The sequence below is a fragment of the Streptomyces sp. RPA4-2 genome (assembly GCF_012273515.2).
GTDB classification, from domain to species: Bacteria; Actinomycetota; Actinomycetes; order Streptomycetales; family Streptomycetaceae; genus Streptomyces; species Streptomyces kaempferi.
In genome coordinates this window covers 9630152-9858994 of sequence record NZ_CP050975.2, presented here as the reverse complement: position 1 = coordinate 9858994, position 228843 = coordinate 9630152, and the positions used below count along the sequence as shown (strand labels likewise).

The 228843-nt window shown below is 70.0% G+C and carries 200 protein-coding genes, 8 pseudogenes and 1 riboswitch (2 of these 209 only partly in view); of the genes and pseudogenes, 106 read left to right on the top strand and 102 right to left on the bottom strand.

What is annotated here, in order from left to right:
• From HEP85_RS43565 to HEP85_RS43555, 3 genes and pseudogenes are all read right to left on the bottom strand, one after another.
• Positions 1–292: the 5' portion of a DUF3592 domain-containing protein gene (locus tag HEP85_RS43565; RefSeq protein ID WP_248002580.1), read on the bottom strand. Its footprint begins 161 nt before the window's first position; 292 of the gene's 453 nt are visible here — the first part of the coding sequence; it begins with the start codon at positions 290–292; its stop codon lies beyond the left edge, outside the window.
• Positions 293–386: 94 nt separating this feature from the next.
• A pseudogene (locus tag HEP85_RS43560) lies at positions 387–925 on the bottom strand (transposase); the annotation flags it as partial.
• 264 nt (positions 926–1189) lie between these two features.
• On the bottom strand, positions 1190–2518 hold the full coding sequence (locus tag HEP85_RS43555; protein ID WP_168533130.1) for an epoxide hydrolase family protein: 1329 nt from the start codon (positions 2516–2518) through the stop codon (positions 1190–1192).
• Between the two features lie 634 nt (positions 2519–3152).
• On the opposite strand from HEP85_RS43555, the gene HEP85_RS43550 reads away from it, so the two are divergent.
• Complete coding sequence (locus tag HEP85_RS43550; RefSeq protein WP_168533128.1) at positions 3153–4376, top strand: phosphatidylserine/phosphatidylglycerophosphate/cardiolipin synthase family protein; 1224 nt, start codon at positions 3153–3155, stop codon at positions 4374–4376.
• 347 nt (positions 4377–4723) lie between these two features.
• Here HEP85_RS43550 and HEP85_RS43545 read toward each other — a convergent pair whose 3' ends face one another.
• Positions 4724–5500: a response regulator gene (locus HEP85_RS43545; protein ID WP_369658092.1), complete on the bottom strand. Its 777-nt coding sequence runs from the start codon at positions 5498–5500 to the stop codon at positions 4724–4726.
• A 112-nt stretch (positions 5501–5612) separates the two neighbouring features.
• Here HEP85_RS43545 and HEP85_RS43540 point away from each other — a divergent pair, with 112 nt between their 5' ends.
• Positions 5613–7220 (top strand): CHASE3 domain-containing protein, encoded by a 1608-nt coding sequence (locus HEP85_RS43540; protein ID WP_168533124.1) that lies wholly within the window; start codon positions 5613–5615, stop codon positions 7218–7220.
• 48 nt (positions 7221–7268) lie between these two features.
• Here the strand turns inward: HEP85_RS43540 and HEP85_RS43535 are convergent, their stop codons facing one another.
• Entirely contained in the window at positions 7269–8093 is an 825-nt protein-coding gene (locus HEP85_RS43535) for a DUF427 domain-containing protein (protein WP_168533122.1), read from the bottom strand.
• A 187-nt stretch (positions 8094–8280) separates the two neighbouring features.
• On the opposite strand from HEP85_RS43535, the gene HEP85_RS43530 reads away from it, so the two are divergent.
• The 4 genes from HEP85_RS43530 (at position 8281) to HEP85_RS43515 (ending at position 10702) form a co-directional block, all read left to right on the top strand.
• Positions 8281–9330: a YihY/virulence factor BrkB family protein gene (locus HEP85_RS43530; RefSeq protein ID WP_168533120.1), complete on the top strand. Its 1050-nt coding sequence runs from the start codon at positions 8281–8283 to the stop codon at positions 9328–9330.
• A 261-nt stretch (positions 9331–9591) separates the two neighbouring features.
• Positions 9592–9963, top strand: a complete 372-nt coding sequence (locus tag HEP85_RS43525; protein WP_168533118.1) for a phage holin family protein — start codon at positions 9592–9594, stop codon at positions 9961–9963.
• Positions 9960–10439, top strand: coding sequence for a DUF3618 domain-containing protein (locus tag HEP85_RS43520; RefSeq protein WP_168533116.1), 480 nt, complete (start codon positions 9960–9962; stop codon positions 10437–10439). The genes HEP85_RS43525 and HEP85_RS43520 overlap by 4 nt, the downstream gene beginning before the upstream one ends.
• Entirely contained in the window at positions 10436–10702 is a 267-nt protein-coding gene (locus tag HEP85_RS43515) for a DUF4235 domain-containing protein (RefSeq protein ID WP_168533114.1), read from the top strand. The genes HEP85_RS43520 and HEP85_RS43515 overlap by 4 nt, the downstream gene beginning before the upstream one ends.
• Before the next feature lie 277 nt (positions 10703–10979).
• On the opposite strand, the gene HEP85_RS43510 is transcribed toward HEP85_RS43515, so the two are convergent.
• Positions 10980–11696 (bottom strand): hypothetical protein, encoded by a 717-nt coding sequence (locus HEP85_RS43510; RefSeq protein ID WP_168533112.1) that lies wholly within the window; start codon positions 11694–11696, stop codon positions 10980–10982.
• Positions 11697–12269: 573 nt separating this feature from the next.
• Between HEP85_RS43510 and HEP85_RS43505 the strand changes: the two genes are divergently transcribed.
• Positions 12270–13094, top strand: coding sequence for a DUF1684 domain-containing protein (locus HEP85_RS43505; protein WP_168533110.1), 825 nt, complete (start codon positions 12270–12272; stop codon positions 13092–13094).
• A gap of 66 nt (positions 13095–13160) precedes the next feature.
• Here the strand turns inward: HEP85_RS43505 and HEP85_RS43500 are convergent, their stop codons facing one another.
• Both HEP85_RS43500 and HEP85_RS43495 read right to left on the bottom strand, forming a co-directional pair.
• Entirely contained in the window at positions 13161–14813 is a 1653-nt protein-coding gene (locus HEP85_RS43500; protein ID WP_168533108.1) for an alpha-keto acid decarboxylase family protein, read from the bottom strand.
• 731 nt (positions 14814–15544) lie between these two features.
• Entirely contained in the window at positions 15545–18670 is a 3126-nt protein-coding gene (locus tag HEP85_RS43495; protein WP_168533106.1) for a discoidin domain-containing protein, read from the bottom strand.
• 445 nt (positions 18671–19115) lie between these two features.
• Here HEP85_RS43495 and HEP85_RS43490 point away from each other — a divergent pair, with 445 nt between their 5' ends.
• A complete protein-coding gene (locus HEP85_RS43490; protein WP_168533104.1) occupies positions 19116–19958 on the top strand; it encodes a PhzF family phenazine biosynthesis protein in 843 nt (280 codons plus the stop codon).
• Positions 19959–20069: 111 nt separating this feature from the next.
• On the opposite strand, the gene HEP85_RS43485 is transcribed toward HEP85_RS43490, so the two are convergent.
• A complete protein-coding gene (locus HEP85_RS43485) occupies positions 20070–20513 on the bottom strand; it encodes an Lrp/AsnC family transcriptional regulator (protein WP_168533102.1) in 444 nt (147 codons plus the stop codon).
• A gap of 153 nt (positions 20514–20666) precedes the next feature.
• Here HEP85_RS43485 and HEP85_RS43480 point away from each other — a divergent pair, with 153 nt between their 5' ends.
• The 7 genes and pseudogenes from HEP85_RS43480 (at position 20667) to HEP85_RS43450 (ending at position 26391) form a co-directional block, all read left to right on the top strand.
• Entirely contained in the window at positions 20667–21851 is a 1185-nt protein-coding gene (locus HEP85_RS43480; RefSeq protein WP_168533100.1) for a PLP-dependent aspartate aminotransferase family protein, read from the top strand.
• A gap of 103 nt (positions 21852–21954) precedes the next feature.
• The gene (locus HEP85_RS43475; RefSeq protein ID WP_168533098.1) at positions 21955–22173 is read left to right on the top strand and encodes a hypothetical protein; all 219 of its coding nucleotides are present in this window, start codon (positions 21955–21957) and stop codon (positions 22171–22173) included.
• 11 nt (positions 22174–22184) lie between these two features.
• Complete coding sequence (locus HEP85_RS43470) at positions 22185–23492, top strand: amidohydrolase family protein (protein ID WP_168533096.1); 1308 nt, start codon at positions 22185–22187, stop codon at positions 23490–23492.
• Between the two features lie 503 nt (positions 23493–23995).
• Positions 23996–24586 (top strand): annotated as a pseudogene (locus tag HEP85_RS43465) (AMP-binding protein); the annotation flags it as partial.
• Positions 24587–24700: 114 nt separating this feature from the next.
• The gene (locus HEP85_RS43460) at positions 24701–25048 is read left to right on the top strand and encodes a hypothetical protein (RefSeq protein ID WP_329528996.1); all 348 of its coding nucleotides are present in this window, start codon (positions 24701–24703) and stop codon (positions 25046–25048) included.
• A 3-nt stretch (positions 25049–25051) separates the two neighbouring features.
• The gene (locus HEP85_RS43455; RefSeq protein ID WP_168533092.1) at positions 25052–25348 is read left to right on the top strand and encodes an acyl carrier protein; all 297 of its coding nucleotides are present in this window, start codon (positions 25052–25054) and stop codon (positions 25346–25348) included.
• Positions 25345–26391, top strand: coding sequence for a GNAT family N-acetyltransferase (locus HEP85_RS43450; protein WP_168533090.1), 1047 nt, complete (start codon positions 25345–25347; stop codon positions 26389–26391). Before HEP85_RS43455 ends, HEP85_RS43450 begins: the two co-directional genes overlap by 4 nt.
• Before the next feature lie 360 nt (positions 26392–26751).
• On the opposite strand, the gene HEP85_RS43445 is transcribed toward HEP85_RS43450, so the two are convergent.
• The 4 genes from HEP85_RS43445 to HEP85_RS43430 all read right to left on the bottom strand — a co-directional run bounded on the left by HEP85_RS43445 (position 26752) and on the right by HEP85_RS43430 (position 31352).
• Complete coding sequence (locus tag HEP85_RS43445) at positions 26752–27108, bottom strand: hypothetical protein (RefSeq protein ID WP_168533089.1); 357 nt, start codon at positions 27106–27108, stop codon at positions 26752–26754.
• 400 nt (positions 27109–27508) lie between these two features.
• Positions 27509–27940 (bottom strand): ankyrin repeat domain-containing protein, encoded by a 432-nt coding sequence (locus tag HEP85_RS43440; protein ID WP_168533087.1) that lies wholly within the window; start codon positions 27938–27940, stop codon positions 27509–27511.
• Between the two features lie 171 nt (positions 27941–28111).
• A complete protein-coding gene (locus HEP85_RS43435) occupies positions 28112–29794 on the bottom strand; it encodes an SWIM zinc finger domain-containing protein (protein ID WP_248002413.1) in 1683 nt (560 codons plus the stop codon).
• A gap of 343 nt (positions 29795–30137) precedes the next feature.
• Entirely contained in the window at positions 30138–31352 is a 1215-nt protein-coding gene (locus HEP85_RS43430) for an MFS transporter (protein WP_168533085.1), read from the bottom strand.
• Positions 31353–31426: 74 nt separating this feature from the next.
• Between HEP85_RS43430 and HEP85_RS43425 the strand changes: the two genes are divergently transcribed.
• Positions 31427–32185 carry a DeoR/GlpR family DNA-binding transcription regulator gene (locus HEP85_RS43425; RefSeq protein ID WP_168533083.1) on the top strand — a complete coding sequence of 253 codons (759 nt, stop codon included), beginning with the start codon at positions 31427–31429 and terminating at the stop codon, positions 32183–32185.
• 127 nt (positions 32186–32312) lie between these two features.
• Positions 32313–32705, top strand: coding sequence for a MarR family transcriptional regulator (locus tag HEP85_RS43420; protein WP_168533081.1), 393 nt, complete (start codon positions 32313–32315; stop codon positions 32703–32705).
• Positions 32706–33045: 340 nt separating this feature from the next.
• Here the strand turns inward: HEP85_RS43420 and HEP85_RS43415 are convergent, their stop codons facing one another.
• The 5 genes from HEP85_RS43415 to HEP85_RS43395 all read right to left on the bottom strand — a co-directional run bounded on the left by HEP85_RS43415 (position 33046) and on the right by HEP85_RS43395 (position 38820).
• The gene (locus HEP85_RS43415) at positions 33046–34068 is read right to left on the bottom strand and encodes an ABC transporter permease (RefSeq protein ID WP_168533079.1); all 1023 of its coding nucleotides are present in this window, start codon (positions 34066–34068) and stop codon (positions 33046–33048) included.
• Complete coding sequence (locus HEP85_RS43410; RefSeq protein ID WP_168533077.1) at positions 34065–35027, bottom strand: ABC transporter permease; 963 nt, start codon at positions 35025–35027, stop codon at positions 34065–34067. The genes HEP85_RS43415 and HEP85_RS43410 overlap by 4 nt, the downstream gene beginning before the upstream one ends.
• Positions 35020–36561 (bottom strand): sugar ABC transporter ATP-binding protein, encoded by a 1542-nt coding sequence (locus HEP85_RS43405; protein ID WP_168533075.1) that lies wholly within the window; start codon positions 36559–36561, stop codon positions 35020–35022. Before HEP85_RS43405 ends, HEP85_RS43410 begins: the two co-directional genes overlap by 8 nt.
• Position 36562: 1 nt before the next feature.
• Positions 36563–37663: an ABC transporter substrate-binding protein gene (locus tag HEP85_RS43400; protein ID WP_168533073.1), complete on the bottom strand. Its 1101-nt coding sequence runs from the start codon at positions 37661–37663 to the stop codon at positions 36563–36565.
• A gap of 143 nt (positions 37664–37806) precedes the next feature.
• On the bottom strand, positions 37807–38820 hold the full coding sequence (locus HEP85_RS43395; RefSeq protein ID WP_168533071.1) for a LacI family DNA-binding transcriptional regulator: 1014 nt from the start codon (positions 38818–38820) through the stop codon (positions 37807–37809).
• 159 nt (positions 38821–38979) lie between these two features.
• Here HEP85_RS43395 and HEP85_RS43390 point away from each other — a divergent pair, with 159 nt between their 5' ends.
• Positions 38980–41583 carry a PA14 domain-containing protein gene (locus HEP85_RS43390; RefSeq protein ID WP_168533069.1) on the top strand — a complete coding sequence of 868 codons (2604 nt, stop codon included), beginning with the start codon at positions 38980–38982 and terminating at the stop codon, positions 41581–41583.
• Positions 41584–42143: 560 nt separating this feature from the next.
• Here HEP85_RS43390 and HEP85_RS43385 read toward each other — a convergent pair.
• Positions 42144–42806: a lysophospholipid acyltransferase family protein gene (locus HEP85_RS43385; protein ID WP_168533067.1), complete on the bottom strand. Its 663-nt coding sequence runs from the start codon at positions 42804–42806 to the stop codon at positions 42144–42146.
• A gap of 396 nt (positions 42807–43202) precedes the next feature.
• Between HEP85_RS43385 and HEP85_RS43380 the strand changes: the two genes are divergently transcribed.
• Positions 43203–44540 carry an aminotransferase gene (locus HEP85_RS43380; protein WP_168533065.1) on the top strand — a complete coding sequence of 446 codons (1338 nt, stop codon included), beginning with the start codon at positions 43203–43205 and terminating at the stop codon, positions 44538–44540.
• Positions 44541–44611: 71 nt separating this feature from the next.
• Here the strand turns inward: HEP85_RS43380 and HEP85_RS43375 are convergent, their stop codons facing one another.
• Positions 44612–45289 carry a helix-turn-helix domain-containing protein gene (locus HEP85_RS43375; RefSeq protein WP_168533063.1) on the bottom strand — a complete coding sequence of 226 codons (678 nt, stop codon included), beginning with the start codon at positions 45287–45289 and terminating at the stop codon, positions 44612–44614.
• Positions 45290–45531: 242 nt separating this feature from the next.
• Positions 45532–46638: a protein kinase family protein gene (locus HEP85_RS43370; RefSeq protein WP_168534639.1), complete on the bottom strand. Its 1107-nt coding sequence runs from the start codon at positions 46636–46638 to the stop codon at positions 45532–45534.
• Between the two features lie 466 nt (positions 46639–47104).
• Between HEP85_RS43370 and HEP85_RS43365 the strand changes: the two genes are divergently transcribed.
• Together HEP85_RS43365 and HEP85_RS43360 are read left to right on the top strand one after the other, a co-directional pair.
• The gene (locus tag HEP85_RS43365; RefSeq protein ID WP_248002412.1) at positions 47105–48013 is read left to right on the top strand and encodes a hypothetical protein; all 909 of its coding nucleotides are present in this window, start codon (positions 47105–47107) and stop codon (positions 48011–48013) included.
• 470 nt (positions 48014–48483) lie between these two features.
• Complete coding sequence (locus HEP85_RS43360; RefSeq protein ID WP_329524874.1) at positions 48484–49770, top strand: AI-2E family transporter; 1287 nt, start codon at positions 48484–48486, stop codon at positions 49768–49770.
• A 908-nt stretch (positions 49771–50678) separates the two neighbouring features.
• On the opposite strand, the gene HEP85_RS43355 is transcribed toward HEP85_RS43360, so the two are convergent.
• From HEP85_RS43355 to HEP85_RS43320, 8 genes and pseudogenes are all read right to left on the bottom strand, one after another.
• Positions 50679–50897, bottom strand: a complete 219-nt coding sequence (locus HEP85_RS43355) for a hypothetical protein (protein ID WP_168533057.1) — start codon at positions 50895–50897, stop codon at positions 50679–50681.
• Between the two features lie 176 nt (positions 50898–51073).
• Positions 51074–52345, bottom strand: coding sequence for an FAD-dependent monooxygenase (locus HEP85_RS43350; protein ID WP_168533055.1), 1272 nt, complete (start codon positions 52343–52345; stop codon positions 51074–51076).
• Positions 52346–52482: 137 nt separating this feature from the next.
• Positions 52483–52683 carry a hypothetical protein gene (locus tag HEP85_RS43345; protein WP_168533053.1) on the bottom strand — a complete coding sequence of 67 codons (201 nt, stop codon included), beginning with the start codon at positions 52681–52683 and terminating at the stop codon, positions 52483–52485.
• 626 nt (positions 52684–53309) lie between these two features.
• Positions 53310–56441 carry a GH92 family glycosyl hydrolase gene (locus HEP85_RS43340; protein WP_248002411.1) on the bottom strand — a complete coding sequence of 1044 codons (3132 nt, stop codon included), beginning with the start codon at positions 56439–56441 and terminating at the stop codon, positions 53310–53312.
• Between the two features lie 279 nt (positions 56442–56720).
• Entirely contained in the window at positions 56721–58775 is a 2055-nt protein-coding gene (locus HEP85_RS43335; RefSeq protein WP_168533049.1) for an NB-ARC domain-containing protein, read from the bottom strand.
• A gap of 225 nt (positions 58776–59000) precedes the next feature.
• A pseudogene (locus tag HEP85_RS43330) lies at positions 59001–59186 on the bottom strand (leucine zipper domain-containing protein); the annotation flags it as partial.
• A 104-nt stretch (positions 59187–59290) separates the two neighbouring features.
• Complete coding sequence (locus HEP85_RS43325) at positions 59291–59794, bottom strand: helix-turn-helix domain-containing protein (protein ID WP_168533047.1); 504 nt, start codon at positions 59792–59794, stop codon at positions 59291–59293.
• Positions 59795–59925: 131 nt separating this feature from the next.
• Entirely contained in the window at positions 59926–60831 is a 906-nt protein-coding gene (locus tag HEP85_RS43320; protein WP_168533045.1) for an alpha/beta hydrolase, read from the bottom strand.
• A gap of 274 nt (positions 60832–61105) precedes the next feature.
• On the opposite strand from HEP85_RS43320, the gene HEP85_RS43315 reads away from it, so the two are divergent.
• Positions 61106–61939 carry an enoyl-CoA hydratase/isomerase family protein gene (locus HEP85_RS43315; RefSeq protein WP_168533043.1) on the top strand — a complete coding sequence of 278 codons (834 nt, stop codon included), beginning with the start codon at positions 61106–61108 and terminating at the stop codon, positions 61937–61939.
• Positions 61940–62055: 116 nt separating this feature from the next.
• On the opposite strand, the gene HEP85_RS43310 is transcribed toward HEP85_RS43315, so the two are convergent.
• The 4 genes from HEP85_RS43310 to HEP85_RS43295 all read right to left on the bottom strand — a co-directional run bounded on the left by HEP85_RS43310 (position 62056) and on the right by HEP85_RS43295 (position 65565).
• Complete coding sequence (locus HEP85_RS43310) at positions 62056–63483, bottom strand: chitinase (protein WP_248002410.1); 1428 nt, start codon at positions 63481–63483, stop codon at positions 62056–62058.
• Positions 63484–64003: 520 nt separating this feature from the next.
• Positions 64004–64543, bottom strand: a complete 540-nt coding sequence (locus HEP85_RS43305) for an EF-hand domain-containing protein (RefSeq protein WP_168533041.1) — start codon at positions 64541–64543, stop codon at positions 64004–64006.
• A gap of 183 nt (positions 64544–64726) precedes the next feature.
• The gene (locus HEP85_RS43300; protein WP_168533039.1) at positions 64727–65122 is read right to left on the bottom strand and encodes a helix-turn-helix transcriptional regulator; all 396 of its coding nucleotides are present in this window, start codon (positions 65120–65122) and stop codon (positions 64727–64729) included.
• On the bottom strand, positions 65119–65565 hold the full coding sequence (locus HEP85_RS43295) for an SRPBCC domain-containing protein (protein ID WP_168533037.1): 447 nt from the start codon (positions 65563–65565) through the stop codon (positions 65119–65121). Before HEP85_RS43295 ends, HEP85_RS43300 begins: the two co-directional genes overlap by 4 nt.
• Positions 65566–65749: 184 nt before the next feature.
• Here HEP85_RS43295 and HEP85_RS43290 point away from each other — a divergent pair, with 184 nt between their 5' ends.
• Positions 65750–65989 carry a hypothetical protein gene (locus HEP85_RS43290; RefSeq protein WP_168533035.1) on the top strand — a complete coding sequence of 80 codons (240 nt, stop codon included), beginning with the start codon at positions 65750–65752 and terminating at the stop codon, positions 65987–65989.
• On the top strand, positions 65989–66372 hold the full coding sequence (locus HEP85_RS43285) for a toxin Doc (protein ID WP_168533033.1): 384 nt from the start codon (positions 65989–65991) through the stop codon (positions 66370–66372). Before HEP85_RS43290 ends, HEP85_RS43285 begins: the two co-directional genes overlap by 1 nt.
• Positions 66373–66448: 76 nt before the next feature.
• Here the strand turns inward: HEP85_RS43285 and HEP85_RS43280 are convergent, their stop codons facing one another.
• The 8 genes from HEP85_RS43280 to HEP85_RS43245 all read right to left on the bottom strand — a co-directional run bounded on the left by HEP85_RS43280 (position 66449) and on the right by HEP85_RS43245 (position 76292).
• A complete protein-coding gene (locus HEP85_RS43280) occupies positions 66449–67165 on the bottom strand; it encodes a tetratricopeptide repeat protein (protein WP_168533031.1) in 717 nt (238 codons plus the stop codon).
• A gap of 150 nt (positions 67166–67315) precedes the next feature.
• Positions 67316–68515: a PP2C family protein-serine/threonine phosphatase gene (locus HEP85_RS43275; RefSeq protein WP_168533029.1), complete on the bottom strand. Its 1200-nt coding sequence runs from the start codon at positions 68513–68515 to the stop codon at positions 67316–67318.
• Between the two features lie 150 nt (positions 68516–68665).
• Positions 68666–71212, bottom strand: coding sequence for a SpoIIE family protein phosphatase (locus HEP85_RS43270; protein WP_168533027.1), 2547 nt, complete (start codon positions 71210–71212; stop codon positions 68666–68668).
• Between the two features lie 227 nt (positions 71213–71439).
• A complete protein-coding gene (locus HEP85_RS43265; protein WP_168533025.1) occupies positions 71440–72234 on the bottom strand; it encodes a citryl-CoA lyase in 795 nt (264 codons plus the stop codon).
• Positions 72227–73414, bottom strand: a complete 1188-nt coding sequence (locus HEP85_RS43260; RefSeq protein ID WP_168533023.1) for a CaiB/BaiF CoA-transferase family protein — start codon at positions 73412–73414, stop codon at positions 72227–72229. The genes HEP85_RS43265 and HEP85_RS43260 overlap by 8 nt, the downstream gene beginning before the upstream one ends.
• A 3-nt stretch (positions 73415–73417) precedes the next feature.
• On the bottom strand, positions 73418–74893 hold the full coding sequence (locus HEP85_RS43255; RefSeq protein ID WP_168533021.1) for an amidohydrolase family protein: 1476 nt from the start codon (positions 74891–74893) through the stop codon (positions 73418–73420).
• Positions 74890–75414, bottom strand: coding sequence for a DoxX family protein (locus tag HEP85_RS43250; RefSeq protein ID WP_329294521.1), 525 nt, complete (start codon positions 75412–75414; stop codon positions 74890–74892). The genes HEP85_RS43255 and HEP85_RS43250 overlap by 4 nt, the downstream gene beginning before the upstream one ends.
• The gene (locus HEP85_RS43245) at positions 75411–76292 is read right to left on the bottom strand and encodes a dioxygenase (RefSeq protein ID WP_168533019.1); all 882 of its coding nucleotides are present in this window, start codon (positions 76290–76292) and stop codon (positions 75411–75413) included. The genes HEP85_RS43250 and HEP85_RS43245 overlap by 4 nt, the downstream gene beginning before the upstream one ends.
• Positions 76293–76446: 154 nt before the next feature.
• Between HEP85_RS43245 and HEP85_RS43240 the strand changes: the two genes are divergently transcribed.
• Together HEP85_RS43240 and HEP85_RS43235 are read left to right on the top strand one after the other, a co-directional pair.
• Entirely contained in the window at positions 76447–77253 is an 807-nt protein-coding gene (locus HEP85_RS43240) for an IclR family transcriptional regulator C-terminal domain-containing protein (protein WP_168533017.1), read from the top strand.
• 162 nt (positions 77254–77415) lie between these two features.
• A complete protein-coding gene (locus HEP85_RS43235) occupies positions 77416–78231 on the top strand; it encodes a serine protease (protein ID WP_168533015.1) in 816 nt (271 codons plus the stop codon).
• A 101-nt stretch (positions 78232–78332) separates the two neighbouring features.
• Here HEP85_RS43235 and HEP85_RS43230 read toward each other — a convergent pair whose 3' ends face one another.
• Complete coding sequence (locus tag HEP85_RS43230) at positions 78333–79838, bottom strand: MFS transporter (protein ID WP_248002408.1); 1506 nt, start codon at positions 79836–79838, stop codon at positions 78333–78335.
• A gap of 101 nt (positions 79839–79939) precedes the next feature.
• On the opposite strand from HEP85_RS43230, the gene HEP85_RS43225 reads away from it, so the two are divergent.
• Both HEP85_RS43225 and HEP85_RS43220 read left to right on the top strand, forming a co-directional pair.
• Positions 79940–80464: a helix-turn-helix domain-containing protein gene (locus HEP85_RS43225; protein ID WP_168533011.1), complete on the top strand. Its 525-nt coding sequence runs from the start codon at positions 79940–79942 to the stop codon at positions 80462–80464.
• Positions 80465–80739: 275 nt separating this feature from the next.
• Positions 80740–81810, top strand: a complete 1071-nt coding sequence (locus tag HEP85_RS43220; protein WP_168533009.1) for an ABC transporter permease — start codon at positions 80740–80742, stop codon at positions 81808–81810.
• Between the two features lie 144 nt (positions 81811–81954).
• Here HEP85_RS43220 and HEP85_RS43215 read toward each other — a convergent pair.
• Together HEP85_RS43215 and HEP85_RS43210 are read right to left on the bottom strand one after the other, a co-directional pair.
• Positions 81955–82275, bottom strand: a pseudogene (locus HEP85_RS43215) (FTR1 family protein); the annotation flags it as partial.
• Positions 82276–82393: 118 nt separating this feature from the next.
• Complete coding sequence (locus HEP85_RS43210; protein ID WP_168533005.1) at positions 82394–82765, bottom strand: BlaI/MecI/CopY family transcriptional regulator; 372 nt, start codon at positions 82763–82765, stop codon at positions 82394–82396.
• A 205-nt stretch (positions 82766–82970) separates the two neighbouring features.
• On the opposite strand from HEP85_RS43210, the gene HEP85_RS43205 reads away from it, so the two are divergent.
• The 7 genes from HEP85_RS43205 (at position 82971) to HEP85_RS43175 (ending at position 88780) form a co-directional block, all read left to right on the top strand.
• Positions 82971–84182: a sensor histidine kinase gene (locus tag HEP85_RS43205; protein ID WP_168533003.1), complete on the top strand. Its 1212-nt coding sequence runs from the start codon at positions 82971–82973 to the stop codon at positions 84180–84182.
• Positions 84179–84862 carry a response regulator transcription factor gene (locus tag HEP85_RS43200; protein ID WP_168533001.1) on the top strand — a complete coding sequence of 228 codons (684 nt, stop codon included), beginning with the start codon at positions 84179–84181 and terminating at the stop codon, positions 84860–84862. Before HEP85_RS43205 ends, HEP85_RS43200 begins: the two co-directional genes overlap by 4 nt.
• Positions 84863–85300: 438 nt before the next feature.
• Positions 85301–85642 (top strand): zf-HC2 domain-containing protein, encoded by a 342-nt coding sequence (locus HEP85_RS43195; protein ID WP_168532999.1) that lies wholly within the window; start codon positions 85301–85303, stop codon positions 85640–85642.
• A gap of 216 nt (positions 85643–85858) precedes the next feature.
• The gene (locus HEP85_RS43190) at positions 85859–86356 is read left to right on the top strand and encodes a helix-turn-helix domain-containing protein (protein WP_168532997.1); all 498 of its coding nucleotides are present in this window, start codon (positions 85859–85861) and stop codon (positions 86354–86356) included.
• A 166-nt stretch (positions 86357–86522) separates the two neighbouring features.
• The gene (locus HEP85_RS43185) at positions 86523–87047 is read left to right on the top strand and encodes an SRPBCC family protein (RefSeq protein ID WP_168532995.1); all 525 of its coding nucleotides are present in this window, start codon (positions 86523–86525) and stop codon (positions 87045–87047) included.
• Positions 87047–88111 (top strand): LLM class flavin-dependent oxidoreductase, encoded by a 1065-nt coding sequence (locus tag HEP85_RS43180; protein WP_168534636.1) that lies wholly within the window; start codon positions 87047–87049, stop codon positions 88109–88111. Before HEP85_RS43185 ends, HEP85_RS43180 begins: the two co-directional genes overlap by 1 nt.
• A gap of 237 nt (positions 88112–88348) precedes the next feature.
• On the top strand, positions 88349–88780 hold the full coding sequence (locus HEP85_RS43175) for a calmodulin-binding protein (protein ID WP_168532993.1): 432 nt from the start codon (positions 88349–88351) through the stop codon (positions 88778–88780).
• 233 nt (positions 88781–89013) lie between these two features.
• Here the strand turns inward: HEP85_RS43175 and chvE are convergent, their stop codons facing one another.
• The 3 genes from chvE to HEP85_RS43160 all read right to left on the bottom strand — a co-directional run bounded on the left by chvE (position 89014) and on the right by HEP85_RS43160 (position 93850).
• Positions 89014–90099, bottom strand: a complete 1086-nt coding sequence (gene chvE / locus HEP85_RS43170; RefSeq protein ID WP_168532991.1) for a multiple monosaccharide ABC transporter substrate-binding protein — start codon at positions 90097–90099, stop codon at positions 89014–89016.
• A 701-nt stretch (positions 90100–90800) separates the two neighbouring features.
• Complete coding sequence (locus HEP85_RS43165) at positions 90801–91952, bottom strand: aromatic acid exporter family protein (RefSeq protein ID WP_168532989.1); 1152 nt, start codon at positions 91950–91952, stop codon at positions 90801–90803.
• 491 nt (positions 91953–92443) lie between these two features.
• Positions 92444–93850, bottom strand: coding sequence for a short-chain fatty acyl-CoA regulator family protein (locus HEP85_RS43160; protein ID WP_369658091.1), 1407 nt, complete (start codon positions 93848–93850; stop codon positions 92444–92446).
• Positions 93851–94226: 376 nt separating this feature from the next.
• On the opposite strand from HEP85_RS43160, the gene aceA reads away from it, so the two are divergent.
• Together aceA and aceB are read left to right on the top strand one after the other, a co-directional pair.
• Positions 94227–95510: an isocitrate lyase gene (gene aceA / locus HEP85_RS43155; RefSeq protein ID WP_168532987.1), complete on the top strand. Its 1284-nt coding sequence runs from the start codon at positions 94227–94229 to the stop codon at positions 95508–95510.
• Between the two features lie 241 nt (positions 95511–95751).
• Entirely contained in the window at positions 95752–97329 is a 1578-nt protein-coding gene (gene aceB / locus HEP85_RS43150; RefSeq protein ID WP_168532985.1) for a malate synthase A, read from the top strand.
• A gap of 728 nt (positions 97330–98057) precedes the next feature.
• Here the strand turns inward: aceB and HEP85_RS43145 are convergent.
• From HEP85_RS43145 to HEP85_RS43125, 5 genes are all read right to left on the bottom strand, one after another.
• Entirely contained in the window at positions 98058–98813 is a 756-nt protein-coding gene (locus HEP85_RS43145; RefSeq protein ID WP_168532983.1) for a CbtA family protein, read from the bottom strand.
• A 19-nt stretch (positions 98814–98832) separates the two neighbouring features.
• On the bottom strand, positions 98833–99048 hold the full coding sequence (locus tag HEP85_RS43140; RefSeq protein ID WP_168532981.1) for a CbtB-domain containing protein: 216 nt from the start codon (positions 99046–99048) through the stop codon (positions 98833–98835).
• A gap of 37 nt (positions 99049–99085) precedes the next feature.
• Positions 99086–99227, bottom strand: a riboswitch (cobalamin riboswitch).
• A 165-nt stretch (positions 99228–99392) separates the two neighbouring features.
• Positions 99393–100496 (bottom strand): enoyl-CoA hydratase/isomerase family protein, encoded by a 1104-nt coding sequence (locus tag HEP85_RS43135; protein WP_168532979.1) that lies wholly within the window; start codon positions 100494–100496, stop codon positions 99393–99395.
• Positions 100493–100807, bottom strand: coding sequence for an acyl-CoA dehydrogenase family protein (locus tag HEP85_RS43130; protein WP_168532977.1), 315 nt, complete (start codon positions 100805–100807; stop codon positions 100493–100495). The genes HEP85_RS43135 and HEP85_RS43130 overlap by 4 nt, the downstream gene beginning before the upstream one ends.
• 37 nt (positions 100808–100844) lie before the next feature.
• The gene (locus tag HEP85_RS43125) at positions 100845–101312 is read right to left on the bottom strand and encodes a MarR family winged helix-turn-helix transcriptional regulator (RefSeq protein ID WP_168532975.1); all 468 of its coding nucleotides are present in this window, start codon (positions 101310–101312) and stop codon (positions 100845–100847) included.
• Between the two features lie 458 nt (positions 101313–101770).
• Here HEP85_RS43125 and HEP85_RS43120 point away from each other — a divergent pair, with 458 nt between their 5' ends.
• Complete coding sequence (locus HEP85_RS43120) at positions 101771–102568, top strand: spermidine synthase (protein WP_329524899.1); 798 nt, start codon at positions 101771–101773, stop codon at positions 102566–102568.
• Between the two features lie 113 nt (positions 102569–102681).
• On the opposite strand, the gene HEP85_RS43115 is transcribed toward HEP85_RS43120, so the two are convergent.
• Positions 102682–105042, bottom strand: a complete 2361-nt coding sequence (locus HEP85_RS43115; RefSeq protein ID WP_211118182.1) for a discoidin domain-containing protein — start codon at positions 105040–105042, stop codon at positions 102682–102684.
• 261 nt (positions 105043–105303) lie between these two features.
• Between HEP85_RS43115 and HEP85_RS43110 the strand changes: the two genes are divergently transcribed.
• On the top strand, positions 105304–106539 hold the full coding sequence (locus HEP85_RS43110) for a PP2C family protein-serine/threonine phosphatase (RefSeq protein ID WP_168532973.1): 1236 nt from the start codon (positions 105304–105306) through the stop codon (positions 106537–106539).
• A 281-nt stretch (positions 106540–106820) separates the two neighbouring features.
• On the opposite strand, the gene HEP85_RS43105 is transcribed toward HEP85_RS43110, so the two are convergent.
• Positions 106821–107447 (bottom strand): DUF1345 domain-containing protein, encoded by a 627-nt coding sequence (locus tag HEP85_RS43105; protein ID WP_168532971.1) that lies wholly within the window; start codon positions 107445–107447, stop codon positions 106821–106823.
• Positions 107448–107941: 494 nt separating this feature from the next.
• Here HEP85_RS43105 and HEP85_RS43100 point away from each other — a divergent pair, with 494 nt between their 5' ends.
• Together HEP85_RS43100 and HEP85_RS43095 are read left to right on the top strand one after the other, a co-directional pair.
• Positions 107942–108607, top strand: coding sequence for a hypothetical protein (locus tag HEP85_RS43100; protein WP_168532969.1), 666 nt, complete (start codon positions 107942–107944; stop codon positions 108605–108607).
• 166 nt (positions 108608–108773) lie between these two features.
• Entirely contained in the window at positions 108774–109253 is a 480-nt protein-coding gene (locus HEP85_RS43095) for a GreA/GreB family elongation factor (RefSeq protein WP_168532967.1), read from the top strand.
• A gap of 31 nt (positions 109254–109284) precedes the next feature.
• Here the strand turns inward: HEP85_RS43095 and HEP85_RS43090 are convergent, their stop codons facing one another.
• On the bottom strand, positions 109285–109566 hold the full coding sequence (locus tag HEP85_RS43090; RefSeq protein ID WP_168532965.1) for a hypothetical protein: 282 nt from the start codon (positions 109564–109566) through the stop codon (positions 109285–109287).
• A gap of 529 nt (positions 109567–110095) precedes the next feature.
• Between HEP85_RS43090 and HEP85_RS43085 the strand changes: the two genes are divergently transcribed.
• Complete coding sequence (locus HEP85_RS43085; RefSeq protein WP_168532963.1) at positions 110096–110557, top strand: Hsp20/alpha crystallin family protein; 462 nt, start codon at positions 110096–110098, stop codon at positions 110555–110557.
• A gap of 100 nt (positions 110558–110657) precedes the next feature.
• Here the strand turns inward: HEP85_RS43085 and HEP85_RS43080 are convergent, their stop codons facing one another.
• Both HEP85_RS43080 and HEP85_RS43075 read right to left on the bottom strand, forming a co-directional pair.
• On the bottom strand, positions 110658–111494 hold the full coding sequence (locus tag HEP85_RS43080) for a family 1 encapsulin nanocompartment shell protein (protein WP_168532961.1): 837 nt from the start codon (positions 111492–111494) through the stop codon (positions 110658–110660).
• Positions 111491–112480, bottom strand: coding sequence for a Dyp-type peroxidase (locus tag HEP85_RS43075; protein ID WP_168532959.1), 990 nt, complete (start codon positions 112478–112480; stop codon positions 111491–111493). The genes HEP85_RS43080 and HEP85_RS43075 overlap by 4 nt, the downstream gene beginning before the upstream one ends.
• Before the next feature lie 170 nt (positions 112481–112650).
• Here HEP85_RS43075 and HEP85_RS43070 point away from each other — a divergent pair, with 170 nt between their 5' ends.
• From HEP85_RS43070 to HEP85_RS43055, 4 genes are all read left to right on the top strand, one after another.
• Positions 112651–114477: an FUSC family protein gene (locus HEP85_RS43070; RefSeq protein ID WP_168532957.1), complete on the top strand. Its 1827-nt coding sequence runs from the start codon at positions 112651–112653 to the stop codon at positions 114475–114477.
• A 184-nt stretch (positions 114478–114661) separates the two neighbouring features.
• Positions 114662–115216, top strand: coding sequence for an NADPH-dependent FMN reductase (locus HEP85_RS43065; RefSeq protein WP_168532955.1), 555 nt, complete (start codon positions 114662–114664; stop codon positions 115214–115216).
• A gap of 184 nt (positions 115217–115400) precedes the next feature.
• Positions 115401–116483, top strand: coding sequence for a CE1758 family FMN-dependent luciferase-like monooxygenase (locus tag HEP85_RS43060; RefSeq protein ID WP_168532953.1), 1083 nt, complete (start codon positions 115401–115403; stop codon positions 116481–116483).
• Positions 116480–117097, top strand: coding sequence for an FMN reductase (locus HEP85_RS43055; protein WP_168532951.1), 618 nt, complete (start codon positions 116480–116482; stop codon positions 117095–117097). Before HEP85_RS43060 ends, HEP85_RS43055 begins: the two co-directional genes overlap by 4 nt.
• A gap of 70 nt (positions 117098–117167) precedes the next feature.
• On the opposite strand, the gene HEP85_RS43050 is transcribed toward HEP85_RS43055, so the two are convergent.
• On the bottom strand, positions 117168–117626 hold the full coding sequence (locus tag HEP85_RS43050) for a MarR family winged helix-turn-helix transcriptional regulator (protein ID WP_168532949.1): 459 nt from the start codon (positions 117624–117626) through the stop codon (positions 117168–117170).
• A gap of 460 nt (positions 117627–118086) precedes the next feature.
• On the opposite strand from HEP85_RS43050, the gene HEP85_RS43045 reads away from it, so the two are divergent.
• On the top strand, positions 118087–118917 hold the full coding sequence (locus HEP85_RS43045; protein WP_248002579.1) for an SMP-30/gluconolactonase/LRE family protein: 831 nt from the start codon (positions 118087–118089) through the stop codon (positions 118915–118917).
• Between the two features lie 106 nt (positions 118918–119023).
• Here HEP85_RS43045 and HEP85_RS43040 read toward each other — a convergent pair whose 3' ends face one another.
• Positions 119024–120202: an amidase domain-containing protein gene (locus HEP85_RS43040; RefSeq protein ID WP_168532947.1), complete on the bottom strand. Its 1179-nt coding sequence runs from the start codon at positions 120200–120202 to the stop codon at positions 119024–119026.
• 274 nt (positions 120203–120476) lie between these two features.
• On the opposite strand from HEP85_RS43040, the gene HEP85_RS43035 reads away from it, so the two are divergent.
• The 4 genes from HEP85_RS43035 to HEP85_RS43020 all read left to right on the top strand — a co-directional run bounded on the left by HEP85_RS43035 (position 120477) and on the right by HEP85_RS43020 (position 122990).
• A complete protein-coding gene (locus HEP85_RS43035) occupies positions 120477–121112 on the top strand; it encodes a ParA family protein (RefSeq protein WP_329294469.1) in 636 nt (211 codons plus the stop codon).
• Complete coding sequence (locus tag HEP85_RS43030; RefSeq protein ID WP_168532946.1) at positions 121109–121333, top strand: hypothetical protein; 225 nt, start codon at positions 121109–121111, stop codon at positions 121331–121333. Before HEP85_RS43035 ends, HEP85_RS43030 begins: the two co-directional genes overlap by 4 nt.
• 149 nt (positions 121334–121482) lie before the next feature.
• Positions 121483–122034 (top strand): cysteine hydrolase family protein, encoded by a 552-nt coding sequence (locus tag HEP85_RS43025; protein WP_168532944.1) that lies wholly within the window; start codon positions 121483–121485, stop codon positions 122032–122034.
• Positions 122031–122990, top strand: a complete 960-nt coding sequence (locus tag HEP85_RS43020) for a GlxA family transcriptional regulator (RefSeq protein WP_168532942.1) — start codon at positions 122031–122033, stop codon at positions 122988–122990. The genes HEP85_RS43025 and HEP85_RS43020 overlap by 4 nt, the downstream gene beginning before the upstream one ends.
• A gap of 70 nt (positions 122991–123060) precedes the next feature.
• Here HEP85_RS43020 and HEP85_RS43015 read toward each other — a convergent pair whose 3' ends face one another.
• Both HEP85_RS43015 and HEP85_RS43010 read right to left on the bottom strand, forming a co-directional pair.
• The gene (locus tag HEP85_RS43015; RefSeq protein WP_168532940.1) at positions 123061–124095 is read right to left on the bottom strand and encodes a DUF6745 domain-containing protein; all 1035 of its coding nucleotides are present in this window, start codon (positions 124093–124095) and stop codon (positions 123061–123063) included.
• 172 nt (positions 124096–124267) lie between these two features.
• On the bottom strand, positions 124268–124594 hold the full coding sequence (locus tag HEP85_RS43010; RefSeq protein ID WP_168532938.1) for a hypothetical protein: 327 nt from the start codon (positions 124592–124594) through the stop codon (positions 124268–124270).
• A gap of 198 nt (positions 124595–124792) precedes the next feature.
• Between HEP85_RS43010 and HEP85_RS43005 the strand changes: the two genes are divergently transcribed.
• The 6 genes from HEP85_RS43005 (at position 124793) to HEP85_RS42980 (ending at position 131178) form a co-directional block, all read left to right on the top strand.
• Positions 124793–125761: an STM4015 family protein gene (locus HEP85_RS43005; RefSeq protein WP_369658090.1), complete on the top strand. Its 969-nt coding sequence runs from the start codon at positions 124793–124795 to the stop codon at positions 125759–125761.
• Positions 125762–125803: 42 nt separating this feature from the next.
• Positions 125804–126964 (top strand): STM4014 family protein, encoded by a 1161-nt coding sequence (locus HEP85_RS43000; protein ID WP_168532936.1) that lies wholly within the window; start codon positions 125804–125806, stop codon positions 126962–126964.
• 55 nt (positions 126965–127019) lie between these two features.
• Positions 127020–127826 (top strand): STM4013/SEN3800 family hydrolase, encoded by an 807-nt coding sequence (locus tag HEP85_RS42995; RefSeq protein WP_168534632.1) that lies wholly within the window; start codon positions 127020–127022, stop codon positions 127824–127826.
• Positions 127823–129178, top strand: a complete 1356-nt coding sequence (locus HEP85_RS42990; RefSeq protein ID WP_168532934.1) for an STM4012 family radical SAM protein — start codon at positions 127823–127825, stop codon at positions 129176–129178. Before HEP85_RS42995 ends, HEP85_RS42990 begins: the two co-directional genes overlap by 4 nt.
• 8 nt (positions 129179–129186) lie before the next feature.
• A complete protein-coding gene (locus HEP85_RS42985) occupies positions 129187–130089 on the top strand; it encodes an STM4011 family radical SAM protein (RefSeq protein WP_168532932.1) in 903 nt (300 codons plus the stop codon).
• A 171-nt stretch (positions 130090–130260) separates the two neighbouring features.
• Positions 130261–131178, top strand: a complete 918-nt coding sequence (locus HEP85_RS42980) for an AraC family transcriptional regulator (protein ID WP_168532930.1) — start codon at positions 130261–130263, stop codon at positions 131176–131178.
• A 22-nt stretch (positions 131179–131200) separates the two neighbouring features.
• Here the strand turns inward: HEP85_RS42980 and HEP85_RS42975 are convergent, their stop codons facing one another.
• Positions 131201–132280, bottom strand: a complete 1080-nt coding sequence (locus HEP85_RS42975; RefSeq protein WP_168532928.1) for an NAD-dependent epimerase/dehydratase family protein — start codon at positions 132278–132280, stop codon at positions 131201–131203.
• A gap of 13 nt (positions 132281–132293) precedes the next feature.
• Positions 132294–132722, bottom strand: coding sequence for a MerR family transcriptional regulator (locus HEP85_RS42970; protein ID WP_248002406.1), 429 nt, complete (start codon positions 132720–132722; stop codon positions 132294–132296).
• Between the two features lie 190 nt (positions 132723–132912).
• On the opposite strand from HEP85_RS42970, the gene HEP85_RS42965 reads away from it, so the two are divergent.
• Positions 132913–133383 (top strand): nuclear transport factor 2 family protein, encoded by a 471-nt coding sequence (locus HEP85_RS42965; RefSeq protein ID WP_168532926.1) that lies wholly within the window; start codon positions 132913–132915, stop codon positions 133381–133383.
• A gap of 45 nt (positions 133384–133428) precedes the next feature.
• Here the strand turns inward: HEP85_RS42965 and HEP85_RS42960 are convergent, their stop codons facing one another.
• The 3 genes from HEP85_RS42960 to HEP85_RS42950 form a co-directional block, all read right to left on the bottom strand.
• The gene (locus HEP85_RS42960; protein WP_168532924.1) at positions 133429–134433 is read right to left on the bottom strand and encodes a cytochrome d ubiquinol oxidase subunit II; all 1005 of its coding nucleotides are present in this window, start codon (positions 134431–134433) and stop codon (positions 133429–133431) included.
• On the bottom strand, positions 134430–135878 hold the full coding sequence (locus tag HEP85_RS42955; protein WP_248002405.1) for a cytochrome ubiquinol oxidase subunit I: 1449 nt from the start codon (positions 135876–135878) through the stop codon (positions 134430–134432). The genes HEP85_RS42960 and HEP85_RS42955 overlap by 4 nt, the downstream gene beginning before the upstream one ends.
• A gap of 88 nt (positions 135879–135966) precedes the next feature.
• Entirely contained in the window at positions 135967–138201 is a 2235-nt protein-coding gene (locus HEP85_RS42950) for a SpoIIE family protein phosphatase (protein WP_168532922.1), read from the bottom strand.
• Positions 138202–138653: 452 nt separating this feature from the next.
• Between HEP85_RS42950 and HEP85_RS42945 the strand changes: the two genes are divergently transcribed.
• Together HEP85_RS42945 and HEP85_RS42940 are read left to right on the top strand one after the other, a co-directional pair.
• On the top strand, positions 138654–139358 hold the full coding sequence (locus tag HEP85_RS42945) for a YoaK family protein (RefSeq protein ID WP_248002404.1): 705 nt from the start codon (positions 138654–138656) through the stop codon (positions 139356–139358).
• Between the two features lie 173 nt (positions 139359–139531).
• Positions 139532–141880: an FdhF/YdeP family oxidoreductase gene (locus HEP85_RS42940; protein ID WP_168532918.1), complete on the top strand. Its 2349-nt coding sequence runs from the start codon at positions 139532–139534 to the stop codon at positions 141878–141880.
• A gap of 147 nt (positions 141881–142027) precedes the next feature.
• On the opposite strand, the gene HEP85_RS42935 is transcribed toward HEP85_RS42940, so the two are convergent.
• A complete protein-coding gene (locus HEP85_RS42935; protein ID WP_168532916.1) occupies positions 142028–142519 on the bottom strand; it encodes a hypothetical protein in 492 nt (163 codons plus the stop codon).
• Between the two features lie 279 nt (positions 142520–142798).
• On the opposite strand from HEP85_RS42935, the gene HEP85_RS42930 reads away from it, so the two are divergent.
• Positions 142799–143926, top strand: coding sequence for a hypothetical protein (locus HEP85_RS42930; RefSeq protein WP_168532914.1), 1128 nt, complete (start codon positions 142799–142801; stop codon positions 143924–143926).
• A gap of 112 nt (positions 143927–144038) precedes the next feature.
• Positions 144039–144437, top strand: a complete 399-nt coding sequence (locus tag HEP85_RS42925; protein ID WP_168532912.1) for a molybdopterin-binding protein — start codon at positions 144039–144041, stop codon at positions 144435–144437.
• Here the strand turns inward: HEP85_RS42925 and HEP85_RS42920 are convergent.
• Both HEP85_RS42920 and HEP85_RS42915 read right to left on the bottom strand, forming a co-directional pair.
• The gene (locus tag HEP85_RS42920) at positions 144391–145029 is read right to left on the bottom strand and encodes a helix-turn-helix domain-containing protein (protein WP_348772489.1); all 639 of its coding nucleotides are present in this window, start codon (positions 145027–145029) and stop codon (positions 144391–144393) included. The two genes, HEP85_RS42925 and HEP85_RS42920, sit on opposite strands and share 47 nt — an antisense overlap.
• 38 nt (positions 145030–145067) lie before the next feature.
• Positions 145068–145979, bottom strand: a complete 912-nt coding sequence (locus HEP85_RS42915; RefSeq protein ID WP_348772487.1) for a PucR family transcriptional regulator ligand-binding domain-containing protein — start codon at positions 145977–145979, stop codon at positions 145068–145070.
• Between the two features lie 214 nt (positions 145980–146193).
• On the opposite strand from HEP85_RS42915, the gene HEP85_RS42910 reads away from it, so the two are divergent.
• The 3 genes and pseudogenes from HEP85_RS42910 to HEP85_RS42900 all read left to right on the top strand — a co-directional run bounded on the left by HEP85_RS42910 (position 146194) and on the right by HEP85_RS42900 (position 152784).
• Positions 146194–147015 (top strand): xanthine dehydrogenase family protein subunit M, encoded by an 822-nt coding sequence (locus HEP85_RS42910; protein ID WP_168532909.1) that lies wholly within the window; start codon positions 146194–146196, stop codon positions 147013–147015.
• Positions 147012–149763, top strand: a pseudogene (locus tag HEP85_RS42905) (molybdopterin-dependent oxidoreductase). Before HEP85_RS42910 ends, HEP85_RS42905 begins: the two are co-directional and overlap by 4 nt.
• A gap of 471 nt (positions 149764–150234) precedes the next feature.
• Positions 150235–152784 (top strand): discoidin domain-containing protein, encoded by a 2550-nt coding sequence (locus tag HEP85_RS42900; RefSeq protein ID WP_168532907.1) that lies wholly within the window; start codon positions 150235–150237, stop codon positions 152782–152784.
• A 149-nt stretch (positions 152785–152933) separates the two neighbouring features.
• Here HEP85_RS42900 and HEP85_RS42895 read toward each other — a convergent pair whose 3' ends face one another.
• From HEP85_RS42895 to HEP85_RS42885, 3 genes and pseudogenes are all read right to left on the bottom strand, one after another.
• Positions 152934–153614 (bottom strand): response regulator transcription factor, encoded by a 681-nt coding sequence (locus tag HEP85_RS42895; RefSeq protein ID WP_248002578.1) that lies wholly within the window; start codon positions 153612–153614, stop codon positions 152934–152936.
• Positions 153615–154070: 456 nt separating this feature from the next.
• Positions 154071–154262, bottom strand: a pseudogene (locus tag HEP85_RS42890) (histidine kinase dimerization/phosphoacceptor domain-containing protein); the annotation flags it as partial.
• Between the two features lie 186 nt (positions 154263–154448).
• On the bottom strand, positions 154449–154814 hold the full coding sequence (locus HEP85_RS42885) for a hypothetical protein (RefSeq protein WP_168532903.1): 366 nt from the start codon (positions 154812–154814) through the stop codon (positions 154449–154451).
• A gap of 146 nt (positions 154815–154960) precedes the next feature.
• Here HEP85_RS42885 and HEP85_RS42880 point away from each other — a divergent pair, with 146 nt between their 5' ends.
• From HEP85_RS42880 to HEP85_RS42870, 3 genes are read left to right on the top strand one after another with little or no spacing between them, the layout of a single operon-like run.
• Positions 154961–155803 carry a multicopper oxidase family protein gene (locus tag HEP85_RS42880; RefSeq protein ID WP_248002403.1) on the top strand — a complete coding sequence of 281 codons (843 nt, stop codon included), beginning with the start codon at positions 154961–154963 and terminating at the stop codon, positions 155801–155803.
• A gap of 34 nt (positions 155804–155837) precedes the next feature.
• On the top strand, positions 155838–156581 hold the full coding sequence (locus HEP85_RS42875) for a multicopper oxidase family protein (protein WP_248002402.1): 744 nt from the start codon (positions 155838–155840) through the stop codon (positions 156579–156581).
• A 49-nt stretch (positions 156582–156630) separates the two neighbouring features.
• Positions 156631–158817: an MMPL family transporter gene (locus HEP85_RS42870; RefSeq protein WP_369658089.1), complete on the top strand. Its 2187-nt coding sequence runs from the start codon at positions 156631–156633 to the stop codon at positions 158815–158817.
• 243 nt (positions 158818–159060) lie between these two features.
• Here the strand turns inward: HEP85_RS42870 and HEP85_RS42865 are convergent, their stop codons facing one another.
• Positions 159061–159252, bottom strand: a complete 192-nt coding sequence (locus HEP85_RS42865) for a hypothetical protein (protein ID WP_030190387.1) — start codon at positions 159250–159252, stop codon at positions 159061–159063.
• 174 nt (positions 159253–159426) lie between these two features.
• Here HEP85_RS42865 and HEP85_RS42860 point away from each other — a divergent pair, with 174 nt between their 5' ends.
• A complete protein-coding gene (locus HEP85_RS42860) occupies positions 159427–160560 on the top strand; it encodes a glutathione-independent formaldehyde dehydrogenase (protein WP_168532901.1) in 1134 nt (377 codons plus the stop codon).
• Positions 160561–160850: 290 nt separating this feature from the next.
• Positions 160851–161573, top strand: coding sequence for an FAD binding domain-containing protein (locus tag HEP85_RS42855; protein ID WP_168532899.1), 723 nt, complete (start codon positions 160851–160853; stop codon positions 161571–161573).
• A 37-nt stretch (positions 161574–161610) separates the two neighbouring features.
• Here HEP85_RS42855 and HEP85_RS42850 read toward each other — a convergent pair whose 3' ends face one another.
• Positions 161611–162117, bottom strand: a complete 507-nt coding sequence (locus HEP85_RS42850) for a cupin domain-containing protein (protein WP_168532897.1) — start codon at positions 162115–162117, stop codon at positions 161611–161613.
• Positions 162118–162255: 138 nt separating this feature from the next.
• Between HEP85_RS42850 and HEP85_RS42845 the strand changes: the two genes are divergently transcribed.
• From HEP85_RS42845 to HEP85_RS42790, 12 genes are all read left to right on the top strand, one after another.
• Positions 162256–162690, top strand: a complete 435-nt coding sequence (locus tag HEP85_RS42845; protein WP_168532895.1) for an Rrf2 family transcriptional regulator — start codon at positions 162256–162258, stop codon at positions 162688–162690.
• Entirely contained in the window at positions 162687–163586 is a 900-nt protein-coding gene (locus tag HEP85_RS42840) for a DsbA family protein (RefSeq protein WP_369658088.1), read from the top strand. Before HEP85_RS42845 ends, HEP85_RS42840 begins: the two co-directional genes overlap by 4 nt.
• Before the next feature lie 596 nt (positions 163587–164182).
• On the top strand, positions 164183–165757 hold the full coding sequence (locus tag HEP85_RS42835) for an ABC transporter substrate-binding protein (RefSeq protein ID WP_168532893.1): 1575 nt from the start codon (positions 164183–164185) through the stop codon (positions 165755–165757).
• Positions 165758–165788: 31 nt separating this feature from the next.
• Positions 165789–166817 carry an ABC transporter permease gene (locus HEP85_RS42830; RefSeq protein ID WP_168532891.1) on the top strand — a complete coding sequence of 343 codons (1029 nt, stop codon included), beginning with the start codon at positions 165789–165791 and terminating at the stop codon, positions 166815–166817.
• A 2-nt stretch (positions 166818–166819) separates the two neighbouring features.
• Positions 166820–167707, top strand: a complete 888-nt coding sequence (locus tag HEP85_RS42825) for an ABC transporter permease (RefSeq protein WP_168532889.1) — start codon at positions 166820–166822, stop codon at positions 167705–167707.
• A complete protein-coding gene (locus HEP85_RS42820) occupies positions 167707–168675 on the top strand; it encodes an ABC transporter ATP-binding protein (RefSeq protein ID WP_168532887.1) in 969 nt (322 codons plus the stop codon). The genes HEP85_RS42825 and HEP85_RS42820 overlap by 1 nt, the downstream gene beginning before the upstream one ends.
• Entirely contained in the window at positions 168672–169535 is an 864-nt protein-coding gene (locus HEP85_RS42815; protein ID WP_168532885.1) for an ABC transporter ATP-binding protein, read from the top strand. Before HEP85_RS42820 ends, HEP85_RS42815 begins: the two co-directional genes overlap by 4 nt.
• Before the next feature lie 128 nt (positions 169536–169663).
• Entirely contained in the window at positions 169664–171004 is a 1341-nt protein-coding gene (locus tag HEP85_RS42810; RefSeq protein WP_168532883.1) for an LLM class flavin-dependent oxidoreductase, read from the top strand.
• A 10-nt stretch (positions 171005–171014) separates the two neighbouring features.
• On the top strand, positions 171015–171152 hold the full coding sequence (locus HEP85_RS42805) for a hypothetical protein (protein WP_168532881.1): 138 nt from the start codon (positions 171015–171017) through the stop codon (positions 171150–171152).
• An 82-nt stretch (positions 171153–171234) separates the two neighbouring features.
• Entirely contained in the window at positions 171235–172263 is a 1029-nt protein-coding gene (locus HEP85_RS42800; protein WP_168532879.1) for an LLM class flavin-dependent oxidoreductase, read from the top strand.
• Position 172264: 1 nt separating this feature from the next.
• On the top strand, positions 172265–173068 hold the full coding sequence (locus HEP85_RS42795) for an alpha/beta hydrolase (RefSeq protein WP_168532877.1): 804 nt from the start codon (positions 172265–172267) through the stop codon (positions 173066–173068).
• Positions 173069–173192: 124 nt separating this feature from the next.
• Positions 173193–173708, top strand: a complete 516-nt coding sequence (locus HEP85_RS42790) for a flavin reductase family protein (RefSeq protein WP_168532875.1) — start codon at positions 173193–173195, stop codon at positions 173706–173708.
• 64 nt (positions 173709–173772) lie between these two features.
• Here the strand turns inward: HEP85_RS42790 and HEP85_RS42785 are convergent, their stop codons facing one another.
• Entirely contained in the window at positions 173773–174516 is a 744-nt protein-coding gene (locus tag HEP85_RS42785; protein ID WP_168532873.1) for an SDR family NAD(P)-dependent oxidoreductase, read from the bottom strand.
• 213 nt (positions 174517–174729) lie between these two features.
• Between HEP85_RS42785 and HEP85_RS42780 the strand changes: the two genes are divergently transcribed.
• From HEP85_RS42780 to HEP85_RS42770, 3 genes are all read left to right on the top strand, one after another.
• Entirely contained in the window at positions 174730–176106 is a 1377-nt protein-coding gene (locus HEP85_RS42780; protein WP_369658087.1) for an IS1380 family transposase, read from the top strand.
• Positions 176107–176716: 610 nt separating this feature from the next.
• Complete coding sequence (locus tag HEP85_RS42775; protein WP_168532871.1) at positions 176717–177649, top strand: hypothetical protein; 933 nt, start codon at positions 176717–176719, stop codon at positions 177647–177649.
• A gap of 272 nt (positions 177650–177921) precedes the next feature.
• The gene (locus HEP85_RS42770; RefSeq protein WP_369658086.1) at positions 177922–180216 is read left to right on the top strand and encodes an FUSC family protein; all 2295 of its coding nucleotides are present in this window, start codon (positions 177922–177924) and stop codon (positions 180214–180216) included.
• Between the two features lie 90 nt (positions 180217–180306).
• Here the strand turns inward: HEP85_RS42770 and HEP85_RS42765 are convergent, their stop codons facing one another.
• Positions 180307–180936, bottom strand: a complete 630-nt coding sequence (locus HEP85_RS42765; protein WP_168532869.1) for a TetR/AcrR family transcriptional regulator — start codon at positions 180934–180936, stop codon at positions 180307–180309.
• 177 nt (positions 180937–181113) lie between these two features.
• Between HEP85_RS42765 and HEP85_RS42760 the strand changes: the two genes are divergently transcribed.
• Positions 181114–181692 carry an ester cyclase gene (locus HEP85_RS42760; RefSeq protein ID WP_369658085.1) on the top strand — a complete coding sequence of 193 codons (579 nt, stop codon included), beginning with the start codon at positions 181114–181116 and terminating at the stop codon, positions 181690–181692.
• A 186-nt stretch (positions 181693–181878) separates the two neighbouring features.
• Here the strand turns inward: HEP85_RS42760 and HEP85_RS42755 are convergent, their stop codons facing one another.
• On the bottom strand, positions 181879–182802 hold the full coding sequence (locus HEP85_RS42755; RefSeq protein ID WP_168532865.1) for an alpha/beta hydrolase: 924 nt from the start codon (positions 182800–182802) through the stop codon (positions 181879–181881).
• A gap of 183 nt (positions 182803–182985) precedes the next feature.
• On the opposite strand from HEP85_RS42755, the gene HEP85_RS42750 reads away from it, so the two are divergent.
• Entirely contained in the window at positions 182986–183861 is an 876-nt protein-coding gene (locus HEP85_RS42750; RefSeq protein WP_168532863.1) for a helix-turn-helix domain-containing protein, read from the top strand.
• A 133-nt stretch (positions 183862–183994) separates the two neighbouring features.
• Positions 183995–184324, top strand: coding sequence for an antibiotic biosynthesis monooxygenase (locus HEP85_RS42745; RefSeq protein ID WP_248002399.1), 330 nt, complete (start codon positions 183995–183997; stop codon positions 184322–184324).
• Positions 184325–184437: 113 nt separating this feature from the next.
• Here HEP85_RS42745 and glpK read toward each other — a convergent pair whose 3' ends face one another.
• Positions 184438–185952 (bottom strand): glycerol kinase GlpK, encoded by a 1515-nt coding sequence (gene glpK, locus HEP85_RS42740; RefSeq protein WP_168532859.1) that lies wholly within the window; start codon positions 185950–185952, stop codon positions 184438–184440.
• A gap of 42 nt (positions 185953–185994) precedes the next feature.
• On the bottom strand, positions 185995–186762 hold the full coding sequence (locus tag HEP85_RS42735; protein WP_168532858.1) for an IclR family transcriptional regulator: 768 nt from the start codon (positions 186760–186762) through the stop codon (positions 185995–185997).
• A gap of 199 nt (positions 186763–186961) precedes the next feature.
• Here HEP85_RS42735 and HEP85_RS42730 point away from each other — a divergent pair, with 199 nt between their 5' ends.
• Entirely contained in the window at positions 186962–187402 is a 441-nt protein-coding gene (locus HEP85_RS42730; protein ID WP_168532856.1) for an ATP-binding protein, read from the top strand.
• Between the two features lie 410 nt (positions 187403–187812).
• Here the strand turns inward: HEP85_RS42730 and HEP85_RS42725 are convergent.
• From HEP85_RS42725 to HEP85_RS42715, 3 genes and pseudogenes are all read right to left on the bottom strand, one after another.
• Positions 187813–188949 (bottom strand): annotated as a pseudogene (locus HEP85_RS42725) (PP2C family protein-serine/threonine phosphatase); the annotation flags it as partial.
• Positions 188950–189048: 99 nt separating this feature from the next.
• Positions 189049–189807, bottom strand: a complete 759-nt coding sequence (locus HEP85_RS42720) for an IclR family transcriptional regulator C-terminal domain-containing protein (protein WP_329294370.1) — start codon at positions 189805–189807, stop codon at positions 189049–189051.
• Positions 189808–189930: 123 nt separating this feature from the next.
• Positions 189931–190341, bottom strand: a complete 411-nt coding sequence (locus tag HEP85_RS42715; protein WP_168532850.1) for a Fur family transcriptional regulator — start codon at positions 190339–190341, stop codon at positions 189931–189933.
• Between the two features lie 538 nt (positions 190342–190879).
• Here HEP85_RS42715 and katG point away from each other — a divergent pair.
• From katG to HEP85_RS42700, 3 genes are all read left to right on the top strand, one after another.
• Positions 190880–193111, top strand: a complete 2232-nt coding sequence (gene katG / locus HEP85_RS42710) for a catalase/peroxidase HPI (RefSeq protein WP_168532848.1) — start codon at positions 190880–190882, stop codon at positions 193109–193111.
• A gap of 172 nt (positions 193112–193283) precedes the next feature.
• Positions 193284–193676 (top strand): helix-turn-helix domain-containing protein, encoded by a 393-nt coding sequence (locus tag HEP85_RS42705; protein ID WP_211118180.1) that lies wholly within the window; start codon positions 193284–193286, stop codon positions 193674–193676.
• 156 nt (positions 193677–193832) lie between these two features.
• Complete coding sequence (locus HEP85_RS42700; RefSeq protein WP_168532846.1) at positions 193833–194240, top strand: VOC family protein; 408 nt, start codon at positions 193833–193835, stop codon at positions 194238–194240.
• A gap of 127 nt (positions 194241–194367) precedes the next feature.
• On the opposite strand, the gene HEP85_RS42695 is transcribed toward HEP85_RS42700, so the two are convergent.
• The gene (locus tag HEP85_RS42695) at positions 194368–195528 is read right to left on the bottom strand and encodes an acyltransferase (protein ID WP_168532844.1); all 1161 of its coding nucleotides are present in this window, start codon (positions 195526–195528) and stop codon (positions 194368–194370) included.
• A gap of 451 nt (positions 195529–195979) precedes the next feature.
• On the opposite strand from HEP85_RS42695, the gene HEP85_RS42690 reads away from it, so the two are divergent.
• A complete protein-coding gene (locus tag HEP85_RS42690; RefSeq protein ID WP_168532842.1) occupies positions 195980–196426 on the top strand; it encodes an SRPBCC family protein in 447 nt (148 codons plus the stop codon).
• Between the two features lie 207 nt (positions 196427–196633).
• Here the strand turns inward: HEP85_RS42690 and gcvH are convergent, their stop codons facing one another.
• On the bottom strand, positions 196634–197029 hold the full coding sequence (gene gcvH, locus HEP85_RS42685) for a glycine cleavage system protein GcvH (RefSeq protein ID WP_168532841.1): 396 nt from the start codon (positions 197027–197029) through the stop codon (positions 196634–196636).
• Between the two features lie 187 nt (positions 197030–197216).
• Here gcvH and HEP85_RS42680 point away from each other — a divergent pair, with 187 nt between their 5' ends.
• Positions 197217–198176 (top strand): amidohydrolase family protein, encoded by a 960-nt coding sequence (locus HEP85_RS42680; protein ID WP_248002397.1) that lies wholly within the window; start codon positions 197217–197219, stop codon positions 198174–198176.
• 263 nt (positions 198177–198439) lie between these two features.
• Here HEP85_RS42680 and HEP85_RS42675 read toward each other — a convergent pair whose 3' ends face one another.
• The 4 genes from HEP85_RS42675 to HEP85_RS42660 form a co-directional block, all read right to left on the bottom strand.
• Positions 198440–199891, bottom strand: a complete 1452-nt coding sequence (locus HEP85_RS42675) for a cytosine permease (protein ID WP_248002396.1) — start codon at positions 199889–199891, stop codon at positions 198440–198442.
• Positions 199892–200227: 336 nt separating this feature from the next.
• A complete protein-coding gene (locus HEP85_RS42670; RefSeq protein ID WP_168532835.1) occupies positions 200228–200638 on the bottom strand; it encodes a hypothetical protein in 411 nt (136 codons plus the stop codon).
• A gap of 195 nt (positions 200639–200833) precedes the next feature.
• Positions 200834–201502 carry an NAD(P)H-binding protein gene (locus HEP85_RS42665; RefSeq protein WP_329294355.1) on the bottom strand — a complete coding sequence of 223 codons (669 nt, stop codon included), beginning with the start codon at positions 201500–201502 and terminating at the stop codon, positions 200834–200836.
• 29 nt (positions 201503–201531) lie between these two features.
• Positions 201532–202206, bottom strand: coding sequence for a TetR/AcrR family transcriptional regulator (locus HEP85_RS42660; protein WP_168532833.1), 675 nt, complete (start codon positions 202204–202206; stop codon positions 201532–201534).
• A 198-nt stretch (positions 202207–202404) separates the two neighbouring features.
• Between HEP85_RS42660 and HEP85_RS42655 the strand changes: the two genes are divergently transcribed.
• Positions 202405–203235 (top strand): SDR family NAD(P)-dependent oxidoreductase, encoded by an 831-nt coding sequence (locus tag HEP85_RS42655; RefSeq protein ID WP_168532832.1) that lies wholly within the window; start codon positions 202405–202407, stop codon positions 203233–203235.
• 152 nt (positions 203236–203387) lie between these two features.
• Here the strand turns inward: HEP85_RS42655 and HEP85_RS42650 are convergent, their stop codons facing one another.
• Complete coding sequence (locus tag HEP85_RS42650) at positions 203388–203606, bottom strand: hypothetical protein (RefSeq protein WP_168532830.1); 219 nt, start codon at positions 203604–203606, stop codon at positions 203388–203390.
• A gap of 250 nt (positions 203607–203856) precedes the next feature.
• Positions 203857–204738 (bottom strand): calcium-binding protein, encoded by an 882-nt coding sequence (locus HEP85_RS42645; protein WP_168532829.1) that lies wholly within the window; start codon positions 204736–204738, stop codon positions 203857–203859.
• A gap of 446 nt (positions 204739–205184) precedes the next feature.
• On the opposite strand from HEP85_RS42645, the gene HEP85_RS42640 reads away from it, so the two are divergent.
• Positions 205185–205952: an SDR family NAD(P)-dependent oxidoreductase gene (locus HEP85_RS42640; protein ID WP_211118179.1), complete on the top strand. Its 768-nt coding sequence runs from the start codon at positions 205185–205187 to the stop codon at positions 205950–205952.
• Between the two features lie 129 nt (positions 205953–206081).
• Here the strand turns inward: HEP85_RS42640 and HEP85_RS42635 are convergent, their stop codons facing one another.
• Positions 206082–206573, bottom strand: coding sequence for an FBP domain-containing protein (locus tag HEP85_RS42635; protein ID WP_168532827.1), 492 nt, complete (start codon positions 206571–206573; stop codon positions 206082–206084).
• A 70-nt stretch (positions 206574–206643) separates the two neighbouring features.
• Here HEP85_RS42635 and HEP85_RS42630 point away from each other — a divergent pair, with 70 nt between their 5' ends.
• Together HEP85_RS42630 and HEP85_RS42625 are read left to right on the top strand one after the other, a co-directional pair.
• The gene (locus HEP85_RS42630; protein WP_168532825.1) at positions 206644–207240 is read left to right on the top strand and encodes a TetR/AcrR family transcriptional regulator; all 597 of its coding nucleotides are present in this window, start codon (positions 206644–206646) and stop codon (positions 207238–207240) included.
• A gap of 63 nt (positions 207241–207303) precedes the next feature.
• A complete protein-coding gene (locus tag HEP85_RS42625; protein WP_329294345.1) occupies positions 207304–208488 on the top strand; it encodes a GDSL-type esterase/lipase family protein in 1185 nt (394 codons plus the stop codon).
• Positions 208489–208548: 60 nt separating this feature from the next.
• Here HEP85_RS42625 and HEP85_RS42620 read toward each other — a convergent pair whose 3' ends face one another.
• Positions 208549–209019, bottom strand: coding sequence for a hypothetical protein (locus HEP85_RS42620; RefSeq protein ID WP_168532823.1), 471 nt, complete (start codon positions 209017–209019; stop codon positions 208549–208551).
• 285 nt (positions 209020–209304) lie between these two features.
• Between HEP85_RS42620 and HEP85_RS42615 the strand changes: the two genes are divergently transcribed.
• Positions 209305–210144, top strand: a complete 840-nt coding sequence (locus HEP85_RS42615) for an XRE family transcriptional regulator (RefSeq protein WP_168532821.1) — start codon at positions 209305–209307, stop codon at positions 210142–210144.
• Here HEP85_RS42615 and HEP85_RS42610 read toward each other — a convergent pair.
• On the bottom strand, positions 210119–210637 hold the full coding sequence (locus HEP85_RS42610) for a hypothetical protein (RefSeq protein ID WP_356015744.1): 519 nt from the start codon (positions 210635–210637) through the stop codon (positions 210119–210121). The genes HEP85_RS42615 and HEP85_RS42610 overlap by 26 nt on opposite strands.
• A 138-nt stretch (positions 210638–210775) precedes the next feature.
• Here HEP85_RS42610 and HEP85_RS42605 point away from each other — a divergent pair, with 138 nt between their 5' ends.
• Positions 210776–211699, top strand: a complete 924-nt coding sequence (locus HEP85_RS42605; RefSeq protein WP_168532817.1) for an XRE family transcriptional regulator — start codon at positions 210776–210778, stop codon at positions 211697–211699.
• A gap of 232 nt (positions 211700–211931) precedes the next feature.
• On the opposite strand, the gene HEP85_RS42600 is transcribed toward HEP85_RS42605, so the two are convergent.
• The 4 genes from HEP85_RS42600 to HEP85_RS42585 form a co-directional block, all read right to left on the bottom strand.
• Positions 211932–212381, bottom strand: a complete 450-nt coding sequence (locus HEP85_RS42600; RefSeq protein WP_168532815.1) for a spore-associated protein — start codon at positions 212379–212381, stop codon at positions 211932–211934.
• Between the two features lie 286 nt (positions 212382–212667).
• On the bottom strand, positions 212668–216123 hold the full coding sequence (locus HEP85_RS42595) for a phosphodiester glycosidase family protein (RefSeq protein WP_168532813.1): 3456 nt from the start codon (positions 216121–216123) through the stop codon (positions 212668–212670).
• 355 nt (positions 216124–216478) lie between these two features.
• Complete coding sequence (locus HEP85_RS42590; RefSeq protein ID WP_168532811.1) at positions 216479–217330, bottom strand: MHYT domain-containing protein; 852 nt, start codon at positions 217328–217330, stop codon at positions 216479–216481.
• A gap of 649 nt (positions 217331–217979) precedes the next feature.
• Complete coding sequence (locus HEP85_RS42585; RefSeq protein WP_168532809.1) at positions 217980–218156, bottom strand: CsbD family protein; 177 nt, start codon at positions 218154–218156, stop codon at positions 217980–217982.
• A gap of 258 nt (positions 218157–218414) precedes the next feature.
• Here HEP85_RS42585 and HEP85_RS42580 point away from each other — a divergent pair, with 258 nt between their 5' ends.
• Positions 218415–218768 carry a PRC-barrel domain-containing protein gene (locus HEP85_RS42580; protein ID WP_168532807.1) on the top strand — a complete coding sequence of 118 codons (354 nt, stop codon included), beginning with the start codon at positions 218415–218417 and terminating at the stop codon, positions 218766–218768.
• A gap of 142 nt (positions 218769–218910) precedes the next feature.
• Here HEP85_RS42580 and HEP85_RS42575 read toward each other — a convergent pair whose 3' ends face one another.
• Entirely contained in the window at positions 218911–219387 is a 477-nt protein-coding gene (locus HEP85_RS42575; protein WP_168532805.1) for an ATP-binding protein, read from the bottom strand.
• 168 nt (positions 219388–219555) lie between these two features.
• On the opposite strand from HEP85_RS42575, the gene HEP85_RS42570 reads away from it, so the two are divergent.
• Positions 219556–219921: an STAS domain-containing protein gene (locus tag HEP85_RS42570; RefSeq protein WP_168532803.1), complete on the top strand. Its 366-nt coding sequence runs from the start codon at positions 219556–219558 to the stop codon at positions 219919–219921.
• Positions 219922–220029: 108 nt separating this feature from the next.
• Here HEP85_RS42570 and HEP85_RS42565 read toward each other — a convergent pair whose 3' ends face one another.
• Both HEP85_RS42565 and HEP85_RS42560 read right to left on the bottom strand, forming a co-directional pair.
• On the bottom strand, positions 220030–220383 hold the full coding sequence (locus HEP85_RS42565; RefSeq protein ID WP_168532801.1) for an STAS domain-containing protein: 354 nt from the start codon (positions 220381–220383) through the stop codon (positions 220030–220032).
• Entirely contained in the window at positions 220380–221675 is a 1296-nt protein-coding gene (locus tag HEP85_RS42560; RefSeq protein ID WP_168532799.1) for a PP2C family protein-serine/threonine phosphatase, read from the bottom strand. The genes HEP85_RS42565 and HEP85_RS42560 overlap by 4 nt, the downstream gene beginning before the upstream one ends.
• Positions 221676–222099: 424 nt before the next feature.
• Here HEP85_RS42560 and HEP85_RS42555 point away from each other — a divergent pair.
• Together HEP85_RS42555 and HEP85_RS42550 are read left to right on the top strand one after the other, a co-directional pair.
• Positions 222100–226075: pseudogene (locus HEP85_RS42555) on the top strand (SpoIIE family protein phosphatase).
• The gene (locus tag HEP85_RS42550) at positions 226075–226362 is read left to right on the top strand and encodes an STAS domain-containing protein (protein WP_168532797.1); all 288 of its coding nucleotides are present in this window, start codon (positions 226075–226077) and stop codon (positions 226360–226362) included. The pseudogene HEP85_RS42555 and the gene HEP85_RS42550 overlap by 1 nt, the downstream one beginning before the upstream one ends.
• Before the next feature lie 69 nt (positions 226363–226431).
• On the opposite strand, the gene HEP85_RS42545 is transcribed toward HEP85_RS42550, so the two are convergent.
• Together HEP85_RS42545 and HEP85_RS42540 are read right to left on the bottom strand one after the other, a co-directional pair.
• A complete protein-coding gene (locus HEP85_RS42545) occupies positions 226432–226779 on the bottom strand; it encodes a hypothetical protein (RefSeq protein ID WP_168532795.1) in 348 nt (115 codons plus the stop codon).
• Positions 226780–226902: 123 nt separating this feature from the next.
• Complete coding sequence (locus tag HEP85_RS42540) at positions 226903–227166, bottom strand: hypothetical protein (RefSeq protein ID WP_168532793.1); 264 nt, start codon at positions 227164–227166, stop codon at positions 226903–226905.
• 324 nt (positions 227167–227490) lie between these two features.
• Here HEP85_RS42540 and HEP85_RS42535 point away from each other — a divergent pair, with 324 nt between their 5' ends.
• Positions 227491–227622, top strand: a complete 132-nt coding sequence (locus HEP85_RS42535; protein ID WP_282189892.1) for a hypothetical protein — start codon at positions 227491–227493, stop codon at positions 227620–227622.
• A 254-nt stretch (positions 227623–227876) separates the two neighbouring features.
• Positions 227877–228843: the 5' portion of an arabinofuranosidase catalytic domain-containing protein gene (locus HEP85_RS42530; protein WP_369658084.1), read on the top strand. 542 nt of this gene lie beyond the right edge of the window; the window shows 967 of its 1509 coding nt (coding positions 1–967); the start codon lies at positions 227877–227879; the stop codon falls past the right edge of the window.

Below are 228843 nucleotides of genomic sequence, written 5' to 3'. Positions count from 1 at the left end.
GCACGGTGACATGATCGCCTGGCGACAGACCATCTGGGGCTTGGCCGACGTTGTCTATCGACGCCCGCATCTTGTGGCCGTCGGTCAGGGCGACGCTGACGAACTTAGGGCTCTGCTTCATCTGCGGCCTGTTGTAGTCGGCGCCGACCACTACAGCCGGAACCTGGTCAGCGTCGTCGAAGTGCAGTCGTGCAGCCACGTTCCCCAGGCTTGAGACGACACCGACTGTGACAAAGAGCAAACCAACCGTCAGAGCCAGCGTGTATCCGACGGCTCTGCGGATTCTCTTCACTCCCTGCGGTCTGTAGACACGCCCGCGACCCACGCCAATGATCTTGTCGACCTGCCGACTTTCTTGCGTCACGGCTGCTCCCCCCGTCACTGCCTCACCTCATTGTGGTGCCTGACAGCCGCAATGACGTCAGCTGGCGGTAAGTGCTGACGCAGCAGGCCAGTTGGAGGAGGCGTCGTGGATATCGGCTCTCCGTTCCCAGCGAATACGCAGCCGTCGGAAGCCGTGAAGTCAGGCGAAGCTCCATTCGACCACCCATCGGTAGATGCCCGGTCCGGTTCCGTGTCGGGTCCCGCGACGGGCAATCGCGGGCACGATGCCTCGCCCCCGAACCTGGTCACGGTAGATGTCCTGCCCGTGGCCACGGTCGGCGAACGGCTCGTCCGACTTGCGGCGGGGACGGCCGACCCGGTCACGGACCGGCCGGATGGCGTCGAGCAAGGGCAGCAGCTGGGTGGCGTCGTTGCGGTCGCCGCCGGACAGCAGCACCGTGAGCGGGTTTCCGCGACCATCAGTGATGAGGTGGTGTTTCGAGCCAGCGCGGCCCTGGTCGACCGGGGAGGACCCTGCCTCGCTACCCCTCTTTAGCACCCTGATATGGGAGGAGTCGACCACACAGCGCGACCAGTCCAGACGCGCAACGCTCAACCCCCGGGTCGGACAAGGCAGCCAGGACCAATCCACCCCGTTGTGTTAGCTCCTGTTGAAGCTGATCGAATACGTTGAGGTCCGCTGGCGAACGCAGCCACCTGGTCGAGCGCCCCGAGGAGACTGTCGCGTGAATGGCCTCAACGGCGCCGATGACCGTTCCGCCGAGGAGGAGCACCACCGGTTCACCCGCTACCTATTGGGGCACGGTGGTGGCACCCACAAGAAGGCCCCAACATCACAGCAAGGCTATTTTCCCGCGACTCCCCGCGAGTTGCGCAACGACCGGAACGCGGCCCGGAGTTCATCGGTGAAGATGTCGGGAACTTCCCAAGCAGCGAAGTGACCGCCCTTGCGCGCTTTGTTGAAGTAGATGAGCTTGTGGTAGCTGCTTGCGGCCCAGCTCCGCGGAGCCTGGTAGATCTCACCGGGGAACACCGTGATAGCGGCCGGGATGGAGACCGACACGGCGTTGAAGTTGTTGGCGTTGTTCTCCCAGTAGAGACGCGAGGAGGAAACGGCGGTGTTCGTGACCCAGTAGAGCGTGATGTCGTCGAGCATCTCGTCTTTGGTGAGCACCCGCTCGGGATGGCCGTCGCTGTAGGTCCATGCGGCGAACTTGTCGTACATCCAGGCGGCCAGTCCCACAGGAGAGTCCGTCAGCCCATACCCCTCGGTCTGGGGACGGGTGACCATCATGGCGGAGTAACCCGAGCCCGTCTTGTAGAAGGTGGCCAGCTTTTTGTACGCGGCCTTCTCATCGGCGTCCAGTCCCGCCGGCACAGGGTCACCGCAGGCGAGCTTCTTCGCGATGTCGGCGGGGACGGTGGCCGGGAAATTGACGTGGATTCCCAGAAGTCCCGCGGGTTGCTGTATCGCCATCTTGTCCGAGATGACGGCGCCCCAGTCGCCACCCTGGGAGACGTAGTGCCCGTACCCGAGGCGCTCCATCAGCACGGCCCAGGCGCGTGCGATCCGGTCGGGGCCCCAGCCGGTACTGGTCGGCCTTTCGGAGAAGCCATACCCGGGGATGGACGGTATGACGAGATGGAAGGCGTCCTCCGCACGTCCCCCGTGGGCTGTGGGGTTGCTGAGGGGGTCGATCACCTTGAGGAATTCAAGGATGGAGCCCGGCCAGCCATGGGTAAGGATCATCGGCAGGGCGTTCGCATGGCGGGAGCGGACATGGATGAAATGAATATCGAGTCCGTCGATCTCGGTTTTGAACTGCGGCAGGGAGTTCAGCTTGTTCTCGATATTCCGCCAGTTGTAGCTCGCCCTCCAGTATTGGGAGAGTTCTTTCATGGTCGCCAACTGGACGCCCTGGGACTGATCGTGGACCGTCTCCCGGTCAGGCCACCGTGTAGCGGTGATACGCCGGCGCAGTTCGACAAGATCCCGCTCCGGTATGTTCACACGGAAGGGGCGGATGCTCGCTCTCTCGCTCGCCGACACGGGTTTTCCGGCGTACTTATTGGTATACGGGCCGCCGAAGACACCGGTTGCCGCCGCGGCCATCGCAGCGGCCGAGGTGGATATGAACATACGCCGGGACTGCTGCCGGAGACTTTCGGACATGGCGGATCTCCTTGGGTCATTCCATCGTTTCCGAGAGAGCACCCTAAAGAGTCATATCTCTCATCGGCGGTAACAGAAATCGGAACGGAATTCCTGCGGCCCTGGTGATCTCCACCCCGGCCGAGTCCGAGACGGACGGCAACAAGCTGCCGACGTCCTCATACGACGGCTTCGTCACGGGATGTAACGATATTTATCCCTCCGTGAGCACGCAACTCGAGGTAGAAAGTTGCGTGCGGCGTGCGGTCACGTGTCACGGGCAGCCGGTCTTCGACAGAGACCATCGACCATCGAGAGCGATCGATGGGGGCGAAGGCGGTCGAAGGCGATCGAGAGAGGCACTCGGCGATGCAGATGTCGGGCCGGACAGGACCCCTGGAGCGGGCCCACTCCCGGGCTGTCCGGGAACGGCTCGGGATCGGGAAGGGTGCGGCGTACGGGACGCGGGCCTCGCAAGCGTCACCCTCCCGTCGGAGGGCGGAGCCGTCCGGAGTGCGTGCTGAGCTTGGACCGGTCGGTCCTGCCCACGGACCGTGGGCCATGGAGCGGAAGGGTAAGGTCTGCTCGCTGCGTCCCGCGCCGGACCGGGCAGCGCGGTTCCCTTGCTTCCTGTGGTTGCCGGCCAGGTGACGACATGACCAGTACCCAGGACCAGCCGGAGTTGACTTCTCCCGACCTCGAAACGTCGAACCCCGCGACGGTCCAGGATCGTACGGAGCGGATACGGCGCCGTTTGGAGCGCCTGATCGGCATCGCGGCGACCGAGGGCAACGCGCTCACGGCCCTGCGCAACGGAGACGAGATCTTTCCGGCGATGCTGACCGGCATCCGCTCTGCGGAACACACCGTGGACATGATGACGTTCGTGTACTGGAAGGGTGACATAGCCCGCGAGTTCGCGCAGGCACTGGCGGAGAGGGCACGCGCGGGCGTGCGGGTGCGGCTGCTGTTGGACGGGTTCGGCAGTCGGCTGATCGAGAAGGACCTGCTGCGGGAGATGGAGCGGGCCGGGGTGCAAGTCGCCTGGTTCCGCAAGCCGTTGGCCCTTTCGCCGTTCAAGCAGAATCACCGTTGCCATCGCAAGGTCCTCGTCGTGGACGAGCAGACGGCCTTCACCGGCGGGGTGGGCATCGCGGAGGAGTGGTGCGGCAACGCGCGCACCGAGCACGAGTGGCGCGACACCCATGTCGAGGTCCGCGGACCGGCCGTGGACGGCGTCGCCGCCGCGTTCGCGCAGAACTGGGCCGAGTGTCACGACGAACTCTTCGACGCCCGTGACCGGTTCGTCCCGCACCGACCGCAGGGCGACGCGGTGGTGCAGGTCGTACGCGGCTCGGCCAGCTTCGGCTGGCAGGACATGCAGACCCTGATCCGGGTGATGCTGGAGTCGGCCGAGGACCGCTTCCGGCTGGCCACCGCCTACTTCTCACCGGACGCCTACTTCGTCGAACTGCTCTGTGCCACCGCCCGCCGGGGCGTCGAGGTGGAGATCCTGCTGCCCGGCCCGCACACGGACAAGCGCGTCTGCCAGTTGGCCGGCCAGCACTACTACGAGGATCTCACCGCCTGCGGCGTGAAGATCTACCAGTACCAGCCGACGATGATGCACGCGAAGGTCATCACCGTGGACGGCGTCGCCGCCCTGGTCGGCTCCACCAACTTCAACCGCCGATCACTCGACCACGACGAGGAGATCATGCTCGCGGTGCTCGAGCAGAAGTTCACTGCCATCCTCGACAGCCATTTCGACGAGGACGTCGCGGCTGCCACGCTGATTCAGGAGGGGCGCTGGAAGCGGCGCTCCTTGCTGCAGCGGGCACGCGAGGTTGCCGTCGTACCCATCCGCCGCTTTCTGTAACTCCGACCCCCGGCTCGCCGGCCACCGATTTCGACGATCGGCGGCCGGGCGTCGTAGTCGTACAGGGGGCCCAGGAGTCAGGCCGGGCCTACCCCGCACGCCACACACCCCGTACGCCGCACACGCCACACCGCATCCGATGAAGCCCCGCCACGGACAGCGATCCTGCGATCCATGGCCGCCGGTCGAGGAACCGTGGCACCCCACGACAAGGAACTGTGGCACCGCCACGACCAGGAACCGCGACACCGCCGATGGACCGAGCGGCCTTGTCCGACCGGTCCACCATCCTCAGGCCGGAGCGCGAACACCAGCACTGCCTCCCCGAAGAGCGGACCGCGCGGCGTTCAGACGCGAGGCGGTCGCGTCGCGGTCTCCAGGTAGAACGCGTCGATGCTCTGGACGGCCTGCTCGAACTCCGCCAGGTTCACGGGCTTGGTCACGTAGGCGTTGGCGTGGCTGTTGTAGGCCCCGACGACGTCGTCCGGCGCGGAGGACGTGGTGAGGACGACCACCGGGATGGTCTGCAGGTCCTCGTCGGCCTTCAGGACCCGGAGCAGATCACGGCCGTTCATCCGCGGCATGTTGAGGTCGAGCACGATGAGATCGGGGCGCACGCTGCCCGGGGTACGCAGGTGTTCCAGCGCGGCGACTCCGTCGGTGACCTGGATCAGGTTGCGGGCCCCGCGCTCGGAGAGGGCTTCCTCGATGAGCATGGCGTCGGCGACGTCGTCCTCGACGAGCAGGACGTCGAAGGGGCGGGCGGGGGTGGTCATCATCTGATGCTCCGTGGGTGCTTCGTTGGAGTGCTGGAAAAGTCCCGGCCAGCGGCGTCGGGCGCCTTGGCGAGTCATGTCGCATGCCTCGCCGATCTGCGGGTATCCGGCGCCTGCGCCGGCCGCCTCCAGGGCCGCGTCCCGCTGGAGCCGTTCGGCGGCCCGCTGGAGGTGGGTCAGTACGTGGAGCAGGGTCAGGGCACGCGTCGGATCATCGGCTGACGGGGGATGTGGGGGGTCTTCCAGGAGTTGAAGAGCGATGCGCCGCGCGAGATCATCGACCGCCGCATCCGCGACTGCGGCCGTCTCCCGCGGGGTGGTCCGCACGACGAAGTTCTTGCCAGGCACACCCGCACATTAGGCCCCGGACCGCCCCCACGACAACAAACGTTGTCGACCGCCCTCTACAGTGTGCGCTGCGCCGCTTTGAAGGCGGCCGTCACAGCGGAGGAGTCAGGGAATGACCGGCGACGAAAGGCTGCCGCGTGCGCGGGAGCTTTCCACGTGGACGACCCGGCGATGGCTTCGCGTCGGAGTGGCCGTGTCCTTGACCGTCCTGGCCCTGCTCGGAGCCACCGGAGCGTGGATCCTGGGACGGACGGCGTCGATCAGCGACAGCCTCGTGGACGTCAAGTCTCCCGCACTGACCACCTCGATCCGCCTGGAATCGGCCCTGCTCAACCAGGAGACCGGTATCCGCGGCTATGGGCTCACCGGAACACCGGACTTCCTCAAGCCCTATCACCAGGGACTCACCGAGCAGAAGACGTACATCGCGACGCTCTCGGAGCTGCTCCAGGGTGACAGGGCGGGCCTTCGCGATCTGAAGGCCGTACAGAGCGCCGTGCAGGAATGGCAGGAACGGATCGCCCGGCCGATCGCCGCCTCACCCGCCGGAGTGCCCTCGCCGCTGGCCACCGAACGTGCCGCGAAGGGCAAGACGACCTTCGACCAGGTCCGCAGATCCATGGCCACCCAGCAGGACGGGCTGCGTGCCGACCGAGTCCAGGCGCGAGCTGACCTGGCCACCACGATGAGGCTGCGGAACTGGGTGTTCAGCGCGATCGCCGTCCTCATCGCCGTCCTCGCCGGCGTGGTCTTCGAGGCGCTGCGCCGTGGCATCACCACGCCGCTGGAGCGGCTCGGGGCGGACGCCCGCGCCGTCGCCGACGGGGACTTCGGTCATCCCATCACGCCGACCGGTCCCGCGGACCTGCGGCGGCTGAGCGGCGAGATCGACGTCATGCGCCAACGGCTCGTACGCGAACTGGACTTCAGTGAGCAGGCACGGCTGCGCCTGGACGAGCAGTCCACGGAACTCCAGCGGTCCAACGCCGAACTGGAGCAGTTCGCCTACGTGGCCTCCCACGACCTCCAGGAACCACTGCGCAAGGTCTCCAGTTTCACCCAGCTCCTGCAGCGGCGTTACGGAGGTCAACTCGACGACCGGGCCGACCAGTACATCGATTTCGCGGTCGACGGAGCGAATCGCATGCAGACCCTCATCAACGACCTGCTCGACTTCTCCCGCGTCGGCCGCGTCCACCACGCCCACCAGAGCGTCGACCTCAACTCGGTGATGAAGCGGAGCCTTTCCGCGCTCAGCGTCAGTATCGAAGAGGCGGGCGCCGTGATCACCCGGGACGAGCTGCCGACACTGGTCGCCGAGCCCACCCAGATGGGCATGTTGTGGCAGAACCTGATCGGCAACGCCGTCAAGTTCCGCCGCCCGCAGGAGACACCGCACATCCACGTGTCCGCCGTGCGGGACGGTGCTCTGTGGCGGTTCACGGTCACCGACAACGGAATCGGCATCGCCCCCGAGTACGCCGAGAAGGTGTTCGTGATCTTCCAGCGGCTCCACACCAAGGACGCCTACAACGGCAGCGGCATCGGGCTGGCGATGTGCAGGAAGATCGTCGAGTTCCACGGCGGGACCATCTTCGTCGACCCGGAGTACACGGACGGCACCCGCATCACCTTCACCCTCGCCGGCGAACCCGCAGAGACGAGCCTCCCGTCCACCGCTTCGGAAGAGACCCGTTCCGGCGCGCAGCCGACCGCTTGAGAACGGGCGTGGCGCCGGTGGTGCCCGTGATGACCGCCACCGGCGCCGTCATCCGGGTTCCCGCGCCGAGAGCGTTCGGGTGAACGGAGTGACCGGGCGCTCAAGGCGGACACCGTCCACGGTGATGTCCACCGCCTCGTTGTAGAAGGCGAGGAGGTCCTTGACGGCGCCCACGGCCGGCAGCGGCTCGGGATAGCTCCAGACGACGTTCGGCGGGATGTCGGGGGCGCCGGCCTCACCCCGCCACGACCAGTACGCGGCGGTCCCCTTGTAGGGGCAGCCGGTGCTGTGGTCGGTCGGTTCGAGCAGTTCCAGCCGGACGTCCTCGCGCGGGATGTAGTACCGCGTCGGCAGGCCGGTCTCGAAGAGCAGGACCGGGTGGTGGGTGTCGGCGACGACCGTGCCGTCGATCTCGACCCGGACGTGGCGGCCGCTGGGGATGGCGTCCACCCGTTTGTGCGGGTCGCGGGGGTGGACGAAGATCTCTTCCTCCTCCTCGAACCAGTGGTCCAGGCCCCGTCCGACGCGGCGGAACCACTCGAAGGCGATATGACCGGCCAGGTCGTCGGCCGGGAACGTCCAGGCCGCGTTCTCCAGCAGTGCGCCGTCGACTTCCAGGTCGTAGAAGATCCGCGATCCGGTGTGCGTGCCCGTCAGCGGGTTCTTCGAGGGGCGGAGCAGGTCCCCGCGGACCTCCTCGCGCGGGAAGGCGTACAACGGCACGGGCACGCCTGGTTCCCACACGAGGACGGGGTGCCTGCTGTCGACGACGGTGACGTCTCCGTTGCGGCCGCGCACCCAGCGTTGGCTCGGCTCCCACAGGAGGCCTTCGGGGGTGGCTCTGACGTCCGGCGCGGTGGGGAACGTGATCATGATCGGTTCTCCTTCGGCTCGCTCACGCACGGTGACTTCGGTACGCCCTCGTCCGGTCCGACAGCGTCCAGCCGGGCCGTCGAGGCTCGCGCCGGGCCTCCGGCGGGTGTGCTCGGTGTCCCAGGCGTCCTGGGTGTCCTGGGTGAGCCAAACACATCGCGGGCAGCTCAGGGGGTACCCGGCCCCTATGGCGAAGCTGCATCTTCCAGGGCGAAAAGATCACCACGGCAGGGACGAGGTACTGCCGCCGGAGGAGGTCGGCCCGGAGCCGGAGGTGGAGCGAGCGGCACCGGGCAGTCCGGCGAAGCTGCCGAAGCGCGCGTGGGGCGCGGCGCTGAAGGGGTCCCTGCGTGAGTTCAAGGACGACGAGCTGGTCGACCGGGCGGCGGCGCTGACGTACTACGGGGTGCTGTCCCTGTTCCCGGCGCTGCTGGTGCTCGTGTCCCTGCTGGGCATCATCGGCAGATCGGCCACGGACAAGGTGCTGACGAACCTCAGGCAGCTCACCCCCGGCTCGGCCCACGACATCATCACCCGGGCCGTGGAACAACTGCGGAACAACTCCGGCGCGGGATCGCTCGTGGCGGTCATCGGCATCGTACTGGCGGTGTGGTCGGCGTCCGGGTACGTGGCGGCGTTCATCCGCGCCGCGAACGCGGTCTACGACATGCCGGAGGGCCGTCCGGTGTGGAAGATCCTGCCGGTGCGCGTCGGTGTGACCGTCGTACTGATGATCCTGGCGGTCGCCGGCTCCGTCATCGTGGTCTTCTCCGGCGGCGTGGCCCGGCAGGCCGGCAGCGCGCTGGGCGTGGGAGACACGGCACTGGCGGTGTGGTCGGTCGCGAAATGGCCCGTGCTGGTCGTTCTGGTCACCGTCATGATCGCGATCCTGTACTGGGCGAGCCCGAACGCCAAGGTGAAGGGGTTCCGCTGGATCACGCCGGGCAGCTTCCTCGCCCTCGTGATCTGGATGATCGCCTCGGCAGGATTCGCGTTCTACGTGGCGAATTTCGCGTCCTACAACAAGACTTACGGCACGATGGCCGGGGTCATCGTCTTCCTGGTGTGGCTGTGGATCAGCAACCTGGCGATCCTGCTGGGTCTGGAGTTCGACGCCGAGACGATCCGTCAGCGGGCCATCGCGGGCGGTCACCCGCCGAAGGCGGAGCCCTACACCCAGCCGCGCGACACCCGCACTTGGGACGAGGAGGACCGCCGTCGGCTCGGCGACCTCTGATCGCACCTCGCACCTCGCGGCCGTTACGGGGCTGGTGCCGGCGGTTCACGCGGCGCACCGTCCGTCGCCCCTGGCGGCACTGATTCGCAGTCCCTGCCCTGAACTGCTCGGTTGGGGGTACTCGCCTCCTCACTGACCGTCGTGGCTCAGCAGGGCCCCGGCGGTGACCGAGGAAACTGGTGGGAGGTGATTGCCGTGTCGAGTGTGCGGTCGCACGCGGATGGGTCCGGCACGCAGGCACAGGGGTCCGGATCGGATCAGGTGGGTGAGCTGGTGCACCGGGCTTCGCAGCAGCTGACCGAGCTGGTCCGGGGCGAACTCCGGCTGGCACAGGCGGAGATGAAGGAGAAGGGCAGGCACTACGGCAAGAGCGGCGGGCTGTTCGGGGGCGCCGGAATCGTGGGCTTCCTGACGCTGGAGGCTCTGGTGGTCGCCGCGATCGCCGCCCTGGCCGTGCCGCTGCCGGTGTGGGCCGCGGCGCTGATCGTCACCGCGGTGTTGGGTGTGATCGCCGCGGTCCTGGCTCTGACCGGGAAGAAGCAGGTCGGCCAGGCGGCGCCCCCCGTGCCTGAGCAGACCATCGAAAACGTGAAGGCCGATGTGGCCGAGATCAAGAGGAGTGCCCACCGATGAGCAACCCATCCGACCACGAGCGGACCGCCTCCACCCCCGATGAGCTGCGTGAACAGGTCGAGCAGACCCGTGTCGAGCTCGGGGAGACGGTCCAGGCGCTGGCCGACAAGACCGACGTCAAGGCCCGGGCGAAGGAGAAGACCGCCGAGGTCAAGGAGAAGACCGCCGAGGTCAAGGAGCAGACCGTGGCCAAGGCCGGGGAGCTGAAGGCCAAGGCGGCCCAGGCCGCGCACTCGGTCCAGGACAAGCTGCCCGACCAGGTCAAGGACCGGGCGGCCCAGACCGCCGCCCAGGTCCGGGAGAAGACCGCGCAGGCCGGAAGTGTGTGGGAGGAAAAGGCTCCTGAGCCGGTACAGCTGCGGGCCGCCCAGGGCGCCCGGGCGGTACGGGACAACCGCAAGCTGCTGGTGGCAGCGGGGGGCGCGACGGCCCTCGCGTGGCTGATGTTCCGCCGCAAGAAGGGCTGGAGCCGGTGAAAGCCTCGAAGGCCGCCTACAAACCGGTCGGTCTCGCCCTGGGCGCCGCCGGCGGCTTGCTCGCCGGGATGGCCTTCAAACAGGCCTGGAAGATACTCACCCATGCCGAGGACACCCCCAACGCCACGGACGAGAACCGTACTTGGCGTGAGATCCTGCTCGCCGCCACGCTGCAGGGTGCGATCTTCGCGGGCGTCAAAGCCGCCGTCGACCGCGCCGGTGCCACCACCACTCGCCGCGTGACCGGTACCTGGCCAGGCTGACGCCCCTGATGACGGCCCGTGCCGACGACGATCAGACACCGGGAGCCTTCCCGGACCCGACCGTCGGCACCAGCGCACGGAAGTCCCCGGCCGCGGTGGCGCGGGGACTTCCGGCGGTTTCTGCGACGCCCCCGGATCATCGGTGGTGTGTCCCCCTGGGACGACTCGCGGAACGCGGATGTACGGACGCGTGGAGCGGACACACAGGGGACACGGGGACCACATCACTCCCCCGCCCCCTTACAAGGGCACAGGGCAGCCGTCCTCAGCCGGCCGGTCAGTGCAGGACACTGACCGCGCGGGCGATGACCAGGAGGGAGGTCAGGAGGGCGGCGACGCTCTCGACGCTCATCAACAGCTTCGCGCGGGTGGAGAGGGGCATCGTGTCGGTGGGGCTGAAGGCCGTCGAGTTGGTCACGGAGATGTACAGGTAGTCCACGAGGGTCGGAACCCAGTCCGAGGTGCCGCTGGCGCCGTCCGCGACCTCCTCCACCGCGTCGTCGTTCTCGTCCTGCGAGAAGCGGAAGTCCGCCAGGGGGAGCTCGCCACGCGGTGCCTGGGTGCGTGCCACGGGGCCGCCACGGTCCAGTTCCCAGTACGCGAGCCCGAAGGCGATGATGTTGGTGAGCCACACCTGTAGTGCCGCGACCAGCAAGGAACGGCCGTCCTTGACATCGGCGTGGATCAGTTCGTGAATGAGGATGCCGAGCGCGGTGAGGTTGCTGGCCGCGATGACGAGGACGAGAGCCAGCGAGAAGAACCTGATGGCCTTGGTCTGCCGGGTGAGCCTCTTGGGATTGACCGCGATGAGCGGCACCAGAAGGAGCAGTTCCAGAGCGGGCAGCACATAGCGCGGAGCGACCAACAGTTGCTGCGGCAGGGCCACGTACAGGGTGATCGCGATGAGCGTGGCGACCACCCCAGGCAGTCGGGCCTCACCACGGCGCTCGTGCCTGGGGTGCCTCACCCGGGCCTCGACGCGGCTCTTCACCATGGGCGATGTCCTTTCGCACTGGGTCCGACACGACGCTGATCGTCTGCCCTCCCACGAGAGATGAAGGCCGACCGTTCCTCGTGAGACCCACGATCATGCACGTCGCCGCGCGGTTCCGGGCTCCCGACCCGCGCCGGGCCGGACGGATCCCAGCCGAACCGACCCGCTCCGGGCCGCCAGGACATCCGCGCGGAACGGCACGTCGGTGCTCCGGTCCGCTGAGCGGCACACGTCGCGACAGGCGGGGTCCGGCCCACCATGCTGCTTGACCGCCTCCCTCGGCCCGGGCGCCCCGGAGGCGCGGGCCCCGCCCCGTGTGCCCGGCGTGAGGCCGTCCCCGTACACACGACTGACAAGAAGCTGTCACACACGGAGCGGAATGCCGGATCGGGCGTGGGTGGTTCTCACTGGCATGACCGCAGGAGGAGCGCTCCACGGCCAGGGTGTGTGGACCTGCCGGACGGAGGAGGGCTGCGTCCGTCAACTCGCCGCTGACACGCGGGGCTTACGGCCTCTTCGCGGCAACCAGCAGTTGGACACAGCCACTCGCGCGACGAAGACGAAGGAGTACTGATGACCACTCAGGTCACGACGACGGATCTGCAGGCCTTCACCCAGAACTGGCTGGACTGGTACCGCGCGCAGGAGGAACGGCTCGCCGACCCGCACGGTTTCCTCGCGATCACCGGCCTGCACTGGCTGGACGACCGGCCCCAGCGCTTCCCGGACGCCCCGGGCGCGTGGTGGACCGGCACCGACGGGGTCACCGTGGCCCTCGACGACGGTGAGGAACTGCTGGTCGACGGAGCCCCGGTGCGCGGGGAGCACCACTTCGGCGTGCTCCCCGAACGCGGTGGCGTCGACGCGGTCTGGGGTGACGCCGTGATCGAGGTGGCCAAGCGCGGTGGAAACGACATCGTGCGTCCCCGGCATCCGGACGCGCCGCTGCGCACCGCCTTCACCGGAACGCCCGCCTACGCACCGCATCCGCGCTGGGCGTTGACGGGCCGCTATGTCGCCTTCGATGAGCCGCGGCCGACCACGGTGGGTGCGGCGGTCGAGGGCCTGGAGCATGTGTACGACGCGCCGGGCCGGATCGAGTTCGACCTGGAGGGACGCCACTTGTCCCTGACCGCGTTCCCCGGACATGGCGCGGGCCGGCTGACGGTGCTGTTCACCGACGCGACCTCGGGAGTCACCACCTACGCCGCGAACCGCGCCCTCACCGTGGAAGCGCCCGCCGCGGACGGCACGGTCGTCCTGGACTTCAACCGTGCGACGAACCTGCCGTGCGCGTACACGGACCTGGCCACCTGCCCGCTGCCACCGGTGGAGAACCGGTTGCCGGTGGCTGTCGAGGCCGGCCAGAAGATCCCCCGCGAGCGGGGCGGGGCCTGAGCACGCGCAGCCCCCGACGGCGGGGGCCGCGCGAAGTGCCGTACCCGCGTGTACGCGCCGGTGGGTCTACGCAGAGTAGAGCGTGTCGATGTTCTCGTGCAGTTGGTTGGCCAGGGGCGGTGCCGCGTAGGTGTCCGTCATGACCTCGATGTAGCAGCCGGTGCCGCCCTTCGCCGCGGTCTCCATGGCCTGGTCGAGTTCGGCGAGGGTCGACACGCGGGCGGTGAACCAGTCGTCGCAGCCCAAGGCCTTCGGCAGCTCCGAGTAGTGCCAGTTGGCGAGGTCGTTGTACGCGATGTCCGGGTCCTTGCAGAGCAGGCGCTCGATCAGGTAGCCGTGGTTGTTCAGGACGAACACCACCGGGCGCAGGCCGAACCGCCCGAACTGGCTGATCTCCTGAGCGGTGAGCTGGTGGGAGCCATCGCCGGTGACCAGGACGACCCGCTGCTCGTCCGCGGCGGCGACGGCCGCGCCGACCGCGGCGGGGGTCGCCCAGCCGATCGATCCCCACAGGGACTGGTTCTGGAAGGTGGCACCGTGGGGCAGCCGGGCAAAGGCCAGGCCCATGGAGACGGTTCCGGTCTCCGCGACCAGGATGTCGTCGGGCTTGAGGAAGCTCTCCCAGCGGGGGTAGAGGTTCTCGGCGGTGATGGAGTCGTCGCCGCTGCCGGCGGCCTGGGACATCCGGTTCACCTCTGCCGACGGGCGCGGCCACTGCTTGCGCGGGAGCTTCTGGGCGAGAGCGTCGAGGAGGTCCTTCATCTCCACGCTCTGGTAGGTCATGCCGTCGACGCTGACATGGTGATGGCGGATGTCGATCGTACGGCCGGGGTCGAGGTTGGCGGTGAACGCACCGGTGTTGAAGTCGTGCATCATCGCGCCGACCAGGACGACGACGTCACCGTCCTCGACGAAGCGACGGACGCTCTCGTTCATGAGCTTGCCGTCGTACATGCCGATGTACGCGGGCTGGGCCTCCTCCAGGACACTCTTGTCGGCCATCATCGTGGCGAAGGGCAGGCCGGTGGCGTCGAGGAATTGCTGGAGGTCCGCGCCGAGGCCGACGCGTGTGGTGAGGATTCCGGGCAGGACGCAGGCGCTGTTCGCCCGGCCGAGCATGTCGGTGATGGCCTGAACGGCCGCCTCCACCTGCGCGGGGTCGCTGGCGGGCGGCGAGAGCGGCTGGGCCTTGCCGATCACCGGCATCTCCGCGAGGTCGGCGGGAAAGGCCATGTAGACCGGGCGGCGGTGATAGAGCGCCGCCGCGATGAGGCGCTCGGTCTCGGCCGCGGCGTTCTGCGGTGTCATGATGGCGCTCGCGCACACCACGGCGTCGGACATCTTCTGGAAGAGGTCGAACTCGCCGTTGCCCAGGGTGTGGTGGACGAGCGAGTGGTGGGCCTGGACGGGCATCTTGGGCATGCCGACCAGGTGGAACACCGGGAGGTGTTCGGTGTAGGCGCCGGCGATGCCGTTGATCGCGCTGAGTTCCCCGACCCCGTAGGTGGTGCACACTGCGCCGATGCCGTGCACACGGGCGTAACCGTCGGCGCTGTAGGCCGCGTTCAGCTCGTTGCAGCTGCCTATCCAATCTATGTCCGGGTGTTCGGCGATGGCGTCGTCGACGGGGAAGGCGTAGTCGCCGGGAACACCGAAGACGTGACGCACGCCGATGTCCCGCAGCCTGTTCAGCACGTGTTGGATCACGGTGGTGGACATCAGGAAGGTCCTTTCCTTGTGGTGGCACCACCGCTCCAGGGTGCTGACGTGCCCGACGGAGTCGGTGCCGACCGTTCCCTCTGCGAGTGATCGGTGGGGGCGGACCGTGCGAGGAGGCCCTCAAGGCGCTGTGCAGCCGTGCGAAGACTTCTCGTCCGCGAACCTTGGAGAGCGCTCCCGTGGCCTCCTCCGCCGTCACACCGTCCGGTCTCTGTCGGCACACCAGGTGTCACGGAGAGTAGCCGATGTGTCGCACAAAAGGAGCAAAAGGGCTCTTCTGCTCCTGCAACATGCTGTCCGCATCCCGCAGGGCACGCAACCGGTGGTGCTGATCAAGCACTGGGGGCACGTCGACGGCGTGTGACCTGGGCTGTGGCTGGGTGGGCGGCAGGCAGCCACAGGTGGCTCGGTGTCCCTCGGCGGCTGCGCTGCGACACCACCGACCGCCGACCGCGGGCCGCCCACGACCCCGCCCTCAGGCAGTGGCCGGGTGGCTCATGATCCACACCCGGACAACCCGGCCCTTCGCGGTGTGTGGACCTCGGTCGTCCGGTCCGTCGCCGACGAGCGAGGTCCGGAGCAGAGCTGCCTTCGTCCTGCCCCGGCCCGCGGTCACGGATTTGTGGTTCGCCTTTCTCCGGGTCGTGGAGACCTGGACGTCCGGCAGCGGAACTCCCCACGCGGTGGCGGGCGTTCCGCTGCCAGGAGGCAGACGGCGGGTGGAAGGCCGGTCAGCGCACGGAGAGGCTGGTCAGCCGGGCGTCGTCCCGCCGTCCCGCGTCGGTCGCCAGTGCCACGTAACGGGCGGTGCCGTTGGTGGTGAGCCGGCGGCTCCTGCCGCGTCCCGTGAGTCGGCCGGCCTGTGTGTAGGCCAGGCCGTCGCTGCTGAGTTCCACCTCGAGGCGGGGGACGTGACCGCCGGTCCACTCCGTGCGGATCTCCCGGACGGGGTGCTCGGCACCGAGGTCGACGACCATGCGGCCGTCGGGGCCGGGTGTCCAGGCCGTGTGCGGGTCACCGTCGACGGCGGCCGAGGGGTCCGACATGCCGGGAGGGAGCGGGTTGGTCGGGAAGACCGTGCGGCCCAGGGCGAGGTCGTCCAGTAGGTAGGCCGCGGCGCCCCGCAGGGTGACCGTGGTGGTGCGGCCCGCGTGGACCTCGGTCATCTCGCTGCGGCCCTGGCCGGTCACCCGCAGGCGGCAGGACGGGCCGGTGAGCCGCACGGTGGCGGCGTCGACGACCTCCGCCCGGAGTCCGGCGGGCAGCCTTCCTCCGAACAGTGGACTCACCACCATGCGCGGAGGCAGCAGTTCGGCCGTGGCGGCATCGAGGCGGGCCTCGTAGGCGCTGCCTTGGGCTGTGAGGGTCTGGCGTCCTTCGAACAGGGCCGTGCGCGCGCCGGATTGAGGGATGTCGATGCGCGTCGTCACCTGCTGGTCGGACAGGTTGAACAGGCTGAGGTGATCCTCGGTGAGGGCCGCGCGGACTCTGTCGTCCTGGGCCTGCGGAGCGGCACCGCGGGCGAGGTCGCGGAGTTGGTCGGTGGATATGCCGGGATAACCCTCGGCCAGCAGGGGCGACGCCGGACCGTCGGCCAGGACGACCGTGTCGCCGTACACCGCGAGCGGCTGCTTGGTTCCCCTCACGACGAGGCCGGCTCGGCCGTCGACGTCGAGCCAGCCGCCCTTGCTGGAAACGTCGGGTTCGGGCCAGGAGACGAGGTCGCTCCATTGCCGGCCGTCGGTCGAACCCTGCACGGTGTACGCGCGTCCGGCGGCGGCCTCCCAGCGGAGGGTGACGCGGTCCACCGCGTGCGCCGCTCCGAGGTCGACGGCGATCCAGCTGTCCGCCCGGGGCCGGTCCGCCTTCGAAACCGCCCATCGGCTCGTGGCGTTGCCGTCCACGGCGAGTGCCGGCTCCTTGCCGAGGTCGTACGAGGACGCGGTCGCCGTCCCGCTCCGGGCGAGGTCGGCGCCCTCCGCACCGTCGCGGGCCTCGAAGGCGTAGAGGGAGTAGCCGTACATCGGGTCGGGCAGGACGCCGGCCATGCGCAACTGCCTGACCTCCGTCCTCGCGAAGGTGACCTCGTCCACGCGCGGGGTGGCGGCGGCCGGGCGGGCGTCCTGTGCGGCCACGGTGGCGCTGCCCTCCGCGAAGCGGTAGGTGCGCGAACCCGTCAGTCCCGCCATGCCCGGCATGGTGAGGTTGTGGACCTCCAGGTGCCCCTCCCCCGCTGCGACGCCGGTCGTCGCGTAGACGACCGCACCCGAGGGCAAGGTGGTCAGGCCCGCCCGGCCCGTGTTCAGGCGCACCACGGTTGCACTGCCGTCGAACCCGTCGCGGAGCTTGCTGTACGTCCGCACCTGGCGGCCGGTCACCGGTGCCGCCGTGCTGGGCAGGAACATGGGGTTGGCGCCGCTGAGCTTGAACAGCCAGTCGTCGTGGGCGGGTTGCCAGGCGAACTTCACGAAGCCCGGCTTGGTCACGACGCCCGCCCAGGCGCCGGTCGACTGGTGGGACACCAGACCGGGGACGGTGCCGAAGTCGGTGACGCCCGAGGCGTGTTCGAACAGTTCCTCCGCGGTCAGGGGGCGCACCCTTCGGCCCTGTCCCGCCGCCCACAGGTGCAAGAGGTAGCTGATGGCCACCTCCGCACGTGCCTCCGGCTCGTACTTCGGCTCGCCGGAGAACTTGGCCAGACGGTACTCCGGCGGGTACTTCTGGTACGCCTCCAGCCGCTCCGCGAGCGCCACTTCCGCCCGGGCCGCCGCGCGGTCGCCGACCACCTGGGCGAGGAAGGCGAGCGGGATGACGTCACGGCCGTAGAGGTGCTCCCGGTCGTTGACCATCGGCATCAGCGGCTCGCCCGCGTCGCTCATCACCCCGAGGAGGGTGCGCCACAGCTCGTCCGCGTTGGGCTGATTGGTGAGCGCTTCGGGCAACGGGCGCCCGGCAGTGATGAAGTGGGCGGCGTTTCGGCCGGACGTGCGCCACAGCTCTTCCTGGTAGTGCGGGCCGAAGGATCCGTGGTTCTCGACGATGAAGGTGTCGTACAGGTTGCGGGCGGTGTTGTCGGACACGGGGACGCCGTCGACACGGGCCGGGTTGACCAGGTCAGCCTGGGGCAGACCGGTTTCGTTGCGTGCCCAGGCGCCGAAGGCCTTGTCCCAGTCGGCGTGCCGCGCGTCGTCCGTGGCCCAGGCCAGCCCGGGGGCCAGGGACTGCGCGTAGACGCCCATCTCCTCGAGTTTGGTGTCGCCCTCGTGGCCACCGAGCAGGCCGTGCGGGGTCCAGCCGCCCGAGTTCGGGTCGTCGCCCGTGCCCAAGCCCGTGGTGTAGGCGGCCTGTTCGCGGGCGATCGTGTCGACGTTCGTCCGGGTGGCCTCATCGAGCTCGTCCCACAACAGCCGTGCGGCGAGCACGAAGTAAAGCTGGAAGGTGGTGTCGAAGAACAGCGTTCGGCCCCACTGGGTGCCGCCGGTGAGCCGGTTGGACGCGGCGAAGTGCTGGATCGTGGCTGTCGTCCGGGCCTTCAGCGTCTTCTCGTCGATTCCGGCGCGGTCGCTGTCGTAACTGCCGTGCGTGAGCAGAACCGCGTTGCCGAGCACCACGGCGAAGCCGAAGTCCTTGTCCGTGTAGTAGCCGCGGGCCTCGTCCCACTGCGTCTCGGACCAGTGGGTGTGGTTCAGCAGGACACGGTAGTAGGTCTCCGCAACGGTGTCGGGTGCCGTGCCCGGGCGTCCTTGGGCGCTCGCGATGCCGCTCCCGAGGGTGACGGGGACGGTCGCCACGAGCGCGGCGGCGCCGAGGAGTTGGACGAAACGGCGGCGATCGACATGCAGGGATGCATCGGGCACGCTGGGCGCCTTTCGATAAGACAACGTTGTCAAACGGATGACCGAAATTGTTCGTCCGGAATCGTCCCTGCGTCAAGAGGTCTGCCAGGAGTGATCGTTGCCCGATGCGGTGCGCGATGGGAGCCTTCGGCGCCGTACGACCAGGTCGGGGCCCGCAAGCGTGCCCCGTCGAGTGTCGTGCGCCGGAGATCCGTCGACAGAAGCGGGCGAATGATTCGAGGATCTCTTCGGCTGTCCTGGTCCCGGTGAACGAGGTCGAGGTCTCGTTCCGTTCCCTGACCCGCTACGGTGCTCCGACCCTTCCTCAAGTCCCGGTCGATCAATCCACTTTGTCGCAGCCGGCCCTGTCCTGGCCGCACGGCGTCCGTTGAGATGGACCTGCTTCCGCCCCGAAGGGTGGGACCCGCGGAATCCGCCGCAGTCGCTCGAAAGGCCCTTGATGACCATGCCACGCACACGCTCGTTCGTGCAGGTCGACGTGTTTTCCACGAGCCCCTATTCCGGCAACCCGGTCGCGGTCGTCCTGGACGGGACGGACCTGGCCGATGAGGAGATGCAGCGTCTGGCGCGTTGGACGAACCTGTCCGAGACCACGTTCGTGCTGCCCCCCACCGCCCCGGGGGCGGACTACCGGCTGCGGATCTTCACTCCCCAGGGTGAGTTGCCGTTCGCCGGGCACCCCACCCTCGGCTCCGCGCGCGCCTGGCTGGAGGGCGGCGGCACACCGCGGCACACCGACCACATCGTGCAGGAGTGCACCGCCGGCCTGGTCACCGTGCGCCATGGCGAGAACAACCTGTCCTTTGCCGCCCCGCCCCGTGTGCGGGAGGGGGCCCTCGACGACGACTGTCTGCACCGGATCGTGGCCGCATTCGGCATCACCCGCGACCGAGTCGTGGCCCACCAGTGGGTCGACAACGGTCCCGGCTGGGCCGTGCTCCAACTGCCCACGGCCGAGGAGGTCCTCGCCCTCGAACCCGACTTCTCCCTCATCCCGACCGCGATGGTCGGCGCGATCGGGGCCTATCCCCACGGGTCCCGACACCACTTCGAGATGCGCACCTTCGCCCCCGGGGCCGGGGTGCCCGAGGATCCCGCGTGCGGCAGCATGAACGCCGCGGTCGGCCAGTGGCTCACCTCCACCGGCGCCGCGCCCTCCTCGTACCAGGTCTCCCAGGGCACGAGACTGGGACGGGCCGCGAGCATCGAGATCACCGCCGACATGGACGGCACCGTCTGGGTCAGCGGCACCGCCACCGTCCGCATCCGCGGCACCATCACTCTCTGACCGCCCCACCGCCCTCGCTCCCGCGACGGTCGCCGGAGCGCGGGCGGCCACACGGCAGTCCGTGCGCAAGCGGCAATCCGTGCGCAGGACCACCGGGTCAGGGCGGGATCGTCATGTGGTGTCGGCGGAGAGAGTCTTCATGCTGACGTAGCTCGTCACCGTCGCAACGCCGGGCAGCGCGGCCAACTGGTTGGCGTGGAAGTCCTCGTAGGCGGGCAGGTCGGCCACCTCGACCTGGAGCAGATAGTCGAAGTTGCCGGTGATGTGGTGGCAGGCGACCACCTCGGGCAGCCGGGTGACCTCACGCTCGAACGCGACCACGTCCGCGCGGGTGTGCCGCATCAGCCGGACGCCCGCGAACACCCGCAGACCGCGGCCGATCGCGGCGGGATCGATCAGCGCCCGGTAACCGCGGATGACCCCGGCTTCCTCCAGTTGGCGCACGCGCCGCAGGCAGGGTGACGGGGACAGCCCCACCCGGGCGGCGAGCTCGCTGTTGCTGATGCGACCGTGCTGTTCGAGCACGGACAGAATCGACCGGTCCACTTCGTCCATGGCGGCAGATTATTGCTCTCGCGGCTCGTGTACCACAATCGCGCGCCTGTTGCGAGCGCAATTTACTGCCAAAGTTGCCGAGATCCGGCCTCATCGGGGCATCGCTCGGCCACGCTTCTCGGAGTCGCACCCGACGGTCCACGGAGGGCAGCCATGCCGGGCAAGAGCACCATCACCGTTCACGCCGATCGCGAAGTCCATCCCAGCCGCGCCGTGGCGCCACCCATCTACCAGACGGCGACGTTCTGGGCCGAGGACGGCGAGGCGTTCGCGCAGGTCGCCGTCGACCCTCGGGGCAAGGACTTCTACACCCGCTTCGGCAACCCGAACCACGCACAGGTCGCGGCCGTCGTCGCCGAACTGGAGGGCACCGAGGCGGCCATGGTCACCGCGTCCGGGATGGCCGCGCTCACCACGGCCGTGCTGGCCCTGGTGTCCGCTGGTGACCACGTCATCGGGCAGAAGTCCACGTACGGGGGTACGGCATCGGTGCTGCTGAAGCTGCTGCCGCGCCTCGGCGTGTCGACCACCCTGGTGGACCAGACCGACCCGGAGTCCTTCGCGAAGGCACTGACCCCGCGGACCCGTCTGATCCTGGTGGAATCCCCGAGCAATCCGCTGCTCCGGATCACCGACCTGCGCGCCGTCGCGGACCTGGCCCGCGCGCACAACGTGCTCACCATGGCGGACAACACCTTCGCCACCCCGCTGAACCAGCGACCGGCGGACTTCGGCGTCGATCTGGTCTGGCACAGCGCGACCAAGTACCTCAACGGCCATTCGGACGTCTCCGCGGGAGTGCTGGCCGGGCCGGCGAGGATCCTGGACCGAATCTGGGACGTCGGCCTGCTCACCGGTGCCACGCTCGGCCCGATCGACGCGTGGCTGCTGCTGCGCGGCATGCGCACCCTGCCGCTGCGAGTGCCGAGGCACAACACCAACGGCCTGGCGCTCGCGGAGGCGCTGAACGAGCATCCCGCGGTGTCGAAGGTGCACTATCCCGGTCTGGTGGCCCACCCGCAGCACAGACTGGCCGCCGACCAGATGAACGGATTCGGCGGTGTGCTCGGCATCGAGTTCGCCGGTGGATTCGACATGGCCGACACCTTCCTGGGCCGGCTGCGCTACCCCCGCAGGTCGGCCAGCCTCGGCGGCGTGGAATCGCTGGCCGTGCACCCGGCGTCCATGTGGCGCGGGATGCTCAGCGAGGAACAGATCGCGGAATCCGTTCCGTTGGGCCTGGTCCGGCTGGCCGCGGGCACGGAGGACACCGCCGACCTGGTCGCCGACGCGCTCGCCGCGGCGGACGCGGCGCTCGCCGAAGCTTCGACCGCGTGAGACCGTTCGCGCTGCGGCGGCGGCCCCGACCGTCGTACTCCTGCCGAGACGACAGACTCCCCGCCCTCATCACCGGCCGATGCCACGGCTGCGTCAGAAAGGCGTGAGCACCCTCGAGACCGTGCACCGCACCCCGGACACCAACCACACTTCGGCGCGCCCGGTGCACCAACAACGCTCGGACGGCCTGCCGGTGGCGTTCTCCCCTCCTCGGCTGCCGACGGCAGAAAGCCCTGACCGCCCGCGGCTGATCCGCGGCCGTGAGCGGAGCCGCAGCGGTCGCCCGGACATGACCTTGAGCAATCCGAACAAACATCTGTGAAGGAGTTTCCGATGAAGACCCTGCTCACTGGCGGCATCGTGGTCAGCATGGATCCGGCCGTCGGCGATCTCCACCGCGGTGACGTGCTGATCGAAGACGGTGTGATCGTCGAGGTGGCCGAGCGCGTCGACGCGCCGGACGCCGAGGTGATCGACGCGACCGACCGGATCGTCATGCCCGGCTTCGTCGACAACCACCGCCACACCTGGCAGACCGCGTTCCGAGGGGTCGGCGCGGACTGGACGTTCCCCGAGTGGGCGGTGGCCATGCACGGCACGGTCAAACCCCATTACCGGCCCGAGGACGTCCATACGGGCACCCTGCTCGGCCGCCTGGAAGCCCTCCACTCCGGCGTGACCACGATGCTGGACTGGTACCACGTCGCTCAGAGCCACGACCACGAGGACGCCGCCATCGCGGCGCTGCGGGACGCGCCGGGACGGTCGATCTTCTGCCTCGGTGCTGGATGGGGCACCCCCGACCCCGTCGACGCCGAGATCCGCCGCGTCCGCTCCGACCTGGCCGGGGACGGTCCTGTCACCATGGCGCTGGGGTTGCGCGGGCCCGAGGACACCAGCATGGACACCGTCGCCCGGGAGCTGAAGCTGGCGGCCGAACTCGGCCTGCGCACCAGCCTGCACATCGACGGCGGCGGGACGCGGCGCCCGGTCGCCGAGTTGCGCGCGCACGGTCTGCTGCGGGACACCACCACGTTCGTGCACGCCAACGGGATCAGCGACGAAGAGCTGCGGATGCTCGCCGACGCGGGCAGTTCGGTGTCGATCAGCCCGGACGTCGAGCTGAAGATGGGGTTCGGATCGCCGATCACAGGGCGGGCGTTGGCCGCCGGCCTGCGCCCGACGCTGTCCGTCGACGACGTCCCGTCGGTCGGCGGCGACCTGTTCTCCACCATGCGAACCGCCTTCGCCGTGCAGCGCGGCCTGGACGGGGGCCTGCGCTCCCGGGACCTGCTGGAGTTCGCCACCGTCGACGCCGCCCGGTCGTGCGGGCTCGACGCCCGAACGGGCAGCATCACGCCCGGCAAGGACGCCGACATCATCCTGCTGCGCGCCGACGACCTGACCGTGTTCCCGGTCACCGACCCCGCCGCGACCGTCGTCAGCGCCGGCCACCCCGGCCTGGTGGACACCGTCCTCGTCGCCGGCCGCGTGGTCAAACGCGACGGCACCCTGGTGGGCGTGGACCTTGCGGCGCTGAGGACTCGACTGCTCGAATCACGCGACCGGATCGCGGCGGCCGCCGGCATCCCGCTCGACGGCACATGGCGCCCACGGCCGGAATCGAAGGACACGCACTGAACTCGTGAGCGGCTGTGGCCTTACCCCGCCGACGCTGAGACTGTTGGTCGGCGGGGAAGGTCTATTGGCCTGTCTCACCGATCCCGGCCGCGCTCCGACGGCCCGCCAGGACCGGGAGGGCCGCACCGTCCGCTACGCCGGCGACACCGGTACCCGGCGCCGCGGCTGCACGGTCAACCGTGCCGCCGCCCGAGGCGGTGAGACCCATGCACGCTGTATCGATGTGGGTACTCCCCCTTCCCGTCACGACCGAGGCCTGACATACGTGTCGCCGGGAGCGCCCCGACAACACCGGCTGCGGCTTCGATGTCGCGGTCATCGACGCGCCCGGTCACGGCGACCCAAAGCAGTCGCAGAAGGTCCGCCAGGCCCCGAACTCCTCGGGCATCCACCGCCGTTGGCTGGCCGTGCGGAACCGCCGGACGACGCCGTCGAACTGTTCGCGTAGACCACACTGACCGTTCTTCCGGCCGCAGCCGTCGCAATGCTCCGCGGGCCGGCCAAAGGGCGTAGCCATCACCCACAGCAACGTGGGTCACTTCGTCGCATGGGCCAACCGCCATTTCGGACTGCGGCCCGGCGACCGGATCTCGTGCCAGTTGCCACTGCACTTCGACGGTTCCCTCTGGGACGTGTTCGGAGCGCTGTCCGCCGGAGCGGAACTGCATCTGCTCTCCAGGCGGAGGAACCTGCTTCCGAGCACGGTCGCGGAGTTCATCAGGGAATCGCGGTTGACCCAGTGGCTCACCGTGCCTTCGGTGATGACGTCGATGGCCGGTCTGGACGTGGTGGCCCAAGGAGACTTTCCGGAGCTGCGAAGGGTGTTCTGGGGCGGGGACGTCCTCTCGCTCCCCGCTCTGAGGTACTGGATGGCGCGCCTGCCCCACGTGCGGTTCACGAACATGTACGGCCCGACGGAGACGACCATCGTGTCCAGTTGCCACACCCTGGCGACGATTCCCGACGGGGACGCAGCGGCCGTACCGATCGGCCGACCGGTACCCGGCAAGTATTTCCAGGTGCTGGACGGCGACATGCGTCCTGCTCGGCCGGGCACAGTCGGCGATCTCCATATTTCCGGCGCCGGACTCACACCCGGCTACTGGCGTGACCCGGCGCTGACGGAAAAGTCCTTCGTCGAGTGGCCGCCCGGGTCAGGCACGCGCTGGTACCGGACCGGCGACCTGGCCAGGGAGGACGGCCAGGGAGTGTTCCACTTCCACGGGCGTGCGGACCGTCAGATCAAGTCGAGCGGTCACCGTATCGAGTTGGACGAGGTCGCGGCCGCGCTGCGGGACCTGCCCGGGCTGAAGGACATCGCCGTAGTCAGCGTCCCGGCCCCCGGCGCCGAGGGAAACCGGATCTGTGCGGCCTATGTCCCACTGCCCGGCTCCGGGCCCACCCCCGCACAGCTACGAACCGCCCTGGCGGCGAAACTGCCGCAGTACATGCTTCCCTCGCAATGGCGTGCCTATGAATCCCTGCCGTTGAACGCCAACGGAAAGATCGACCATCTCGCAGTCCGGCAGGCTTTTCTCAACGAGAGGATTGGGTGAGAAATGAACAGATATTCCGAGCAGGAAGAGGTCAGCCGCATCATACTGGAAAACCTGCGGGACAAACTGTTCCTGGAGGGAGTGACAGCCGATACGAACCTCGTTGAGTCCGGTAAAATCGATTCCGCCGGATTCATTCGACTGTTCGTTGTCCTGGAGGAAGAGTTCGAGATCGAGGTCACTGCACACGACCTGTCCTTGGACCGTTTCCAGTCAGTCCGCAGCATCAGCGAATTCGTGATCGAGAAGCGGCGCCAGAACAGCGGGAGCGGAATCTCCATGGAGGCGGATCGGGCATGAGCGACTACCGGATCACGAGATACACGCCGCATGACCGGCAAGCCGTTGTCCAGTTCCAGGAGATGCTCTGGCAGGGCGGCCCCCAGGGAAACTCCTCGTATCTCGACTGGAAGTTCGCCCACAACCCGTACCTGGGTGACCGTTACGTCACCTTGGCATGGGAAGAGAGCGAACTCGTAGGCATGCTCGGAGTCTTCGGATCGTCCTGGGAGGTCGACGGCCACGGCAAGGTGATGTTGCCGTGTCTTGCCGACACGGTGGTGGCCCCCGCCCACCGGGGTGGACCGCTGTTCGGGCTCATGCTGGAGTGGCTCATCGACCGACTGCACGCCGACGGGGTGCCGTGGCTGCTCGACTTCGGCGACCAGCCGGCCGGACCGGCCATGCTGATGAACGGCTGGACGGCGGTCGGACCCTGGCCGGTCGCCGGCGCCGAGCGCGGGGCGCCTGCGAAGCCCCAGGTTGCGTGGGAAGACCTGGAGGCCGTTCGAGGTTCCCGGTCGGGAGCGGTCATCAGGCCCCTCGCGACCAGCTCGCCCGAGTTGCCGAAGCTGGCCTCCAAGCTTGCCACCCGCGGCAGTGTTCGGGTGGTCCGTGACGAGGAGTACTTCGGCTGTCGAGCCGCGAACCCGCTGGCTCGGTACTTCCACCTCGTGGCGGATTCGAACGGGACGGTCGGATACCTGATCGCGCATCGCACTTCAGTGGACACCGATGACGGCCCCACCCCGACCACGATCGTGGAGTGCGAGGCTGTGGACGACGACATCTGGTGCGACCTGATCGAGGCGGCTCTGGCCACGGTGCCGGGGAAGGTGGTGACCATGTGGGTGCGCGATCTGCCCCCGTCCCGCATACACGGGATCGAGTCACTCGGCCTCTCGCTGACAGAACCGACCGGGCGGTTGAGCCAGGACATCCACCTGCCCAAGCTCGTGATGCGCTCCACCGGTGTGCTGGACGGCCACGCGTCACCGCTCACCACCCTGAGCTCCCCGTCGGTATGGGACATGCGCGGTGTCTCGGGACGCGGCTGGCGTTGAGACCGGCCGCGGGCGCCGCCAACTGCTCAGGCCGAAGGAGTTACGGAGGGAACCGGCATGAACGACGTGCTGGATTCCTTCACCGGTATGCGCACAGCGCCGTCACGGCCGTCGAGTTGAGGGCAAGTCTCTTCCTCACACCCAGGACCAGGTTCGGGCGCGGAGCACCTTGAGCAAGCAGGGCTTCAGCAACGCAGAGGTGAGCGCATCCGTGCTCGCGAAGCAGGGGGCCCGGACAAGACGACCACTCCCGACAGAGTCCTGGCCACCACGCTCCGCCCGCGCAACCAAGTCGCCGGCCGGATGCGCCGCCTCGACGAAATTGCCGGCGGCGGACCAGGCGGCCTCCGGCCGGATTGGCTAGCTGTTCGGGGCGTCGAAGCGCACCGAGCGCACTTCGAGCTGGTCGGTGGCCGGGTTGCCGTGCGCGCGGAGCCGCCACTGGTCACCCGTGCAGCTCGAACCGCGGTAGACGGTCACGGGGGTGTCGGTCTGGTTGTGCGGACCGTAGCCCGCGGGCACGTCGTCCTCGCCGACCGCGTAGAGATTGATGCACTTGCCGCTGTGCGGGTCGTGCAGGGTCACGCGCTCCTCGTGCCCGAGGCCGGTGACGTACTTGTAGGTGAAGTCTCCCGTGGCCGACAGGGCGGAGCCCGGCAGCGCGAGGACCAGGGCGAAGGCACCGAAGGCGGCGGCGACGGTGTTGCGGATTTTCATGGTGGGGTGGGTCCCTTCCGAAGATGATCAAAGGATGCTGCGGGCCCGACCCTAGGAGCACCGCCCCGAGGCGAATCGATCCGCCGCGGCCGTCCCCCGCGGCGCGTCCACGCAGCACCACCCGTTCGGGCCATTGCTGCCGGACAAGCCGACGAACGGTGCGTCAGCCAGCCAGCGGCGTGGCCACGCCGGCGCTGGTCCCGCCTCGGCAACGACCCGAACGCATGGGCAACGAACTCCGTCAGCTCACCCCGGAGCCGCTCCACTTCCCTCCGGCCTCACGCGGATGCCCACCAGACGAGATCACTCGACGTAAGGGAGTCCTCCTGGGGCCTGTTGTGAAAGTGACTCGTGGGGAGATCCATCGCGGCGGTGGGAGCCCGGATGGCGAACGGCGATGCTACGGAGTTCCCCCAGGGGTAGCTCCCGCTGCGATGAGGAGATCGGCAGTTTCGGGATGGGGGCCGCGGATCGCCCACTTCAGGGGGGACCAGCCCGTGCCGTGATCCTCGTGAAGGTTCGCATCAGCGCCGTGCGCCAACAGTTCGCGCACTGTTTCGGTGTGCCCCCAGCAGGCGGCCGCGCACAAGGGCGTCCCCTCCGCGCCGAGTCCGCTGCTCTCGGCGTTCGGAGAAGCCCCAGCCGCCAGAAGCAGACGGACGATCTCGGTCTTCCCGTTCACGGATGCCTCATACAGAGGGGTGGTGCCCTCACTGTCCGCTCGGTCCGGGTCGAGTCCAGCCCGCAGAAGCGCCTTCACGACGGCAGTGTCATCCCTCGGAATGGCTTCGAAGAGACGTCGGGAGAGCTTCTTGTGCCGCCGCTGGTTCATGGGGGCCGAGGCTAGCGACCGGATGCGTCGCGGGGCCAGTCATATCCACTCGTTGACGGCCGCGACCAGCGCGTGACCTCGATCGACTCTCGCAACGGGCCCTGCTCCGACGCGCTCCGATGAGAACGTGATCCACGTTCCGGTCAAACTGGCGAGGTCGGCGAGGACTTGTCACAGACCGTTCTGGTCGAGGAGGCGCATCAGGTTCCGCTTGCGTTTCTGGTCGGCACGCAGAGCGGCGAGGTACGCGGTGAACTCGTCTTCGGTGCCCAGGTGGTGATGGCAGTCGCGCACGCTCAGCAACAGGCCGGCCAGTCGCTCGTAGACGGCGTTGCCCGTCTGGTTCATGAGCGGTTCGATCAACCGTAGGTAGACCTCGAGCGCGTCGGCAGAACGGACGGAACGGGCCTGGTCGGCGAGGGCGCGCCACTGACGGTCGTGCGCACGCGTTTCGGCCGCGGCCTGCCAGGCAGCGTCGATGTCCCCGTCGTCGAGCAGGGCATCGACCAGGACCGGTCCGCCGTACCAGGACGGCTGTCGCTGCCCGGCGTCGGCGCGCAGCAGCACGAGCGCCCCTTCCCGCTCTGCTTGCCAGCAGCCCGTCGCCTGTGCCGCCGTGCGCAACTGCTGGTACGTGACCAGGGAGCGGCTGGTGGCGAACTGGACGCGGCGCAGGGCGACGGCGTCGAGCAGCCGGTCGGCGCGGGTGTAGCGGTCGCAAAGGTAGTCGATCAGGGCGACGTCGGGGGTGACGTCCTCGTGCGTTTCCGCAATGCCGCGTTCCGCCCACCGCAGGGCCTCCTCCGGACGGCCGGCGGTGTCCAGTTCGCGGGCGACGGTCAGGTGGGTACTGCCGTCCGGGGCGGGGTCGGCCGCGTGCACCGCTACCCAGCCGTCCACGTCTCCTTCCGCCCTGGCCAGCCGTTCCATGAGGTACTTCTCAGCCCGGCCGGTGCGGTTGCGGCGCCATGCCGCAGCGGCCAACTCCCCTACCCGGTGCATCCCTTGTGCGCCGAGGACTTCCTCGTAGTCGAGGGGACCGATGCCGGTGAGATCGTCCAGGTCACTGAGCAGATGGCCGACCAGCCACCGCGCGGTCTCGTCCGAGTCGGGGCTTGCCGCGCGGCAAGCGTCGTGGTGGGCCTCGGCGAGCGCGGCCCCGATTCGGCCCAGGTGACCGTCGGAGTCGTCGATGGTCTCCTGCGCCTCGCTCAGCAGGCGCATCGCCTCCCGGGACAGGGAGATCGCGTCCGCGGGCCGCCCGGCGGCGGTCAGCGCGGCGATCGCGGACGCCGCCTGAGAGGCCTGTTCGCCGTAGGCACGGGCATCGGTGTACTCCACGTAGCCGTACCGTGCGAAGGGGGCGGTGTCGAGGAGTTCACGGATCCAGGCGCGGACCTCGACCAGGTCTCCGCTGGCGCTCGCCGCCCGCAGCTCCAGTCGACGCGCCAACTTCCGGTCCTGCGCGACCTGTTCCCTCACCAGGGCGAGCAGCACGTTCTTGGGGAGCGCACCCAGCCACGCGTCCAACTCCTGGGCACGAGTCCTTGCCTGTCCGCGCTTCCTCGGCACCGCCTCCGGCTCGGCGAGTACGGCCAGGCCCAGGGCGACCAGGTGCTTACAGAAGTTGCCCTCCATGCCGTACGGGCATGCGCACTCCCCGGCAAGGCCATCGGGCTCGTCCAGGGTCAGCTCCACCTGGTAGGCGTCCGTCCCCTGGACGGTGGCCGTGATCCAGCCGTCGCCGACCTCCACGGCGGTCACCGCGGCCAGATAGGCTCGGCCCCGCTCGAAGGAACGTGGCCCGGCCAGCGTCCGCAGGTCGTCCTCGTCGAAGTCCAAGTCCTGTGCCACAGAAGCATTCAACCGGAAGAGCGGAGCGACCGCCCTCGATCAGAGCCCGCGGTTCCGCCGGCCGGTCATGGCCGAAGCGCCACCGCGGGTTGCGGCCCTCTTTCATGGCCTTGGCTCTGGGCTCGAAGGCTCCGGACTCGAAGACGTCCTTGGCGGCCTTGGCCACCGGTCCTGGTCGACCTGACCAACAGTATCGATCACGAGGGTGCACTTGGCCGGGCTCGGCTCCGGCCGCCTCTACCCGCCTTCCCAGCTGGCGGAGTTGGCCTACTCACCTTCTCTCCTGCTCGGCGGAGCACGTACAACCGCCCCGGAGGAGCAAGGAGGATCGCCGCCGAACCCGCTAGCGTGCGGTCGCCCGGTCAGCCTCCCTGGTCCCGCCCTCCGCAATTGTCACAGGCGCGGTCTTGAGGATGCGGGCGGTGACACTGGCCGTGACACAGAAGGCCACCGGCAGGAAGAAGGTGAGATTGAGCGGGACGACCTCGGTCAGCGGCCCGATCACCGCGGGTCCGGCGAGCATGCCGAGGTATCCGAGGCCGGACACCCGGGAGACGTTGGCTCCGGCTGCGGCAGGGTCGGTATGGCCGGCGGCGCTGAAGAGCTGGGGGATGCAGCCGGACAGACCGGCGCCGAAGACGGTCCAGCCGGCCAGGGCCATGGGGACGTTGGGCGCGAGTGCCGCCAGGGTCATGCCGAGTGCGGCGAGGGCCGATCCGTAGCGCAGTACGGCGACCGTGCCCAGGCGTGCGGCCACCCGGTCGGCGAGGAGTCGGCCGGTGGTCATGGCGGTGGCGTAGGCGCCGTAGGCCAGGGCGGCGGTCGAGGCGGGCGCGTCGAGCACGTCCTTGAGGTGCAGCGCGCTCCAGTCGTTGGCGACGCCCTCACAGAGCATGAGTGCGAAGGCGAGCGCGGCGAGTATCCAGATGCGTGGGGGCGTCCTGCGCCGGGCTTTGACGGCCTGGGGCGCGGCGACGGCGGCGGCGAGGTCACGGGCATGGTCCTGGCGAAGCAGGGCGGGCGCGGCGAGGGCGGTGGCGCCCAGGCTGAGCAGTGCCATGGCACCCAGGGTGGTGGCCGGGCTCCAGCCTCGGGTCAGGGTGAGGGCGCCGACCAGCGAGGCAGCCACACCGCCGATGGAGAAGAGGGCGTGGAAGGCGGACATGACGGGTCGCTGGTAGCCGCGCTCGACCTGCACGGCGTGGGTGTTGATGCTCACGTCCAGACAGCCGCTGGAGAAGCCGAACACCGCGAGTGCCGCGCCCAGTGTCCAGACGTCGGTGGCCAAGCCCGGCAGAACCAGGGCCGCGCTGCACAGCACGGCGCTCGCAGGGACGACCGTGCGGGCACCGAAGCGGTCGGTGAGCGGGCCGATGAGCTGCATGCCCGTGAAGGCGCCGGCGCCGAGCAGCAGCAGGAGCCAGCCGAGCACCGCGTGGCTGATGCCGACGCGCTGCTCGATGGCGGGGATGTGGACGATCCACATCCCCATGTCGAAGCCGACGATGGCGAAGAAGGCGAACGTGGCCAGTCGGCCGGCCTTCAGGGTTTTGTTCATGCGAACGAACATAACGAACAACCTCGATGTTCGAAAGGTTGCGTTGCGATCGCCGGAGGTGGTCTTATGGAGGCATGATGAGCGCAGAGCGGCTGAAGAAGATCGCCGATGCCGTGAGGGAGACCGGTCGCCTGAGCGTCGCGGAACTGGCCGAGCTCACGGGCGCCTCGGAGATGACCATCCGCCGCGACCTGGAGGTCCTGGCCGATCAGGGGGTCCTGGAGCGATACCGCGGCGGGGCCCGAAGCCTGCTCCTGCGCGGCGAGGAGCCGCCGTTCGCCCTCCGGGCCCAGGACGGCCTGGAGGTCAAGCGGCGGCTCGCCGTCGAGGTCGCCGCGCTGATCGCGGACGGCGAGTCGGTCGTCGTCGACAGCGGCACCACCTGTCTGGAAGTCGCCCGCGCCCTCCATCAACGCCGGCTGACCGTCGTGCCGCTGTCGCTGCACGCGGCCAACGCGCTGACCGGCGCCCCCCAGTTGAAACTCCTGCTGCCCGGCGGGGAACCACGTGTCGGTGAACTGGCACTGACCGGCCCGCTGACCGAGGCGTCGCTGGCCGCCCTGCGTTTCGACACCGCGGTCATCGGGTGCTGCGGCCTGACCGTCGCGGACGGCCTCACCGCCTACGACCTCGCCGACGCCGCGATCAAGCGCGCCGCGATCGCCTCGGCCCGTCGTGTCATCGCCGTCACCGAGGCCGCCAAACTCTCCCGCACCGCTCTCGCTTTCGTCACCCCGGCCTCCGCCCTGCACGCCGTCGTGACGGACCGGTCCGCCCCCGACGACGAGACCGAGGCGCTGGCCGCGGCCGGTGTCGCCGTACGGATGGTGTGACCTGTCGATCTCCGCGAGCGAGCCGTGGACCTCGCACGAAGTCCCCACCAGAACGGACTGGTTGCGTCCAGGGCCCACGTACACGACCGCATGTACTCATCCCGGGCTGTAAGTACTTTGCGATAGCTTGTCGACCCCGCCCCGAAGCGGAGAGAAAGCATTCACGACGACGACTCCCGCAGTCGGCGCAGAGCGTCCGCCCGCCCCGGGCACCGAGCGCGGCGCGGCGCTGACGGAACTCGCCAGGGCCGCCTACAGCCCCAGCGCCGCCGACGCGCGACTTCGCGGACGCGCCACGCGTCATCAGGGAGCCCTGTCGCTCACGCACGCCCGCGCTCTGCGCGTCCTCGCGGAACAGGGCCCGCTCTCGGTTCGCCGACTCGCCGACAGGACGGAAACGACCAGCGCCGGCGCCACTCAGCTTGTCACCGCACTCGTCAAGGCCGGCTACGTCGTCAAGGAGCCCGACCCGGACAATCGTCGTGCCGTCCTCGTGACGCTCACCCCATCAACGGGCTGATGCGCACCGTGGGCGGCAGCCTCTCGGGGGCCGTCACCTCATTGGTCCTCTCCACCCGCCTCGACCACCGCACCGGACAGCCCACACTGGCCGGTTACCACACGGTGTTCACCGTCCTCGGAGTCGTCTGCGTCGCGGCGGCCGCGCTCGCCGTCGGCCGGACACGCACCGGACGTCACGGCAGGAACAACCTCCCGGGTCCCCTGTCGAAGACCGGCGTCGCCACGCCTCGAACCCCGCTGGCCCACAACGCGCCGAGCCGCTGGCCCAGCGCGAGCCACCACGACGGAACCTCACACTCCCATCCGGTCCGCGAGAACCGGCACCCGAACCGGGGCCCTCACAACACTCGTCGTCTACGTCCCAGCCACGTCTGCGCGATGACCACCACGGCCAAGAAGGCGCCGCTGACGACCTGTTGGTACGCCGAGTCCAGTGAACCGATCTGGTTGATGACGTTCTGGATGACCTTCAGCAGCAGAACACCCACCAGCGAACCGCTGATGAAGCCGAACCCTCCGGTGAGCAGCGTGCCGCCGATCACCACCGCGGAGATCGCCTCCAGTTCCATGCCGGAGCCGAGGATCGTCACGCCCGACACCAGCCAGGCCGCGTTGAGTGCCCCGGCGAGCCCCGCGCAGAGCCCGGAGAGCGTGTAGACGGAGATCTTCGTACGGGCCACGGGGGCGCCCATCAGCGCCGCCGCGTCCTCGTTACCTCCGACCGCGTAGACGTACTGGCCGAAGCGGGTACGCCGGAGCACGACCGCGCCGAGCACGAACAGTGCGACGGTGATCCACACGGGGATGCCGATACCGAGCAACGTGTCCTGGCCGAGCTTCGCGAAGAACGAGTCCTTGTCCACGAGATACGTCGTCGAGCCCTCGTCGGTGACGGAGAGCAGGATGCCCCTGGCCCCCAGCATCGCCGCCAGCGTGACGATGAACGGAGCCAGTCGCGAGCGGGCTATCAGCAGGCCGTTGACCAGCCCGATCAGTCCGCACACGGCGAGCGGGAGCAACAGCGCCACCGCCGTTCCGTACTGCGATCCCCAGGCTGCCAGCACCCCGCCGAGGGCGAAGAGCGAGCCCACCGACAGGTCGATGCCGCCGGTGACGATGACGAAGGTCATACCGAGCGCGACCACCGCGAGGAACGCCGAGGAGAGCGCCATGTTCTCCAGGTTGTCGCCGGTCAGGAAGGTGTCGAAGCTGAGCGACGCCGCGATCATCGCGACGACGAGGGTGACCAGGGCGCCGTGCTGCTGGGCCAGCGCGCTGAGCCGCTCGGAGCGGGTGGCGCCGGGCGGATCGTCCTCGGCCGTGCTCTTGGCGCTCACCGGAGTGTCCACGTCGGTCGTCATCGCTTTCCTCGTTCCCGTGCCGCGTAGACGGCGAGGACGATCACCACGGCCTGGGCGATCTGGGTCCACGACGGCGGCAGATCGTGCTTGATCAGCGTGGTGGTGAGCAACTGGATCAGGACGGCGCCCGCGACCGTGCCGCCGATGCGGACGCGGCCTCCGCTCAACGGGGTGCCGCCGACCACGACCGCGGTGATCGCGGAGAGTTCCATCAGGTTGCCGAGCGAGGTCGGGTCGCTCGCGGTCAGGCGGGCGGTGGCCAGCACGCCCGCGATCGCGGCGAGGACGCCGGAGCAGACGTACACCAGGATCAGCACGCGGCGCACCGGCAGTCCGGCGAGCCGCGCGGCCGCGCGGCTGTCCCCGATGGCGAGGAGTTGCCGGCCGAAGGTGGTGCGGCGCACGACGAAGGCGACGAGCAGCGCCAGGGCGGCGGCGATCAGCACGAGATACGGGACGCCCAGGACATCGCCCGAGCCGAGTGACGCCATCGCCGGGTCGTGGACGTCCTTTAGCTGAGGAAGGAGTACCAGGGCAAGGCCGCGCCCGGCGACCATCAGAGCGAGCGTCGCGACGATCGGCTGGACGCCGACGAAGGCGATGAGCGAGCCGTTCGCGACACCGATCACGGCACCGCCCACGAGGGCGATCAGGATGGCGATCCAGGGCCCGTAGCCGAGGTAGAGGGACAGGAGCGAGGTGGACAGGGCCATGACCGAGCCGACCGCCAGGTCCACGCCCTCACTGCCGATCGCCAGCGCCATGCCGAGCGCCACGATCAGGACGGGGGCGACCTGGACGGCCTGGGTGCGGAAGTTCTCGGTGGACAGGAAGTGGGGGGTGAGGACGGTGTTGGCCAGGAAGAGGACCACGACGCCGAGGTAGACGCCGTACTCCTGGAGCAGGCGCAGCAGTCGGTCGCGGTCCGCGGTCACCCGGCCCAGGGTCAGGTCAGTCATCGTGGCCTCCCGGGCCGGTGCCGGTACCCGTGTCCGCGGGTGCGGCGGCTATGGCGCGCATCAGCCGGTCCTCGGTGACGGCGTCGCCGGTCAGTTCCTCGACGACCGCGCCGTCCTTGAGGACGATCACCCGGTCGCTGCCTTCGATCAGTTCCTCCGGGTCCGAGGAGATGAGGAGGACGCCGAGTCCGTCGTCGGCCAGTTCGTCGATCAGTTTCTGCACCTCCGCCTTGGCTCCGACGTCGATGCCCCGGGTCGGCTCGTCGAGGAGCAGGACCTTGGGCTGCATGGCCAGCCAGCGGGCCAGCAGGACCTTCTGCTGGTTGCCGCCGGACAGTTCGCCCACCTTCTGGTGGGGGCCGGCCGCCTTGATGCGCAGCCGCTTCATGAAGGTCTCGACGATCCGGTCGATGCGTGCCTCGTCGACCAGGCCGAAGCGTGAGAGGCCCGGCAGCGCGGCGAGCGCGATGTTCTCGCGGACCGAGAGGCCCGACACGATGCCTTCGGCCTTGCGGTCCTCGGGGAGCAGGCTGATGCCCGCGCGGATCGCGGCGGGGGTCGAGCCGGTGCGTACGCGCACGCCCGCCACCACGACCCGCCCGGAGTCGGTGGGCAGTGCGCCCGCGATGGCCTTGGCGGTCTCGGTACGGCCCGACCCGAGCAGGCCGCCGAGCCCCACCACCTCGCCGGGACGTACCGAGACCGACACCCCGTCCAGTTTGTGACGCACAGTCAGTTGTGTTGCCTCCAGGACGGGTTCGGTCGCGGTTTCATGGCTGCCCGCGAACTTGGTGAGGCCGTCCTCGCGTACGTCCGTGATCTCCCGTCCCAGCATCAGCGCCACGAGCCTCAGCCGGTCGAGCTCGGCGATGCGGCCGGTGTGCACGACCTCGCCGTCGCGCAGCACGGTGACCGCGTCGCAGATCTCGTACAGCTCGTCGAGCCGGTGACTGACGTAGATCACCGCGATGCCCCGCTCGCGCAGCATCCGGATCACCCCGAACAGGGTCCGGACCTCGCGCGGTTCGAGTGAGGAGGTCGGTTCGTCCATGACGACCACGCGGGCGTCGACGGAGACGGCGCGGGCGAGGGCCACCATCTGCTGTGCGCCGACGCCCAGTTCACGCAAGGGACGGCGTACGTCGACACGCAGCCCGAGCTCGCGCAGTGCCTCGTCCGCGTCCCGGTGCATGCGCCGGAAGTCGATCAGGCCCAGCCGGTTGCGGGGCTCGCGGCCGAGGAAGAGGTTGCGGGCCACGGTCATCAGCGGGACGAGGTTGACCTCCTGGTAGATGGTGGAGATTCCCGCGTGCTGCGCGTGCAGCGGGGTGGCGAAGCGGACCGGGGCGCCGTTGTACGTCACTTCTCCCTCGTCGGGCTGGTAGACCCCGGTGAGGACCTTGATGAGGGTCGACTTGCCCGCGCCGTTCTCGCCGATGAGTGCGTGCACCTCCCCGGCGCGGGCCCTGAAGTCCACCTGGGAGAGGGCCTTCACGCCGGGGAAGGTCTTCGACAGACCGGTGACCGACAACATGTCAGTAGGCCTTGCCCAGGTCCGACTTGGCGTTGGCCGTGGTGTACTCGCTGTCCTGGATGACGATGTCCTGGGCGACCTTCTCCCCCTTGGTGAAGGTGTCCAGGGTCTGGAAGGCGAGCGGTCCGAAGCGGGGGTTGGACTCGACGACGCCGTCGATCCAGCCGTCGACGATGCCCTGGACAGCGTTGCGGGTGCCGTCGATCGTCACGATCTTCACCGCGCCCGGCTGCTTGCCGGCCCCCTTGAGGGCGTTGACCGCCCCGAGTCCCATCTCGTCGTTCTCGGCGTAGATCCCGGTGATGCCGGGCTTGGACTGGATGAGGTTCTCGGTGACCGACTGGCCCTTCTCCCGGGCGAATTCGCCGGTCTGCTTGAAGACGATCTTGAGGCCGGGCGCCTTCTCCTTGACGCGCTCCTCGAAGCCCTTGGTGCGCTCGGTCGTCACGTTGTTGCCCGCGGCGCCCAGCAGGATGGCGATCTCACCCTTGCCGCCGGTCGCCTCGATCATCCGGTCCGCGGCCCGTTTGCCCTGCTCCACGAAGTCGGAGCCGATGAAGCTCACGTAATCCTTGCAGGCGGCGGCGTTGATCTTTCGGTCGATGGTGATGATCGGGATGTGCTTGGCGGAGGCCGAGCGCAGGACCGGCTCCCAGCCGTCCGAGTTGAGCGGTGCGATCACCAGGAGGTCGGCGCCCTTGGCGATGAGGTCCTGGACGTCGCTGATCTGCTTGGAGAACTGCGACTGGGCGTTGGCCGTCAGCAGCTTCACGCCCCGCTGCTTCGCCTCGGCCTTGATCGACGCCGTCTCGGCGATCCGGAAGGGGTTGGCCTCCTTCTCGGACTGGGAGAAGCCCACGGTGGCCGTCTTCAGGTCGGTCTTCGGTGCGCCGTAGGCGTCTATGGCGCAGGTCGGGCCGGAACCGGTGGACGGCGAGGCGACGACCTGGCCCGAGTCGCCCTGGCTGGTGGAGCTCTTGTCCTTGCCTGCGGAGTCGTCCTCCGACTTCGCGCATCCGGAGACGAGCGCGAGGCTCGTGACGAGGCCGGTGGCGAGGAGGGTCCTGGCGGAGGTGCGGTGACGAGGTGCGATCGGCTTCATGGAGTCCCCAAACGGCGCGGCCCCGGCGCTGAGAGCGCTCCCGGGGATGATCGGCTCTTGCGGTCAACTCGGTGTACACGTCGTTCCGGGGAGGTTTTTACATCGTTGGAAGGAGGCTGTAAAGCCTTCGGTCCGAAATCCCGTCAGCGCCGCCCCAGGGTGCTCTCGCGCTCCACGAGCCGGAAATCCGCGGTCAGTTCACGTCCCCCGGGCTCGGTACGGCCCGACAGGCTGCGCAGCAGGGAGGCCACCGCCATCCGGGCGATGGCCTGCTTGTCCGGCGAGATCGTCGTCAGTGTGACGGCACCGAACCGCCCCTCCTCGATGTCGTCGAAACCGACCACCGCCACGTCCCACGGCACCCGCAGACCGCGCTCGTGCAGCACCCGCATCGCACCGATCGCGACCAGGTCGTTGTACGCGAAAACGGCGTCCGGACGCACCCCGGAATCCAGCAGCCGGGCCATCCCCCGCGCGCCCTCGTCCCGGTCCCAGCCGCCGACCGGCACCACCAGGTCGTCGGGCGCGGGCACCCCGGCCTCCGTCAGCTCCTCGCGCCAGCCCGCCAGTCGCAGATGAGCCGGCCGGTTGGCCGAATCCGTACGGGCCCCCAGATAGGCGATCCGTGAGCGTCCGCGGCTCAGCAGATGGCGTACCGCGCTGCGCGCGGCCGCCACGTTGTCGATCGCGATGTGGTCGTAGGGCAGTTCGTACTCGCGCTCGCCGAGCAGCACGAGCGGCACGTCGTCGGCGCGGGAGCGCAGATCCTCGGCCTCCAGCTCCAGCGGGCTGAGGATCAGACCGTCGATCACATTCGCCCGGAACCCCTGGCTGACCAGTACCTCCTGCTCCCGGTCGCCCCGCGTGTGGTCGAGAAGCACGGTGAACTCGTGCTCGGCGGCGGCGTCGACGACGGCTCCGGCCAGCTCGGCGAAGTAGGGGTTGCCCAGCTCGGGGATGGCGAGCGCGATGATGCCCGTGCGGCCCTTGCGCAGATGGCGCGCCGTGAGGTTCGGCCGGTAGCCCAGCTCGTCGATGGCCTCCTGGACCCGGGCCCGCATGGCCGGGGTGACGTGCGGATAGTTGTTCACGACGTTCGAAACCGTCTTGATCGAGACGCCGGCGCGCTCCGCGACGTCCTTCAGGCTGACCCGCAAGGGATCTCCTCTCCATCGATGTGCGCCTCTGCCACCAGGCCGTTTGTCATGACCCTGGACAGAGGCCGGGACCCGTGCTGTGATGCCAACTCCCGTTCCTTCCAACGTTGTACAGACTGAAGCAACGAGCCGCCACCCTTCCTCAGCCAAGGAGGATCCGTGCGCATCAGAAGACTCCGAACCCAAATGGCACTCCTGCTCGTCGCCGTGCTCGGCTTCGCGGGACTCACCGCCGCCCCGGCCGCCACAGCCGCCGGCGACCCCGTGGAGGTCCACGGCCTGAAAGGCGAGTACTACACCCAGTCCGCCCCCGGCGCCTTCGACTTCCACGAGCTGAAGGCCACCGGATTCGACACCAACCTCGACTTCGACAACCTGGAGCCGCGACTCGCCTTCGCCACCGGACAGTCGGACGACGTCAACGTCCGCTGGACCGGCCGGATCGTCCCGGAGAAGACCGGCGCCCACACCTTCTCGATCATCGGCGACAACGGCTTCCGGCTGTGGGTCGACGGGCACCTCGCCATCGACCACTGGGTCGACGACTGGGACCGGGAACAGACCTCCCAGCCCCTCGACCTGACCGCCGGACAGGCCTACGACATCAAGGTCGAGTACTTCGAGCACTTCGGCGGCTCCAACCTCCACCTGCGCTGGACCCCGCCGGGCGGCACCAAGACGGCCGTCCCGCAGTCGGCGCTCCGGCTGCCCGACGGATATGCCTACGACGGTGCCATCGCCACCACGGTCCAGGGGGACGGCCGTACCCTGCGCCTCGACTTCGCCCAGGCCCTGACCGCACCCCCGGCAGGTCTCACCGACCATGTCGAGGCGGTCATCGGCGGCGCCAAGTGGCCCCTGTCCACGGCGAAACTGGACCCCGCCGACCCGAAGTCCCTGCTCGTCCGTCTGAAGGAACCCGTCGTCGGCAACAAGACCGGCACGGCCCGAGGCACGGCCGACCTGCGCTACGACGGCAAGGGCGGCCTCTCCGGCACGAACGGCAACGTTGTCAACGCCTTCTGGAGCAGCGGCTCCAACCACTCCACCTACCAGCTGCGGACGAAGTGGGCGGACGACGTCGGCCCGCGCAACGCTCACCCCGAGTACCCCCGGCCCCAGCTCACCCGGGACAACTGGCGCGACCTGAACGGCTCGTGGCAGTTCGCCGCGGCCAAAGCCGGTGACCAGCCGCCGGTCGGCAGGAACCTCGCCGAGAAGATCCTCGTGCCCTACCCCGTGGAGTCCCAGCTCTCCGGCATCGAACGGCACGAGGACCGCATGTGGTACCGCCGCACCTTCACCGTCCCGAAGGACTGGCGGATCGGCTCCGGCAAGCGCCTGCGGCTCAACTTCGGCGCCGTCGACTGGAAGGCCGAGGTCTACGTCAACGGCACCAAGGTCACCGAACACCAGGGCGGCTACGACAAGTTCAGCGCCGACGTCACCGCCGCGCTGAAGCCGGGCCGCACCCAGGAACTGATCGTCGGCGTCTACGACCCGACCGACGCACAGGGCGGCGAGAATCCGCCGGTGGGCAAGCAGCGTCTCGACCCCAGCGGCATCTGGTACACCCCGTCCTCCGGCATCTGGCAGACGGTGTGGATGGAGCCGGTGGCCACCGATCACGTCGACTCGCTCAAGCTGACGCCGGACGTCAAGAACAGCCGGCTCACCGTCGAGCCGCAGGGCGTTCGGAACGGAGTACCGGTCACCGCCACCGCGTACGCCGGACACCGCGAGGTCGCCACGGTGACCGGCCGCACCGGACAGCCGCTCACCCTGAGGATCGGCAACCCGCACCTCTGGTCGCCGGACGACCCCTTCCTCTACGACCTGAAGGTGACCGTCGGCGCCGACCGCGTCGGCAGCTACTTCGGGATGCGGTCCATCGCCGTGGAGCAGGTGAACGGAACCCCGCGCACCGTCCTCAACGGCAAGCCCGTCTTCATGATGGCCACCCTCGACCAGGGCTTCTGGCCCGACGGCCTGTACACCGCGCCGACCGACGAGGCACTGGCGTACGACCTGAGGATGCACAAACAGATGGGCTTCAACGCGGTCCGCAAACACATCAAGGTGGAACCCGACCGCTGGTTCTACTGGGCGGACCGGCTCGGTCTGATGGTCTGGCAGGACATGCCCGCCATGACCGCCGGGGTCAATCCGGACGCCGCGTCCCGCGCCGAGTACGAGCGCGAGATGAAGCAGATGATCGACGAGCACATCAGCAGCCCCTCGGTCGTCATGTGGGTGACCTTCAACGAGGGCTGGGGCCAGTACGACGAGGCCCGTATCGCCGACCAGGCCAAGTCCTGGGACCCGACACGCCTCGTCAACTCCATGTCGGGCATCAACCTCGGCGTGGACGGCGGCACCGGCGACATCATCGACGAGCACGGCTACCCGAGCCCCGCGCTGCCACCGAATCCCGACGGGAAACGGGCCCTGGTCAGCGGTGAGTACGGCGGTCTCGGCCTCGCGGTGCCCGGTCATGCCTGGTCGGTGCAGCAGTCCTACGTGGACGTGGACCCGGCCGCGTACACCGACGACTATCTGGCCCGCCTGGACGAGGTGCACAAGCTCGCCTGCAGGGGCGGCAACGGCGCCGTCTACACCCAGATCTCGGATGTGGAGGGCGAGCTGAACGGGCTGATGACGTACGACCGCAAGGTGGTCAAGCCCGACGTGAAGCGGCTGAAGGCGGCCCAGGACGCGCTGATCCACGACGCGTCGCAACCGACGCCGGCGGGCTGCTCCTGACAGCGGGGCGTCCGCGGCCGACGCCTCCCCGCGTCTCCGTGCACACTCCGTTCTGACCCGCTGACGGGTCGTCGGCACGGTCCGCTCCCCGCGGGATGGGGGGCGGACCGTGCCTCGTCCGTCGCACCGAGATCCGGTAACTGTGGACCGGAAGAACCGGGGCGGTGCCATGACGGTTCGGTCCGTGCACGGCGGCACGCGCGAGCCGGCTCGGAAGGGCCCACGCGGCGGATCGCCCCGGCCAGGCGGCCCGCTGGGATGGAGATCCGGTGTCCTGGTAGTCCCCGACCCCGCCCACGAACTCGTCGCCGCCCCGCAGTCCTCTGACGACCGCCCCCGGGACGCCGGCAGACGTCGCCGGAGCCGTCCTCGACGTCGGCGAGGTCCATCCCGGCACCTTCAGCGTGATCGACTGGTGCGGGCTCGCCGACGGCACTCCGCCGCGGCCCCACGTCGCACCGCCGTCCGGCTCGACACTCTGCGCCGCCGCATGGGTCGCCCACGTCACCGGATGGACGCTCAGCAATGGCAAAACCCCGGGTGCGGGGCCGTCACCAGGGTCATGCGGCCGGCGCGGCATCCTCACCGAGGTGCGTGGCCGCTGTCCTCCACGCGGCGGTCACCGCAGTACGGGCCTGCGCCGTGCGTACGGTGCTGTCACCGGTCAGGAGGATGGGCGCGCCCACATGGACGTGCATGGCCGGTCGGCGCAGCGGCGCTGTGGCGAGGCCGGCGATCTGCTTGAGCGTGCCGCCCGAGGTGACACGGCGGGCGCCGACCTGGCCGACGGGCACCACGGGGGCACCGGTGCGCTCGGCGAGGCGGGCCAGTCCCGTGCGGAAGTCGCCGGGGGCCGCCTCCGCGCCGTCCTTGCGTCGGGGCAGGCCGCCTTCGGCGTAGATGAGGACCAGTCGTTCCTGCCGCAGTGCCTGTGCCGCGAGATCGAGTGCACCAGCGGCTCGCCGGTCACGTCGGTGGACGGGGATGTGCCCCTCGCGGGTGAGGGCTCGGCCGAGCACCGGGATGCGCCACAGCCCGGCCGTGGCCATGATGACCGGCGTGACACCGAGGCGGCGGAGCGCGGCGATCACGACGGCGGGGTCGGCGAGGGATGTGTGGTTCGCGGCGACGATACTGCCCGGCGCGAACACCGCGCCGGGGTCGCAGGTCACGGACAGCCGCCCGACGACGGGTATCAAGATGCTGGCGGTACGACTGAGCATGAACGGGCTCCCGGCTCGGCGATGGACACCTACATCGTCGGTGCCGGTCGCGGCCGGAGCCTGAGCTGCCGTACTCATCTTCCCGGCCGCCCTACCCACAACGGCTGCCCTGCCGTCATGGGTGAGGGCGGAGCGTCCCTGCCGAGCAGCTCGGGAGGGCGGCACGGATTCTCGTTCCACTGACCGGAACACGTGTTGAGTCGCGCCGGCCCAGGGGCTCTCATCGAGAAGACGGCTCTCGGTTCGACTTCCTTCAGGTCACTTCCAGGACTTCAAGGAAGACACCAGAGCCTGGCGGGGCGGACCGAGCGACATCACCCCCTCGGGCCGCTGCCCGGAACTCCGGTCCGTCCAGGCGCACATGAGCCGCGTTTCCTGCCCCCAAGGAGAATCGTCATGGCTCCTCACCCTTCAACCCTGCTGGAACCGCACACACCGCCCGCCGTGACCACGGAACCTCATGTGATCGTCCGAGGTGAGGGACTCACGGTGTGGGACCGCGAGGGACGTTCCTACCTCGACGCCACCTCGGGAATGCTGTGCACCAACCTCGGATACAGCCAGCCCCGGCTGGTGCGTGCGGCAGCCCGGCAGATGGCGGAGCTCCCGTTCTTCGCCTCCTTCGCTCACCGCACCAGCGACGTCGCGCTGGCCCTGGCCGATGACCTGGCCCGGCTGGCGCCCCTACCCATGGGCCGTACCTTCTTCGCGAATTCCGGTGCCGAGGCCAATGACAGTGCCTTCAAACTGGCGTGGTACTACCACCAGTGCCTCGGCCGTCACGACCGGTTCAAGATCCTCTCCCAGGAGAGGGGTTACCACGGCACGACCGTGGCTGCCGGTTCGGCGACCGGACTGGACTTCATCCACCGGGGATTCGGCCTCCCGCTGCCGTCCTACATCCAAGTCCCCTGCCCCGATCCCCACAGCGCCCTACGGCAGGGATTGACGGAGGACGACTTCGTCGACCGGCTGGTCGACCATCTGGAGCGGCTCATCGCGGCGGAGGGCCCGGACACGATCGCCGCGTTCATCGCGGAGCCGATCCTCGGTGCGGGTGGCGTGATCATCCCGCCGTCGACCTATTACCCCCGTGTACAGGAAGTCCTCGCCCGTCACGACATCCTCTTCATCCTCGACGAGGTCGTGACCGGCTTCGGCCGCACCGGAGCGATGTTCGCCACCACCGAGTTCGACCTGAGTCCGGACCTGATCACCGTGGCGAAGGGACTGTCCTCGGCCTATGCGCCGATCTCCGCCGTACTGGTCGGACGGCGGATCATGAACACCATCGCCGACGGGTCGAGGGCTATCGGCGCGTTCGGTCACGGCTTCACCTACTCAGGACATCCGGTGGCCGCGGCTGTCGCACGTGAGGCACTCGCCATCGTCGTGGAGGAGGACATTCCCGGTCACGTGCGCGAGACGGCTCCCGCCCTCATGAAGGCCCTCGCCGACGCGTTCCACGGCAAGGATTTCGTGAGAGACGTCAGGGGCCACGGTTTCCTGGCCGCGGTCACCTTCCTCACGGGCAGCGGTGGCCGGCAGGAGGGGGAATGGGGCTCGCAGGTCATGGCCAAGGCGGTCGCGCAGGGGCTTCTGGTGCGAGCCGTCGGCGACACCATCATCGTCGCACCGGCGCTGATCAGCACCGCCGAGCAGATCGAGACGATGGTCGCTCTGCTGGAGAACGCGTACCGCTCGGCGCTCGCCGAGACGGACTCGGCACGGTGACAAGGCCCCCGGCACCGGCTCGACCTGTTCCAGTTCGACCCGTTTCCGGGGACACACGCGGACGATCGGATTCAGCGCTCGAAGCGGCGCTCGTCGGACAGGATCAGGTGCACGACCTTCTCCAAGGGACGCTTGAGGGACTCCACCTCGCGGTTCTCCGGCCGCGCGAGAGACGCTACGACGGTCCCGCCCGACGGCAGAGCCGCGGGAGCGGCGATGCAGATGCATCCCGGGTGCACCTCCTGGTACTCGGCTGCCACCTGCCCGGAAGCAAGGGCGCGCCAGATGGAGGCGGCCGGGTGCACCGCGGCCAGTCGCTGTTCCGTTGCGGGCACGAGGGGAGCCAGCAGCGGCCCGTACGCGCAGTACACGGTGTCCACAACCCCGTCCGACACGTTGTGAAGGACCACGCTCGCGCCCGTGGCCTGCGCCAAAGCGTTCAATCTAGGACGCGCGACGACCTTCAGCGGCGAAGGCCGCTCTCCCGCCCGCATCAGCTCTCCGAAACCGGGCGCGATGGCCCACTTGTGATCACGACGCGTGACGATGCCCTCTTGGGCCATCTGTTCCAGAACTCTGTGCGCGGTCGTCTTCGGAATGCCCACCGCCGAAGCGAGATCAGTGGCGCCGAGGGGCCCCGGCGCCTCGCGGAGCGCACGGACCAGTGCGAACGCGCTGTGCACCACTCCGGCGGGCCGGCCTTCCGCCGCACCCGGGAAGGCCGCAGCCGCCGCGGGATCGTCGGTCATTTCGTGCTTCTTTCAGCGGTGTGGTGCTTCGTCCGCCGGTCCGGAACGGGCACAGGACACCCGCGCCTCGCCCATGGGCGGACGGGCCTGCTCCTCCCCCACCTGCAACATGACGTGACGACGAGGCCCGGCCGCCACGCCCACTTGCCAGTGTGCCTCAGCCGAAGGGCCGCCGTGCGGTCGAGTGCGGCCTTGGCCGACGACCTGGCCCAAGTACACCGGCCAAACCTGTCCTCGGACGATCAGGTAGGTGTCTGACCACCTCCAGGAGCAGACACCCAGCCCTGGCACCCCAGGGCCCGCCGAGCCTCACCGGCCGGAAATGGAGTGCGCTTGCTCTGGGTGAGAAATCGGTGGTGGAAGTTGTCCAGGACGATGGAGTGCTGAGCGTGTCGGTCGATGATCGCGCTGATGTCGGACGGAACACCGTCGGGTCGTCGCCCCTTCACCCAGTCACGCAGAAAGGCCCCGTGTTCACTACCGCCCCGGACGCCGTCTGGCAGATGGTGGCGAAGCAGGTGGCCCGGTGCGTAGCAGCGGTCGTACACAAGATGATCAGCGAGGAAGTCGGCCTCCTCGGTGGAGAGTTCGAACTCGCGGCTCAGCGCAAGGCCAAAGTCGGCGAAGTAGACCTGCTGGCCGTCGGTGAGCAGGTTGGCGAAGTGCGCGTCGAAGTGGACGAGGCCGTGCCCGCTCATGAACTCCGTCCCTCGCAGCAGCTGATCCTCGACCCACCGATAGGCCGACGCGCCTGATGTGACCCGCTGGGCCGCATCATTCCTTTCGCCGAGCCAGCAGGCGAGTGTCTGAGGCACATACTCCAAGAAGAGCACCAGGCTGAAGACGGACCGGCCGATGGCCTCCAGCCGACGGCGCACAGCCGGTGACCCATCCCAATGCGCGACAGCCCCGTCAACGCCCCCGAACATGTCGGCGAAGCCGGCAGGAGGACAGTCGGGCAAGACCCGCCAGTGATACAGGAGAGGGAAACCAGCGTACTCGTTCTTCAGGACCCAGCCTGTGGTCATGAGGTGAGCGGCCAGCTCACGCCAGGCGCCGAACCCCGTCGACCCCGCCCCGTACTGGTAGAAGAGGGGAAGCTCGAACAGGTTGGCCGTCGACCGCAGGTGCTCCGATTGCAACTCGATGTGCGTCAGCGGCACCCGCTTGACGAAGACGTGTCTCCCCTCGACTTCCATCTCCGACGACCTACCGCCGATACCGGAGCCCAGACCCGGCGCGGCAGCCACGGCATCCGCGAGTTGCCGATCGCTGAACAGGGACAGCCGTGCTCCCACGGTCGCGTACGCGGAGACTCGCGCCGCATGCCCTGACGCGGTCCCCTCCATCGGCGGCTCCAGCGGAGCGTCAGCACTCACACTGCTGATCATGCCAGGCGACCGAACACGACTCTCGACAACTCACACGTCGTCTCATGCCGTGGGCGCTGTACCGCGTGCGCCGGCTGTTCCTGCTGTCCGGCGACGGCGGACACCGCCCGGTCATGCGGTCCACCGAGCGGATCGACATCGGCCGCCCCCAGCAGCTCGCCCCCGTCTCACCGCCATCTCACAGCGGCACGGCTCGACGTCGAACGCGACCACCTCTGCGAGCGCGCCCGGGCATTGGTCCGGTCTCGTGGTGAGACGTGGCCGATGGCGGAGGACCTGATCACCACCGCCCCTGCCTCCTGGACGCGCCCGTCACCGGCACAGTGCCGCGGGCGTCGCACCCGCCGCGGGGGCACTTCCAGAACGGTGATCGAAGAGGTGATCACACTGAACCATGCCATGGCGACCTATAGGCTTCTTCGTCATGTACACAACCGGACGCGGATCCGCGCCAGTCGCCCTCGCGCTCAGCACCGTCCTCCTGCTCGCCCTCACCGGCTGCTCGTCCAGTACGGACGAGGCGGACGGCGACTCCGGAGTCCTGCGGGAACTGGGCAGTGTGGCCAGGAGCGCGCGTACGGACATGGTCAATTACGTAGACGCCGCCGAGGCACGCCGCCTCTCGCGGGGCGCCTCCGATCGTTTCGCGTTCGTACGGAGACCGGCCAGCTCGCTGCTCTCCTCGTACGGTCCGCCCCCGTGGGGCCACAGTCTGGCGGCGCAACAGATCGACACCGCCATCGACTTCCAGGGAGCGGGGCACTGGGAGGGCAAGTTCGACCAGTCGGCCGTCACCGCGTCCCTGAAGTCCAACGGATACACGAAGAGCAAGAAGGACGACAGGGACGTCTGGACGAACTCCCAACACCCCCACCAGGCATACGAGATCGCGAAGAACTCGGTCTCCTACTCCACAAGAAGCGGCATCGACCTGTCGGCCCTCCATCCCGAGGACGGCAAGACACTGGCCGACATCAAGGAGTACCGGCAGGCCGCCGACTGCGTGGGCGACGCCTACCGCGTCGACTTCTCCGCACTGCGCTCCTCCGGACCGGTGCGACTCTTGGTCCTCGGCCAACGGGCCGCCACCGCGGCGAAGAACACCGAGGCGATGTGCTTCGTGGTCAAGGACGCCGCGACCGCGGCAAAGATCGCAGGCCGGTTGAGAGCGATCGTCGCGAAAGATGCGCCGACGTACGACGGTACGAAGGTGACGGTGGACAAAAGCGGGGACCTGGCGCTGGTGCGGGCTGTCGTCCCCGACAGCACCAAGCAGATGCCCGGACGCCTGAACCGCACCGACATGGCGCTGTGGGCAGCGGCCGGCCTCTGATCCCTACCGGAAGGGAGATCCGGGCGAGAGACACGTCCGGGCCGCACTCACCCGTGACTTGCCCGCGAGCTGGTCTCGCCTCTCTCACTGGCTCTCACGCAGGCGCGACCACCTGGATGCCGAGAACGCGCGCTGCGTGTCCCTTTGCCGCAGGTCACGGGGCGTAGAGGACTCCGTGGTCTTGGAAGTCCGTTCCTGTCACGCCTTCCAGGGGTCGTCGAGTCGGCAGCCGAGGCCCTGGTCCGACTGTCGGTTCCGCGGCGGACCAACCGAGCGGCAGCTCGACACGTCGTCCGAGGCCGATCTCCTCCGCCTCATCGGTCCTGACCCACGGCGGCGAACACTCCGCTCAGGATGCCCGGAAGCCCAGCCGTGCCAGACGCGACGCTGACCCGCAGCGCGGGAGTCCCGCGCGTGGCTGATCGATCGGAACGGGGGCAGAAGGCCAGCGATGCAAAGGGAGGTTCCGGATGTCCCGGATCCACGGATGGCTCGATCGCGTGAAGAACGGCGCGGCCACGCTCGGTGAACGCCGTGCGCAGGCCAGGGCGGGCCATGACGCGGACCACGAGGCGATGGCCGGCCGGGAGCGGCCGGTGGAGGTCCAGCGGGCTCGCCCCCGCACCCCGGACCCGGCCGGCGCGGTGCCCTGGGGCATGCGGGTGGCCGCCGAGGCAGGCTGGCGGTTCCTGGTCCTGGCCGCCGCGGTCTGGGTGCTGATGCGGGTGATCGGCTCCGTACGGCTGGTCGTCCTCGCCTTCGTCGTCGCGTTGCTGATCACCGCGCTGCTCGAGCCGACGGTCTCCCGGCTGCAGCGCAGCGGGCTGCCCCGGGGGCCGGCCACGGCGGTCACGGCGATCTGCGGGTTCCTCGTGCTGGGGCTGGTCGGCTGGTTCGTCGTATGGCAGGTGCTCGACAACGTCGACTCGTTGTCCGGCCGTCTCCAGGACGGAGTCGAGCAGTTGAAACAGTGGCTGCTCCAGAGCCCGTTCCACGTGACCGAGAAGCAGATCAACGACGTCGCGAAGAACCTGAGCGACGCGATCGGCAGCACGAGTCAGATCACCTCGACAGGCCTCCAAGGGGTCACCGTGCTGGCCGAGGTCCTCACCGGCATGCTGCTGACGATGTTCTCCACGCTGTTCCTGCTGTACGACGGCAGGCGCATCTGGGAATGGACGCTCAAGCTGGTCCCTGCCGAGGCCCGGCCGGGGGTGGCCTCAGCAGGTCCGCGCGCCTGGCGGACACTCACCGCGTACGCACGCGGGACGATGATCGTCGCGTTCATCGACGCCCTCTTCATCGGAGTGGGCATCTACTTCCTGGGCGTACCGCTCGCCGTCCCCATCGGCGTGGTGATCTTCCTGAGCTCGTTCGTGCCGTTGGTCGGTGCCGTCGCCTCCGGCGCCATCGCGGTCGTGGTCGCCCTGGTCACGCAAGGCGTGTTCACCGCACTCATGGTCCTCGTCGTGGTGCTCCTGGTACAGCAGATCGAGGGACACGTCCTCCAGCCCTTCATCCTGGGACAGGCCGTCCGGGTCCACCCCCTGGCCGTGGTCCTGGCCGTTGCCACCGGTGGTCTGGTCGCGGGCATCGGCGGTGCCGTGGTCGCCGTACCGCTGGTCGCCGTCGTGAACACGGTGGTCGGTCACCTCCATGCCCACGCGGGTGAGGAGGAGCGGGGGACGACGGCCGTACCGGCCCTCGGCGGCGACGGGCCGGGGCAGTCCGCGGACCTGACGCACGACGACTCCTGACACGCCGGGTCCGAGCGGGGAGAACCCAGCCGATGATCAAGGCAGTTCGAGTGGGTGCAGTCGGGCCGGAACCTTGGGCCATCAGGGTGAGCCGAGTGGTCGCCTATGTGGCCATGCGAACACCGTTTTGGGAAGCCTGGACGAGGGGCGCCGATGACCGGAATACCGCACCTGAACCAGAGATATTCCTCGCGTCCGGAACGCCGTCACAGCGCGAAAAGAACAGGGCCGGTGAGGAAGTCGCCTTCCTCACCGGCCCGTCGCACCCGTTCCCGGAACTAGGGTTCAGTCGTCGCCTCTGACGATGTTTCCCTCGGGACTGTCCGCCTGGTCACGCCGCGCAGCAAGGGCGGCTGTCGCAGGGACGCAGGTACGTACTCCGCTCCCGTGCCGACGACGCGCTTCCGCCCAGCCTGTCTCCGGCCGACGCGTGGCGATCTTCCTGCTGACCTCAGTGCTCACGACACTTCATCTTCTTCCTGCGCCCAGCCCGTTCGAAGCCCGGCTCTTCCGTCGTCTTCTGGATACCCGTACATCTCTCGGATACCTGAACCGAGTGCCCGTCCTCGACCGGGAGAAACGCCGATGCGGCGTAGCTCTCGGAATCCGAGGACAGAACCGGCAATGGGATCATCATCCGCCAGGTCGGCCCGACGCGCACGTCGTGTTCCTGCGGCCGACGGCTTCAGTGCGGGGCGCCGGGGCGCCCCGCACCGCGTCCACCAGCACGTTCGCGGGGCAGGTCCTGGCAGCCCAGGACGGGCCCGGAGGCGCGCCCTATGTGGCCTCGGCGGAAGCCCAGCCCGGGGGTGGCGTCCACGGGGCGCCCGGAGCGAACGCCGCCCACGCCGCGCTGCGTCCCCTCGGACCGCACGCCCTCCTCCACCACGCCCCACGCGTCCGACCGTTCATGCCTGCCGTGACCACACCTCGGGCCCACCGCCGTGCCACTCGATGACCGGCGAGTCCGCCACATCGATCTCATCCACGTCTGTCCACCCCGCCCGCCGCATGATCTCGGCCAGGCCGCGCAGGCTGAAGGCCGCCCCCATGCTCTCCCCGTCCACGCACACCTGGCGTCCCTCCCCCTTGACGAGTGCACTGACGACTACGACACGCTCGGTCATGCGGCAAGCATCGCCCGCGGCCCCATCCCGCGCATCCGGACGTAGCCCGTGGCGTCGTTCCGGACCTGCTTACCGGTGGACTCCCGACCGACACGCGCCCTCCGCGTGTTCAAAGGTCACCCCGCGTGCCGCGCGTACAACCCGCGGCGTATCCCGTATGTCCCGAACTTCGTGGGTCAGGGGGTGTGCAGCGGCGCCTTCACATCGGCCTGCTGCCGCCCGGCGGACCGGCTTCCTCCCAGCGCGGGCAGCGGGGTCTCGCCTCGTCGGCAGGTGAGATACCAGCGTCGGCCGGTGTCGTAGGCCCGTCGCGCCCTACGGATCGCGGCGATCTGCGTGGCGAGGTGCACTTGGTAGCGCCAGGGTGTCTGGTTGCCCTGACGCACCGCCATGGCGTACGCGAAGGACACCGGGTCGCGGTCGAGGTAGTCGTCGAGCTGTTCGAACCAGGCCATGCTCGAGCGGGCGCCCGCCTGCACGGGGTGCAGTTCGGTACGGCGGTGCTGGTCGTACTCCCGTAGCGCGACCGCCTTGTCCGGGTATTGCGAGAGGCTGTGGGCGAGAACGATCGCGTCGATCATCGCCAGCCGGGTCCCCGACCCCAGCGTGAAATGGGTGGTATGCGCGGCGTCGCCCATCAGGACCGTGTCGTCCTGGAACCATGTCCGGTTGCTGACGTGGGCGAAGCGCTGCCAACTCGCCGGCTCGCCGCGTGACTTGCTGATCAGTGAGTGGCCGTCGAGTGCCCGCCGGAAGATCCCCTCCAGCAGTGGCATGCTCTCCTCGGCGCCGAGGGTGTCGAGCCCCAGGCCTCGCCAGGTCTGCGGGGAGCACTCCACGATGCAGGTGCTGATCCCTTTGACCGACGGGTAGGCGTGGAACCAGATCCAGCCTGCGGAGGTCTGCTCGAAACAGAAGACGAAAGTGTCGAACTCCTTGTCCGTGCCGAGCCAGATGTACGGGTTGCGGCCGACCTCCACACGGGGGGCGAAGTGCTCGGAGCGGGACTCCCGGATCCGGCTGTTGGCACCGTCGGCCGCGACGACCAGGTCGGCTTCCGGCAGATGCGTCGGATCCGTGGCCTGGTGCCCGTACCGGACGTCGACGCCGAGGCTCGCAGCACGCCGCGTCAGTACGTCCAGCAGGGCCGCGCGGCCCATGCTGTACCCGTAGCCGCCGAAGTACGCCGACCCGTCGTGGTGGGCACCGTGCAGGGCCACCTCCTGGCCCTGCCAGAGCACGGACTTGGCTCCGATCTGCCGGGCGCTCTCAGGGTCGTTGCGGTGCAGGATGTCGAGCAGGTCGTTCCAGTAGACGACGCCCCAGCCGTACGTGGCCGCGGGCGGATCCCGTTCCAGAACGGTGATTTCGTGTCCGGCGTCGCGAAGCTTCGCCGAGATCGCGAAATACAGTCCGGCCGGACCGCCACCCACGCAGACGATCTTCATTCCGCCTCACAGCCTCGACGCCCTCGTGTACGCGGATGCCGCCCGGATCACGGCATGGATCCGGGCGTCCCACGGGCTCGGACGCCCGGATCCATCAGTTCATGCCGGTCATACGGATGGCCGTGGCGAATGACTGGTCACCAGCCACCTCCGCCCCAACCGCCGCCACCCCAACCGCCGCCGCCCCAGCCGCCCCCGCCCCAGCCGCCGCCACCCCAGCCGCCACCCCAGCCGCCGCCCCAGCCGCCGCCGTGACCGCCCCAACCCCAGCCGCTGTCGTTGCCCCAGCCCCAGCCGCCGCCGTGACCGCCGCCCCAACCCCAACCGTCTTCGTGCACGGACGAGGTTGCCGCAGGAGTAGATGCAGGAGCGCTGGCCGCGCTGGCCGCCCCGACTCCGGCTGCGATGGCGATGATGGGCGCCGTGCAGACGGCAATGGCCACTCGCCTGATGCGTGAAGTGTTCGCTCGCATGATGATCCCCTCTCCAGAGGGTTGATGTCGCTGCCGGGCGCAGGAGAGCGAGCGCCCATGCACATCCGAGCCCGCCTACAGCCCGGGTGCGGGGTCCGTCGCCGGATGTCTTGCCTCCGGGCCACGGACTGCCAGGTCGTATCTTTTGCCTACAAAAGGGACAAAAACCTGTATGTACAAACCTAGGAGTCCAGCTCGACGAAGTCAAAGGAATGACGGTAAAAAGTGACAGCAACCGCCATCTGCTCGTCGACGCGCGTCCGTCCCGTCGGCCGCGACCCCGGCCGGGCGGCGACGGCCACGGGAGTTCTGATGCCGGCCCGCCCCCGACGACCGGGCAGGTCTGATCGCGGACGGTTCCCGGATCTCACCCTGCGTGCGGAGGCCGCCCACGAGCGGGCACCGACCCGGGGCCGACCTCGTCCGAGCGCGCCGCCGGGCAATGCCCGCGGGCTGGAGGGCGGGGTTCGTCCTCCAGCCCGCGGCGGACCTCAGCCGAGTCCCAGCGCGAAGATGTGCAGGTCGCCGTCCGTGGGCAGGGTGACGGACTTGATCTGCTCGCCCTCCGGCACTTCATACGGCTTGGTGGCGAAGACGAACGCCGCCTCGCCCTTGCCGTTCGGGGTGTTGCGGTATTCCGCCTTCGCCACCACGGAGTTGCCGTACACCGGATCGGTACCGCCGCCCGGCCGGGTCCAGTCGCCGAAGGACAGATCCGTCTGCGCGGTGGTGCCGTCGGTGAAGGTGACCGTCGCACTCCCCCTGCGGTCGCCGTTCGTGGCCGAGCCGACGAAGACCAGCCGCTTGGCGTCCTTGGTGTCGGCTGCGAGGTCGAGCCGCCGGCCGTTCGCCGTGACGCTGTCCGGGCGGCCCGCGGGCGTGCCGGGCCAGGTGAAGCGCGTGCCGGAGATCTCCGTCGTCGCACCGCCCTTGAGCCCGGCCGCGGCCAGCGCCTGACGCGAGTAGCTGTTGCCCGCGCCGTCGAAGTCGGCCTCGACCGGTGTGCCGTCGCTCGACACGCCCACAGCCGCGTACGCGTCACCGAGAGCCGCGGTGACGCCGCCCTCCTCGGCCACCAGGACGATCACGGTGCGGTGCACGGCGTCACCCTGGCGATCGCGGATGGTGAACGGCACCTCGTAGTACCCCGGTTCCGTCCCGGCCGCCGCCTTCACCGTCAACTCGGCGGTGCCGGAGCCCGTGTCCGCGGCGAGGTTCATCCTGTCCGACGACACGGACAGTCCGGGCGGAGCGTCCGCGGCGACCGTCAGCGTGCGGTCGTGTCCGGCCAGCGCCTGTCCGTGCACCACGAGTTTCGTGCCGACGCCGCCCGGGGACGCGATCACCTGGTTCCGGGCGGCGTACGCCAGGAAGTCCTGCTCGCCGTCGTGGTACGACGGCGGCGCCGCCTTGGGGGACGTGGCCCAGGACTTGTCCGGTGTACCGGACAGGTCGAAGTCCAGTCGGCCGCCCTTGGTCACCGCCGACTTCGGCAGATACGTGCGCTCACGGTCGCGGCCGTCCAGTCGCAGCCCGTGGACGTAGGGTGTGCCCGCAGCCGCTCGTGGGGCGCGGATGTCCAGGTCCCGGCCGTGGCCCGGCAGATCCACGACCACGCGCGGGAAGAGCGGGCTGTGCACCGACAGGTCGGCGGTGCCCGGTGTGGCCGGGTAGAGCCCGACGGCGGCCCAGACGTACCAGGAGGACTGGGCGCCCAGGTCGTCGTTGCCCGGCTCACCGTCCGGGGTCGGGCTGAAGAGGCCGGTCGCGATCGACCGGACCTTCTCCTGCGTCTCCCAGGGCCGGCCGAGGTGGTTGTAGACCCACGGAACTCCGAAGTCGACCTCGTTCCCGGCCCACATGTAAGGCTCGTTGGGCCCGGCGTTGAGTTTGCCGAAGAAGGTGTCGAGCCGCTTCGCCGTGGCCTCGCGGCCGCCCATCGCCCGGATCAGGCCGGCGGTGTTCTGTGGGACGAGCCAGTTGTACTGTGCCGCGTTGCCCTCGTCGAAGCCGTCCTGGCCGAACTTGCCGGCCGGCGGCGGCTGGTAGCCGGGGCCGTCCGGGAAGAGACCGTCCTCGCCGCGCGGGGAGAGGTAGCCGGTCGCCGGGTTGAGGATGTTCTGCCAGTTCTGGCCGCGGCGGGTGAAGGTGCGCGCCGTGTCCCGGTCACCGGCGGCCCGTGCCAGTTGTGCGATGGCGAAGTCGTCGATCGCCCACTCGAGGGTGACGGAGGCGCCGACGCGGGCGTGGTCCCCGCGGACGGCGCTGTTGTTCGCGTAGCCGCGTTCCACGTAGTCCTCGACGCCCGGCCGCTCCTGGTACGCGCCTGGCGTGTGGTCCACCGAGGTAGCGCCCTTGACCAGGTACTTGAGTGCGGTCTTGAGGTCGAAGTCGCGTGCGCCGTAGGCGTACAGATTCGCGATCAGCGGGACGGAGTTGTCGCCGGTCATCTGGCCCGTGTAGTCGTTCGCGAGTGGCCAGCGCGGCCACCAGCCGCCCTGCTCCGCGTCGTGGACGAGAGACTGCGCCATGTCACTCGCCTGCTTCGGGAACAGCATCGCCTGCAGCGGGGCGAGTGAGCGATAGGTGTCCCAGTCGGAGAAGTTGGCGTACTGCGCGCGGCCCTCGGGGAGCGTGCGGACCTTGTCGTCGAAGCCGATGTAGCGGCCGTCGGCGTCGTTGAAGGTGTTCGGGTGCATCAGCGAGTGGTAGAGGAAGGTGTAGAACATCTTCCTCTCACCGGTCTCACCGCCCCCGACGCGGATCTTGCGCAGTGCCTGCTTCCACTGGCCCCGGGTCTGCTCGCGTACGTCGTCGAGGTTCCAACCGGGCATCTCCGCGGCCATGTTGGCCCGGGCGCCGTCGACCGATACGTACGACATGGAGACCTTCGCGCGCACCGTACGTTGGTCGGTCGCGTCGAACGTCAGATAGGCGCCCGCCCTGGGGGCGTCCACCGAGCCGCCGCCGTCGGTCACCGCCTTGCCGTCCCAGGTGCCGTGCGCGACGAAGGGGCGATCGAAGGTGATCGCGTAGTGCACGGTGTACTCGTTGCCCTTGCCGCAGAAGTTGCCCGTGGTCGCGGATCCGGTGATCGCGCGATCGCCGGAGATCGTCAGGTCGGCCTTCTTGTCGCCGGAGAGGCTGCCACCGCCCTTGACCAGGACCTGCGCCTTCTTCCCGGTGTCGGCGGGAAAGGTGAACGAGGCCAGTCCGGTGCGGGTGGTGGCGGTGAGTTCGGTGCGTACCTTCGCGCCGTCGCCCGTGGTCACGGCGTAGTAGCCGGCTTCGGCCTTCTCGTCCGTGTGCGTGAACGCCTCGGTGCGGTCCCACGGTGCGCTGCCGACGTCGCCCGCGACCGGCAGCAGCGGCACGTCGCCGAACGCGGTGCAGCCGACCGAGGCGTGGTTGAGGCTGAAGCCCTTGATCTTGCTGCTGTGGAACTGGTAACCGGCGTACGAGCCCTCGGTGTCGGGCGAGAATTGCATCATGCCGAACGGGGTCGACGGGCCGGGGAAGTTGTTGATCTCTCCGACGGACGCGCCGCCGTTGCCGGTCCCGATGAGCGGGTCGACGAACTCGGTGGGATCTTCGACGAGTTCGGCGCCTCCGGGTTTGGACAACGTTGTCCGAGCGGCGGAAGCCGCTCCTCCCGAGCCCCCGACCAGTGCTGCCATGACAGCTGCTACGACTGCGACTTGCCTACTGATGCGTCTCACATGCGACTCCTGTGCAGTGGCGTCCCGGCCATCACACACTCAGGCATGCTCACGCCAAGGTCAAGAGGCCCGCCCCGTCACCGCGTGGCCCGCCGTGCACCGGCCCCCTCGGCGCGATCGGGTCGGATTCATCGGCGCGCGGCACCCTTCCCCGGCCCCGGACTCGACGGTTTGTGACGACGGTCAGGAGGGTGGAGGGCCCTGCAGTACGAGGGCGAGGCCCAGTTCGGCGTCGCCGTTCAGCGCGTCGTGGAAGGCCCTGTCGTAGGCGTCGTCCCCGGCCGCCTTACGGGCTTGCAGTTCCCATTGGTCACGCACCTCGGAGAGCTCGGGCGTGCCGTGATTCGGGTGACCGAGCATGCGCCAGAAGGAGTTCCCGGTGCCCGAGGTACGAGCGGCCCCGATGCCGTTGCCCTGAACCGCGTTCGCTCCGGTGAGGAGGTCGAGAGCCAGGGCGATTCCGAGGTTGTCGTTGAGGTTGTGCTTGCTGGCGAGCATGGCTCGGGCGTGGCGTTCCGCGTCGTGCGCGCGCCCCTGGAGGAGGTCTATGAAGGCGAGTTGGTGGAACGCGTACGACCGCGCCCAGTGCTCGCCGTAGCGGAGGCTGAGACGGCGCAGGCCGATGGCCGCTTCGTAGGCCTCCGCCAGTCGGCCCAGCGCGGAGTGGGCGAACGTACGGATCACCATGCAGCAGAGCTGCGGCGCCCCCGAGGGCGGCGACGTGCCGCGGGTGATCAAGGCGTGGTCGCTCACGTCGTACGCGGCCTGGGGACGGCCGGCCATGAGGTGGGTGAGGCCGAGGGTGTGGGCGGCGAACAGCGCGGACTGCGGAGTGCCGTCCTGCCGCGCCGCGTCGGCGCATTCCTCCCCGACGCGCAGCGCGGTCCGGTGGTCGCCCTGGAGGGTGAGCGTGATACCCAGGGCCCAGAGTGCGCGGGTGCGGGACGGCCCCTTGGGTGTGTCGAGCGCCAGGGCGCGTTCGAGATAGTCGCGGGATTCGTGCAGGTGTCCGCAGCAGGGCCAGAACAGGCCTGTCCTGCCGGCCATTTCGAGGGCGGCGTCGGGGTCTGCCTCGATGAGGTGGTCGAGTGCGGCGCGTACGTCGGTGTGGCTCGCGGAGATCCGCGCGTACCAGGCGACCTGCTGGCCGCTGAGCCAGCCCGCTTCGGCCTCCGCCAGCACGGTGGCGAAGTGCGTGGCATGGAGCCGGGCGAGGGCGTGTTCCTCACCGAGCTCCGCGAGCCACATGGCTCCGTACTCGCACAGTGTGTCGAGCATGCGGTAGCGGGTGCCCACCTGTTGGAGGACGGACTGGTCGACCAGCCGCTCGAGAAGCCGGGGGATGTCGTGGGCACCGAGGGGGCCGCCCGCGCAGACGGCCTGCGCGTCCGCCGCTTCGACGGGGCCGCGGAAGACGGAAAGTCTGGCCCACAGCAGGCGCTCGAGCGGGGAACACAGTTCGTGGCTCCAGCCGATCGCCGTGCGAAGGGCTCGGTGGCGCTTGGGCCATGCCGTCTCGTCCACGAGAGTGTCGAGCCGTGAGCCCAGGCGTTCGGCGATCTCCGTGAGGGTGCTCTCCCGCAGGCGTGCGCAGGCGAGTTCGACGGCGAGCGGAATTCCCTCCAGGCGGCGGCAGATGGCGGAGACGGCCTCGGCGGAGCCGGGGGAATCGAGGGACACCTCAGGGGCGGCCGTGGCACAGCGCTCGCGGAACAGACGCACCGCGTCTCCGCTGCCGCCGTCGTCCATGGAGAGCGGAGCGACCTCGATGCGGTGCTCGCCCTGGACACCGAGGGGTTTTCTGCTGGTGGCGAGGACGGTCAACTGAGGTGCGGCCAGCAGGAGTTCGCCCACCAGGGACTGGCAGGAAGTCAACACCCGTTCGCAGCAGTCGAAGACGAGCAGGACTTGTTGGCCGGTCAGCCACTCGTGCAGTGCCTCGACCGGGGCGCGCGGGTTGTGGTCCAGGAGATCGACCGCATCGCAGACCGTGGCCGTGAACAACCTGTCGTCGTAGAGGTTGGACAGGTCGATCCACCAGACCCCGTCGGCGTACCGACCCCGTGTCTGCTCCGCGACGCGCAGCGCCAGGCGGCTCTTACCGACACCGCCGCCACCGGTGAGGGTGACCGCCCGGTGCTGGGTCAACGCCGTCTTGACTGTGTCGAGTTCGCTGTCGCGGCCGACGAAGCTGGTCGTCGTGACCGGGAGGTTGCCTACCACGGCTCCATCCTGCATGCCTCGCGCACGGACCTACACCCTCTTACAACAAGCGGTCAGAAACGATCGACCTTGACAACTATTCGATCGGACGGTTTCTGTGGCCGACGCGGTGAGACAGTCCGCGTGATCTCATGGGCCGGCGGTGCCCGACGGATCCACCTCTGCCTACGGTTGCCCGGACGCCGTGGTACCCGCATTGAGGGCGTCACGGCGGGCCCAGGACAGTGCTGCCGTGGCCGTCGGGCGGCTGGAGCGGTCTGCCAGGCCCGCCTCACCCTCGGCCCGCCATCGGCGCACCCACATGTGAGCGGTGGGCCGTGAAACGCCCAGCTCGGCGGCGACATGCGCCACCGGCCGCCCGGAACGGACACGGTCGACCAGCAGCCGCCTGCCATGAACGGTCAGCCGGGCATTACGGTGGGACACGAAGACCTCCGAGTGGTGCAGTCCTAGACAGCTCCACACACCGGAGGTCTTCGCCTTTCAGCAACCCGAACACCAGGTGTTGACAACGCTCGTGATCAATACACCTAGGCCCCTGAGTGGCGACGGCGTGGTGTGTCGACCGGCGTGGCGGATTCGATGGGATCCGACGCCCGTGACTGGACTATGAGGATGTCGTCGGCGGACAGTTCCCGGCCGTCGTCCGCGGTGAGGGTGACCGGCAGGGGTTGCCGGCCGGTGCGGGCGTCGACGACACGGTTGACGAGCTCGTCGTCGTCGAAGAGGTGTTTTTGGCCCCACTGGCGCAGTGCGGCCAGAACGGTGTGGAAGTCACGGCCCTTCTCAGTCAGGACGTACTCGTGCGAGTTGCCGAGTGCCGACTCCTGGATCTCGAAGATGCCGACGGCCACGAGCTTCTGCAGGCGCGCGCTCAGGACGTTGGTCGCGAGGCCGATGTGGTTGCTGAAGTCCGTGAAGCGCGTGACACCGTGCATCGCGTCCCGCAGGATCTGCAGAGTCCAGGTGTCGCCGACCTCGTGCAGAGACCGGTCGATGGGGCAGGCGGACCCGCCCAGTTCCCGACGCTTCACCGCGACTCCCCTCTCGATGTCACTTGCAATTGTAGAGCAGGTGGGTGTCCTGTCCGTTCGAGGCTGTTCCGGTGTCCGGCGGCGCCACTGGGGTGTCCCGCCGATCCTCCCTCGGCGGGACACCCGGTCGGTCACCCGGCCTGGAGGTGGGTGCGGAAGAACCGCACGGCGGCACTGGTGCTCGCCTCGAAGCCGTCGAGGTAGGGGTCGAAGTGACCGCCGGGCAGGAGAACGAGTTCCTTGGGCTCCAGGGCCTTCTCGTACGCGCCCAGGGCCAGGTCGGTGGGTGCGACGGTGTCGTGGGTGCCGACCAGCATCATCAGGGGTGTCGGCGAGATCTGGTCGATCCAGTGGCCGGGGTCGTAGGAACGGGCGCGCCGGTTGGACTGGACCGTGACGCGGTTCTCCCACACGCCCTCCGGCGCGTTGTGCCGCAGGTAGAAGTCGATGGCGTCGGCGGAACGGTAGGAGGCCGGCACGGTCGGGTCGTCGCTGACGAACGCCTGACTCGCCGGTTGCCCGCCCCGGGCCTGGTTCAGTTCGTCGGCGGCGATGGCCTGCTCGAGCTGACGGGTGAGATGCGGCGGGACACGGCGGCGGCTGCTCTGGGAGCCGCTGATGGTCGGCACCTGGGAGTACACGGCCGTGATCCGGCGGTCCGTCGCCCCGAGGACGAGGGCGTGTCCGCCCGAGTAGCTGGTGCCCCAGACGCCGATGCGGTCCGCATCGATCGAGTCGAGAGTCTGCAGGTGTGAGATCACCCGCCGCCAGTCCTCGATCTGCCGGTAGGGGTCGATGTCCTGGCGAGGCTCTCCGGTGCTGTCGCCGAAGCCCCGGTGATCATGCAGCGACACCGCGAATCCCGCCTCCGCGATACGGCGCGCGATCGCCTCGATGCCCTGGTGGTACTTGGTGCCGCCGAAGCCGTGGGTCATCGTGACGGCCGGGTGGGGCCCTGGACCCTCCGGCAGGAACAGCCATGCGTCAAGCACCGTCCCGTCGGGCAGGCGAATCAGCTCGTCTGTGCGCTGGACCATGAGATCTCTCCTGAGGTGATCGGTGCGGTGGGGCCTTGCGTCGGACTCGTCTCCCCGAGACGGCACCGCGGACGCGGCGGCCCTTCGGCGGCGGCACGACCGACCGCTTCGCCGGGCGTCGGAGCGAAGGCGCCGCTCCGGCCGGGGGGCGGGACGCGGAGCCCCTGCCTTTCTCCCCCGGCCGCCGTGTTGCTTGCAAAATGCAAGTCCCGATGCCAGGATGACCCACGTAGCTTGCAGAAAGCAAGTGATATTGAGGAAGGGGGCGCATCAAGTGCCCGCAACATACTCGTACGAGACAATCCGGACGGAACTGCGCAACGGGGTCCTGTGGGCCACCTTCGACAACCCTCCGGTCAACCTCATCGACGAACGACTGGTCACGGATCTCGTGGCCCTGCTCGACGCCACCGACACCGACGGTGACGTGCGCGTCGTGGTGTTCCGCAGCGCGGACCCGGACTTCTTCATCTCCCACGTCGACCTCAAGCGGATCGCCCAGTACACGGCGGCCGCCGCCACGTCCGGCGGCCCGGACGACGTGAGTCTCGGCGCCCTTTTCCGGCGCCTGAGCGAGGCGCGTCCCGTCACGATCGCGCTCCTCGAAGGCCGGGCTCGCGGCGCCGGCGCCGAGTTCCTGTACGCGTGCGACATGCGGTTCGCGTCCCTCGAACGCGCCGTCATCGGTCAGATCGAGGTGGGCACCGGGGTCTTCACCGGTGCGGGCGCCGTCCAGCATCTCGTGCGGCTCGCCGGCCGCGGCCAGGCCATGCAGATGATCCTGAGCTCGGAGGACGTCGACGCACGGGAGGCCGAACGCATCGGTGTGGTCAACAAGGCCCTGCCGGACGAGGAACTGCCCTCACACGTGGAGCGGCTCGCCGAGCGCATCGCCGGATTCCCGGAAGCGGCCGTGCGACTCGCCAAGCGGCGCATCAACGCGGCCGCCCTCGCGCCCAAGGAGGATGTCCACGTCGACGGCAGTATGTTCCAGGTCCTGGCGGGCGACAGCGCCGTCGTCGCCCGGGTCGGCGCCCTGATGCAGCGCGGGCTCCAGGAGCGCTCCCACACCGAGCTCGAACTCGGCACGGTCATCGGTGAGCTCTGACGGCGCTCAGCCCCGGACCGGCCGAACACCCATCGCCCAGCGCCCCTCCCCAAGCCGCACACGCTGCCGCCCGGCACACACACGGTGCGCCGGGCGGTAGCGGGCCTGTCCCCCTGTCAGGCCGGGAGGTGGAACTGCTGGTTGGTGCCACCCGCGCAGGTCCAGATCTGCAGCCGGGCTCCATTGGCCGTCGACTTGTCGGTGACGTCGAGGCACTTGCCGGACACGGGGTTCACCAGGGTGTCGCCGCTGCCGGGCTGCCAGACCTGGGCGCCGGTGCCGTTGCAGTCGTACAGCTGGACCTTGGTGCCGTTGGCGGTGCCCGCCGAGGTGAGGTCCATGCACTTACCGAGGCTGCGGACGGTGTTGTCGGAACCCACGGTCCACTGCTGGGCGGTGGTGCCGTTGCAGTCGTACAGCTGGACGGCGGTGCCGTTGGCGCTGCTCGCCGAGGCGACGTCCACGCACTTGCCGCCGAGGCCCGTGATCTGGCCGGTGGAACCGGTGGGCGGCGGCGGGGTGGTACCGCCGGTCACGGAGTTGAAGGTACTGGAGAACTGCCAGGCGCTCTGCGGGGTGCCACTGCAGGTGTCGGAGAGCTGGCCGTTGGTGGCGCAGGCCTTGTCACGGCCGAGCGCCCAGAAGGCGAGTTCCTGGATGCCCTTGGACTTGGCGAAGTTGGTGAGCGTGGTGGCGTTGCCGGTGGTGAAGATCTCGCTGACGTCGTCGTTGACCCCGATCATCGGGGTGTTGCCCTCCATCGCCCACAGCTGGGCGTCGGACTTCTCCGGCCAGATGGCGCCGAGCTGGCCGCGCAGAGCGGTGGCGGCGTCGGTGGCCGCCTTGCCCATGTCCCGGGTTCCGTCGTAGTAGTCCATCGTCATGATGTTGACGAGGTTGACGTTGAGGCCGTTGCTCTTGGCGTTGGACAGCAGCTTCGTCCCGTTGCCGTCCAGCCCGTTCGGCATGGCCGGCAGGGTGTACTGGACGTCGAGCTTGCGCCCCGCGGCGGCGTACTCCTGCTGGAGCTGGGCGAGCGCCTTGTTGCGGCGGTCGTTGGCGGCGGTGTCGGCGATCGCGCCGCCTTCGATGTCGAAGTCGACGCGGGTGAGGTTGAGGGTGTCGATGACCTTCTTGTACTGGGCCTTGAGCGAGGTCACGGTCGTACAGGCCTGTGCCTCCTCGGTTCCGGAAGCACCGCCGAAGGAGGCGATGACGTCGCCGCCCGCTCCCCGCAGGGAGTTGATCGCGGAGGTCCAGCCGGCGTCGGTGACGGGCGTGTCTCCGTTGAACATGGCGTTGCAGCCGCCGCCGTCGATGACGAAAGCGAGCGTGTAGTACTTCAGGCCCGTCGCGTTGCGGGCGTTGGTCATGGCCGAGGGCGAGTTCCACGTCTCGACGTACGGCGCGGCGTAGTGGGCGGGGAAGCCTGGGCCCGGGTTGGCCGCGGCGCTCGCGGAGCCGCCGGCGGCGACGACGGCGGTGGCCGCCATGGCAAGGACAGCGGGAGCGGTGGCAAGGGCTCTGACGGCGGATCTGATCACAAGACGGCTCCTGTCATGAGCGCGAGGGGGCGCGATGATGCGGGGGGCGGTGCCGTGAGTGGGGCATCGGGGACGGAACGGCAGTTCATGTGACTGACGTCGATTCCGCCACATGAACATCCGATGACCGATGACGGTATGGACTAGACCAGCTTCGCGTCAATACCCTTGAATCCGGGAAGAGTTCGGGCGAGCGCGGCCACCGCCGCCGACCCCGAACGTGTCCTCGCCACGGGCTGAACCCCAACGCCGGTGCCGGCGTTGGGGTTCGCGATGGTTTCCACTCGCCGGGCCGCGGGGACAGGCCCCACCGCGGAATCCCGGGGTACCCGCGCAAGCGCGTCCCGTCGATCTCTTTGCGGTGTGTTCGCTGCAACGCCCGTACAGCAGACCGTACGTGGGTGGGTACGCCGTCACCCTCGCCCACTCCGAGCTGGTCGCGTCGCCCCCTGCGCACCACATCGGCCGGGCCGCCGGACAGGCGCCGGATCAAGCGCCGACAGCCGTCAGGTGTCAGCTGTCATCCGGGAAAGCGGCCGCAGAGCCAGTTGCCCGGTTCCGCCGGGTCGTCGCTGGTCCAGAACTGGCGCCAGAGAAAGGCGAACTCCTCACGGCCGAGGTGCCCGTCGCCGTTCGGGTCGAGCAGTTCGAAGACACCGGTCATGTCCGCGGGCCGCCCGTTCCAGGTCTCCACGAGCCTGTGGTGTTCCTCCGGGGAGATGCGGCCGTCACCGTTGGCGTCCACGGCGTCGAAGACGGTGTCGGCGGTCGCGGTGACGGCCTCGGCCATGGTGGGCAACCGGTCGACGAGGGAGAGCAGTTCACTCATGTCGACCGTGCCGTCACCGTTGGCGTCCCCGGCCTCCAGAAGGGCGTCCCACCAACCCATCAGCAACGTCTCGACCCGCGCGCGCAGTGGTGTCCCGGGCCCCACTGCCGGGAGCAGGCTCCAGCGGGCGACGAGCGCCGTGAAGTCGTCCTGGCGCAGGTAGCCGTCACCGTCCGCGTCGAACGCGGCGAACATCCCCTTGAGCTTGCGCTCCTGAAACGCGCTGGCCATGAGCGGCCTCCCTCGACGCCGAACCGAACCACGAACCGCGGACCGCGACTGCCGGGCGCGTGCCGTTCCCGTTTGCGGTCGCCACGGACAGCGTAGGTCGAGACGCGCCCCCGGCCCTACGGGCACATGTGGGCGAACGGTCACCCGCCTGACGGGGTGACCGTTCGCGCGCCGGGCGGCTCCTCACATGTTCCGGTCCTGTGACGGGCCCGGGGCGCTCCCCTCGTTTCGCGCCTCCCGCTCCGCCTCCTCGGCGATGTGCTTGATGTTGGCCAGTCGCCGGTCCCAGTCGGCCGCGAGCGTGGCCATCCAACGGGCCGTGGCGCTCAGGGCCGCGGGCCGCACCGCGTAGCGCACCTCGCGTCCGACCCGGCCGCCGGTGACCAGCCCGGCGGCGTCCAGGACCGAGAGATGCTTGACCACCGCCTGCCGCGAGACGGGAAGCCCTTCGGCGAGTGTCGTCGCGGTGGCCTCGCCCCGCGCGGCGAGCAGTTCGAGCAGTTGGCGTCGCGTCGGGTCGGCGAGCGCGACAAGGACGCTGTCGACGACCTCGGCGGCGCCAGGACGTTCTTCGGTCACGTGGAGGGCTGTTCGGCACGCGTCTTGAGCGCGCCGAGTTCCAGGGGCCAGCCTTCGCTGTGGTCCTTCACGTTCTGGCTGCGCAGTTCCTCGGACCCGGCCAGTGCCGCGAACCCGCTCTCCACGACGCGCAGTCGCGTCCGGTCGCCTTCCTGGGACAAGGTGAACTCCACGAGGGTGCTGTTGTCCTCGCGCAGTTCTTCTCCGGGGAACGCGCTCGTCCAGCGGTACGCCAGGTACGTCGGCGGCTCGACCTTCTCCACCCGCACCGGGAAGTCGCCGTGTTCCGCGTTCTTCGCGATCATCGACTCTCCCGCCCTGGCCACGGTGCCGGGAAGGCTCGACTTGTCGGCCACCCAGAATCCGGGCTGGGCAACCAGCGCCCAGACCCGCTCCAGGGGTGCCGCGATCAGCGTCTCGCGTTCGATGCGGTCCTCGCTCATGAGGGAACTCCGTCCATGTCGATTTCGAGTGCAACTCAAGGGTTGCACATCAAGTCTCCAGGAGCAACCCGAAGGTTGCACCCGGAGATGCGTCGACACCCGTATCGGCGCCCCCGGACGCCCAGGACGCCGGACTTTCACCCCCCTCTGGCTTCGTAGGTACCTGGTAGGTACCATGCTTGCTATGCCATCACTGAATGTGACGTTCACCGACGAGGAAATGGAAGGTGTGCGCGCGGCCGCCTCGGCGGAAGGCAAGAGCCTGAAGCAGTACATGCACGATCTCGGCGTCCGGGAGATGCACCGCAAGCGGTTCGTCGCCGGCGCCACCTCGTGGGCGGACAAGCTGCACGCCGAGTTCGACGAGGCGTTCCCCGACGAGGTCCCACCCTCGCAGCGCGGCGATGGGGTCGCCGCAGCCTGATGAGCGAAATCCTGTACATCGATGTCTCCTGGCTGCTGGACGTCCAAGAAGCCGCCCTGGGGACTGACGACGTGTCGGTCACCGACTACTCGGCCCTGGTCGCGGCCGTCGCCAGGCACAAGACGCGCATGCCGACCCTTCAGACCTCCAATCCCGACGCGGCGTGGCGCGCGGCAGCGCTTCTGCACACCGTCGTACGTCTCGAGCCGCTCCCGCACCGCAACAGCCTCTTCGCTGCGTTCGTCGCGGCCCAGTACATGGACCAGTCCGGCGAAGGGATCGATCCTCCCTACGGCAGCCTGTCGGACCTGATCAGAAAGGTCCGGGAGACCCGCCTGCCGATCTACGCCGTCGCGGATGTCCTGCGTTCCTGGCGGATCTGACATCGCGGAGGGATTCCCGGCCCGAGCGCCGAGAGCACTTCGTCGTCCGCGCACTCCCTCCCCGGACCCGTGGCGCTCAGTAGAAGTCGCCTCGGTGGTGCGGGGGGTTGACGGTGTCGCGACGCTGTTGCAGCAGCCCGGCCGTCCTGTTCGCCGAAATCTCCCGCAGGTGTGCCTGACTCTGCAGGGTCATCATCGACCCCAGTGAGTGACGTGCGGTCATCGGGTTGTCCACGCAGGCCTGGTACAGCGCGGCGGCGCTCTGGGCGTCCTGGTAGAGGGTGCGGTAGACCTCGGCGGCACGGTACTGGCCGTAGGGGTGATTGCGTGCCGCGGCCGCCAGGAAGTACTCGAGGGCGTGCTCCGCGGGGGTGCGGGTCACGGGAAGCAGCCGCTCCAGGTACAGGTCGCCCAGAGCCAGCATCGCTTCGGGCTCGCCCAGTTCGGCCGAGGAGCGGTACCAGCGGGCTGCCTCGTCGAGCGACTGGGGGATGCCCGCCTGGGGGCATCCCTGGTGGTAGAGCGAGGCGAGGTAGTAGGCCGCTCGGGGTGAACCGGTACTCTGCCGCAGCCGTGGCACCGCGTTCGCGTACTGCCCCCGCACGTAGTCGATGTGCCCCAGGAGCTCGACGGCGGCGCTGTGACCGTTGGCCGCCGCGGTTTCCAGGAAGGCGGTGGCCGCGTCGCGGTGCTCCGCGCTGTCCCAGCAGTGCAGGCCGATCCGGTAGTACTCCTCGGCGCTGGTCGGCTCGTGTCCGTCCACGGTGAAGTTGGTCCCCTGCCACTGCACCACGTCGTCGCCTCTCTCGTCCTGACCTGCCTGGGCGGGCGCCTACCGTCATTGTGCCGCAGTCCCGCGAGGTCGCCGGGGGGTCGACGGCGGCAATCGGCCACGGAGGCAGAATTCCCGGCCGCGGACACGGATCAGGTGTCGTCGGCGGCGTCAGAGGCGGACGACGACCACGACCGTGTCATCGGTGGCGGCGCTCAGCGTGGTCAGCCCTTCCGCCAGGTCCTCGGCGTCGTCCTTGTGGTGCCGGGCGAGGTGGTCGGCGAGACGCTGGAGGCCTTGGTCGATGTCCTCGCGGCGGCGCTCGATCAGCCCGTCGCTGTAGAGGACGAGTACGGCGCCGTCGGCGTAGGTGGTCGTGGCCTGCGGACGGGCGCTGTGTTCGGGGCGGGCCCCCAGGGGCGGATCCGTCGCCCGGTCCAGGAACTGCACCGTGCCGTCCGGGTGGGCCAGGGCCGGCGGCGGGTGGCCCGCGCTGCTGTAGGTGATGCGGTGGCCGCTCTCGTCGATGACGGTCTGCACGGCGGTGCTGGCGAGGGCGCCGGCGAGGGAACGCGCGTACATGTCCAGACCGTCGAGTGCGGTGGCGGGCCCGTCGACGACGCGCATGGCCGCGCTCAGGGCACTGCGCAGCTGGCCCATGATTCCTGCCGCCGCCAGGCCGTGCCCCACGACGTCACCGACCGCGACGGCAGCGGCCCCGCAGGCGAGCTGTGTCACCTCGTACCAGTCGCCGCAGACGTTCAGGGTGTCCTCGGCGGGCCGATAGCGCACCGCCGCCTGGTGACGGTCGAGCCGCTCGGGCGCGGGCAGCATCGCGTCCTGAAGTGCGAGGGCGACCTGCCTCTCGCGAGCGTTGGCCTGCCGCAGCCGTTCGTTGACCTGCTGCAGCTCACGGGAGCGCGCGTACAGCTCGAACTGTGTCCGCAGGCGCCGCTTGTCCGATTCCGGACCGCAGGCGCGCACGACATCGGTGATCTCTTCCAGACGGTGCACGACCAGCACGATGTTTCCCTCGGAGTCCAGGACCGGGGCGTTGATCGGGCTCCAGTAGCGCTCCTCGAACACCCCCGGCCGATCCGCCTCCTCCACGTCGTGGCGCATCGGCCCCGCGACGTCCTGGGCGCGGGTCTCCAGCACCCGTCGCAGCGACGCCTTGAGATCGTCCGGGCCTTCCGGGTCCTTCGGGAAGGCGTCGTACACGTACCGGTCGACCAGTTGGTGTCGCGCGCGGCCGACCAGGTCCTGGTAGGACACGTTCGCATCCACGATGACAAGATCGGGCGTGAGCACCAGCATCGCGCTGGGTGACGCATCGAAGATGCCCTGGTAATCGATCTCCGGATCCTTCACGGCGCATCCCGCACACAGGGGCAAGGGCTCAAAATTTCAGTGCTTCTGCTTCATGCTAGGCGTTCGGCTCGCCGAACCGCGAACGTCCCGTGACCGGTCACCAGGGAGCGATCACACACCCTGGTCACTCCCGCTGGTCACTCCCGTTGGTCACTCCCGTTGGTTGACGCATACACCGGATGCCCGCGACGGCGAGACGGGCACCGGTCGGTCCTCCGGTACGGGCGGCGCGCCCCCTGCCCGTGCGTGTGAGGGTACGGAGGCCAGGCCTTCCTCGGCCCAGACGACCTTGCCGCCCGACACCGAGCGAGAACCCCATCTGCGGGACAGCTGGGCGACCAGGAGGAGGCCCCGGCCGTTCTCGTCGTCGGAGCCCGAGCGGAGCAGACGCGGGGAGCAGACGCTCGCATCGGTCACTTCACAGGTCAGGACCTGGTGCCGGATCAGGCGCAGACCGACCGGGCCCGTGGCGTGGCGAACGGCATTGGTGACCAGCTCACTGACGATCAGCTTCGTGGGGTCCTCGAGACGTTCCAGGCCCCACGCCGCCAGCTGACGGGCTGCCAGGCGCCGGGCGCTGCCGACGGAACTCTGGTCGTTCGGCAGCGTCCAGGAGGCGACCCGGGCCGGGCTGAGCGAGCGGGTCCTGACGAGGAGCAGGGTGACGTCGTCCGACGGCGCCTCCCCCGGCAGGGTCTCCGTCGCGCGGGTGCACAGGTCCTCCAGGGAGCGGCCCGGTTCCGCGAGGGCGGCGCCCAGGCGCCACATCCCCACGTCGATGTCCTGGTCGCGGGTCTCGACCAGACCGTCCGTGTACAGCGCGAGGACACTCCCCTCCGGCAGTTCCAGCTCCACGGACTCGAAGGGGACCCCCAGCCCGATGCCCAGGGGGGTTCCGGTGGGAAGGTCGGGGAAGGTGACCGTCCCGTCCGGGTCGACGATCACGGGCGGGGGGTGTCCGGCCCGCGCCATGGTGCACCGGCGAGTGACCGGGTCGTAGACGGCATACAGACAGGTGGCGCCCACCACCGCGGGCGGCTGGTCCGAGACGTCGGCGTCCTCCTCGGCCAGTCGCTGGACCGTGTCGTCGAGGTGGGCCAGCAGTTCGCCGGGAGGCAGCTCCATGTCCGCGAGCGTGTGTACGGCGGTGCGCAGGCGGCCCATGTTCGCGGCGGCGTTGATGCCGTGTCCGACGACATCGCCGACGACTAGGGCCACCCGGGCTCCGGACAGGGGAATCACATCGAACCAGTCGCCCCCGACGCCGTTCTCGATGTCGGCGGGCAGGTAGCGCGACGCCGTCTCGACCGCCGTGCCGCCCCTCAACCGGTGGGGAAGCAGGGTGCGTTGGAGCGCGAGGGCCGCTGTGTGCTCGCGAGCGTACTGGCGTGCGTTGTCCAGTGACAGCGCGACGCGGCTGACGAGTTCCTCGGCGAGGAGCAGATCGACGTCCTGGAACGGCCCGGGGTCCTCGGTCCGGATGAACAGCACCACCCCAAGCAGGGCGTGCCGTGCGCGGATGGGTACCACCATCAGGGAGTGCATACCGTTCTCGTGGACCTTCCGCGCCCGTTCCGGGTCCTCCTCGATCCATGCGGCCGGAGCGCTGCCCAGACACGGCTCCAGGTGGGACCTCCCGGTGCGCAGGACGTCCATGAAGGGTGAGACGGGTGGCACGCGGACCGGTTCACCGAGCGCCCAGGGAGATTCGGGGATCCCTTGGTGGATCGAGGCCAGGCCGGCACGTCGGAAGACGAGGCGCTCGCCCGTCGAGCCGATGTGGACCGGCGGTCCTTCGCCGAAGGGGACCGACTGCTCCAGGTCGACGGCGACATAGTCGGCCAGCAGGGGAACGGCGAGGTCGGCCAGTTCCTGACTGGTCTGCATCACGTCGAGGGTGTGGCCGAGGCGCGTACTGGCCTCGCTGAGGATGGAGAGGCGCTCGCGCGCCCGACGGCTCTCGGTGACGTCGATGCTGATGACGCACACTCCCAGCACCTGGGCGTCGGCGTCCTGGAGACAGAAGATCGAAACGGCGAACGTGTGTTCCTTGCGCGGATCCGACGGAAGCCTCAGCCGGTACTCCTGGACCCTGGTGGTGCCGGTCTTCAGTACCTGCCGCATCATCGTCTCGAGCGTCTCCGCCTGGGCACCGGGCAGCACCTCGGTGAATCGAGACCCGAGCCTTCGCTCGCGTGAGACGCCGTCGTGGCGCTCCATGGTGTCGTCCACCCAGGTGCACCGCAGGTCCGGGTCACGCACGACGACACCGATCGGGGTGCGGGCGAGAAGCGAATCCCGCACGGACTCGCTCATCGCGCCCCACGACAGCTTGCCGATGTCGGTCAGAGACACGAGCCACCGGACTGCCCCGTTCTGCCCCCACAGCATCGAGATCCTCAGGCTGACATTGAGCACACGGCCGTCGCGGTGACGCACCGCCGTGGTCCCCGACCAGCCGTTCCGGGCACGGCAGCGCTCCACGAACGCCGCTATCGTCGGCGCCTTCCCGGCGGACGGCAGGACGAGCGCCGCGGACCGGCCCACCACGTCACCGGCGGTGTATCCGACAAGCCGCTCGGCGGCCCGCGTCCATCCCACCACCGTCCCCTGGTCGTCCAGCATCGCGATCGCCGAGTCCGACCTCTCGACCGCGCTCGCCTGATCGCCTTGCGTCACCATGTCCGTGCTGGTCATCGCCACATTCCTCAGGTAGCCCTAGAGGGCGGCATGGATGCGGGAGGCCGCCGCGCCGACGCCGCAGCGGCCAGGGCCACAGGAAGTGGCCGGGCGGAACAACCCGCGCTCCATCTCCGCGCTCGGATCCAGACGCGGAGGGAGTCATCGAACCGACTGAATCCGCGCCTTTCAGGCAATTGACCAGAAGAGGCTTTCATCTGTGACAAGTGGTGCGCAGTGACCGCCTACCCGTCATAAGGCCGCGGCGGAACCGATCGGTTGTTGAGGTCCACGGACAGGAAGATGTCCTTCGCGACCGGATCGCGCAGTTCCTCGGCGAGCTGGCCGATGAGTCCGGCGGTGCGGGCGAGCAGGGCGAAGGCACGCAGCAGCTCCAGAGGCAGGCCGAGATCCGCGAGCGCGGCCCCACACACCCCGGCGCCGTTGAGCGGCAACGTCCTGCCCAGTACCTGGTGGTGTACGCGGCCGATGGCGGCGAAGAGGGACAGATGCGGGCCGGACATCCCTTCCTCCTGGGCGATCCGGAACAGCCGGGCCGTGCGGGGGTCGCCCTGCTTGTGCACGTGATGGCCCAGCCCCGGAACGAGGCGGCCCGCCTCCCGCGCCGACCGCACCGCGGTCAGGGCGAGCGCGTCCCACTCCGCGTCGTCGTCCGGATGACCGCCCTCCACACCGGCCAGGACGTCGTGCAGGAACCTGCCGCAGTCCTCGGTGACGCCCAGGAAGCGCGAACCGCCCCCCAGAAGTCCGGCCGCGAGCGCTCCCTGGACGGAGTCCGGAGCGGAGAGGAAGGTCAGCCGTGCCGTGATGGCCGTCGGCGTGAACCCGTGATCGGCGAGTGCGGCGAGCACCGCCTCGAAGACCCGGATCTCGCCCTTGGCCGGCCGGCGCTGCGTCGCGAGCCAGAACGCCAGCTCACCGAAGCCGACCTCACCCATGACCTCCTCGGCGAGGTCGTGGCCGAGCAGGGTGATCCGGTCCAGGGACGAGGCGCCGAGCGCTGTCGGGTACTCAGGCATCGCCGTCCTCCAGCCCTGCGCGCACGTCCTCGCCGCTCTCCAGCCACTTGCGTACGTCCTCGCCGTGTTCGTCGAGGGCGGGCGGCGGCAGCCGGTAGGCGGCCGGTGTCCTGGAGAAGCGGATCGGGTGCCGGGTCGTGGGCACCGCCCGCTCGCCCTCACCGACCTCGACCACCGGGTCGAGCCCGAAGCGTTCGGCCATGGCGAAGCCGCCGTCGATCGTGTTGATCGGCCCGCACGGCACCCCCGCGGCCACCAGCAGGTCGAACCACTCCAGAGCGCCGCGCGTCCTCAGACGCTCCACCAGGATCGGCCGCAGCTCCTCACGCCGCTCGGTGCGGTCGGCGTTGTGGCGGAAGCGGGGGTCGTCGGCGGTCCCGGGGATGCCGAGCACCTCGCACAGCCTGCGGAACTGTCCGTCGTTGGCGGCGGTGACGATCAGGTCCCGGTCGGCGGTCGGCAACGGCTCGTAGGGGAACACGCTGGGGTGCGCGTTGCCCATCCGGTACGGCACGGTCCCGCCGGCGGCGTACGCGGAGCTGTGGTTGACCAGCCCGGTCAGCGCCGAGGACAGCAGGTTCACCTCCACCAGCTGACCGTTTCCGGTGGCGTCGCGGTGGCGCAGTGCGGCGAGGATCCCGATGGCCGCGTGGTTTCCGGCCATCACGTCGAACACCGAGATGCCGGCCCGGTACGCGGGCCCCTCGGGGTCGCCGGTGAGACTCATCAGTCCGGAGATCGCCTGCACCATCAGGTCGTACCCGGGAACGTCCCGCCCCGGGCCCGTACCGAATCCACTGATCGAGGCGTAGACCACGCCGGGGTTCACGGTGCTCACCGAGGCGTGGTCCAGACCATAGCGGGCCAGGCCGCCCGGCTTGAAGTTCTCGATCACCACGTCCGCCCGCCGGGCCAGTTCTCTGGCGAGCCGGGCGTCCCGCGGGTCGCGGAAGTCCAGGACGACCGACCGCTTCCCCCGGTTGACGCCCAGGTAGTACGTCGACACCCCGTCCCTCACGGGTGGCGTCCAGGTACGGGTGTCGTCCCCCGCCGGGCCCTCGACCTTGACCACGTCGGCGCCGAGGTCCGCCAGCAGCATCGTCGCGTACGGACCCGCCAGGATCCGCGAGAAATCCGCCACCAGCAGCCCGTCGAGCGGCCCGCGCACACCGTCGGTCATGGCTTAGGACTCCTCCTGCCGCACGGCGACACCCTCGCCGCGATACGTGCTGTAGGTGTACGGGTTCGAGACCGGCTCGGTGCGCGGGATCTCCGGCTCCAGCGCCTCCCGCCACGCCTTCTCGCCCAGCGCCCTGCGGGCGTACTCGACCGTGGCGCCCACGGCCTCGCGCGCCCTGGGCAGGTCGACACCGAGCAGTTCGTGCCGGTACTTCACGACCCTGCCGTCGACGACGACCGTGTCCACGTCGGCCCGCTGGGCCTGGTACACCACATGCCCATAGGGGTGCAGGAGCGGGAACATGGCCGGAGCGCGGTCGTTCCTGATCAGTACGAGGTCCGCCTTCTTCCCCGGTGTCAGCGAGCCGATCCGGTCGTCGAGGCCGAGGACCCGCGCGCCACCGAGGGTGGCCCACTCGACGACGTCCTGCGCCCGCAGCGTGTGATGGACCACCGTCTCGCCGGCCGCGTGGGCCTCCAGGTGCTCGCGGGCGCGGTCGGCGGAGAGTGTGGCCCGCATCGCGGAGAAGAGGTCGGCGCTGAACCACACGCTGGTGTCCATCGACAGCGACACCGGGATGCCGTGCCGGCGCAGCCGCCAGGTGGGCGGGTAGCCCTGTCCGGCGTTCTGCTCGCTCTCCGCCGACACCGACACCCTGCCGCCGGAAGCGGCGATCCGCTGGTAGGAGTCCTCGCTGAGCGTGGCGGAGTGCACATAGGTGACGTCGGGGGTCATGAACCCGTGGTCCCACATCAGGCGGATGCCGTCGTCGCCCGTCGCGCCCCAGACCCCGGCGTGGGTGGTGACCGGCACGCCGAGCTCACGGGCGGCCTCGAACGCGGCCTTCTCCGGGAACGCCGCGTCGCCCGTGACGTCGAACGCCAGCTGGAGGCCCAGCATGTCGTCCCGCGCGGAGAAGTGACGGTCCACGAACCTGCGCATCTCCGGGGCCGTCGCCCACTCCCACGGCGCGCCCAGGAGGTTGCCGTAGGCGAGGACGAAGCGGCCCGGCACGGCCCGCAGCGCCTCGACGGCCGCGTCCCCGTGTTCGGGAGTGCGCAGTCCGTGCGACCAGTCCACCGTCGTGGTCACGCCCGCGTCGAGCGCCTCGACGGCCGACAGCAGATTGCCCGCGTGGACGTCCTCGGGGCGGAAGATCTTGCCCCAGTTCAGGTAGTAGAAGACGAAGTACTGGGACAGCGTCCAGTCCGCGCCGAACCCGCGCAGCGCCGTCTGCCACATGTGCCGGTGTGTGTCGACCATGCCCGGCATCAGGATGCCGCCGGTGGCGTCCACCACGACCGCGTCCTCGGGTGCCGTCAACGCGTGCCCGACCCGTTCGATGCGCTCCCCGCGCACCAGGACGTCTCCGCCCTCCAGCAGGCCGATCGCGGGATCCATGGACAGCACGGTGGCGTTGCGGAAGAGAAGGGGGCGTCCGGCGGTGAGGTCGTCGGGGTGCGGGGTGTCGATCGTCATGAAGTCACCTCGTTGTGGTGCTGTGCCCGGGTGCGCAGCACCCGCGACCGGAGGACGAGAGGTACGGCGGCGGTGGCCGACCCGACGGCGAGCGCGGCGGTTCCCCAGCCGGGGCCGTGGAGTGTGTCGAGGCCGACGGCGTGGTCGAGGGACCATGCGCCCGGACCGGTGTAGCCGAGGACGGCGGCCGCCGCGCCGTACCAGAACGGGACCTCGCAGCCGCCCTGTTGCGCCCAGAACCCGTTCGGGGCGGTCGCCACGGCCGCCACCGTCATCGTGCCGACGATGACGGCGCAGCCGCCGGGAGTGAGCAGGCCGGTCGCGAGCGACGCCGCTCCGGTCAGCTCCGCCAGCCCCGCGAGCAGGACCATGGGCCGGCCGGGTACGAAGCCCCATCGTTCGAAGACGGCGGCCGTTGCGTCGGGGCCGGCCCCGCCGAACCGGCCGAACAGTTTCTGGGCGCCATGGCCGCACAGGAGCGCGGCGAGAAGCAGCCGCAACAGGAGAAGGCCGAAGTTCACGGCCGCGTCCCGCCCGAGGCCGAGGGCTGCAGCACGAAGTCGAACTCGGCATGCAGATAAGGCGCGTCGACGGTGCTCCCGTCCGGGGCCGGGCCGGCCGGATGCTCGCTGAAGTCCACGACCAGTTCGTCCTTGGTCCCGAACACGACATCGCTGTCGAGGTAGGGCGAGCCGCTCCGGAACAGGTGGGTGATCAGCCGGTCGTGGCCGGGGTGGTCGATGAGGAAGTGGATGTGCGCGGGCCGGTAGTGACTGATGCCGGTCCGGCCGATGAGAGCGCCGACCGGTCCGTCCATCGGGATGGCGTAACCGAGCGGCGCGATGGTGCGCACGCAGTACGTCCCGTCGGACCGCGTCCGGTACTTCGCGCGCAGCCGTGCCTCGTCGACGTCCGCGAGCTGTGACTCGTAGGCGCCGTCCGCGTCGGCCTGCCACACGTCCAGGACGACGTCCGGCAACGGAGTTCCGTCGAGTCCGAGCACGCGGCCGGTGACGAACAAGGGAGTGCCCTCGACACCGTCGGACATGTCGAAGCCGTGCGGGGCCGGCGGTGAGCCGTCGATGTGGAACGGGCCGAGGACCGTGGCGGGCGTCGCGGCCGGTGCGAAGCGGTGGTTGAGCTGCACGACGAGCGTGCTCAGCCCGAGCACGTCGGAGGCGAGGATGAACTCCTGACGTTTGTCGTCGCTGATCCTCCCGGTCGCCGTGAGCCACTCCACGGCCGCCGTCCACTCGTCCTCGGTGAGCCGGACCTCGCGGGCGAACGCGTGCAGGTGCCGCACCAACGCCGTCGTCAGTTCGGCGAGCCGGGGCGAATGGGCGGTGGCCCAGCGCTTCTCCGCGAGGTCGGTGAGATTCTCCTCCGTCACGAAGGCCATGGAATCCTCCTTGGTCCGGCCTGCCCGACATCGTGCGGACGGCTGTCCGCACAGCGGTCAATCTGCCGCATGGTTGAGAGCGAAACAAGACCTCTGCACCGATCAGAAGAAGGTGGATCTGCCGGACCGATGTCCGCTCGGCTAGCCTGGCCCTATGCGCCGAGACGGAAATCCCGAGTTCATCGAGGCCCTCGCCCGAGGGCTGGACGTGTTGCGCTGCTTCCGGCCGGGCTGCGGCTCCATGACCCTCAGCGAGATCGCCGGCGCCACGGGCCTCGCCCGCCCCACGGCCCGGAGGATCCTCATCACCCTGGAGCAGCTCGGCTACGTCCGCTCGCAGGAGCGCGGCTTCTGCCTCACGCCCCGGGTGCTCGACCTCGGCACCGCGTACATCGGCTCGATGAACCTCTGGGAACTCGCGCGTCCCCACCTGCGCGATCTGGTCGAACAGACCAACGAGTCCTGCTCGATCGCCCAGCTCGACGGGTCCGACATCGTCTACGTGGCCAGGGTCGCCGTACCGAAACTGGTCACCCTCGGCGTCACCATCGGTACCAGGTTCCCCGCCCTGCAGACCTCGCTCGGCAAGGTTCTGCTGGCCACGCTGTCGCACGACGAACTCGACAAGTCCCTGGCCGAACCCAGCCGTTCCGGCGTCACCCCGCGCTGGACCCCGGACCGGGACGAGATCCACGCCGCCCTGCGTGATGTGCGGGCCAAGGGATGGGCGGTCACCGATCAGGACCTCGCGCCGGGCATCCGCTCGGTCGCCGCGCCCGTACGCGACGGGAACGGCAGGACCGTCGCGGCCGTGAACGTCAACGCCCACGCCGCCGAGACCTCGGTGGAAACCCTAGTCGACCACCACCTGCCCCTGTTGCTGCGCGCGGCGAGCGCCATCAGCGGCGACTGGGCGACGTGGCAGGCACGCCCCCTGGACATCCTCGACACCGCACCCTGAGCCCTGACGCCGCGATCAGGCGTTCCCTGCCGTCCTGTCCGGAAGCGGATGAGGCAGAACCCGTCGCGCCTGTCCGACGACCGAGGCCTCGCCCCTTACGATCACCGACCGTCGCCCGATCGGTTCGGGATGCGGTGGACGACTCGGTTCGGGGAGTGGCGGATGACAGGGATTTCCCGCCGGGCGCTGACGGCCGTACTGGCGTCCTTCGCCCTCGTGATCGGCATGTCGGCGGAGGCTCGAGGGATCGTCAACGGCGATCGGGTGACCTCGCCGGCCAAGTACCCCTGGATGGCGCAGATCCAGATCCTGCGGGACGGACGGCACCAGGGCTCCTGCGCGGGCACCCTGGTGAGCGAGAGGTGGGTCCTCACCGCCGGCCATTGTGTCGACAGCCAGGACATCAGGGTGGTCCTGGGCAGCACCGCGCTCCGGACGGAGACCGACGGTTCGTTCCGGGTGGTCCGCGTCGTCAGGCACCCGCGGTACGCGCCGGGCGGCGGCCCTCTCCGTTATGACGCGGCGCTCCTGCGGCTGGACCCGCCCGTGAGGTTCGGTCGCACGGTCGCGCCCCTGGCGTTGCCCGCCTCCTCCCGCCCGACGTCGTATCCGGGGCCGCTGGTGGTCGCCGGCTGGGGCCACACCCGTGAGGACGGTCCCGCCTCGGACACGCTGCTGGAGACGCACCAGACCGAGAGCGGCCGGTGCTTCCGGCAGGGGCTTCGACGGAAGGTCCACCTGTGCACGCTCATCCGGGGCCACCGGGCGCCCTGCTACGGGGACAGCGGAGCACCCCTGATGCACCGCAACGCCCGGGGCGGGTTCACCCTCGTCGGTATCACCAGCGGCACCGTCGGTAGCCATCCGTGCGGAGCGGAGGGCCAGGAGAACTACTTCGCCCGGGTCACGGCCCTCGTCGACTGGATCCGTCATTGGATCCATCACTCCACCGAGCCGCTTGCGCGACAACACCGATGACACACCGACAACGCTGATGGCGCAGACGGCGCTGGCGGCGCAGACGGCGCCGGCAGCGGCCCGGTCAGCAGTGATCCGGCATCCCTGGAACGTCCGTCGGTCTATGCCGCCGCGGGACGGCGCAGGAACCACACCGTCGGGACGGTCATCACGAGGAGCACGATCCCGGCGACGAGCCAGCCCAGATGAAGGGCTTCGCTGAAGGCCTGGGGGACGGCGACGGAGATCGCATGCGCCTGTGCGGCCGGGGGGCTGCTCGTCCCGCCGTGGGTGATTCCGGCGACCACGCCGTCGACGCGGTCGGCCGGGACGCCGGACGCGGCCAGCCGGTCGTGCAGGTAGTCCGGGAAGCGGGTGGTGACCAGGGTGCCCAGAACACTGGGGCCGAGCACGCTGCCGAGCTGGCGGAACATGTTGACCGACGCGGCCGCCATGCCGGCCTGGAGCGGTGGCACGCTGTTGACGGCCGCGGCGGTCGACGGCGCCACCAGGACGGCCGAGCCCACGCCGGCGACGAACAGGCCGGGCCACATGGCCCCGTACCCGCTGAAGGGTCCGGCCGCCAGGAGTGCGAAGGCCCCCGCGCCCATGAGGACGAGGCCGGTGATGAGCGTGGCCGGGACGCCGATTCTGCGCACCAGGCGGCCGGCGAACGCGCTGACAACGATGTAGGTGGCGAACATCGGGAGCAGCTTCACGCCCGTCATCAGGGCGCTGTCGTGGGCGACCCGCTCCAGATGGAGGACGGTGAGCAGTGAGATGCCGACGAAGCCGAACATGGTGACGGCGCTGATGCTCATCACCATCGTGAACGACGCGTTCTTGAACAGCCGCAGTTGCAGCATGGGGTCGTCCTGGCGGAGTTCGACCCGCACGAAGGCCGCCAGCGAGACGACGAAGACGACGTACGCGGCGATGATGACGGGCCGGCCGTAGCCCGTGGAGCCACCCTCGATGATCGCGTACGTGGCGGACGCGACGGCGAGGGTGCCGAGCACGACGCCCGCCGGGTCGAACCGGCGTGTCGGGTGCTTGCTCTCGGTCACCAGGAGCGGGGTGAGGATCAGGGCGAGCACGCCGATGACCACGTTGGTGAGGAAGACGGCGTGCCACGACACCCGGTCGAGCAGTACGCCCGCCACCAGGGGTCCGACCGCCAGCCCGAGGCCCGCGCAGCTCGCCCAGGCGCTGATGGCGCCGGTGCGCTCATGCGGGTCGGTGAACGTGTGACTCACGATCGCCAGGCTGGACGGCAGGACGGCCGCCGCCCCGACTCCCATCAGCGCCTGGGCCGCGATGAGCAGGCCCGCGTTGCCCGCCAGAAAGGCGATGACACTGCCGATCGTGAAAAGCGTGACGCCCGACAGGAGCGTCCGCCGCCGCCCGAGGATGTCGCTCAGCGTGCCGGCCGACAGCACCAGACTCACCAGGGCGAGGCTGAAAGCACTGCTCACCCAGACCGTGGTGCTCGCGGACAGGTGCAGGGCGTCCTGAAGCGGCGAGAGTGCCGAGATCGTCGAGGAAACGTTGACGAAGACCATCATCACACCGAGGCAGAGGACCAGAAGAGCCCACCACCTCCGCCCGTTCGGGATGGTGCTGGACACAGGGGTCGGAACTGCGGCGATGTTAGGCTGACTAGTGGAAACCATAGCCAGAAGATATCAGGCTGACTATGCAAATCTGTAGCCAGGGAGAGCGTGAGGCCATGACGGAGTCCAGCGGGGCGCCGGAAGCCGGTGTCGAGCCGGTGATCACCAAGACCGGGCGATTCTCCGACTACGACGAGACCGTGGCCGACTGGTGCCACATGGAGCACGCCCTGGAACTGGTCGGCACGCGGTCCGCGATGATCCTCCTGCGCGAGATCTACTACGGCGCCCGGCGCTTCGACGCGCTCGCCCGGCACACCGGTCTGACCGAAGCCGTCACCTCCCAGCGGCTCAAGCGCCTCGTCGACGCGGGTCTGCTCGAACGGCATCCCTACCGGGAGCCCGGCCAGCGGACCAGGTACGAGTACGTCCTCACCGATCTGGGCCGGTCGCTGTTCCCCGTGTTCGTCGCCCTGATGGAATGGGGAGCGCGCCTCGGCAACGAAGGCGGCGTCGAACTCGTCCACGTCGGCTGCGGAAGCCCGGTCGGCGCCGTGGTGCAGTGCGCGAAGGGCCACGACGTGGGTCTGCCCGACACGGCCGCGCGGTTCGTGTCGGACGGGGAACGCGGGGACCACTGAATCCGCGTGCCGCACCTCGGCCCGAGTGACCGCCGTCGGTCCCGACGACCAGAGTCACTCCCGCGCGTCCGCGAGACGGTCCCGCACGCGAAGCCGACCGTGCCGAGCGGACCTCCCGGAGCGGGCAACTTCCCTCAGGCCGAGGCGCCCGAAACCGTCGGCCCACTCCTCACCGGACGGCTCGACGGCACCCGGCGGGAAGGCCGTCCGCGGGCCTCTCCCACGAGGCTGCCTTCCGGATGCGCGGCCAGGCCGGCCGACCTAGCGTCAACGCCATGGCAGAGCCGGACGCGCGGGGCGACCGTGCCCACGAGGCCCACCGACGGCCTTCGAGGCGGGCGAAGCGGTGGCAGTCCTTCGCGCGTTCCCCTCTCCTGCCCGCGACGGTGATCGTGCTCCTCGTCTCGGCCGTGGCGGGCGTCTTCGCGTGGTCGTACACCTACGCCTTCGCCAATCCGACCCCGCACCGGGTGCCGACCGCGGTGATCGGCCCGCCGGACGCGGCCCACGGCGCCTTTCTGACCGGTATGGAGAGCGCGATGGACGGCTCGTTGATGGTCCACACGTACCCCGGCTACGCACAGGCCAGGGAAGCGGCCGAGAAACAGGCGGTCTTCGCGATCTTCGACGTGCGGCAGGAGCGCACGGTCACGGTGGATGTCTCGTCCGCGTCGGGCGCGTCGGTGGCCCAGGTGGTCGAGCAAGCGGCGCAGGCGGTGGGAAAGGACCTGGGAAAGGCCGTCGTGGTACGGGACATCAAACCGAACCAGCGGGGCGATCCTCGCGGTCTGGCGATCTTCTACATCTCGCTGGCGGCCGTGGTGGTCAGTTACGTGGGCGGGATCCAGCTCAGTGTGCACGCGAGGGAACTCGGCGCCGGTGCGCGCATCGCGTTCACCATCGCGTACTCCCTGCTGGGGGCGTTCGCCATCGTGGCGGTCGTGGACTGGGGTCTCGGTGCGCTCGAACTGCCTTTCGCCTCGGTCTGGCTGACGCTGGCCCTGACGATGTACGCCGCCAGCGCGGTGTTCCTCATGTTCCTGGTCCTGGTCGGACGATGGGCCCTCATCCCCACCTGGGGTCTGATGGTGCTGATCGGGAACCCCTCCTCCGGCGGCGCGGTCTCCTGGCCCCTGCTCCCCACGTTCCTGGGCCTGGTCGGTCGTTGGCTGCCGACGGGCGCGGCGATCGGGGCGATCCACACCGAGGTCTACTTCCCCGGATATCTGCACGCCTTCCCGTTCCTGGTCCTCACCGGCTGGGCCCTCGTCTCGACGGTGGTCTTCTGCCTTCTGAGGAACCGCCGGCCCACAGCGGAGCGAGCAGTCGCTGCGCCCCCCGAATGACTGCCGTCCGCGCGTCGATCACGAAACAAGGAGTCATCGAGCTGTTGCGGGTCCGTGGTGTCGACGCCTCGAAGGACTTCGCCTGACCCGCACGGCCCCGAATCGGCCCTGCCAAGTACTGCGCAGGTGCTGCTCAGGTCCTGCTCATGACGAAGCCCCGGAGCCCCGGTCGGCCTGAACGGATTCTGTCTCCTTCCGCGGCTCGGGGACGCGCGGGCCGCGTTGCGGGGCGAGGAAGAGTCCCATGACCGGGATGACGTACACGGCCCAGACGACCACCTGGAGGACGGTCGGGTCGGGCTGGAAGTTCAAGACGCCCTTCAGGAGGGTGCCGTACCAGGAGTCCGGGGGAACGGTGGCGCCGATGTCGAAGGCGAGGTGGCGCAGGCCGGGCAGGAAGTCGGCTTCCTGCAGGTCGTGGATGCCGTACGCGAGGACGCCCGCGGCGACGACGAGCATGGCGCCCGCCGGGCGAGCGGGACGCGACGGCGGCGTCACAGACCGGTCCGCACGAGTGGCGCGGGGCCCACGTCAGGAGGCTTGGTTCAGGCCGGAGTACCGGCGGAAGCGACGAGCACGGCGTTCACTGCCCACTCTCCCCCAGGAGACGCCTCAGCTCCGTCTCGTCCTCGGGACTCAGTCCCTCGACGAACCGGGCCAGCACCGTGCTTCGGTCACCGTCCTGGTCGAGTGCGCGGTGCATACGGCGGGCGGTCAGCCCGTGGGAGTCCTCCACGGGGAAGTAGACGAAGCCCCGCGTGCCGGGGCTGCGGCCGACGACCCCCTTTTCCTGGAGCCGGGCCAGCAGGGTCGCCACCGTCGTACGGGCCAGCGGCTGCGGCATCGCGGACCTCACCTGAGCCGCCGACTGCGGCTTCCCGGCCGCCCACAAGGCGGCGAGGACGCTCGCCTCGAGCTCGCCGGCGGGTCGGCGTTCACCATCGGTGGCCGTCATGGCCCCTCCTCTCCCCAAGGCACTTCAGAGCGCAGCAGATCAGATTCCACCCCCGAGGCACAAACAAGGCGACCCCGGCATCCGGCCGGGCGGTCCCGCCGTTCACCGCACCAGCCACCCGACGCACCGTCGTCCGGCCCCGCCCCGGGTGCACTTGGCCCAGCGAGACAATGCCCGATCCGGCCGCGAACCCTACGGTGGTGGCATGGCGGCGATCATCGGTTGGAGACGGGCAGGGGGTTCCCTGGTATCCCCGGGCGACGCTCTGGGTGCGGCGGCCCTGTTCGTGCTGTCGGTCGTCGCCGCTTCGATCGAACCGCACCGGCACGTGTTTCTGGTGCGCTGGCCCGCCGTGCTGCTGGCGGCGGTCGGTTGTTCCGCCCTGGTGTGCAGACGCCGCCACCCCTTCGGCGTACTGGCCCTGACGGTTTGCTGCGGAATCGTCTTCGAGTTGCTCGGATTCCGGGAAAGTCCCGTGGTGATGAGTCCGGTACTGGTGTCCGTCTACACCGTGGCCCTGATGACCGACCGGCGCACCGCCTGCGCCGCGGCCTCCGCCTCTGCCGCCGTCCTGGTGGGGGCGGCCGTCGTCTGGGGCGCGAGGTCGTGGCTGGACCCGGACAAGGCGGCGACGCTGGCCTGGATGGCTCTGCCGGCCGCGGTCGGAGACGGGGTCCGTTCACGTCGCGCGTATGTGGCGGCGGTGGAGGAACGGGCGGAGCACGCCGAGCGCACCCGCGAGCAGGAGGCACAGCACCGGGTGGCGGCCGAGCGCGTCAGGATCGCCCGTGAGCTGCACGACATCGTCGCGCACCACATCGCCCTGATCAACGCTCAGGCAGGCGTCGCGGCCCATCTGCTGGAGCGGCGGCCGGAACGGATCCTCACGGCTCTGGAGGAGATCCGGGACGCCAGCCGATCGGCGCTGGACGAACTACGCGTCACTGTGGGACTGCTGCGGCAGTCCGACGATCCGGTGGCGCCCCGCGATCCCCTGCCGGGCCTGGCGCAGGTACCGGCCCTCCTGTCCTCGTTCGAAAGGGCCGGACTGGCCGTGAAGCACACTCGGCAGGGCGACGCCGAACCGCTGGAACCGTCGGTCGACCTGGCCGCGTATCGCATCGTGCAGGAATCCCTGACCAATGTGCGCAAGCATTCCGGCGCGGACCACGCCCGGGTGTTCCTGCACTACGACCCCGCCTGGCTGACGATCACGGTCGAGGACGACGGCAGCGCGGAACCTCACGATCCCCAGCCGGGGGCCGGTCACGGGCTGATCGGTATGCGCGAGCGTGCCGCCACCGTCGGCGGCAGACTCCACGCGGGAGCGCGTCCCGAGGGCGGCTTCAGCGTGACCGCCGAACTGCCGCTGCGGTCCAGCCTCGCCCTGGACAAGCCCTCGAAGGAATGGCGATGACGATCCGCGTACTGCTCGCCGACGACCAGGCCCTGCTCCGCGGCACCTTCCGGATGCTGTTCGACTCCACCGACGACATGGAGACGGTGGGTGAGGCCGCCAACGGCCGCGAGGCGGTGGAACTGGCGCGTACGCAGCACCCCGACGTCGTCCTGATGGACATCCGCATGCCGGACATGGACGGCATCGACGCGACGCGGATCATCTGCGAGTCGGAGGACCTGGCAGAGGTCAAGGTGCTCATCCTGACCACCTTCGAGGACGACGAGCACGTCACCGAAGCGCTGCGTGCGGGGGCGAGCGGCTTCCTGGGCAAGGGTGCCCGGCCCGAGGAACTCATCGAAGCCGTCCGCACGGTCGCGGACGGCGAGGCGCTGCTCTCCCCGTCGGCGACCCGGGCGCTGATCGGACGGTTCCTGGCCCAGCCGGACCCGTGCCCGACCGCCGTCCACGAACGGCTGGAGGACCTGACCCCACGCGAACGCGATGTCGTGGGACTGGTCGCGCTCGGCCTGTCCAACGACGAGATCGCGGGTCGCCTGTTCGTCAGCCCGCTGACGGCCAAGACCCACGTCAACCGGGCCATGACCAAGCTGGCCGCGCGTGACCGGGCGCAGCTCGTGGTCATCGCCTACCAGTGCGGTCTCGTCGGCCCGGCGACGCAGCCCGCCCCCTCCTGACGGATGTCCGTGTGACGGCCGGTCCGGCGACGCGACCGGCCCCTTGACGGATGTCCGCGTGACGGCACCGGTCCGCCGGAACGACCGGTCCCCGGGCGCTCCACCCGTGTGACCGCCGGTCCACCATCGCCGCCGGCCTCCGGACGGCTGTCCGCGTGATGACCGCTCCAGGAACAGAGCCGGCCTCGTGACGCGTGCCCGCCCGCGCGCCGGAACCACCCCCTCGACGGGTACACACCTGCGGGTTGGCCTCCATGACGCGTTCTGCACCAGCCGTAGCTCGACATCCCGGCTACCACGCCCGTGGTAGCCGGGATTCGCTGCGTGGGGACGATGTGCCGGGCACCGTTCGTGGGCGAGAGTGAAACCGTGAACCCCCAGGTGGCGAGCCTCTCGCACAGAGCGGCACACCACCCAGCACAGATAGGACACCCGATCATGCTCACCTCGATCAAGGAATGCGGCACGATCCGTGACCTCCTCGCCGGACACGCGCTCCAGGCCCTCGGCACCGACGACGCGAGCGCGGTCGTCGCCCACGTGACGGCCTGCGGCGGCCCCTGCCGGGACGAGTACGACCGTCTCGCGGCCGTACCGGCCCACCTGTCCCTTCTGCGTGAAGCCCTGGTCTGCGAGCGGGACGCGAACAGGCGGGCGCGCGTCGCCGACCGTCGCGAATGCGGGCACGTGCCGATCCGTCGGCGCAATCCGGCCCGAGTGGCCGTGACCAGGCGGCTCACGCTGGCCCAGTGGGTCAGCCGCACCGCGTGCGTCCGGTGACCGTGGCGGGAGACGCCGGTGACCTCGCCGCCCATCGCCCGCCGCTCGGTCCCACCCGCGCGCGACAGTGCCAACGCCTGTCGCGCGGGCCGAACGGCCGGACGCGGTGACCGCCGGCGCTCCCGGCCCGGCGCGGTGACCGCGGACGTTCTCAGAGCCCGGCCATCCCCTTTGGAACTGCTGGGTCCTATGGTGAGACCCTCGTATGCTGGGCGCATGAGGCGGACTTCTTTTGCGAACTGGCCGTGCTCCATCGCACGCACGATGGATCTGCTCGGCGACTGGTGGACGCCCCTGGTCCTACGGGAGGCGTTCTACGGGATCAAGCGGTTCGACGACTTCCAGCAGGAGCTGGGTATCGCCCGCAACACCCTCACCGCCCGGCTCCGGCGGCTGGTGGACGAAGGCCTCATGGAGAAGAAGGCCTACCAGCACGAGCCGGTGCGCTACGACTACGTCCTCACCGACATGGGCCGCGACTTCTTCGGTGTACTGGCGGCCATGAACAGCTGGGGCGACCGCTGGCTCAGCGGCGAGCAGGGACCACCGGTCGTCTTCCACCATGACGCCTGCGGGCGCGAGAGCGCCGCCGAGGTGGTCTGCGCCGACTGCGGGGAACCCATGACGGCGGAGGACACCCATCCCCGCCTCGGCCCCGGATACCCCCGCCACCTCGCCGAACGCCCCGCCATCCGGCAACGCTTCACGGCCTGACCGTCGCCCCGGGCGCCCGCGCCCGACCATCGACAACCCTCCGCCTCCCACCCCGCAAACTGGGGTCGCTCTTCCTTGACAGGTGAGTCTATCTACGCAACTCTCAAGCTCAGAGCCCCTCCAGGGGCGGATTTCGGCAGAAACCGAGAGGAAGGCCGAGCGAGCCATGGAGTGGACGGGCGCGCGTTACGCGGACAAACCGACGGTCGAGGCGAGGACCCGGATCGACGCTCCACCGCGGCGGGTGTGGGAGCTGGTCTCCGACATCCATCTCATGCCGACGCTCAGTGCCGAACTGCAGTCGGTCCACTGGCTCGACAAGGTCACGACTCCCGCGGTCGGCGCCCGCTTCGTCGGCCGGAGCAGGCACGAGTCGCTCGGCGAATGGGAAACCACCTCGTACGTCGTGGAGTACGAGCAGGACCACGTGTTCGCCTGGGCGGTCGCGGATCCCCAACTTCCCAGCGCCCTCTGGCGATTCACCCTTGAGTCCGCGCGAGCCGGTACCGAACTGACCCAGTGGATGCAGATGGGCCCCGGACGTTCGGGGCTTTCCTTCGCGATCGACAGGATGCCGGACAAGGAGCAGAAGATCGTGTTCGTACGGCTGCGGGAATTCGAGCGGAGCATGGCCGGCACGGTCGACGCCATCAGGAAGCTGGCCGAGGACGCGGAAGGGGCCGGTGCGTGATGCGTACGGCTACGACGATCGAGGCATCGACAGGCCGCTGGAGCGAGACCGTCGACTTCGTGGTGGAGGCCGAGAAGCTCGGGATGGACATCTGCTGGGTGGCGGAGGCCTGGGGTTCCGAAGCCCCCTCCCCACTTGGCTACCTGGCCGCGCGGACCGAGCGGATGCTGCTCGGTTCCGGGATCATCCAGCTCGCGACCCGCACCCCGACGGCCATCGCCCGCGCCGCCATCACGCTCTCCGACATCTCCGAAGGACGCTTCCTCCTCGGTCTCGGCTCCTCCGGTCCCCAGGTGATCGAGGGCCTGCACGGCGTACCGTTCGCGCGCCCGCTGTCGCGGATGCGGGAGACCGTGGACATCGTCCGGCAGGCGGTCGCGGGCGAGAAGATCGCCTACGAGGGACGGGAGTTCACCATTCCGCTGCCGGGCGGCCAGGCGCGGCCCATGCGGATGTCGCTGCGCGCCGAATACGACCTGCCCGTCTACCTGGCCACCCTGTCGCCGAAGATGCTGAAACTCACCGGGGAGGTGGCGGACGGCTGGCTGGGCACGAGTTTCGTGCCGGAGGGCGCCAAGGAGGCGTACTTCGACCACCTGGACGCGGGCCTCGCCGCCGGCGGACGTACGCGGGCGAGCCTCGACGTCTGCCAAGGCGCCGAAGTGGCCTTCGCCGAGGACGAGGACGCGCTGCGCGCGATGGTGGCCGCCCGGAAGAAGGAACTCGCCTTCAGCCTGGGCGGGATGGGCTCCGCGACCACGAACTTCTACAACGACGCCTACAGCAGGCAGGGTTGGGCGGAGGTCGCCGCCGAGGTCCACGAGCGCTGGCAGGCCGGAGACCGGGACGGGGCGGCGGGTCTCGTGACGGACGAGATGGTGCTCGGTACGACACTGATCGGCACGGAGGACATGGTGCGTGAGCGGCTCTGCGTCTGGCGCGCCGCCGGTGTCGACACCGTCCGCTTCTACCCCGCGGGTGAGACGCTCGACGCCCGGCTCACCACTCTGGGAAGGGCGCTCGACCTCGTACGCCAGGTGGAGGCCGGCGGCGCGGACGGCTGACGGGCCGCCATGGCGTCACGGACGGTCCGCACGGCCGACCGGCTTCCGAGGGCGCCTGCGGACCGTCCGTCCCGTGGAACACCCCCGGACCAGGGCGTGTCTCATCGAGCAGAGAGCCGGAGGGGCGACCGGACTCGGAAACCCGACTCTCCGGATAGTTCACTTTGAGTGACCAAGTCGCTACATTCAGTCACGACCGGCCGTGATGATCACGGCCCGAGGCACGGAGCTGCCTTCATGCGACGCATCACTTCCAGGATCTGCACCCTCGCGGCCAGCACGCTGCTCGCCCTGACCGTAGGCCAGGCCGGACCTGCCGGTGCCGCCACCGACGCCGCGTATTTCAACCTGCGGGACGTCACCGGCCACAACTTCGTAATCGAGATCACCAGGCCGGCCCTGATCCAGGAAGCCCGCGAGATCGTCAAGCACGAGGAACGCAAGATCGTCATCGGCAGGATCATCAAGACCCAGGCCCGCTACAACCCCCAGTGGGACTTCCACTACAACCCCGACACCGTGAGCTTCGCGGACGCGGCCATCGAAGTCTGCGACTCCACCATCCCTTACGTAGAGGACCACTTGGACGAGGCCGGCGGCCCCTTCCTACCCGGTCTCTACTGGTGCCCCTGGACCGGACGCCTCACCGCCGAGGTCTCCGCGCCGTAGAACGCCCCGCCGCGCACAACGGGCCGGCCGCCCCACAGCGGGGCGGCCGGCCCTTTCGCGCTCGAAGGCGGCGCCGAGGCACGGGCGGGCACGGGGCCCGACGCGGGCGTCGAAACGCCGGCGTCGCGCTGTCGGCGGGGCGCGGGATCCCGGACGCCGCAGCGGTCAACACCCGCCGGTGAACTGCCGGTTCGATTCATCGGCCCGAGAGAGGGCGCGCCTCGGCCGTGCGGCTACTTCAGCTCGGCGTCGGTGTAGTAACCGGTCGCGACCAGGGCGACCTCGTAGTTGGACTTGTCGACGCTCTTCGGCTGCAGCAGATAGGCCGGCACGGCCTTGGCGCCGTTTTCGTACGTCCGGGTGTCGTTGACCCTCACCTGCTGGTCGGTCAGTACGGCGTCGACCATGTTCGCCGTGACGTCCGCCAGCTCGCGGGTGTCCTTGTAGACGGTCTGCGACTGCCCGCCCGCGATGATCGACTTGACCGAGGCGAGCTCGGCGTCCTGACCGGTGATGACCGGCAGCGGCTTGGCGGGGGAACCGTAGCCGTCCGCCTTCAGCGCCGTCAGGACGCCGATGGAGATGCCGTCGTACGGCGACAGGACCGCGTCGACCTTCTTGCCTCCGTACCACTTGGCGAGAACGTCGTCCATGCGCTTCTTCGCGGTGGGACCGTCCCAGCGCAGGGTGGTCACGTCGGAGAGCGCGGTCTGACCGGACTGGACGACCAGTTGCTTGCTGTCCAGGTAGGGCTTCAGGAGGTGCATGGCGCCGTTGAAGAAGTACTTGGTGTTGTTGTCGTCGGCGGAGCCGGCGAAGAGCTCGATGTTGAACGGCCCCTTGCCGTCCTCCAGACCGAGCTTGTCGACTATGTAGCGGGCCTGGAGCCGGCCGACCTGCTCGTTGTCGAAGGAGGCGTAGTAGTCGACGTTCTTGGTACCGAGGATGAGCCGGTCGTAGGAGATCACCGGGATGTGGGCGGCGGCGGCCTGCTGAAGCACGTTGTTCAGCGACCTGTTGTCGATGGCCGCGACGATCAGTGCGCTGACGCCCTGCGTGATCAGGTCCTGGATCTGCGATACCTGGGTCTTCGGGTTGTCCTCACCGTAGACCAGCTTCGTCTTGTACCCCTTCGCCCTCAGGTCCTTGACGACGTTCTTGCCGTCGGCGATCCAGCGCTCGGAGGCCTGCGTCGGCATCGCGATGCCGATGGTGCCGCCCTCGGGGCTGCCCTTGGTGTCCTTGCCGCAGGCGGACAGGGTGAGAGCGACGGAAACAGCTCCGGCGAGGGCTGCGAGGGCAGCTCTTCGGTTGCGCATGATGATCGATCCTTGTTCTTCTCGTCGTTGAGGAGATGACGGAGTATCAGGTGACTGCGGGAGAGTGGCGGGGGCCGGGTGCATCCGGCTGACCGCGCCAGGTCCCGAACCGGGACTCACAGTTGGGTGCCATGGAGGGAAGATCCGTGGCCAGGCGGACAGCCCGCACTTCAGGTGGAGTGGCACGCCACGGCGGATCAGCTCGGCGACCTCACGGATCGGCGCGTGCCCGCCCGGGCCGTCGGAGGCCTTGGGCGCACATCATCACCGGAGTGAACTGCCAACGTCTCTCGATGAGATGACGGATGGCCAGGTCGCTCGGCACATAACCGGGATTGGTGCTCAGGAGCCTCCGTGTCTTGCAGTTTGCCGCTCGGTGCGTCGACGTGGCCCGGCACCGCGGGAGGCCTGCCGACCTCGGCGATCCCTGTGCCGGTGTACACCTCGACGCATGTCGGGCCGCGCCACGGCGTACCGGCCAGGCGTGCGCCAACTCCGATGATGCGCAGGGAAGTTGCCTTTCGCCGTTCGAAATATCGCCACGCATTCGGAATGTTGGCGTGACACTAGGTAACGGAGATGCGGAGTGTCAACGGGCAAACAGGTAACGGTCCCGGAAGGGCCGCGGACATCACGTCTGACCTCCTGCGGAACCTTCACGCGACACCCGACGGGATTGCCCGCGGCAGAGGTAGCGGAACTCAGCGCGCGTCCGCGTAGTCCAGATCGGCCAGCAGCCTCTCCACGTCGGTCATGAGCGAGCCGTACACGTACCAGGCGCCCGGTTTGGTGAGGCTGCCCCTGCCGATCAGCTGGGTCATGGTGTCGTGCCAGACCAGGACGCCGTCGATCGCCCCGCGCAGCCGGTCCCGGCTCGCACCCGACGACCCGGTCGCCGCACCGGGCTCGACGAACTCCTGAACGGCCGCCCCCGCCAGCCCCAGGGTCTCGGCGTACCGGTCGAGGAACTGCTGCCCCAGGTGATGGTCCGCGTGGCGGTCATGGGCGTTGTCGGCCAGCGTCCGCGCGATACCGCGCACCTGGAGAGTCGCGCCGCGCAGGATCCTGAACGCCTCGCCGTAGGTCACGTCCTTGCGCCTCGCGTGCGCGACACACCGCGTGTTCCACCGCAGACTCTCGTCGGCCTGACGCAGCCGTTCCTCGGCGTGCGTCAGGCGCTTCTCCAGGGTGCGCGCCCGGTGCAACCACGTGTGCGCCTTCGCGGTGAGGTTCCGCTCGGCCAGACCGTCACCCATGTCGCGCAGCAGCGCCCCGATGGAGTGGGCGACCTCGCGCACGGCCGCTTCGGACTCGTCCACGTACAGCGGAGGCAGGACGAGCGCGTTCACGGCGATACCCGCCACCGCGCCGGTCAGCGTCTGGAGCACGGGGACCACGAGGCTTCCCACCGGAGCCGTCGCCGTGGCGGCCAGGGCTATGACCGCCGTCGAGGCGATCTGGAGCCGGTCGTCGGTCCTACGGCGAGGCCCTCCGAGCACCGCGACGACCGCGATGACGGCGACGCTGCCGGCGGTCACCCCGAACAGCCACGCGGTCGCGAGAGCGAGGACCAGGCCCGCCAGCTTCGCGACCACGTTCTGCGCCGCCTTGGTCACGGACTGGTACACCGTCGACGCGTTGACCATGAGCAGTGCCGTGGCGACCGCCAGGTACGGACTGCCCCCGGGAGACCACGGAGCCGCGACACCCCAGGCGAGCAATGCGGCGATCAGGGCCTTCGCGCCACGCACGACATGGCCCGGCCGCTCGCTACGCATCCGGTGGGCCAGGTGACGCATCGCCCCGGCCGCCTTCGCCATGACACGCTCGGGCAAAATGGTTGAATGCTGCACATTCTCAATATCGCACTTTACTCCCCCACGGACCTCGTGATGTCTCCCACAGCCGCCCGTCCCGTCACCGCCGACAAGGGGAATCGTCACCTTCGAAGGCCCGTTCCGGGCGGTCTCCCCTCCCCCTTCGGTGTCCGGCACACCCGGGGCGGACGCTATGATCCGTGATCACTCGACCACGATCCGCGTCGGACCTCGGTACGGCGCGGGGTCTCGACGCGCACGCTCCACACCTCGTTGCCACGTGATCCCGGGGAGAGACCATGAGACAGGGGGCGACCGGTGACATCACCGGCGGTACGGACGTCCACACGGCCGAGGGACGGCAGCCCCTGCCCCACACACCCGCCGCTCCCCTTGGCGCGGCCGACGTCACCGCGGAGCCCGTCCGGCTCCGCCGCCACGTCACTCGGATCGTCGGGCTCGACAACTCCCCCGCGCTGTTCGGCGAGTTCGACCTCTGGGACGTTGGCTGCGTCTGCGGAGTGTCCTCACGGCGCAGGGCCGACCACGGGGTAGGGGACGAACGTACTGTCGTTCTCGTCGATCCTCAGTCGCCGGCCGAGCGGGGGCGCCGCGCGCTGCGGGCAGTCGGTCCGTTCGCAGCTGCGGCAGCCCATGCCGATGGGGGTGGCCGCGGCGGTGTCGCCGAGGTCGAGCCCGTCGGCGTAGACCAGACGCGCGGCATGGCGGACCTCGCAGCCCAGGCCGATGGCGAAGGTCTTGCCGGGTTCGCCCCAGCCACCGCGGTGCCGGGTGAGCGCGCGGGCCGTCCACAAGTAGCGCTGGCCGTCCGGCATTTCGGCGATCTGGACGTGGATGCGGCCGGGGACGGCGAACGCCTCGTAGACGTTCCACAGAGAGCAGGTGCCGCCCGCCCGGGAGAAGTGGAAGTCGGTCGCGGACTGCCGTTTGGACAGGTTGCCGGCCCGGTCGACCCGGACGAACGAGAAGGGCACTCCGCGCAGCCTCGGACGCTGAAGGGTGCTCAGGCGGTGGCAGACGGTCTCGTAGCCGAGGCCATAGCGGTCGGTGAGGCGTTCGATGTCGTAGCGCACCTCCTCCGCCGCCGCGTGGAAGGTGCGGTACGGCAGGATCAGCGCGGCGGCGAAGTAGTTCGCGATGCCGATACGGGCCAGCGCGTGCGTCGGTGACCCGGCGGGGAAGTCGGCGCCGGACTGGCGGTCGAGTTCGTCTCCGTACTCCAGCAGCGCGAGTTGGGTCGCCATACGGAAGGCCCGCTGGCCAGGGCGCAGGCGGTTGGAGAGATGGAGCGTGCGGGACGCCGCGTCGTAGTGGTGCAGGTGGTCGGCGGTCTCCGCGGCCAGGCGCACGCCGTGCTCGTCGGCCAGCCGGGCGGTGAGAGCTCGCAGGACGTCGCCGGGCCGGATACCGATGTCCTCCGCGAGTCGCTCGGCGGCCAGGTCGGTGTCGTGGAGGTAGTTCCGGTGCCGGTAGAAGAAGTCCCGGATCTCTTCGTGCGGCGAGCCCGGCGCCTCGCCGACGCCGCCCCGGCCGTTCGTGGCTCCGGCGAGCCGTTCTGTCAGGTCCTGGTTGCGGCGGCCCAGGTCGAGCAGGACCCGGGCGACCGCCGGCATGCGCGCGGCGAGGTCCGCGAGGTCGGACGGTGACACCTTTGCCTCGGTGATGTCGCCGGCCAGAGCCTCCCGCAGGTCCGCGACCAGCCGGGTGGTGTCGCGCTCCGAGAAGAAGCCGGGATCGACGCCGAAGGCCTCGGTCAGCCTCAGCAGGACCGGCACGGTGAGCGGCCGTGAGTCGTGTTCCATCTGATTGAGATAGCTGGGTGAGATGTCCAGGACGCGGGCCAGTTCGGCCTGACTCATCCGGCGCTCCTCGCGCAGCCGCCGCAGCCGCGCTCCCGCGAACGTCTTGCTCACCGCACTCCTCGGTTGGTCCCGACGGTCGTCAGCGTACGCGGGCATGTCTGTCCTCGCAGCCTTCGCAACCTTGGCAGAAACGGCCTCGAAGATATGCGGAAGTTGGCACATCTCCACGGTTGATGGCACTAAGTGCCAGTGCCAGAGTTTCACTGCGGCCCGCCGGACTTCGGCAGCAGGCCCCGCACAACCGGGCGCGATTCACGCCCTGACGTCGGAGATCCCGGCAGCGGCATCTGCTTGCACGGCAGCATTGCTCAGCTCCGTCGACGAAGGACGGCGGGCCACATCTCAGTTGACGACACAGAGTGCCACTCCCTTTCTCAGCTGGATCGGGGATTGGCACAACGAACGACCCAGGGAGACGGTGACGGCCATGGCAGAGGCGAAGACGACGAAGGCCGAGGAGCTCGCGGCGCGTTGGGCCACGGATCCCCGCTGGCAGGGCATCGAGCGCACCTACCGTGCGCAGGACGTCGTACGGCTGTCCGGCAGCGTCCGTGAGGAGCACACGCTGGCCCGGCGCGGAGCCGAGCGCCTGTGGCGGCAGTTGCACGAGCAGGACTACATCCACGCGCTCGGCGCGCTGACAGGTGGGCAGGCGGTGCAGCAGGTGAAGGCGGGCCTGCAGGCGATCTACCTGTCCGGATGGCAGGTGGCGGCCGACGCCAACCAGGCCGGGCACACCTACCCCGACCAGAGCCTCTACCCCGTCAACTCCGTTCCGCAGGTGGTGCGTCGGATCAACAACGCACTGCTGCGCGCCGACCAGATCGCCGGCGCCGAGGGCGGCACGGACACCACCGACTGGCCGGCTCCGATCGTCGCGGACGCGGAGGCGGGCTTCGGCGGCCCACTGAACGCCTTCGAACTGACCAAGGCGATGATCGCGGCCGGCGCGGCGGGCATCCACTACGAGGACCAGCTCGCCTCGGAGAAGAAGTGCGGGCACCTCGGCGGCAAGGTCCTGGTGCCCACCTCGCAGCACATCCGTACGCTCAACGCGGCCCGCCTGGCGGCCGACATCGCCGACGTGCCCACGCTCATCGTCGCCCGCACCGACGCGCTGGCCGCGACCCTGCTGACCAGCGACGTCGACGAGCCTGACGCCGAGTTCGTCACCGGAGAGCGAACGGCTGAGGGCTTCTACCGCGTGCGGGGCGGCATGGCACCCGTCATCGCCCGCGGCCTCGCCTACGCGCCCTACGCGGATCTCATCTGGGTCGAGACCGGCACCCCGGACCTCGCCCAGGCCCGTGAGTTCGCCGAGGCCATCCACGCGGAGCACCCGGACCAGATGCTCGCCTACAACTGCTCGCCCTCCTTCAACTGGAAGGCCGCTCTGGACGACGACCAGATCGCCAAGTTCCAGCGGGAACTGGGCGCGATGGGCTACCGCTTCCAGTTCATCACCCTCGCCGGGTTCCACTCCCTCAACCACGGCATGTTCGACCTGGCACGCGGCTACGCCGAGTACGGCATGACCGCCTACGTCGACCTCCAGGAACGCGAGTTCGCCGCCCAGGAACACGGCTTCACCGCGGTCAGGCACCAACGCGAGGTCGGCACCGGTTACTTCGACCTCGTCTCCACCGCCGTGAACCCCGCCTCCTCCACCACCGCTCTCGCCGGCTCCACCGAGGAAGAGCAGTTCCACTAGGCCGTGTTGCGAAAGTCCCGTCGTTCGCCCGGAGGGCGGGCCTCACGACCCCTTGCACGCCCTCCGGGCACGCCTGCCTCACGACGCGGCACGCCCTCCGGGCGGACGACGGGACTTTCGCGACACGCCCCGGACGGGCCGCCGGCGCTCCCGCGCACCGGTCCGTGACCAGGTGGGGGCCGGGCGACCGTCCCTGCCGGGCGCTCACCTCCGCCCCCCGCTCCTCCAACGGGAGAACCTGATGTCCACCAGTGCACCGACTCACCGCGTACGGGTCCTCGCGGCACCGGGCGACCGCCACGACGAGATCCTCACACCCGCCGCCCTGGACTTCGTCGGCCGCCTCGCCGCGGCCTTCTCCGGGCGTCGCCGGGAACTCCTGAAGGAGCGCAGACGGCAGGCCATACGGCTCGCGGCGGGAGCCCCGCTGGACTTCCCGCTCGCCACCGCCGCCGTCCGCGCCGATCCCTCCTGGCGCGTGGCGGCGCCGGCTCCCGGACTCGGCGACCGCCGCGTCGAGATCACCGGCCCACCGGACCGCCGTAGGGCCGTCAACGCCCTCACCTCCGGTGCGCACGTGTGGATGGCGGACTTCGAGGACGCCACCTCCCCCACCTGGGACAACATCGTCGGCGGCCAGCTCACGCTGCTCGACGCCGTCGAACGCCGCCTCGACTTCACCACGGAGGAGGGCAAGGAGTACCGGCTCGCCACCATCATGGTGCGCCCCCGAGGCTGGCATCTGACGGAGGAACACCTTGAGTTCGACGGCGGAGCCGTACCAGCCTCACTCGTGGACTTCGGTCTGTACTTCTTCCACTGCGCGCGGCGGCAGATCGACGCCGGGTACGGCCCGTACTTCTACCTGCCGAAGCTGGAGAACCGCTACGAGGCGCGTCTGTGGAACGATGTCTTCGTCCTCGCCCAGCAGTTGCTCGGCATCCCCCGCGGTACCGTCCGGGCCACCGTCCTGATCGAGACGATCACCGCAGCCGTGGAGATGGAGGAGATCCTCCACGCGTTGCGCGAGCACAGTGCCGGCCTCAACGCGGGCCGTTGGGACTACCTGTTCAGTCTGATCAAGACCTTCGGTCACCGCGCGGACGTCCTGCTGCCTGACCGGGCGGCTGTGACGATGACCGCGCCGTTCCTGCGCGCGTACACCGAACTGCTGGTACGCACCTGCCACCGGCGGGGGGCCCACGCCATCGGCGGCATGGCCGCCCACGTGCCGGGCCAGGACCGGGCCGCTCACGAGGCGGCCCTGGCCGAGGTCCGGCTCGACAAGGAGCGTGAGGCCGAGGACGGCTTCGACGGCTCCTGGGTCGCCCACCCCGGTCTCGTGCCGGTGTGCCGTGAGGCCTTCGACGGTGTCCTCGGCGACCGGCCCCATCAGATCGAGCGCACCCGCGGCGACACCGAGGTGGACGCCGCGGACCTGCTGCCCGTACGCCGCGTCGGCGGGCCGCCCACCGAGGAGGGCGTGCGCACCAACATCGCGGTCACGCTCCGCTACTTCGATGCCTGGCTGCGCGGCAGTGGGGCCGTCGCCCTGTACGGCCTGATGGAGGACGCGGCGACCGCGGAGATCGCCCGCGTACAGATCTGGCAGTGGCTACGGCAGCGTGCCGTCGACCGGGAGACGGTGCTGCGGCTGCTCGACGACGAACTCGCCGCACTGGGTGCCGAATACCCGTGGGCCGCCGTGGACGAGGTGCGGTCCCTCTTCGAACGCAACACCCTGGAACCGGAGTTGCCCCTGTTCTTCACCCCGGACGCCTATACCCGCCATCTCGTCCGGCACGCCGAGGCGGCCTGACGGGGCGGCCCGCGCGGAGGTTCCACCTGTACGACCAGGGTTGAGGGCCCTGGTGGATCCGGGGTCGAGGGCCCCGGTGGATCCGGACCGAGGGGTCCGGACGGCGCCGCCGGTCGAGGGTCCGGCGGCGCCGGCACTTCTGTCGGCCCGGGGTGCCGGATCCCCGAATGCCGTCACCGCATCCGAGGGGCCGGGCCGGAGACGGCGATCCGGACCGGCGAGCGTACGTGCTGAAGCCGTGCCTGACCTGAGCCGCACGCCGGGGACCACGGGACGGCCTCAGCCGCGTGACGACGAGACAGGCCGCTCGTCACCCGAATCCTGCGCGCCGGACCGGCCCCGGTGGCGTTCGAGCAGGCTCGCCAGTGCGCGGCGCAGACACTCCTGGTCCGTTTCCGCCCTGGCCGAGCGGCCCGGTCGCGGGACGCTCGTGTCCGTCCGTGGGCGGGGACACGATGTCGTGTCGCCGCCCAGCACGCACGGGCCGGCGCCGCCTTCAGGGGGACGACCGGCCAGTGCCTAGAGATCCCGCAGCAGTTCCTCGGTCCGCTTCACCTGCTGCGCCGGCACTCGCACCCGGGCGCTCCGGCCTCCGATCGCCTGTCGCAAGTCGTGGATTTGGGGAGACCGCGAGAGGGCCCCCGGATGGTTCCGGTGGGCCCTCTGCGCGAGATCGCCCGCTGATGACTCAGCGGGCGATCTCGGTAGGTCATCTCTGCGTCAATGGGTCAGTTCGGTACGGGAGTTGCTCCCGCGGGGACCGCCGCCGGCCGCGGGGCCAGCAGGCGCTGCGCCAACTCCCCGAAGACCAGGCCGAAGCCGGTCCACAGCGTGAGCTGGATGGCGAGGGCCGAGGTACGGAACCGCCACAGCAAGGTGGCCGGGAAGTCCTTCGGGACCTCGTTGATGACCGGGAGGAACTCGTACGCGATTCCGATCACGAGAGCGAAGAAGACGACCGCGGCGACGGTGGCGTACCAAGTGCCCCAACGGGGTGCGAGCCGCTTGCCGAGGATCACGGCGGCGACCGCGAGCAGCACACTCAGCACCATCATCAGGAAGTACAGCGTCGTGCGCTTGCCGATGGTGTCGGGGTCGCCGACGGACGGCGGGTTGGCCGGGTACTTCAGGAACGGCACGACGTACACCGCGAGCAGCGCGCAGCCGGACAGCAGCAGCGCGGTCGCGCGCGGGCTGAAGCGGCCGACGCGGCCGAGTGCGAAGCAGTACGCGAGGGCGGCGATGCCGCCGAAGGCCACTCCGTAGATCAGCACGCCGGTGGCGAGGCCGCCGGTGGACTGAAGGCTACGGCTGACGATCTCGACCTCGTGCCCGTGTGCCGGGGCGTGGGCCTCTTCGAATCCGATGGCATCGTCGACGCTGGGCTCGCCCAGGAAGTAGGCGACGACGAGGGCCAGCACACCGGCGGCGAGGCCGGCGAGCATGCCCCGCACGAGAAGGTTTCTGACAGTTGCGGAGTTCATGGGTGCGCGGTGTCCCTCGTCAGTGGCAGGGGAAGCCGAGGAGGTGGCGGGCGTCGTGCACCCACTCGTGAACGTCCTCGCCGGAGACGACGGAGGTGGCGCCCTGCTCGGCGCCGACGAAATAGAGCATGACCAGCATCAGGATGCCGAAGAAGACCGCCCAGGGGACGATCGTGCCGATCGGCAGTTTGGCGGGGATCGGGGTGGCTGTCGGCGGAGCGACGGTCTGCGCCATGGCAGGACCTCCTCGGGAGTTCGCGTCCCATCTCGGTGGTGCACAGGACGACAGCTGCGGGTCTGACTTGAGAGACCCCCTGCGGAGGGGGTCTCGTTCACAGTGGCGCGACCGTGCCGGATTTCCACCGGCTTCCGCCATGCCGTCGTCGATATCGCACTGACCGTACCGCGTGTCGGGTTCATGGCCAAGACCGTCCCCGCCGCCGTGATCTTCGTCTCGCCAGGCGGGGCGGCCGCCGTGACCTGTGGGTCAGCGGTGGGGGAAGCGGGCCGACCGCTTCCCGGCGAAGACGCTCATGGGCCACCCGTACGCCCCCTGCTGGATGAACGCGACGGCCCGGCTCACCTGGGCGCCTCCCGCGTGATGTCGGGTGCGGCAAGGCCGAGTTCACGCTCGCCGAGCGGGGTGAAGAAGCGTGCGACGTCCGCGTCGGAGACCTCGGCGAGCGTCGGCGGCGACCAACGCGGTTCGCGGTCCTTGTCGATGACCTGGGCCCGGATGCCCTCCACGAGGTCCGGTTCGGTGAGTGCCGCGCAGGAGACGCGGTATTCCTGGTCGAGCACCTCCTCCAGGGAGCCGGGCCGACGGGCTCCGCGCATCGCGGCGAGGGTGACCTTGAGGGCGGTGGGTGACTTGGTGAGCAGGGTCTCGGCGGCCTCCTTGGCCGCGCTGTCCCCGTGATCCAGCAAGCGGCCCACGATCTCCTCGACGGTGCGGGCGGAGTAACAGGCGTCGATCCAGCGCCGTGCTTCCGCGAGGCCCCCGGGCGGCGCGTCCCTGACGTGACGGCCCAGAACTTCCCGTACCGGCGCGTGAGCGAGGTCCTGGACGAGTCGTGGCAGGGAGTCGGACGGCACGTACTGGTCGGACAGCCCGCACAGCAGGGCGTCGCCCGCGCCCACCGGGGTTCCGGTCAGCGCCAGGTGTGTGCCCAGTTCGCCGGGCGCGAGAGCGAGGAGGTAGGTGCCGCCCACGTCCGGGACGAAGCCGATACCGGTCTCGGGCATCGCGATCCGGGAACGCTCGGTGGCGATCCGTACGCTGCCGTGCGCGGAGACACCGACGCCGCCGCCCATCACGATGCCGTCCATCACGGCGACATACGGTTTCGGGTAGCGCGCGATACGGGCGTTGAGCCGGTACTCGTCGCGCCAGAAGGCCATCGACGCCGCGCCGTCCCCGTTCCGGGCGTCGTCGTGGATGGCGCGGATGTCGCCGCCCGCGCACAGGCCCCGCTCCCCCGCGCCGGTCACGACGACGGTCTCCACGGCCGGGTCGTGTTCCCAGACCGTGAGCGCCGAGTCGATGCGGCGGACCATGGTGTGGGTGAGGGCGTTGAGCGCCCGGGGCCGGTTGAGGGTGAGGTACGCGGCGCGCCCCTCGGTACGCAGGAGTACGGAGTCGTCGGTGCCGGTGACCGCCCCGGCGTCGTGGGCGCCGGTCATCCGAACACCCCCATCAGGCCGCGGGCCACGTTGACGCGCATGTTCTCGTTGGTTCCTTCCAGGATCCGGTGGACACGGAGATCGAGGACGATCCTCTCGATGCCATGGTCGCTCAGGCGGCCGTCGCCGTTGCGCGGGGGCGGGACCCGGTCGGCCACGGAGCATCCGGTGGCGGTGGCGAACCGTCCGGCCATGGTGCGCAGGGCCGTGTCGCGCGGCGCATCGACGCCTCCGGTCGCGCCACGCATGTCGTCTCGGCACCGACACCCTCGCCCTCGGCCCAGGGCAAGGCGGGCCGTCGACGTACTCATCAGCCGGGAGAGGGGTCGCCAAGGGCGGGCCGCGTCCTCATCGGGGGGCTATACGCTCCAGCACCCGGGCGGCCGCGGCGATGTCGCATCCCTCCAGGCGGGAGAAGACGTGACGCCGCGCACTCGCGAGATTCGTCGGCCAGGCCTGCTCGAGGCGCGTCCGTCCCGCAGTGGTCAAGGAAGCGAGCCACCCGCGTCCGTCGTTCGGGCACCTCTTGCGCAGCACGAGCGACTGCGACTCCAGGCGGTTCACCACTCTGGTCATGCCGCTCACCGACATTCCGCACGTGTTCGCCAGGTCACTCATGCGCAGTTGGGCGTCGGGGGCCTCGGAGAGGTGCACCAGTACCGTGTACTCGGTGCCGCTGATCGGTTGCTCCATGAGCATGTCGGCGTCGACGGCGCGAGACAGGGTCGCCGTCACTCTGCCGAGGGCCCGCAGGAACGCCTCCTCGTCAACGGTGAGGGGCTTGACCGTCTGCTCAGGCTTGATCGCGTCCGCCATGAACACAGTGTAGGTGCCTGGCAGCAGCCTCATCCGGTCTGCATACCGAGCCCCGACGGGGGGTCCCGGAAGCAGAAGCACGGCACGGAACCCGCGTGGCGGACGGGCGGCGACTCAGCGGCTTCGACGACCCGACATCTCCGCACGGTGCACCAACTCCCCTGGCGGACGGAGGCGTTGTCGGTGGTGCATGGCAGCGTCGCGGTCGCGACGGACACGACCGAAGTGCGCCGTTTCCCGTCAAGCCGCTCGCCGACAGGGCCTCCGCGGTGGCCTGCGCCCTTCCCCGCCGTCCCGCACGAGCGTCCCGCCGACGACGTGTGTCGCGTGCTCCGCTACCTGGCGCGCGACCGGTGCTCGCCGTACACGATCATCCGGTTCCGGCCAGTACGGTACCTACCTGTGGCGCGGCCCGACCGCCCGCCGCCAGTGGACCAGGAAGCGGAGAAGAACACCGGATGAGCGTACGTTTCGAGGAGATCGACTGGCGGTCGACGCCCATGGGCGAGATCAGTCTGCGTCGTCGCCGGCACCCGGTGTCAGGAGAGGACGTGTACGAGGTCAAGCTCGGCGACGAATACCTGATGTCGAGCCTCTTCACCGAGGGCGAGGTCGAGCTGGCCCGCCTCGGTCTGGCGGAACTGCCCGAGGGCCCGCTCGACGTCGCCGTGGGCGGGCTCGGTCTCGGGTACACGGCCAGGGCGGCGCTGGACGACCCGCGGGTGGGTTCGCTGATCGTGGTCGACGCCCTGGCCGAGGTGATCGACTGGCACCGGCGCGGCCTCGTACCGCTCGGCGCCGGCCTGGCGTCGGACCCCCGGTGCCGACTGGTGCGCGGAGACTTCTTCGCGATGGCCGCGGGAAGCGCGGCGGCGGGCGGCCCGGTACCCGCGGACGGTCCCCAGGCGGAGGACGCGCGGGACGCGGCCGGCGAGGCCGCGCGCGGGCTGGACCCGGAGACTCCCGGGCGCCGCTTCCACGCGATCCTGCTGGACGTCGACCACTCACCGCGTCATGTGCTGCACCCCGGCCACGCCGCGCTCTACGGCCGGGAGGGGCTGACCGCCCTGGCGGAACTCCTGTATCCCGGAGGCGTGTTCGCCCTGTGGTCGAACGACCCGCCGGACAGCGAGTTCGGCTCGGTGCTCGCGGAGGTGTTCGTGGAGACCGCCGCGCACGTGGTCGATTTCGACAATCCCCTCCAAGGCGGCACCGCGGCCAACACCGTCTATGTGGCCCACAGGCGTGCCGAGTGAGGTGACCCGCCCCGTCCGGCGGACGGGACCGCCGCTTCCTGCCGGGAAGCGGCGGTCCGCGCCTGGCGCCGACCGGGTCGTTCCGACAGACCTGCGGTCTGTCCAGGTGCGTCCTAGCCGGTGTAGGCCTCCAGTTCCGACAACTGCGCGGCCGGCCAACCGGTGTTGCCCGTGAGGGTGACCCTCAGATAGCGGGTCGAGCTGCCGGGCAGGGTGACGGTCGCGGTGTTCCCGCTCGCCGGATCGAACGTGTAGGCCGCCGAGGATTTGAGCGTGGTGTAGGCGGTGTTGTCGGTGCTGCCCAGGATGCTCAGGGTCTGGGTGCGGCCGGCCCAGGCGGACGCCGGGGGCAGTTTGAGGACGACACGCCTCACCGCCTTGGAGGCGCCGAGGTCGACCGTGACCGACTGGGGGAAGGCGTTGTTCGCGCTCTCCCAGTAGGTGTTGGCGTTGCCGTCCACGGTGTTGGACGCAGGGTAGACGTCGGTGTGGCTGGTTTCGGTGACAGGCCGGTTCTTGGCGATGTTGACGGTGGGGTCCGTCGGGGGCTCGGTCGGTGGGTCGGTGGGCGGGTCCGTCGGCGGCGGTGTGCCTCCGCCCGGTACTCCCCCGTTGGTCCACTTCGGATCGGGCCACGTACCGGTGCAGACCGGAGGGTCGGCGTACCAGCCGCTGTTGCCGGCACCGCGGGTGATCTCGAACCCGGACCCGATGCAGTTGTGAATCGGATTGGACTGGCCGATGTTGGTGGCCGTCACGTCGCTGAACGACGCCGTGCCCGGAGCCTGGATCTGGAGGGCGTAGGTACCGGCCCCGTCGATCCGTACATGGTCGAAGTGGAGACCTCGTGTCGCCCCCTCGATCAGCATGATCGCGGCGTACGAACTGTCCAGGATCTCGCTGTCGGTGACGTTGATGGTCGCGTCGACCGGTTCGTTGAGCCCGCTGAACCAGACCGCGCCGACGCCGAACTGCCAGTTGTAGTCGTCGTTCCCGGTTCGGATCAGGGTGTTGCGGGCTGCCGTGATGGTTCCCGAGACCGCGGTGCCCTGACCGGAGTTGACGCCGGGATAGCGGTTGGCGATGTGCAGGCCACCACCGTTGGTGAGGGTGTCCGCCATGACGTTGTCGGAGATCGTGATGTCCTTGCCGCCGTACGTCACGATGTTGTTGGCGAGGATCGGCAGGACCACCGTGTTGAAGGTGAACTTGTTCTTCACGTTGGGCACGCTCTCCGCCCACATCGCCAGTCCGTCGTCACCCGAGTTGCGTACGAAAGTGTTGGTGACCGTGGAGTTGGTGACGCCCATGTGGAAGTTGACGCCGTCGGCGGTCTGATCAAGGATGCGGCTGTTCTTGATGGTGAAGTTGTCCATCGGGCCGTCCATCCAGGCCCCGCATTTTGTGTGCTGCATCCACACGTTGTCGACCGTCGAATTCGACAACGCGCCACCGATGGCATTGACCTGGTCGTCGTCCACTCGCTCACGGATGTCACCGATGATGGCGAAGTCCTTGAGGGTGACGTTCTTGCTGCCGCCCTGGTTGGCGTACTTGCCGTAGACGCCGACGGCCTTCGCCCTGTTCGACGGGTCGCGGCCGGTCAGAACGCTGTACCAGGGGCCCGCGCCCGCCAGGGTCACCTGGTCCACGACGATGTGGTCGCGCACGTCGTACGTGCCCTGCGGGATGTAGACCGTCCTGCCCTGTGCCTTGCCCGCGTCGACCGCGGCCTGGATCTTGGCGGTCGAGTCCGACGCGCCGGTGGGGTCGGCGCCGAAGTCACTGACGACGTCGAGAGCTCCGGACGGCTTGCCTATCGGCGCACCCACCTGCTCGAAGTCGGCGAGGTCGATGGTGAACGTCGGTGAGTCGCTCGTGGACGACACCTGCAGGCGCACCTTGCTGCCCGCCGGCAGCGTGGAGCCGAACATGGTCCTGGTCTCGTCGTAGAAGTGGTGCGGGTTGGTGTCGCCGGGGTTGTTGTTGAAGGGGTAACCGCCGTAGTACCAGCCGTACTTGGATGTCACCGGGACGGTCTTGAGCTGGTTGCCGTCGACCTTGAGGTCCATCGTGGCGCTGCGGCCGGTGCCGGCGGCGTTGTCCGGCAGCGAGTAGCGGAACGACATGGCGTTCGCCGGAGCCGTCAGCGTGAACTCGACGTACTCGCCGGTCGCGTCGAGCGTCACCGCCTGACGGCCGGAGGCTTCGGAGGGCAGTCGGCCGTACAGGCGGTCCGGGCCGATCAGCGTGCCGTTCGTCGCGGCGTACTCGGCCTCCTGTTCCTTGAACGGCACGGTGGCACCGCGGCCGGAGATCCCGACGGGTGAGGGGGCGGGGACCCCGGCCGCGGAGGCGGCGGGAGTGGAGAGTGCCACGGCGGCGACCGCGCCGGCCGCGGCGAGGGCGAGCGACACCGAGGCGGACATGCCGCGTTGCAACGTTCTGCGTCTGGCGGAAGGAGTCACAGTCATGCGTCCTTCGGGGTTCGTGGGGGAGCGCGGACGCGAGAAGGCTAGAAGCGCGGGTGCAGGAAGTCCATGAGTGTGCGCAAAATTCGAATGGATTACCGCAAATAATGGACGTGACGGACAGGCGATCGCGCCAGCGGCAGGGCCCCTGGCCGGCACGGGGCTTCCACGACTCGTCCGGGGCTGAGGGGCGCCTCGGCCGGACGGACCGTAGCGTGAAAGGGCAGGTCGAGCAGCAGGGGCACGGACAGGGAGACGGTGAACATGCAGGGGATGGATTACGAGGCCCTGTTCGCCGCCACACCGAGCCCGTATCTGGTGCTGGGCCGGGACCTGGTGATCGTGGAGGTCAACCAGGCCTATCTGGAGGCGACGGGCCGGACCAGACAGGACCTGCTCGGACAGCGCATCTTCGATGCCTTCCCGAACAACCCGGACGACTCCGAGGCCGACGGCGTGGAGAACCTGAGCGCCTCGCTGAACCGGGTGCTGGCCTCACATGCGCCGGACACGATGGCGCTCCAGCGGTACGACATCGCGGTCATGGGGCACCCCGGAAGCTTCGAGGAGCGGTGGTGGTCCCCGATCAACACACCGATCATCGGGCAGGACGGCCGGGTGACATGGATCATCCACCGCGTGGAGGACGTGACCGCGTTCGTCCAGGCGCACAACACATGGAGTGGGCCTGGACAGCACTTGACGGAGCGTGACGCCCTGGAGGCCGAACTGTACGGCCGGGCCCGGGAACTCCAACGGCTGAACGAGGAACTGCGCAACGCCCACACCCGCGAGCGCCAGGTCGCGGTCACGCTTCAGGAGGCCATGCTCCAGTCGCCGGACCTCGCCCGGCATCAGGACGTCGCGGTGCGCTATCTCCCTGCCGCAGGTTCACTCAACGTGTGCGGCGACTGGTACGACGTGGTCGACCTGGCCGACGGCCGATTCGCGGTGGCGGTCGGCGATGTCGTCGGCCACGGACTGGAGGCGGCCGCCGTCATGGGGATGCTGCGCAGCGCCCTGAGCGCCGCGATCCGGGCGCTGGAACGGCCCGCCCAGGCACTTGAGGTGCTGGGCCTGTACGCCCGTTCGCTGGAGGGCGCGCTGAACACCACCGTCGTCAAGGCGATGGTGGATCCCCGTAGCCACTTGATCATCTACAGCAACGCGGGGCACCCGCCCCCCGTCCTGGTGCACCCGGACGGCACGTGCAGGCTGCTCGACGAGGCGGTCGATCCGCCGCTGGGAGCCCGGCCCCAGCACGTTCCTCGCCCCCAGGCGGGTCAGCCCTACAGTCCCGGGGACACCCTCGTCCTCTACACCGACGGGCTGATCGAGCGTCGCGACGAGGACATCGACGAGGGGCTGGCCAGGCTGACCGAGGCCCTCGGGCGCCACAGGTTCCTGGGCCCGGAGCACCTGGCGGACGCCCTGCTGGCCGATCTCGGCCTCGTCCGCGGCGCCCATGACGACATCGCTCTCGTCATCGTCCGCCTGTGACGTCCCGGGTCCGTCGACGACGGACCCGGGACGTGAGCAGGGGCGCGTCAGCCCCCGCTCCTCGGCGCTCAGGACTGCGGTCGTCGCCTGTGGTTGGCGGCGTGCTTGCGGCGGGCCCTCTTCTTCCGGCGTCGCTTCGAGGACATGAAAGCCTCCTGTTGACACGCTCGGGGGCATTGCGGCCAACCATCATTTCACAGGGGACCTGACCTGGCGATTCGCGCCGCGTCACCCGTCCTGGCACCTCTCCGGATCGGTGGGTTCGGATCGATGGGTTCGGATCAGTGGGTCACGATTCCCACGACGAGGTTGATGGCGGTGGCGAGGATGCTGGTGCCGAAGACGTACGACAGGAGGCAGTGCCGCAGCACCAGGGCGCGGATCGTCGGACTCGAGACGCTGGTGTCCGAGACCTGGTAGGTCATTCCCAGGTTGTAACTGAAGTAGAGGAAGTCCCTGTACGCCGGTGGCTGCTGGGAGTTGAAGTCGATCCCGCCCGCGGACTCCGGGTAGTAGAGGTAGGCGTAGCGGGTGGCGTACATCAGGTGGAGTGCCGCCCAGGCCGTGAACACACCGGCAAGGGCCGTCGCCGCATGCGTGGGGTCGGAGTTGCCGATCAGAAGCACGACGATGCCGACCAGGCCGCACACCGCGGCCGCGATGACCACCAGTTCCTCGGCGACGGGCCGCAGATCCTCACGTCGCGCGTGGCGCCGAGTCGCCTTCGCGTCCATCGGCCACAGGACGATCCAGCCCGCCACGACGAAGAAGGCCTCGGTCGCGGCGATACCGGCCAGAATGCCCAGCGTTGTGTCGACGGTGACGCCGACGGCGACGCCGGTCACCACCCCGACGACCACCGCGCAAGCAAGCCTTGGAAGGGCGGAGACCGGCAACCAGGTGCTCATACGTCACAACCCTAACGTCCTCGTCCCAGGTCAGCGCCCGGACACCGAAGCCGTCAGATCCCTCCGACCATCCATGAGAAGCGGACCGACCGCGCCCGCCCGCCGCCCGCGACACCCCAGGGCGTGTTGCGGAAGTCCCGCTCAGCCGCGAGCCCACCTGAACACTCCGCGGCGGCCCGCCGGAGCGGCGCCTGGTGCCACGGCACCAGGGCGTGTTAGGAAAGTCCCGTCGTCCGCCCGGAGGGCGGGCCTCGCGGCGTCTGGTGCGTGCTCTCGGTGAGCCGGGCGGAAGCCCGCGTACTGGACGTACTCGGGTTTTCGCCCGGTGCGGCGAGAGTGCGTGCCAGGCGTCGCGAGGCAGACGGGACTTTCGCAACACGCCCTAGCTCGCATGGGCCAACAGACGCGCGTGTCACGGCCCCGGGCGGCAGGGTGTTGATGCGGGCTCCGGAGCGGCCACGCGGGATGACGAGCACCTAAGGCCTGGAGGATCCATGCGGGAGAAGCCGCTGAGCAAGATCGGCGACGAACTGTTGCGCCTGCGCCACGGCTTGTCACACACCTCGGAGCACCGGACGCCACCCGCCGGGTTCGGCATCGACCGATCGCTGGTCAGCGGCTTCGTCGCCGGTGAACTGTCCCAGCAGGACGAGGCGGAACTCGCCCGGCAGATGGCGGGGCTGCTGCCCTTCCACTGGTCCCAGCCCAACAGCTACGCCTCGATCACGTCGCAGGTCACGGATCATCTCGGTGGTCAACGGGAGCTGATGACCTGGCTGGACCGCTTTCCCGGTGTGCCGCGCCTGGTGGCCCGTCTCTACGTCCTCATGGGCCTCCTCGACCAGTACAGCGAGAACGCCGCCGTGGTCACCGCGTTGCGCGAACTTCGCGAGCGGACGCCCTATCCGACGGGGCTCAAGGGTTACCTCGTACCGGAAACCGATGACGAAACCCTCGCCGGCATCGCCTTCAGAATCGAGGAACTTCTCGGTGACGTGGAAAAGGACAGGGCCGTCGATCTCGCCCTGGCCACGACGGCCTGTCTGCGGCAGATCGCGCCGCGCGCCGAGGAGATGGATCCCGCGGTCGGTGACCTGGGCGAGCTGATGGACCACAGCCGACAGGACATCCAGGACGCGGCCGCCGAAGCCCGGGTCTGACACACCGCGTCATCCCGGTCCCACCGCCCCTGCCGAGCCGAGCGCGTCGCCCGCCCGGCCGGAGATCTCGGCCCGCGCCTCACCGGCTCAACTGGCGGGCCCGCTGGCGGCCTTGGCAGTATGGACGGTTTTCGATCCTCCCGCGCCCCACCCCTCAGGAGCAGGAATGAGCAGCGAACCCGCGCCGATCAGCGAAGCCGCCCGTCGCGCCCTCGAACAGGAACTTGCCGACATCCGCGCGGAACGACAGACGGTGGCGGCGACCCTCCGCAGCACCGACACAATCGGTGACCACGCCGACCAGGCCGACGAGTTGCAGCGCGCCAACGACCTGGAGCACCTGGACGCGCGCATCTCGGAGATCACCACACGGCTCGGTCAAGCGGCCGACGCGGGCCGCCCCTCCACCGATGTGGTCGGTGTGGGCAGTACGGTCACGGTGCGGTTCGCCGACGGCACGGTGGAGACCTTCCAGATCGGCGACGTGGCCGAGGAGTTGGACCAGACGCTGGTGACGGCCGACAGCCCACTCGGACGCGCCCTCCTCGGCCGCCGTGCCGGGGACCCGGTGCACTACAGAACGCCCGAGCGGAAGATCACGGCGGTGGTCGTGTCCCTCGGGAAGGCTCCCGAGGGACAGGGGTGAGTGGGTGAGTGATCCGTGGCCGGACTCGGGTTCAGCCCTTGTAACGGGTCGGCGGGTAGGGGGCACGCGCCTTCCGGGGGGCCGTGCTCGCCGGGATCTCACCCGCGCCCACCTCACGGTCGATCTCGTCCCGCTCTGCCTGGTAATCGGCCTCCGGACTCGGTGACTTACGGGTACGCAGATCCACGTCCTTGCGGTCACGTTGCGTCCGCTGGGCGAGATCTTCCTGGTCGGGGCGCCGGGGCAGCCCCCTGCCGTGGCCGTCCTCCGGGTTGCCCTCGACCGCTCGGTTGGACTTGTGGTGGTGTGCCATGCGTCGGTCCTCCTCCAGTGCGCACCCGAGTCCGTACGCCCGTATGCGCCGTGTGTGTCAGGGTGCCGGGATCCGGCGTCGCCCTGTCCTCCGGCTGCCCGCCCGGCCGCCCGAGGTCCAGGAGTGCCGGTGCGGCCTCGATGAGCCGTGCGATCAGGACTCTCCGTACCGCCGGTGACGATGACGCGGACGGCATGCCGAGGGGCCGGTCCAGGGATCCGCTGAATGGATCGGACGAGTCGAGAGCGGTCGACGACATCGGCATGGCAGGTCCTGGTGCTGCGACAGGTCCTTCTCACCCAAGCGCGATGCCCACCGCACCGCAACCGGAGGGCGGCCGCGGAGATCGAACAGCGGGCGTGCGGAGAGCGGGGACCGGGCGGAGTGGGCGCGGCGATACGGGTGGCTCCGACGAGTTGCCCGCTACCGGCGCCCCGGAGAGGATCGACCCGCGGACCGGGAGCCGTGCGCGCTTGACCGCCGTCGGCGAATCCGGGGTCCGGGCCCCTCGAAGACCGGAGACATGGTGATGAGTGAACGAACGGACACCACCCGATCGAGCCCGGTACGGGCGGCCTGGTCGGCCGGCCACGACCCCGCGGCCGAACTGGAGCAGCTGTGGGGCGAGGTCAGCCGTCTGCTCGAACGATCGTCGCCGTCGGCCGGATCCTCGCGGCACTGGATGCCACTGACCGAGGAGGAGGACACGGGCGACGCCTACCAAGTCCGCGCGGAACTTCCCGGTGTCCCCCGAGCGTGTGTGAGCGTGGAGATCGACGGGCGGGAACTGCACATTCAGGGAACGCTCGACGACACGACGCGCGGCCATGCGCTGCGCCGCCGGTCGGGTTCGTTCTCCTACGGAATCCGGATCCCGGGTGACGTCGACGTCGAAGCCGTCCGGGCCGACCTGTGTGACGGAGTCCTGACCGTACGGCTGCCGAAGACGGGAGTCTCCACACGGCGGACGATCGCACTCGGGGCGGACTGACCTGGCGGGCCACGGCCCCCGCGGCCCCTCATCGCGCCGCCCGACCGGCCCCCGACCCGATGAAAACGATGTTCCGGGAGATGCCGGTCTCCGCCGCAGGTCAGGCGCTCCCGGTGCCCGCCGCCGGGTCGAGTACCACCACGGCTTCGTCCGTGTAGACCAGGAAGGTCAGGGTCTGGCGGAAGTACAGCTCGATGTCGGTGGCGTCGTGCGTCGTGTAACCGACGGCGAGATCCTCACCGAGCCGCAGTTCGTAGTCCCCGCCCCGGGTGGTCAGCAGGAAGCCCCCTTCGATGGCGGGCGCCCAGATCAGCTCACCGTCGAGCATGCGCCCGAGATGGCTGGCGACGGGGTAGCCGTGGTCGGAGGTCTCGCTGACCGCCGTGTACGCCTCGGCGCCCAGGAGCAGCGAGTACGGACCCTGGACACCGGCCAGGCGGAGCGCCGTGAGGGCGCTGCTCACCGCGTCCGGGAAGTCGCGCGGTTCCGCGGGGAGCCGCAGTACGGGGTTGGAGGTGCGCCCGCGCAGCCCGTCGACGCGAGCGGCCCCGTAACCGTTGAAGACGGCCGCGTCCTCGGCGAACGCCATGGTGCGCGCGGCGTCCTTGACCGGCTGCCAGTCGGAGTCCTTGGACCCGCGGTCGACGTCGTCGACAGCCGCGCGGCTCACCGTGAACGGCACCCGCAGTTCGACCAGGGGCTGCGCCCCACGCAACCGTGCGTGGACACCGGCCGCCGGTGCCTCGATGCCGGAAAGATGGCCCGTGCCCACCGCCGCGAGCTCGGGGCCTTCGGGGCCGGAGACGTCCACGACCCGCCGGCCGGCGAGGTTACGGCGGAACGTACGGCGTGCCTCGTCCTCGATCTCGGCCCATGCTCCGGGCGTGATCGGGGCGAGCTCGCGATGCAGATTGGTGACGCTGTCGGGCGTGGTCATGTCCGGACTCCTTTGAGGCTGCCGATACCCAGCGACCCGTCCGACGGCGCCGTGCCGCCCGGAGCGTCGGGAAGGTCGTCGAGAAACGTGGCGGTCGGCACGTGGAACAGGCACCCGGTGATCGAGGTCGAGAAGTCGAGGATGCGGTCGTGGGCGGCCGGGGCGTCTCCGAGGAACATGTTCCTCAACATCTGTTCGGTCACGTCGGGTGTACGTGCGTAGCCGATGAAGTACGTGCCGAATTCGGCCTCTCCGAAGGTGCCGAACGGCATGTTCTCCCGCACGATCTTGCGCTCGTTGCCGTCCTCGTCGGTGATGGTGTTGAGTGCCACGTGGGAGTCGGCGGGCTTGGCGTCGTCGGAGAGTTCCACGTTGGCCAGCTTCGTCCGCCCGATGACCAGCTCCTGTTCCTGCGACGACAGGGCGCTCCACGCCGTGAGGTCGTGCAGGTACTTCTGGACGATCACGTAGCTGCCCCCGGTGAAGTCGGGGTCCTCGTCGCCGACGAACACCGCGTCGACCGCGAGCTGCCCTGCGGGGTTCTCACTGCCGTCGACGAAACCGAGCAGGTCCCGCTCGTCGAAGTACTTGAAGGCGTGGACTTCGTCGACCACCATGACCGCGCCGCGCAGCCGTTCCGTGATCAGCCGGGCCAGTTCGAAACACAGGTCCATACGTCGGGCTCGCAGGTGGAAGAGGAGGTCTCCCGCGGTGGCCGGGGCTCGATGGCGTTCACCCGCCAACTCCACGAACGGGTGGAGCCCCTGCGGACGCGGGCCGCTGAAGAGCCGGTCCCAGGCCGCCGAACCGATACCCACGACGCAGCTGAGCTCGTCGTGGGGTGCGCGGAACGCGACCGAGCGGCGCAGGCCCGAGACATCCTCCAGCAGGTCCCGGACGGTGTCCTCGCGGCCCGGCGCGATCACGACCACAAGGAACACGGCGGCCCTGGCCGGTGGGACGATCACGGCTTGGGACTCAACCACGAGCGGCCTCCTCGAGCGATGCGGAAAGGTCTGGCACGTGCGGAACGATCGATCCCTCTTCCCATCCTGATGCGTCCCGGTCGAAAGAGCGCGAGGACCGTCTCCCTGCTGACGGCCCCGTTCCGACCGGGATGTCCGCACGACGACGCCTGAACGGGTATACACGCCACATGCCGTTTTCGCGCCGATTCGTCCCCCGCGTGCCTTGGCGCGGCTGGCGGCATGCGGCCGTGGGCGCGGGGCGCGCGCTCTCGCCACGCGGTGCGCTGACCCTGCACGACGTGGACGGAGCGTTCTTCTTCGCCGTGCGGGCCGCCTTGGCCATGGGCCTGGTCGGCGTGCCGATCGTGCAGGCGGGGCGGCCCGACCTCGCGGTCTACGCCATGCTGGGTTCCTTCACCACCACGTTCGGCCGCAATCTGCCCTACGACCGCCGCGCCCGCGTACTCGCCGTGGTCGCCGTGGCCATGACGGCGTGCGTGGGCTGCGGTTCGGCCCTCGCGGCGTGGGCCGGTTCAGGAGGGGCGGGGGGAGTCGGCACCGCGGCGGCCGTCGCGGCGACGGCCGTCGTCGCGGGACTGGCCAAGTTCATCTGTGACGCCACACGGCTGAGTGGTCTGGGCGCGGTGCTGTTGCTCTTCGCGTTCGCGGTGGCGGCCAACGGCACGCCCACGGGCGCCGAGGTGCTCCCGCACACCGCTCTCGCGGCGGCGGGAGCGGCATTCGCCTGGCTGCTGGCCGTGTCCGGCCGACTGGTGCATCCGGACCGGCCGCAGCGCCTGGCGGTGGCCACAGCCCTGCGCAAGCTCGCGGAGCTCCTGGACGCGTCCGCCGTCGGAGACGTGCCGGGTCGGACCCGGCACGCGGCGACGGTGGCCGCCCTCCACGCGTACTACTGTCTCGGGCTGCCGCCTCCGACACCCACGCGAAGAGCGGCGGCCGGCCGCGACGCGGTCTTCGTGCGGCTCACCGACCTTTCCTGGACCCTGCTGATCGGCTCGGTACGGCGCCCTCCCGGAGACCCGGTTGCCACGGCTCGGCACCTGCGTCGACAGGCTCGCCTTCTCACCGACCGGCGCCGCCGCGTCCCTCCGGCGCTTACCGAACCGCTCCACCAGTACGAGGCACCGACCCCGTCGGCGAATGTACGCAACGACGGCACCCCCTCTTCGACCTCGTCGACCTCTTCGACGGGAACGTCCGCGACGTCGGGCGATCCCGCTGTGCTGCGCGCGACGACACTGCTGATCGGGCGCCCCGGCGGCCCCGACCGCTTGGCGGCCCTGGCCGTTCCCGCCCTGCGCATGGCGCTGGGAACCGGCGTGGCGGGCGGCCTCGCCGCCGTCCTGAACCTCGAGCACGGCTACTGGGCGGCGATCTCCGCGGCCGCCGTTCTGCACTCGGTCAACCTGCGCACCACGGCCCAGCGTGCCGTCCAGCGGACCCTGGGCACGGCCTTGGGGCTGCTGCTCGCCCTGGGGGTGCTGGCCGCCCACCCGAAGCCGGTGGAGCTCGCGCTGGTGATCGTGGTCCTGGAGTTCCTGCTGGAGTACGTCGCGGCCCGCAACTACGCCCTCGCCGTCGTCTTCCTCACCCCGATCGCACTGCTGCTGAGCGATCTGGCCGCCCCCTCCCCGGCCGGAGAGCTGGTTCTCGACCGGGTGCTGGGCAGCGCCGTGGGGATCGCCGTGGGACTGGGCTGCGCGCTGCTGATCGTCCACGACCGGGCCGCGGTACGGGTGGAACGCGCGCTGGCCGCGTGCAAGGGAGCCGCCGAGCGGGCCGAGCGGGCCCTTAGCGACCCACTGAGCGACCTCAACGGCACGGCACTTCCCGTAGTCCAGGTGAGTCTGGCCATGTCCGTCGTGGAACTCCGCGAAGCCGACGACACCGCGGCCGGAGAACTGTGGCCGGCCGAGATCGACCCCACCGAACTCGCCGCCGCGGAACAACGGGCCTACCTCCTGCTCCACCGGCTGCACGGCCTTCGTTCCTGAAGGGTGCCGGAGCAGTCACGCCGAAGGGCCGGCGGCGCGGGCCGCCACGTGGACGGGGGGTGCCGCGGCTCACACCGCTCCGCCCCCGCGAGGCCTGAATTTACTTGTTGCATCAATTATTTTATGCTTGACTCGTCAAACAAATCCGGCGCGATCGCGCGTTCACGAATTAAGGACCGACGGCATGACGAGAATCGGGATCATCATCGGCAGCACCCGCCCGGGCCGCAATGGCGAGGCTGTGGCGAAGTGGGTTCACGAGATCGCGTCGCAGCGCAGCGACGTCGAATTCGAACTGGTCGATCTGCTCGACTACAAGCTGCCGCACCTGGACGAGGCGATGCCGCCGTCGCTGGGCCAGTACAGCCAGCCGCACACCCGTGAGTGGGCCGCCAAGATCGCCTCGTTCGACGGTTTCGTCATGGTGACGCCGGAGTACAACCACTCCACGTCCGGTGTGCTCAAGAACGCCATCGACTACCTGTACGCCGAGTGGAACAACAAGGCGATCGGTTTCGTCAGCTACGGCTCGGTGGGCGGCACTCGCGCGGTCGAGCACCTGCGCCTCGTCGCCGGTGAACTGCAGATGGCCGACGTCCGCTCACAGGTGGCGCTGTCCCTGTTCACGGACTTCGAGAACTTCAGTGTCTTCCGGCCCAGCGACCTTCACCTCGACGGGCTCAACACGATGCTGGACCAGGTCATGAGCTGGTCGAACGCTCTCGCGTCCCTGCGCTAGCCACTCGGCCAGCGGCGGGTACCCGCGGTGGACGGCCGCGACGGCGGCCGTCCACCGCTTTCGGCAGGGGTGTCACAGCCGGCAGCGGTACAGCATCACCGGACAGTTCGTTCCCGCCGCGATCCGTTGCCTCTGACGAATTTCGTGATGCGCGTCAGCCTTTTCAAGGGGAAGCAGGACCGACATGCAGTTCGGGATCTTCGGAGTGGGAGACGTCAGCGTCGACCCCACGACCGGCCGACAGGACAGCGAGTACGACCGGATCAAGGCGGTTCTGGAGTACGCCGAACTGGCCGAGCAGGTGGGGCTGGACGTCTTCGCGATAGGCGAGCACCACAACCCGCCCTTCATGCCGTCGTCTCCGACGACTCTGCTCGGACACGTCGCGGCCCGGACGAACAGGATCGTGCTGTCCACCTCGACGACCCTGATCACCACCAACGACCCGGTGAAGATCGCCGAGGACTACGCGATGCTGCAGCACGTCGCGGACGGCCGGGTCGACCTGATGATGGGCCGCGGGAACACCGGACCGGTCTACCCCTGGTTCGGCAAGGACATCCGCGACGGCATCGCCCTGGCCGTCGAGAACTACGCGCTGCTGCGCCGGTTGTGGCGCGAGGACGCCGTCGACTGGGAGGGCCGGTTCCGTACACCGCTGCAGTCCTTCACCTCGACTCCGCGGCCCCTGGAGGGCATACCGCCCTTCGTGTGGCACGGCTCCATCCGCAGCCCGGAGATCGCCGAACAGGCCGCGTACTACGGTGACGGCTTCTTCCAGAACAACGTGCTGTGGCCGAAGGAGCATGTGCAGCGCATGGTCGGGCTCTACCGCAGACGGTACGAACACTACGGACACGGGCCGGCGGACCAGGCGATCGTCGGGCTGGGAGCGCAACTGTTCATGCGGACGAACTCGCAGGACGCGCTCCGCGAGTTCCGCCCGTACTTCGACAACTCGCCCGCGTGGGGAAACGGCCCCTCGCTGGAGGAGACCGCCGCCCGGACCGCCCTGTTGGTGGGCAGTCCGCAGCAGGTCATCGAGCGCACCCTGGAGTTCCGTGAGCACGCCGACGGTGACTACCAACGCCAGCTGTTCGCTGTCGACGCCCTGGGGCTGCCCCGCAGCACGGTGCTCCAGCAGATCGAGATGCTGGGCGAGGTCGTACAGGTGCTGCGGAAGGAGTTCGAGGTGGGGCGTCCCGCGCGGGTACCGGAGGCACCGACTCACGCCTCGCTGAAGGCGGCCCGGGAGGCCCGGCCGTGAAGCGGCGTCTCATCGCGGTCGCCTCGGCAGGACTGCGGCAGCCGTCCTCCACCCTCCTGCTGGCCGAACGCCTCGCCGCCGCGACCCGTCGCGCGCTCGAGCGGCTCGGTGCCGAAGTCGACGTAGAGAGCGTCGAGTTGCGCGACTACGGGCATCACCTCGTGAACAACATGATCACCGGATACCCCTCCGAGGAGCTGCGTCCGGTGCTGGACACCGTCGCGCGGGCGGACGGGCTCATCGTGGTGACCCCGACCTTCAGCGCCTCGTACACCGGCCTGTTCAAGATGTTCGTCGACGTTCTGGACGAAGGCGTACTGGAGGACAAGCCCGTCCTGATGGCGGCCACCGGCGGCACGGCACGGCATTCGCTGGTGCTCGACCACGCGATGCGGCCGCTCTTCTCCTATCTGCGCGCGGCCGTGGTGACCACCGGGGTCTTCGCCGCGCCGGAGGACTGGGGCAGCGGCCACGCATCGGCGGCGTCGCTCGCGGACCGGACGGAACGGGCCGCCGGCGAGCTGGCACGTGAGGTGGATCGCCGGGACACCCCGGTCGTCGAGGATCCGTACATGTCACCGACACCGTTCGAGAACCTGCTCGCCGGAGGCTGACCGTGGGGGCGGGCGAGGCCCGCCGGATACGGGCCCGCGCCCGCGGCACAACGTGTCGGGCCGTGGATCCTCAGAGGTCCGACGTGATGCGGTCGAGCACCCGGGTGGCCGCGGCCACGTCACACCCCTCCAGGCGGGAGAAGACGTGCCGCCGCACACTGGCGAGGTTCGTGGGCCACGTCTGCTTCAACCGCGTCCATCCCGAGCTGGTGAGGACGGCGAGCCATGCCCGGCCGTCCTCGGGGGACTTCACCCGCAGGACGAGCGACTGGGCTTCCAGGCGATTCACGATTCTGGTCATGCCGCTCAGGGAGAGCCCGCACTCGTTGGCCAGCTCACTCATCCGCAGCTGGCTGTCCGGTGCTTCGGAGAGGTGCACCATCACCATGTACTCGGATGTGGTCATCTGCTGTTCCGAGAGCATGTCCGCGTCGACGACACGAGGCAGGAAGGCCATCACCCGCCCCAGAGCCCGGATGAACGCCTCCTCGTCGGGGTTGAGGGGCTCGGGCGTCGTCGCGTCAGTCATGGACACAGTGTAATTGCCCCGAATCGGACGCCGACCGGGGCGGATCACGAAGCCCCGGCCCCCGGCCCGCACCAGGTGCACGCCGGGTATTGCGGCGTCCGGGTTCACCGGCATTGGAGTGGCCGCCGCGCGGGCCGGTGGCGTGGCTCCCGCACCTCTCGGCACCGCTCTTCCTAGGGTCGGCGGTTGACGGGCGGAGCAGGCGGCGGACGGCTGTGCCGCCCTTGGGGGTCCGCCCGTCGCACCAGCGGCGCCGCTCCACGACGTGGGTCGGCACCGACCGTCTCCGCGGGTCGGTACGGCAACGGGCCGACCGTCCAGAACAGGTGGGTGAGTCGTGGAACGCACCACGGCAGGATCACGAACGCGCGCGCACTCGGCCCCCGCCGACCGCGCGAGACGGAGGTGGACCCGGCAACTGGCCGCCGTGACAGGCCTTCTGATGCTCTGTGCGGTGCCGATGGGACCGGCGGACGCGGCGTCGGCCGGTGACGTGCGCCCGCAGTCCCGTCCGCCGCTGTACGTGTCCGACTACGGCAACAACCGGGTGGTGAGACTGCCCTCGGACAGTAGCGGTCAGCGGACCGTCCCGCTCGACGTCCTGGTGCGTCCGACCGGTCTGGCCTGGGACGGCGCAGGCGACCTCTATGTCTCCGACACGGGCAACAACCGGGTGGTGAAGCTGCCGCCGAGGGGCGGTGACCAGTCCACCGTGCCCACCACCGACCTGTCGCGCCCGCTGGGGCTCGCCGCGGACGCGGTCGGCAACCTCTACATCGCGGACAGCTTCAACGACCGGGTGGTGAAGGTACCCGCTGACGGCAGCGGTCAGACGACCGTCCCCACCACGGGACTGCTGCATCCCTGGGGACTGGCGCTGGCCCCCGACGGAGACCTGTACATCTCCGACTTCGTCAACGACCGGATCGTCAGGGTGTCCGCGCACGGGAGCGGCCAGACCACCGTGCCCACCGTCGGCCTCTCCCAACCCACCGGGCTGGCGCTGAACGCCGCGGGGGACCTGTTCATCTCCGACAGCGGCAACAACCGCGTGGTGAGGGTGTCCGCGGGCAGTGGCAGGCAGCGCACGGTTCCCGTCACCGGTCTGAGCGACCCGCTGGGGCTCGCGCTCGACTGCCACGGCGGCCTCTACGTGGCCGACGGTTTCAACAACCGGGTGGTAAGGGTCCGGGAGACGGGCGGCGGACAGGTCACGCTGCCGTCCACGGGGCTCAACACACCGACCGGCCTCGCGTTCCCGCCGACGGGCGGTCGCCCCGGCCGGTACTGACCACGGAACCACCGGCAGAGCGACGAGCCGGACCATCGTGGTCGGGTTGCCGACAGAGCAAGGAGCCGGACCCTGAGGGCCGGCTCCCGCTCAGAAATCAGACCGCTCAGGTGCGGTACGCGTAGTACGCCGCGTTCGGGTACGACGCGATGATGCTCGCCACCGACCTGTTGTAGGTGTTGGTGGAGTGGTACGACACGTACGGCACGCCCTGCGAGCTGCGGGACGTGACGATCATGCTGTGGTCCTTCTCGCCGTCCTTGTTGAAGTCCATCTGCAGCACGTCACCGACGTCCAGCTGGTAGACGTTGGCGAGGCTGGTGACCCGCTTGGACGACAGGGCGAACCACGAGAACTCGTTGACCCCGACGAACGAGTCCGACTGGATGTCGGCGTTGCCGAACCACTTGTGGAAGTCGTTCGTGTAGCCGGGGACGTGCTTCCAGCCGCCGGCCTTCAGGGACTGGCTGACGAAGTTGGTGCAGTCACCACCGGCACCCTGACCGTTGAAGTCCGGGTAGTCCGGGTTGTACTTGTTCCAGTACTTCGCCGCGTACGCCGCCATGGCCTTGTAGTCGTAACCGGTGGCGGAGAAGTTCTTCGCCTTCGCCGGTGCCGGCAACGTGATGGCCGAGCGGGTCGCCTCCGGCGGAGCGTCGTCGGCGGCGGTGGCCGGCTTGGCGACCTGCGGGCTGGCGACCTGGTTGACCGCGACGCCGTCATCGGTGTCACGGACGTTGGTCAGCTGCCAGTCGCCCTTGTGGTCGGCCTTGAACGTCAGCTCGTGGTGCGCCTGGAAGCCCGTGGTCTTCGGCTCGCCACCCTGGACCTTCTTGTACGTCAGGGTCGTGGTCTCGGTGACGGCGACCGTGGCGTGGCGACCCTTCACCCGCGTACGGTCCAGCGAGACGCTCGTGTTGGCCGAGCTGTACTTCTCGCCGAGCGACGCCAGACGGGACTTGCGGCCCCGCAGCTGCGACAGCGCGGCGTTCTCGTCCCGCGACTGCGTGGAGGACAGCCGCACGTCGCCGGAGAACCGGGACGCCTTGGGCGTCTGCTTGCTCTTCCCGTTGTCGACCAGGGCGTCCGTACGGTCGGTGAAGACCGCGTCCGCCAGCCGCTGGAAGGTGGCCTTGGTCGACGCGTCGACCGTGGGGTCGTCGGCGACACTCGCCGCGCCCGCACTCCAGTTGGGCAGCAGAGCCGCGCCGGCGACGACCGAGGCGGCCGCCGCCGTGACTATGGTCGCCCGTCTCCGCTTACGGCTCAGTTTCCTTGTTTTCAATGATGTTCCCCTCTACGCCGGTACTCTCTACCGGAATCCGCATCCTTGCACGCCATATGTGCGTCGTGTGAGGGGGGTTACCGAAGGGACACCGGGCCGTGACGGTCACCCCACGGCGGACTCGGCGCCCTCACGGAGATCGAGCGAAGAGACCTTCGCCGCCCACGGTCGGCGTTAGGCCCTAAGAATGATTCATGCCACCACAGGGTGAAAGAAGCCGATATCCGCCGCGCCGACGGCAGCCTGCCGATCGGGGCCACTAGCGTTGCGCCCTGTGACGCTGAGCTATGCCTTTGTGAATCTCAAACCCGGAGTGGGAAAGACGACCAGCGCGGTCTGGCTGGCCCACGCGCTGCACGAGCTGGGCGTCTCCCCACTGTTGGTGGACAGCGACCCCGCCTCCTCCGCTCTGCGCTGGAGCGAACTGGCGGGGGGCTTCCCGTTTCCCGTGATCGCCTTTCCGGTGGGGGACGTCCACCGGCGCGTGAACGACTTCCTCGGCAACCGGCAGGCCGTGGTGTTCGACGCCCCCCAGCTGGAGGATCACGCGCACATCGCGCGCAGCATCATGAGGTACGCGAGCGACTGGATCGTGCCACTGACCCCGGCGCCCATCGAGCTGGACCGCATGGCACCCATCGGCGGCGAGATGAGGGACGTGCAGTCGCTGCGCGCCCAGCCGGCTCGCGCCGCTGTCCTGCTGAACCGCACCAACCGTCCCGACGCGACGCGCACCGGGCCCGACGCCGACGCCCGCGAGGCTCTCACCGAACGGGGCTTCGACGTCCTGGCCACCCATATTCCACGACTCGACCTGTACTCCCAGTCCTTCGGCAGCGCGGTCGACGTCAAGGGCTCGGCCTACATGGACCTCGCAGACGAACTCATCAAACGGCAGGACAAAGCGTGAACCAGCGCAAGGACACCTACCGGGCGGCGCTCCAGCGTGAACCCGGCGCCACCTCTCCCCGCCCGCTCAAGGTCACTCAGCTGGACGCCCGGTACATCCGGTTGACCATCGAGGTCGATCCCGCCGTGCCGCGCGAGCTGAACCGATGGATGGGGCCGCCCGTGTCCGCGCTCATGCGTGTCGGCGCCGCCGTACTGCGTCCCCTGAGAAACAACCCGTAAGGCGCGTACTGCGTCCTGCCTGCCGCGTGCCGCAAGATTCGGAGCACGCGGCACGCGGCACGCGGTCCGGCATGCGTGACCGGATCGTTCCGGTACCGGCCCGGATCGGGTCTGCGGTTCGGGCGTCGTTCCAGGTCACTATCGATGGCATGAGCAGAGCGCTGATCGTCATCGATGTCCAGGAGTCCTTCCGGGCCCGCCCGCTGTGGAAGCAGATCGCCCATCCGAGGATCGCCGAACCGGTGAACCGGCTGGTCGGCCTCGCCCGGGCCAACGGCGACCTCGTCGTCTGGGTCCTGCACTCCGAGCCGGGCAGCGGCGACGTGTTCGATCCCGCGCAGGGGCATGTCCGTCTGTTGGAGGAGCTGGATCGCCCGGAGCCGGGCGAGCCGGTCCTGTACAAGACCTCCCACAACGCTTTCACCACCACCAACCTGCAGCAGCTGCTGACCGAGGCGGGGGTGCGCGAACTGGTGGTCTGCGGAATCCGTACCGAGCAGTGCGTGGAGACCACGACCCGGGTCGGCAGCGATCTCGGGTACCGGATGGTCTTCGTCACCGACGCCACCACCACCAACCCCATAGGCGGTCTCAGCGCCGAGGCGATCATCGAGCGCACCGAGGCGGTCCTGCGCGACCGGTTCGCCCGGATCACCACGGTGGCCGAACTGGAGTCGGAGCTGGCACCCTCGAAGGCGTGAGCCTCGTCGTCTTCGTCCTGCTGCCCGGCGTCCACCTCCTCGACCTGGCCGGACCGGCACAGGTCTTCAGCACCGCGGCGGACTTCGGGCAGCCCTACCGCATCGAGTACGTCGCCGAGCGTGAGCAGGTGCTCAGCGCCCAGGGTCTGCCCCTGATCGCGCGGACCCGGTGGCCGAAGCCGAGCGCCGACGACCTGACAGTGGTGCCGGGCTGGCGGACGCGGACCTTGGGCGGCGGGCCGGCACTGAGCCACGCCGGGTCGGAATGGCTGCGCGACCACCATGCCGCCGGGGGCACCGTCGCCAGCGTGTGCGCCGGGGCGGAGGCGCTCGGCCGGGCCGGACTGCTGGACGGGCGCAGGTGCACCACGCACCACGACCACCAGGACGAACTGGCCGCCCGTCATCCCCGAGCCCTCGTGGTACGGGACGTGCTGTTCACGACCGACGACCGGGTGGTGACCTCGGCGGGCATCGCGAGCGGCATCGACCTCGCGCTGCACCTGCTGGCCGTCCGCCATGGCCCGGCGCTCGCCGCCCAGGTGGCCAGGGACATGGTCGTGTACGCCCGCCGCAACGGCCACGAGCCCCAGGCCAGTGCCATGCTGCGGCACCGGTCCCACCTGGACGACGCCGTCCACCGCGTCCAGGACGTCATCGACGCGCGATTCACCGAACCGCTGCCGCTCGCGCGCCTGGCCGCGGGCGCGGGCGTCAGCGAGCGCACCCTGACCCGGCTCTTCCACCGTGCCACCGGCGGTCTGACCCCGCTGCGCTACCAGCAGACGCTTCGGGTCGAACGCGCCGAGCACCTGATCGATCATGGCGCCACAGCGGAGTCGGCGGCCCGGCAGGTGGGCTTCGAGGACGCCCGGATGCTGCGCCGCCTCCGCACCCGGACGCCGCAGGCGACCGCCGGCGAGCCGTCCCGGCGTCGCGTGCGCCCCGACGACTGACCGGCGAGGGCCGTCCCACCGGTCGCGGACGGCTTGCGGCACACTCAGGAAGGCCGGCGAGCGAGTCGGCTCATGTCTGCCGGAGCGGCTGGTAGACCTCGGCCGCGATGCCGAACGTCCAGGCGACCCCCTCACGGGCCGTGCGCGTCGACGGCGGGACGCGCAGCCAGTACGTACGGCTCGTACCGTCCGGCTCGGGAGTGGAGTTGACGACCTCCACCATCACCACGTCCTCGTCCCCGGGAAGTTCGAGCCGCCACAGGATTCCGGTCTCGTCCCGGTGCACGGGAACCGCGCCCGACTCCGCGAGATACCGGTCGTAGCCGTAGAACTCCAGCATCACTCGGCGGAGTTCGGCGTTCTCCTCGTCACGGATGCGCCGCGGGTCGAGCGAGGCCAGCTCGTCGAGGAACTCGCCCGGAACGGGCATGCCACGCCAGGCGTACAGCTCGAAACCGTCCTCGTATCCGAGCGCCGGTCCGTCGCCTCGGTCGAGACGGCCCGCCTCGTCGCGGTGGAGCGCCGTGGGCCGCTCGCAGATGACCGCCACCCGCTCGTAGGGCCACCACCAGCCGGCCGCGCCGGCCACCATGGCGGGACCGCCCAGCGCGCCCGAGGGTTCCGTGTCGAACGCGGACAGCCAGGCCGCGTCGTGCTGCCCGAGCGCGGCGTCGAGCAGCAGGAGCCGGATCCGGGTCTCCTCCTGCCTGCCGGTGGCCAGCTGCTCGACGACTCCCGCACGGATCCGGTCGACCAGGACGCGGGTCGACTCCCACAGACCGGCGCCCGTGGCATGCCAGTGCCCACTCCATCCCTGCGGCCCCAACCGCCGGTGGAGTCGCTCGCGTTCGGCTGCCCAGGGTTCGCTCAGTACGGAGTGGCGCACGCTCGCGCCGGTCTCGTCGCCCGTCAGCCCCACTCCGTCCGGACCCGGCTCGCCCATGAGCACCTGAACCGCCTCGCGGGGAGAGCGCACCCACACCACGCGCTCGGGCCCCGTCAGACCGGCGCGCCGGTAGGCGCGCCGGACGCCCTCCTCCGCCGCGGTTCGATCAGCGGCCCCCGTGGCCGACGCGACCGCACGCCACCTACCCATGTCCGTCATGTTCCTTCTCTTCCCACTTCCTTCGGTACGGGCGTGGAAGCATCACGCTCCGGCCGCCCGGCCCGTCCTTGTCGCCACGCTCGTCGTGTCGCACCACCGGGAGGTGGCACCGCGACGAGCACCCGCGGATGTACATCACTGCCCTGCGCGCGTGCTCGCACCCCCCATGGCGTCAGTCGGCGACGATGCGCACGGAACCCGGCACGTACTCCCGCTGCCGGACGACCCGGTACCAGCCCTTGGGCAGGGATATCGCCGCGTGTTCCTCGTGGACGACACGCGCTCCGTCCGGGACGTGCAGCAGCATGGGACCGAACACACCGGCCTCTCTGATCAGCCTCCCGGGGCCCACCACCGCATGTGCGTGGCCGGTGACCTCACCCAGCGCGAGGACGAACCGGCCCCGGCCGTCACGCGGTTCGGACGGCGCGTCGACCACTGCGGCGGGTACCGCGTCCGGTGCCAACGGCACCATGAGGACATCTCCTTGCCGGTACATGCGTCTCCCCTTCGCCCCACGCTTCGGGCACCAGATGTGCCATGCGAGAACCGTAGAGGCGGGCACTGACAGTCCCCCGCCGCGCGGGGTTGTCAGTGGGTCTTGGTAGAACTCCGGTACCTGGGAATGCGGTCTGCGCGCACCAGGCACCACAGGACCGTCGCACCACCGACCAGATGCACGAAGGAGCGGGCGCGCATGACCATCGGAAGCCACCTGCAGGAGTTTCACGGACTGCCGGCGTTCACCTTCCCGGAGGCGGCGGACGAACCCCTTCGGGTCTCCGCTGTCCCGTCCCCGGAATCCGTCGCCTGGCGGGTGGCCGTGGACTCCTACGAGAGCGAGGAGTCGTGGCCGGACGCCTTCGCCCGGTTCCTCGACGCCGTCGACACCACGCGCGTGCGGGCCCTGGTCGTGGGCGCCTGGAGCGACGCGTACGACAACGCTCCGACGGAGGTGATCGAAGCTCTCGTGGCGGCCCGCGACCGGCTGCCCGAGCTGCGGGCGATATTCCTCGCGGACATCGTGATGGAGGAGTGCGAGATCTCCTGGATCGTCCAGGGCGACGTCTCCCCCGTGCTGGATGCTTTCCCCCTGCTGGAGGAGTTCGGCGTCCGCGGCGGCAACCAACTGGTCTTCCCCGTCGTCCACCACGAGCGGCTGCGCAGGCTGACGGTGGAGACGGGCGGTATGCCCGCCGAGGCCGTACGGGGAGTCGCCGGCAGCGATCTGCCGGCGCTGGTCCATCTCGACCTGTGGCTGGGCACCTCCGAGTACGGAGGTGACTACGAGGTGGGCGATCTGGAGCCGTTCTTCGCCGGGAGCCGCCTGCCCGCGCTCAAGCACCTGGCCCTGCGCAACAGCGAGATCCAGGACGTCGTCTGTTCCTCGCTGGCCTCGGCACCCGTGGTGGCTCGTCTCGAGGTCCTCGACGTCTCCATGGGGGTCCTCACCGACGACGGCGCGACGGCACTGCTGTCGGGACAGCCGCTGACCCATCTGAAGGCACTCGATCTGCACCACAACTACCTGAGCGCGGCGGTCCGTTCGCGGCTGCTGGAGACGCTGGAGCCGCACGGCGTGAAGGTCGACGCCGATCAGGACGACGCCGATTCCGACGAGGAGGAGGACGGAACCGTCTGGCGCTTCGTGGCGGTGGGCGAGTAACGCGCCGGTACGGGACGTAGGGCGGAAGGGAAGGTGTCAGGAGTGGACGGCGCGGACGCGCACGGCGACCCGCCCCGGTGGGCGGTCGTCGCCAACGGGGAGAACCGGAGGGTCGCCCTGTTCACCGCGGCGGCCGAGGCCGCTGGCCACGGTACCCCTCGGGTGGTCGAGTGGTGTGACGTGCTGCGCGAGGGTGGGCACGAGTTCGCCGAGGACGAGATCGTGCGCCTGGACTCCCCCGGGGAGAACGCGGAGGTGGACCGGCTGTTGCGCGGCGTCGACGATCCGACCCGGGTGGAGGGATCCGCGCGGTGGTACGCACGCTTTCTCGACAGCGTGGCCTCCCTGCGCGGCGGACGCCGGCTCGACGCCCCGGAGGACCTGGCCGTCCTGTTCGACAAGCGGCTCTGTCACGCCCGCCTGCGGGGTGCGGGCGTACCGGTGCCGGTCTCCCCGACCTCGGGCGACACGGCTCCGGCCGGGGACTGGCCGGCGGTGCGGGCCCGGATGGCGGAGGCGGGCCTGCGGCGGGTGTTCGTGAAGCTCGCTCACGGCTCGTCCGCTTCCGGCGTGCTGGCGGTCGAGACGACGACGGCGGGACGCGTCCGGGCGACGACCTCCGTGGAGATCGCGGACGGCCGGCTGCACAACTCGCTGCGCGTGCGCCACTACGCCGACGAGTCCGAGGTCGCCGCGATCGTGGACAGGCTCGCGCCGGACGGACTGCACATCGAACGCTGGCTGCCGAAGGCGTCGCTGGGCAACCGGTCGGCGGATCTGCGCGTCCTCGTCGTGGCGGGCCGGGCCACCCACGCCGTCGTCCGTACCAGCCGCTTCCCCCTCACCAACCTCCATCTCGGCGGCACCCGCGGTGATCTGTCCGCCGTCCGGGCCCTGGCCGGTGACCGCTGGGCCCACGCGATCGCCGTCTGCGAACAGGCCGCGGCCTGCTTCCCGGCGACCCTGTGCGTGGGCGTCGACCTCCTGCCCGCCGTCGGCTGGCGCCGGTTCGCCGTCGGGGAGGTCAACGCGTTCGGTGACCTGCTGCCCCGGCTCACCGGTCTGCCGGACGGCCCCGCGGAGGGGCTGGACACCTACGCCGCCCAGATCGCGGCCCTCGATCCGCGCCGGCCCGCCCGGTTCGTCCCGCGGCCCGCGCCCTCACCGCACCACCGTTCAAGGACACTCCATGCCTCACTCTGAACAGCCCACCGGCGCCCGTCCGGCAGCGTCGGCCGACGCGCTGTCGACGCCCGACATGAACGAAGTGGTGGGCCGGGACGACCTGTTGCTGCTCACCCTCGACACCCTGCGCCACGACGTCGCCGTCGATCTCGCGGCCGCGGGCCGCCTGCCGAACCTGGCGGCGCATCTGCCGGGCGGTGTCTGGGAGAAGCGGCACGCGCCGGGCAGCTTCACCTACGCGTCCCACCAGGCGATGTTCGCGGGGTTCCTGCCGACCCCGGCCTCCCAGGGGCCTCATCCACGGCTGTTCGCGGCCCGGTTCGCGGGCAGCGAGACGACCGAGGACCGTACGTTCGTCTTCGACACCCCGGACATCGTGTCGGCGTTGGCCGCCCACGACTATCGCACCGTGTGCATCGGCGGTGTCGGCTTCTTCAACAAGCAGGGAGCCCTGGGCGACGTCCTGCCCGGCCTCTTCCAGGAGAGCCACTGGGAACCGGAGTTCTCGGTGGCCTCGCCGACGTCCTTCGAGGCACAGGTCACCCGGGCCGAGCAGGTCGTGGCCGAACTGCCCGCGCGACAGCGGCTGTTCCTCTTCCTCAACGCCTCCGCGCTGCACCAGCCGAACTGGTTCCACCTGGAGGGCGCCACCCGGGAGGCGGGTGACAGCCGCCGTACCCACGCCGCGGCTCTGGAGTACGTCGACCGCCATGTCGGACGGCTCTTCGCCGCGATGTCCGCACGCCGTCGCTGCTTCGCCATCGTCTGCTCCGACCACGGCACGGCGTACGGGGACGCCGGGTACACCGGCCACCGGCTGGGTCACGAGTCCGTGTGGACCGTCCCCTACAGTCACTTCTTCCTGGAGCCCTCCGCATGACCGTCGCCCCCGCGGCCGCGGCGCACACCGTGCCCCGCCCGTACCAGAGCTATCTGTACGCCTATCCGCACAAGACCGCTTACCGGCCGCTCGATCCGCGACCTGCGCTGGAGCAGTTGTGGGCGGGCGAATCGCGGCAGGCGCTCTCGTTGTACCTGCACATCCCGTTCTGCGAGGTGCGCTGCGGCTTCTGCAACCTGTTCACGCGCGTCGGTGCCCCGGACGGGCTGACCGGCCGATACCTCGACGCCCTGAGCCGGCAGGCCGTCGCCGTACGCGAGGCGCTCGGTGACGAGTCGTCGCCGCGGTTCGCGGGCGCGGCCTTCGGCGGCGGCACGCCCACCTTCCTGGAGGCTCCGGAGCTGGAACGGCTCTGCGACATCGCGGAGCACGACATGGGCGCGGACCTGCGGTCCGTCCCCCTGTCCGTGGAGGCGTCGCCCGCGACGGCGAGCGCCGACCGGCTCGCCGTCCTGGTCCGGCGCGGCGCCACGCGCCTCAGTCTCGGGGTGCAGAGCTTCGTCGAGGAGGAGGCCCGTGCCGCCGTACGTCCGCAACGGCGTGCCGACGTCGAGGCCGCACTCACCCGGATACGGGAGTCGGCCGTCCTGGTCCTCAACATCGACCTGATCTACGGTATCGACGGGCAGACCAAGGCCAGTTGGAGGTACTCACTCGACGCGGCCCTCGCCTGGCGGCCGGAGGAGATCTACCTCTACCCGCTCTACATCCGTCCGCTCACCGGTCTGGGCCGTCACGCGGACGCGCGGACCGCCGACCGTGACTGGGACGAACAGCGGCTGCGCCTCTACCGCGAGGGCCGCGACCATCTGCTGTCCGAGGGGTACGAGCAGGTGTCGATGCGCATGTTCCGCCGCGCCGACGCCCCTCCGCAGGGGCCGGACGACTACGCGTGCCAGACCGACGGCATGATCGGACTGGGCTGCGGGGCACGCTCGTACACCTCCGCCCTGCACTACTCCTTCGACTACGCCGTGTCGATGCGCGAGGTGCGTGCCATCATCGACGACTACTGCGCCACCGCCGACTTCTCCCGCGCCCTGCACGGCCGTTGGGTGGACGAGGACGAAGCGCGACGCCGGCACCTGTTGCAGTCGCTGCTGCAGGCCGAGGGCCTGTCCACCGGTGACTACCGGCGGCGCTTCGGCACCGACCCGGCCGGCGACTTCGCCGCCGAGCTGGATGTCCTGGCCCGGCGCGGCTGGCTGCAGGACGCGGGGACGGAGCGGCTCAGGCTCTCTCCCGAGGGACTCGCCCACTCGGACGCCATCGGGCCCGAGTTCTTCTCCCCCGCCGTCAAGGACGCCATGACCGCCTACGAGTTGAGGTGACGGGACCCATGGATCCCACGGACCCGAGCGACCTCACGATCCTCTACCGAGGGCCTCTCGCCTCCTGCGACTACGACTGCCCGTACTGCCCGTTCGCCAAGCGCCGCGACAGCACCGCGCAACTGCGCGCCGACCGTGCCGCCCTCGAACGGTTCGTGGCCTGGGCGCGCGGCCCCCACGAGCACCGGCTGTCCGTGCTGTTCACACCGTGGGGTGAGGGCCTGACCCGCTCGTGGTACCGCCGGGCTCTGGTGGAACTGTCCCACGAGCCGCGTATCGGGCGCGTCGCCATCCAGACCAACCTCAGCTGCCGCACCGACTGGCTCGCGCACGCGGACGTGGACACGGTCGCCCTCTGGTGCACCTTCCATCCGGGGCAGACACCCTACGAGCGGTTCCTCGACAGGACGCGCCGCCTGTCCGACCTGGGGATCCGGTTCAGCGTCGGCGTGGTCGGTCTCCCCGAGCACCTGGACCACGCACGGCGCCTGCGCGCGGATCTGCCGTCGCACGTCTACCTGTGGATCAACGCCGCCGAAGGCCACACCTACACCGACGAGCAGGCCGCCGAGTGGACCACGCTGGACCCGCTCTTCCCGTACAGCCGCCGTCCTCATCGCTCGGCGGGGCTGCCCTGCCGGACCGGCCGGAGCGTCATCTCCGTCGACGGAGAGGGGACCGTCCGGCGCTGCCACTTCGTCCGGACGGAACTCGGCAACCTCTACGACGGGTCCTACCGCTCCGCGCTCGCCCCGAGGCCGTGCCCACTCACGGCGTGCGACTGCCACATCGGGTACGTACATCTGGAGACCCTGCCGTTGTACGACGTCTTCGCCGGCGGAGTCCTCGAACGCGTCCCGCACCCGGAGTCGCTCCCGCCCCGCCCGCTCCTCCCGATGGCCACGGGGTGAGTCAGCTCGCCGAGTGCGGCCCACGGCCTCGGGTCGGACGGTCGTCATCGCCGTGCGCGCGAGGCCTCGTCCCGGGGAGCCATGGGTGTTCCTGACGCTGAGGTCACGACCCCGGACGATTTACAGTAGGGAGCCAGGAAAACTTGCTCGACCGTCCAGAAGGAGTCCGTGATGGATCCCCTGGAGGATGTGCTGACCCTGCTCGACACACGAGGCCACCTCTCCGCGAGCCTGGTCGCGGGAGGCCGGTGGGCCATCCGGTTCGACGCGCCGTCCGGCGTGAAGTTCAACGCCGTCCGGCGCGGTCACTGCCTCCTCGAGCTGGAGGGCATGGCCGACCCGCTCGCCCTGGAAGAGGGGGACTGCTATCTGCTGACCCAGCCGCGGCGCTTCACCCTCCGCAGCGACCCGCAAGCGGTGGCCGTCGACGCCGGCCAGGTCTTCGCCTCGTCCGAGGGCGGGGTCGCGCGAGCGGGCAACGGGGAGGACGAGGTTCTCCTCGTCGGCGGCCGTTTCTCGTTCGGCGACCGGGCGCGCACACTGCTGCTCGAAGACCTGCCTCCGGTGATACACGTACCCGCCCGAACACCTCAGGCAGAGACCCTGCAATGGGCGCTCGCCCAGATCGACCGTGAGCTGCGGGACGGCCCCATGGCCTCGACACTGGTCGCCGAGCATCTGGCGGTCGTCATGCTCGTCCATGTCCTGCGTCTGCACCTCACGCATGAGCCCGGGGCCGTTTCCGGCTGGCTCGCGGGCCTCGGGGATCCGGTGGTGGCAGCGGCGCTGACCTCCTTGCACAGCCGGCCGGAGCATCCGTGGACGGTCGCCGAGCTCGCGCAGGCCTGCGCCGTGTCGCGGTCGACGCTCGCCGCACGCTTCAAGAGCACGGTCGGCCGTGGGCCGCTCGACTACCTCACCCGGTGGCGGGTGGAACTCGCCTCCCGGCACCTGCGCCGGGGAACCGACACCGTGTCCGCCATCGCCCGCACGGTCGGCTACGGCTCCGAGAGCGCGCTGAGTACGGCCTTCAAGCGGGTCAACGGCGTCTCACCCCGGGACTACCGCAGAACGACGCGGGCATCGTGAACCGCGGAATCGCACGCTCGAACTAGGGCTTTTCGGTCAAGGTCACCAGGCCCAGTTCGATGAGACTGTCGGCGGTGTCACGGACCGTGCGGGTGACGTCGCGGGGTTCCCAGTCGAGCACGGAACGCGCCTTGGCACTGCTGATGACGGGAATCCGGCCTCCCAGTCCCGCCGCGTCCCGCAGCGCCGGCTCCGTCTTCGCCGCTTCACGCATCTGTTCGAGGGTGAGCTCCGAGGACGGCAGTGCGTCGGCCGCGGCGGGCAGGTGTGCTCGCAGGGTCCGGGCCATCCCGAGGAAACTGATCGACGGTCCGCCCACCGCGAGGAACCGTTCTCCCGCCGCCTTGGGGTGGAGCATGGCGCGCAGGTGCAGGTCCACGACGTCGCGGACGTCGACGACGCCGAAGTACATGAGCGGCACCACCGGCATCCCGCCGGTCAACATGGACCTGACGATGGTGACCGAGGCGGCCAGGCGCGGTCCCAGCACGGGGCCGAAGATGCCCACGGGGTTGACGACCGCCAGCTCGATCCCCCCGTCGGTCTCCACGAAGTCCCACGCCGCACGCTCCGCGAGGACCTTGGACTTGTGGTAGGCGGGAAGGCCGTCGGTCCCAGGGTCGGTCCAGTCCTCCTCCGAGTACCGGTCGTCGGGCTTGACGGTGTAGCCGACCGCTGCGAAGGACGAGGTCATCACCACGCGTCGGACGCCCGCGGTGCGGGCCGCGGAGAGGACCCGCAGCGTGCCGTCGCGTGCCGGGAGGACGAGTTCGTCCTCGTTCTCCGGGGGCGTGACGGGAAAGGGGGACGCCACGTGCAGCACATGGCTCACGCCGTCCGCCGCGGCCGCCCAGCCCGCGTCGGCGGACAGGTCCGCCACGGCGAACTCCAGAAGGTCCTCCCGGTCCACCCCGGCCCGCCGCACGAGTGCCAGCACCTCGGCCGCACGGCCGGGCTCCCGGACCGTCACCCGGGTCCGGTACCCCTCACTCAGCAGGCGGGCGACCATGTGCCCGCCGACGTATCCGGTCGCGCCGGTCACCAGCACCGTTCCTGCCTCGGGAGCGTCAGAAGCGCCGGAAGCACGGATCTCTGCAGCCATCTCACTCAGTCCTTCAGGGTTCGAATTGTTCGAGGATCAGCGTGACCGCCTCGATCGCTCGGCGTTCGGCGACGGCGTCGCCGCGCAGGCGGGCATCCCACATCCGGGTCTTCCCCCGGAGGTAGGCCAGGCGTGACTTCAGCCGTTCGATGTCGTCGGCCAGTCGCTCCGCCTGGTCGGCGAACAGGTCGCGCTGCTCCGCCGCCGCGGCGTTGCCCAGAGGGAGCAGGTCCACGTAGCGGCGCATACCGGCGACCGTCATTCCCGCCGAGCGCAGACAGGCCAGAGCCACGACCCGGTCGGCCGTCGCCGCTCCGTAGCGGCGATGTCCGCTGGACTCGTCGCGGCCGACCACTCCCAGCAGGCCGACCTTCTCGTAGTAGCGGAGCGTGGGCTCGCTGAAGCCCGAGCGTCGCGCCATCTCCTGAATGGTCAGACTCACCGTTCGTCCTCCGTCGTGTCCGTCATGAAGGAGCCTCCGACACTTCAAGCGCTTCAAGTCAAATGTCCTGGACCCCGGCTTCCGGGCAACCACAGGACGCCCGGATGCGCGGGACGTCGCGCATGGGGACACTGGGCCTACCGCACCCCCACCCACAATCCGTACCGAGTGCGAGTCGGAGGAGCTGACGATGGCCGGGAAGCCGCCCTATCCGCCGTTCGATGCCGAGAGTGCCGTGCAGAAGGTCAGGGCGGGCGAGGACGCCTGGAACACCCGCGACCCCGAGAAGGTCTCGCTGGCCTACACCGAGGACAGCCGCTGGCGTAATCGTTCGCTATTCATCAACGGCCGCGGGGAGATCGTCGACTTCCTCACCCGGAAGTGGGAGAACGAACGCGAATACCGGCTGATCAAGGAGTTGTGGGCGTTCGGCGGCAACCGGATCGCCGTCCGCTTCGCCTACGAGTACCACACGGCCACCGGAGACTGGTTCCGCGCCTACGGCAACGAGAACTGGGAGTTCAGCGACGACGGACTCATGAGCGTGCGCCACGCGAGCATCAATGACGTGCCGATCACGGCCTCTGAACGCGCCTTCGACTGGGACCGTTCGGGGCCGCGCCCGCCCGATTACCCCAGCCTCAGCGACTTCGGCTTCTGAACCCGGGAAGACGTGACCTGGGAAGAAGTGGCGCGGCGGGAGCGGTCAGATGTGGGCGCGCAGTCGGCCCTGGCCGGAGAGGCGGAAGAGCAGGATCAGGGACGGCAGGATGATCAGGGCGGCGACGCAGGCGACGCCGAGAAGAACGGCCAGCGTGGTGTCCGGAGCCGCGGCTTCGTGGATGCGCAGATGCGTGCCGAGCAGGAAGGGGTACTGGGCCACTCCCCAGCCGACGACCACGGCGGCGATGGCGAGCGCGGCGATCTCGCGCCGGCCGGTGCGTCGGCCCAGATGCGCCCCCGCCATGCCGACGATGCCGCAGAGCGTCGCGAGCACCATGAGCGGCAGCCCCCGGTGACTGAGCTGATGGAACAGCCGGGGTGCGTCGGTTCTGAGCACGAAGATCCCGGCGATGCTGACAACCCCCGCCACGGCTCCGGCCAGCAGGGCGCGGCCGCGGAAGTACCGCTCGAGGTCGGCGTCGTGGAGCCGGTGGGCCGCCGTGGCCAGGTAGAAGGCGGCGAGGTAGGCGCAGCTGACGACGGCCAGGATGCCGCCGAGGACGGAGGTGGGGTTGAGCCAGCTGGTGACGGCGTCGCCGTTGCCGCCGGAGGGCACACGGCCCGAGGCGATGCCGCCCGCGATGCTGCCGAAACAGTAGGGGGTCAGTACGGAGGAGGCCGCGAACAGGGTGCCGTTGAGGCGCTGTTGGGGCGTCCGCACGGAGACCTTGCGGAAGGCGAAGCCAGCGCCGCGCAGGACGATTCCCAGGGCGGCGAACATCAGGGGCAGATACAGGGTGGTGGTGATCGCGACGAACGCGGCGGGGAAGCCGCTCCACAGCATGACGAGGCAGTAGATGAGCCAGGTGTGGTTGGCCTCCCAGACCGGGCCGATCGACAGGTCGACCAGATGGCGGGCGTTCTTGCCGCGTTCGGCTCCCCCGGCCGTCAGGTCCCAGAAGCCGGCGCCGAAGTCCGCACCACCGAACAGCGCGTAGGCGACGACACCGACGAACATGACCAGGGCGACCACGTCACTGAGGTTCATCGCTCTTCTCCCGCCGTGCCGGACGTGGCGTAGGGCTGCTCGGGTCCGTAGGGGACGTAGACGGTCTCGTCGCCCGCGGTCCGCCAGCGCCGGGCCATGGCGCGCAGGACCAGGACGGCACCGGTGCCGACCGCCGCGTACAGCACGACGGTCGCCCCGAACAGCGGCCACAGATTGCCCTGCGTCGTCACGGCCTGCCTCGTCAGCAGCAGCCCGACCACGGTCCAGGGCTGACGGCCCACCTCGGTGACGACCCAGCCGCTCTCCAGGCAGACGACGGCGACGAGGCCGCTGAGAGCTGCGCCTCGCAGGAACCAGCGGTTGGTGGGCATCGTCCGTCCCCGCCACCACAGCCAGGCGAACCAGAGGACGAGACCGAGCATGAGGAAGGTGGTGCCGACCATCACGTCGAAGGCCAGGTGCACGATGGTGACGCTGCGGTCGGTGGGCCGTACCTCGGGCGGGATGGCCTCCAGGCCCCTGATCTCGGTCGAGGGGGTGAAGCCGGCGAGGATCGACGCCATGTCCGGGACGGGAAGGCCGTACCTGACCTTGCCGTCGACGAGGAACCCGCCGAGGTTCTCCGGCACGTGGTCGCCGGTCGCGGGCAGGAGCTCGATCGCCGCGAATTTGGCGGGCTCTTCCTTGAACACCTCGCGTGCCACCGTGTCGCCGACGAAGATCTGCACCGGGATGGCCGCCGCCGCGACGAGGAAGCCGATGAGGAATCCGAGACGGTGGTGGCGGTCCCGGCGTCCCTTGAGCATGCCGGCTGCGTACACGCCGGCGACCGTGAAACCAGCCACGATGTAGGCGGCGAGGAGCATGTGCACGGTCTCGTACCAGAACGCTCCGTTGAAGAAGACGCGCAGTGGCCGGACGGCGGTGACGTGTCCGTCGCGCAGCGTGATCCCGCCGGGCTGGTTCATCCAGCTGTTGGCCGCGATGACGGCCGCCGCACCGCCGAGGCTCGCCAGGACGACCGGGACTCCCGTCCAGAAGTGGGCCCAGGGCGGAAGCCGGTTCCAGCCGTAGAGGTAGATCGAGACGAAGATGGCTTCGAGGAAGAAGAAGAGGCCCTCCACCGCGAACGGCATCCCGAAGGCGGCTCCGTAGTCGCCCATCAGGCCGGGCCACAGGATGCCGAGTTCGAACGAGAGGACCGTGCCGGTGATCGCCCCCACCGCGACGAGCACCGCGGCCACCTTCGACCAGCGCCTGGCCAGCCGCAGGGCGTCGCTGTCGTCGTGGCGCAGGCCTCGGTAGTGGGCGATGAGCATGAGCGCGGTCAGGGCGACACCGAAAGGGACCAGGATGATGTGGAAGCCAAGAGTGAACGCCATCTGCTCCCGGGCGGGGAGCAGCTGCGATGGGTCTCCTGCGGCCGCCAGGGCCTTGCTCACTGGATGCAACACCCGGTCCATGCTCGCGTGGTGACGGCTCATCAGGGCCGTCCCGGGTGCGGCGCGGCGCGGGGCGCCACCCGGACGGGCTATGTACTGCCCGCCGCGTGGCCGCAGCGCGGCGCGGTCCTCAGGGCAGGGGCTCCTCGGTCCACACCGTCTTGCCGTCCTCGGTGTAGCGGGTGCCCCAACGGTCGGTGAGGGCGGCGACGATGAGCAGACCACGGCCGTCCTCGTCCTGGATGCGGGCGTGCCGGAGATGGGGGACGGTCGTGGCCCCGTCGGAGACTTCCAGGGTGAGCGACTGGTCCCGGATCAGCCGCACCGTGGCCGTGCCGGTGGCGTGGCGGATGACATTGGTGACGAGTTCACTGACGACCATCTCCGTCGTGAACGCGAGCGAGTCCAGTCCCCAGCGCTCCAGTTGCCCGCGCACCCGGTGCCGGCAGTCGGCGACGGCCGACGCCTCCGGGGGAAACCGCCACGAGGCGACCTGGTCGTGGGCGAGGCGGTGGGTGCGGACCGCGAGCAGGGCGACCCCGTCCGGCGGCGGTTCGCGCAGCAGGCTGTACACGATGGCGTCGCAGGTGGCCTTGGGGTCGGTGGTCTGACGGGCGCTGATCTCACGCAGCAGGGAGAGCCGCTGGTCGGCCTGGGGACCGGTGCCCAGCAGCGACGGGGAGTAGAACGTGAGCTGACTCTCCGGCGCGAGAGGGATGTGGACGCTCTCGTAGCTGGCGTGGTTTCCCAGGGGCGGTCCGACGATCCGCTCGAGGCTGTCCGGGGTCACCCCGTCCGCCGGGGTGATCAACGGTGGTGGCCAGCCGGCGCTGGCCATGGTGAGGTGGCCGTCCACGGGGTCGTAGACGGCGTACTGGCAGCACGCGTGAGACGCCCCGCCGGACTCGGGTGCGGGCCCTTCGCGGGCGACGCGCTGGGCGGCGTCGTCCAGGTGGGCCAGCAGTTCGTCGGGAGGCAGGTCCAGCGCGGCGAGTGTCGACACAGCCGTACGGAATCTCCCCACGGTGGCCGCCGCGGCCAGCCCCTGATCGGGAATCCGGCCGATGACGAGACCGATACGGGCGCTGGACAGTTCGATGACGTCGAACCAGAGGGCCTGGCCGGTTCCCGGAAGGTGCACGTAGCACGTGGTGACCGCGGAGACCGTCGGCAGCACCTTGGGCAGCAGGCTGCGCTGAAGGCTGATGGCGACGGTGTGCTCACGGATGTAGCGGCGGCCGTTCTCTATGTGGATGGCCGCGTTGTTGCCCAACTCCGCGGCCAGCGGGACGTCGTCGGTCGTGAAGGGTTCCGGATGCCGGGGGCCACGGTAGAAACAGGCGAGTCCCAGGACCCGGCCGTGCACGGCCAGCGGGGTGATGATCAGTGAGTGGATCCCCGCGCGTTGCAGCGCGCCGGCCCGCGCACCGTCGTGCATCAGCCAGTCGGACGGCGTGGCGTGCGGGTCGACCAGGCGCGGCGCGAGATCGGCGAGCACCTGTGTGTAGGGAGTGGGGAACACGAATCGGCTCGGCTCACCGACCGCGTAGACGCTCCTCATCTGGGCCAGGCCTTCGAACGCCGCCCGGCGCAGGGGGACATCGGCGTCGACGGGTGGCTCGGGAGGTTCGTCTCCGTGCAGCACGGAGTCGAGCAGGTCGACGGAGGCGACGTCCGAGAAGTCCCTGACGGCGACCGCGGCGAGTTCCTGGGCGGTACGGATGGGGTCGAGGGTGGTCCCGATCTTCCCGCGGGCCATGGCGAGGAGCTCCGCCGCCGCCTGCGTCCGGGCTCGTTCGGTGATGTCGTGGATGACGGTGGCGATGCCGACCGGGTCGTGGCAGACGCCGTGGAGAAGGTAGGCGGTCACGTGGTAGGTGTGCGAGCCGCCCTCGCGGTCATGTCCTCGGATCTCCTGGCTGGCCGCGGGCAGACAGCCGGTGACGACCTGGTCGAGGAGCGGGGCCAGGGGGAGGCCGGGGCCGAGGTCCGCCACCGGCCGATGGAGGACCTGATCGACGGGCAGTCCACGCATCGCCAGGGCGGCGGGGTTGGATCTCAGCACGCAGAGGTTCAGGTCGTATATCTCGAGTCCCGCGACGGACTGCTCGAAGACGGACCCGATCGTGTCCTCGGCCCTGTGCCGGACGGCCCACACGTGGATGTCGCCGTCGTCGGTGTCGCGTCCCACCTCGAGGTTGAAGGCGCAGTCCGAGTCGGGTCCGAGCAGCCGGCCGAGGAGCTGTCCGACGGGGATGCCTTCGGCGTCGGGTGCCGCCATTCCCGTCGCCTCGGCGGCCGTCCGGGTCCAGTCGGTGACGCCGCCGTCCTCGGTGAGCGTGAACCACGTCTCGTGCGCCTGCATGCCCGCCTCCTCCAGCTCCCCAGGGCAGACAGTCCGTTGCGAACGGCTTCGACCGCGTGGCCGGGAAGAGGGCCGGCCCCTCCATTCCCTTGCCCACGCGACTCCTTGAGGGCCGCAGGATGATTACCTTCCACCATGCCGCCGGGGGGCGACACCGGCAACTCAGTCACCAGGCGCCGGGGACAGGCCGACTCCGAAGGCCCTGATCCACGCTTCGGCGGATTCCCGGCCGGCGCGGGGCTCCGCCGCCTGCCGGGCGGTTGCCCCACCTGGGTCGTCGGCACATGCGTACGGCACCGCCTCCCTCTAGATTGATCGCATCGAGGCTGTGGCGCGGCACCATCCGACGGGGGTGTGAGGGGCGTGGAATTGGACTGTGCAGGGCTGCTCCGCCCGTCTCCGCCTCGGCTCCGTCCGCCCCTGTCACGGCTCCGCCTCTCACCGTCATGGCGTTGAGACCGAGCGCGACCGCCGGGCAGAGGTGGCCGGGACACGCGCGGACGGCTCAGTTCCTGTTGACGCTGGCGAGCGGCGCCGTCAACGCCATCAGCTTTCTCGCGCTGGGCGGGGTGTTCACGAGCGTCATGACGGCCAATTCCGCGCTGCTGGGGCTGGCACTGGGCAACGGGCACCTCTCGCTGGCCAACCTCGCGGCGCTCGCCATCGCGGCGTACCTGGTGGGGGCTGCCGCCGGGAGCTGGATCACGGCCGCCACGGGCCGCGTACCGCTCACCGGGGTGGCCGGAGCCCTGCTTGCGGAGAGTGTGCTGTTGTGGGCGGTGTTCGCCTCCTGGCTGTTTCTGGGCGGTGCGCCGGGCACGACCGCCCGTGGGGTCCTGCTCGCCGTGGGCGCCGTGTCGATGGGCTGCCAGAGCGGCAGCGTCCGAGTGGTGGCCGGCAGCAGTGTGACGACCGCCTACATCACCGGCGCTCTGACCGGACTCGTGGCTCAGGCAACGGTCGAGAGAAAGCTGCAGGGGCACAACGCGCTGGTCATCCTGCTGTTGCCGGTCGGTGCCGCGGTGGGTGGGGCGGCGGTGCGCTGGGCCCATCTCCTCGCGCCGGCGATTCCCGCCGGTCTGGTGACGGCCGCGCTGTTGGTGACCGTGGTACGGCGACGGCCGGCGCCCGACGACAGCCCGCTTTCCGACGCGTGATCCGGTGATCTTCGGCCGCGCGCTCGGCCGCCTGCGACGCAGCGGTCATGGAGGATCGTCACGTCCGGTCACGCAGGACAATCAGGATATTCACCCATAGCATGACATGTCGGAGCCTTGAAATATCGGAGCCCGCTCAGCCCGCCCTTTCCACCTATTGCAGGGTGATGGATATGACTGCCTCGGATGTGAACGAGTCGGCGCCTGCCGAACACGAGGAACCGCCCCGGACGCCCGACGGCGGCATGGGCCCGAGCACGGACAAGAAGCCGTCGCAGGTGCACTACCACCACCCCGCGGCCGGATGGGGCGCCGCCAAGAGCGTCACCCACGTCCTCGTGAAGGAAAGAGCCCTGGTCGACGGGCCCCGCGCGATCTTCAGGATGAACCACGAGAACACCGGTTTCGACTGTCCGGGGTGTGCCTGGCCGGACGACACCAAGGGGCTCAAGCTCGACATCTGCGAGAACGGCATCAAGCACGTCACCTGGGAGATGACCCCGAAGCGGGTCGGCGCGGACTTCTTCGCTGCCCACACGGTCTCGGAGCTCTCCACCTGGACGGACTTCGCGCTGGAGGACCAGGGCCGCCTCACCGAGCCCCTCGTCTACGACGCCGACGTCGACCGTTACGTCCCCATCGACTGGCAGGAGGCCTTCGAGCTGATCGGCCGCGAACTGCGAGCCCTGGACAGCCCGAACCAGGCGGCCTTCTACACCTCCGGCCGGCTGGGCAACGAGGCCACCTTCCTGTACCAGCTCATGGCACGCGAATTCGGCACCAACAACCTCCCCGACTGCTCGAACATGTGCCACGAAGCCTCCGGCCGCGCTCTGCAGGCCGCCCTCGGCACCGGCAAGGGGACCGCCGACCTCAAGGACTGGGAGACCGCGGACGCTCTGTTCATCATGGGCGTCAACGCCGCCTCCAACGCCCCTCGCATGCTGACCGCGCTGGCCGAGGCCTACCGACGCGGCGCGCAGATCGTTCACATCAACCCGCTGGTGGAAGCGGCCGCCACCCGCACCATCGTGCCGCACGACATCACGGACATGGCCCTGTTCAAGTCGACGCGGACGAGCACGCTCAACCTTCAGGTCCGCGCGGGCGGCGACATGGCTCTGATGCGAGGCATCGCCAAGGCGGTCCTCGAGGAGTCCGAGCACGATCCCAAGGCCCTGGACCGTGAGTTCATCGACCGCCACACCCATGGCTTCGACGCGTACCGGGCGGTCTGCGAGGCCACGCCGTGGAAGGAACTGGAGCGCCAGTCCGGACTGTCCCGCGCCGAGATCCTGAAGGCGGCGGACGTCTACTCCCGTTCCGACCGCACCCTGATCAGCTGGTGCCTGGGCGTCTCCCAGCACGAACACGGCGTCGACACCATCCGCGAGATCGTCAACGTGCTGCTGCTGAGGGGCAATCTGGGCCGCGAGGGTGCCGGACCCTCCCCGGTGCGCGGCCACAGCAACGTCCAGGGCAACCGGACCTGCGGGATCGACCACCGGCCCGCCGAAGCGTTCCTCCAACGCCTCGACGACGTCTGCGGGATCGACGCGCCGCGTCCGCACGGCCTGGACACGGTCGCCACGGTCGCGGGGATGCACACGGGGAAGGTGAAGGTGTTCGTCGGGATGGGAGGCAACTTCGCGCTGGCCGCCCCTGACACCCCCTACACCGCCGAGGGCCTCGCCCGCTGCGCCCTCACCGTGCACGTCAGCACCAAACTCAACCGCAGCCACCTCGTCCACGGGAAGAAGGCCCTCATCCTGCCGTGTCTGGGCCGCACCGAGAAGGACCACCAGCGTCATGGCATGCAGGCAACCTCCGTCGAGGACTCGATGAGCATGGTGCACCTCTCGGTCGGGATGAAGCGGCCCGCCTCACGCGACCTGCTGTCCGAACCCGCCATCATCGCCGGCATGGCCCGTGCCACCCTCCCCGACAGCGGCACACCGTGGGAGCACTACATCGAGGATTACGACCGCATCCGCGACACCATGGCCCAAGTGCTGGACGGCTTCGAGGACTTCAACCGCCGAGTGCGGCTCCCCCTGGGCTTCCGCATCCGCCAGCCCGCCCGCGAACTCGTCTTCCTCACCCCCAGCGGACGCGCCGAGTTCTCGGCGGCCCCGCTGCCCGACGTCGTCCCCCAGGACGGCACCCTGATCCTGCAGACCATGCGCTCCCACGACCAGTGGAACACCACCATCTACTCCGACGACGACCGCTACCGGGGCATCAAGAACCTGCGCACGCTGGTCTTCATGAACCGGGCCGACATGCGCGCCCGGCGCATCAAGGACGGAAGCCTCGTCGACATCACCGCCACGGCCAAGGACGGCACCCGGCGCACGCTCCGCCAGTACCACGCGCTGCCCTACGACGTGCCCCGGAGTTGCGCGGCCGGCTACATGCCGGAGATGAACGCCCTCATCGGGGCGAGCGACTACAGCGTCCAGAGCGACCAGCCGCTGATGAAGAGCCTCAAGGTGACGATCTCGCCGAGTCGGACGGACTGAGGCCGCCCCGCCGCCCCACTGACGCGAAGGCCATCGGGGCGGCGCCTCCGCTGCGGTGAACCTTGTGCTGTGGCCCCGGCTCGGTGGTTCTTGCTTGCGTGGGATCCGCCCCAGGTGCCGTGGCCGTGGTGCGGCGCCGTCGCCTTCTCAGCCGCCCTGACGGCCGGCCGTGGGCATCATCCGCTCCAGGACCGCCACGGTCACCACGGCGTAGGCGAGGTGCGGGACGATGTCGGAGACCCAGTCGACGGCCGACCAGGTACGCGGGTCGGTGACCCGCAGAACCGTCATCGGACCGTTGGTGCCGACGAGGGCTCCGGCGGCGGCCACCGCATAGTGGGTCGCAGGGGCCGGACGCCACCCGGCGGCGCGCGCGACACCGAGGAGCACTCCCATGCCGAGACCCGCGGCGTAGCCGGTCAGAGGGCCGAGGCCGGCCACCCGGGCGTCCTGCTTCTCACCTTCGCCCGGGATCGGGACGTGCAGCTTCTGCGCGAGCCTGCGCACGGTCACTTCCGGTGTGGAACTGGCGGGACGCCCGCGCAGCGCCATGTCGCAGTAGCTCACGGTGTCGAGCGCCGTGGTGCCCGCGGCGCCCGCTGCGGCGCCGTACATCAGTCCGCGTGTCAGGCTCGTCATGAGGGACCTTTCGCCGGGCCCGTTGAGGGTGAGGACACTCTTCCGACCCCCGGTATCCATTCAACACCCATACCCCGTTCCTCACCCGTGCCCATGAGCAGCACCGGCGTGAGCGGCATCGACGGTCGCCGTCTGTTCATCCCGCGTTCCCCCCTGCGGAGCCCACGGCGGCGTCCTGGAGGGCAGAGCAGGCGAGGCGGCTCGGAGCCGGACGGAAGTCCCGGTGGATCCGCGAGCCGGAGGGATCACCAGAGAGCCGCGACAGCGGCAAGGGGGCGAATGATGGAGTTCACGAGAAGCGGACGGCTGCGCGCGAGCGGAAGACGCCGGACGGGATGGGGGCTCGCCGTCGGGGCCGGGGCGATCGTGTGGGCGGTCCTGGCGAACGGCCAGGGCCGTGACACGGCCTACCTCCTCATGGCCCTGGCCGCCCTGGGTGTCCTCACCGGGATCCGGGAACTGCGCCGCGCGGCACGCCCGTTCAGCCTGCGCGTCGACGAACAGGGCATCACGCTGGTCGACGGGGGTCTCGGCTGGGGACAGATCGAGGGCGTGGCCCTGCACTACAGGGCGGCGGTCCACGTGGACAGTGACGATGGCGCCACCGCTCCGCCGCCCCCGCATCTCCACGTCTTTCCCACCTACGGCGCGGAACTGCCGGGCCTGCGGGCGTCCGTCACCGCCGGCCGGCGCTTCTATGACGTGGCCGACGCCGCCGAACTCGACCAAGGTCCGGGCCGGTTGATCGAAGCCTTGACCCGGTACGCGGGCCCGCGCCTCGAAGCGGCCCCGCACGGGCTGCGCCGGGCGGTGGCACCCGGGCCCGCGACGCTGCAGGGCCCCGGCTTCGGGCCGCTGACCGACGCCGCCGGGTTCCCCCGGGCCGCGGAGAACCCCGCCGTCGCGGCGCGTACCTTCACCGCACGTCGCCACACCGGCGCTCGGTTGCTGCTGGCGCTCGCCCTCGCCGTCGCCGGGACGGCCGCGACGGTCCCGCTGTTCACCGGCCACCTCCCATGGGGACCCGAACCGGCCGCCGCGCTCGCGCCGTTGGGCGCGATGCTGGGGTGGGGTCTGAGCGCGCTGTCCTTCCGCAGTTGGATGCGGCCCCTGCGCCTGCGGATCGGACCGGACGGCCTGGCCGTACAGAACGCCGCCGTCCCTGAGGTGGCGATCGGCTGGGACCAGGTGGTGGCCGTCGCCGTGGCCCACAGACCCGGCGCGACCGAGAAGCACCTGTGGCTGTTGCTGTGGCCGGTCCCCGGCCACAGCTTCGACCTGCCCCACGAATTCACCGACGGGCACCGGACCTACCCCCTCGTCGAGCTGCGCCGACTGCGCGACGGTGACGAGGTGGAGCGGACGGCACGGTATTTCGCGGGTTCGCGCTACGCCGAATCGGCCTGACACCACCTGCCCGCCGCGCACCCGTCGCGCACCCGCCCCGCCCTCCTCCGCAACGCCCGGGACCGGCCGGGGGATGCGCCACCGTCCCGCAGGCGCCCGTTAGGGTTCCTGTGTGCCGACGTACAGCATTGGCCAGGCCGCGCGCCTGCTGAGGGTGAGTCCGGAGACCGTGCGCCGCTGGGCGGACGGGGGCCGGCTGCCCATGGGCAGGGACGGGTCGGGGAACCGGGTGATCGACGGCGTGGGGCTCGCGCGGTTCGCCCAGCGGCGTGCGGCGGAGGACGAACGCGCCGAAGTCGTCGGGCCGCCCACCTCCGTGCGCAACGCGTTGACGGGCATCGTCACCGGGCTCACGGTCGACGACGTCGTGGCACAGGTCGAGATCCAGGCCGGCCCGCACCGCGTGGTGTCGCTCGTGACCAGGGAGGCGGTCGAGGAACTGGACCTCGCGGTCGGCGTCACGGTCACCGCGCGCGTGCCTTCGACGAGCGTGCAGGTCGATCGCGCGTAGCAGGACGAGGGAGGTCCGTACGGCAGAGCAGGGCGGCCCGCAGGTCGAGACGGTCGGAGAGGCGGGCCAGGTCGCGGCCGGTGAAGTGCTCGACGCGCCCGATGCGGTAGTGGACGCTGTTGACGTGCAGGTGCATGGCCTCGGCCGTACGCGCCCAGGAGCAGTCGCAGGCGAGGAAGGTCTCCAGGGTCTGCAGGAGGGCGGCGAAGGACGCGTTCCCGGTGTCGAGGAGCGGCCCCAGGACGGTGCGGCTGTAGGCGGTGCGGACATCCGCGGGTATGCCGGTCAGCAGCGTGTCGAGCCCGGTGAGGCTCGCGATGTCGGTCAGGGCCGAGGCGTCCGGCTGCGTGGTGCGGGCGGAGCCCAGCGCGTAACGCGCCTCGGCCAGAGCCCCGGCCAGTTCCCGCGGCCCGGCGGCGGGTGACCCGGTTCCGCCGTGCACCGGTACCAGCGGCTCGCAGGCGGCGACGAGCGGCCAGATCTCCGCGATGGCGGCGGTCGCGGCCGCGGGAACCACCGCGAAGGCCGTGCCGTCCGGCAGCCGCCCGACAGCGCCAGGTCCCGTCGTCGCGTGCGCGACCGCCTCCGCCAACGCCCCCTCCGCGAGCCCGTCCCGCCCCGCACCCGTGCTTAAGCGACGACGACACCGTACGGACCCTCGGCCGACAGACCGCACCTGCGCAACGCGCCTTCCACGGCGGCGGTTCCACGCCCGGGGTCGTTCCCGGCTCCGGCTCCGGCTCCGGCGAGCAGCGCGCCGAGTTCGTCCGCGACCTGGTGCTCGGCGGCCCGGTGCCGCGCCCGTGACTCCTGGCAGCGGCCGAGGATCGCGGCGATCTCGTGCAGCATGCGGGGTGGCGCGTCGTCGGGGCCGGGCAGGTGGAGGTGCCAGCGCCCGTACGGGGAGACGGCGTCGGCCTCGACCGGCACCGTGACGCCGGTCCCCTCGCCCATCAGCGCGACGGCCTCGTGCGCCGTGACCGTCGTGGCCCCCTCGGTCGCCGCGACGGTGCGCCCGGCGGAGGTGAGGACGTACGCGGTGCTCCGGTCGAGATGCGCGAGGGCGGTCGCGAGGATCAGGTCCGGACCGGCGCCCTGGGCGACGAGGCGGCTCAGCCGGGCCCGTACGTTTCCGGGCAGGGCGTGATGGCGGCTCAGCTCGCCCCACTGCCGCAGGTACACCGTGTCGGTGATGGCACGGAACATGATGTGGACCGGGACCGCCGCCACCGGCACCCCGTGTCGCCCGCAGGCCTCCACCAGGTCGGCGGGGACCGAGCCGTGAGTCTCCTCGCCGGCCAGGAGCACGGCGGCGCCCGCGGTCTTCAGCGCGGCGACGAACCGCTCCGCACGGGCCTGTCCGTCCTCCGGCGTCCACCAGACCAGCCCGCTGAGCACGACCTCGCCCGGCCGCACGAAGCGGGCCGGATCCTCGAGGTCGGTCGCGGTCACTCCACTGATCTCGCGCCTCAGCAAGGGGCCATCGGCCCACAACAGACGCAGGCAGAGGGACTCGTCCTCCAGGAGGTTTTCGACGTGCATGCGCTCTGGCTCCTCGTACGGCCGCCGGGCGGCATGGGTCTGTCGTCCGGCATCTCACATTCACCAGGCGGTTGTGAGCCACCGCATCGTAAATGCCAGATGATACGAGGGATACGCCTCTTGGTTGATCCTCCAGGGAACGCGCCGGAAAAGTCGGTGTTTCCGTGTGGTGAACCAGTCGTCCCGGGCACCCTCGCGTTGCTTCACTGCGGGTATGGACCTGAACACGGTGGTGGAGATCCGGGACGCACGGCTTCCCGCGCCCTGGCGGCCGGGCGACGCCTGGCTCGGCGGCGGGACGTACCTGTTCTCCGAGCCGCAGCCGCGGCTGCGGCGGCTGGTGGACCTGAGCCGGACCGGCTGGACGCCCGTGCGGGCGCACCCGGACGGCTCGCTGGAGATCGCCGCCACCTGCACCATCGCCCAGCTCTCCCGGTACGGGAAGGGCCTGACGGCGCAGGCGGCGCCACTGTTCGAGCAGTGCTGCCGGGTGTTCCTCGCCTCGTTCAAGGTCTGGAACATGGCCACCGTCGGCGGCAACCTCTGCAACGCCCTCCCCGCGGGCCCGATGATCTCGCTCACCGCGGCGCTCGACGGGGAGTGTCTGCTGCTCGCCCAGGACGGCGTACGCCGCCGGGTGCGGGTCGCCGATTTCGTGACGGGCGCCGGCCGCAAGGACCTCGGGGAGGGGGAACTGTTGCGCTCCGTCACCCTGCCCGCCAGGGCGCTGGGCTGTCGTACGGCCTTCCGTCAGGCGTCGCTGTACGGGCTCGGCCGCTCGGGCGTGCTCGTCATCGGGGCGCTCGATCCCGTCGACCACTCGATGACGCTCACCATCACCGCCTCGACCCTGCGACCGGTCCGCCTGTGGTTCCCGCTGCCACCGGGCGCGGCGGACCTGCGGGCGGCCCTCCGTTCCGCCGTCGCCGACGACGAGTGGTTCGACGACATCCACGGACTGCCCGCGTGGCGGCGGCACATGACGTTTCGGCTGGCGGAGGAGATCCGCCGCGAGCTGGGGCAGGAGACACGATGAGTGACGGGACCTTCGGGGTCGAGGTGAACGGCCGCTCGTCCTCGGAGCCGCCGCGCCCGGGGCAGTGCTTGCGCACCTATCTGCGTGAACGCGGCTGGTTCGGCGTGAAGAAGGGCTGCGACGCGGGCGACTGCGGAGCCTGCACGGTGCACGTGGACGGCGAGCCGGTGCACAGTTGCCTCTACCCCGCCTTCCGGGCCGAGGGCCGTACGGTCACCACCGTCGAGGGTCTGGCCGCGGAGGACGGCGAACTCCATCCCGTGCAGCGGAGGTTCCTGGACGCGCAGGGCTTCCAGTGCGGTTTCTGCACGGCCGGGTTCCTGATGACGACGGCGGCCCTGGACGACGATCAAATCGACGACCTGCCGCGGGCGTTCAAAGGAAACCTGTGCCGCTGCACCGGCTACCGGGCCATCGAGGACGCGGTGCGGGGCGTGTGTCACACCGAAGCGCCGTCCGCCGGTGAGTCGGTGGGCCGCAACCTGCCCGCGCCGGCCGGCCCCCAGGTCGTCACGGGCACCGCCCGCTACACCTTCGACATCGACGTGCCCGGCCTGCTCCACATGAAGCTGCTGCGCTCTCCGCACGCCCACGCCCGCATCGTCGCCGTCGACGCGTCCGCAGCCCTGCGTGTCCCGGGCGTGCACGCCGTCCTCACCCATCGCGACGCGCCGGAACGGCACTTCTCCACCGCGCGCCACGAACATCCCGAGGAAGGACCCGGACGACACCCGCGTCCTCGACGACACCGTGCGCCACGTCGGCCAGCGTGTCGCGGCCGTGGTCGCCGACAGCGAGGCCGCCGCCGAGGAGGGCTGCCGCCGCATCGAGGTGACGTACGAGGTGCTGCCCGCCGTCCTCGACCCGGAGGAGGCGATGCGGCCCGGAGCACCGGTCGTGCACGACAAGGACGCGGTCACGGCCCGTATCTCCCGCCCGCGCGACAACGTCGTCGGCGAGGCGCACGGTGAGATCGGCGACGTCGAGGCGGGGTTCGCGGCGGCCGACGCCGTGTACGAGGACACCTACCGCACCCAGCGCGTGCAGCACGCCAGCCTGGAGACGCACGGTGCGGTCGCCTGGTTCGACGAGGACGACCGGCTGACCGTACGCACCAGTTCTCAGACCCCGTTCCTGACCCGGCGGGCGCTGTGCGCCCTCTACGACCTCCCACCGGAGCGGGTGCGGGTCGTCGCGGGCCGGGTCGGCGGCGGCTTCGGCGGCAAGCAGGAGATGCTGGTCGAGGACATCGTGGCGCTGGCCGTCCTGCGGCTGCGGCGCCCGGTGAAACTGGAGTACACGCGCGCCGAGCAGTTCTACGGTGCGACCACCCGGCACCCCTTCACGATCCATGTGAAGGCGGGCGCGCGCCGCGACGGGACGCTGACCGCGCTCCAGTTGCGGGTGGTGTCCAACACGGGTGCGTACGGAAACCACGGCCCGGCGGTGATGTTCCACAGCGTCGGCGAATCGCTCGCCGTCTACCGCGCCCCGCACAAGAAGGTGGACGCCTTCTCCGTCTACACGCACACCGTCCCGGCGGGCGCGTTCCGTGGCTACGGGCTCGGACAGGTGATGTTCGCGATGGAGTCCGCACTCGACGAGCTGGCACGCCGACTCGGTCTGGATCCACTGGAGTTCAAGGCACGGAACGTCATCGGGCCCGGTGAGCCGATGCTCTCGCCCGGCGGCGAGGAGGAGGACCTGCACATCGCCAGCTACGGCCTCGACAGCTGTGTCGACATCGTGCGCCGGGCCCAGGCCGAACCTGTGCCGGAGGCTGTTCCCGACGGCTGGCTGGTCGGCGAGGGCGCCGCGCTCGCGATGATCGCGACGGGGCCGCCCGGCGGCCACATCGCCGACGCGCGGGCCTCGCTGCTGCCCGACGGGACCTTCGATCTGGCGGTGGGCACCGCGGAGTTCGGCAACGGGACGACGACCGTGCACCGGCAGATCGCGGCGGGCGAACTCGTCACCACCGTCGACCGGATCACCGTCCGCCAGTCCGACACGGACGTCGTACGTCATGACACGGGCGCCTTCGCCTCCACCGGCACCGTGGTCGCGGGCAAGGCCACCCTGCGCGCCTCCCGTGCCCTCGCCGACCAGTTGCTGGACTTCGCCGCCACGCACCTGCGGGTACCGCGCGCCGAGTGCGGGCTCGCGGAGGAGGCGGTCGCGCACCCCGGCGGACTGCTGTCGCTCAAGGAGCTGTACGCGGCGGCCCGGGCGGTCGGTTTCGCTCTCACCGCGGACGGTCATTTCGGCGGCACCCCGCGCTCGGTCGCCTTCAACGCGCAGTGGTTCCGGCTCGCCGTCGACCCGGGCACCGGTGAGATCCGCATCCTGCGCAGTGTGCACGCGGCCGACGCGGGCAGGGTCATGAACCCGATGCAGTGCCGCGGTCAGGTGGAGGGCGGGGTGGCGCAGGCGCTGGGTGCGACGCTCTTCGAGAACGTGCGCGTCGACGCCCGCGGAGAGGTCGAGACGGCCGCGTTCCGCCGCTACCGCCTTCCCCAGTTCGCGGACATCCCGCGCACCGAGGTGCACTTCATGGAGACGTCGGACGCCATCGGCCCGCTGAGCGCCAAGTCGATGAGCGAGAGCCCCTTCAACCCGGTCGCCCCCGCGTTCGCCAACGCCCTGCGGGACGCGACCGGCGTCCGCTTCACGGACCTCCCGCTCACCCGCGACCGGGTGTGGCTGGCCCTCCGTGACGCGGGAACGACGGATCATCAGGAGGCGTGAGGGTACGGGTCGTTGACGCCCCTTCCCTCGCTTGTGTTCATCTTCTGCACCCAGAGGAGGGTGACGAGGGGCGTCTCCTCGCACTCCCTGTCACGACCGAGGCCCGCAGCGGCAGAGCGGACGCCCCCGGGGGCGCGCGATCGTCCTCAACCTCTGATCGCGGCTGTCCCGGTCGCGCGGCCACACCGGGCACGTCCGGGCAGCTCACCCGGTACGGGCCGGGCCGCCGGCGTCCCGCGCACCGTCGGAGTCTGTGAAGAAGACACGTCCAAGGGGTTGCCCGCACATTGCCTCATGACTTAAATCAAAGCCTGAACTAAGCAGCTGTGTAAGCCATTTCGTCTCCTCCGGGTCCCTTCGGCCGCAGCACGGATCTCGGCACGGAGGTCGCCCGGGCGTGCCCCGTCACGGGTCGTGCACGGCCTCGGGAGGCCCGCACGACCCGTCCCCTCCTTCGAACGGAGTGAACGCATGAGACTCAGATCGTTGGGGATCGCGCTCGCCGCAGCGGCGGCGCTCATCACCCTCCCCGCCCCATCGCCCGCTGCCGCGGCAGAGACCCCTCTCTCCCAAGGCAGGACAGCCACCTCCTCCTCCGACGAGAACGCCGGGACACCCGCCGCGAACGCCGTCGACGGCAACACCGCAACCCGCTGGTCCTCGGCCGCCTCCGACGCCCAGTGGCTGCAGGTCGACCTCGGGGCAGCCGCCAACCTCAGCAAGGTCGTCCTCAACTGGGAGACGGCCTACGGCAAGGACTACAAGATCCAGGTCTCCGACAACGGGAGCTCCTGGACCGACGTCAAGTCCGTCACCGGCGGCGACGGCGGCACCGACACCCTCGACGTCACCGGCCACGGCCGCTACGTCCGGATGAGCGGCGTCACCCGGGCCACTCCGTACGGGTACTCGCTCTGGGAGTTCCAGGTCTTCGGCACCAGTGACACCGGCACTCCGCCCACCGGGAACTGCGGCACCGCCAACGCCGCCAAGGGCAAGCCGGCCACCGCGTCGTCCACGGAGAACGCCGGTACACCCGCCTCCAGCGCCTTCGACGACAACACCGGGACCCGCTGGTCGTCGGCCGCCGCCGATCCGCAGTGGCTCCAGGTGGACCTGGGCTCGGTCCAGGACATCTGCAAGGTCGACCTCAACTGGGAGGCCGCGTACGGCAAGGAGTTCACCCTCCAGACCTCGGCCAACGGCCAGGACTGGACGACTCTGAAGTCCGTCACCAACGGGACCGGCGGCACGGCCTCGTACGACGTCAGCGGCTCGGGCCGCTACCTCCGCGTCAACGGAACGGTCCGCGGCACCGCCTACGGCTACTCGCTCTGGGAGGTCGCCGTCCACACCGGCTCCACCGGCACTCCGCCGGTCGAGGGCGGCGGAGACCTCGGTCCCAACGTCATCGTCGTGGATCCCAGCACCCCCAATCTGCAGGCCAAGTTCGACCAGGTCTTCACCCAGCAGGAGTCCAACCAGTTCGGCTCCGGCCGCTACCAGTTCCTGCTGAAGCCCGGCACGTACAACGGCATCAACGCGCAACTCGGCTTCTACACCTCGATCTCCGGTCTCGGACTCAACCCCGACGACACGCAGATCAACGGTGACGTCACCGTGGACGCCGGCTGGTTCAACGGAAACGCCACGCAGAACTTCTGGCGCTCCGCGGAGAACCTGGCGATCAGGCCGGTCAACGGCACCGACCGCTGGGCCGTCGCCCAGGCCGCCCCGTTCCGCCGCATCCACGTCCAGGGCGGTCTCAACCTCGCCCCGAACGGCTACGGCTGGGCCTCCGGCGGCTACATCGCCGACTCGAAGATCGACGGCACGGTCGGCCCGTACTCGCAGCAGCAGTGGTACACCCGTGACAGCTCGGTCGGCGGCTGGACGAACGGCGTCTGGAACATGACGTTCTCCGGTGTGCAGGGCGCGCCGGCGACCAACTTCGACAGCGGCCCGTACACCACCCTGGACAACACACCGGTCTCCCGCGAGAAGCCGTTCCTGTACATGGACGGCAACACCTACAAGGTGTTCGTGCCGGGCAAGCGGACCAACGCCCGCGGTGTGTCCTGGCCCGCCAACGCCGGCGGCACCTCGCTGCCGCTGGACCAGTTCTACGTCGTCAAGCCCGGCGCGACCGCCGCGACCATCAACACGGCGCTCGCCCAGGGCCTGAACCTCCTCTTCACGCCCGGCGTGTACCACCTCGACCAGACCATCAACGTGAACCGCGCCAACACCGTGGTGCTCGGGCTCGGACTTGCCACCATCGTTCCCGACAACGGGGTCGACGCCATGCACGTCGCCGACGTAGACGGCGTCCGGCTGGCCGGGTTCCTCATCGACGCGGGCTCCACCAGGTCCGACACGCTGCTGCAGATCGGCCCGGCGGGCAGCTCGGCCGACCACGCCGCCAACCCGACGACCATGCAGGACGTGTTCGTCCGCATCGGCGGCGCGGGACCCGGTCTGGCCACCAACTCCGTGGTGGTCAACAGTGACGACGCCATCATCGACCACACCTGGCTCTGGCGCGCCGACCACGGCACCGGGGTCGGCTGGGAGACGAACCGGGCCGACTACGGTCTGGTGGTGAACGGCGACGACGTCCTCACCACCGGTCTGTTCGTGGAGCACTTCAACAAGTACGACGTGCTCTGGAACGGCGAACGCGGCCGGACGATCTTCTTCCAGAACGAGAAGGCCTACGACGTGCCGAACGCGGCCGCCATCACCCATGACGGCATCGTCGGCTACGCCGCCTACAAGGTCGCGGACAGTGTCAACGTCCACGAGGCCTGGGGTCTGGGCAGCTACTGCAACTTCACGTCCGATCCGACGATCGTCCAGCAACACGGCTTCCAGGTCCCCGTCAAGACAGGCATCAAGATGCACGACATCCTGGTGATCTCGCTCGGCGGCAAGGGTCAGTACGCCCACGTCATCAACAACACGGGCGCGCCCACCTCGGGGACGGACACCGTCCCGTCCAAGATCACTCAGTTCCCCTGACGGCCCCTCGGGGCCGCTGAACACCTGACCGTAGGCCCGTGGTCCGCCCTGGTGGCGGCCACGGGCCCAAGGTGCTCACCGGGCCCGGATCTCCGGTACCGGCCCGCTTCACAGACGGGTCCGGCGCCGCGGAGCGGTTCTCGTCGCGGTCACTGGACGGGAAGGTCGCCGGCCCTGACCAGGCCGCTCTGATAGGCGAAGACGACGAGTTGGGCGCGGTCGCGCGCGCCGAGTTTCATCATCGCCCGGTTGACATGCGTCTTGGCGGTCAGCGGGGAGACGTACAACCGCTCGCCGATCTCGTCGTTGGAGAGCCCGGCGGCGACCAGTGCCATGGTCTCGCGCTCCCGCTCGGTGAGGCCGTCCAGCCGCACCGGACTGGGCAGCGGTCCGGGGGTCGGCTCGTCGAGGAACCGGGCGATGAGGCCGCGGGTGGCCTTCGGCGACAGCAGTGCCTCGCCGCCGGCCACCACGCGGATGGCCTCCTGGAGGTCCGCGGGTTCGACGCTCTTGCTGAGGAATCCGCTGGCGCCTGCGCGCAGGGCACGCAGGACGTTCTCGTCGAGTTCGAAGGTGGTCAGGATCAACACCCGCACTCCGGCCAGGTCTTCGTCCTCGGTGATCAGCCGGGTCGCCTCGATGCCGTCGAGTCCGGGCATCCGGATGTCCATGAGGATCACGTCGGCTCGGGTGGCGGCGGCGAGTTCGACCGCTTCTCGGCCGTTCGTCGCCTCCCCCACCACCTCCAGGTCGGGCGCGCGGTCGACCAGGACCCTGAATCCGGCCCGGATGACTGTCTGGTCGTCGGCGAGCAGCACTCTGATCGTCATGTGCGGGTCTCCTGCCGGTCGGTGCGGTCGACGGGTTCGCACGCCACGGGGAGGAAGGCGCTGACGGTGAACCGGCCGTCGTCGTCGCGTCCGGTGCGTACCGTCCCGCCGATCGAACTGACGCGCTCCCGCAGGCCGATGAGGCCGTGACCGGTGCCGTGGGCGTCCGGCCTCCGGCTGGGCCGCGGCGTTCTCGACGACGATTCCCAGGCCCGCCGGGGTGTAGTCGAGACACAGCCACGCCATCGGCTCACTGCCGTGTTTATGGGCGTTGGTCAGGGACTCCTGCACGATGCGGTACGCGGCGAGATCGACCGCGGACGGCAAGGGGCGGGCCTCGCCCTCGTGCCGGTGCTCGACCCGCAGGCCCGCGGCGCCGAGCGCGTCCAGCATCGACGCCAGACGGCTCAGACCCGGCGGTGGCTCGGTCGTGTGGCCCGGCTCCCTGGAGCGCAGCACGTCCAGCACGGTGGAGAGATCGGCGAGTACGGTGCGCGCGGCCTGCCGGACGTGGGCCAGCGCCTCCTCGGCTCCGGCGGGCTCCTCCCGCAGGAGGGCAGTGGCGACGCCGACCTGCACGTTGATGACGGCGATGTGGTGCGCGACCACGTCGTGCAGGTCCCGGGCGATGCGCAGCCGTTCCTCCACGACCCGGCGCCGGGCCTCCTCGTCCCGGCTGTGCTCCGCGTGCCGGGCGCGTTCCTCGACGGCGGTCAGGTCCCCCTGGCGGCTCCGTACCGCGCCGCCGACGGCGACGGCGAGGCCGCCCCAGGCCACGATGGCGGCGTTCTGCGGATCGGTCCAGTTGTGGCCGGCTCCGATGACGACCGCGGCTTACACGGTCAGGATGGTGATGGCGCCGGTCACCACGGCGACCCTCCGGCTGGTCCTGGAGGCGACCGTGTAGGTGCAGATCACGCTCGTGGCGAGCAGGGCGACGAGCGCCGCGTGCAGGTTGAACGCCGCGCTGACCACCGTGACCACGCAGAAGACGGGCAGCGGCCACCGACGGCGGGTGGCTATCAGTGCGCAGGCCAGCGAGCCCGTGACGAGATCCTCCACCCCGAGTGTGCGGCCCGAGGGCCCGAAGCGCACCGCGAACAGGGTCCCGCAGACGACCACGAGGCCGAACACCGTGTCCACGCCCTGCGGATGGGATGCGGCACGTCCACGCATCCGGGATAACGGGTCATCAGCCATGGCCGCACGGTATCGGAGGGCCGGCCACGACGCCGTCGTCCGGCCGCGGTACGGACCGGCCCACCGGGCTACTGCGTCCGCGGTATCCCGGATCCACCGCGTCCGGACGACGTCGATGACGGCACGCATCCCCGATCGTCTGCGCCATGACCGAACTACCAGGGCTGTTACGGGGACTTGACCGACGACGGTTCCTCCTTACCGCGGCCGCGCTGAGCGGCGCCGGGGCGCTGGGCACGCTCGCCGGCTGCAAGTCGCCGGGGCCGGAGTCGGGCGCCGGCGCGAGCGGCGCGACCGGTGGCGAATTCGGTGGCCGGACCCTGACGTCCGCCGCCGCCCTGCCCGAACGCTTCAGCACGCCGCTGCCCATCCCCCCGGTGAAACAGCCCGCGCGCAGCACCGCGGGCACCGACTACTACGACATCACCGCGCGGGAGGCCCGCGTGGAGATCCTGCCCGGCCTGCGCACGGCCGTCATGGGGTACGACGGGATCTTCCCGGGCCCGACCATCGCGGCGCGGCGCGGCCGCAGGACCGTACTGCGCTACCGCAACCAGCTCGACGTGCCGACCGTCGTGCATCTGCACGGCGGGCACACCCCGCCCGAGAGCGACGGTTTCCCGACCGATCTCGTGTTGCCCGCCACCGGCGGTGCGCGGTTCGCGGCGCAGGCGGTCGGCGGTACGGCCAGCACCGGTACCCGCGACTACACGTATCCCCTCGACCAACGGGCCGCGACGCTCTGGTACCACGACCATCGCATGGGCTTCACCGGTCCCCAGGTATGGCGCGGGCCGGCCGGCTTCCTGCTGGTGACCGACGACGAGGAGGCGGCCCTGCCGCTGCCCCGCGCGGAGCGTGACATCCCGCTGATGATCACCGACCGCGCGTTCGACGAAGACGGCTCGTTGCGGTACCCCGCCATGGATCCGCATCTGGTCACCATGGCGGGCGTGGACGGGGACCACATGGCGGGAGCGGCCGGGTGACGTCATCCTCGTCAACGGGGCGCCCTGGCCGGAGTTGGAGGTCGCCGCGGTCCGCCACCGGTTCCGGCTTCTCAACGCCTCCAACGCCCGCCGCTACGAGCTGGCGCTCGAACCCGCGCCCCGCGGCGGGTCGTTCACCCAGATCGGATCGGACCAGGGACTGCTCGCGGCGCCGCTGCGGCACACCACCCTTCCGATCGCACCGGCGGAGCGGTTCGACGTGGTCATCGACTTCTCCCGCTGGCCGGTCGGCACCAAGGTGACACTCACCAACCTGGCGGGACAGGGCGGGACCGGGGAGATCATGCGGTTCGTCGTGGCCCGCAAAGCGACCGACGACAGCCGGATACCCGCTCGGCTCTCCACCATCGAGCCGCTGTCGACCGACTCGGCGACAAGGCGGCCGTGGATGTTCCGCAAGGGCCGGGTGACCAGCATGGGAACGGACACGGCCGGCTGGGTCGTCAACGGCCGCGAGTTCGACCCGCGGCGCGTGGACGCGGCCCCCCGACTCGGAGAGGTGGAGGTCTGGCGCCTGGCCACCGACGCCTACCACCCCGTACACATCCACCTGTCGCCCTTCCAGGTCCTCTCCCGCAACGGCGGGCCGCCCGGTCCCACCGACCACGGGTGGAAGGACACCATCGATCTCAGGCCCAAGCAGTACGCCGACGTGGCCATCCGGTTCGACGACTACGCCGGCCGATACCTGCTGCACTGCCACAACCTCGAACACGAGGACATGGCGATGATGGCCACCTTCCGGACCAGCCGCTGAGGAGAACCCGTGCAGACATTCGCGCACTTCATACTGCGCCACCGCGTGGGTGATCGGTTTCTGGCTGGTCGTCCTGCTGGGCGGGGGCACCGCGGCCGGGCGGCTGCCGGACCGCCTGTCGTCGGACTTCTCGCTGCCCGGCCAGGAGGGTTCCGAGACCCAGGCCGCGCTGGCCCGCACCTACGGTGTCTCGGCCGACCTGGGGTACCTGCCGGTGCTCACCGCGCCGGCCGGCCGCACCATCGCCCGCGCGGACGTCACCGCCGTCGCGAAGCGGCTGCGTGCGCTGGGCGGCGTCCAGGTGCTGGATTACGGCGGCACCGGTGACCCGGGCTTCCTGACCGAGGGCGGGCACAGTACGTTCCTGCTCGTCTACGGACCGCAGCCGGCGGGCTTCGACGACCCGCTCGTGGACTCCGTGGACCGTACGGTCCGTGCGGCGGCACGGGAGCGGGGTCTGACGGCCGCCGTCACCGGCTACAACCAGCTTTCCGCGGGCGACGACACCGGCGGAGACCAGGGGCTCAGCGTGCTGGGCGAGACGCTGGTCGGCGCGCTGGGCGCGCTGCTGTTGCTGGTCTTCGTGTTCGCGTCGTTCCTCGCCCTGCTGCCGCTGCTGATCGCGGGCGTGTCGATCCTGGCGACGTTCCTGGTCGTCCTCGGCCTGACCACGTTCACCGAGGTGTCCTTCGTCGTGCAGTTCCTGATCGCGCTCGTCGGCCTGGGCGTCGCGATCGACTACTCACTGCTGGTGGTCTCCCGCTGGCGCGAGGAGCGGGCCCGCGGCCGGTCGAACGACGAAGCGGTCGTCACCGCGGTGGCGACGGCGGGACGGGCGGTACTCGCCTCCGGGATCACCGTCGCGACCAGCCTGGTCGCGCTGGTCGTGGTCGACGTGCCCCTGATCAGGAGCATGGGCTTCGGGGGCATGGTGATCCCGGTGATCAGCACCCTGGTCGTGCTCACCCTCCTGCCGGTCCTGCTGAGCCTGGTCGGCCCGCGCGTCGACCGACCGCGGATCCGGAGGGAGGGGCACACCTCCCGGGCCTGGTCGGCCTGGGCGCGGGGGGTCGTGCGGTACCGCTGGGCCGCCGCGGGGGTCGCCTGTGCCGCGCTCGCGCTGGCCGTCGTCCCGGTGTTCGGGCTTCAGATCGGCCAGTCCGGTTCCGACTCCCTGGCCCGCGACGGTGTGGCCCACGACACGCTTGCGGCGCTCCGCACCGGCGGGGTGGGTGACGGGGTGCTCACGCCGATGCCGTTGCTGGTGCGGTCCGGCACGGACGCCACCGCGGTCGCCGCGGCGGCCGGGCGGGTGGAGGGTGTCCGGATGGCGGTCGTCGCCCCGGTCTCGAGGACCGGTGTCACCGAGGTGGTCGTGGTGCCCGGGCACGAGACGGCGGACAACACCAGTGTGGCCGTGGTGAGCGCGGTCCGGGACGCGACGAGGGATCTGCCGGGGTGCATCGGCGTGGCCGGCCGGGGCGCCGTCGTCCTCGACTACCAACGGGCGGTGTTCGACAACTTTCCGTATGTCCTGGGCCTGATCGCCCTGGTCACCTTCGTGCTGCTGGTCCGCACGTTCCGCTCGCTGCTGCTGCCGCTCAAGGCGGTGCTGCTCAATCTGGTCAGCGTGGCCGCGGTGTTCGGGCTGGTCACGTGGTTCTGGCAGGACGGACACGGTTCGGGGGCGCTGTTCGGGATCGCGGCGACCGGCGCGCTGACCTTCTGGCTGCCGGTCCTGATCTTCGCGTTCCTGTTCGGGCTGTCCATGGACTACGAGGTCTTCATCCTGGCCCGGATGCGGGAGGAGTACGACCGCACCGGTTCGACGTCGTACGCGGTGGAGCACGGTCTGGGCCGCACCGGGCGGCTGGTCACCTCGGCCGCGCTGATCCTGTTCTTCGCGTTCGCCGCGCTCGCCGCCGCTCCCGGTACCGACATCAAGGTCCTGGCCACCGCTCTCGGCGCGGGCATCCTGCTGGACGCCACCGTGGTGCGGGCCCTGCTGGTGCCGGCGATGGTGTCGCTGTTCGGCAAGTACAACTGGTGGCTGCCGGCCGGGATCGCGAGACTGCTGCGCGTCGAGCCGTCGCCGTTGACACCCGACACGATCGTCCCCGACGGCCACGACGCCGGCTCGCGCCCGTCGGCCGACTCCTCGGCCGGGGCCTTGACCGACGCCTTCAGCGGCGACGAGCGGGGCGAAATCCGCGACGGGTCCGCGCCGGTGCGGTGAGACGAGCGCGGCGACGGCCCGCAAGAGTGCCCGCGGCGCGGTGGACGAGCGGGGCGACGGCCCGCAAGAGTGCCCGCGGGCGCGGTGGACGAGCGGGGCGACGGCCCGCAAAGGTGCCCGCGGGCGCGGTGGGGAGCGGAGGGTGCTGCGCCAGGGTCCGCGTAGGTGGGGTGACACACGGGGGAACCGACACCCGGGCGACGCGCGGATGTGAGCGGACGGTGATGCCGGCGGTGGCCGGGATCAGCGGTCGGCGATGTCCTCGCGGAGACCGTCGGAGAACTCCCACCACGACAGCGGCAGCCAGTCACCGTTGACGAAGGCGTCGACCGTGGCGCCGCGACCGCGGACAGTCACGGTCGTCCCGGGCGGGTACGTGGTGCCGGACAGTCCGGGTACCGGGACAAGCAGGGTTCCGAGTCTCTGAGCTGACACCTTTCGCTCTCCCTTTCCATTCTCTCGCTACAGCATCGGAATGCCATTCATGCCGACATTACCGGCTTGTCCGATCGGGCAGACCGGACAATCATGAGAGATGGGTCACGCGATGAAGCGGCGGGGCGGCGGGGGTGACAAACGGACGCGTAATTCCCGACGGAGGTAACAGCCATGAAGGCCGTTGTGTACAAGGGACCGTTCACCGTGGCGGTCGAAGAGGTTGAAAGGCCCAGCATCCAGCACCCGAACGACGCGATCGTACGCATCACCTCCACCGCGATATGCGGCTCGGACCTGCATATGTACGAGGGTCGCACCGCTGCCGAGCCCGGCATCGTCTTCGGCCACGAGAACATGGGAATCATCGAGGAGATCGGCCAGGGCGTCACCGCGCTCAAGAAGGGCGACCGCGTGGTCATGCCCTTCAACGTCGCCTGCGGTTTCTGTACCAACTGCGTCGAGGGATTCACGGGATACTGTCTCACCGTCAATCCCGGTTTCGCGGGCGGCGCTTACGGCTATGTCGCCATGGGCCCGTACAAGGGCGGTCAGGCCGATTATCTACGCGTCCCCTACGCCGACTTCAACTGCCTGAAGCTCCCGCCGGGAGAGGAACACGAGAACGACTTCATCCTGCTCGCCGACATCTTCCCCACCGGCTACCACGGCTGTGAACTCGCACAGGTCCGGCCTGGCGAGAGCGTCGCGGTGTACGGCGGAGGACCGGTCGGACTCATGGCCGCCTACTCGGCACTGATACGTGGTGCGAAGAAGGTGTTCGTCGTGGACCGCATCGCCGAACGGCTGCAGAAGGCCGAGGAGATGGGCGCGGTTCCGATCAACTTCGCCGAGGGCGACCCGGTCGAGCAGATCAAGGACCAGACCGAGGGCATCGGCACCGACAAGGGCGTGGACGCCGTCGGTTACCAGGCCACGGCGCACGGCACGGAACGCGAGGAGCCGGCGACCGTCCTCAACTCGCTCGTGGGGACGGTCCGGGCGACCGGAGCGGTCGGCGTACCCGGGCTCTATGTCCCGTCCGACCCCGGCGGCCCGGACGAGCAGGCCAAACACGGCATGCTCCTCGTGGCGATCGGCAAGCTCTTCGAGAAGGGGCTGAAGATCGGGACGGGCCAGTGCAACGTGAAGCGCTACAACCGCTTCCTGCGCGACATGATCATCGAGGGCCGGGCCAAGCCCAGCTTCGTCGTCTCCCATGAAATGCCCCTGGATCAGGCGCCGTCGGCGTACGACAAGTTCGACAAGCGGATCGAGGGCTACACGAAGGTCGTGCTGCACCCGTAGTCCTGGCACACCGACAGAACCCGTCCGCGGGGAAGGGAAAGAGGCCGGAGCCGCAGTGGGTCATGCGGCTCCGGCCTCTGGGCGTGGTGCCCTCGAACATGCCGCACCGGCCGTCCGGGGAGACGGCCGGATCTGCCGTAAGCCCGTGTGCGAGAAGCGCGCGAGGTGAAACGATGAGCCCTGCATGCGCCCCCGCATCCGTGGGGAGAATGCGCAGACGCCGGCGCTCGTACGACTGAGCCGCCGCGTTCCACCATCGCCAACTCCCCAGGAAAGCAGGGTCGGCTGCCATGCTGCTGCGTCTGCCCACGTCCGTGTCCGAAGCACAGGAGTGCATGGTCGAGGGGGCGGAGCCGATAGGCGGCGCGACACTGGTCTGGGCGGCCTGGCAGCGGGACGGCTTCCCCGAGCGGGCCATGTCCCTGCGCAACCTCCCGGAGGCCAACGCGATCGGGCCCGGGTCACTGGGCTCCGCCGTGGTGCTGAACCGGATCGACGACCGCGTGCCGGAGGTGTTGCGGCGGGCGGCGGGCTCGGTGGGAACCGGAGCCGTACGCCGGACGGCCACGGTGGGAGGCAACCTCGTCGGCAGCACGCTGCGCTGTCTGCTGCCCGCGGCACTCGTCCTGGACGCCGGTGCGACGGTGCTGGAACCGGACAGGGTCTACGAGACCGACCTGGCCGAGGTGATCGCCAAGCGCCATCTCCTGCTCAGCCTCCACTGGCGTGAACCCAGGGTCAGCGGCTACCACAAGGTGTCCGGCGATGCGGGCGGACCGCCGCCCCTCGTCGTCGCCACCGCCGTGCACGCCGACGACGACGGACGCCACCGCCTACGGGTCGCGGTCCGGGACGGCTACGACGTCCTCTGCGAGAGCGTCGAGTGCGGCACGGACTCCGCGCGGGTGCTCCACGCCCTGGACCGTACGGACATCGGCGCACTCCACTCCACGGCTTCGGAGTTGGTCCGCGAACAGGTCACGGCCGTCCTGGCCCGCCTCTCCGACCGGTGATCCGGAGCTACCGACGGGCCGCCGGGGGGACGGGAGTTCACGTCTCGTCGGCCGGAAGCGCGTACAGGTGGGGAAGGTTGACCACGATCGCTTCCTGGGTGCTGCGGGCGATGACGACCACCGCTTCGTCGTGGGGGTCCGGGTTCTCCTCCCGGTGCGGTACGAACGGCGGGACGAAGACGTAGTCACCCGGAGAGGTCCTCAGCCGCACCTCCTCCGGCTCGCTTCCCGAGTCGTCGAGGAAGACGAACTCGGGGTGTCCGCTCACCACGTAGATGGCGGTCTCGGACTCTCCGTGATGGTGGTCGGAGGAGGAGGTGGCGGGCGCCACGTGGGTCTGGCCCATCCACAGCTTCTCGGAACCCACGTTCTTCCCGCTGACGGCCGCGAACCTGCGCATGCCGCCGCTCTGCGCGGTGTCACCGTCCAGGGAATCGGACCGGATGTGGTGCAGACGGGTGCGCAGCGGTGCCGCCGGGCGGCCCGCGGTGTCGTGGAGATGAGGGTGAAAGCCTTCACCAGGGGTCGTCGACGGCTCGCTCATGGCCCGGACGCTAGAGCGGTCCCGAAATGGATGTCAAGAGGTGTCCATTGCCGTTCACCTGCGGCAACGTTCCCGCAATGTAGGGCGTGAGCCGGTCGGCCCCCCTCGCGCCGCAGGCTCCTCAGGCATGATGTGCGCATGCATATTTCCGCGAAGGCGGACTACGCCATGCGGGCGCTGCTGGAGCTCGCCCGTGAACCCGCCCGTCCGCTCACCTGCGAGGCCATCGCCTCTTCGCAGGAGATCCCCTTCCGGTTCCTGAAGTCCGTGGTGGGCGAACTGCGCAGAGCGGGCCTGGTGCGCAGCCAGCGTGGCTGCGAAGGCGGCTACTGGCTCGGCAGGCCCGCCGAGGAGATCACCCTGCTGGACGTCGCGCGTGCCGTGGACGGCGAGTTGATCACCCTGCGCGGCGCGCCGCTGGACGGCCTCGACTATCCCGGTCCGGCGGCGGCGCTGCCGGGGGTGTGGCGCGAGGTCGAAGCGGGTGCGGCGGCGGTCCTGGGCGGGGTGACCCTGAGGTCGTTGCTGCCCGGAGCAGCGGCCGGAGGGCTGGCCCGGACGGGCGCCGCGTGACCGGCTCGCCGGTGCCGCCGACGCTCGAAGTGGTCGAGTACACCGACCCGTTGTGCCCCTGGGCCTGGGGATCGGAGCCCGTGTTCCGCAAGTTGCGAGCGGCGTTGGCCGGCCGGGTGCGCTGGCGGCGGGCGTACGCGATCCTCTTCGACCACGACGACGACCCGCCGCCCGACCCGGCGGCGGAGACCGCCTGGTACGCGCGCTACGTCGAGGAGATCAGCGCGCACAGCCATGCCCCGCGCGCCCTGCGGCTCAGCCGTGTGGCGGCCAGTTCCTGGCCCTCCTCCCTGGTCGCCAAGGCCGCCGAACGCCAGGGCGGCGACGTGGCCGAGCGGGTGCTGCGACGGCTGCGGGAGACGGTCTTCGTACTCGGGGAACCGGCGGACACCGCCGCGCTGGCGCTGTCCGCGGTGCGGGGCACGCCGGGGCTCGACCTGCGGCGACTGACGGCCGACGCCGCGTCAGAGGCGGTGCTGGAGCAGGTGCGCGCCGACCGGGCGGAGGCCCGCCGACCGGTCCCCGAGGTGCTGGCGCCGGGGGGCGGGTCGCCGCATCCGGGCACGGCCAAGGAGACCGCCGACGGCGGGCGCCGCTACGCACTGCCGACCCTGCTGGTCCGGTCCCCCGCGGGGTGTCGCGCGGTGCCCGGCTGGCGGCCCTTCGAGGAGTACGCGGCGGCCGTCGACGCGCTCCGTCCCAGACTGCTGGGGGTCTGTACACCGCTCTCCGCGGCGGACGCGCTGGATCGCTACCGGAGCCTGACGGATCCCGAGCGGCTGCTGCTCACGGACGGTGCGTGGCCGCCGGCGCACGCCGTGCGGGTGGACACCGGCAACGGTCCCTTGTGGCTGCACCCCGATGAGGCCGCGGTGCATCCCGCCGCCGACCGCTGACCACCTCGCCCGGCCCGGCAGGTCTCTGATCTGCGATCAGTGACCGTCCCGCCGAATGAGACACCAATTGGTGTCCATTGACAGCCGGTCGAGGCTGCCCCCAGGATGTGCAACATGCTCACGACGCACCCCGGTGTGGTGTGCCGCTACGTGGACCTGCGGCGCACCAGCAGCGCACTCTGTCGCTGACCCTTCGCCGCCCCCGGCCCGCAGGCGCCTGACCGCCGCTCTCGGCACCGGCCGCCCGCCACTCGCCCGAGCCGCGTCCGTCCCCCTGCGTCCGCGCCTTCACCTCAGCGCCTCCGTGCACCGTCGCACGCCCTCTCCGTCTCCAGGGCCGCCACCGTGGGCCCCCGACACTCCCTGCCCTGAGCGCCGCGCACCCCGCATGTGCGCGGTCGCCTCCCCCGGTGTGCCCAGCCGGGTCCCGGTCGACGGTGCGTACGGGCATCGAGCCGGGCCTCGCGCCCTGCTCCTTCGCCTCCACTCCTTCTCCCCGCACCTTCTCCTTCTCTTTCTCGCTGCCTCCGCTCCGCCCGTCGCGGTCCGCTCCTTGGGCCGCGGCGCAGGCCGGGGCCCACCACAGGAAGAAAACGATGCCCGCCCAACTCACCACCCAGCGCCGCAGACTGGCCCTCCCTTCCTCCCGGCGGACCCGTGGCCCGCGGGCCGCCGTCCTCGCCACCGCCTTCGTCGCACTGCTCGCACCCGCCCTCAGCGCGTGCGGCGGTGACACCGCCGCCGCGGGTGGCGGTGCCACGTTGAAGTGGACGTCCTCGTACTTCCCGGCCCACTGGGACCCGGTGGTCGGGGGCAGCGGCGCCCAGTTCCGCGAACTCGCCCTGACTTACGCCTCGTTGACGCGGACGGACGAGACAGGCAAGGCCGTTCCGGACCTCGCCAGGAGCTGGGAGTACAACGAGAAGGGTGACGAGATCACCTTTCATCTGCGCCCCGGCCTGAAGTTCAGCGACGGTCAACCGGTCGACGCCGCCGCCGTCAAGGCGGCCATCGAACGGGCCCAGAAGCAGAAGAACTCTGCCCTCTTCGGCGACCTGACCTCCATCAAGTCGGTGGACGCCGAAGGACTGAACGCGGTCCTGCACCTGACCCAGGTCGACTACCAGATCCCTCAGTTGCTCGGTGAGCGTGTCCTGCAGATCGCCAGTCCCCGGGCGGCGAAGAACCCCGCGAAGCTGGACCAGAACCCGGTCGGCGCCGGTCCGTTCACCGTCACCCAGTTGATCCCGGGGACCAAGGCGGTCCTCAGGAAGAACCCGGACTACTGGGACGCGAAGAACATCCACATCGACAACGTCGAGCTGACCTCCGCTCCGGACGCCTCCACGGTCGTCTCCGGTCTGCAGACCGGCGTCTACAACTTCGCCGACCTCGACCCGAGTCAGGCGTCGGCCGCCAAGAAGGCCGGCCTCGACGTCTTCGTACAGCCGGGCTTCAACGCCTCGAACCTCAGCCTGAACATCAACAAGGCGCCGTTCGACAACGACAAGGTCGTCGACGCCGTCCGCCACGCGATCAACCGTCAGGAGTTCGTGGACAAGCTGACGTTCGGCTACGGCGAGGTCACCGACCAGCCGTTCCCCAAGGGCTACGTGGCCTACGACCCGAAGTCCGAGGCCGACTACCCCTACGATCCGGCGAAGTCGAAGCAGCTGCTCTCCGAGGCGGGCTACAAGGCGGGCGACATCAAGCTCGACCTGGTGATCCCCGCGGACGACCCGCAGGCCGAGATCATCCAGTCGCAGTTGGCCAAGGTCGGCATCACCGTCACCATCAAGGTCGACAAGAACTGGGCCACCCCGTTCTTCGCGAAGAACCTGAAGTTCTCGCTGTACGGGACCACCGGCCGTGACTCCGCGGCGCAGACCCTCACCGCCCACTTCGGTCCGAACGGCCCGCTGAACCTCAGTTCGCCCTACGAGCCCGCCGGTTTCGAGGCAGCCGTCGCGAAGGTCCGCCAGACCCCGTTGGACGCGCCGGACTACGCCAAGGTGCTGCAGGCGGCGACCCGGGCGGGCTTGAAGAGCAAGGCCCTCGTCTTCACGTACTCGCAGCCGAACCTCATCGCCAAGAGCAAGGCGATCTCGGACCTGCCGAAGAACCCGGCCCACATCGACTGGACCGGCGTGACCATCTCCAGCGGCAACTGACCTCCGTCCACTACAGAGAGGGGGCAACTCCATGACGACGACAGCGGTACAGACCGCGCCTGCCCGGCGTCGCGGGGTCGCCGTGACCAGGGTGCGGCACACGCTGGGCCGTGTCCTGGTCGCCCTCGCCCGGTCGATCGCGATCTTCGTGCCCGTCTTCCTGGTCGCGACGTTCGTGACGTTCGCGCTACGGTCGCTGAGCGGACTCAGCCCGGCGCGGATCCAGCTGGGCGAAGAGGCGACTCCCGAGGCGATCCACCGGGTCGAGTCCCAGTGGGGGCTGGACCGGCCCTTCCTGGTCCAGTACTGGGACTGGTTCAGCGGTGTCCTGCACGGACAGCTCGGCACCAGCTGGACCAACGGAGCCGACATCTCCACGCTCATCGGCCTGGGCCTGGAAGTGAGCCTTTCCGTCGCGACGTTCGCGCTCGTCATCGGCGTACTCCTCGGCTTCGCCCTGGGTACGGTGGCGGCGTTGCGGCGCACCACCTGGGTCGACCGCGCGATCACGGGCTTCGTCACCTTCATCTCGGTGATGCCGGCCTTCGTCGTCGGCATCGTGCTGGTGGCGGTCTTCGCGGTCGGGCTCCATGTGTTCCCTTCCGCCGGCTACATCCCGGCCCGGCAGGGAATCGGCCCGTGGCTCGCGCACATCACCCTCCCGGCGATCGCGCTGAGTTTCGACGTCGTCGCGGACGTCGCCCGCCAGTTGCGCGGCAGTCTCGTCGCGGCCTACCGGGAGAACTACGTGACGGGCGCGGTGGTACGCGGACTGAGCGCACGCCGGATCTTCCTCGTGCACGTGCTGCGCAACGGCATCGGGCCGGCGCTCGCCACGCTCGGCCTGAAGTTCCCCGCGCTCGTCGGGGCCTCCGTCGTCACCGAGTGGATCTTCGGCCTGCAGGGCTTCGGCAGGTTCGCCAACGACTCCGCGCAGGCCGGCGACGTACCCGCCGTGCAAGGCGTCCTCGTGGTGTCGATCGTCCTGGTCGTCCTGTTCAACCTGATCGTCAACCTGGTGCTGGCGCGCGTGACGCCGGCGTCCCAGCGGGGGGTATGACCATGGTGCGCCACGTCCTCGCACTCGCGTCCGGCCGGATCGCCGTCGCCGTCCTGACCGTGATCGCCCTGCTCGCGGTCCTCGGACCGCTGCTCGCCCCGCATGACCCCCTCGCCACCAGCGACCACACGCTCGCGGCCGCGTCGGGCGCCCACCTGCTCGGCACGGACTACCTCGGCCGTGACGTGCTGAGCCGGCTGCTCGACGGCTCCCGTGTCAGTGTGCTCGGCTCGCTCGAAGTCGCCCTGATGGCACTGGTGGTCGGCGCGGTCCCCGGCATCCTGTCCGTCTACCTCGGCCGGGTCTTCGAGTGGGTCACCCTCCGGCTGGCCGACACCCTGGTCGCGCTGCCGTTCCTGCTGTTCGCGGTCGCGGTGATCGCGCTGCTCGGCAACGGCATCACCCAGGCCATGTTCGTCACGGGCGCGTTGGTCTCCCCGCTCTTCTACCGGGTGGCCCGCGCCGCCACGCTGGCCGTGGCCCGCTCGCAGTACGTGGAGGCCGCGCTGGTCTCCGGTGCCTCGATCGGCTGGATCGTACGGCGCCATGTGTGGGTCAAGGTGCTCCCGCCGATCGCCGTCGCGCTCGCCCAGACCATCGGCGTCGGCTTCATCATCGTGTCGAGCCTGACGTTCCTCGGCATCGGGGTCCAGCCTCCCGCGCCCACCTGGGGCGGCCTGCTCGCCTCGGACCTCGGCTACCTCAACTACCAGCCGTGGGCCCCCCTCGCCCCCGCGCTGCTGATCATGGTGACGGTCTGGGCCGCCAACCTGCTCGCCGACGCGATCCGCGACGTCTCCGGAGAGGCCGGCCGGGCGTTCGTCAACAACCGCAAGGCACGCGCCAACCGCCTCGACAAGTCCGATCCCGTTCCCACCGGAGGTGCGTGATGACGACGCTGTCCCAGAACACCGCCCACGCGAGGACCCACGGCGCGGCGACCGCCGACGCGGCCGGTACGACCGCCACGACTACGACGGGTGCGACCGCTACGACGACTACGACCGGAGCAACCGCTATTGCGGGTACGACCGGGGCGACAGCCGCGCCCGTGCTCGCCGTCCGCGGGATACACATCAGTGACCTGGCCGACGACCGGGAAATCGTCCACGGGGTGAGTTTCGAGCTCACCCCCGGCAAGGCCGTCGGCATCGTCGGCGAGTCCGGCAGCGGAAAGACCCTCACCTGCCGCGCCGCGCTCGGCATCCTGCCCCCACACTTCGAGGTCACCAGCGGCTCGATCGAGATCACCGGCACCGACATCGCGACCCTGACCCCCGAGCAGTGGACGGCACTGCGTGGTGCCACCATCAGCGCGGTCTTCCAAGACCCGGCGTCCTACCTCAACCCCTCGATCCGGGTGGGCCCGCAGATCGCCGAGGTCGTCCGGGTCAAGAAGGGGCTGAAGCGGCGGGAAGCCCGCCATCGCGCCGTCGAGCTGCTGCGGGCGGTTCAGTTGCGCGACCCGGAGCTGGTCTACGGCCAGTACACCCACGAGCTCTCGGGAGGCATGCTCCAGCGTGTCCTGATCGCGGCGGCGATCGCCGCCGATCCGCGGATCCTCATCGCCGACGAGGCCACGACGGCGCTCGACGTCACGGTCCAGGCCGAGATCCTCGACCTGCTCGCCGAATTGCGTCAGCGCGCCGGTCTCGCCCTGGTGGTCGTCTCCCACGACCTCGCCGTCGTCGCCCAACTGTGCGACGAGGTCCTCGTGATGCGTCGGGGAGAGGTCGTGGAGCACGGTCCGACCGAGGCGGTGCTCCACCACCCACGGCACGAATACACCCAGTTGCTCATCGCCGAACACGAGCAGTACGGCCTGGAGAAGTTCCTCACGCCGACGGAGGCCTCATGACCGCCGCACTCCCCCGGGACGAGTCCGCCGGCACACACCCGGACGCCGTCCTCGAGGTCACCGGCCTGGACGTCCACTACGGCCTGCGCCGCCGTCGTCGTCGCGCCCTGCACGGACTCTCGCTGAGCGTCGCGCCGGGCGAGACCGTCGGCGTCATCGGCGAGACGGGGTCGGGCAAGTCCACTTTCGCGCGCACCGTGCTCGGCCTGGTCCGCGCTTCGGCGGGCCGGATCGTCATCGGCGGCGAGGACGTCAGCGCGTACGGCCCACGCCAGTGGCGCGGCCTGCGCCGCCGCGGTGTGGTCCAGTACGTCTTCCAGGACCCGCTGCGCAGCCTCGACCCCGACCTCACCATCGAGGAGTCCCTGGTCGAGCCGCTGCTCGTGCAGGGCGTCGAGCGGGCGGAGGCGGCCGGCCGGGCCCGTACCTTCCTCGCCCGTGTGCGCCTCTCGGAGGAACTGCTCGACCGGCTGCCCGGGGAGCTCTCCGGGGGCCAGCGGCAGCGTGTCGCGGTGGCCCGGGCGCTGGTCACGGAGCCGCGGCTGGTCATCCTCGACGAGCCCGTCAACGCTCTGGACTCCGCGAACCGCGTGCAGGTCCTGCAGATCCTCAAGGAACTCCGCGCCGACGGCGTGGCCCTCGTCTTCATCTCGCACGACCTCGGGTCCGTCGCCGGGATCGCCGACCGCATCGCGGTGCTCTACCAGGGCGAACTGGTCGAGGTCGGCGCCGCCCGAGACGTCATCACCCATCCGCGGCACGACTACACCCGTCTGCTCGTCAGCTCCGCACCCACCCTGCGGTCCGCTTCGGCCGACCGGGCCGAGCGCGACGCGCTGCGCGCCCTGCTGCACGCCTGAGCGCGGCACGGAACCCGAGAACCACACAACCGGCGATCTCCCCGCATCACCGGTCCCCGCGACCAGCGATCCACAGAACGCCAGAACCTCAGAGCCTCAGAGCCTCAGAAGCATGGAAAGGAACACTCATGTCCCGCACCCTTCACCTCGCGCTGCACCCCTACGGTGTCGGCGGCCCCGGCCAGCATGGTCTGTGGAAGGACCCGCGCGTCGCGAAGAACGCGAGCATCGACATCAACTACTACATCGCGCAGGCCAAGGCGGCCGAACACGCCCTCTTCGACGCCCTGTTCATCGTCGACAGCCAGTTCATCAACTCCACCTACCCGGCGCACTACCTGAACCGGCTGGAGCCGCTCACGCTGCTGTCGGCGGTCGCCACCCACACCCGGCACATCGGCCTGGTGGGCACGGCCAGCTCGACGTACAACTCGCCCTTCAACCTCGCCCGCCGGTTCGCCTCCCTCGACCACATCAGCGGCGGTCGCGCCGGCTGGAACGTCGTCACCAGTTTCGACACCGGAACGTCCAGGAACTTCGGGCTCGACGAGCATCTCGACTACTCCACCCGCTACGGCCGCGCGCTGGAGTTCGTCCAGGTCGCCCGGGGCCTGTGGGACTCCTACGAGGACGACGCGTTCCCGGCCGACGTGGAGCGCGACGTCTTCCTCGACCCGGCCAAGCTGCACGCGCTCGACCACGAGGGCGAACACTTCAGGATCGCCGGCCCGCTCAACCTCTCCCGCTCTCCGCAGGGCCAGCCGGTGATCTTCCAGGCGGGGGTCTCCGAGGAAGGGCGCGACCTCGCGGCGCGGGTCGCCGAGGGCATCTACGCGCCGGGCGGCAGCCTGCAGCAGGCGCAGGAGTACTACGCGGACATCAAGTCGCGCACCGCGTCGTACGGCCGCGACCCCGAGCACATCAAGATATTCATCCACGGCGGCCCGGTCGTCGCCGTCACCGACGAGGCGGCCAGGCGGCGCGAGCAGGAGATCTTCGAGGAGGACAACGACTTCGGCCGCAACCTCGCGCTCCTCGGCCGTTCCTTCGGCGCCTACGACTTCAGCGGGCACGACCTCGACGCGCCGTTCCCCGACGTCGCGCACCTCGCCGAGAAGGGCGGCCGTACCGGTGCCGCCAAGCTCATCGAGCGGGCCAAGGCCGAGAACCTGACTTTGCGTCAAGTGGCTGAGTCGGTCAGCGAGTTCCGCCGCTCACCGTTCGTCGGGGCGCCGACGACCGTCGCCGACACCATCGAGCGGTGGTTCGCCGCGGGTACCTTCGACGGCATCAACCTCGCCTTCCGCAACAACGAGGACCTGGAGCTCTTCGTCGACGGTGTCGTGCCGATCCTGCAGAAGCGGGGCCTGTTCCGCACCGAGTACGAGGCCGACACCCTGCGCGGCAACCTCGGCCTGCCGGTCCCGGCCAACCGGCACACCCGCGAGCCCCAGCTCGTGAACGGCTGAGGACAGGATCATGTCCCGACCGTCGGCGAGGCGCGCTACGGAGCTTCCCGTCGTCGGTGCGGGCGCGGTCCTCGTCCGCGTACGGGGCGGCGCCCGCGACGGGGCCCCGACGACGGGTCTCGTCGCGGCGGGCACGGCCGGCCGGTGAGCGGGCCCGGTCACCCCGGCATCGATCCCTCTGCCCCGAGACGGGGCACGACACGATCCGATCCCTGAAAGGCGAACACTCCATGACCTCCCTGACACCGCGGTTCCGGCTCGGCTTCCTCACCCATGTCCAGGGCCGCGGCGACGACCTGGCCCGGACGTACCGGAACGCGCAGGAACTCTTCGTCGTCGCCGACGAACTCGGCTTCGACACCGGCTGGGTGGCCCAGCACCATGTTCAGGCCGGTGGTGGCGGCCTCTCCTCTCCGTGGACGTTCCTCGCGCACGCCGCCGCGAGGACCACCCGGATCCGGCTCGGCACCGCCATCACCGTTTTGCCGCTGGAGGACCCGGTCCGGCTCGCCGAGGACGTCGCCGTCGTCGACACGCTCAGCGGCGGGCGGGTCGAGATCGGCGTGGGCAGCGGCTACAGCGACACGGAGTACGCCGCGTTCGGCCAGGACGTCGCCCGCAAGCGCGAGTTGACCAGCGAGAAGCTGAGCGAGCTGCGCCGGGCACTGTCCGACGAGGAGGTGCGCACACCCGGTTTCCGCATCCAGCCGGCGCCCGGCGACTTCACGGACCGGATCTGGCAGGGGGTCTTCAGCGGCCCCGGCGCACGGCACGCCGCCGCGGGCGGCTCGAACCTCCTGCTCAACCGTGCGGCGTACGGCTTCGACGCCCCCACCGACGAGGTGCAGCGCCCCTGGGCGGACGCGTTCCTCGACGCCTGGGACCGGCCGCGCCGGCCACGGATCGGGCTGTCCCGGTTCGTGTTCCCCGCGAAGGACAGACGCACGGCGCTTCAGCAGATCGGCGACGACGTCCACCGGGCGGCCCTTCGCCACGCGGAGGGCGGCGCCTTCCCCAAGGGCCTGAGCGTGGACGAGGCGCTGCGTCGCTTCCACTCCTTCTACGGCCATCCCGATGAGATCACCGCCGCGCTCCGCGAGGAGAGGGTGCTGCCGGTCGCGACCGACCTGATCACCCAGTTCAACCCCGCAGTCCCCGACCACGACGCCGCGATCCGTGCCCTTGAGCTGATCGCGACCGAAGTGGCGCCCGCCCTGGGCTGGAAGCCCGCGACCGTGCCCGACCTCGCAGGAGCGTGAGATGACCCAGTACACCGACCACTACGGCCCCGAAGGCCTCCGGACCCGCGGCACGATCGTCGTGGTGCCCGGCCGGGGAGAGGGCCGGGCCGCGTATGCCCGGTTCGGCAGGCGGCTCGCGGCCGACGCCTACCGCGTCCGCGTCGTCGACGCCCCGCGGATCGACGCCGACGACCTGACCGGCTCGCTGGGGCGCTTCGGCGCCGAGCTCGCCGCGGCCGTCGAGGGGGCCGCGGCCGAGGACGGGGTGGTCCGTCCTGTCGTCCTCGTCGGGGCCGACACCGGCGCCGCCGTCCTCGCCGCGCTCCTCGGTGCGGAGGAGTCGCCTGTCGTCCGACTGGCGGAGGCCGTCGTTCTCGCGGGTCTGCCGGGGCGTGGCACCGACACCGGCGGCCCAGTGGACACCGGCGCCGCAGGAGGCGCGGAGGGATCGTGGGACACCGAACTCGACGTCCGTACCTTCTGCCCGGCCCACCGAGGAGTCCTCACCGACGACTCCGGGACGCGGCGGGGCTCGCTCGGCATCCCGGTGCCGGATGCGCTGCTCGACGCGGCCCACCACGGCGACATCGCCGTCCCCACGCTGATCCTCGTCGGCGACGCCGATCCGCTCGCGGACCGGGACGCTCTCACCCGCACCGCGAAGTCCCTGCCGCGCGCCCGCCTGACGGTGGTCCGGGACGCCCACCACGACGTCCTCAACGACCTGCAGCACCGCTCGGTGGCGGCCGAGGTCGTCACGTTCCTGGAAACGGTCCGCAACACGCTGGTGCCCGTCGTCGCGGTGGAGTCGAGCGCGTGGTGACGGCCGGCTCCGTCAGTGACCGCCACCGGCGGCCCGGTACCGCGGCCCCGCGCCCGACGGCGCGGCCCGGCCACCCCGCCGGGCGGACCGGATCCGTCACCCCGACCCGCCGAAAGGAAACGGCATGACCACCCCTCTGCACCGCGACGCGCCACCGCCGCCGGTGGCTCCCGACGGCGCGGACCTTCTCCGCGACACCCTGCGCCGGCACGCGGCCGGGGTCACGGTGATCACCTTCCCCGGCCCCGTCGGCTTCACCGCAACCTCGTTCACCTCGGTCTCACTGCGCCCGGCCCTGGTGTCGTTCTGCGTCGGCGTCGAAGCCTCCAGCGCCCCCGCCGCCCGCCGCGCGGACCGGTTCGCGGTCCATGTGCTCGGCACGGGCAACGCCGGTCTGGCGAGTCGTTTCGCCCGCAGTGGCGTCGACCGTTTCGCCGGTGTCCCCTGGCGGGCCCAGACGGACGGTCTGCCCGTGCTCGACGGTGTCACCGCCTGGCTCTCCGCCCGGATCACACTCCGTCAGACCGTCGGCGACCATCTGCTGGTCGTCGGCGAGGTCGACTCGGGCGCGACCGCCGCGCAGACCACGGCGCTCGTGCACCACAACGGATCGTTCGCCTCGGCGCACCCCCTGGTATGACCTTCGCCCCGGCGGCTTCCCCGCAGGTGGCCGGCAGGCACCCGTGCCACCGGCCACCTGGGACTCAGGCCGCGAATCCACCGTCCACGGCGATGGTGGCACCGGTGACGTACCGGCCCGCGTCACCCGCGAGATGGGCCACGGTCGCCGCGACGTCCGACGGCTGCCCGTAGTGGCCGAGCGCGGTGAGATCCCGCTGCATGTCGGCGCCCGGACCGCCGGAGGGGTTCATGTCCGTCTCCGTCGGGCCGGGGTGGACCAGGTTGGCGGTGATACCCCGCGGACCCAGCTCGCGGGCCAGTGATCTGGTGAGGCCGGTCAACGCGGTCTTGCTGGTCGCGTACAGGGATCCGCCGGGGAAGGCGACCCGCTCGGCCATGCAACTGCCGATGTTGATGATCCGCCCGCCCCCGACCATGTACCGGACCGCCGCCTGGGACACGACGAACGGCGCCCGCACGTTGATGTGCAGGACCCGGTCGATGTCCTCCAGCGACAGGTCCTCGACGGCTCCCAGCACTCCGATCCCCGCGTTGTTGACCACGATGTCGAGCCGTCCGGACTCCGCGGCGACCCGGTCCACCGCCTCGCGCACCGCTGTCGGGTCCGCACTGTCGGCCCGGACGGCCCAGGCCCGGCGGCCCATGGCCCTGATCCGACCGGCCACCTCCGCCGCACGGTCCGCGCTGTCCCGGTAGGTCAGTGCGACATCGGCCCCGTCCTCGGCCAGCCTGAGCGCCACAGCCTCACCGATACCCCGGCTCCCGCCCGTCACGATGGCCACCTTGCCGCCAAGCATCGCAGTCATGTCTTCGCTCAACTCTCTTTCGCCTTGCTGGACTTGTCGATGCTCCCCCGCGGACCACGAGGTGTCCGGCGGCATTCCGACGTCGCGTTAGCCTCGGGCTTTCACGAGGTGGGCTGTCCAAGAGTTGATCAGAAACACGGAAAGTGCCCTTGACCTGCAACGATGGGACTTGCTGAGGGTCCTGTTGGCTGCAAGGAAAAGAGCACTTTCCAGGTGAGAGAGCCTATCTCGTCGTACCCACGTGTCCGTGTCCAGGCAGACGGTCGGCAGGTGCTCTCGCAGGCCGGTGCGGTCCTGCTGCTGGAGACGGTCCGCAAGACGGGCCTTGACCAGGCGATATCCGCAGCTCTGGCTCCGTGGCGCAAACCGCGGGCCGTCCACGATCCCGGCAAGATCCTCCTGGACGTCGCCCTGGCGGTCGCACTGGGCGGGGACTGCCTCGCGGACGTCGCCATGCTGCGGTGTGAGCCGGCCGTCTTCGGCCCGGTCGCCTCCGACCCGACCGTCTCCCGCCTGATCGACACCCTCGCCGCATCCGGCGACAAAGCCCTGCAGGCCGTCCGGTCCGCACGCTCCGAAGTCCGTCATCGTGCCTGGTCGTTGGCCGGCGAGAACGCCCCGGACGCCGACTGCCAGGTCACTGTCGACCTCGATGGCGTCCTCGTGATCGCCCACTCCGACAAGCAGGACGCGGCCGCGACCTGGAAGAAGACCTACGGCCATCACCCGCTGACGGCTTTCGTCGACCACGGACCGGGCGGAACCGGTGAACCCGTCGCCGCCCTCCTCCGACCGGGAAACGCGGGCTCCAACACCGCCGCCGACCACATCACCACCGCCCAACTCGCCCTGGCCCAACTGCCCAAGCACTACCGGCGAGGACGGCAGACGCTGATCCGCACGGACTCCCGCCGGCACCCACGACTTCGTGTCCTGGCTCGCGAAGCGGGCCGATGGCTGTCCTACTCGGTCGGCATGACGGTCACCGAAGCGATCCACGAACACGTGCTGAAGGTCCCCGCCTCGGCCTGGACCCCGGCCGTCGAGGCCGACGGTGAGGCCCGGGACGGGGCCTGGGTCGCCGAGCTCACCGGCAAGCTCCTGGACGACTGGCCCAAGGGCATGCGGCTCATCGTCCGCAAGGAACGGCCCCATCCCGGCGCCCAGTTGAGGATCACGGACGCGGACGGCATGCGGATCACGTGCTTCGCGACCAACACCACCGGCTTCAAGCCGATCGCCGAGCTCGAGCTGCGTCACCGGCTCCGGGCACGGGCCGAGGACCGGATCCGGGCCGCCCGGGCCACCGGCCTGCGCAACCTGCCCCTGCACGACACCGCCCAGAACCGGGTCTGGATGGAGATCGTCCAGATCGCGCTCGACCTGCTGGCCTGGATGCCCATGCTCGCGCTGACCGGCCGGGCGAGGCTCTGGGAACCGCGTCGATTGCGGTTCCGCCTGTTCTCCGCAGCCGGCCAGCTCGTCACCACCGGTCGGCGCAGGATTCTCCGCCTCGCCCGGCACTGGCCCTGGACCGGCGAGATCACCGCCGCCCTTGAACGGCTCGCGCTCCTGCCTGACCCCGGCTGACTGGCAACCCATCGTCCCTGCGGCAGCATCACCCGCCCGGGCAGTGGAACCCGGCGCCCACCCGACGCGACAGCCGGGCCACCGGCCTGCCCGGCATCAGCTCCGGAAAGCAAAAGGGTCCGCCGACTCCGTCGGCGGACCCTCAAGAAAGATCGAGGTTAGGGGCATTACCAGTAAGTACGGCACGACCGGGCGGAGTTGTGCCCGGTGCAGTTACGGTCTCCGGCAGGGGACGCGCCTCCACACGCGCGCCCCTCGTCGACCGTCGTCACGTCGACGGCCGTCCTGCCGGTGAACCCGGGGCCGACGTATGCGCGTCCGCCACCAAATCCATGCTCGACGACGTACGCCCCGAGGGCCCTCCACGGCCGGCGTCCGGCACGGCACCGCCTCCTCACCGGGCCGGTGGCCCTCCCGCTCCGGCCGGGTCCGGGGGTACGAACGAGGGTCCGAGGAGGTCTGCCCGATCATGGAAAACAGCAACAGTGACAAGATGGGCAGGTGGCACACGCATCCGCGTGGCGCCGCCCTCCGCTGTCCGGCCCGGTCACGGCCGCCGGGAAGCGGTCCGGCCCCGGGGGGAGAGCTCATGATGCGGGAAGGCAGGCGTATGCGGCAGGCAGGGGTCCTCGACGTGGGGTGCCACAGCGCGCTGCTGACGGTGGTGCGGAAGCCGAAGGGCGGGACGCTGGAACCTGTCCTCTCCCGGAAGGTGCGACTGCGGCTGCACCAGAGCCTGGGACCGGACGGACGGCTGCGCGAGTCGGGCGTCAGGAGCGTGCAGCGGGCGGTGACGGAGGCCGCCTCGGCGGACCCGCGACTGCGGCTGCCCGAGGTGTTCGCGTTCGCCACGTCCGTCATCCGGGACGCGCCGAACCGCGACGAGGTCATCGACCGGGTGGCACACGCCACCGGCATCCGGTTGCGGGTGCTCCCGGGTGAGGAGGAGGCGCGGCTGGCGTACGCGGCCGCCCGAAGATGGGCGGAGCCCACCGGCGGCCCCCTGCTCGTCCTGGACATCGGTGGCGGCACCCTGGAGATCGCCTCCGGTACCGCGGACCAGCCCAGCACCGTGTTGTCGCTGCCACTGGGAGCCCGCACCGTCACCCGTGAATGGCTTCCCGGCGGCACCGCCCCCTCCAAGCGCCGACTGGCCGAGCTGCGTCGGCATCTGCGGCATTCCCTGAGCTCGCTCCCCGACCTGCCCCAGGCGGAGCCGGGCGGACAGGTCCTGGCGTGTTCCAAGACCTTCACCCAGTTGTCCCGGCTCGCCGCCGCCGGGAAGAGCCGGCCGCCCCGCACGCCGCAACGCCTGACATTGCCCGCGCTGCGGACGACGGTTCCGCTGCTGGCCTCCTCGACCCCGAAACGGCGCGGCAGGCTGCCCGGCATCTCCCCGCACCGCGCCGAGCAGTCGCTGGCCGGGGCCCTGATCGCCGAGGCCCTCATGGAGACCTGTGGCGTCGACAGCGTCACCATCTGTCCCTGGTCCACCCGGGAGGGACTGCTCCTGGAACGCCTCGGCGGCGCCCGCACCGACTGACGCGGCTCGTCGGGCACGCCGGCCGGCGAGGAGCCGAGCGGCGTCGCTGCCGGGGGTCCCGTCGCGGCGGGGCACCGCACATGTACACGGCACGGCCCGCGCGACGCGCCACGGCCGTGTTCGCGTCCACCTCGGCATCCGCGTCCACCTCGGCATCCGCATCCACGTCGACATCCGCATCCGTGTCGGCATCCGCGTTCGCATGGCGTTCCGCCCGGGACAGCCGTCAGACTTGCTGGGGCGGACCGCCTCGGCGACGGGAGGTGCGGCGCGTGCGAACACCGGGCCGTGTCACCCTCGGGCGCACCCTGTCCTGGCTGCGGGCCCACGATCCCGAGCTGGCGGCCACCCGCCGCGCCGTACGGACCGCGATCGTGATGCCCGCCCTCTTCGCCCTGTGCGGCCAGGTGATCGGCTCGCCCACGACGGCGACGTACGCGGCGTTCGGTTCGTTCTCGATGCTCCTGCTCGTGGACTTCACCGGGCCCACGGTGCAGCGGCTGCAGGCGCACGCGGGGCTCGCGATGGCCTGGGCCGTCCTCATCTGTCTGGGCACGCTCGTCGCCCACCGGATCTGGCTCGCGGTCACCGTCATGGTCGTGATCGGTTTCCTGGTGCTCTTCGCGGGGGCCATCAGCTCCGTCCTCGCGGGTGCGTCCACCGCGCTGCTGCTGGCCTTCATCCTGCCGGTGACCTCACCCGCTCCGCTGTCCCAGCTCCCCGACCGGCTCGCCGGCGCGGGGCTTGCGACGGCCGCGGCGATGTTCGCCGTCTCCCTGTTGTGGCCCCGGCCCACCGCGGACCCGCTCAGCGCGCCCGCGGCACGGGTCTGCCGCGCCGCCGCGGAGCAGCTGCGGGCCGACGCGTCCTGGCTGGCCGGCGGCCCCGGCACGCCGGACGTGGGCCGGTGCCGCGTCACCGCCCACCGGGCCGCCGACGCCGCCGCCGAGCTGCGCGGCGTCTTCGACACCACGCCCTATCGGCCCACCGGTCTGTCCACCAGCTCACGCGCCATCGTCCGTCTGGTCGACGAACTGACCTGGCTCTGCGACATCCTCGCCGACAGCGCGCCCCCTCTCGACGAACGCCCGGCATGCGACCCCGACGCCCACGCGGTGCGACGGGCCGCCGCTGGTGTCCTGGACGAGGCGGCCGGACTCCTCGACGACCCGATGGCCCCCCGGGACGCACTGCGCGCCGCCTCGGACGACCTGGGTACGGCCATGGCCGTCATGGAGCGCGACGCCACCGGCAGGCTGGGCGGACACCACGCGGGAACGGCGACGCCGTCCCGGGTGCATCCGGTGATCGGCATGCTGGACCTGTCGTTCCGCGCGCAGGAGCTGGGGTTCGCGACGCTGCAGATCGCGGGCAACGTGGACCTCGCCGCGTCCGCCGAGCGGCGCAGCTGGCACGAACGCCTGCTCGGACGCGAACCCGGCACCCTCACCGAACCACTGGTCTCGGCGCGCGACCGGGCCGCTACGCACCTTCGGCCGCAGTCCGTCTGGCTGCACAACAGCCTCCGCGGCGCGCTCGGCCTCGGCATCGCGGTCTCCCTCACCCACGTGACCAGCCTCCAGCACTCGTTCTGGGTCCTGCTGGGAACCCTGTCGGTGCTGCGCTCGAACGCCCTGAACACCGGTCAGAACGCGATGCGCGCCGTGCTGGGCACCCTCGCGGGTTCGGTCATCGGAGCCGGGTTGCTGCAGCTCATCGGCGCCCACAGCACCGCGCTGTGGATCCTGTTGCCGCTCGCCGTGCTCATCGCGGGCATCGCCCCCGCCGCCATCTCCTTCGCGGCGGGTCAGGCCGCCTTCACCGTCACCGTCGTCATCCTGTTCAACATCGGCCAGAACCCCGACTGGCACATCGTCCTGCTGCGGATCCAGGACGTCGCCATCGGCTGCGCCGTGAGCGTGCTGATGGCTCTGTTCCTCTGGCCACGCGGCGCCACGGCCGCCGTCGACCGCGCCCTCGCCGAGGCGTACACGGACAGCGCCCGATATCTGGCCGGAACGGTGGCGTACGCGATGGGCCGGTGCGGGTCCGGTCCCGCGCCCGCGGCCGGTCCTCCCCTCGAGGAAGGCCGTGCGGCGGCCGCCGCCGCACGGCGGCTCGACGACGCCTTCCGCAGCTACCTCGCCGAACGCGGCGCCAAACCGGTACCTCTCGCCGACATGACCACGCTGGTCACCGGCATCGTCGGACTGCGTCTGGCCGGGGACGCCGTCCTCGAACTCTGGCAGCGCGCCGGAGAGGAGGACGCCGGTACCGACCGGGCGGAGGCACGTCTCGTGATCCTGGGCGCCGCCGGCCATGTGACCGGCTGGTACAGGGATCTGGCCGCCGCCCTGGACCGGGCCGCTCCCGTTCCGGAACCGCTGCCCCGCAATCCCACGGCCGAGGGACGGCTCGTCGAGTCCCTGCACCGCGACCTGACCGACGAGCGGGGCCGGTCGACCGCCACGGCCGTGCGCATCATCTGGACCGCCGACCACCTCGATGTCGCCCGCCGGCTCCAACCGAACCTGACGGCCGCGGCGGGACCACACCCTGCGTCCTGACCGGTGCCCCTATGGGTGGGCCGCCCCTCGGCGCAGTCGTCCGGGTGGGCGCCCCGACCGCGCACCGAAGCCGGCAGAAACAACGGCCACTCAGTCCGGGCAGCGGTCCGGGCAGAGGGTGGCGATCGCGGTGCGGCCGAGCGCTTCCTCGGCCCGGTCCCAGGGCCAGCCGTTCTCGACCACCAGCGTGCGCCAGCCGGTGGGGCCGAACCAGAACCACAGGAGGTCGGTCGTCTCGTCCACCGGGCCGGGAGGCGGCGGGTTCAGGGTGTGCAGGTGGCGGGCGGCGGCGCGCAGCGCGAGCCGGTAGTCCGCGGTGGCGCGCTCCCACAGCGCCTCGCCGTTCTCGTGGACGGGCAGCGCCTTGCGGATCGCCTCGTGCACCGTGAACTGCTTCTCGTTGCCCAGGCGCGTGCCGCGTGCCAGCGCCTTCAGCACCTCCTCGGGTGTCCGCAGGGCGAGCACCTGTCGCATGGCCTGTTCGTAGCCGGAGTCGGCCACACCCTGGTCGACGATCCGGTCCAGGATGTCGCTCTTGCTGCCGGCGCTCGCGAAGACGGTCTTCGCGGCGACACCGGCCGCCGCCGCGATGTCCGCGACGGTCACCCGCCCATAGCCACGTCCGGCGAACAGTTCGGCGGCGCGCTGCAGGATCAGCGCGCGCGTCCGCGCGGCGGCCTGCTCCCGCAGCGGAGAGACATAGGGGCGTCTGGAGGGCATTCGGACATCCTAGTCAGTGTCAGTACACCGTTTCCCTATTCATTAGGTGCCCTGTAACCTCAATAGTCGCTCGGCGGGCACACCCGGCGTGGAACACGCGCCGCCTCCGCCCCGGGCCGACTGACGTCGCCACACAGATCGCACAGCCGGTGAGAGCCGGTGAAAGGTACGGACGCAATGGGCATGGACACCACGGGCCTGGCCCACGGGCTCTTCCGCATCCTCGAGACCGGGGATCCGGCACTGGCAGCCGAGGTGGTCGGCGAGGACTTCCACAACCGCGAAGCGGCCGTGTCGCCCCCCGCCTGCTCGATCCCGGGACCCGCGGGGGTTCTCGCCTCGAGCGCATGGATGCGGTCCGCCTTCAGCGACCTGCGCTTCCCCGTTCTCGGCATCGCCGGGAACGACGAGCAGGTCTGGGTACGGCTGCGGATGCAGGGCCGGCACACCGGCCCGTTCGTCCGTTTCCGCGACGGCGCCCTGGACCAGGCCATACCTCCCACCGGGCGTGAGATCGACTTCGAACAGATCCATGTACTCGACCTGCGGGACGGCAGGGTCGTCGGACATCAAGCGGTACGGGACGACATCACCATGCTCGGGCAGCTCGGCGTGTTCCCCCCGGCCCCGGCCACCGCCCTGCGCATGGTCGCCTGGAAGGTGACCGGACGCGCCGCACGCGCGGCCGCCGACATCGCCGCACGGGCGGCCGAGGCAGCGGCCCGGCAGCCGGGCGAGCCGGCCGGGAGCCGCTGAGCCGGACGCCGCGCCGGCCGCGGGCCGATGCCGGCGGCCTCTCAGGGCCGCGGATGCCCTCGGTGATCTCCGCGTGTCCCCGGCCGCACGGCCCGAAAGGACGCGGAAGGGGGTCGGGCCCAGCCCCGGAGAGGACCGGGCCCGACCCGCCACACAGCTCCGTTCGCCGCCGTCCGCCGCGCCGGCTCAGGCGGACGCCAGGTGCTCCTTGAAGAAGCCGGTCAGCTTCGCCACGGCGGTCGGCACGTACGCGTCCTTGTCGTACAGGTCGATGTGCGTGGCGCCCTCGACCCAGAAGAGCTCCTTCGGCTCCCCCGCCATCTCGACGGCCTCACGGCTGAAGTAGGCGGTGTCCGCCTCGGTTCCGGCGATCATCAGCAGCGGCCGCGGCGCGATGAGACGGATGAGGTCGAAGGAGGAGTACTGGGCGATCTGGTCCACGCTGCGGAACAGGTAACGGTTGGCCGAGTTCGGGTGCTGGGCGCGCGGAGTGCGGTAGTAGTCGGTTCCCTCCCGGTACAAGGTGGGCGCTCCCGCCGCCTCTTGAGGCGTCTCGGGCACCACGGGGTCGTGCCGAAAGACGCCGCTCGCGGCTTCGGCGGTACGGGCCCGGGCCGAGGCCTCGAGCAGGTCGGCCAGCACCTGCGGGTCCTGCCCGCCGCCCAGCCCTTCGCGGAAGAGGGCGCCGATGTCCGCGGCGCTGACAGTGGCCACCGCCTTGATCCGGTGGTCGGTCGTCGCCGCGAACGGAACGTATCCGCCGGAGGCACAGATCCCCAGCGCGCCGATGCGCTCCGGGTCGACCTGCTCGCACGTGCTCAGGTAGGTCACGGCGCTCCTGATGTCCTCCGCGCGCGCGAACGGGTTCTCCAGACCCCGCGGCTGTCCCTCGCTGTCGCCCTGGTAGGCGGTGTCGAAGGCCAGCGCGACGAAGCCCTCCGCGGCCAGCTTCCGCGCGTACAGACCGGCCGTCTGCTCCTTCACCCCGCCGAAGGGATGCGAGGTGACCACGGCGGGCCGCCGGTCTCCCTCGACGTGGTCCTCGGGGAGGAAAAGGTTCCCGGCGAGGGAAAGGCCATTGCTCTTGAATGTCACAGCGATAGGCTGCATTCCGACGTTCTCCTTGTTCTCCGACGCATGGCGTAATACCGGCGTCAGGTCTTCCTGCTTTTCGTCGTCCACACTCACACTTCACATGGGAAGGAACAAGGGTGATGCTTTTCCGGGGAATGCGTCTTCCTGGGTAGAATTCTTCCCCCTCACAGAAAACACGTCGCCTGCCACACTGGGTTCATGGGTACCGCAGACGCACAGCGCAACGAGCTCGGTGAGTTCCTCAAGGCCCGGCGCGCCGAGCTCACCCCCACCCGGGCGGGCCTCCCGGACGCCGGAGCGCCGCGGCGGGTGCCGGGGCTGCGCCGCGAGGAGGTGGCCCAGCTGGCGGCGATCAGCGCCGACTACTACACCCGGCTGGAACAGGGCAGGTTCCAGGCCTCCGCACCGGTACTGACCGCACTGGCGCGCGCCCTGCAGCTGGACGAGGACCAGACCGCCTACGTGCGCGGGCTGGCCGCCAAGCGCAAGGGCCGGACCCCGCGACAGACCGCCCAGCGGGTCCGTCCGCAGCTGCAGCGGGTACTGGACCGGCTCACCGACGCCCCGGCCATGGTCCTTGGACGCCATATGGACATTCTGGCCTGGAATTCACTCGCCGCCGCCCTCATCACGGATTTCGCCGCTCTGCCACGACAGGAACGCAACTACCTGCGTCTTGCTTTTGTCGACCCTGACGTGCGCCGCCTCTTCGCCGACTGGGAGACGACGGCGCGCACCTGTGTGGCATACCTCAGAATGGACGCCGCGCACTATCCGGACGATCCCCGACTGGCCGCCCTGGTCGGCGAGCTCTCGGTCAAGGACCCGGACTTCCGGAAATGGTGGGCCGCGCACGACGTCGCGCACAAGACCTGCGGCACCAAGACACTCAACCACCCCGTCGTCGGAGCCCTCACCGTCGACTGGGAGATGCTCGGCTGCACCACCGACCCGGACCAGCAGCTCATGGTCATGACCGCGGCCGCCGGAAGCGACTCCCAGGAGGCACTCCACTTCCTCGCGTCCTGGTCGGGTTCCCCAGTGCCGTCCCGCAGTGAGAACCGGCCGAGTTGACCGGACCGGCCTCCCCGAGCCGGGACGACGCGGAGCCGTCCTCACACTTCCTTGACCGTCGGATGTAGGACACTGCGCGCACATGGTCCAGATCAGGGGTCCAGTCGGGGCCCCGTCAGACGAGAGGTGTCATGTGCCTAGCGTAGTAAAAATCAACGTACTGACCGTCCCCGCCGAGCAGCGGGAGACGCTGGAGAAGCGCTTCGCCTCCCGCGCCCACGCCGTGGAGAACTCCGACGGTTTCGAGTGGTTCGAACTCCTCCGCCCGGTCGAAGGCACCGACAGCTACCTCGTCTACACCCGCTGGCGTGACGAGGAGTCCTTCCAGGCCTGGATGGAGGGTCCCATGAAGGCGGCCCACCAGGGTGCCGGCGAGGGCGGCGAGCGCCCCAAGCCCGCCGCCGCCGGATCCACGCTGTGGTCCTTCGACGTCGTGCAGCAGGCGGCGCCGAAGTCCGCGTAGCCGGGACCCCGGCACACGGCACCGCGACCGGTCCGTGGGTCAGGGAGTGAAGGATGCGGGCCGGCAGTCGGCGAGTTCCGTGCCGACTGCCGGCATCGCCTGCCTCACCCCCGTCAAGTGGACCCCGGTGGTTTGATCCACCCCAGCGACCGCTCGACGGCCCGCTGCCAGTTGTCGTACTCCGCGTCACGGTGCGCGGGGTCCATGTCGGGCAGCCACTGGCCGGCCCGGTGCCAGTTGCGGCGCAGGATCTCCAGGTCCGGCCAGTAGCCGGCGGCGAGGCCCGCGGCGTAGGCGGCGCCCAGGGAGACCGTCTCGGCCACCATGGGCCGCACCACGGGCACATCGAGTACGTCTGCCACGAACTGCATGAGCAGGTTGTCCGCGGTCATCCCGCCGTCGACCTTGAGCTGCTTCAGGGCCACCGAGGAATCGGCGTTCATGGCGTCGACGACCTCCCGGGTCTGCCAGCCTGTGGCCTCCAGGACCGCCCGGGCCAGATGTCCCCTGGTGATGTACGAGGTGAGACCGACGATGACCCCGCGCGCGTCGCTGCGCCAGCGGGGTGCGAACAGACCGGAGAAGGCGGGAACGATGTAGCAGCCGCCGTTGTCCTCGACCGTGCGCGCGAGGGTCTCGATCTCCGGCGCGCTGTTGATCAGTCCCAGGCGGTCACGGAACCACTGGACCAGTGAGCCGGTGACCGCGATCGACCCCTCCAGCGCGTAGACCGGAGGCTCGTTCCCGATCTTGTAGGCGACGGTCGTGAGGAGTCCGTGCCGCGACCGGACGACGTCCGTACCGGTGTTGAGCAGCAGGAAGCTGCCCGTTCCGTAGGTGCACTTCGCCTCGCCCGGGGAGAAACAGGTCTGGCCGAACAGGGCGGCCTGCTGGTCGCCGAGAGCGGCGGTGATACGGACGCCCGGGAGGAGCGAGCGGGCCTCCCCGTAACTCTCCGCGGAGGACCGGATCTCCGGAAGCATGGGGCGGGGAACCCCGAAGAACGCGAGAAGCTCGTCGTCCCACTTCAGCGTACGGATGTTCATCAGCATGGTGCGGCTGGCGTTCGTCGCGTCCGTGATGTGCAGGCCGCCGTCCACGCCTCCGGTGAGGTTCCAGATCAGCCAGCTCTCCATCGTGCCGAACAGCACCTCACCGTCCTCGGCACGCCGTTCCAGCCCGTTGACATGGTCGAACAGCCAGCGGATCCGCAGCGCCGAGAAATAGGTCGAGGGAGGCAGACCGCAGCGCTCGAGGAAGAAATCGTCTCCGGGGTCGATTCTGAGGGCCTCGACGAGCGGCGCCGTACGGGTGTCCTGCCAGACGATGGCCCTGCCCAGCGGGACGCCCGTCCGCCGGTCCCAGACCACCGTCGTCTCCCGCTGGTTCGCGAGACCGATGGCGGCCACCTCCGCCGCGCCGACACCTTCGTCGGACAGGGCTTCCGGGACGATGCGCCGCAGGTTGCGCCAGATCTCGACGGCGTCGTGCTCGACCCATCCGGGGCGGGGGAAGTGCTGCTGGTGCTCGCGCTGGGCGACCGACACCAACCGCCCGTGGTGGTCGAACAGGATGCATCGGGTGGAGTTCGTGCCCTGATCGATGGACATTACATACCGTTCAACCATGATCGGGTTCTGCCTTCCGATGTGTCGGTGAGGCGGTGGCCGTCACCAGCGAGCTGCCCCGAGCTCCCTGGAGATGGCCCGCGCGGCCTCCCGGAGCAGGGTGACCAGCTTCGGCCGGGGGCGGCCGTGGCCGTCGCAGATCCGCTCCACCGGGCCGGACAGGCCGATCGCCCCGACCACGAGTCCGCCGTGTCCCCGGATCGGCGACGCGATCCCGGCTTCGCCCATGGTCATCTCCTGGACCTCGGCGCCCCAGCCGAGATCCCTGATCTCGGCCAGCGCCCGGCCGAGTCGCTCCGGAGTGACCAGCGTGTGCCGGGTGTACGCCTCGAGGCCGGCTTCCAGGACCGGCTCGACGGTCACGGCCCCGAAGGCCATCAGCACCTTGCCCAGCGAGGAGGCGTGCAGCGGCAGCAGCGAGCCCACGTCCAGCGTCTGGAGCGTGTCGTCCGGCCGGAACACATGGTGGACGACGAGGACCATGCCCTCCAGGGGCGTGCCCAGGCGGACCGACTCCCCACTGCGGGCGGCCAGCGCGTCGGCCCAGTTGATGGAGCGCGACCGCAGCTCGTTGATGTCGAGATAACTGGTGCCGAGATGCAGCAGGGCGGCTCCGAGCTGGTATTTCCCGGTCTCCGCGTCCTGTTCCACGAAGTCCACGTGCTGGAGTGTGCGCAGGATGCCGTGGGCGGTGCCCTTGGCCAGCCCGAGCGAGGCCGCCACCTCGCCCAGCCCTAGTCGGCGAGGCTCACCGGCGAGCAGACGCAAGATCGCAGCCGCCCGTTCGATCGACTGGACTGGGCCGGCCATGATCCGAGCCTATTACCGCCGCGGAGGGTCCGCTTGACGTGCGGGGAGACGGTTCGGCCACCGCGCCGGATGCGGCGTTCGGTAATGCCGACCGCCGTTCATTGACCCACCTCATTTCGGTCCTTAACGTGCTCTGAGGCCCGGCAACGCGCTGAGGTTCCGGCAACCGGCCGACAGCGCTCACCCCGGAGGAGAAGAGATGGCGCTACAGCTCAACACGAGGCTTCGGGAGACGAAGCTTCGAGAGGCAGTCGAGTACGTCTTCCCGCTGCCGCCCGTCGCCGGGGCCGTCTCGGCCGTCCGCCGACGCGCGGGCGCGGTCCTCACCGACTGGAACGTGTCGCCGGGGATCTTCGAGGACGCGCTGCTCGTGGTGTCGGAACTCCTCACCAACGCGATCGTGCACGCCCTGCCCCCGGCGGAGCTGCGACTGTCCTGGATCCGGGGCAACGGACTCGACACCCTGCGGGTCGAGGTCACCGACGCTGGGCCCGCGCGCGCGGCGGGGCAGGAGCTCGAAGGGATCGACCCCGACGAGCACGGCCGCGGCGAGGAGATCGTCAAGGCCCTGGCGACCCGGTACGGCATACGGTTCCACCCCGGTGGAGTGACCCGGTGGGCCGATCTCGTCGCGGCGTGAACAGGAGCGGACGTATGTGAGAGCGCGTGGCCCATGGGCCCGCGCTCACGGCGTATCCGGCACTCGATCCCTCCATCGACGCAGAACCCGTCGCTCAACGCCTCCGTTCGCGGAGAAGGGATCGCGACCGGCGCCCGACGGCGGCGCGGTCAGAAGCGGTCCGAGCCCACACCCGTCGCACGAGACACCACCAGATCCGAAGCGGGCCGGCCCGACACCGGCCGACCCGACACCGCCGGATCGGATGCGAGCGGACCGCACGCGGCAGCGGCAGAGGCGACCGGACCGGACGCGACCGAGGCAGAGGCGACCGGACCGGACGCGGCCGAAGCAGAGGCGACCGGACCGGACGCGGCCGTAGCAGAGGCGATCGGACCGGACGCGGCCGGACCAGCGGTGGCCGTTCGGGGAGCGGCCGGCTTGCGCAGCAGGAGCAGCGCGGCGTCATCGTGCAGTCGGCCCCCCACATACGTCAGCAGCTCGTCGTGGAGCGCGTCCAGGGTGCGCGCCGGCTCCTCGCACACATGGCGCGCCAGCCCCTCGGCCAGCGGATAGAACTCGCGATCGTGGTTGCGGGCCTCGGTGACCCCGTCGGTGTAGAGCAGCAGCTGGTCCCCGTCCGCGAAGGGCAGCACCTGGAGGCTGGGGAGCTCGCCCGACAGGGCGCGCAGCCCGAGGGGCGGGGCCGGGTGGGTGGGCTCCACGGCCTCGACGCTTCCGGACGCGCGCACCAGCAACGGAGGGGCGTGCCCGCAGTTGACGACCTCCAGGTGCCCCGCCTGCCCATATCCGGCGACCACGGCCGTGACGAAGTCGTCGCCGCCGAGATTGCGCGCCAGGCTCCGCTCGATCCTGCCGACGACGGCGAGCAGATCGGGCTCGTCGTAGGCGGCCTCACGGAAGACCCCGAGCACGAGCGCCGCGGTCCCCACGGTAAGCAGTCCCTTGCCGCGCACGTCGCCGACGATCAGCCGGACGCCGTACGGGGTGGACACCAGGGCGTAGAGATCTCCGCCGATCCGGGCCTCCGCCGCGGCGGCGCTGTAGCGGACGGCCACCCGGAAGGGGCCGACCGTCTCCGGTATCGGCGTGAGCAGTGCGTGCTGGGCGGCCTCGGCGACCGAGCGGACGGCGGCGAGCACCCGCTCGCGGCGTCCGCGCAGCGAGCTGGCCAGGCCACTCGCCAGGGTGACGGCCGTCAGCGCGGACAGCACGGCCGCCAGTTCACCGGGGGGCACACCGTCCCTGATGCCGAGCCTCGCGCCCAGTACGGCGGCGAGGAGGCCGATGCAGAGCACTCCGCGCGGCCCGTTGGTCGTGGCGGCCAGTGCGGGGCCTGCCGCGAGCAGGGACAGCCAGATCATGCCGGCTCCGCCGACGACGTCGACGAGCACGATGACGGAGACGAACAGCAGCGGCAGTACGGGTACTCCGGCGGCGAGCTGGGAGGTGGCGCGCCGCTGGGCGAATGCCCTGAGGGGCGCTGTTCGACCCCTGATCGGTCGCAACAGCCTGTGGGCGCCGGCATGGTCTCGGGCCTGACTCATGTTTCGTCCGAAGTCCTCACCTGTGTGCCGGATCACGTTCCGGTATGTCCGTTTCATCCAGGAAACGCGTTCCGCCCGAACCTCACAAGGACACGGATTTCAGATAGTGAGAGAGAGACTTCTTGTCACGCGGTTTGCGGTCGGGATGAGCCGTGTCACGACCTGCTCGAGCCGGGAGACGCGCTCCGCCGGCAGCGACACGCCGAGCGCACCCAGCGTGTCCCCGCAGTAGACGGGTACGGCGACACAGACCGTACCGAGGGCGTACTCCTCCAGGTCCGTGACGGCCGGAGCCACGGGTGAGGAGTCGAGCCGCCGGAGCAGCTCCGAGGAAGTCGTCACGGTCCGTGGGGTGAGGTCGGCGAGGCAGTGCCGGGAGAGGTAGTCGTTGCGGGCGTCGTCGTCCAGTTCCCGTAGGACGGATTTGCCCAGGGCGGTGGCGTGGCCGGCGTCCTCCATTCCCACCCAGAGGTCGACCCGGGGCGCCCGGGGACCGTCGACGATCTCCGCGACCCGGATCTCGCCGTCCTCGTAGAAGGTGAGGTACGCGGGGGTCGCGAGCTCGTCCCGCAGCGCGGCGAGCGTGGGACGGATCCGGCTCAGCAGCGCCTGGCCACGGGCGGTGCTGTGCAGCGCCTGCAGTTTGTCCCCGAGGATGAAGCCGCCGTCGGCCAGCTTCCGTACGTATCCGTCGTGCACCAGCGTCCGCAGCAGGTGGTACGCGGTGGCCAGCGGCAGGCCGGTCTCACGCGCCAGCTGCTTCGCCGGAGCGCCGTTCTCGTGCGCGCTCACGGCCTCCAGCAGACGGAAGGCCCGCTGTACGGACGCGATGAGCGTGGGGCCGTCCTGAGCACCCATAGGTCCAGCGTGCGCCGAGTACGCGGCGCGGGCAACACACTCACCCCGTTCGCGGCTCGGGCGACGCGACGAGGAGGTGCCGTGACCGTCGTCGAGCGCCCGCCGCGGATCCCGGGACAGCCCTCAGGCGCAGGAGGGGCACAGTCCGCGGTAGGTGACCTCGACCTCGGACACCTGGAAGCCGAAACGCTCCACCGCCGGGAGGTCGGCCAGCGGGTCGCCGGTCGGGTGGACGTCCCGGATGGTGCCGCAGTTGGAGCACACCAGGTGCTGGTGGGCGTGGTGGGCGTTGGGGTCGTAGCGCTTGGCGCGGCCGTCGGTCGAGACCTCTATGACCTCACCGAGGGACACCATCTCGCCCAGCGTGTTGTAGACGGTCGCCCGGGAGATCTCGGGCAGCCGCTGCGCCGCGCGGGCGTGCACCTCGTCGGCCGTGAAGTGGACGTGATCGCCGTCGAGGACCTCCGCGACGACACGTCGCTGGGAGGTCATCCGCCAGCCACGCGCTCGCAGTCGTTCCAGCAGGTCACTCATATCGGTTCACCTATTCAGGTTCGGCGGGATACCCGAATTTTACCAGTGAACGTCCGGGCTCCTATTGGATACGGCTTTGGCGCGCTTCTTGACTAAGACTCTGTCCATCGTAGGATCGGTTCTGGCGCTGGCCAAGGGACAGGAAGACTCCAAAACGGCATGAGACAGAGACGTGACGGGACCACCGCCGGGAAGCCGCGCGGTGCCGGTCCGAGGGTGACGGCCGCCCGCGTCGCACGGCTCGCGACCGTCCGGGAAGGTGACCACCTCGGCATCGGGGCGGTCACGTCCGGGGCGCGCGATCGCGCGGACCGCGTCCGCCCTCGGGCCGCCGGCGAGGATCTCCCCGTGCTCGACGCGCCAGGACCCGTTCGTCGCGTCGGACCGGTCGACGGCCCGGCGCGTCGCCCGAACCCGTACGACGGTCACGGCGTCCCGCCCGACGAGGCCGGGAGTCGTCCTCCGGGGCCCTTGCCCCGGCCGTGCCTCCGCCCGCAGTACCTGAGCACCACGATCCGCCTGGTCCGGAAGGATTCCCATGTCTGAGAACCATGATGCAATCGTCGTAGACGCCAAGACGGAGGGCGGAGGTGGCTGCCCCGTCGCGCACGATCGCGCCACGCACCCGACGCAGGGCGGCGGGAACCGCCAGTGGTGGCCCGATCGCCTCAACCTGAAGATCCTCGCCAAGAACCCGGCCGTCGCCAACCCGCTCGGTGAGGAGTTCGACTACGCCGAGGCGTTCAACGGCCTCGACCTCGCCGCCGTGAAGCGGGACGTCGCGGAGGTGCTGACGGACTCGCAGGACTGGTGGCCGGCCGACTTCGGCAACTACGGCCCGTTCATGATCCGGATGGCCTGGCACAGCGCGGGCACCTACCGCATCAGCGACGGCCGCGGTGGCGCCGGTGCCGGGCAGCAGCGCTTCGCACCGCTCAACAGCTGGCCGGACAACGGCAACCTCGACAAGGCCCGCCGACTGCTGTGGCCCGTCAAGAAGAAGTACGGGCGGAGCATCTCGTGGGCCGACCTCATGATCCTCACCGGCAACGTCGCCCTGGAGACGATGGGCTTCAAGACGTTCGGCTTCGCCGGCGGCCGCGCGGACGTGTGGGAGCCCGACGAGGACGTCTACTGGGGTCCCGAGACCACCTGGCTGGGTGACGAGCGCTACACCGGCGACCGAGAGCTCGAGAACCCCCTCGGCGCGGTCCAGATGGGCCTCATCTACGTCAACCCCGAGGGCCCGAACGGGACCCCGGACCCGCTCGCGGCGGCCCGCGACATCCGTGAGACGTTCCGCCGGATGGCCATGAACGACGAGGAGACCGTCGCGCTGATCGCGGGCGGCCACACCTTCGGCAAGACCCACGGCGCGGGCCCGGCGGACAGCGTCGGCGCCGACCCCGAGGCCGCCCCGCTCGAGGAGCAGGGCCTCGGCTGGAAGAACTCGTTCGGCACCGGCAAGGGTGGCGACGCGATCACCAGCGGTCTTGAGGGTATCTGGACGAACACTCCCGTGACCTGGGACAACAGCTTCTTCGAGATCCTGTTCGGCTATGAGTGGGAGCTGTTCAAGAGCCCCGCGGGCGCGAACCAGTGGCGGCCGAAGGACGGTGCCGGCGCGACCACCGTCCCCGACGCCCACGACCCGTCGAAGACCCACGCCCCGACGATGCTGACGACCGACCTGTCGCTCCGCGTCGACCCCGCCTACGAGCTGATCTCGCGGCGCTTCCTCGAGAACCCCGACGCGTTCGCCGACGCCTTCGCCCGCGCGTGGTTCAAGCTCACCCACCGTGACATGGGCCCGGTCGTGCGCTACCTCGGTCCGGAGGTCCCGGCCGAGGAGCTGCTGTGGCAGGACCCCCTGCCCGAGGTCGCGCATGAGCTCGTCGACGCCGCGGACATCGCCGCCCTCAAGAGCCAGGTCCTCGCCTCGGACCTGTCGGTGGCCCAGCTCGTGTCCGCCGCCTGGGCGTCGGCGTCGTCCTTCCGCGGCAGCGACAAGCGCGGCGGCGCCAACGGCGCGCGCATCCGCCTCGAGCCGCAGAGCGGCTGGGAGGTCAACGACCCCGACCAGCTGGCGACGGTGCTGCGCACCCTGGAGGGAATCCAGAGCGCCTTCAACTCCGCCCAGACCGGCGGCAAGCGGGTCTCGATCGCCGACCTGATCGTGCTGGCCGGCGGTGCCGCCGTCGAGCAGGCCGCCAAGGACGCCGGCTTCGACATCGAGGTCCCGTTCGCACCGGGCCGTGCGGACGCCTCGCAGGAGCAGACGGACGTGGAGGCGTTCGCCCCGCTCGAGCCGGCCGCCGACGGGTTCCGCAACTACCTGGGCAAGGGCAACCGGCTCCCGGCCGAGTACCTGCTGATCGACCGGGCGAACCTGCTGACCCTGAGCGCTCCCGAGATGACGGTCCTCGTCGGTGGCCTCCGCGTGCTGGGCGCGAACTACCAGCAGTCGTCGCTCGGCGCCCTGACCACCACCCCGGGGGCGCTGACCAACGACTTCTTCACCAACCTGCTCGACCTGGGGACGACGTGGAAGGCGGTCTCCGAGGACGCCAACACGTTCGAGGGCCGTGACGCCGCCACGGGCGAGGTCAAGTGGACCGGCAGCCGCGCCGACCTCGTCTTCGGGTCGAACTCGGAGCTGCGCGCGCTCGCGGAGGTCTACGCGAGCGATGACGCGAAGGAGAAGTTCGTGAACGACTTCGTCGCGGCCTGGAGCAAGGTGATGGACCTCGACCGGTACGACCTGGTCTGACACCTGACGCATTGCGCATGACGATCCAGGCCGGCCGGCCCCGCGCCGGCCGGTCTGGATCCGTACCGGGGTCCCGGTGACACCACCGGCCCGGCTCCGCCTCGGACGCGGACGGCCCGGGGCAGCCGCGGGACGTGTGAGGGGCGGCGGAGAATCGTGGTGTGATGACGCCGTGAGCCGCGCCGCCGAAGACACCAACCGCCGCATGCTGCGGGCAAGGGACGCGATGGACCGCGCCTACGCGCAGCCGCTGGACGTCCCGGCCCTGGCCCGGATCGCCCATGTGTCCCAGGCCCACTTCACCCGCACCTTCCGGGCCACGTTCGGCGAGACACCGCACCGCTATCTGCAGCGCCGCCGCGTCGAGCGGGCGATGTTCCTGCTGCGGGAGACCGACCGCAGTGTGACGGACATCTGCTACGCGGTCGGCTTCGGCAGTCCCGGGACCTTCAGCCGCACGTTCCGCGAGATCGTCGGCCGGTCACCGAGGACGTACCGCAAGGAAGCGACCCCCGCGAACGTGCCGACGTGCTTCACCATGGCGTGGCTGCGGCCCACCGGCTGACCCGCCGGGCCGCAGGCCTTCGGCAACACCGGTCTCCTCGACGTCGGGGACGCGGCGCGGGATCCAGGGCCGGGATCCAGGGCGCGGGCTCCAGGGGCTGTCGACTGAGCAGTTTTGGACAAGTTTCCGTCCGGCCTGCCCGGTAGCGTGACGTACATGTTCAACGCCATCACGCACTCACAGATCTATGTCCTCGACCAGGACGAGGCCCTCGACTTCTACGTGGGCAAGCTCGGCCTGGAGGTCAACGCCGATGTCGACTTCGGCTTCATGCGCTGGTTGACCGTCAACGTCCCGGGACACCCCGACCGCCAGATCCTGCTGGAGAAGCCGGGTCCCCCGGCCCTGTCCGAGGAGACGGCACAGCAGGTGCGGGAGCTGGTGACCAAGGGCGCGACCGGCGGCTCCCTCATCTTCAGCACGGACGACTGCCGCAAGACGTACGAGACGCTGCTCGGCCGGGGCGTCGAGTTCACCGAGGAGCCCACCGAGCGTCCGTACGGCATCGACTGCGGCCTGCGCGACCCCTTCGGCAACAACATCCGTTTCACCCAGCCGGCCTAGGCGGACTCCGGCCACAGTCACACAGTGCCGGAAGACGGAGACGGGCCGACCGCCCAGGTGCCACGCCCACCTGCGGCCGGCCCGTCGAGCGGCTCACGACACATGGCCGTCCGCCCGGGACCGCCTCCTATCCCCCTCGGACGACGCCTCTGTCCCGCTCGGTCACGGCCGGCTGCGACTTCCCGCTCCGGCGGCGCAGCAGCAGTTCCCGGGCGGGGCGTTCCACACCCTCGAAGAGGAGCCAGGCCAGCCCCAGTGCCACGGTGAACGCCACGGCGGTGGCGGTCAGTCCGGCCGCCACACCGAAGCGCGGGGACTTCCCGAGCAGGTTGATACCGGCCCGCAGGACGAGCAGATGGATCATGTAGAAGGCGAAGGAGAGTTCACCGAGCCGCACCAGTCGCCGGTGCCGCCACAGTGAGGGCCGGCCCCGCAGGTCGGCGACGGCCGCCGCCGGGATCAGCAGGGCGAAGCCGACGATGGTGCAGGTGGTGGCCGAATACCCGGGGGTGACCTGGGGGACGAGAAAGTAGCCGATGATCGTCAGTGCGAGTGAGGCCTCCATACCGGGCCCGCGCCAGCGTCCCAGGAACACCAGCCGGGCGACGGCGGCACCGAGGACGAATTCGGGGAGGCGGGCCGCGGGAAAGGAGTACACCGGCTGGCTCAGCCAGTGGTGTGCGTCCGACCAGGCCAGGGCCATCACCGCCAGCACCGACAGCCCGGCGACGACGGTGACTCCTCGCGCCTCGAGTCGGCGCAGCCCCAGGGCCAGCAGCGGGAAGACCGCATAGAAGAAGGCCTCGCAGGCGAGCGACCAGCTGACGGGGTCGAGTGTCTGCCACCACGGTCGCCACCAGGAGTGCGTCAGCAGCACATTCGCCAGCGCGGAGTTCAGGGTGGGCCTCATCTGGCCGGACAGGGTGAATCCCATGAGCAGCGCGATCGCGGCGGTGACGAGGTGGACCGGGTAGATCCGGGCTACGCGCCGTCGCCAGAAGGCCACGGCGCGGTCGCGCGGCCGTGCCGACCACATCAGCACGAAGCCGGAGAGGACGAAGAAGAACGAGACGCCGTTGGCGCCCGCCCCGAATCCCCACGCCACGATGCGGCCGCCGGTGTCGCCGAAGTACCCGAAGTTGTGCACATGGAGCCCGAAGACCAGCGACGCCGCGACCCAGCGCAGTCCGGTGAGCGAGGGCAGTGCGGACGGCCGGGGCGTGGGCGCGGACTCGGTCGTGGTCGCTGTCGGGGCCGGCGCCCAGGTCGTCCCGGTCGCCGATGTCATCGCGTCACCTGCCGAGGGGTGTTCGTGGAAGGCATGAAGGAGAGCGTTACCTGTTCGTCATGTTTCATTCCGGTCTTGTGGGGAGCGTCACACCGGCCTCCGCGCGCCCGGAGGGCCCCACTCGGTCCGCGGGAGGCGTGACAGGCATGGCCCTGCTCGGCCGCCCCTCCGGCCCGGCCGCGACGCGCCCGCCCAGGGGCCGGCGTCCGGGACAGGACGTTCACAGGTGCGGTCGAAGCCACGTACGTGCATCCAGCCATTACTACCCTTTGCGGACCTGCCGGGGGTCAAACCAGGCTCTCTCGGGTGTGTCGGGCCTCGTGAAACGGTGTCCGACCGGCTTACTCCGGCAACAGGACCCGCTGGTGGGACCGCGCCCGTAGGCTGAGCCTGCTTGGCAGACTCGCGCGCACTCAGCCGGAGCCCCAGCGATCGCAGCACAGGAGGAACCGTGGCCGGTCAGTTCGAGGCGACAGCCGAGATCAACCGCCCCGTCGAGGAGGTCTTCGCCTTCCTGGCCGAGGGCACGAACGACCCGAAGTTCAGCCCCAGGGTGCAGGAGATCAAGAAGACGCCGGAGGGCCCGACGGCCGTGGGCACGGTCTTCACGAGCACGGTCAAGGACGCGGGCATGAAGACGGGCCGGCAGTTCCGGATCACCGAGTTCGACCCGCCTCGGCGGATCCGGTGGACGGAGATCTCGAAGAACGTCGTGACGGCCGACCAGGGTGGCTACGACCTCGAGTCCACCGGCGCGGGCACGACCCACGTCAGGATCTTCAACATCCTTGAGGGTCACGGCATCGGGAAGCTCGTGGTGGGCCTCGCGCTGAGCGCGGCGCGCAAGGACGCGGACGCGTTCGGCCGGCGGATCAAGGCCGCGGTGGAGGCGTCCTGAGGAACGGAGCGACAGGACCCCTCGCGGTGATCCGCGGAACCGGATCGTCCGCCCGGGGTCCTGGTCCTCTTCGCGAGGCTCCGGTACTGTGCGGCGGCGTGCCTGGCGGCGGCGTCCCGTACGGGCACCGGGGCGGTGCCGTCAGCGGTGACGCGATCACGTCCGCACAGCAGTGCGCCGTCGCCCCACTCACGTCAGCTCAGGGGACTACTCGTTGCCTTGGCTGATGTAACTCTCGTACCCGTCGTCGCTGAGCAGACCGTCGAGTTCACTCTTGTCGGTGAGCTTGATCTCGATCAGCCAGCCGTCGCCGTAAGGGTCCTCGTTGACCCTCTCGGGGCTGTCGTTGAGCTCATCGTTGAGGGCGGTCACCTCGCCCGACACCGGCGCGTAGACCTCGGTCACCGCCTTGACCGACTCGAGGGTGCCGAACGGGTCGCCCGCGGAGAAGCCGCTTCCGTTGGCGGGGAGTTCCGCGAAGACGATGTCGCCGAGTTCCTTCTGGGCGTGGTCGGTGATGCCGACACGCACCACGCCTTCACGCGCCACCCGCACCCATTCGTGGTCCCTGGTGTACTTCAGCTCGTTGGGGACGTTCGACATGAAGACTCCTTCGGGGCTGTCGTATGCCGAACGGTCACGGTCGGCGGGGCCAGTCTGCGTGAGCGCGTCCGGCCTCCCGCGCACCACCACCCGAACGGCCCGCAGAGACCGTGTTGGTGCGCTCCGTGCCGGTGAACGCTCGCCCCGTCGAGTGGCCCGCACCGCTTCCCGGGCGTTCCATCGAAGGGTGACCCCTACGCGCATCGACGTGCACGCCCACCTGTGGACCGCGGGGTACCTGGACCGTCTCGAACGTCTGGGGAAGTCCGACACGGCTACTCAGCGCGGGATCGGCGCCGACGCGACGGATGCCGATCTGGAGGCCCGCTTCGCGCTGATGGACCGGGCGGGCATCGACCTCCAGGTGCTCTCCACGGCGCCGCAGTCCCCGCACCTGCCCGCGGAGTCCGACGCCGTGGCGCTGGCCGAGGCGGCGAACGACTCGTACGCGGAGCTGGTGGCCCGGTTCCCCGATCGGTTCCTCGCCTTCGCCGCGTTGCCCCTCCCGCACGTGGACGCGGCCCTGAGCGAGCTGACCCGCGCCCTCGACGAACTGGGCGCGGTCGGTGTCGGCGTGACCACGACCGTGCTCGGCCGCACACTCGCCGATCCCCTCTTCGGCCCCCTCTACGAGGAGCTGGACCGGCGCGGCGCCGTGCTGTACGTCCACCCCGCCGGCGAGGGCGCCGGCAGCCCGCTGATCACCGAGCACGACATGACATGGATGGTCGGGGCGCCGGTCGAGGACACGGTGGCGATCATGCACCTGATCCTCGCGGGCCTTCCCGCGCGCTATCCGCGGATGCGCGTCCTGGCGTCGCACCTGGGCGGGGCACTGCCGCTGCTGCCCCGCCGGCTCGACGAGCATCTGGCCTTCGAGTCCCCCGGCACGCCCGAGCCGCCCTCGGTGGCCGCCCGCCGCCTCTGGTACGACACGGTCAGTCATGCGCATCCGCCCGCGCTGGTCGCCGCGGTGGCTTCCTTCGGGGCGGACCGCATCGTGCTCGGTACGGACTTCCCGTACGAGGACGGGGAGGTCTTCCTGCGGGCCGTGGACCACATCGCCGACTCGGGGCTCGGCCCGGAGGAGGTCACGATGATCCTCGACACCAACGCGGCGGACCTGCTCGGCCTGTCCGCGCCGTGAGGTGCCGAATCCGCTTCCCGGGGAGAAGTGAAGAACCCCGTCTCCGGAATGCCGGAGACGGGGTCATGTGGAGCGCCGGGCAGGCCTTGCACCTGCATCTCCCCGCAGGAAGCGGGACGTCTTTCCTTGGACTACCAACGCATCGAGCCACGACCGGAGTTCGCCCGGGAAGCTCAAGATCGAGCATAGCGCAGTCCCCGTCTCCCGGGAAACGGGGGGCGAATACGAAGACCGAGTGCGTCGATGGCGGTCAAGTGCGGAGGTCATGGCTCCCGGTGGTCGTGGGCGGCCGATTCCAGTTCCGTGAGCTCTGCTTCGGCGAGGCGTGTCTCGGCCTCGACGTCGATCGAGCGGGTGAACAGCCAGTAGAGGACCGCGGCGACGGGCAGCCCGATGAACAAGGAGATGTCCGCGCCGCCGAGCGCGTGCGCGGCGGGCCCGACGTAGAGCGTTCCGACGGAGAAGAACGGCACCATGACGGCGAAGCCGACCAGGTAGGCGACGATGCCGTGCCAGCCCCAACGGCCGTAAATGCCACGGGGGTTGAAGATCTCGGCGACCGCGTAGTGCCCGCGGCGCACCACGTAGTAGTCCATGAGGTTCACGGAGGTCCACGGGATGAACAGGTAGAGCACCAGCAACAGGAAGTCGTTGAAGTTCTCCAGGAAGTGGGCGGTCGCGGCCAGCGCGCCCACCACGGAGAGCGCGGCGGTGAGTCCGAGGGTCACGAGCCGTACGGCGACGGTCGGCCGCACTCTCCTGAACGAGTCGATCGCGCTGATGAGGGTGAGGGAGCCGCCGTACATGTTGAGCGCGGTCACCGAGACCAGGCCGAGGGCGGCGAAGAGCAGCACGATCGCGCCGAACCCGCTGAAGACCTTGTCGCCCGCCGCGTTGATCGAGCGGATCGTCTCGAAGTCCTTGCCCGCCCACCCGGCGAGCAGTGCGCCGAGGGTCATCAGCCAGATACCGCCGAGCGCCGACCCGAAGTACGTCCAGTAGAACGTCTTGCGGACGGTCACGTCGGGTGGCAGATAGCGGGAGTAGTCCGAGACGTAGATGGCCCAGCTGATCTGGTAACCGGCGACCACGCCGAACTGGGCGAGGAACGGCGTCCACTTGAAGCCGCCGAGGTCGAAGGAGCCTGCGGGATAGTGCAGGGTGACCAGGATGCCCACCGTGAAGACCCCGAAGATGACGAGGAAGGCGTAGGTGAGGACCCGCTCTGCGCGGTGGATGACGTCGTAGCCCACCAGCGCGATGACGAACGCGATGAGCGTGACCACGACCACCCACGGCTTGACTCCGCCGTGCACCGTGCTGTGCAGGGCCTCGCCGGCCAGGATCGTGTTGAAGACGTTGAATCCGGCGTACTGCACATAGGCGAACAGCCACACCAACAGGGCTCCGACGTAGCCGAACTGCGGCCGTGACTGGATCATCTGCGGCAGCCCCAGTTGCGGGCCCTGCGCGGAGTGGAAGGCCATGAAGAACGTGCCGAGGATGGTGCCCGCGGCGATCGCGATCAGCGACCAGAGGAGGTTGCCGCCTCCGGTGATGCTGATGAGGCCCACCGCCAGTGTGGCGATCTGCGCGTTGGACATGAACCACAGAGGCCCCAGGTGCCACAGCTTTCCATGCCGCTCGTCCAGGGGTACGTAGTCGATGGAACGGATTTCCAGACCCGATACCCGTGGCTGGGATGACGTCGTCACGAGCGCCTCCTTGAGGGGGTTCACCGAGCGATGAGGACATTCATCATCTGTCGCTACGATCATGCCCCGAGCCGTACGGGTCAGGAAGGAGCCGGGCCGCGAAGCGCATCACGCACCGGGTCCGTGCCTCGGGCCGACGCGTACGTGGTGGCCATGGTTCGGGCCGGTCGCCCGCAGGGCTCCATGGGTTTCTCAAGGGAATTCTGAATCCGCCCGGCGGCGTGCCGGCCCGGATCGCTCGCGGGCCGGCACGTCATCCGATTGGTCCCACACCTTCGTCCTCGCCCCGCGCGATCGCCGTTCTCGCCCCGCGCCGGGGCCTGGAAAGGGACCGTGTCAGCGCGCGGGTGTCGCCTGGAGGCTCGGGTAGCAGTTCTGCACCGGGTCCGTCTCGCTGTAGATCGCGGTGTCCTTCATGAACCCCAGTTGCCCGTTGTCGGCGACGGTCATCAGCCAGCGGGTCGGGTGCGGCCCGCCGACCCAGGCCTGACCGTCCTCCTTGCAGTAGAACCAGCTCGGGTTGGAGTACATGTGGCCGACGATCTTGTCGGGGTCCGGGTAGGAGTGGTTGTTGCCGATGATTCCGTAGACGGCTGCGCCCGAGACGTTGTTGCAGTACCACTTGATGCCGCCGTCATTGGTCCAGCAGCCCGCGGCGGCGTGCGCGGACGGGGCCGCCACCGCGCCGAATCCGACGGCCAGCGCCGCGGTCGCGAGCGCCGTACCGAGTTTCTTGTGAACACGCATATGTTCCCCCGGAGTTGTCGTCCACCCACCGGTGAACGGTCACGTGCGCCGATGGACGACGCATGCGACCACTATGGCGAGCGCCGACGCCACGGGTCGATCACTTCGATCCTGATGGAATCCTGGCTCGTGTCCGGGGTGCCGCCGACGTGACCACCGTCCGGAAAGCGGGCGGCGTGCGGTCGTCCCGCCGCGTCACTCGGCTCCGAGCCGGTTGATCTCCGGGCTGTGCAGCACCGACGGGCCGCCGCCCTTGAGCGCGACGACGGCGATCATCGCACGGCCCAGGTGCTCGGTCGTCGTCACGTACTTGGGGGCCAGCCTGCGGAGAACGGGGTACAGCCACGACGTGAGCCGGTACATCAGACGGTAGCCCGACGTCCTGGAGACGGCTCCGTTGCGCGGCTGGATGTAGCCGGGACGGAACAGGTAGGCGTGGAACGGCATGGCCAACAGCGCGTTCTCCGTACGGCCCTTGACCCGTGCCCACATCGAACGGCCCGTCTCCGTACTGTCGGTCCCCTCCCCCGACACGTAAGTGAAGGTCAGCTCCGGATTGTTCACGCTCACGGCGCGGGCGGCGGCCAGCGTGAAGTCGTACGTGATCCGGGTGTACTCCCTCTCGTCCCGGCCGGCCGCGGAGACGCCCAGGCAGAAGAAGCAGGCGTCCAGGCCCTCCAACTCGCCCTGGACCGGGCCGAAGTCGGTGAAGTCCGTGTGCAGGACCTCCCGTACCTTCGGGTGCTCCGCCTTCAGTGGCGTGCGCACGACGACCACCACCTCCTCGACCTCCCCGTCCTGGAGGCAGGCGCGCAGCACGCCCTGCCCCACCATTCCGGACGCTCCGAACAGGGCCACGCGCATGATTGCTCCCGGGTGGGGTGAGACGGCGGTCAGGACGCCGTACGGGTGAGGGTGCCGACGATGAGGGTGGCCACCATCTCCCGCAGGGTGCCGGCGAAGTCCATACGCAGGGCCGCGAGTGACGGGTCCGCGTCGTAGGCGGCGAGCATGCCCGGGGACGGCCGGGCGTGGGTCCAGACGGCGCCGGCCATCATGAAGGCCTGCGCACTGAACAGCCTCGCTCCGTCGCCCAGTTCGGGCAGGTACTGACGTGCGAGGCCGGCCAACGCGTCGACGTTGCCGATGGCCGCCCTCTTGTACCGGGCGGCCACCGCCGCGGACACGTTGTGTTCCAGCACGCCGGCCTGTGCGCTGAGCAGATCGCACAGCACCCGGCGCTCCGCGAGGGAGCGGGTGAACACCGCGGCGAACTCCTCACCCCGCTGCCGTACCGAATGCTCCGCATCGATGCCCGCGGCGAGCAGAGCGGGCAGTTCGTCCATCAACCGTTTCCATGCGGTGTCCAGCAGTTCCAGCAGGATCGCCTCACGGGACTCGAAGTACCGCAGCACGTTCGACTTGGCCAGCCCGACCCGTCGGCTGAGCTCATTGAGGCTGACCTCGCCGACCGACATCTCGTCGAGCATCGCGGCGGCGGTGTCGAGGATCGCCTGTCGCCGGATCTCACGCTGCTCCTCGCTGCGCGCACGCTGGAAAGTCGTCATGCCGCCATGTTACAGACTATCGGTCTTTTGACATCAGACCAGCGGTCCCTTACGGTGAACCACAGAAGAGACCGGCGGTCTGCAATTAGCCCCGGAGTCCCTGCGGACCCCTGCGGACCCGTCGGGCCCGGCAGCCCGCAGGCCGAGCACAGCGCGACATCCCGCGCGCTCCCCCTCCACGAAGAAAAGAGAACGTCCATGTCCAAGGTCTGGTTCGTCACCGGAAGCTCCCGCGGTCTGGGCCGCGCCATCGTCGAGGCGGCGCTGGAGGCCGGCGACCAGGTGGTGGCCACCGCCCGCAAGCCCGCCCAGCTCGACGACCTCGTGGCCCGCCACGGAGATCGGATCCTTCCCCTGGCCCTCGACGTCGCCCGGGACGACGACGTCCAGCGGGCCGTTCGGGAGGGCCTCGACGCCTTCGGCCGCTACGACGTCGTCGTCAACAACGCCGGCTACGGCGACATCGCCTCCGTCGAGGACGTCACCCTGGACGCCTTCCGCGCCCAGATCGACACCAACTTCTACGGTGTCGTACAGGTCACCAAGGCCGTGCTGCCCGTCCTTCGCGAGCAGGGCCGCGGGCACATCTTCCAGGTCTCCTCCGTCGGCGGCCGGGTCGGCTCGGCGGGGCTGAGCGCCTACCAGAGCGCGAAGTGGGCGGTCGGCGGCTTCTCGACCGTCCTCGCCCAGGAAGTGGCCCCGCTCGGCATCGAGGTCACCGTGCTGGAGCCGGGCGGCATGCGCACCGACTGGGCCGGATCGTCCATGACCATTCCGCCGGTCAGCGAGCCCTACCAGCGGACGGTGGGCGCCTTCGCCGACATGATCAGGAGCAGCTCGACGGCCAACTCGGCGGAGTCCGACCCCGTCAAGGTCGCCCAGGTGGTACGCGACCTCGCCGGACGCGAGGACGCCCCCGTCCGGATCGTGCTGGGTGCCCAGGCCTACGAGATCGCCCAGGCCGCCTCCCGGACGATCACCGAGTCCGACGAGAAGTGGCGCGAGGTGTCCGAGTCCGTCTCCGACTGACCGCGCGCCTCCGCGCGTCCGAGGGCTACCGGCTACCGGCTACCGGCTACCGGCTACCGGCTACCGGCTACCGGCTACCGGCTACCGAGGATCTTCGGGCGTCGCCCGAGGGTCTGCCGGCCGGCCTCGGCGGCGCCGTCACAGGACGACCTTCAGGCGATCCACTGGTCGCCATGGCGATGCCGGCCCAGCTTCACGGCGGAGAACTCGTCCCCGACGCCGTCTTCGGCCACGGCGTCGAAGAGCGCGCCGGTCATCGGTATCAGCGACAGACCCTGTCCGAGTGGTGCCGCCCGCGCGGCGGGCACAGTACGCGAGACACCGCGGAGCAGCTCGGCATCACCGATCACCGCACTCAGTTCGTAACTCATCCGCAGGCCCCCTCCATGCTCGGAGACCCCACCCTGTCGCACCGGCCGGCTCGTACGCAGGCGACCCCTCATCGTCAGGGGCCTGTTCGAAGGAGTGCCAAGTCACCGTGCTGGGAGCGGGCGCAACGGCGGGAATACCCACCGGCGTACGAATCCGCGAAAGTCATGGGCGAAGGGCAACCGCGAAGTCGCGGTTCACGTCCGGGGAACGGCACGGATCGCCGCGCAATTCCCCGGACCGCGGGAACCGTCAGTCCTGATGGACGATATTCCTTCCCGGGCCGCCGGAAAGCGTGTCCCGGCCGGGTCCGCCGTACAGTTTGTCGTTGCCACTGTTCCCGTACAGTTTGTCGGCGCCGCTGTTTCCGTACAGGACGTCGTTGCCCGTCCCGCCGTACAGCGAGTCGTCGCCGGTCCCGCCGTAGATCGTGTCGTTGCCGTCGTCGCCGTTGAGGATCTGGCCGGCGGCGGCCCCGTGGAGCACGTCGTTGCCCTTGCCACCGTTCACGATGTTGTCCCCACCGCCGGCGTTGACCGTGTCGTTGCCGTCACCGGCGAGGACGGACGCCAGCTTGCCGACCGTGATGGTGTCGTTGCCGGTCCCTCCGACGACCTCGTTGCCGTCGAGACCGGTGTTGTCGGTCAGTCTGTCGTTGCCGGAGCCGAGGTCGATCCTGTTGAGGTAGTAGACCTGACCAGTGGCATTGCGGGAGGTGACGGTGTCATTGCCGTCACCGAGGCTCATCTCCAGGGCGGCGTACGGGTCCTGACTCTCCAGCGCGACGACCGTGCAGGAGACCCTGGTGTGGTCCGCGCCGACCGGGTAGGAGCAGCCGTGCCCCGCGCGGATCGGGACGACGTCGTCGATCACATAGGTGATGGCCTCGTGCCCGCTGGTGTACGACTCGGCGATGGTCACCTTGTTCACCTGGTGGGCCGCGGCCGTGTAGGTGAGCTGCCAGTCGTACTCGTTGACAGCGGCCGTGGCCGTGGCCGTGGCCGTGGCCGTGGCCGACGACACCGCGGCTCCGGCCGTGGTGGCCAGCGCGACGGGACCGGTCAGGCCCGCGCCGATAACCAGCGCGAGGGCCGAGGCGCGTAAAGCCCTAAGGCTTATGGGGTAAGAGGGCATTGCATGGCCTCCAAGAGGCGGTTGTGGTTCCTTGACAACACACGTTTGACCCCCGGGGCATGTAATTGGTTGCCCTCCGTTTCGCACGGAATAAATTCCGGCGCGACGCGTGCAACGGAAAATCCGATGCAAAAGAGGGATGACTTCGGAGTGAGGATCTCCATAACGGAACATGAACAGCCGTGCGCCGTCTACCGGGTTCTCCGAGGACGTTCGGCTCGCGTCCGTCTTCGCTCCGAGTGGCGCCGGTGCCCGGGCCGGGGCGATTCTGGTACCGACGGCCCGGTGGTGAACGAGGACGCGCCCCTCGCGACGAGGACGAACGACAGTCCCCGACTGCCTGTACGGGGTGAAGAACGTCGTCTGCGGCCGCGCACGCCCCATTCGTGCACCGCGTTACCCGCAATCGGCGTGACCGCCGGATTCCCGTGGACGGGAGAAGCCCGATGAGCGGAAGACTGGCAGGCAGGAAGGCCCTGGTCACCGGTGGCGCGCGAGGGATCGGCGCGGCGGTGGCCCGCAGGCTCGCCGATGACGGGGCTGACGTGGCGATCAACTACCGGAGCAGCGGCGACGCGGCGGAGGCGCTCGCCGCCGAATTCACCGCCGACGGGCGCCACATGGTCGCGATCAAGGCGGACGTCGGCGATCCGGACCAGATCCGGCGGCTGGCCGACGAGGCCGCCGAAGCTCTTGGCGGCCTGGACATCCTGGTCAGCAACGCGGGAGTCGAGTACTTCGGCAGGCTGGCCGATGTCACTCCCGCCGACTTCGACCGTGTCTTCGCCATCAACACCCGAGCCCAGTTCTTCGCCGTACAGAACGCCGCACGGTACATGGGTGAGGGTGGACGAATCGTCCTGACGTCATCGCAGAGTGCCCACAAGGCGGTTTTCCACCACGCCCTCTACGCGTCGAGCAAAGCCGCCGTCGAATGCATGGCCCTCAACCTCAGCCCCGAACTCGGCCGCCGCGGCATCACCATCAACGCCATCGCGCCCGGGGGAACCGTCACCGACATGTCCGCCGACGCAGCTTCCCGGTACGTCCATCCCGACGTCGACACTGATTTCAACACCCTTATCCGCACGTCCAGTTCACTCGGCCGGATGGCTCAGCCCTCCGAAATCGCCGCGGTCGTCTCGTTCCTGGTGTCGGACGACGCCTCGTTCATCACAGGCCGGACCATCCAGGCAGACGGCGGCTGGTTCTGACCAGAGAAGGGCAGTACGGCGTGATGGGCCATCAGGTGGTGGGCGGGGCCGACCGGGACGTCCCTCGTGGCACCCGCGGACCCGAACTCCCGCCCCTTCAACCGCGTGCCGGCCCGCGGTCCACCGTGCTCACGCCGTCACCTTGGCCACGAACGCGGCGATGTTGGACACCGTCCGCTGGATCTTCTCCTCCAGGGTGAGCGACTCGTGGAGGCGGCCGCCGACACCCGCGTCCTTCTTGCCGCGCATGTACAGCGAGCAGGCGAGGTCGCTGCAAATGTAGGCGCCCACCGAGTTGCCCTGCTGCCCTGCCTTGCCCGCCTTCGGCGCGACCATCAGGGACACCCCCCCGGTGTGGGTGGTGAGGCACATCGCGCACATGCTGCGGCGCATCTGCTGGGCGCCGGGGCTGGGACAGCGCAGTGCGAGGGCCCTGAGGCCGCCGTCGAGCGGGCTGACGAGGTAGGCGCGGTCGGGCGCCTGGGGGTCCCGCCAGCCGAGATAGTCCAGGTCGCCCCAGGGCCGGTCGGCCAGGTCGCGTGGGACGGACAGACGCTTGGCCTCGCCCTTCGTGCAGTTCACGAACGCGGTACGGATCTCTTGCTCAGTCAGCGGTTCCATGGGAGTAAGGTAAATTGCCTAAGAGGGTTAGGCAAATGGTTAAGCGACTCGGACTGGTGGGTGAATGGTCATGGCAAGAGCCGGGCTGACCGCGGAACGGCTGACGCTGGCGGGTGCGGAGCTGGCCGACGAGGTCGGCTTCGACAAGGTGACCGTCGCGGCGCTCGCCCGGCACTTCGGCGTCAAGGACGCGAGCCTCTACTCGCACCTGAGGAACTCGCACGACCTGAAGGTCAGGATCGCCCTGCTGGCCTTGGGGGAATTGGCCGACCGGGTCGCCACCGCCCTGGCCGGGAGGGCCGGCAAGGACGCCCTCGCGGCCTTCGCGAACGCCTACCGGGACTACGCGCGCGAGCACCCCGGCCGCTACGCCGCGGCGCAGCTGAGGCTCGATCCGGAGACGGCCGCCGCCAGCGCCGGGGTCAGGCACGCGCGGATGACACGGGCGATCCTGCGCGGTTACGACCTGACGGAACCGGACCAGACCCACGCGGTCCGGCTGCTGGGCAGCACCTTCCACGGCTACGTCACGCTGGAGATGAGCGGAGGCTTCAGCCACAGCGCCCCCGACTCCCAGGAATCCTGGTCGTGGGTCGTGGACGCCCTCGACACCTTGCTGCGCAACTGGTCCGCACCCGCGCAGAACCCCTCTCGCCCACCGGCCTGACCCCACGCGCGGAGCGTCACCGGCCGACCCCTTCCACACTCGAACAGGCACAGGCACCGCACCATGAGCAACGGCGACACTCTGATCACCACGCCCCTCACCGGGGACCTCCTGCGTGGCGCACTCGAACTGGAACGGACCGAGCACGGTGTCCTGCCGCACCGGCTGCCCGCCCGCGCCCGCGCCCAGTGCGCCGACGGCCAGCTGGCCATGGCGGAGGCCCAGCCCTCCGGCGTGCGGCTGGTGCTGCGTACCCGGGCCACTGTCGTGGAACTGGACACGCTGCCCACCAAACGCGCCTACGTGGGTGCCCCGGCGCGTCCGGACGGGGTGTACGACCTGCTGGTCGACGGCCGCCTGGCAGACCGCGCGAGTGTGGCGGGCGGCCACGTCCTCACCATCGACATGGCCACCGGATCCGCGAAGACCGCACCGGGCCCGGTCGGCACCCTCCGCTTCGACGGTCTGCCCGCCGGCGTGAAGGACGTCGAGATCTGGCTGCCGCACAACGAGACCACGGAACTGGTCGCCCTGCGCTCCGACGCCCCCGTCGAGCCCGTGCCGGACCGCGGCCGCGCGGTGTGGCTGCACCACGGCAGTTCGATCAGCCACGGCTCCGACGCGGCGAGCCCCACCACCACCTGGCCCGCGCTGGCCGCGGCCCTCGGCGGCGTGGAGCTGATCAACCTCGGGCTGAGCGGCAGCGCCCTGCTCGACCCGTTCACCGCGCGCGTGCTGCGGGACACCCCCGCGGACCTGATCAGCGTCAAGATCGGCATCAACCTGGTCAACACGGACCTGATGCGGCTGCGCGCGTTCACCCCGGCCGTCCACGGCTTCCTCGACACCATCCGCGACGGTCACCCGACCACGCCGCTGCTGGTCGTGTCGCCCATCCTGTGTCCCATCCACGAGGACACCCCGGGCCCCAGTACCCCGGACCTCAGCGCGCTGAGCGCCGGACACCTGCGTTTCCGCGCGGCGGGCGACCCAGCGGAAACCGCCACCGGAAAGCTCACGCTGCGCGTCATCAGGGCCGAACTCGACCGCGTCGTCCGGCAGAGGGCGGCCGAGGACCCGAACCTGCACCACATCGACGGCCGCGTGCTCTACGGCGAGGCGGACGCCGCCGAACTGCCGCTCCCCGACGAACTCCACCCCGACGCCGCGACCCACCGCCGTATGGGCGAACGCTTCGCCGGGCTGGCCTTCACCCCTGGCGGCCCGCTCGCCGTCACGGGTGGCTGAACGGCACAGGTGTGGGGCTGCCAGGGCCGCGGGGATGCCCTCGTGCGGCCCCGGCCGGGGTCAGCGGGGGTAGATGGTGTAGACCCCGCCGGCCATCCTGGTGCAGTGGCCGCCGTTGCCGATGCCCTCGCGCACCCAGATCGTGCGCACGCTGGACGCGAACGTGTAGCCGCCCCCCGGGCCGATGCTCTTCCCGTCGGCGCTGCTCGTGTAGACCCACTCGTCGCGGGTGCCGCCGTCGGCGTACTTGGCGTGGATCTGTACGCAGGCGGCATGGCCGTCGCCCTTGACGCTGTCCCGCAGCCATCCGTCGACCATGACCCGGCCGTTGTCCAGAGGCCCCTCGTGTCCCGTGGCCGAGGCGCCCTTGATGTTGGACGCGTGGTGGTTGGCGTTCCAGCCCAGGAACGGTCCGCCGAGGACTGTCGTGTGCGGGTTCATGCCGTCGGTGCCGGCCTGGGCCGAGGGTGCGGCGAGCAGACCGGCGCCGAGTGCCGCAGCCGTGGCGGCGAGTACGAGATGCTTGCGCATGATGGGAGTTCCTTTCCCCGTGGTAGGTGCGACGGCCTGTCGGTCAACCCGGCCGCCGTGCTTGCCTCCACGACTCTGTGCCGACGGCCGACCCCCACGCCACCGTCCCGTGGCCGGCCGGATGAGCGCGGGATGTTCCCCTCACTGTCCTGCGGGAACACCACGGGGTATGGCGACGGGACGGGACGGCGGGACGGGCCGTGAGACATCGGGGAGGGGCCGTGAGACGTCGGCGGAAGCACCGTACGGCGCCCGGGACGCGCCCAGCCTGGTGAGGGTGCGCTGATGGGCCGTTGGCAACCGCTTCCTGACGACCTGTCGGCTCAGCGCCGCAGGCTGACCGAAGAACTGCGCCTCCACAAGGATCGTTCGGGCCTCAGCCTTGCCTCGCTCGCCGCGAAGACCGCGTACAGCGCCACCTCCTGGCAGCGCTACCTCAGCGGGCAGGCGATGCCACCCTGGCAGGCCGTCGACCTGCTCGGCAGACTGGTGGAGGCGGACCGGGCGACGTTGCGCGTCCTGTGGGAATCGGCCGTGTCCGGCGAGAACGCGGCGCCACCTGTCGACGACACGGCCGCACAGGGCCACCGTCGCCGTGCTCCGCGGACGACGGCCATCGTCGTCGTCGCGGGCGCGCTGCTCACCGTACTCACGCTCGGATACGTCTGGTCCGGCGGCTCGCACGCGCGGCCCGTACCGCGGGGTGCGCCAGGGGACGCACCTGTCTGGCCCTGGCCGCTGCGCTCCGCCGGAGCCGTGTCGGCGCTCACGGACTGCCAGGGTCACCGGTGCCAGGGCAGGGATCCGTACCGGGAGGGGTGCGACCGGGACGCCACGGTGGTTCACGCGTTGCGCGCCTACGGTGGGCTCGTGACCCTCCGATACAGCCGGGTCTGCCGGGCCGTTTGGGCACAGACCGATCCGGTACGGGGCACGGCGCGCCTGCTCGTGGCGGGCCCGGGGGTCATGGTGCTGACCGCCCGAAGCGGCGCCTCGCGCACGCCGATGGTGTCCGCGGTGCCGGACACGGCGCGGGCCTGCGTGGTACGCGCCGGCCACCAGCTCTGTGTGACGTCGCGTGAGAGCTGGGCGGATCCGGTCACCGTCGGCACACCACGAGGGTGACCGCGTCCGAGCGCAGCCCGTCGAAGTGCCCGGCGTCGTAGACCTCGTACACCCCGCCGCGTCCGCGGCGCAGCGGCAGATCGTACTTCTCACCGCGGTAGACGGTCCACGGCGGCGCCTGGACGAGCCTGTGGCCCACGAACCCGTAGCTCGCAGGGCCGACGATGCCGTCCGGGGACAGATCGTGATTGCCCTGCCAGATCCTGGTCGCGTCGCTGCTCGTGGTGTCGTACCGGCAGGTGATGCCGGACCTGGGCACATAGCCGTCGGCCCACAGCACCGACTGCCAGAGTCCGACGAGGTCGCTGGGCGCCACCCGCCCTTCCTCCAGCCGACGTTGGCCCTGCCAGTCGTCGGCCAGGGCCCCGAAGCCGGTCACATAAGTGGGGCCGCCGGCCGGTAGCCGGCCCGCGCCCGTCGCCACCAGCAGCAGTGTCGCCGTGGCGGCCGTCGCCGCCGTCCGCCGGAGACCACCGGCTCGGACCCGCCTCATACAGCGGGCATACCCCGCCCGCGCCGACCCCGCACCTGTCGCCGTACCTACCTCCGTGGCGGGGTGCTTCGCTTCTGGAACCGTGAAATGGCGCGACGAGTCCCCCTCAGGGGGAGACGGACACAGGGAGGGATGGGCATGGCCGACTGGAAGCCGTTACCGGACGAACTCGACCTGGACACACGCAACCTCGTCGAACAGCTGCGACGCCTCAAGGACCGCAGCGGCCTCAGTCTCGTGGCGCTCGCGGACCGCACCCTGCACAGCAAGTCCTCCTGGGAGCGCTATCTCAACGGCAAGACGCTGCCGCCGAGGCAGGCCATCGAGTCCCTGGTCCTGATCGTGGGCGCCGACCCCGACCGCCTGACCGCACTGTGGTATCTGGCCGAACAGAGTTGGAGTTGCCGGGAGACGGCAGGGCCCAAGGCCCGGCGGCCCGAACCGGCGGCCACTGCCAACGGCACCGGCACCGGCACCGGCACGGCCGCCGCACCACGCGGCGCACGGATCCGCAGGGCCGCGATGTCCGTCTGGTCCACGCGCCGCCGGACCGCAGCTGCCGCGGCCGTACTCGTCGCGGCCGGCGCCGTCCTCGTCGGGCTCCGGGCAGTCTCGGACAACGGCCCCACTGCGCACTCGCCGGACCGTCCGAACCGGCTCGCCGCCGGTGGCACATCCGGCACCGCGCCGCTCGACACCACCTGCTTCGAGGACAGTTGTACCGGCAAGGACCCCAAGCAGGCACACTGCGCCGACGCCTGGACGGCGGCCTTGGGCAGGACACACGGCGTCTACGTGGAACTGCGGTACAGCGACGCCTGCAAGGCGGCCTGGGCCCGCATCAGTTGGGGAAGGACCGGCGACATCGCCGAAGTCGTCGCCGTGAGCGGCGCGCGCCGCCACGACAGGGTGCACTACGACACCGACGTGTACAGCCCGATGGTCGCCGCCGACACGCCTTCCGACGCCAAGGCCTGCACCACCCTCACCTCCGGAGCCCACGACTGCACCGACCCGGGCGGCACGATCCATCTCACCGAGCCCCCCGAACCGACCCCCTGACCAGCGGGGCCGCCGTTGGCCGCCGCCCGGCCACGGACCACCACCGGGGACACCGGAGCTCGCCCTGACGAAACCGCGCCGGCTCCGCCAAGGCGAGCTGAATCACTGCGGGTTACCGAACGGCCCGCCGCACGCACGTCGTCACCGGATGACCGTCAGCTCGTGTGTCCTGCGCGTCGGGCTGCGGGTGACAGCGGCATGCCGAACGTGGTGGCCGGGCGAAAGGAGCGGGTCAGCGGGTCGTGGTGACCCGGTGCTCCTTGAGGGCGCTGCAGTTGGATCCGGTGACCTGCACGTACACGTTGGCGATGTTGCCGCCCCAGTCGACGCAGTACGCCTTGCCGTAGACGGAGGCCGGGCCGGCGTACGACGTGTACCGCCCGTAGTCCTGGGCCCCCTCGTCGGTGGCGCCGACGTAGATCCATGCCGACATGTCCTTGAGCGCGCCCGGGGTGCTGCGGATGGTCGCGACGCAGTTCCTGCCGTTCGAGGCGTTGTACGTGAGGTAGACGGTGCCCAGCGATCCGACAGGGGCCGAGTTGACGGTCCGGTAGCTGCTTCCGCAGACCTTCTGCGGTGTGGTGTTGGCCGCGGCGGAGGCGGGTGCCGTCATCGCGGTCGCAGCCCCGACCGACAGGGCCGCCAAAACGGCACCAGTCATGACGGATCGGTTGAATCGCATATTTCCCCCTTGTAGTTGTTGGAGTTGGTTGCTCCTGTCTGGTGTGACCCGCGACGCGTTCGGATGGTTGTACCCGTCCGCGAAAGACGCCGGATCCGGGTGGGGCGGCCCGGCGTCTCCGGCAGCGCCGTTGCCGGTTCGGACGCGGCCGGCGGTGGTTCGCGGCGAACACCGGTGCGCACGGCCTGCGTTGGGAAAGTCGTGCGGGGAAGGAGTCGACGCTCCTTCCCCGCACTCATGACCACGGGCCGCACGGGCGATGCCCCGCATCCCGTGATGGATCAGGTCACCGGACGATGACCTGGGCGCTGCCCGTGACGCCACCGGAGGTCACCGAGACGGTGACGGTGCCGTGGCGGTGGGCGATCAGGGCTCCGGTGGAGGGATCCACCGACGCCACCTTCGGGTTGCTGGAGTTCCAGACGTGGGACGCCGGGTCCGCGATCGGGATGGTGAGCGGTGCGATGTTGTCGCCGGCGATCTGGTCCCCGGTCGCGGTCAGGGTGATGTGGTCACCCTCGGCGAGCGGGTCCTTGGGGCCCTTGACGGTGATCGACGCGAGGGCGGGCTCGACCGAGTACTGCAGGTCGCCGTCGTCACCGATCCGGACCAGGCCGAAGTGGTAGATGCCACCCTGGTCGGCCGGGGCATAGGCGGGCATGCCGAGGTCCGCGAAGGCGAACTGCGGGATGCCGCCCTCGGCGGTCGTCACGCTGCGCCCCTCGGGGTCGAGGATCTGCTCGGAGAAGCCGCGGGCGTGACCGTACATCATGATCACGTGCTGCTTCGGGTGCGTCTCCTGGAAGCGCTGCACCAGCCTCAGGTACATCCGCGCCTCCCACCGGTCCGTGAACTGGCTGTTCGCGGCAGGGTGTGGGTCGTACGCCGGCATGTGCGTGATGACCAGGACGTCCTTGGCGGTGGCGTCCGTCAACTGCTGGACCAGCCACGGGTACTGTTCGCCCTCCGGGTCCTGGAACGGGTCCGAGGACTGCAGGCTGCCGTGCGAGTTGTCGGTGACGATCATCCGCGCCGCACCCTGGGAGTAGCCGTAGTGGGTGTCGCCGAAGGTGTCGCTGTAGTTGCCGTTCTCTGCGTCGGCGCCCTGGGTGATCTCGTGGTTGCCGACGATGTCGCGCTCGGGGACACCGAGGGCGTCCATCTTGGACTTGGCGAACTGAAGGTCCGCCGGCTTGCCGTCGTCGGACATGTCGCCGAGGAACTGGGCGGCGTCCGGCCGGGCCTGCGGGGAGAGGGTGGGCAGCCTCTTGGCGATGGAGTCCATCACGTTGCTGCTCACGGAACCGGGGTCGCTCGCGAGCAGGTGAGCGTCGTCACCGGTGAGCAGGGTCGCGCCACGCTTGGCGAACCGGGCGGAGTCCTCTTCGAACTTGAGCCACGACGGGTTCTTCGGGATCGCCCTGTACTCGGGCTCGACGACCGGTCGCGGCGAGTACAGCGCCTGCAGCCCGGCGACGTTCAGCGAACCGGTGTACGTGGTGCTGGGGCTGATCGCCAGGAAGTCGAGGTAGCTGACGGTCAGCGGGAACTTCATGCCCGCCGGCAGCTGGGCGACCGCCAGTCGCCAGCCGTCGGACGTGACGCCGGTCAGATACAGGGGGGTGTTGGCCGTGCCGTCGACGTTGATGTACTTCTCGGCGAGCTGGAGGCCGTCGGGGCCGCCGCCCTTGATCCACACACCGATGCCGGTGGGGACCTGACCGTCGTGGGTGTCGGTCTTCAGCGTGACCTTCGGCGCCAGCACGAGCTGCTTGACGCCCGCGCCGGCCGGCATCGTGTAGTCGAGGCGCAGCGAACCGGACTCGGTGGACTCCGGCGGGACGACGCCCGGGTCCGCGCTCAGCGTGGCCGGCTTGCCGGTGGTGTTGTTGCTGAGCCGCCAGACGTCCGTGCTGGTCATCGGGTCGACGACCTGGGTGACCCGGCCGACCGCGATCGACGTGGTCGTGGTGGTGCCGGCCACCGTGGCGCTGACCTCGGCGAGACCGCCGTGCTCGGTGTCCGAGGTGAACAGGCCGTGCGCGTCGACGGTTCCCAGGTTGTCCGGGGTGACCTTCCAGGTGGCGGCCTCGGCGGGGATCCGTACCGCGTCCCCGCCCTTGACGGTGCCGGACAGGGAGAGCTGCTGGGTGGCGCCGTTGTCGAGGTCGGCCTGGTCGGGAGAGACCGTCAGGGACTGCAGTTTGCTGACGACCTCGAGCTTCTCGGAGGTCGTGACCCGGCCGTCGGAGGCGACGATCCGGCCCCTGCCGGTGCGACGCGGAGTCAGCTTGCCGTCCTCGTAGGCGGCGAGGGACGAGGGCTCGATCCGGACCTTGACCCCGCCCGCCGCCGGGTTGGAGAACCGGTCCAGCGCGTGCACCGGAACCGGGATGGCGCCGCCGGCGACGGTGGTGACCGTCTCGCCACCGTTCACCACGACCTTGACGGCGTCTCCGGCTTCCTTGGCGGTGGTGTAGAAGAAGATGCCGTTCGCGACCGGGCGCTCGGTGTTGCCGGGCTGGTCGGAGGGGGTGTTGACGACCTCGGCCCGATCGGAGCCGGGGGCGCGGCTGACCATGCCGGTGGAGCCGCCGCCGTCGAAGAGCATGGCGGTCCAGGCGCCGTGGGCGACCATGTAGCCCGCGGCCTGCTCGGGCGTCACACCGAACGCCGAATCGGCGCCGCCGTGGCCGTCGATGGCGACGACGACGGTGTGCTTGCCGTCCTTGGTGATGCCGACCGCGGTCTCCGGGTTGGCGCCGCTCGGCGGGGTGCCCGTCGGGTCGTTGTAGACCTTGCCGTCCTTCACCAACGTGTCGACGCCGCTGACCAGCTGGGTGACATCGTTATCGGGGGAGAGTTGGGCCGCGATGCCCACCGCGTCACCCGTGTGCAGGCTGTCGCCCAGCCACTGTCCGCCGTTCCCGGCGCCGAGCAGACCGAGCTGATCGGAGGTCAGCCGCGGCACGGTGGTGACACCGGTCCGCACGCTGTCGACGACGAAGCCGCCGGTGGTGGTGTGGCCGAGGACCAGCGTGGAGGGCTGGGGCAGGCCCGGGGTCTCGCCGAGGTCGGGGGTGACTTCGGTGACGCCGCCGGACGCCGCGTCGTTCACGGTGTTCACCGACGTGAGCGGGCGGGTCGCGGAGCCGGCGGTGATCGTCCCGGAGAAGGTCTCCGGGCCCATCACCATGGTGCCGTCGGGCTTGACGCCCAACTGGGACGCGAAGCCCGGCTTGGGGCTCTTGAGCATGTGCCCGTCGGAGACGACGCCACCGAGCGGGCGTCCGCTGGCGTGGATCTCGAAGTAGTCGCCGTTGACGCCGGCCACCGCGTGGGTGCGGTGGGCCATGGACGACGGGGTCTCGTCCTGCGGGTCGGTGACGGTGTCGCCGGCCTCGACCACGCCGACCCGGAGGTTCGGGTCGGACAGGTCGGCCTTGAGCACCTGGATGTGCTGGCGGCCGCCCACGGTGTCGTAGGTCTCGCCGTAGTGCTGCAGACCGCGGGTGACGGTCTCGGCCGGTGTACGGGTGTAGTCCACCACCAGCGGCCAGTTCTCCGGCGTGTCCGGGAGCCAGTTCCGGTCGACCGGGTGGCCGTGCGAGGCCACGTCGGCGGTGGAACCGAAAGCGGTTCCCACACCGGTCACGGCACCGGCGAACGCCAGCGCCACCGCGGTTGCGACCGCGGTACGGCGTATGCCGGGTCCCGCAGGTCTCTTTGCGCGAAGTGTCATTGAGTTTTTCCTTACGAACGTGCGGACCGGTGGACACCGGTGCGCACAGCCACCGCACACCGTCTCGGCGGATCGCAGGTTTCCGCGCCGGAGGAAGCAGATGACCATCAGGAGCGTTTCGCTCCGGATCAGGTCAGGTTGTGTTCACCTTCATCTCCGCGCACCCGGAGCACCGTTCGCCGACCGACGGCAGTCCTGATGGGCGACCCCCGCATGGGCGTCCGGTCGGCCCGCGGCAACACCGTTCGGCGTCACGGCACTTGGGGATCAGGCCGGTGGACGATGGCACGCGCGGCGCCGATACGGTTTACGCCGCCGAGCGCCGCCCGTCATCACCGGATCGCGCATGGGTCCGTCAACGCCGGTGCGACTGCGGACGGGACGGATCCCCGGAACGCGGCTCGAACGCGCTCGGCTCCACGGGCGCGGGCCGCACCGGCCGGCGCACACGATCGCCGCGGCTCCAGTCGCCGTCGCCGAGGATGAGTACCGGGTCGAACATGACGATGACCGCCGCCACGAGGAGGAAGACCACGGGGCCGATGAGCATGGGCAACAGCAGTGAGGTGGGGGTGTGCCCGTTCGACGTGTGTCCGGCGCCGGTGTGGACGTGGACGCTCACCGCCGCCATGCCGGTGTAGTGCATGCCGGAGACGGCGACGCCCATGATCAGGCTGGCGCCGAAGGAGGGCAGGGAGCCGCGGATCGTGGCGGCGGCCCACAGAGCGGCGGTCGCGGCCCCGACGGCGATCAGGACGGACAGTACGACGACGGGCACGTTGTAGTGCAGTTCGCCGTCGAGGTGCATGGCGGCCATCCCCAGGTAGTGCATGGCCGCAACTCCCAGGCCTGTCACCACACCTGCGGCGGCCAACGGTACGGGTGCGGCACCCCGGTAGCCGACGATGAACACGCCGACGCTGACCACGACGATCGCGACCACCAGACTCAGCACCGTCAAGGGCACGTTGTAGGTGATGGCCGTCTGCTCGACCTGGAAGCCGATCATCCCGATGAAGTGCATGGTCCAGATACCGCAGCCCAGGCAGGCGGCGCCCAGGGCCAGCCAGGCGGGCTTGCGTCCCTGGGCGTAATGCAGGGTCCGGGCCACACAGCGCAGCCCCAACGCGGCACCCAGGCAGGCCATGACATAGGCGGCCACGGGCGTGACGATCCCGTAGCTGAAGCCGTCGACGGTGCCGTTCATATGTGTATCTCTCCAGAAGCATCCGTGTTCTTCGTCATACGGACGATCAGATATATGCGATCACTGACGAGTGCGACAAGGTGTCACCGCGAGAATTAGATGAACGTTGCACGACTGCGGAGCCCCGGAGCGCCGCAGGACACGCCCCCCGTGGGTTCTCGATGGCGCGGCGAGCGCCACGGAAGACCAGGGCCCACCGCCGGTTCACCGAGGCGCGCGGACACGACGCCGGGAGGGAACGGCCTTCGGGCGAACGAGCGCCTCACGCGGCCCCGGGTTCGATGCGTCGGCCAACGTTTCGGCGGCCGAGCCGGGTACGACGTCCTGGGCATGCTCCTGCGACAGGCGCGTCGCTCCCGTTCCCATTTTCGTCCAGGACCCGAGCCGGTTTGGACGGCATCACGCGCACGGTCGATGCCGTCCACGCTGGTGAGGTCCGGCAGCCAGGCGGTGTCATCGGCCGGCGGGACTTCGTATCTTCGCTCCGTCTCTCGCTTCGGACTGTTGATACGAGGCGCGCGATTTCCGGTGCCTGGACGATCGACGTGCCGGAACGATCGACGTGCCGGGACGTCACTGATCCCGGCAGTCCGAAAGGGGAGACGGGCTGCCGGGATCAGAGACGTCGGTACACGAACCTGCCGTGGTGCTACTTGGGCTTGACGGCGTCCTTGGCCTTCTCCTTGGCCGCGCGCAGGTCACCCTTGGACTCCTCGGCGCGCCCCTCGGCCCGCAGGGACTCGTTGCCCACCGCACCACCGACGACCTTCTTGACCTTGCCCTTGGCCTGCTCGCCCTTGGCCTGAGCCTTCTCGTCCGCAGCCACAACCACTCACACCCTGTCGTATTCGAGAAATGATTCCCCCTCCGTCTCACCCGGTACGCCGCCCCCAAACCCGGAAAGTTTCCACAGGGAAAACATCGATCCCGCCACATCCGGACGTGCTGGAAAATTCGATGTGTAGCACCCCGAGCGCAGGGCACCCGGCGTTCCGAGAAAACGTCACCGAATTCGATGGCGCCTGTACAACCCCGCATTTTCTGACGGCGGGGAAGCGAAAAATATCGAAGAAGGAGCCGTTTTATGAGCGACAACATCTGGGGCTACCAGCCGACCACCGGCCACGCCGCGGGCACCGACCTGATCGGCTACAAGGTCGAGGCCACCGACGGCAGCATCGGCAAGGTCGACAAGCACTCCGACGACGTCCACTCCTCCTACCTCGTCGTCGACACCGGCGTATGGATCTTCGGCAAGCACGTCCTGCTGCCCGCCGGCACCGTGACCACGATCGACCAGGCCGAACAGAAGATCTACGTCGCCCTCACCAAGGACCAGATCAAGGACTCCCCCGAGTTCGACAAGGACAAGCACATCGGCGACGCCGGCTACCACGAGCAGGTCGGCACCTACTACCAGAACCACCGCCGCGCCTGACCCCACCGCACCACCCCACGAGCGGGGGCCGGCCGGAGACCCTCCGGCCGGCCCCACCTCTCGTCCGACGGCGCGGTGGCAGTCCGGTCGAGCCAGGTGGGCGCGGCCGGTCCCGGGGGTCAGAAGGCCGCTTGACGTTCCGTCACGGCAGGCGGAGCGCGGTGACACCGCTCCGCGGTGTGTCGGCCAGCGGCAGCCGGGCGGTGACGCGCTTGCCGACCGCTTCCCGTTCGACCTCGAGGTGCCAGGCCACGGCCTTGACGATTTCCAGACCGTGCTGGCCGATCCTGCCGGGGTCGGCGGTCCGGGCGCTGGGAACGGTGGGATCGCTGTCCCAGACGGCTACGTCCACGATGTCGTCGGCGATCCGAAGGTGCATCAGCGTCGGACCCGGCGCGTACTTGCGGGCGTTGGTGACCAACTCGCTCACGACCAGCTGCGTCAGATCCAGGACACGGGCGGACACGGTCAGACCGTGCGCGGTACGCGCCTGCTCCAGAAAGGCCACGGCGAGATGGCGGGCGTAGGCGATACTGCCGTCGTCGTCACCCAAGGCGTAACTCGCCTGTATCGGGGTGCCATGCCCCACACCGTGCTCATCGCCGGTCTGGGCTCCCATCCCGACTCCCTCGTTCCCCGTCTGTTACAGCCCTCGTGTACCCGTCACTCAATCACGTAATCACAACGTGCTCTTCGACACAGCCGTTCAGCTGCATCCGTCCCAGGCGTTGGGGCACAATCTCCACGCGGCGGACCGGGCAGACCTTGAGCGCGAACGAGGGAGACAGTGACCAGCACCCAGGGAACGGACAGGCCGGACCGGCTGTCCGTCGAAGAACACACGGCGAACGGAATCCGTGTCGTGACGCTGGGCGGCGAGATCGACCACGACGTCACGGACGCCCTTCGCGGCATCGTGCTGCCGGCCGAGGGCCAGGACCCGCCCCGCACCGTGCTGGACCTCAGCGCCGTGACCTTCATGGACTCCAGCGGAATCAACGTCCTCGTCTCCGCCCACCAGGCCGCCGATGACGCCAACGGGTGGCTGCGCATCGCCTGCGCTCAGGGACCCGTCCTGCGCGTCATCCAACTCGTCGGCCTCGACGCCGTCATCGCCTGCCGTCCCACCGTCGAACAGGCCCTGGACAGCTGACCGTCCGTTCGGTGCGCGAGTCGACAGCCGGGTTCTCGAGCATCGTCCCAGCGATGTTCCAGCGCTGCGCCGCGGACCGGAAGCACGGTCGGGGCGCCGGGCGGAGCGTCAGCGGCGCAGCGACTTGATGGCTTCCTCGATGGTCGGGGAGAGGGTGAAGAGCTGGTCGAGTCCGACGATCTCGAACACGTGGGTGAGATCCGCGCTGAGTCCGGCCAGGGCGAGGGGCGATCCGGCGGCCTGGGCCCGCTGGTACGCCGTGACCAGGACGGTGAGGCCCGTGGAGTCGCAGTAGGTGAGCCCGCTCAGGTCGATCACCGTGCCGTCGGCCGTGAAGGCGGCGTCGTCCACCGCCGCGCGCAGTTCCGTGGCGGTGTGGTAGTCGAGTTCACCGGTCGCCGTGAGCACGGTGACACCGGAGGAGTGTGCCTTCGAGGCGGCGGTAAGGATGCGCTGTGTCACTGGAGCTCCTGGGCGGTCGGTTCGTTGCGGGGAGACGGGACGGAGAGGGCCAACAGAGCGGTGTCGTCGGTGACACCCGCGCCGAGGCCGCCGAGAAGTTCGTCGATGGCGGTCAGCAGCGCACCCGAGCCCCGGGGGCGAATCGCGGAGAGGTGGGCGATCAGTCCGGCTTCGCCGAGCATCGCCCTCGTCTCGGTGCGTGCCTCGGTCAGGCCGTCCGTGTACAGCAGCAGCGTCTCGCCGGCGGCGAGTCGCAGGCTGGCCGTCACGAAGTGCGGGTCGGGAAGCAGGCCGATGAGCTGGCCCCCCTTGGTGGAGACGGGATGGACGGCCCCGTCCGCGCGCAGGGCGAGGGCCGGAGGGTGGCCTCCCCCAGCCAGCGTGACGGCGAAGGACCCGCCCCCCTCGGGCTGGAGGACTCCGAAGACGGCGGTGCAGTAACGGGGGTCATCGCCTTGGTACTCGCCCTTGAGGACGGTGTCGAGATTCGCCAGTACCGCGCACGGATCGGGGTCGTATATGGCCGCGGCACGCAGCGTGTAGCGGGCCAGCGATGTCAGGGCCGCGGCCTCGGCGCCCTTTCCGCACACGTCCCCCAGGAAGAAGCCCCAGCGTCCGTCATTGAGGGGGAAGAGGTCGTAGAAGTCTCCTCCGACCTCGTCCGCCGAGGCGTTGTGGTACGAGGCGGCGACACCGAGCCCGGGAACCTCCGGCAGGGCGGGCGGGAGCAATGTGCGCTGGAGGGTGCGGGCCAGGCGTTCGGCGTCCTTGCGCATGCGGCGCTCGGTCGCGACGGTCCCGCTCACCGACAGCCGCAGTTCGAGTTCGTCCACCAGCAGGGTGGACAGGTCCTCGAGAGCGCTCATCTGCCGGTCGGTGGCCCTCCTGGGCCGGGTGTCCAGTACCTGGATGGTGCCCAGTCGCTCGCCGCCCGCGGTGACCACGGGTGCGGCGACGCAGAACCGTATGCCCAGCTCACTGTGGATCGGCCGGCCGATCACCGTACGGGCACGGGTGGACGTGTCACCGGCTGTGCCGGAGTGGTCGGGCAGGAGCGCGCGGCCCCACAGCTCCGGGGCGAAGCCGGGTCCGGCCACCCGGTCCGATCCGTGCGTCGTCCGAAACCACGCACCGTCGGTGCCGGTGACCGCTACCGTTGCCACGGGCGCGTCGAAGAGGGCGGCGGCCAGCGAGGCGACCCGCCTGAGGATGCTGTCGACGGCGGCCGCGTCCAGGCCGCCATAGCGCTGTGTGACGTCCGGGCACCGGGCTTTGCCCATCAGTGAGGTCATCGCTCGAGGAGAATGGGCGTCGTCCTGCACAGCCACCGCCGGCTCCTGTTCGTCCCCCACGCCCATGGTGAGAGTGGCTGTCCTATCCTACGGATTGCGCCACCGCACCACGGCCGTGGCGGCGACTTCCAGGGGACTCCGAGCAGGCGAACGGGGCGAGGGCGGCGCGGTCGTGAGGGTTCTTCGGACGTGCTACCGCGCATGACGGTGTCGGCAGACAGGAACGAGGGGATGTCGAGTGGGCACCGAGAAGCCCGGGCGTGAGGCACGACGGACGGCGGGGATCGATGTCTTCGCCGCCGACAGCGAGGTCGGTCGTGATCTCGCCTTGGTGGACTGGGAGGCGACGCCGCTCGGACCACCGTCCGGCTGGCCGCAGAGCCTGCAGACGGCGGTGAGCATTCTCCTGTCGTCACGTTTCCCCATGTGGATGGCGTGGGGCCCGGAACTGACGTTCTTCTGCAACGCCGCCTACCGGAGTGACACGCTGGGCGGGAAGTACCCGTGGGCCCTGGGGCGGTCGGCGCGCGAGGTGTGGGCGGAGATCTGGCCGGACATCGGCCCGCGGATCGACACGGTGATGACCACGAGCCGGGGCGACCTGGGACGAGGCGCTGCTGCTGTTCGTGGAGCGCTCGGGCTTCCCCGAGGAGTCCTACCACACCTTCTCCTACAGCCCCCTGCACAATGACGACGGCCGCGTGGTCGGCATGCTGTGCGTGGTCAGCGAGGACACGGAGCGGGTCATCGGTGAGCGGCGGATGGCCACGCTGCGCGATCTCGGATCCGATCCCAGCGTGGTGCGTACCGAGCAGGAGATGCTGGCCTTCGCCGGCCGGCAGCTGGAGCACAATCCGCAGGATCTTCCCTTCACCCTGACGTACCTCTTCCAGGAGGACGGGTCCGCCCGGCTGGCGGCCTCGACCGGAGTGCGCGCGGGCGATCCCGTGGCTCCGCGGACACTGTCCGCCGACGACGCTCAGCCGGTGTGGCCCGTCGCCGAGTTGCTCCAGGGCCAGGCGGTGCTGATGGATCTCGATACCGTCCCGTCCACAGCCCTGCCGGCCGGAAGCTGGCAGGAACCCCCGACGCAGGCCCTGGTGGTGCCGCTGTTGCAGCCCGGCAGCGCTCCGTACGGATTCCTCGTGGCGGCGCTGAACCGCTACCGGCCGCTGGACGGCGGTTACCGGGGCTTCGTCGAGCTGGCCGCGGGTCACATCGCGGCGGGTATCGCCAGCGCGCGCAGCTACCAGGCACAGCAGCGGCGCGCGGAGGTACTCACGGAGCTGGACCGGGCCAAGACCACGTTCTTCTCCAACATCAGCCACGAGTTCCGCACCCCGCTCACCCTGATCATGGGCCCGGTGCAGGAACTGCGCGGCAGGCTGGCCGAGTCGGACCCACAGGTGCGGGAGGAACTGGAGGTCATCCACCGCAACGGGCTGCGGCTCGGCAAGTTGGTCAACAGTCTGCTGGACTTCTCGCGTATCGAGGCCGGCCGGATGCAGGCCCAGTACGAGCCGGTGGATCTGGGCTCGCTGACGGCCGAACTCTCCAGCGTCTTCCGCTCGGCCGTCGAGAAGGCCGGGCTGACCTTCACGGTCGACTGCCCGAGGCTCGGCAACCCGGTGTACGTCGACCGCGCGCTGTGGGAGAAGGTGATCCTCAACCTCCTGAGCAATGCCCTGAAGTTCACCTTCAGCGGTTCCATCGAGGTGGGGCTGCGCGGCGACGGCCGTGAGGCGGTGGTGACCGTCACGGACACCGGCATCGGTGTCCCGGCCCACGAGATGCCGCGCCTGTTCGAACGTTTCCACCGCATCGAGAACGCCCGCTCCCGCTCCGACGAGGGCAGCGGCATCGGTCTCGCCCTCGTGCAGGAACTCATCACCCTGCACGGAGGCACGATCACCGCGTCCAGCGCCGAGGACGAGGGCACCCGCTTCACCATTCGGCTGCCCTTCGGCACCGCGCACCTGCCGCCCGACAGCCTGGTCTCCGGCACGCAACGGGACGCGATACCCGCCGCGGCCGCCCCCTTTGTCGAGGAAGCCCTGCGCTGGCTGCCCGGAGAGCGGGCGGACACGGTCCCCCAGGACGTCAAGGAGCCGTCTGCCGTCACGTCCTCGGCCGGAGCGGACGCGGCCGCCAGGGTTCTGGTCGCCGACGACAACGCCGACATGCGCGAGTACCTCACCAGGCTGCTGACCGGAGCCGGATACGACGTGGCCACGGTCACCGACGGTGTGGAGGCTCTGGAGGCCGTACGCGCGCAGCCGCCGGATCTCGTCGTCAGCGACGTGATGATGCCCCGCATGGACGGACTCGCCCTGGTCACGGCGCTGCGCGCCGAAGCGCGCACCGCCGCCGTCCCCGTCCTGCTGCTGTCCGCCCGCGCGGGTGAGGAAGCCTCCATCGAGGGACTGCAGGCAGGCGCCGACGACTATCTCGTCAAACCCTTCGCCGCCGCCGAACTGCTAGCCCGGGTGCGCGGCAACCTGGACCTCTCGCGGCTGCGCAACCACCACGCCCGCTGGCGCACCGCACTCGTCGACTCCCTGCAGGAGGCGTTCTTCGTCTGCGACGAGCACGGCGCGGTCATCGAGATCAACACCGCGTTCAGCGACATCCTCGGCTACGGGCCCGAGGGTCTGCCCTACGCTCCCGTCCACCCCTGGTGGCCGGACGCCGAGGCGGACGCGGACGCCCACCGGCAGGTCGCCGAGGCCTTCTCCGGTCTGCTGGCCAAGGACCGGGGCAGCTACACCATCCCCGTCACGCACCGCGACGGACACCGGCTGTGGGCGAGTGCCTCCTTCAACCAGGCGCAGGACCCGGACACCGGACGCACCGTCACCGTGGGGACCTTCCGGGACGTCACCGCGGAGCACTACGCCATCCAGCGGGAGACCGCTCTGGCCGCTCTGAGCATGCGCCTTTCCCAGGCCACCAGCCTTCCTCAGGCTCTGTCGGGAGCCCTGGAGGAGTTCGAGGCCCTGTGGCGCGCCGAGCGCGTCGTCGGCGTCGTGTTCTCCGCGGATCAGGGACCGCGACTGACCGGCTCGGACACGCCCTTGACCTGGAACACACTGGACGAGTCCCGGCGGGCGGCGCTGACCGCGCTGCGCGACGGCCCGACGCTGACTCCGCTCGCGAACGCCACCGGTGCCGGGATCACCCTGGAACACCCTGACGGTCCGCTGGTCATCTGGCTCGATCTGCATCAGCACCGGCCGTTCACGGACCAGGACCAACTCCTGCTGTCACTGCTCGGCGGGCACCTCTCCCAGAGCCTCGCCCGCGCCCACCAGATCGATCAGCAGCGGGAAACCGCTCTGGCTCTGCAAAGGGCCATCCTCGGCCCGTCCAAGCTGCCCGAGGGCTTCGCCGTTCGTTACGAGCCCGCCGCCCGCCCCCTGGAGGTCGGAGGCGACTGGTACGACACCATCGCCCTGCCCAACGGCCGGATCGGAATCGTGGTCGGCGACTGTGTGGGCCGTGGTCTGGAAGCCGCCACCGTGATGGGACAACTGCGCAGCGCCTGCCGGGCCCTGCTCCTCCAGGACTCGGATCCCGGCCGGACGCTGATGGCGCTTGACCACTTCGCGGCCGGCGTACAGGGCGCCCTGTGCACCACCGTCTTCTGCGGAGTGCTGGACCCGGAGACCGGTCACCTCACCTACTCGAGCGCCGGGCATCCCCCCGGCATCCTGGCGCACCCCGACGGCACCACCCAGCTCCTCGACGGCGGCCGGTACGCTCCGCTCGCCGTACGCCCCGGCGCCCAGCGGCCGCAGGCCGAATGCACCGTGCCCGCCCGTGCCACCCTGCTGCTGTACACCGACGGCCTCGTCGAACGCCGTCGGCGCCCGCTGACCGCCGGCATCGACCAGGCGGGAGAAGCCGTCCAGGACGGCCGGGAGACCGCGGTCGACGAGCTGGCCACCGAGGTCATGACACGCCTCGCCCCGGCGAACGGCTACGACGACGACGTGGCTCTCCTGCTCTACCGTCACCCCGCTCCCCTGGAGTTGACGTTCCCGGCCGAGTCGGAGCAACTCGCCCCCGTGCGCAAGGCCTTGCGCACCTGGCTGGCCAAGTGCGACCTCCCGCCCCACACCGCGCAGAGAGTGCTGGTCGCCGCGGGGGAAGCCTGTGCCAATGCCATTGAGCACGGTCACCGTCACGCCCCGGGACAGACCGTGCGGTTGCGCGCCGAAGCCCTCGTGGGCAACCTGCGGCTGACCGTCGCCGACACCGGACGCTGGAAGACCCCGCAGCCCGAAGCCAACGCGCACCGCGGCCGTGGAGTGGCCCTGATGCGAGCGATGATGCAGCAGGTCACCATCACCCCTGGCCCAGTGGGCACCACCGTCGACATGCACACGAGGATCTCCTGATGATCACACCCCTCACCCTCACCCCAGGGCACCGGCCGGACGGAACCGCGTTCCTCAAAGCCACCGGTGAGATCGACATGAGCAACACCGACGCGCTCGCCTCCGCGCTGGAGAACCTGCCGGGGCGCGTCGTCATCGACCTCACCGGGATCGACTATCTCGACAGCGCCGGGCTGAGCGTCCTGTTCGCCCACGCGGACCGCATCGAACTCATCACCGCCCCGCTGCTCACGCCCGTCCTGACGTTCTCGGGACTCGCCGACCTGACCACCATCCAGGAGGCGTGACCTCCCTGGGCAGCGTGGACGGCGCGCGCCGCACAGGCGGGCGCGGAGCCGTGGTACGCGGCCTCCGGGTCACGACCGCTTCGTCCCGAGGCGCAGGTCGACCTCCTTCTCCTGGTCTCCGGACGCCGTGCCCTCCTCGTGTACGGCGAACGCGGCCCTCAGGGCTTCACCGACCTGGTCCACGGCGACGTAGCCGCCCTGCAGCGTGGCGGTGAGCGAGCCCTCCAGGGGGGTCGGCCCGGTGGGTATGCGCTCCTGCGTCGGCACGAACTCGGCGGTCCACACGGCAGGATGGTCCCCGGGCTGCTCCTGGGGCACGGCGTCCGAGGGCCGGTCGATGGGGAACGCCGTCCGCAGGACGTCGAAGACGGTGGCCGCGTCCTCCTTGGACGCTCCGGTGAGGGACACAGTGACCATCGGGGTCACACTCCTTTCTGCTGAGGTTCGACGGCGCGATGCGGGTCCTCGGCGCAAGCGCCGTCGGCCGCGAAGACCCCGTGGCGGCTGCGTCCGCCCGGACTCCCGCCGCGCGCGGAGCGGTCAGGCCGGCGGTTCGTCGGGCACGGGCTGCGCCGGGTGTCGGCTGCCGGAGTGCGGCGCGCCCCTCCGGCCGGTGCCCGCCTCGTCCGTGTCGGGAATCTCCGGATCGGGCTGCTCGTCGTCGGCGGCGGCCCGCGCCGGGTCGCCGACGACGTCCCAGGGGTCCTCGTCGGAGGTGGCCTGCTGATCGGGCAGGTCCCTCGGTATCGGCTTCGACGACGGTCCCCCGCTGTTCCCAGGGGCTTCCACGCGACGTTCACTCATGGCGATCTCACTTCCTGGCACGGGGACGGCATGGCACGCAGGTACCCCTGCGGCCGTCGATGATGCCGCGAAGGGGTCGCCTCGGAGCTGGTCAACTGCTCGGCCGACCGGGCCGGCAGCGCGCCTCCGGTGCCATGATGATCGCCGTCGGCGGGTGGCCGCTGGATGATCGGCGTCGGCGGGTGGCCACTGAATGATCGCCGTCGGCGGGTGGCCGCTGGTGGAACGTCCGGCCCGCCGGTGTCCACCGATCACCACTGATGGATCCGCCTCACCCACCGTCCCGACACCCTGACGTCCACGGAACCCGCCGAAGGAGTGCACGTGGAAGACCAGAGTCAGCAGGATCCGGCGAGCCCCGAGGTGCGGGCGCGCATCCTGGGCAGCTTCGACCCAGCAGCACGGTTACTTCCACGCCGGCGCCACCAGCGCGACGTGAACAACCCCGCCCGATGACGTCCGGCCCGTCCGTCTCCGGGTGAGGCCGGACATCGCGGTCTCCCCCCTCGCTCGTTCGGGGCCTCCAGGTCCCCCTTGCGGTGATCGCCGCAAAGCAACACGTTCAGACACGACAAACGGCCAGGCAAAAAGAAAAGCGACAAATGTTGACGCTATCGACCAGCGCGCGTAGCTTCCGACGCAGTCGCCAGACAGCGCGAACTCGGCTGTCCGAAGGGCGAGTTGTAGCTCCACCCCCCTTGGGAGCACATATGCGCAGAAGAAGATCTGCCTCGTCGCGTCTCCACTCCCCGCACCCGGCCGGGCCGGCGCGCCGACTCGCACAGGCCCTGCTGTCCGTCGCCGCCGCCATCGGTCTGCTGGTCACCGCCCTGGTCGGCCTCCCCGGCGTCGCCCAGGCGGCGGGATCACAGCCCTGCGACATCTACGCCGGCGCCGGCACCCCGTGCGTCGCCGCCCACAGCACCACCCGCGCGCTGTTCTCGGCGTACAACGGACCGCTCTACCAGGTCACCCGCGCCTCCGACGGCGCGAGCACCGACATCGGACCACTGTCGGCCGGCGGCTACGCCGACGCGGGCCGGCAGGACACCTTCTGCGCGAACACCACGTGCAGCATCTCGAAGGTGTACGACCAGACCTCCCGCCACAACGACCTCTTCCCCGGCCCCGCGGGGACGGCCGGAATGGGCGCCGACCGGGGCGCGGACGCCAGTGAGCTGTCGGTCACGGCGGGCGGCCACAAGGTGTACGGGATCTGGATCTCCCCCGGCGTCGGCTACCGCTCGCACGGCGCCGCGTCCGGTGTCGCCGTGGGCGGGCAGCCCGAAGGCGCCTACATGGTCGCCAGCGGCACTCACGTCGGCTCCGCCTGCTGCTTCGACTACGGCAACGCGGAGTCCACACCCGCCGACACGGGCAACGGGCACATGGACGCCGTGTCCATCGCCACCACCTGCTACTTCGCGCCCTGCAGCGGCTCCGGACCGTGGGTCGAGGCCGACCTGGAGAACGGGATGTTCCAGGGCGACAACGGCTCCAACACCGCGAACAAGGGCAACAACAGCACGTACGTGACGGCTGTCCTCAAGAACAACGGTCAGACCACCTACGCCCTGAAGGGAGGCAACTCCCAGTCCGGCGGCCTGACGACATGGTGGGACGGCGCCCTGCCCTCCCGGGGCGGCTACCGGCCGATGCAGCAGGAGGGCGGCATCA

What these genes read in the sequence shown, in the direction of transcription:
- HEP85_RS43555 (WP_168533130.1), bottom strand. Translation starts at nt 2,518, where the DNA reads ATGTCCGAAAGTCTCCGGCAGCAGTCCCGGCGTATGTTCATATCCACC.
- HEP85_RS43550 (WP_168533128.1), top strand. Translation starts at nt 3,153, where the DNA reads ATGACCAGTACCCAGGACCAGCCGGAGTTGACTTCTCCCGACCTCGAA.
- HEP85_RS43540 (WP_168533124.1), top strand. Translation starts at nt 5,613, where the DNA reads ATGACCGGCGACGAAAGGCTGCCGCGTGCGCGGGAGCTTTCCACGTGG.
- HEP85_RS43535 (WP_168533122.1), bottom strand. Translation starts at nt 8,093, where the DNA reads ATGATCACGTTCCCCACCGCGCCGGACGTCAGAGCCACCCCCGAAGGC.
- HEP85_RS43530 (WP_168533120.1), top strand. Translation starts at nt 8,281, where the DNA reads ATGGCGAAGCTGCATCTTCCAGGGCGAAAAGATCACCACGGCAGGGAC.
- HEP85_RS43520 (WP_168533116.1), top strand. Translation starts at nt 9,960, where the DNA reads ATGAGCAACCCATCCGACCACGAGCGGACCGCCTCCACCCCCGATGAG.
- HEP85_RS43510 (WP_168533112.1), bottom strand. Translation starts at nt 11,696, where the DNA reads ATGGTGAAGAGCCGCGTCGAGGCCCGGGTGAGGCACCCCAGGCACGAG.
- HEP85_RS43505 (WP_168533110.1), top strand. Translation starts at nt 12,270, where the DNA reads ATGACCACTCAGGTCACGACGACGGATCTGCAGGCCTTCACCCAGAAC.
- HEP85_RS43500 (WP_168533108.1), bottom strand. Translation starts at nt 14,813, where the DNA reads ATGTCCACCACCGTGATCCAACACGTGCTGAACAGGCTGCGGGACATC.
- HEP85_RS43490 (WP_168533104.1), top strand. Translation starts at nt 19,116, where the DNA reads ATGCCACGCACACGCTCGTTCGTGCAGGTCGACGTGTTTTCCACGAGC.
- HEP85_RS43485 (WP_168533102.1), bottom strand. Translation starts at nt 20,513, where the DNA reads ATGGACGAAGTGGACCGGTCGATTCTGTCCGTGCTCGAACAGCACGGT.
- HEP85_RS43480 (WP_168533100.1), top strand. Translation starts at nt 20,667, where the DNA reads ATGCCGGGCAAGAGCACCATCACCGTTCACGCCGATCGCGAAGTCCAT.
- HEP85_RS43470 (WP_168533096.1), top strand. Translation starts at nt 22,185, where the DNA reads ATGAAGACCCTGCTCACTGGCGGCATCGTGGTCAGCATGGATCCGGCC.
- HEP85_RS43455 (WP_168533092.1), top strand. Translation starts at nt 25,052, where the DNA reads ATGAACAGATATTCCGAGCAGGAAGAGGTCAGCCGCATCATACTGGAA.
- HEP85_RS43450 (WP_168533090.1), top strand. Translation starts at nt 25,345, where the DNA reads ATGAGCGACTACCGGATCACGAGATACACGCCGCATGACCGGCAAGCC.
- HEP85_RS43445 (WP_168533089.1), bottom strand. Translation starts at nt 27,108, where the DNA reads ATGAAAATCCGCAACACCGTCGCCGCCGCCTTCGGTGCCTTCGCCCTG.
- HEP85_RS43440 (WP_168533087.1), bottom strand. Translation starts at nt 27,940, where the DNA reads ATGAACCAGCGGCGGCACAAGAAGCTCTCCCGACGTCTCTTCGAAGCC.
- HEP85_RS43430 (WP_168533085.1), bottom strand. Translation starts at nt 31,352, where the DNA reads ATGAACAAAACCCTGAAGGCCGGCCGACTGGCCACGTTCGCCTTCTTC.
- HEP85_RS43425 (WP_168533083.1), top strand. Translation starts at nt 31,427, where the DNA reads ATGATGAGCGCAGAGCGGCTGAAGAAGATCGCCGATGCCGTGAGGGAG.
- HEP85_RS43415 (WP_168533079.1), bottom strand. Translation starts at nt 34,068, where the DNA reads ATGACGACCGACGTGGACACTCCGGTGAGCGCCAAGAGCACGGCCGAG.
- HEP85_RS43410 (WP_168533077.1), bottom strand. Translation starts at nt 35,027, where the DNA reads ATGACTGACCTGACCCTGGGCCGGGTGACCGCGGACCGCGACCGACTG.
- HEP85_RS43405 (WP_168533075.1), bottom strand. Translation starts at nt 36,561, where the DNA reads ATGTTGTCGGTCACCGGTCTGTCGAAGACCTTCCCCGGCGTGAAGGCC.
- HEP85_RS43400 (WP_168533073.1), bottom strand. Translation starts at nt 37,663, where the DNA reads ATGAAGCCGATCGCACCTCGTCACCGCACCTCCGCCAGGACCCTCCTC.
- HEP85_RS43385 (WP_168533067.1), bottom strand. Translation starts at nt 42,806, where the DNA reads ATGCTCAGTCGTACCGCCAGCATCTTGATACCCGTCGTCGGGCGGCTG.
- HEP85_RS43380 (WP_168533065.1), top strand. Translation starts at nt 43,203, where the DNA reads ATGGCTCCTCACCCTTCAACCCTGCTGGAACCGCACACACCGCCCGCC.
- HEP85_RS43375 (WP_168533063.1), bottom strand. Translation starts at nt 45,289, where the DNA reads ATGACCGACGATCCCGCGGCGGCTGCGGCCTTCCCGGGTGCGGCGGAA.
- HEP85_RS43370 (WP_168534639.1), bottom strand. Translation starts at nt 46,638, where the DNA reads ATGGAGGGGACCGCGTCAGGGCATGCGGCGCGAGTCTCCGCGTACGCG.
- HEP85_RS43365 (WP_248002412.1), top strand. Translation starts at nt 47,105, where the DNA reads ATGTACACAACCGGACGCGGATCCGCGCCAGTCGCCCTCGCGCTCAGC.
- HEP85_RS43360 (WP_329524874.1), top strand. Translation starts at nt 48,484, where the DNA reads ATGTCCCGGATCCACGGATGGCTCGATCGCGTGAAGAACGGCGCGGCC.
- HEP85_RS43355 (WP_168533057.1), bottom strand. Translation starts at nt 50,897, where the DNA reads ATGACCGAGCGTGTCGTAGTCGTCAGTGCACTCGTCAAGGGGGAGGGA.
- HEP85_RS43350 (WP_168533055.1), bottom strand. Translation starts at nt 52,345, where the DNA reads ATGAAGATCGTCTGCGTGGGTGGCGGTCCGGCCGGACTGTATTTCGCG.
- HEP85_RS43335 (WP_168533049.1), bottom strand. Translation starts at nt 58,775, where the DNA reads ATGCAGGATGGAGCCGTGGTAGGCAACCTCCCGGTCACGACGACCAGC.
- HEP85_RS43320 (WP_168533045.1), bottom strand. Translation starts at nt 60,831, where the DNA reads ATGGTCCAGCGCACAGACGAGCTGATTCGCCTGCCCGACGGGACGGTG.
- HEP85_RS43305 (WP_168533041.1), bottom strand. Translation starts at nt 64,543, where the DNA reads ATGGCCAGCGCGTTTCAGGAGCGCAAGCTCAAGGGGATGTTCGCCGCG.
- HEP85_RS43295 (WP_168533037.1), bottom strand. Translation starts at nt 65,565, where the DNA reads ATGAGCGAGGACCGCATCGAACGCGAGACGCTGATCGCGGCACCCCTG.
- HEP85_RS43290 (WP_168533035.1), top strand. Translation starts at nt 65,750, where the DNA reads ATGCCATCACTGAATGTGACGTTCACCGACGAGGAAATGGAAGGTGTG.
- HEP85_RS43285 (WP_168533033.1), top strand. Translation starts at nt 65,989, where the DNA reads ATGAGCGAAATCCTGTACATCGATGTCTCCTGGCTGCTGGACGTCCAA.
- HEP85_RS43270 (WP_168533027.1), bottom strand. Translation starts at nt 71,212, where the DNA reads ATGACCAGCACGGACATGGTGACGCAAGGCGATCAGGCGAGCGCGGTC.
- HEP85_RS43265 (WP_168533025.1), bottom strand. Translation starts at nt 72,234, where the DNA reads ATGCCTGAGTACCCGACAGCGCTCGGCGCCTCGTCCCTGGACCGGATC.
- HEP85_RS43260 (WP_168533023.1), bottom strand. Translation starts at nt 73,414, where the DNA reads ATGACCGACGGTGTGCGCGGGCCGCTCGACGGGCTGCTGGTGGCGGAT.
- HEP85_RS43255 (WP_168533021.1), bottom strand. Translation starts at nt 74,893, where the DNA reads ATGACGATCGACACCCCGCACCCCGACGACCTCACCGCCGGACGCCCC.
- HEP85_RS43245 (WP_168533019.1), bottom strand. Translation starts at nt 76,292, where the DNA reads ATGGCCTTCGTGACGGAGGAGAATCTCACCGACCTCGCGGAGAAGCGC.
- HEP85_RS43240 (WP_168533017.1), top strand. Translation starts at nt 76,447, where the DNA reads ATGCGCCGAGACGGAAATCCCGAGTTCATCGAGGCCCTCGCCCGAGGG.
- HEP85_RS43235 (WP_168533015.1), top strand. Translation starts at nt 77,416, where the DNA reads ATGACAGGGATTTCCCGCCGGGCGCTGACGGCCGTACTGGCGTCCTTC.
- HEP85_RS43225 (WP_168533011.1), top strand. Translation starts at nt 79,940, where the DNA reads ATGACGGAGTCCAGCGGGGCGCCGGAAGCCGGTGTCGAGCCGGTGATC.
- HEP85_RS43220 (WP_168533009.1), top strand. Translation starts at nt 80,740, where the DNA reads ATGGCAGAGCCGGACGCGCGGGGCGACCGTGCCCACGAGGCCCACCGA.
- HEP85_RS43210 (WP_168533005.1), bottom strand. Translation starts at nt 82,765, where the DNA reads ATGACGGCCACCGATGGTGAACGCCGACCCGCCGGCGAGCTCGAGGCG.
- HEP85_RS43205 (WP_168533003.1), top strand. Translation starts at nt 82,971, where the DNA reads ATGGCGGCGATCATCGGTTGGAGACGGGCAGGGGGTTCCCTGGTATCC.
- HEP85_RS43200 (WP_168533001.1), top strand. Translation starts at nt 84,179, where the DNA reads ATGACGATCCGCGTACTGCTCGCCGACGACCAGGCCCTGCTCCGCGGC.
- HEP85_RS43195 (WP_168532999.1), top strand. Translation starts at nt 85,301, where the DNA reads ATGCTCACCTCGATCAAGGAATGCGGCACGATCCGTGACCTCCTCGCC.
- HEP85_RS43190 (WP_168532997.1), top strand. Translation starts at nt 85,859, where the DNA reads ATGAGGCGGACTTCTTTTGCGAACTGGCCGTGCTCCATCGCACGCACG.
- HEP85_RS43185 (WP_168532995.1), top strand. Translation starts at nt 86,523, where the DNA reads ATGGAGTGGACGGGCGCGCGTTACGCGGACAAACCGACGGTCGAGGCG.
- HEP85_RS43180 (WP_168534636.1), top strand. Translation starts at nt 87,047, where the DNA reads ATGCGTACGGCTACGACGATCGAGGCATCGACAGGCCGCTGGAGCGAG.
- HEP85_RS43175 (WP_168532993.1), top strand. Translation starts at nt 88,349, where the DNA reads ATGCGACGCATCACTTCCAGGATCTGCACCCTCGCGGCCAGCACGCTG.
- chvE (WP_168532991.1), bottom strand. Translation starts at nt 90,099, where the DNA reads ATGCGCAACCGAAGAGCTGCCCTCGCAGCCCTCGCCGGAGCTGTTTCC.
- aceA (WP_168532987.1), top strand. Translation starts at nt 94,227, where the DNA reads ATGGCAGAGGCGAAGACGACGAAGGCCGAGGAGCTCGCGGCGCGTTGG.
- aceB (WP_168532985.1), top strand. Translation starts at nt 95,752, where the DNA reads ATGTCCACCAGTGCACCGACTCACCGCGTACGGGTCCTCGCGGCACCG.
- HEP85_RS43145 (WP_168532983.1), bottom strand. Translation starts at nt 98,813, where the DNA reads ATGAACTCCGCAACTGTCAGAAACCTTCTCGTGCGGGGCATGCTCGCC.
- HEP85_RS43140 (WP_168532981.1), bottom strand. Translation starts at nt 99,048, where the DNA reads ATGGCGCAGACCGTCGCTCCGCCGACAGCCACCCCGATCCCCGCCAAA.
- HEP85_RS43135 (WP_168532979.1), bottom strand. Translation starts at nt 100,496, where the DNA reads ATGACCGGCGCCCACGACGCCGGGGCGGTCACCGGCACCGACGACTCC.
- HEP85_RS43130 (WP_168532977.1), bottom strand. Translation starts at nt 100,807, where the DNA reads ATGAGTACGTCGACGGCCCGCCTTGCCCTGGGCCGAGGGCGAGGGTGT.
- HEP85_RS43125 (WP_168532975.1), bottom strand. Translation starts at nt 101,312, where the DNA reads ATGGCGGACGCGATCAAGCCTGAGCAGACGGTCAAGCCCCTCACCGTT.
- HEP85_RS43120 (WP_329524899.1), top strand. Translation starts at nt 101,771, where the DNA reads ATGAGCGTACGTTTCGAGGAGATCGACTGGCGGTCGACGCCCATGGGC.
- HEP85_RS43115 (WP_211118182.1), bottom strand. Translation starts at nt 105,042, where the DNA reads ATGACTGTGACTCCTTCCGCCAGACGCAGAACGTTGCAACGCGGCATG.
- HEP85_RS43110 (WP_168532973.1), top strand. Translation starts at nt 105,304, where the DNA reads ATGCAGGGGATGGATTACGAGGCCCTGTTCGCCGCCACACCGAGCCCG.
- HEP85_RS43105 (WP_168532971.1), bottom strand. Translation starts at nt 107,447, where the DNA reads ATGAGCACCTGGTTGCCGGTCTCCGCCCTTCCAAGGCTTGCTTGCGCG.
- HEP85_RS43100 (WP_168532969.1), top strand. Translation starts at nt 107,942, where the DNA reads ATGCGGGAGAAGCCGCTGAGCAAGATCGGCGACGAACTGTTGCGCCTG.
- HEP85_RS43095 (WP_168532967.1), top strand. Translation starts at nt 108,774, where the DNA reads ATGAGCAGCGAACCCGCGCCGATCAGCGAAGCCGCCCGTCGCGCCCTC.
- HEP85_RS43090 (WP_168532965.1), bottom strand. Translation starts at nt 109,566, where the DNA reads ATGGCACACCACCACAAGTCCAACCGAGCGGTCGAGGGCAACCCGGAG.
- HEP85_RS43085 (WP_168532963.1), top strand. Translation starts at nt 110,096, where the DNA reads ATGAGTGAACGAACGGACACCACCCGATCGAGCCCGGTACGGGCGGCC.
- HEP85_RS43080 (WP_168532961.1), bottom strand. Translation starts at nt 111,494, where the DNA reads ATGACCACGCCCGACAGCGTCACCAATCTGCATCGCGAGCTCGCCCCG.
- HEP85_RS43070 (WP_168532957.1), top strand. Translation starts at nt 112,651, where the DNA reads ATGCCGTTTTCGCGCCGATTCGTCCCCCGCGTGCCTTGGCGCGGCTGG.
- HEP85_RS43065 (WP_168532955.1), top strand. Translation starts at nt 114,662, where the DNA reads ATGACGAGAATCGGGATCATCATCGGCAGCACCCGCCCGGGCCGCAAT.
- HEP85_RS43060 (WP_168532953.1), top strand. Translation starts at nt 115,401, where the DNA reads ATGCAGTTCGGGATCTTCGGAGTGGGAGACGTCAGCGTCGACCCCACG.
- HEP85_RS43050 (WP_168532949.1), bottom strand. Translation starts at nt 117,626, where the DNA reads ATGACTGACGCGACGACGCCCGAGCCCCTCAACCCCGACGAGGAGGCG.
- HEP85_RS43045 (WP_248002579.1), top strand. Translation starts at nt 118,087, where the DNA reads ATGGGACCGGCGGACGCGGCGTCGGCCGGTGACGTGCGCCCGCAGTCC.
- HEP85_RS43025 (WP_168532944.1), top strand. Translation starts at nt 121,483, where the DNA reads ATGAGCAGAGCGCTGATCGTCATCGATGTCCAGGAGTCCTTCCGGGCC.
- HEP85_RS43015 (WP_168532940.1), bottom strand. Translation starts at nt 124,095, where the DNA reads ATGACGGACATGGGTAGGTGGCGTGCGGTCGCGTCGGCCACGGGGGCC.
- HEP85_RS43010 (WP_168532938.1), bottom strand. Translation starts at nt 124,594, where the DNA reads ATGTACCGGCAAGGAGATGTCCTCATGGTGCCGTTGGCACCGGACGCG.
- HEP85_RS43005 (WP_369658090.1), top strand. Translation starts at nt 124,793, where the DNA reads ATGACCATCGGAAGCCACCTGCAGGAGTTTCACGGACTGCCGGCGTTC.
- HEP85_RS42995 (WP_168534632.1), top strand. Translation starts at nt 127,020, where the DNA reads ATGAACGAAGTGGTGGGCCGGGACGACCTGTTGCTGCTCACCCTCGAC.
- HEP85_RS42990 (WP_168532934.1), top strand. Translation starts at nt 127,823, where the DNA reads ATGACCGTCGCCCCCGCGGCCGCGGCGCACACCGTGCCCCGCCCGTAC.
- HEP85_RS42985 (WP_168532932.1), top strand. Translation starts at nt 129,187, where the DNA reads ATGGATCCCACGGACCCGAGCGACCTCACGATCCTCTACCGAGGGCCT.
- HEP85_RS42980 (WP_168532930.1), top strand. Translation starts at nt 130,261, where the DNA reads ATGGATCCCCTGGAGGATGTGCTGACCCTGCTCGACACACGAGGCCAC.
- HEP85_RS42975 (WP_168532928.1), bottom strand. Translation starts at nt 132,280, where the DNA reads ATGGCTGCAGAGATCCGTGCTTCCGGCGCTTCTGACGCTCCCGAGGCA.
- HEP85_RS42965 (WP_168532926.1), top strand. Translation starts at nt 132,913, where the DNA reads ATGGCCGGGAAGCCGCCCTATCCGCCGTTCGATGCCGAGAGTGCCGTG.
- HEP85_RS42960 (WP_168532924.1), bottom strand. Translation starts at nt 134,433, where the DNA reads ATGAACCTCAGTGACGTGGTCGCCCTGGTCATGTTCGTCGGTGTCGTC.
- HEP85_RS42955 (WP_248002405.1), bottom strand. Translation starts at nt 135,878, where the DNA reads ATGAGCCGTCACCACGCGAGCATGGACCGGGTGTTGCATCCAGTGAGC.
- HEP85_RS42950 (WP_168532922.1), bottom strand. Translation starts at nt 138,201, where the DNA reads ATGCAGGCGCACGAGACGTGGTTCACGCTCACCGAGGACGGCGGCGTC.
- HEP85_RS42940 (WP_168532918.1), top strand. Translation starts at nt 139,532, where the DNA reads ATGACTGCCTCGGATGTGAACGAGTCGGCGCCTGCCGAACACGAGGAA.
- HEP85_RS42935 (WP_168532916.1), bottom strand. Translation starts at nt 142,519, where the DNA reads ATGACGAGCCTGACACGCGGACTGATGTACGGCGCCGCAGCGGGCGCC.
- HEP85_RS42930 (WP_168532914.1), top strand. Translation starts at nt 142,799, where the DNA reads ATGATGGAGTTCACGAGAAGCGGACGGCTGCGCGCGAGCGGAAGACGC.
- HEP85_RS42915 (WP_348772487.1), bottom strand. Translation starts at nt 145,979, where the DNA reads ATGCACGTCGAAAACCTCCTGGAGGACGAGTCCCTCTGCCTGCGTCTG.
- HEP85_RS42910 (WP_168532909.1), top strand. Translation starts at nt 146,194, where the DNA reads ATGGACCTGAACACGGTGGTGGAGATCCGGGACGCACGGCTTCCCGCG.
- HEP85_RS42900 (WP_168532907.1), top strand. Translation starts at nt 150,235, where the DNA reads ATGAGACTCAGATCGTTGGGGATCGCGCTCGCCGCAGCGGCGGCGCTC.
- HEP85_RS42895 (WP_248002578.1), bottom strand. Translation starts at nt 153,614, where the DNA reads ATGACGATCAGAGTGCTGCTCGCCGACGACCAGACAGTCATCCGGGCC.
- HEP85_RS42885 (WP_168532903.1), bottom strand. Translation starts at nt 154,814, where the DNA reads ATGGCTGATGACCCGTTATCCCGGATGCGTGGACGTGCCGCATCCCAT.
- HEP85_RS42880 (WP_248002403.1), top strand. Translation starts at nt 154,961, where the DNA reads ATGACCGAACTACCAGGGCTGTTACGGGGACTTGACCGACGACGGTTC.
- HEP85_RS42860 (WP_168532901.1), top strand. Translation starts at nt 159,427, where the DNA reads ATGAAGGCCGTTGTGTACAAGGGACCGTTCACCGTGGCGGTCGAAGAG.
- HEP85_RS42855 (WP_168532899.1), top strand. Translation starts at nt 160,851, where the DNA reads ATGCTGCTGCGTCTGCCCACGTCCGTGTCCGAAGCACAGGAGTGCATG.
- HEP85_RS42850 (WP_168532897.1), bottom strand. Translation starts at nt 162,117, where the DNA reads ATGAGCGAGCCGTCGACGACCCCTGGTGAAGGCTTTCACCCTCATCTC.
- HEP85_RS42845 (WP_168532895.1), top strand. Translation starts at nt 162,256, where the DNA reads ATGCATATTTCCGCGAAGGCGGACTACGCCATGCGGGCGCTGCTGGAG.
- HEP85_RS42835 (WP_168532893.1), top strand. Translation starts at nt 164,183, where the DNA reads ATGCCCGCCCAACTCACCACCCAGCGCCGCAGACTGGCCCTCCCTTCC.
- HEP85_RS42830 (WP_168532891.1), top strand. Translation starts at nt 165,789, where the DNA reads ATGACGACGACAGCGGTACAGACCGCGCCTGCCCGGCGTCGCGGGGTC.
- HEP85_RS42825 (WP_168532889.1), top strand. Translation starts at nt 166,820, where the DNA reads ATGGTGCGCCACGTCCTCGCACTCGCGTCCGGCCGGATCGCCGTCGCC.
- HEP85_RS42820 (WP_168532887.1), top strand. Translation starts at nt 167,707, where the DNA reads ATGACGACGCTGTCCCAGAACACCGCCCACGCGAGGACCCACGGCGCG.
- HEP85_RS42815 (WP_168532885.1), top strand. Translation starts at nt 168,672, where the DNA reads ATGACCGCCGCACTCCCCCGGGACGAGTCCGCCGGCACACACCCGGAC.
- HEP85_RS42810 (WP_168532883.1), top strand. Translation starts at nt 169,664, where the DNA reads ATGTCCCGCACCCTTCACCTCGCGCTGCACCCCTACGGTGTCGGCGGC.
- HEP85_RS42805 (WP_168532881.1), top strand. Translation starts at nt 171,015, where the DNA reads ATGTCCCGACCGTCGGCGAGGCGCGCTACGGAGCTTCCCGTCGTCGGT.
- HEP85_RS42800 (WP_168532879.1), top strand. Translation starts at nt 171,235, where the DNA reads ATGACCTCCCTGACACCGCGGTTCCGGCTCGGCTTCCTCACCCATGTC.
- HEP85_RS42795 (WP_168532877.1), top strand. Translation starts at nt 172,265, where the DNA reads ATGACCCAGTACACCGACCACTACGGCCCCGAAGGCCTCCGGACCCGC.
- HEP85_RS42790 (WP_168532875.1), top strand. Translation starts at nt 173,193, where the DNA reads ATGACCACCCCTCTGCACCGCGACGCGCCACCGCCGCCGGTGGCTCCC.
- HEP85_RS42785 (WP_168532873.1), bottom strand. Translation starts at nt 174,516, where the DNA reads ATGACTGCGATGCTTGGCGGCAAGGTGGCCATCGTGACGGGCGGGAGC.
- HEP85_RS42775 (WP_168532871.1), top strand. Translation starts at nt 176,717, where the DNA reads ATGCGGCAGGCAGGGGTCCTCGACGTGGGGTGCCACAGCGCGCTGCTG.
- HEP85_RS42765 (WP_168532869.1), bottom strand. Translation starts at nt 180,936, where the DNA reads ATGCCCTCCAGACGCCCCTATGTCTCTCCGCTGCGGGAGCAGGCCGCC.
- HEP85_RS42760 (WP_369658085.1), top strand. Translation starts at nt 181,114, where the DNA reads ATGGGCATGGACACCACGGGCCTGGCCCACGGGCTCTTCCGCATCCTC.
- HEP85_RS42755 (WP_168532865.1), bottom strand. Translation starts at nt 182,802, where the DNA reads ATGCAGCCTATCGCTGTGACATTCAAGAGCAATGGCCTTTCCCTCGCC.
- HEP85_RS42750 (WP_168532863.1), top strand. Translation starts at nt 182,986, where the DNA reads ATGGGTACCGCAGACGCACAGCGCAACGAGCTCGGTGAGTTCCTCAAG.
- glpK (WP_168532859.1), bottom strand. Translation starts at nt 185,952, where the DNA reads ATGGTTGAACGGTATGTAATGTCCATCGATCAGGGCACGAACTCCACC.
- HEP85_RS42735 (WP_168532858.1), bottom strand. Translation starts at nt 186,762, where the DNA reads ATGGCCGGCCCAGTCCAGTCGATCGAACGGGCGGCTGCGATCTTGCGT.
- HEP85_RS42730 (WP_168532856.1), top strand. Translation starts at nt 186,962, where the DNA reads ATGGCGCTACAGCTCAACACGAGGCTTCGGGAGACGAAGCTTCGAGAG.
- HEP85_RS42720 (WP_329294370.1), bottom strand. Translation starts at nt 189,807, where the DNA reads ATGGGTGCTCAGGACGGCCCCACGCTCATCGCGTCCGTACAGCGGGCC.
- HEP85_RS42715 (WP_168532850.1), bottom strand. Translation starts at nt 190,341, where the DNA reads ATGAGTGACCTGCTGGAACGACTGCGAGCGCGTGGCTGGCGGATGACC.
- katG (WP_168532848.1), top strand. Translation starts at nt 190,880, where the DNA reads ATGTCTGAGAACCATGATGCAATCGTCGTAGACGCCAAGACGGAGGGC.
- HEP85_RS42700 (WP_168532846.1), top strand. Translation starts at nt 193,833, where the DNA reads ATGTTCAACGCCATCACGCACTCACAGATCTATGTCCTCGACCAGGAC.
- HEP85_RS42695 (WP_168532844.1), bottom strand. Translation starts at nt 195,528, where the DNA reads ATGACATCGGCGACCGGGACGACCTGGGCGCCGGCCCCGACAGCGACC.
- gcvH (WP_168532841.1), bottom strand. Translation starts at nt 197,029, where the DNA reads ATGTCGAACGTCCCCAACGAGCTGAAGTACACCAGGGACCACGAATGG.
- HEP85_RS42670 (WP_168532835.1), bottom strand. Translation starts at nt 200,638, where the DNA reads ATGCGTGTTCACAAGAAACTCGGTACGGCGCTCGCGACCGCGGCGCTG.
- HEP85_RS42665 (WP_329294355.1), bottom strand. Translation starts at nt 201,502, where the DNA reads ATGCGCGTGGCCCTGTTCGGAGCGTCCGGAATGGTGGGGCAGGGCGTG.
- HEP85_RS42660 (WP_168532833.1), bottom strand. Translation starts at nt 202,206, where the DNA reads ATGACGACTTTCCAGCGTGCGCGCAGCGAGGAGCAGCGTGAGATCCGG.
- HEP85_RS42655 (WP_168532832.1), top strand. Translation starts at nt 202,405, where the DNA reads ATGTCCAAGGTCTGGTTCGTCACCGGAAGCTCCCGCGGTCTGGGCCGC.
- HEP85_RS42650 (WP_168532830.1), bottom strand. Translation starts at nt 203,606, where the DNA reads ATGAGTTACGAACTGAGTGCGGTGATCGGTGATGCCGAGCTGCTCCGC.
- HEP85_RS42645 (WP_168532829.1), bottom strand. Translation starts at nt 204,738, where the DNA reads ATGCCCTCTTACCCCATAAGCCTTAGGGCTTTACGCGCCTCGGCCCTC.
- HEP85_RS42640 (WP_211118179.1), top strand. Translation starts at nt 205,185, where the DNA reads ATGAGCGGAAGACTGGCAGGCAGGAAGGCCCTGGTCACCGGTGGCGCG.
- HEP85_RS42635 (WP_168532827.1), bottom strand. Translation starts at nt 206,573, where the DNA reads ATGGAACCGCTGACTGAGCAAGAGATCCGTACCGCGTTCGTGAACTGC.
- HEP85_RS42630 (WP_168532825.1), top strand. Translation starts at nt 206,644, where the DNA reads ATGGCAAGAGCCGGGCTGACCGCGGAACGGCTGACGCTGGCGGGTGCG.
- HEP85_RS42625 (WP_329294345.1), top strand. Translation starts at nt 207,304, where the DNA reads ATGAGCAACGGCGACACTCTGATCACCACGCCCCTCACCGGGGACCTC.
- HEP85_RS42620 (WP_168532823.1), bottom strand. Translation starts at nt 209,019, where the DNA reads ATGCGCAAGCATCTCGTACTCGCCGCCACGGCTGCGGCACTCGGCGCC.
- HEP85_RS42615 (WP_168532821.1), top strand. Translation starts at nt 209,305, where the DNA reads ATGGGCCGTTGGCAACCGCTTCCTGACGACCTGTCGGCTCAGCGCCGC.
- HEP85_RS42610 (WP_356015744.1), bottom strand. Translation starts at nt 210,637, where the DNA reads ATGAGGCGGGTCCGAGCCGGTGGTCTCCGGCGGACGGCGGCGACGGCC.
- HEP85_RS42605 (WP_168532817.1), top strand. Translation starts at nt 210,776, where the DNA reads ATGGCCGACTGGAAGCCGTTACCGGACGAACTCGACCTGGACACACGC.
- HEP85_RS42600 (WP_168532815.1), bottom strand. Translation starts at nt 212,381, where the DNA reads ATGCGATTCAACCGATCCGTCATGACTGGTGCCGTTTTGGCGGCCCTG.
- HEP85_RS42595 (WP_168532813.1), bottom strand. Translation starts at nt 216,123, where the DNA reads ATGACACTTCGCGCAAAGAGACCTGCGGGACCCGGCATACGCCGTACC.
- HEP85_RS42590 (WP_168532811.1), bottom strand. Translation starts at nt 217,330, where the DNA reads ATGAACGGCACCGTCGACGGCTTCAGCTACGGGATCGTCACGCCCGTG.
- HEP85_RS42580 (WP_168532807.1), top strand. Translation starts at nt 218,415, where the DNA reads ATGAGCGACAACATCTGGGGCTACCAGCCGACCACCGGCCACGCCGCG.
- HEP85_RS42575 (WP_168532805.1), bottom strand. Translation starts at nt 219,387, where the DNA reads ATGGGAGCCCAGACCGGCGATGAGCACGGTGTGGGGCATGGCACCCCG.
- HEP85_RS42560 (WP_168532799.1), bottom strand. Translation starts at nt 221,675, where the DNA reads ATGACCTCACTGATGGGCAAAGCCCGGTGCCCGGACGTCACACAGCGC.
- HEP85_RS42550 (WP_168532797.1), top strand. Translation starts at nt 226,075, where the DNA reads ATGATCACACCCCTCACCCTCACCCCAGGGCACCGGCCGGACGGAACC.
- HEP85_RS42545 (WP_168532795.1), bottom strand. Translation starts at nt 226,779, where the DNA reads ATGGTCACTGTGTCCCTCACCGGAGCGTCCAAGGAGGACGCGGCCACC.
- HEP85_RS42540 (WP_168532793.1), bottom strand. Translation starts at nt 227,166, where the DNA reads ATGAGTGAACGTCGCGTGGAAGCCCCTGGGAACAGCGGGGGACCGTCG.